This is a genomic window from Halobacillus sp. 12SKB (assembly GCF_052941655.1).
On record NZ_JBRFWR010000001.1, the window covers coordinates 536,372 to 767,057 of the forward strand.

Consider the following 230,686-nt stretch of genomic DNA (forward strand, 5'->3'; position numbering starts at 1 on the left):
TCCACTTTTTCTTTTCACCAGTATTCCGGACTTGAACCTGTTGAATGGAATCAGGGGTCTCCTGGATCAGTTTTTCAATAAACTGGCTCGTCTGCTTGATGAACATTTGTTTCGAGCCTTCGCCGCTTCCGATCTTCTTCAAATACGATTCCCATTTGGCTGTCATAGAAGGGCTCGATAACAGCGTACCTTCAATAGCTTCACAAAGTGTAATTCCCTTAGCCGTGACGTAGACGTTATTCTTCTTCACTTCAATGTATTTTTGTGCCTTGATCGTTTCAATGATGCTTGAGCGGGTCGCTTCAGTGCCGAGGCCTTCGACTTCTTTCAAAATCTCTACATCTTCCTCGTCATCCATAAGCTTTCCACATGTTTTCATCATGTTGATCAGCTGGCCTTCCGTGTACGGTTTAGGCGGCTGCGTCATACTTTCTTTGATATGAAGGCGAGCGCCCACCTCTTCCCCTTTTTGAACATTCGGAAGAAGTGCCTCTTTTTCCCGGTTTGCTTTCGATGGCTTAGGAAAAAGCTCTTTCCATCCTTGATGCACGTCGCGACGTCCTGTCGATTTAAAAGGCAGGTCGTGGACATGTGTGAAAATTACCGTCTCTTCATAAACGTAGTCGCTATGGAACATCGCAAGCGTCGTCGCCATGACCTCGGTATAGATATTGCGTTCTTCCCGACTCAGTCCATTCAGCTTTTTCTCCGACGGGACCGTCTTCGTCGGGATGATGGCATAGTGCTCCTGAACTTTCTTGCTGTCTACATACCGCTTCCTCGGTTTCAAGGAAAGCGGCTTGAAAGAAACGTTCAAAGTATCCTGATAAGACTTCAAGTTGTTCACTAAATAAGAGAACTCGCTTTCCGTGATGTAATTACAGTCGGTTCGCGGATAGGAGACTAGTTTTTTCTCATAAAGTTTCTGCATCGTCTTCAGCACCTGTGACGGTGTGTATTTCCAGCGTCTGTTCGCAACACTTTGCAATGTGGACAACGAATGCAGCTTCGGTGATTTTTGGTGTTTGGTCTTCTTATCTACACGCTCGACCGTTCCCTGGTGGTCTACCTTTTCTTTCAGCCCATGCTTGTCCATCAGCGCCTGCACCTTGGCTTTATCCTTTTCCTTAATTTCAGCCAGTCCCTTGTAGGAACCTTCCTCTGATTGAAAAAGCCCCTCGATTTGGTAGAAAGGCTCGGATACAAAGTTCTCAATTTCCTTGTGCCTCTGGTAAATCAAGTACACCGTCGGCGATTGCACACGGCCGATCGTTAAGTAGCTTCCGAAGCCTTTCTTCTGCAGATGCAGTGTGAACAGACGACTCGCATTGATCCCTACCATCCAATCGCTGATCTGACGAGCTTTCGCTTCATCAAACATACGTAAATCTTTTTCATTGTTTCTTAGATTGTTAAACCCTTTACGCACTTCCTCCTTCTCAAGGGAATTGATCCACAGCCGGCGAACCGGTTTCCCCTTCACGCCTGTTAAACGGAGAATGCTGTAAAAAATGTTCGATCCTTCCCGGTCGACATCAGCCGCATTCACGAGCACGTCCGCTTGTTGAAACAAACGCTTGACCTCTTTAAACTGCTCCCACTTCCCTTTCGACACTTTTTCAAGAAATCGATCCGGGACAATCGGCAGCTGATCCAGCTTCCAGCGCTTCCATTCCGGTTTATAGTCATGCGGTTCTTTCAATTCCACCAGATGGCCGACGCCCCACGTGATCGTCGCCCCGTTCGGGAAGGTATCATCCGGTTTGAGTATTATATACGTTTTCGTTTTTTCCTGTATTGTAAAAGCCTCTGCATATGCTTTTGCCTGAGAGGGTTTTTCAGCTAAAATGACCACTCTTGTCATGGTCTCCCACTCCCTTCATTGAACCCCAAGAGTACTATGGGATGAAACGTAAAGCAAGGGATTGCCGCAGTTCATTTGTACTTTGGTTTGGGGTGCGGGACATTTAGGGGCGGGGGCCCTCCCTTTGGAGCGACTCGTTACACCTTTGGCGCGACTCGATCCACCTTTGGCGCGGCTCGATCCACCTTTGGCGCGGCTCGACCCCTTTGGCGCGACTCGATCCACCTTTGGCGCGACTCGATCCACCTTTGGCGCGACTCGATCCACCTTTGGCGCGACTCGACCCCCTTTGGCGCGACTCGTTACCCCTTTGGCGCGGCTCGTTACCCCTTTGGCGCGGCTCGATACACCTTTGGCGCGACTTGCTCCACCTTTGGCGCGACTCGACCCCTCTTTGGCGCGACTCGACCCCTCTTTGGCGCGACTCGATCCACCTTTGGCGCGGCTCGACCCCTTTGGCGCGACTCGACCCCCTTTGGCGCGACTCGTTACCCCTTTGGCGCGGCTCGATACACCTTTGGCGCGACTTGCTCCACCTTTGGCGCGACTCGACCCCTCTTTGGCGCGACTCGACCCCTCTTTGGCGCGACTCGATCCCTCTTTGGCGCGGCTTACTTGTTTTAAGATTTTCACTCCAATAGGAACCTTGCTTTTTTAGTAGAACCACTCCGTCCCTTACAATAAGCGCTTAATATTCGATACACCACATGTCTTGAACCTACCTTTAAAAAATCTCTAGCTTCTTTATTGCTAATCGTTTTGGCCACGAGCACAGCGTATTCTCTTAAGGCTTGTTCATGAGCAAGTAAAGAGTGATGAGAACAACCTGGACATACCCATTTCATTTTTGTTCTGCTCATTGAATACTTTCCACATGCCGGGCACCTGACTCCTTTTTGTAAATCCGAATAACTCAAGTTGAAGCGTTTCATGTAATCCGGCACATGATCCTGGTGGGATTCAACCAGCGCTTGGCCAATTCGTAAAAGCTCCTCCTTCTTGAACGCCTTTCCTTGATAATTATCCTTTTTCTTTTTCATGGCATCCACGAGAGAGGAAGCGCGTATTACTTTTTCATAAATACGGGAGTCTGAGGAGTCAAATTCGAGGGTACACCGGCGATTCGTAAATACAACCAGGAAGTCGATGGGTATGCGAATTTTCAGCTGCCGCCACAGCCATTCATCTAATAAACGCTTCTGCCGTTCCGCCTGCTCTACAGGATCCTGGAACCCTTCCGTGTCACGGCGCAATTCCTTTTTCTCACGGTGGATAGAGATCTGGCCTATCATATTTTTTGCTTCAAGAATCAGGATGAAGGAAGGGAATAAGATAACTGTGTCGATTTGATAATAGTGGTGCCCATCATGCAGGCGCAGGTTATGAAGGATGTAATGAGGGCCTTTCAAATAATCAAGGTGAAAATCAAGGGATTGTTCACCGTGCCAACCGGATTCTTTTGTAGAGAGGGATTCTTCTACTTCAGGGGCAGCGGGGTGGTGAGGCTTAAGGCGGTGCTTTAGTATATCCAAATGGGCAATATCAGGAGGGATGGTGCGGGGTTTTATGATCATAAGCGAACTCCTTTCCCCTCTATTAAAGTCGATCGCTCCTTTTTTGTCCAGAAAAAAGAGACCAGTCCAGTGGTGGACTGATCTCTACAAATCTTCTATTTAAAAATCAACATCCTGCCCATAATAAGCGGCGACAAAGAGTTTCTTCATTTCTTCTACGGATGTTTCACGAGGGTTCGTTCCTGTACACGGATCTTCTACCGCATTTTCAGCCATCGTATCGACATGTTCTTTGAATAATTCTTCGGACACACCAAATTCTTGCAGTGTATTCGGTACGTCCATTTCACGGTTTAACTCACGGACCCATTCGATAAGAGCATCGACGAGTTCCTGATCATTCTGCCCATCCAGACCGATTCTCTTCGCTAAAGCGGCAAAACGATCTTCTACAACACTTCTGTTGAACTGGATGACGTAAGGGAGGTAAATCGCATTGGCACATCCGTGTGGTACTCCGAAAGTCGGTCCACTTTTATGGGCTAAGCTGTGTACGTTCCCTAACACCGCATTGGAGAAGGCCATACCAGCCATAGCCTGGGCATAGTGGACTTTTTCACGACTCTCTTTATCTCCTTTATAGGAAGAAAGAAGGTGTTCTTTTAATATTTCAGCCGCTTCTTTTGCAAGAGCATCTGTAAATGTCGTGCGTGGTTTCGCTACATACGCTTCAATGCTGTGGGTGACCGCATCCATACCACTGTATGCTGTCACACGTTTCGGCATGGATTCGACCATGACAGGATCGATGATGGCGAAATCGGGAGTCAGTTCAAAGCTGGCTAACGGATATTTCACCCCTGTTTGTGAATCAGTGATGACAGACAAGTTGGAGATTTCGGATGCTGTTCCACTTGTCGTAGGAATACCGATGAATCTTGCCTTAGAACGAAGTTCAGGCAGCTCAAACGGTTTAGTCGCGTCTTCAAAACTGAGGTTCGGATGTTCATAGAACAACCAGAAGGCTTTCGCCGCATCCATCGGTGAGCCGCCACCGATTCCAATGATCCAATCAGGTTCAAAACTCATCACCGTGTCCAGATGTTCTTGCACAAGCTTCGTGGAAGGCTCTTCTTTTATGCCTTCAATAAGCTTGGTTTCTATATTCGCTTCTGCCAGATTTTTTTCAATCGTTTCCAGGTTCCCGTTTTCTTTTACGGAACCTCCACCAATCACAAGTAAGGCTTTCTTTCCTTCTACAGATTTCAATATATCAAGAGCATTTTCACTAAAGTAAATATCGCGTGGAATTGTAAAACGGTTCATGAAATCTCCTCCTACTTTTTGGTTACATTCGGGAATATTGCCGGTTTCCTTTTTCACCAAACCATTCAGTAGGTTTCATCCTTGAATTCAGTCCATTTGTAACCCCTTATTTAGTGAGAAAGCACTAGTGAACTATATGTTTATCCTCCAGGGACCATATGCTGAATTCCCATTCGAACCAGGGATCCTCCTGGGCATGATTTAAGCTAATGAATATGGATTATGATAATATATGTAAGGTTAACACTTTGATTTAAGAATGGAGCATCCATCATGGTACAAATCGCAAAACGAGGATACACCATATTTATCAGCTTGTATGTCCTCATGCATTTTGTCGTTTATTTTATAGGTGGAGACATGCTTTCCACTACTCTTTCCTTATTCGGTTTGGCGGCTTTTGTACTGGGTTACTTTTTCCTTCCGGTGAAACAGGCAGCGATTTCCCTGTTGCTGCTCATCATTGCATTGATTGTTCACCTTTCTGCAGGGACCTCACTTATTGAAGGGACCGTATCTGGATTTACGGTGATGAGCGGACTGATCGCGCTCTTACTGATCGTCCCTACCATCAGCTGGGTACTGGAGGAAAAGTCGTACATCGAATCGGTCATTAACTTCGCTCAAAACCTGCTGAATACAAGTCGTAAGTTCTATTTCGGGATGATGGTCATCACACAGATCATTTCCTACTTTTTATTATTCGGATCGATTCCGATGGTCTACAGCATGATCAACGATTTTTTGAGCAAACAAAAGGGCGAGGCGTGGGAGAATTATAAAGGAACGGCCCTCCTGCGTGCGTTTTCCTTAACGACGATGTGGGTCGTCAGTATTCCAAGCTTTATTTTTGCCGTCGATGCACTTGGAGCATCCTTAGGCTTATCCATCTTACAAGGTTTCTTCATCTCATTCGCCGGGATCTTATTATCTGTCTTATTCTCTTATTATCAAGAACGGCATTACGGCGTGGACCTCACGGCAGGCATCCAGGAACAGCTTAAGAAGATTGCCGAACAAAAGAAACAGGATACGAAAGGGAACCGTGATGCTCTGGAATTCGGCTTTCTTTTCATAACGTTATTCGGGTCAATTTTTCTTCTTAACGCCCTTTGGGACGTTCAGCTTCTGCTCATTATCCCTATCGTAATCGTGACCTGGGTCATCCTCTACTTCATCATTCGTAAAAGAAGCAGCGCGATTACCGAGAACGGAAAAACCTATGTAGCCAAGAGCATTCCAAACAAGGCTCAGCAGTTTTCCATCCTGCTGGCCGCTGGATTTTTAATTAACGCGGTGAATCAGTCAGGATATGGCGAGTACATTATCGATGGCCTCTTTTATGTGACAGACTCCGTCCCGTTCCTGAACTTCTTATGGGTTCTTCCTTTTGTCGTGATCATCCTCGGGTTTATTGGACTTGGTCCGTTGACGGTCATCGTCCTCGTCTCAGGAATTCTGCAAGGCGTGGATCTTCCCTATCCGCCGGAGATCGTTGTACTTGGGATTACATCAGGGAGCGTCATTTCGATTATGTTATCTCCGCTGATTCTGCCATCGATCATTTTGAGTTCTGTGAACAAGTTGAGCATCATTAAAAACGGACTGATGTTCAACTACAAATACGCCCTTGCCTTCTATGTCATGGTGCAGATTTATCTTCAGCTGTTTGTGCTGGTCTTCCTTTAGAAAAAGCAGGTAAGCCTTCGCTTACCTGCTTTTTAGGAGTGTAAAGAATCAATATCTAACCCATAAATGATTAACAATTCGCCGGGTTTGTGCAATTTCTAATGACACATACACCTGAATCTTCGCACGTTTCTTCATCTGCGTCGTTCAAGCACCGTACCGCTAAATTCACTGTAATGTTCCCCATTGGACAGTTATCTATATCAACCATTGCTGTGACTGTTGTTTCACCTTGTGGCACGTTTAACGTACCATCAGGGTTAGGCGTGATGCCAGGAGCACTTAACATACAAGTCGCGCCAATGTTCCCGGGTGCGACAACGCAGCGAACTCGACAATTATCACACAGCCCCATCACGTTAACTTGAAAAACCACAGCAAACGGAACGCCCGCTGTGACACCAGTCGGGCATTGGGTTGGTGTCACTGTACACATACATCCTACTCCCATGTGTATCTCTCCTTTCACATTTCATTCGAGTACGTTAATAGGATATTACCAATTCTTAGAAAAGGTGCCGACGTTTGTCCATGGCTATAGATAGACCCCGCAAGGAAGTTTAATCATGTTCGCTCCCCCCCCAAACGAACATGATCGTACATTTTCACTGTAAAATCCCTTCACCCCATCACACTCATGAATGGTATTGATTCTTACAACTTAATAAAATGAAATGCGGGAAAGCTGTTTTGAATATGCTTTGTATGAATAGTGAATGTGTTACTGCTCTTAAACTACGGTAAACAGGAGGGAAAGCATGGAAACGAAAGAAAGTTATATTGAAGTGGAAGCAGGAATTGAAATATTCGTTCAAGAAACCGGAACAGGAGACCCCCTTGTATTCATTCCGGGTTTTACTTTCACGACGGAAGTCTTCTCAGAACAAGTAAAACACTTTTCAAAAACACACCGCACAATCGTCATTGATCCCCGAAGCCATGGCCGATCCACCACGACCGTCCACGGAAATGATTACGTCACCCATGGGACGGACTTACAAAAAATGTTAAAAGAACTAAAAGTAGAAAATCCAACGCTTGTCGGCTGGTCTTTCGGCTGCTTAACCGTATGGGAATACATCCGTCAGTTCGGAACCGATGAAATCAACTCCCTCATTCTGATTGATATGCCGCCGAAATCCTTATCACTGAAAGAAGACGAGGATTGGGTGGAAGGTCCACTTGATGACCTGGCTGCAGCGTATACGAACTACCTCCGTCATCCAAAAGGACAAAGGGAATTCATATCGGCTTATGCCACCGGGGTGATGGTCCAACGGGAACTGAAAAAAGAAGAATTGACTTGGATGGTAGAGCAATCTCTGAAAACACCGTATTATATTGCAGCCAATTTGTTCTCTTCCGGACTGTTTTCCGATTACCGAAAAGAGGCAGCCCAAAGCAGTGCATCTGTTCCAACGCTCTTCGTTGTCGCCGAACATTGGGGAGAGACAGCATCCGCTTATCTAAATAAGATGGCTCCTTCAGCCTCGGTAAAAACGCTTGGCGGCCACCTCATGTTTTGGGAGCATAGTGAGAAGTTTAATAGATTCGTGGAGGAATTTTTGAAAGAAGCTCCATGATGTCCCCTGTTCACTCACGCCCGCACAAAATCGTCATGTCCCTCCCGTTTTCTCTTAACAAGGAGGATTCTTTTGAAAAGGCTTGATCCAGACAAACTTTTCATTGAGTTTAGACCATGCGTAACAAAAACAGCCCCTCTGTTAGGTCGGAGATATACATTGACCCATTCTGACGCGACTGCCGAACTTTTTCTCACGGTAGGATTAGCGTATGCCTATGACAAGATTACACCCATGAGAGATGAAGTACTTGCCGAATGGAGGATAGATCATGGTTCTCCTTATCTCTTTGTCTATGTTTATGTGGATGGACAATATGGGTCCCATCAATCAACCATTCGCGATACTATTTTCAGACGCGAATTGCCGTTAGCGCTTGAAGCGATCATGTATGGAGACCAGTGCCTCTTTAAAGCCTGTCCCGAATTGGATCTTGCACCAATTTTCATACATTTTGACTCCATAAACCCCCGTTACAATCGCTATGAGTACTGGGGAACACCGAAGGATTACAGATAGATTCGATTGAGGTTCACCTGGTCATGTCATAGAGATATAGAAAAAGGTTCATCCACTGCTTTGGATGAACCTTTCTCTCGTGAGGACAGCCCGTACCGTGTATTCAGATCCTGGTTGTCTTTTCAGCACTAACTTTGCCACGGATTACACATAATACGTTTGCGGAAACATATCCACCGGTTGAATGCCTTCCGCTTCACAACTGCCTTTTAACAAATAATGAAAAAAATAAATAACATAAAGAATACTGCTCTCTAAAGAAAGAGCAGTATTCTTCCTATGCTTTAATTAAAGAAGAAATTTTTGAGAGTAAACGAACCTCATAAGTCAGATATTTTATATTAACATGTCCAACTAAACTTTTTTGGAATGCAAGCTCGTCAACCACTACCGTAACATTTGAATGTTTTTGAAGAATGGAGGCTGGGAATTGTTCATCAATGGGGCCATGAAGCAAACGGTGGACAGCTTCAGCTTTCTGCTCTCCTGAAGCAAGAAGTAGTATGTGTTTGCTGGTCATTATGGAATCGATTCCCATCGTAATTGCTTTGGTAGGAACTTCTTCCATAGAAGAGAACATACGAGCATTTGCTTTTCTAGTTGATTCATTAAGCTTAACGACATGAGTTTTCCCATCAAACGAACTTCCTGGTTCATTAAAGCCTATATGTCCATTTTGACCAATCCCCAGTACTTGTAAGTCAGGCGGTCCAATTTCATCGATGATGTGGTCGTACCGTTGACATTCATCTTCAAGGTTTTCAGCTGTACCGTTGGGGATATGAGTATTTGACAGATCGATGTTCACATGATTGAAAAATTCTTTTTTCATAAACGAATGATAGCTTTGAGAGTGATTGTTGGAAAGTCCTACATATTCATCAAGATTTAATGTGGAAATCAAAGAATAATCCATTGATTTTTTTTTATATTCATTGATTAAATATTGATACGTTCCGATAGGTGTGCTTCCAGTCGCAAGTCCAAGAACACATGTCGGTTGGTTCACCACTTGTTCCTCGATATAGGCGCCTGCAATTTTTGATAATTCTTGGTAAGTCGATGCCACTACAACATTCATCCGCTTCCCCCTCCTTCACAATCCTTCACGTAATTCGTCGCACATCTGAAGCCCATATGACTCGTTGAACTATCAACACTATTAGATGTTCTTGCCGAGACTCGATACCTATTGCAGTATGACTTGTGACAAAGAAAAGAGCCTCCTCGTATGACTTTATTTTCTCCCTGCTTTGGACCTTTAGGGTTACAGACGTCCTCTACATCCTGAAAGGGACTAAACCAATCACTGCACCATTCCCATGTATTTCCCACCGTGTTATACAACCCATATCCGTTGGGTTCATAGGAGGAAACAGGAGCCGTACTTTTATATCCATCTTCTCCACTGTTTTCTACCGGGAAATTTCCCTGCCATATATTACACGCGTGCTCCCCATTCAGAAACAGTTCGTTTCCCCAAGGGTATGTTTTCTGAACGAGACCACCTCTGGCGGCATATTCCCACTCCGCCTCTGTTGGCAGTCTTTTCCCTGCCCAAGCACAGTATGCTTCTGCATCCTGCCATGAAACGTGAACAACAGGGTGGTCCCAGCGATTAACAATGGAAGAGTCAGGACCTTCGGGATAAAACCAACACGCTCCCTCTAAAATTGCCCACCAAGGGGCATGCGGAACGATTTGTGAAACCTTAGCAGCCGTGTTTTTCGATAAGAAGGGTTGAAAAACAAACGACCAGCCATATTTTTCAGCGTCCGTCACATAACCAGTTTCTTGAACAAACTCAAAAAAGTCTCCGTTGGTAACAGCAAAAGAGTCTAAATAAAACGGTTCGACGTACACTCTCCTTACAGGCCCTTCTCCATCTTGCAGATGACCCTCCGGATCTCTGTCCCCATAAGAAATTCTCCACCAGGAATCCATTTCATAAAATTCAAATCAGCTTCTCTTTTACGAGACATGGGCTTATCCTGTTTAAAACCAGAAGTCTTCGCCCCTCTTGTTATTGAACAACAACTCTTCATCTTTCACTCCCCCTTTCAAAAAACGATTCGTGTCATTGTAAACAGATTGATGCCTATAATGATCACTAGAGAGGCTTGAAATAGATTTGTTACATCCCCGCTTCCTACTTTATTAGAAAATACCGAGCCTATATAGCCGCCCAACACCCCGCCTGCAATCATATAAACAAGCATCGTCATGTCAAAGACAGCATATCCGGTGGTGAAAAAAATAGTCACGAGGGTAGAAAACTGCGAAAAGAAAATGATAAGTATGGAATTTATGCTCGCTGTCTTTATGTTCATAGAAAATACCAACACCAGAACCGCTACATTAAGCGGTCCGCCTCCTATGCCAAGAAAAGCGGATAAAATTCCTAATCCTAGTCCGATAACAAAAGTACTCCATCCACTCTTCACATCATAAGTTTGAAAATCTTTTATACTATTGATTAGAATCATTAACAAAAGAACGACTAACACAGATGCCTGGATCATCGTAACTCTTTCATAATTTTGAACATGAAGCATCAATTGATTGAAGATGGATTTCCCTATGACTCCACCAATAATGGATCCAAAAGCCAACATCAAACTTGTTTTCCAATTCAGCTCCATGCCTGCAGGGATTTTCTTCATTAAGGAGACAGCAGCCATTGCGAATACCGTTGCTGCGGAGAGTGTACTGATCGTTCCCACATCATAGGTTCCGATGGCATCCAGAACCGGTTTAATAATGACTCCCCCTCCGATACCTGTAACAGCTCCAATAGCTGTTGCAACAAAACCAATAAGAAAATATAAAATAATCATCCTAACTGACCCCTCCTTAATCTGATCTCCAAGGGCCGTTAATGACAGTCTTTATTTACAGGGCCACTGATCATAATCCTCTATGTTGTTTGAACTTGGCCTAAGGCTACTTCTCTTGTTTACCTTCCACGAAGCGGAGAACTTGTAGGCTCCTTCTAACAAAGGATCTTCTGTTTCCATTTGCCAATGCTGCAATTCTTCTCTTAACTTATTTAAAACATCTTGGTATTGCTCATCCTTTACAAGATTCTTTCCTTCTGAAGGGTCAAAGTATAGATCAAACAAGTACTCTTCATCTTTTACTTTATCGGTCCACCCGTGTTCAATTAATAATTCCTTGAGCTCTGATTCATCCGTGTTGGATAAATTATATTTAGGCCATAAATCATCAAAATATTTAATATATTTGTACCTAGTCGTCCGAACGCAACGAGCAGGCTCATAAGACGTATGAAAGTTCGTCTCCGCAAAGACAAATTCTCTTGTTTTGTTTTTTGGATTCCCTAAAATATCTATGAAGGATATCCCTTGTAAATGGTCAGGCTTCGGCAAGGACAACAAATCACAAACTGTTGGGAACACGTCGATTTGTGACACCAGTTCATCCGTAACTCGACCAAAGGTTTCCGGATAACGAGGATGACGGATGAGAAGCGGTACACCAATCCCTTGATCCGTCAGGCTGCCTTTCATAAATGGATTGGCCACTCCATGATCCGTGGAAAACATTACAAGTGTGTCCTCATACAATCCTACTTCTTTTAAGGCATCCATCACCATTCCAAAACATGTATCAGCAATATGTGCGGATTTATTGAAACGAGCCGCATCTACCCTCGCCTGCTTATTAGGGTAAGTACCCGATGGAACTTCCACATAATTGGGATTATATTTACCCTCTCTTTCCTTCTCTGTTAACTCAGGATACTCACGATGCGTCGTAAATAAGCCATAAGATAAAAAGAAGGGCTGCGCCTTGTTTTCTCTCTCTCTAATATATTCTACGATTCTTTTTGCATTGTCCTGGTCCCATTCAGCTAAAGATGAGCTCTCGTCATACCCCTTCATATCTGAGGTTAAATGAGTCGTGTAGCCAAGTTCTTCTGCCGCTTCATCCCCTTTGTCCAAAGGGTTCCAAAAGCGATGTTCATGTTGAACACCGCTTAGAACTGTTTCATATTGTTGACTTTGTAAAAATTTAGCCAAATGCCAATTCAAATCCACTAATTGAAAACCTCTATGAGCCAAGCCTAACATCCCGTTTTGATGAGGGTAGGTTCCTGTCATGAACGATGCTCTGGATGGAGAACAAGTTGGACTGCCATTAAAAGCATTGGAGAATAACAACGACTCTTGGGCAAATGCCATTAAATGTGGTGTAGGTACATTTTTTCCGTAAGGCTTGATCTGTTTCCCTGTATCATGCGTGTGAATGTAAACAATGTTCATGACTGATCCTCCCTGCTTAAGGTAATATGACTATTGGTTTGCTGCTTCTTTCATTTCAGCTTGCTCTTCAATCTTGTCTTCACTTTTGGTGCGATTCTTTTTTTTAAGAAACAGTGTTGTCAGTACAAATGGAATACCTCCAGCGATGACGTTCACTATCGTGTACTGAAGCATGCTGCCGTCTAAGTGAAGGAGAATTCCTGGTATAACGGCAATTCCCATTCCGGAACCAGTCAAGCCAATGGCCGCAGAATACATAGCTCCAATTCCACTACCAATTAACCCGAAGATGAATGGCCAGAAGTTAACCAAGTTAATTCCGAATATCGCAGGTTCCGTAATACCAAACCAAGCGGAAACAGCGGCGGAATAGGCAAGCGCTTTTTGCTTGCGGTTTTTAGCGAACAGAGCGAAAGCAAGAACAGCTCCTGCTTGACCAGCTACTGCGGCGGAACGAATCGGCTGATAAATATTTTCACCTGTTTGCTGTAGGAAGTTAATATCGATTACCCATAAAGCATGGTGCAACCCGGTTATAACCAGTACCTGCTGCAAGCTTCCTATGATGAGACCACCGATTCCCACTGGTAATGTGAATAGCATTTGGAAAAGATCTACGACGCTGGACTCAAGCAAACGAGCGACAGGCCCAATGGCGAACAGTCCAATAAAAAGTCCTACTGTCATAACAATAAATGGTGTAATAATTAAATCGAGTGAGTCTGGGATGATTTTCCTAATGCGTTTCTCAAGATAAGCGGCAATAAATGCAACTCCCAGAACTGGAATAACGGATCCTTGATATCCAACAATAGACGACTCAAAACCAAATAAGGAAACGAGAATAGGTTCAAGGTTTCCTCTACCAACGGCTCCACCTGAAGGTAAGATCGGGTGGACAAGCATCAGTCCAATAATGAACCCAAAAATAGGTGTTCCGCCAAATCGCTTCATCGCTGACCAACCGACCAAGGCAGGCAGGAAGGCGAATGGTGTATCCGTCAATATTTGAGAAAACTTGTACCAGAATGTGTCATCTTCCAACCAACCAAGATTCGTCAGGAAGGAACGCAGTCCCATAAGAATACCAGAGGCAACAATGACTGGAATGATTGGTATGAAAATATCTCCGAAAACACGGATCAACTTTTGCAGTGGGGACATATTGTTATAAGCTTCTTCTTTCACTCCACCTGTGGTACTTCCTAGTTTCTCAGCTTCACGGTAAACCTCATTCACCGTTCCTGTTCCAAGAATAATCTGGAATTGACCTGCTTTGAAAAGTACCCCTTTAACCCCTTTAATGTCCTCAATCTTTTCTCTGTTGAATTGATCTTCGTCCTTCAACATAATTCGAAGTCTCGTCGCACAGTGCTCCATGGCTTTAATATTGTCTACACCGCCGACATTTTCCATAATGTCTTTCGCAGTTTTAGCATAATTTAAACCCATTCCCTCACCCTCACTTCATTAGTATTTTGGTTCCGGAAAAAATGTAAATGCTTACAAAATAGATTTGACTCACTGCTAGATTCTGGGAACCTAGCAGTGAAGGTTTTCTTATTTATTGATCCAAACTGGAGAAGCCCAAGCCTTCTCCCCATTCCTTTGATGGACTTTTACCATAATATAATCTTTTTCATCATTCTCAAACCCTTCAAAGACACAATTGTAATTTACCTTATATGCTTTTTCAGGTACTCCACGGTGCACTTTGAATTTGTATGCGTTGTGCCAGAATGGATCGGAACGATAAAAGTCATCTTTATCAAATCTTTCTTTGGCTAAAGCTTTAGATTCTTCTACTAAACCTACCAAATCCGAATCTTCCAGAATATCAGCTACTTTGTAAGCGTACGTTTTTCCATCCAGCTCAATGGTAATGGTAGAGTTCACATCGGCTTCAATTTCGAAAATCATTGCCTGATTTTGAATATAAGGAGTCGAATGATTTTTCTGAGATAACTTACCGTTCCCAGCATTCGCTTTACGTGTAACAACCTCAAAATCTACCTTTTCATCCTGATGTTCAACAATCTTGGATCCAGGGGATGTCCAAAGCTTCTCTACATCATGAATTTTCCCTGTGGTCTGAACGCTTCCTATCCATGTTTTTTCAGAGATGTCCGGATAGACACGTTGATCTGGTCCCCAGCCCATTTCCAGTTCAAACTTGAACTTCACCGTACCTTCAAGCTTATCTTTTTCCCATTTGCCATTGTGTACATAAGTATCTTCCACTACTCCATTACGGATCACTTCAATTCGATCCAGCGCATTCGTGGCTTCAACAGCAATATTCGCTTCATAACGATCCTCTTCATTTCGTTCAATAAAGCTTCCCATCAAAGCATCATTCAATGTGTAGTACAGCTGAATTCTACTGCGAGTCACTCCATACACATGACGGTTGAGCAAAGCTTCAAAGATCGTATTTTTATCGTTGTTATCGGCCCACACACCCATAAATCCATTGCCTGTAATAGCTGACGACACGTGATTATCACCGGAACAGATGACCCCTGTAACCGCCCCGTTATTCAGACCATTCATCACTGTTCCTTTGCTATCTCTTGGTCCCATGTGAATATGAACGTTTAATGGAATATCATCAATATCACTTTCAGATGATCCATGGGAAGAGAAAATCTCTGTGAATGGAGAATAACGATAATCATGCGTTGCCCAATTCTTGCCACGGTGCCCTACCCCATAACCTGGGTGGTGCGGAATAGCAAGCGCATCTCCAAGTGGAATGTTGTCACAGAGCTCCTTGTACGTCATCGGATGCGTCATGATTTCTTCATTGGAACGATAGAACACATTATGGTCTCCGTCTTCACCATTCCCTTGCCATTCATAGCCCATATAGAACGGAAAACCGTCATCTTCATGACTCTTCGCAAATTCTCTTATTGCTTCCCAGTCTTCATCCCTGCGATCCTGGGGAATGACATCTTCTAGAGGAAGTCCTTTTTCAGATTTACGATGATGGAACGGGTAGTAGGCAAGGGCCCAGAAATCCAGCATTTCTTTTGAAAAGTTGTACCACTCTTCTAATTGATCCAATTTATTGGGGTGTAAGTTGGAGTGAAAGTCAGACCATAAAACTTTTTTATTCGTCATTTCTATCAACCTTTCTATTTGAAAAATGTATGCTGCTTACGTTAAAGCTGGCCAGTATTCTTTATTGGCTTCAACTAGATCATCAAGGATTGCTTTAGCTTTTTGAGTATCGACCACCGTACGGTTCAATACCAGTGCCTTCAGTGCATCATCATAGCTATTGTTGTAAAAGGCATCCACTGTCAATTTTTCATAAGCTAATTGGTTTTCCAGCAGTCCTTTGTAGAAGGTTGGAATCGGTCCCACCCGTAAAGGCTCTACGCCGTTGGCATTGACTAAGCAAGGGACTTCAACCATCGCATCGGAAGAAAGGTTTTCGATGGCTCCTTTGTTCTCAACCATTACTAAGAACATTTGATTTTCATTGTTAACGATGGACGTCATCAAGTCGATAATGTAATCTCCATGAACGCCGCTTACTAAGGAAGAGTTCTCGACTGTCTGTCTTTCTATCACATCGTCCAACATCGTAAATACTTCCTTTTCACGTCCGTTGATTACTTCGTTAGCTCGGGTATAGGTTGGATTCGATTTTTCTACCATTTTTGATGGATACAAATAATACTGAAGGTAAGTATTTGGAATATAGCCATCAAAATCTCTTGTCATCGTTGCCAATTGCTTAAACGTATCCTGCCATGACTCGTCTAACATAGCATGTTCACTTGGCAGAATTTCTTTATCTTTCAAGAATGAATGAATTTCAGGTAGTCGATCATTTCCTGTTTCATCATAAATGGCGGTGAACCATCCAAAGTGATTTAAACCAAAGTAGCGCGGGGAAAGTTGACTTCTCTCCTTATCTAAAACAGATGAAAACGCATCCATAATTGCGATTGGCATATCACATATATTAATCAATTTGTGATCGTCCGGAAATTCTCTTTTGGTTGCTTCCGCTACAATGGCTGCAGGATTAGAATAATTGATAATCCAAGCATCCGGAGAGTAAGAACGGATTCCATTAACTAAATCAATAAACTGGCGAAGTGTTCTCATGCCATAAGCAAAGCCACCCGGTCCACATGTTTCCTGTCCAACGGCTTCATGTTTCAGTGGGATCTGCTCATCCTCGACACGCATCTTTAAGCCGCCTGAGCGGATTTGCATTAAAATAAAGTCCTTATCTTTAAAAGCCTCTTCTTCATTTGTCGTATAATGAATATTCTTTACTTCTGGATATTTCTCTCTAAATAAGATTTCAGCGAACTGACCGACTTTAGCTTGCCTTTCTTCATCCACATCATATAGTGTAAGACTATTTATAGGAAGCTGATCCTGGTAGTCACAAATGGTTTTCAATAAAGCTGGTGTGTAAGTACTGCCCCCACCAACGATGGTTATATTCAATTTCTTCACCTGAGATCATCTCCTTTTCTTCGGTAAACTCATCATAGAATCTCCGGTGATTGAATTCAATATTATCTGACTACTCTGTGCATGCACGGCACAGATGTGACGTTTCACACGCAGTGTGAAAAAGTATCATTTTTCCAATAAACGGGAAATTACCAGAATCAAATCACTATGAAAAATACCCCGTGAAGTTTGATATAATAAGGAGTAATGCAGGTTAGGGAGGAAATCGTATGAAGTATCTATCAAAAATGATTAAACAACACGAGGAAGTTTTATCGAATACGGACCTGAAAATCTTGGACTATGTAACCGAGAACATCAACGAGATCGATCAATATTCCATAAACCAACTGGCAGAAAAATGCTACGTCTCTCGCACCACCATCCTTCGTTTATCCAAAAAGTTAGGTTTCTCTGGATATTCCGAGTTCCGCTCCTATGTGAAATTCAATAAAGAACAAATCAACCTCTACACCACACCCGACATTGAAAAGAATTTTCTAAGAAAAGATATAGAAAGAACTGCTGAACTGTTGAAAAAAGAATCAGTAGAAAGTTTAGTGACCGATATGATGGAGGCGAAGCGCGTCTACTTCATCGGTTCATGGCTCCTTAAGACAAGTTGCTATTATACAGCCAAACGATTAAGTTATTACGAAAGCAAATTCAATTCGCCGCAAAATGATGAAGAAATCGATATATCCTTTCTCCATGAAGACGGAATCAATTCGGATTCTCTTGTCATTTTTCTCTCATTTTCAGGAGAGACACCTAAGATTGTCAATTATGCGAAGAAAGCTGAGAATTTAGGAGCAAAAACCGTATCCATCACATCCATTTCCAAAAATAAACTGTCCAAGTTATGCGACGTAAACTTCTGGGCGTATTTCTCAATGATTTATGAAGATACGAACAATGAATGTATCGCTTCAAATCTGACCATTGATTATATACTGGAAGAAATCTTTTTGAGTTACCTATCTCGAAAAGGGATTATTAAATATGATTAACAGGCTCCTGTTATTCTCACATAATTAGTAAAAAAAAGAGGTCAATCCTCTATAGTGGATTGACCTCTTTTATAGCCTTTATTCTTTAATTAGTCTTTGTGCACTAACTTCGCCACGGATTCCACATGATACGTTTGCGGAAACATATCCACCGGCTGAATCCCTTCCACCTCATATCCGTTCTTCACTAAATACTTCATATCCCGCGCCTGTGTTTCCGGATTACAGGACACATAAACAACCTTTTGCGGCTTGAGCTTCACAACACTTGATAAAAACGCTTCGTCGCTTCCGCTTCTCGGCGGATCCATAATCACGACATCCGCTTTCTCTCCGCGCGCGGCCATGTCGACCATAAATTCACCGGCATCACCTTGATAGAACCGCGCATTATTCACGCCGTTGCGCTTCGAATTACGGATGGCGTCCCGAACCGCATCCTTATTCACCTCTACGCCGATGACTTTTCCAGCTTTGCGGCTGGCAACAAGACCAATTGTCCCGATCCCGCAGTACGCATCAATCACGGTTTCGTTTCCAGTCAGCTCGGCCATTTCAATCGCTTTTCCATAAAGCTTTTCTGTCTGGACCGGATTGATTTGATAAAAGGACTTTGCGGAAATTTCAAATTCCAGTCCGCACAACGTGTCGGTAATCGTACCTTTGCCGAACAACACTTTTTCCTGTTCTCCCAGAACGACACTCGTATCGCGCTTATTTACATTCAATAGCATGGTCGTAATCTCTGGATGAGCCTTTCTCATAGCTTTCACAAAATTGTTCTTTCCTTTGAACTCCGAAGAAGCTGCGACGAGCACCACCATGATCTCTCCACTGACCTTGCCCACTTTGATCAGCACGTGCCGCAAGAATCCGCGTCCTGTGTCTTCATTATAGGGCTGCATTTTTGAATTTCTCATGTAGTCCTTGATCGTATCTATGATTTCATCCGCTTTCGGATCATGGATGAGACAACGATCCATCGGGATGATTTCGTGCGTGTGCTGTGCGTACAAGCCGCCAATGACCTGACGCTTATGATTCAGACCAAATGTCGTATGACTCTTATTCCTGTAATCATACGGATGATCCATCGTGAAAATAGGCTCCGGTTTTCCGAAAGGCTTCATCAAGTGATCGATCGTTTCCTGCTTGAAGCGCGCTTGCGCATCGTTGCTCATATGTTGAAGCTGACACCCTCCGCACTCGTAGTAATATGGACAGGGCGGATCGACACGTTCTTCTGCTGAAGTGATCACACGCTTTACTTCTGCGTCCAAAAACTTTCCCTTTTGAACGATGTTTACCTCAGCCATTTCCCCAGGCAATAGAAGAGGGACTTCCAAACGCTTGCCCTTCCACTCGGCAATCCCCTTTCCTTCATCGGTCAGACCTGAGCACGTAACCTCTGCTGTTACGGGTTTCTGACCACGGGCAGGTTTACCTTTGGGTAGTGTATGAGGAGAGGATTTCTGTTTCCCATGAGGCTTTCCAGACCTGTTCGGTTTCTTATTCGTTTTTTTATATCCTTGATTCTTTCGTTTACTCATAGGCACTTCCTGTCTTTGCTTATTTGCCCCTCATTATAAACTACCCGAAGCCGGTGGTAAAACAGAGGGAAGAAAAAAGAGCTCCCCCTTTGAGTGGGAAGCTCTTTGCATCAACTCTTTCTAAGTTTTTGAACGATAAGGAATCCGCCAGCCGCCATGACAAAAATAAGCAGCAGGCCCGCAAAACCGTTGGTAAAACCTGTACGCTCAATCGCAAATCCGAACAACGGAAAGCTGATCATAATGATAAAGCTCTCCATCAAACCAATTAATGAAAAGAAGGTGGACCTGACATTACTTTTCAATAAGTCTTGTACAAACGAGCTGAAGATGGGTTCGAAAAGACTCAACAGCTGTGCAAGGAATAAGAATGATAGTAGAATCGCCCAGTCCATAGCAAAGATAAACAGGATGAAAAATAATAGAAAAAGCCCTAAGCCGTAATATAAGATATTGAAGAACTTAAACCGTTTTTCGACCCTGTAGGCGATTTTCGCCATGACGACTCCTAAGAGCCCCTCTACTGTAAATACAGCACCTACCACAACAGAGGAGTAACCTAACTGGATGAAGTACTCCTGACCGTAAAACACGAGGATCACCATTACCGCACTCGCCAAAATAAACAACACTACAGGACGGTGGATGACCGAATTCTCCCGCCATACAACCAAACCTGACTTTAATTGATGGACCCACTGGTTATACCAGCGACCGCCGATGTCTTCCGTTTTTTCACGTTCCGGCTCCTTCAATAAAAACAGAGGAATGAGAGCAAGAACATGGGTGAAAATCGTTGTTCCATACACCCATCCCCAGCTGATATCCGCCATAAAACCGCCGAGGAATTTAGCAAGGCTCAATGATAATAGAGCAAGAGCCGTCATGCTTCCGATCACCTTCGTATAATCTTTCTCCCGCTTTTCATTTTTCAACGTGTCATAGGCAAACGCCTGCTCAGCACCTGAGTGGAAAGTCACCATCATCCCCATTGATAAAAAGGCGAGCGTGAACATTGAAAAAGTACCGCTGATCATCATAAACAGTCCATAAAGAATACTGAACACATTTCCGATGACTAAACTCACTTTCCGGCCATACAAATCAGCAATCATCCCTGTAGGAACTTCAAAAAGAACAATCGCCAAGTGAAGAAAAGCTTCCAGCAAACCGATTTGACCGAACGTCATTCCTTTGTCACCAAGGTAGATGACCCACAAGGCCCGGTCAAAAAACAACTGAGCGAAAAAGATATAGAAATAAAGCATATAGATATTGCGTTTCGTTTTAAACATTGTTATTGGTCCTCTCTTCTACATAAAAAACCCACACGTGATCTTTCCCGTGTGGCAGCTTCCGCTATTTGAAGGAAATCATACGTACGTTCACACGATGGAATTCAGCTAAAAAAGGACACACTTGTCCCTGGGACCACTGAAATTCCAAAAATAGACATCATGAAAAGCAGGTGTTTGTCCTCACTTTTGACGTCTAAGGTGAATGTAGGCATGATTTTCCCTCCTTTATGTACAAGATTGGTTTCCATTATAGTACGCTTTCAAACTTTAAACAACTTGCTCTGGTTCAACAGAAAACGAGTCTTTTAATAATGACCACGAATCATAAACGAACTTTTTGTTGTATCCATCCGTAAACAATGATACTATACTACTCAGTAATAGTATGACACATTAACTTAATAAGACCACATTAGTGTGACACATTAATCAGGAAGGTATGAAAGGTTGGGAAACTGTACATAAGCCAACGTTTCATACACTTCCTCTATGACTAAAAGTAAGGGAGATGGATTGTGACGAATCAAGAAATGGTTTATATCGTGTCCGATTCCGTCGGAGAAACAGCTGAGTTAATGGTAAAAGCTGTGGCAAGTCAATTTTTTGGTCAGGAAGTTGAGATCCAGCACTTTTCCTATGTAGAGGACGAACAGGATATAAATAACGTCATCACGGTTGCGAAGTATCGTCCTTCCATCATTGCTTACACCATCGTCCTCCCTGATTTGAAGGATTATCTCGACCAGAGAGCGGAGGAAGAACAAATCATTGCCGTTGATTTGATGTATCCTCTCATGAATGCATTCACTCAAAAGTTCAATATGCAGCCCAATCGTCAACCTGGACAGATGAGAAAGTTGGATGAGAACTATTTCAAACGGGTGGAAGCCATTGAATTTGCTGTGAAATATGATGACGGACAGGAAGTCAGAGGATTGAAACAGGCAGATATTGTGCTCGTCGGGGTGTCGAGGACCTCCAAGACTCCTCTTTCTATGTATCTAGCGAATAAACAATTCAAGGTAGCCAATGTGCCTCTGATCCCTGAGGTCCCGCCTCCTGAAGAACTTTTTGAGATTCCAAGGAAGAAATGCATTGGATTAATCATTTCACCGGAAAAATTAAATGATATTCGCAGAGAACGATTAAAAAGGCTGGGACTAACAAACTCAGCCAGTTATGCTTCATTGAACAGGATCTTCGAAGAATTAACGTGTGCGGAAGACATTATGAAAAAAATTGGATGTCCAGTGATTGATGTTTCCAACAAGGCGATTGAAGAGACAGCCGATATCATCCTGGCCATGTTTAATAAAAGGGGGAGCTTTGCCTAATGGAAAACAATTTTGTATTCATGTTTGATCACTCTGAAAAGAACAAGAAAGAACTCCTGGGTGGAAAAGGTGCGAACTTAGCGGAAATGACGCGGATTGGTTTACCCGTTCCTTACGGCTTTACAATTACGACAGCCGCCTGCAATGCCTATTATGATGCAGAAAAATCCATATCTCCAGAAGTCGAATCCCAAGTCTTACATTCCCTCCAAGTCCTTGAAGAGAAAACAGACAAAAAATTAGGGGATCCAACTAATCCACTTCTCGTTTCTGTGCGCTCAGGTGCCGTCCATTCCATGCCTGGGATGATGGATACCGTTTTGAATCTTGGAATGAATGATGACACGGTTAAAGGAATGGCAGAACTTACGAATAACGCTCGCTTTGCCTATGATTCCTATCGCCGGTTTATTCAAATGTTCGGGAATGTTGTCCTGAATATAGAAAACTACTTATTCGAACATCGGTTAGAAGAAATCCGCGAAGAAAAAGGGTACCATTCCGATACAGAACTCACAGCCGCCGATTGGAAAGAAGTGATTGAAGCATTCAAATCGATTGTGTTCAAAAATACGAAGCGAAGCTTTCCTCAGGATCCAAAAGACCAGCTTTTCCTTACAATCAAGGCCGTGTTTGACTCATGGAATAATAAACGGGCCATCCTGTACCGCCGCCTTCATCAAATTCCCGGACACCTTGGGACAGCGGTCAACATTCAAAGCATGGTATTCGGAAATATGGGAGAGGATTCCGGCACGGGGGTTGCCTTTACACGCAATCCATCTACCGGGGAGTCTAAACTTTATGGAGAATATTTGATCAACGCACAGGGAGAAGACGTCGTCGCAGGGATTCGTACACCTCAGCCGATTGCGACCTTGAAAGATGAAATGCCGGATGTCTATCAACAATTGGTGGAGACCTGTCAGTTATTAGAAGACCATTACAAAGATATGCAGGACATTGAATTCACCGTAGAACGCGGCAAGCTGTTCATTCTGCAAACACGGACTGGGAAACGAACCGCCCAGGCTGCCATTCGAATCGCTGTTGAAATGGTCAAAGAAAATATCATGGATCAACGCGAAGCTCTTTTACGGGTGGATCCCGATCAGCTCGACCAGCTGCTCCACCACCGCATTGATCCTGACTACAAGAGGGAGCAATTAGCGGCAGGATTACCTGCTTCCCCTGGAGCGGCCACTGGCCAGGTTGTCTTTGATGCGGATGAAGCCGATATGCTGGCCAAAGATGGAAAAAAGGTTATCCTCGTCCGCCCTGAGACGACACCTGATGACATCCATGGAATCATCGCTTCTCAAGCTACAGTTACGAGCCGAGGCGGAATGACCAGTCATGCTGCCGTTGTTGCCAGAGGAATGGGGAAAGCTTGTATCTGCGGCTGTGACTCCATGAAAATTCATTTGGATTCCAAACAGTTTACCGTCAGAGAGACGACTGTAAATCACGGGGATACGATTACGATTGACGGATCTACAGGAGAAATCTTCCTAGGTGAGATTCCAATGATTGAACCAGAACTTTCGGAAGAATTCCAGCTGCTGCTTCGCTGGGCCGATGAAGAAAGAAAGATCGGAGTCCGGGCGAATGCGGATAATCCAACAGACGCTGCGCAAGCCCTGGAGTTTGGAGCGGGCGGCATTGGACTTTGCCGTACCGAGCATATGTTTATGGATAGCTCCCGTATTCCTACCGTCCAAAGCATGATCCTATCTGAAACGACTATGGAACGTAAGGAGGCTCTTGATCAACTCCTGCCTATGCAGCAACAGGATTTTGAGCAGATTTTTGAAACGATGCAAGGACATCCCATCACTGTACGCTTACTGGATCCCCCGCTTCATGAATTTATGCCGGATAAAGAAGAACTGCTCGTTGATGTGACAAGGTTGCAAATCACCAGTCCCGACTCTAAAGAGTTGCAGGAAAAGGAAAACCTTTTACGCAAAGTACGTTTATTAGAAGAAGCGAACCCTATGTTGGGCCTTCGTGGCTGCCGCTTAGGTATGATCCATCCTGAAATTTACGAAATGCAGATCCTGGCTATTTTCCAAGCGATGTCTACCGTCATGAAAAAAGGAATCACCGTGAAACCGGAAATCATGATCCCTCTTGTCAGCCACGTAAATGAACTGAAAGAAATGCGTCAATTGGTCGTTCGGATCAGCCAGCATGTTCAGTCGGAAACAGGACAGGAGTTCGAGTACCTTATTGGAACCATGATTGAAACACCACGCGCAGCACTTACAGCCGACCAAATTGCTGAAGAAGCAGACTTCTTCTCGTTCGGAACCAATGATTTAACTCAAACGACGTTCGGGTTCAGTCGAGACGATGCAGAAGGTAAGTTTCTTCAACAGTATGTAGATCGCGATGTGCTGCATAGAAATCCATTCGTTTCCTTGGACCAGGATGGTGTTGGGAAACTTGTAGAGAGTGGTGTCAAACTGGGGAAAGAAACAAACCCTGCCCTGAAAACAGGGATTTGTGGAGAACACGGAGGAGAAAAAGAGTCCATTCAGTTCTGCTTTAATTTAGGACTGGAATATGTAAGCTGCTCTCCTTTCCGCGTTCCATCAGCACGACTGGCAGCTGCTCAGTCAACCATTCGCAGCGAACGGAAGAAGTCCCGAAAAGAACCACAGTACAGTTAATGGAGTGATGCTCCGTTCTCTACATTGAGATGTAAAAAAGCGTTCCATCCGTTGTTGGATGGAACGCTTTTTATATTAAAAACAATGAATAGAAGAAGGCTCCCCTATTCCATGTACGCTTCATGCGCCATGCATTTTGAAGAGGCCTTCTCTATACAAATTTTATTTTGTTTCGACTTTAGAATTGGATTTAGGAACGGTTCCTGCATCAGCTGGGTGAACGCCGTGCTGGTAGTAATCCGCATCAATTGGATTCAGTGGCTTACGTCCAAGAATCAAGTCTGCTGCTTTTTCTGCCAACATCAATACAGGAGCATGGATGTTTCCGTTAGTAACATATGGCATAGCAGACGCATCAACTACGCGTACGTTATCCAGTCCGTGGACCTTCATGGATTCAGGGTCTACAACAGACATAGGATCCGATTCCGGTCCCATTTTGGCTGTACAAGACGGGTGAAGAGCCGTTTCTGCGTCTTCTCTTACCCACTCAAGGATTTCTTCTTCTGTCTGAACCGTAGGACCAGGTGAAATTTCACCAGCATTGTAAGGCTTCATAGAAGGCTGGGACATAATTTCACGAGTGATGTTAATCGCTTCGATCCACTCCCGTTTGTCCTGTTCTGTAGAAAGATAGTTGTAAACCATGCTTGGATGCTCTTTCGGATCTTTGGATTTAATCTTCAAGGATCCGCGGGCATCCGAATACATGGGTCCGATGTGTACTTGGAATCCGTGATCTGTCGGTGCTTTTTGTCCATCATAACGAACCGCTACCGGAAGGAAGTGGAACATCAAGTTCGGGTAGTCGACCTCATCGTTGGAACGGACGAAACCTCCGCCTTCGAAGTGGTTCGTCGCAGCTGGGCCTGTGCGTCCAAGCATCCACTGAAGACCGATCCAAGGCATGCGGCGCTTCTGAAGGTTCGGCTGTTCGGAAACAGGAACCGGGCACGCGTGCTGGACATAAACTTCAAGGTGATCCTGAAGGTTTTCTCCGACACCTGGAAGATCGACGACTGGCTCAATGCCAAGAGAACGAAGGTGTTTTGCGTCACCTACACCAGATAGTTGAAGCAGCTGTGGCGTGTTGATCGCACCACCGGCAAGGATGACTTCTCCTGCTTCCACTTGATGCATTTTTCCGTTTCGCTTATACGTTAACCCTTTCGCTTTCGTGCCATCAAAGTCAATGCTCGTAACGAATGCACGAGTTTTGATTGTCAGGTTTTCACGATCCATGACCGGGTGCAAGTAAGCACGGGATGCGGACAAGCGCTGCCCTTTGTACACATGTTTATCAAACGGGCCGAACCCTTCCTGACGAAATCCGTTCACATCAGGTGTACGGTTATAACCGGCTTCTACAGCTGAATCAAAGAAGGCTTGGAATAGAGGGTTCTTCGCTGGTCCGCGCTCCAATTTGATTGGACCATCGTGACCACGCATGTCATCATCCGGTGATGCCAGCGCATTTTCCAGACGCTTGAAGTATGGAAGACAGTGAGCCCAATCCCAGTTTGTCATGCCTTCATCAGCACCCCAGCGCTCATAGTCTTTCGGGTTTCCACGCTGATAGATCATCCCGTTAATGGAACTGGAACCTCCGAGTACCTTTCCGCGGGCATGAGGAATACGGCGTCCATTCATATATGGTTCTGGATCCGATTCGTACTGCCAATCATATAGGTTTTTACCTGATGGGAATGGCAGAGCCGCAGGCATTTGGATCAATAAGTCCCAAGAATAGTCACTGCGTCCTGCTTCCAGTACAAGTACACTTTTTTTGCCATCTTCACTCAGGCGGTTACCCATTACAGAACCTGCACTACCGCCTCCAACGATTACGTAATCATATGATTCAATCATAGCCATACACTGTTCCTCCTTGATGTTTTAGTTGGGAAGAAGATGACCAAAAGCCCCCTTCTCCCTTTATCTGAGTTTGTTAATGAATGTTAAAAATAAATAGTCAGCTTAGAACCAGTTGATTTGTTCTGGCTTAAGGTTTTGGAAAATATGCTTCGTTTCTGTATATTCTTCAATTCCTAATTTGCCTAGTTCGCGTCCAATTCCGGACTGCTTGTATCCACCCCATGGGGCGTGTGGGAAATACAGGTTGAATTCATTGATCCAAACCGTACCCATGCGCATCTTCGCCGCACAGCGTTCTGCTTTTGCGATATCGTTTGTGAAGACACCGCCGGCAAGTCCGTAAATGGAATCATTCGCAAGTTTTACCGCTTCTTCTTCTTTCGTGAACTTCTCCACTGTGATGACTGGACCGAAGCCTTCTTCCTGGACAACCGTCATGTCCGTTGTGCAATCAGTGAAAATCGTCGGCAGGAAGAAGAAGCCGTTCTGTAATTCAGGGTCTTCCGGACGTTTACCGCCAACCGCTAATGTTGCGCCTTCTTCAATCCCTGCTTCTACATACTTTTCAACTTTTGCAAGGTGATCAGCGGAAATCAGTGGTCCCATTTGGGTATCTTCGTCAAAACCGCTTCCCAGTTTGAATTTCTTCACTCGCTCGACAAGCGCATTGACGAACTCATCGTGAATGCTTTCTTCTACAATCAGTCTTGTCCCAGCAGAACAGATCTGACCTGCGTGGAAGAATACTCCGTTTAATGCCTGATCAACAGCTAGGTCAAAATCAGCATCTGCAAAAATAACATTCGGGTTTTTCCCGCCAAGCTCAAGAGCGAGTTTCTTCACATTCGAGCTTGCTGCCTGCATGATTTTCTTCCCGGTCACAATCCCGCCGGTGAAAGAAATAAGATCCACATCTTCATTGCTGGACAGCTCGGCACCTACCGTCGCGCCAGCTCCAAGGACGAGGTTCGCAACACCAGCAGGTACACCCGCTTCTTCAATCAGTTCAAATACTTTGATATGCGTAAGCGGCGTGATTTCACTTGGCTTCATAACTAATGTGTTACCAGTTGCAAGCGCTGGAGCCAGTTTCCAGGACGCTTGTAGTAGAGGATAATTCCAAGGGGTAATCTGCCCACAAACACCAACCGGTTCGTGAACGACTTTACTGATGGAGTTCGGGACTGGAGAATCGATGATCTCGCCGCCATTCTTATCCGCAATCTCTGCATAATAACGGAAAACTCCAGCGATATCGTCCATGTCTCCACGGCTCTCTTCTACTGTTTTACCAGTATCCAAGGATTCTAGATTCGCTAGCTCTTCTTTGTCTCTCTCGATCAATTCAGCAATCTTTCTTACAATTGCTCCACGTTCCGTTGCCGGCGTCGTCGGCCATTCGCCGTAATCGAAAACTTCTCTTGCTGCGGCAATAGCTGCTTGTGCATCTGTTTCGTCGCCTTCTGGAACGACAGCGATCGTTTCTTGATTGAATGGATTGATAATCGTACGCGTATTCTCTGAATTTGCGTCTACCCATTTCCCATTAATGTATTGTTTCAATTTTATATTTACGTTCATTTGATCAACTCCAATTCTGAAGTGAATTAAGTTTGTTAAGAATTTATTTAACGTTTTTAACACTAACATGTCTTTTTGAGGCTGTCAAAAGTAAATCCAAAGAAAAAACGCCTTACCTACCGCAAGATTTCTTCAGCACAGCGGAGGTAAGGCACTTCATTGTATAGAAGTATTTTTTCTTTGAGGTGTCATGATGAGGACTCTTGTTCCAGCATGACTATTCTTTAATTGAAAAAATAGAAGAAAGGAACTTTGTGGTCTTTCTTATCCGTTATCTCTGATTGTGAGATTACTAGTATTCAAAAGTTATAGGACAACCCTCCCCACACTCTCCAAGTTCAGCCCGTACTAATGCTCTAATCCTGCTACCCCGAAGCCGCCAGGTCCAGAATGAGTTGAAATCATACCCCCCGCTTGGATCCATCTTATATTATGAAATCCGTTCTCTTTCGCAACTTCCTCCATCCGCTCCTTAATCTCTTCATTAAGTCCGATTGAGTAGATAAAATAAAGCTGCTGTCTATCGATGTTGAATTCGTTTAAGTAATCCATGAAGAGTTTTTCTGTAGCTCTACTCATTTTCCCGCGGTACTTCTTTGTAGGTATAAGTTTTCCATCCTTCAACTCTATACATGGGCTTTATTTTCAACAGAGCTCCGATCAGAGAAGCCATATTGCTTACTCGTCCCCCTGCTTTAAGAAATTCCAGGTCACCAGGGATGAAAGCCAGCCTTGATTTAGGAACGATTGCCTTTATTTTTTCTACTAAACGTTCCGGTTCCATTCCGGGTTCTTTTTCTAGTAACTCTGCGGCATACAATACGACCGCTGCCAACCCTCCAGTAACATTCAAGGCATCAAGGAGAAAAATGTCTTCAAAATCCTCCGCAGCAATTACAGCATTTTGAAAAGAAGAAGAAGCTTTTGAGGTATAACCAATATGGATAATGATGCAATTGGGGAATGTATCTCTTATAGTCGCAAAAAACTCTTGGTATTCATGAGCATTCGTGGAGGTAGTAGAAGGTATTTTCTTTGTACGTCTGTGATAATCATAAATGTCCTGGACCGGCAAAGAACCGTCCATATAATCTTTCCCATCCATGATAATGTGCATGGGGACTACTTGAACCTCGTACTTTTCTGCTAAATCACTCGGTAAGTCAGCACCGCTTTCGGTAGATAAGATGATCCTTCGCATTCTATTTCCCCCTCAGTAATATTTAAGCCAGTGTCCACTTTTCCTGTATTATGCTTTAACTATACAGGAAAAACCTCCATTAGCATCGTGATAACTTTTGCCTGACGCGAGCCCCTGATACGTTAACACTTTAAGATCGTGGGGCTCGCAGCGATATTGTTTACATTCATTTTCCAGGGGTATAGATGATACATATCATCGAATCTTACCTATATAAATAGGTAGAATTCTGGAAGGAGAGGAAAATGAAGAAGTTAACATCTGTATTCTGGATTACGCTGGCTATTACGTTGTTTGCATCCGTATGGGGATCCCTTGCGCCTGCGAACTTCGAAACAATTTCAGCGAATGTAAAGAACTACATTTCCATTCACTTTGGGTGGTACTACTTACTGATCGTATCTTTATTCGTCATCGTGTGTTTATACTTAATTTTCAGCCCTTACGGAAAAATTAAACTTGGAAAACCAAACGATAAACCTGATTACAGTTACTCTACATGGTTTGCCATGTTATTCAGCGCCGGCATGGGAATAGGTCTTGTATTCTATGGTGCCGCTTCCCCTGTATCCCACTTTATAAAAACTCCCCCACTTGCAGAACCCGGAACGACGGAAGCCATCCGCGACTCTATGCGGATTACCTTTTTCCACTACGGGGTTCATGCATGGGCCATTTATGCGATTGTCGCATTAATCCTGGCCTATTTTAAATTCCGTCATGGAAAACCTGGATTGATCAGTGCTACATTAGAACCTGTCTTTGGGGATAAAATGAAAGGCCCGTGGGGAAAAGCCATCGATGTGATTGCCGTATTTGCGACCATTGTTGGTGTCGCTACTACGCTAGGTTTCGGTGCTGCTCAAATTAATGGCGGGCTCACTTACTTATTAGATATCGAAAAACAGTTCTGGGTTCAGCTCGTGATTATTGTTGTGGTTACTGGCTTGTTTATGCTGTCTGCCTATACAGGTCTTAGTAAAGGGATTAAATATTTAAGTAACGCCAATATGGGACTTGCCGCTATTCTATTTATAACTATGCTGGTTATTGGCCCGACGGTTTATATTGCCAATACCTTCACAGATACACTTGGGTCCTATATTCAAACCCTTGCTACAGAGAGTTTACGCCTGAATCCTAACAGTGATGAAGAGCGTCAATGGGTGATGGATTGGACCGTATTCTTCTGGGCATGGTGGATCGCCTGGTCACCTTTTGTAGGGATTTTTATCGCCCGTGTGTCCAAAGGACGTTCCATCCGAGAATTCTTATCCGGTGTTCTTTTAGTTCCTTCAGTCGTCAGCTTTCTTTGGATGACAGCCTTTGGAGCAACAGGTATTCAAACCCAGCAAAATGGCGCTGATATTGCCAGCCTTCCAGACGAGCAGGTATTGTTCGGAGTCTTTGAGCAGTTTCCAATGAGCGTATTCTTGTCCATTATTGCCATGATGTTGATAGGAACATTTTTCATCACGTCTGCGGATTCAGCCACCTTTGTTCTTGGGATGCAGACAACAAATGGCTCGCTTAACCCACCGAAAACCGTGAAATTCGTCTGGGGAATTGCTCAGTCGACCATTGCCGCTGTTCTGTTATACACAGGCGGGCTGACTGCCTTGCAGAATGCTTTGATCGCTGCCGCCTTTCCTTTCTCGTTCATCATGCTTCTGATGGTCTACTCTCTATTTAAAGCACTGCGAGCTGATCGAGCAGCTCTTCAAAAGAACGACGAGGAAACCACAAGTAAATCAGCATAAAAAATAAAAGCACCCTTTTCGTCAACTATGACGAAGAGGGTGCTTTGTTCATTCATTTACTTACACCAGACACCTTCCATATTTATAAGTGGAAATAAACACACCAAATGCTTTGAATATTAACTATGCCATTTAGCCAGCCCTCTTCAAAGAATCGGTTCCACTTAAAATCTTTGGAAATCTTAAAGGAAAGTTATTGAAAGTAAGAAATCCCTTATTCTAGTGCCTGACTCTTGCCTTGCGATTCTGTTAAGTCAGCGATATTCAATCATTTCAAAAACAAAAAAGAGACGATCACCATTTAAAGGAGACAGCCTCTTTCGTTTGATGATTAAAATGAAGGTTATTCAAAACGATTCCAATTCACTACATTCTCTAATGGAAGACGTGTTTTTTGGAAGCCGGCTTTGACTCCTTTACCCAGCGAAATCAACATAACAGACGTATATTCCTCAGGTACATGGAAAGCTTTCAAGAACTGCTCTTCATCGTATCCACCCATTGGTACAGTATCGTATCCTTTCGCTTTCGCAGCAAGCATGAACTGCATCGCCACAATTCCACCGTCAATGTGAGCAATTTTAGCAAGACGCTCTTCAGGGAAGTTTCCATAGTTGTCGAAGATGCTGTTGACGTACATGTCTTTCACATCTTCAGGCATATTGCCTTTTTCAGCAATTTGAGAATAGATTTGATCGGCATTCTTATAGGCTTTTTTATCTCCAAGAACCGCGATTGCAGCAGAAGCATCCACAATTTGCTGCTGGTTATTGGCAATGGGAAGCAGTCTCTCTTTCTCTTCCTGCTCGTCTATGACAAGGAAACGCCACGATTGCAGGTTGGAGGAAGACGGTGCCAGCGTCGCGGTCTCCAACAGCTCTTCAATTTCCTTCCGTTCAATTTTATAATCCGGGTCATACTGACGTACGGAACGGCGTTCTTTCGCTATGGTCAGAAAATCGGTATCTTCAAGGACTTTCGGGGCTTCCTTCGTCGTATCGATTTCTTTCACTTTATTGAGATATTCTTCTTTGGTCATTGTTTTGTTGGACATGGATCTGCACTCCTTTAACTGTATCTTTAACAATTACAGTATAATTTAATAACTGTTCCTTTGTCAATTACAGTTACTTATTAAAAGAAAACGAAACGGTTACCGTTTCGTTTTACTGTTCAATAAGATCAGATAGAGATTTCGTTTGTAACCCTTCCAAAATCCATGACTCCATTTCCCTTTGCAGATCACATAAAGACTGCTGGGAAGTGCCTGAAAAACAGTGTTTCCCTTCTGTCTCAAAGTAGTCTTTCACCACGGTTTCAGCACGTATCGCTTCATATACTTCCAAAAGCTTAATATCTTCCGTCTTTTTACTAAGGGTGTATCCCCCATCGCGACCTTCTTTGGCACTTATAATTCCCGCCTTGACCAAGTGAGTCAGAATCTTACGGAGATAAACAGATTGAGATTCGAGCTTCTCTGCTAGTTTACCACTCGGGCAGCGGCCTTCGTTTTCAGCTAATACGATCAATGCCTTCAAAGCCATACTGAACCAACGTACATTATTCATTTTGTCTGACATCGTTTCACCTCTTCTATCCAAGGTATATTTTGATACATGCGTACGTAAAAGTCAAAGCAGTGGAAAGACCATCCATAGAATTTTTAAACAAGAAAAAATGTAGGGAGGCGTAATCCTCCTCCCCTTTAAATAAGATAAAAGAAGTCCGAACGACCAAGAGGAGAGATAGGTATGCTGAAGAAGTTCGTGGACCCCCTTCCCATCATGAAGACCATCCGCCCGACGAATCATATTCAGAATGTCCCCTTCTATAAGGTGACGATGCAGGAAACCTTTCAGAAACTGCACCGAGACCTCCCTCCGACGAAGGTCTGGGGCTATAATGGGCAGTACCCTGGTCCGACTTTTCACGTTCAGAGACATCAGCCGATCCACGTGTTATGGAAAAATGCACTCCCTGAACGTCATTTTCTTCCCATTGACACGACCGTTCACGGAGCAGAGAAAAACAACCCGGAAGTACGGACTGTCGTGCACCTCCATGGAGGGGTGACGCCGGATACAAGTGATGGATATCCAGAAGCATGGTTCACCCGCAATTTTCAAAAAGTAGGACCCTATTTCACTAATAGGCTTTACACGTATCCTAATCACCAGCCCGCGACCAACTTGTGGTACCACGACCATGCCATGGGCATCACGCGTCTTAATATTTACGCCGGGCTAGCCGGCCTGTACATTATCCATGACCTGGAAGAAGCTCGATTAAACCTTCCATGCGGACCCTTCGACATCCCGCTGATCATTCAGGACCGTTCGTTTCATGAAGATGGACGTCTTTTCTACCCATCGGAACCAGACGAACCTGCAAACGTTCCCCACCCTTCCGTGGTACCAGAATTTTTCGGAGATACAATCCTGGTGAATGGCAAAGTATGGCCGTATGTAAACGTAGAACCAAGGAGATACCGATTCCGCATTCTGAACGGATCAAACTCCCGCTTCTATCGTTTGACCCTTTCCAACGGAGCACCTTTTATACAGATTGGCACGGATCAAGGGTTACTTGAAACCCCGATCCGCGTGCCTTCACTTATATTAGCTCCTGCGGAAAGAGCGGATGTGATCGTCGATTTTTCTACTTGTTACGGAGAATCAATCGTCCTGCATAACGATTTTGAAAGGAAAGGGGAAAACCCCGATCCAGAGACGACGGGGAGTGTGATGCAATTCCGTGTAGTCAATTCTCTCAGCAGTCAGGATAGAAGTTCCATACCTGCTCACCTGGCATCGGTACCCAAACTCACACAATATCAGCAAAATAGGACCTTGCGCCTCAATATGCGAAAAGATTCCTACGGCCGCAACATCCACTTGTTAGACGATCGCCTCTGGTCAGAACCCGTTTCAGAGATACCGAAGCTTGGTCAAACGGAAATATGGACGCTGATTAACGAGACCCAGGAGATCCACCCCATCCACCTTCATTTAGTCAGGTTCCAAGTTCTCGATCGCCAACCCTTCGACCGTGATGTCTTTGAAAAGGAAGGACGCCTCGTTCCTACAGGTCCACGTGTCCCTCCAGCTTTGAATGAAAGAGGATGGAAGGACACCGTCCGGGCTAATCCTGGTGAAGTCACACGCATCATCATTCCATTCGGACCTTACCCTGGTTTATTCGTGTGGCACTGCCACATTTTAGAGCATGAAGACTATGAGATGATGCGTCCTTATATTGTTACTAGATAAAAAGAGAAGTTCCTGCCCACTACTTTAGAATGCAAAAAAAGATGACGAGCAATGGCTTGTCATCTTAGGAATCATGTGTATTGTCATCCCCCAGCATTATAGATGATTAAAGGCGCACCTTTCGCAGTTAAATATGCCCGTTCTTTTGCATATTCCCTTTCCCTTCTAAGTCTATAAGCCATTTCTTTCTTGCGATTCCTCCACCATATCCACCTAATGTACCATCACTGCGAATCACCCGATGACAAGGAACTATGAGCGCTATCTGATTGGCTCCGTTAGCTCCAGCAACCGCACGTGTAGAAGTTGGCTTACCAATTTCGCAAGCAATTTCAGAATATGTACGGGTTTCTCCAAAAGGAATCTCTCTCAATTTTGCCCACACCATTTTTTGAAAAGGTGTTCCCAACCATTTCATTGACGTCTTAAATTCAGTTAATTCCCCTTTAAAATATAGATCCAACTCTCTTTCGATTGATTGGATGGGCTCGGTCTTCCCAGGTATGATCGCTGCCTTCGTTTTATTCCTGAGAATTTCAACCTCTCTTTCTAAACCACGGCGATCCACAAATTCGAGAAGATAAAGGTCTGTCTCATCTGCAATGGCAATCATTGGTCCCATCCTTGTATCTAACCACGATACTTTGAGTATGCTATTTTCCTGAACTGACGTAGGGGCATCTCCCATGATTCGGGAAAAAGCATCTCTAAAGCCACTGCTGGATTCATAACCTGTGTTTAGCTGTGCATCAATAACAGCCTTCCCTGATCTAATTTCTTTCATAGCAAGACCCATTCTTCTTGCCCGGGCGTATTGCACAAATGTCATACCGAAACGTTTTTTAAATTGACGGCGGGCTGTTGATTCATCCACAGATAGTTCCCGGAAGTCTTTCTCCCGCCATTTTTTCTCTGGGTTTTCCTCAACCGCCTGCACAAGTTTTTGAACAAGTTCAGAGACTTGATTGGGGTGAGAAAGAGGAGAACATCTCTTGCAAGGACGAAACGAGGCTAGAAGCGCTTCTTGTGGAGTAAAGAAAAATTCACAGTTCTCAAATCTAGGTTTTCTTGCGGGGCATGTCGGCCGACAAAACACTCCTGTACTCTTAACTCCTACAAAGAAAGAACCTTCATATGCCGTGTTTCTTTCAAGTAATGCTTGATAGAATTCCTTTTTCTTTAGGTCAGTTATCATCTGAACACCTCTTTAATTTTTTAAGGTCGTCTACTTCTTTATTATAGAAAGAAAATAAATTTTTGCAGCCGATAATCAGGCATTGATTTTATTATTCACTTCCCCCCTTCTATTCGCTAATCATTTTTGCATTCTCCATTCCTCTTCAAGTGCTCCCCCTGAAGGAACAAATAAAAAAAGTTCTGCTCTCGCGCATATTGAGAGCAGAACTTTTTTCATGAAACCGGCACATTGATTTTCTTTATTAAAATTCATTCCGCAGAACCGGCAAAGCAAACAATTTCAGCAAGCCGATGATTCCTAACAGCAGAAAGATCAAGCTGTAGGTGGAATAAGCCAAAATCCAACCGAACACTGCAGGGCCTAGAATCGCCCCGATATTCAATACAATGATACAGATGCTGAACCCTTGGGCTGGAAACTTCGGAAAAACTTTCGCACTCCAAATGGGCAGATATGCGGCGTATAGCATGAAAGAGATTCCAAACGTCAATCCTGAGAAGCATACAAGCAGCCACCCTTGAGATAAGAACAGGACGGACATGCTGAGGGAATAAAGAACAATTGTCATGGTAAAACTCAACCTCATCCCCCACTTACTGATGAGTTCTCCCCCTAACAGTCCGGCCAGGCCTCCTACACCTGTGATCAAGAAGAAAATCGCATTTGAATTAGCGATAGAGAAATTATCCTGCACAAAGTCCGCGGAATACGTCCAATAGGTAGACTCCGTGAAACCGAACAAGAACGACGCTGCATAGAACGGTTTCGTATATTTCGTGAACAAAGGACGAAGATCCGCGATTCTGATCCGCGTCACACTTGAATTCTCTTTCTGATACGGTACCTTCTTATACGCCCACCAATAGATGAGGTAGCCCGCAACAGCTCCACCGCCCCAAATCAGTCTCCAATTTCCGTCCAGGAACAAGTAGATCAGAGAAATGAAAATCAGCCCCACCGTTGAACCCGTACTGATGATGGCAAGCGTCCGCTTTTGAATGTTTTCAGGCAGGTGCTCGTGCACACTTTGGGAGAAAGAAGACCATGTCAGACCAGGACTGAATCCTGCAAGCAAACAGGCGGCTGCAAAAACAAGCCAACTTCCCGTAAGAGAGGCGACCAACAACCCTGTCGAAGCCGTCATGATTCCAGCCATAATGACATGCCGTGACCCGAACCTTGCCACGAATAGGACAACGATTAACGCCCCCGCTAAAAAGGTGACAAACGTAAGACTGGAGATCACCCCTAACATGGAAGTAGAAAGTCCGAATGCTTTCTTAAATTCACTGAACAACAACCCGTATCCGTACCGGAACCATCCAAAAATAATCATCAGCGCAAGCAAACCGATTATTGATATGGAGGGTATTTTCTCTGTTTTTATCATATGTCCACCCCATCATCTTTTAGTTGTTTTCCTGGAAAAGAATTTCCCCTTCTTCTTTACCTTTAAAACTTAAAAGTAAGAAATTGATTTTAATAGCTGCGTACAGTTTGCATTCATTGTGTCGCTTTTACTGAACTCAGAAGTGAATTTAAGTAACCATGACATAGAAAAATCATCAAAATTTAATGGATGGATGAACGAAAAAAAGCAGGACTCTCATTCCTTGAGAGTCCTGCTTAGATTAACTAATACACTTATTCCTTAACAATTTCTGCAATACGCTCCACTCGGTTCGTCCAAATCATCCCATCATAATTCTCAGGGACACGTTGAAAGTCTTTCTTATCATCAAAGCCTTCCGACCATTTTCCCTCTCCAGCCACAAGAACCACCTTCGTGTTTACTGACTCCATCCTTTTTAAGAATTTGGCAGGAAATCCCCATATCCATGAGGCATATTTCTCTGGTATGTGCAGTTGAGTATTTTTACAACTGGAAGGTATATATCCTGACCAGCCTACAGCTTCATAAGAAATCAAGCAGCTTTTCAATGTTTCCATAGACATCACACGTAAGCCCGGTACCTCTTCTTTCAATACTTGTATAGGGGCATCTCCCCCATAAACAGAAAGTTTATCTATCCGCTCCTTTGGAAACGTTGAAAGGTACTGGGCTAATTGTTCACCTTCCTCAGGATCATTACTCTTTATATTTATAAGGAAAGGTTGCTCGGGGAAACGATTAAGTACCTCATCCAGGGATGGCATCAGGCCGATTCCTTCTCCTCGGAATGGAAACGTTTTTCCGCCGTCCGCCGTGTAACCATAGCCTACATCCAATTGTTTCAATTCTTCTAAGGTATGCTCTCTTGTTACTCCATGTCCATCGGTTCTGCAATCCAAAGCCCAGTCATGGAATACGGCAAACTTATCATCTTTTGTGGGGTGAATATCGAACTCTACAGTGTCGGCACCCTCTTTGAAAGCTGCCTCCATGGAAGGTATGGTGTTCCCAATGTATGAGTGTTCTGGTTCATAAATTCTTTCAGCGGTACAGGTGTCATTCTTAATATTGTCCATAGGATAAGTCTGGGCCATACCTACATGGGCTAACAATACAGGATCCTCTGTCCCTTCATTCATAAAAAAAGAACTATTGTTTATAAAAAGGAACAAAATGAAAATGGCAATAACCATAGCGATCCGCTTACCTATTTTTTTAACTTTCACTCTCTCAATCCCCTCTTCCATTCCCACACTCTAAATACTGAATCTATGAGGTATTGAAACGTAATTAGTCGCCTTTTATTATACAATACTTTTTCAATAGAACAGGATTAATAGGGCGGTCTGTGAACCCACTGTACAATAGTAAGCTTCATTTTCAGGAATGGTCTACGCAAAAGTGCCTGCCCCGCTAAATCATTGCGGGACAGGCACCATACACTGAACGAAAGTTTTTACCTTTGTTTATTACTGAATAACTCTGCCATCTCAACCGGATAATCAATAAACGGGTTCCGATTTCCCTGAAGCTCAAAAATTGCCTGATTCCGGTGAAGTTCATAAACTTCAGGCGGTTCATTTTTATGCCATTCAAGCATAAGATCGACATCAATTTTTCCTCCATGATTCGTTTCCAAACCATCCGGATATCTCAACAAGAAATAAAGCATCGCACGAGCCACCGTGCCTTTGGCGTATTCCGGTTCAAATAACTCATCCTCTGCTTTCCCACATTGATCTTCGATTCGAAGAACCTCCACCTTTTGTTCAGCTGGATAATCATGAAAATCATGATAAGGATAATTACTTCTGATTGAATTACATAGAGGTTCGCACGTAAATAAATGATGCAGGTCCCCCCGCATAGGCTCTTGTGCGTCATACCAGGATTGAGGAACGGCATGTTCACAATTGTATTTAAAGGCGGTAACGGCCTCTGCCATCACTTTCAGCAGATTCTCCCCCTCTTTGTTTGCTCTGATCTTTTGTTCACGTTTTTGCGAAGCAGCATAATCTTCCTGTATAACGTCTTCCGGCGCTCTTATCTCTCCGGAATATATGCTTTGCAACTTACCATCAGGTCGCAGGTCTACCCAAGGGTAAACATATGAGCTCGGGTCATAGTGTAAGTAGTTGTTATGTGTGGACTGAATTAATTCTATAACCTTTTCTATAGCCATGCTGTTGGCAGGATCCGAAAAGTTAACAGACGCATAATATTCTTGTTTCGTTTGTTCGTTTTTACTTTCATCAAAGTAGACCTTTTTATTCTTAACAATTTCTTCTTTATTTTTCTTTGCTTGTTGGATGATCTTCTCTATTCGTTTCGGATCTGTAGATACGGAGATTGCCTTGCTAATCATTTTATCCACCCATTGACCCCCTCCAATAATTTCTAAAAAATGGATACCGTCCTCTTTTTTGTTCAAGGGGACTCTGTATGATAATTACATCTAACTAGACATACGATTGACAATAAAATGGCAATAATTATATCTATACGCTGACCAATCTTTTAACTTTCACTCTCTCGAACCCCTCTTCATTTCTAAACATGTTCATACCCCGAAATTCTATGAGGGATTGAAACGTGTGCAATCCTATTTTTTTATATAAAAAAACACTACAAAGAAAAAAAGCAGCACAGTTCAATAAAGTAAAATAATCCATGTTATAAAAGAAGAGTGCCTGTAAACAGTTGGGCACAGAGAATGTCATTTTTTTGTATTGTTCATGTAGAACTACCATACCCGTGCTTTAATCATGAAGAATATGAAATAGTGGGTCCATACTTTGTGATTAGACCAATTTAGAAAGATAAAAACTTAGGTAGCTCCTAGTGGCTTTTTATTTACACATGAAGATGACGGACAACATATACTATATGAAATGGTAGAATTATAGACTTTTTACTGAGAGGAGCATATTAATTGAATAACTATGAAAAAAATTATTGGTCTTTGTATAATGACTTTCTTGAAATGTTTAAAAAATTGGAATACAAGGGTTTATCAATTCCCTACATGTGCCAATTCAGAGGATTGGTTAGGAACAATAAATTAATTAAAGGGAAACTTCTATCTAATAACTTTATAAAGTTACTGTACAGCAACATTAATGAAGAAAAAGAACTCCAACAAATTTATACAGAATACAAAAATTCTCTTCCTAGAAAAGAAAGAAAAAAGATGGAAGGGAAAATAGTTCTCCACAACGCAGCAAATATATTACGTTTCCCTTCTAAAATTATTGAAGATAATTTTGATCCAGCTAAAACCATCTTTATTCACGATAAAAAACCGACAGACAATAGAAGAAAAAAAGCTATTGGAGCAGTTGAGGTTTCAGGACATTCCCCCTACCTACACAATGAAGATAAAGGAAATTTACCCTCATACTACTTAAATGATTTTGGAAGTGATGTATCTGCAGAAATAAATAAGGTTCGGCAAGAAGCAAGATCAATTGCCTCTCTACATCCAACTCATCCACTTAGGGATGATGATTTCCTCCATGAGTTTGATCAACAAATAAAAGGAATAATTATAAAGATAGAAGAGACGATAAACTTTATTAATAACATATCTGTTTCTTGTTTTATATTTTCTTCAACTGATTATTATCAAAGCAGGACGATCTCTATGGTTGCATCTCTAGAAGGTATTCCTACTATTAGTATGCAACACAGTATTTTAGCCAGTAAGCATGCGTACATGCCAAAAATAGCTGACGTAGAAGCCATATATGGGCATTTTGAAAAAGAATGGTATCTTGAATTAGGTGTACCTAAAGAAGCGTTAGAAATTATAGGTCACCCTAGATTTGACTACGTGAATACTAATGCCACAGTTTCTAAAGAGGAACTAAATAAAGAATTGGGTTTAGATAAAAAGAAAAAAAATATCTTAATCACAGTTAGAAAGCAGGATCATATAGGAAAATGGAAAGTTTTATTAGAAGAATTAATTAAGCAAGGGCTATATAATATTATTATTAAGGACTTTCCTAAAACCACTCCACATCAATTAACTCACCTTTCCTCCCATGTTTACCATTCTAGAGGCTTTCACTTATATGATCTAATTCATCATTGTGATCTTACAGTAACGTACACTTCAACTGTAGCCTTAGAAGCCATGCTAAAGAATAAACCTGTATTTATACTGCTTACCCCTTCCCCGTTTGACTCAGGATATTTTAATTCGTTGGGAGAAACCTCTAACACTAACCCTCATGAACTTGCCCACAAAATTAATAAATTTTTCAATTGCAGAACATACAGAAAAAAAATAAAACATAAAAGGAGAAAATTTATTAAAAAAAATTACCCAATTAAAAAAACATCCATTGAAAGACTTCTACAACTTTTAAATGATTTATCGTAGTAATTAAATCACCTTAATAAACAGAGCTTATCTCATTATATTTAATAGAAACTAAATAAACTGCGTGCAAATGGGTCAGCTCAGAAACTATTAATTAATAATAGGTAAAAGAAATTAGTATATAAACAAAGAACCTACTTCCTTGTAATGGAAATAGGTTCTTTTTATTTGGTAGCTTTATTGTGTGCAAGGGGGAGTGTAAGGAAAACCTTACATCATGCCGCCCATGGGTTCCTTATGATAAATAATGAATAATAGTGTTAAAACCAATTCTGGTTATAAGCAAAGTTAGGCTAATCTACTTTATCGAATATATAAGGTTTTAATCAAAAGTGAGTAATAGTATGTCAAAAAGTATGTCAATTTTTAGATACTTCACTTGGATGGGTTGCAACTCTTAAGTTTTTAATCGGATGATTTTATGTTTGTTTAGGATTAAATTTGATCGTTGTTGACGAGTTTCGTCAACAACAGATAATTAGGCTTTAAAAAGTAAATCCTAAACTCTTTCATATAAAAAAATCCTCAATTTCATTGAGGATTTTTTTTCACTGATTGGTTTTTTCTAATTTTTCCTAAAGCAGTCCTTAAATGGTTCCAAATTTTCTCATACCATACTTGACCCTTTTTCTTTGTCACAAACCCAATATGCAAGAGCAGCAGAGACAAAGTAGAAATTATGTATGTAACTAATACTGTAGCAGGAATAGAAATTGGGCTTGTAAACACTGAGGCAAACAAGGAGCTTTCATCTAAGTAAATTAAAACAAACCCAGTGATAGATATGAAATACAATAAATAATGGATAATTACTACAGAAGGATGTTTGTCGAAAAGAGAACATTTACAAACTTCGTCTTCGCTTTCTTCTCCGCCAAACAATGCGCTAAATCCCTGTTGCAAGATGCCTTTCTTTTTTCTCCTCATGTGGCAATTGCAACTTGATAATCTCTTGCCAGTCAGTTTAGAAACTGCATTAAATAAAAGAAAAAGTATTAACACAACTGCTGAACCGCCAATAGAGCTTGCAACCAACATTTTACCAACTGGAAGACTTGCAGCATTATTAAACATACTTGTAAAGCCTTGAATTGAGCCAAATGCGCCCATAAGAATGGCTGCAAATATCCCCAGAATCGCTATAAATTGAGTAATAATATCATCGTATTTTTTCTGTACTCTATCTTCAGTATCGGCTAGGAGGTCTTTATAACCTTTCATCTTTTTCTCAAGGTCACTCATATCCTTATTAACCTTATCCAACTTAGCACTTAATCTAAGATTCACATGATTTCTTTGGACAGTTGAAAGCCCCACATGTTCTTTAATCTTTAGAAATTTCCTTTTGAGAGATGTTTTTAGCCTTACATCAGGAGGTAACTTCTTATTATAATCTTCCCAATTCAATTCTAAATATTTTTCTAAAGCTCCTAATAGTTCTGGCTGAGTGTCGTGAAATATAATGCTTGTAATTTCAGAATAAGGTATTACATCTTCTATGAATTCTGTTTTATCTAAAATTGAGATCATCTCTTTAAATTCTTCTACGGCCAAAGGGGTATAAGGAGCTTCTTTTTTTGGCGTGGGGCTATTGCTTTTGGACATCTCATCTAAAAAATTATCTGGATCTTCTGAAGGTTGATCCATGTAACTGCTATCTAATTTCTTTATATATTTTCTAAAAGAAGCAAAAAAACTTTGATATTCATTCATTTTGACTAAAATCCTCAAATATTTCAGTTAATTCATAGGGTGGAACCGGTGCCATGTTAATAATCTGATCTTCGTAATTATTCCAAGAAGGAAATTGGTGAGACATTTGCACCAATTTAAAAACATCTACATCTAATAAATTCAATATATAATTGTTTAGAATATTATATTCTTCGTGCTGTTGAGCTTCTTCCAAGTTTATTGGTCTACTTCCATACAAATTGTAATCATAGTAAAGCCCCTCTACCACAGGTCCATACTTCCACTTTTGAAAAGGGATATCATATATTTCATCTGCTAGGGCATCAATTTCTCCCGATCTACGCATATGAAGACCTAAGGTAAAAAATAAAACTTTTTGAAGCTGGAGGTTTGTAACCGATCTATTGTTTTGACGAGCAACCGATAAGATATGATCAGATAATTCTCTCATACCCATTCAAATTCCTCCTTTCTCATCCCCATTCATCCATACTGGTAACATTAAATCTAACTTAATTGTATCATAATGTATGACCTTATTCGAGATGATCAACTCAATTATAATTATGCTAATTGGTTAAGGAAAGTGCTAAACAAAGGCAACTCAATCATGTTTTAATACGCCTTATTTCCTTTAAGCTTGCACCCACAAAAGATTAGTTAAGTTCAAACAATAAGCGAAAGCCCAGTTTCGGGTATTAATATTACAATTGAATCGTTGTTAAATACAAGTATTTGCTGTGCTTAGGTTTCCCCGAAATCTTCCACCGCTTTTTAGTACGCTCGATTTGCAACACCTGCAAGTTCTGCCTTGTAACAGTTCTTTCTGGATTGAACTTATCATTTCCTACACCGAGCATAGTACCGTTCGATTTAGCTTTAGTGACCTCCTCCTGAAGGTAATCGTCTGTTTTAACGTCCTTATAGATTGTTTCAGTTATATTGATCTCCTCCTGTGTTGGTTTTCTGGCTTAGGTGCGCCCTTCTCATATACTGGGTACATTTATAAAAATTATGCTTTCAGTCTGGCAGCTATTAAGCAAAGTAGATTGTGTAAGGAGAACTTTACATTTTTCCGCCCATTCCTCTTTTGATATAAATAGCTAAAAATAGAAACGACAATTCCTTCTATAATCCCTTTTATTAAATGAATTTAGGTGTATTTTGTTAAATAGAACCTCGACATTTATGAGTGTTTCCCAGTCAAAATCCAGGCACATTGAATCAATTGGTAAGAACTATTTTCTCCACAAAAAATGATGTACTTAACACATTATTAATAATCAATTCTTGCTCAATAATTTATTTTCTTCCGTTAAGGTCTCTACAACTAAATTTTCGTACTTGGAAGGATATTTATTCAATCCAGTAGTTAATAAGATTTGAAATTTTGGCTCTGTGAGAAAGGGGTTATCAAAAGTATTTTCATTTATATCGTATCCGTATAATTCATCTAAAAGTGAGATACACTTAATCAGATTCTTTTCATCAATCCCTAAGTTTTCTGGTGTATCTATTAGTAAAAACTTAGGAAAGGGTACCTTTTTAATATCTAGAGACATTTTTATTAAGGTTACATAATATAGGAATCTCCTAGGAACATATGAACTTGCTTGTCTATATTCGCCTTTATTAACTACAGGCATATAATCCTCATCTAATTCAGCTTTTTCAACATTTTGATCAGCTTTTTTAAGGAGGTCTTCATAAATTTCATTAAATTTCTTAACTTGCTCATCCATTAATTCTTCTACTTCTTTTTCCATTCTATTTAATTGCTGAGATAATTTACTTAGTTTATTTTTGGAGCTAATGTAATTGCTGTTTATATTTTCGTATTGGTCAATTATCTTAATTTTTTGTTCTAAAGTCTGTATTTCATCTTTTATTTTTAGTATTTGATCGTTAACCTTATTTAACTCTAAATCATTGTTAACCGATGACGCATTTTCCTCTAATTGGTAAAGTTCTTTATTTAATTTATTTTTTTCTGTCTCTGTTTTAATTATTTCATTTTCAATTTCATCTAATTCTTCTTCGCAGGCAACTATAGCGGTTTCAATAGTCTCTTCCGATTTTTGTTTAGACTTAAGAATTTCTAAGTATTCATCAGAACTATAAAAAAACTTTTCATATTGACTCTCATCAATAGGATTGCCACATATACAATGGTTCTCTTTTCTGTTTACTTTCTTAAGACAAGACGGACAAGTATTTGGAGAAAAAAGGTTAAGTTCTTCATGAGCTAATATTATCTTTTTTATTTGAGTTGATTCAAGGATTATTTCTTCTTTTAATTTTAATAAATCCTTTAATTCCTTAGATGTAACCGTCTTACTTTGCCTTAATTCTAAATACGAACTATTAATTTCTAAAAGACTCTCCCGCAACCTTCTTATGTAATTATCAAAATTAGTTGATTTATAATTGTTTGTTTTCAAAGTTTTTCTGTATAACTCTAGTTTATTTAATTGAAGTTGAAAGTCATTTATCTTTTCTTTAAGTTCGAGTTGATTTAACTCTTTTATTTTATAACCCATTTTACCGACCATATCTATATAATTATCTAAGGTTGATTTATATGTATTTTTTTCTCGTTCTGTTTTATTATAATCTCCCACTTTCGCATAGTAGTCAGAAAATTTATATCCAATTAAGAGTTCAAAGATTACTTTTCTTATTGCATTAGAATCGGCTACGAAATTATTGTTATTCCTATGGTCTTTGAATATTTTTTTAGCATTCGTATCTTGGTCATAGTGAATTAAACGAAAAAGATCAGAAAAGTTAATTTTAAACTTCTTAATACCTTGATATATTTCACAAACTTCAATTCCTAATTTATTTAAGATCCAATCCGAAAAAATCCAATCGCTCTCTTTAGAAACTGCATTTCTATATATAAAGTAGCTTTCTTCACTGTTGCGGCCTTTAATGAAAATGACATTATTGTTTTTAGGATTAAAATACCTCGTGAACTCATAAGGTTCGCCATTAATTAACACTTTTAATAAAACATAATTATTAGTGTCATTATATATTTCAGTATGATTTTCTTTTTTATTCCTAAAGTCAAATTGTTTAACGCTCATGCCCAGCCCATAACAAATAAAAGAACTAAAGGTAGTTTTTCCTGCCCCATTTTCAGCTTCTATTATTTGTATTCCCTTTTGAAGATCTTTGGATAAATAGTGATAGTTATCGCCTTTATAAATAATTTTTTCAATTACTAATTGTCCCATACTCTCACTCCATTATTTGTGTAAAGCCTTTCTAACAAAGTCTTAATTCCAAGAGATTTCAAACGCTTTATTTCAGTTTTTAATTTCTTCGCATTATTTATTTCAATATCAAATAAACTTGACTTCAGTAATTCTTTAGAAATTTTATCTTTATTTAGCCAAATATCAATCGTATGACGTTTATTATTTTTTATTAATCCAATCAAATCTTCTGATTCGAGAGTGAAAATAATAGAAGTTATAAGGTTTAATTTCAATCTGCTTTTGATGTAAGTCTCCTTCATAACTTCATAATCTTCTTTAGAAGGAGATTTGTTTGTTTTTAGATATTTTATATATGTAGCTAACAGTTTTGAATCAGCTACCAAAGGAATCAAATAGATTAGCTTAGTATAATCCGTCCATTTAGTCTTTGAACTTGTACAATCAAGAGTATTAAGGATAATCAGCAGATTATATGTTATGAAATAATAGTCTTCATCCCTGCTAAACATAATTTTTTTCTTTATATTTATGTGTGTGTATTCGTTTTTATTATTCTCGCTCATAAAATCACCCATCAAAAGAAAGATAGCAGCTATCAAACAACTCAAGGATAGTGCTTCTTAATGTATTCTTATTCTGGTATGCATAAGTAAAATCTTTTGACATCTCCTCAAGATGAATTTCCGAAAAATCAACTAACTCATCAATCCACTTATCGACTACACTAGGTTCTACCTTTCCATCATTAACATCCTCAATCATATCAAGTAATTTCTCCTCGCATGCATCGAATATTCTGTACTGGTAGGATCCTCTTTCTTTATTATCAATTTTTGACAATTCTATTTTTACTGCTCCTACCTTTCTCGCGAACATCCTTAGTTTCTTTTTATTATAATCTGTGGTGACGGATTCTATTTTTTCTTCTAGATTTCTATTATCCGAAGGGTCAAGCTGTTTCCATTGCTTGTATACTGGGTCTGTAATTTTATATTGATTATTTCCTACTTCTAGTAATACTTGCCTTACTAGCGAATCATGGATTAACCTACCAAAAAGATCTTTTATATTTTGTCTTTTCTCAAATTCATCTAACAAGCCTGCGATAACGTAAGATTCTTTTCCGTCAAAGTCAATTCTATAGAAAGATTGATTTCTGATTTGCTCTTTAATAGTTTCCTCTAATGCGAGTTCATCTTCTTCTTCAAATTTCCAATCTATTCTATTTAGAAAGTCAATCCATAATTCATCTTTCATTTCCAAAATAGCAGAAAGATACCCTTCTTCTTCTTTACCTTCATATTGGGTTTTATACTCATCAATAAGGACTGCTTTAACAGTTGGAAGTAAATACTCATCATCATATTTTTTATTTTTTAAAAGCTCGATTATAGGATTGTTAGGTAAAGTTATCCCTAGTTTCCGAGTCCGTTGTGTATTATTCTCCTTACCAATTTTAACGGTAGTATAAAAACAAAAGACGAGCCCTTTAATATTATTCTGAAACCAGCAATCCAAAAAAATAACAACTGAATTTTTAACTTCTTTTGACATAAAACTGAATGACTTTTCAGGGTTATAGTTCTTATCGCCTTCGGTTAAAGTCTCGACCTTATCATGTTCTATAGTATTTATATAAACATCATCTAAATACTCTGTCCCGGCATATATAATTGCTCTTTCTGAAGCTGCCATTTTATCAAACAGAAGTTTAATAGCTCTTAGTCTTTGCAGACGAAAACCCTTTCCTTGTTCCCCTGCTTCTCTATTAATAGCATTCATAGAATTACACCTCATAAAATTTTTCTTGTTTTCTGTTATTCACCACATGCCATTACTTCTCATTAAGACTACCCATCTAAAATATGGAAAAATATTAATTCCAGTTTAACACACATATCCTTAATACTACCTTTTTCATTGGAAAATAGTTCTCTATAGAGGTATCTTTAGAACTACTTATTTTTGATGTCTACAACTAGCTATTTTTATTAGCCTTAACCTTAATAAGGATACTAAGTCATCCAATCGAAGCTACACCCAAAAACACTTTTAAACACTTGTTTATCCCGTTTAGTTACTGAGTCTTTACGTTTTGTCCCGCAGTTTAATCGTGTCACCAAATAGGGATATCTGTAGAATTCAGTAAGAATGTTGAGGAATTCGAGCTTAAAATTGAAGACTAATCAAGTTCACGTAAGAATTTACAAAACAAAATTCGCTAAACATGACACCAAAAGTCTCCTTACAAACGATTATAGAGTAAGGAGGCGAAAAGAAATGAATACTACTATGCGAAATTTGGACAAGTGGCAAGAGGTTTTAGTTAAGCAAGAGTTAAACGAAGAGTTGAAACAGGTGTTGAAAGAAATTCATATGTATTTTGGAGATCTTGATTATGAAATGAACCGATTGAAGGTGAAAATACTTACTTATGAGGGTTACTTAGAAGGCCTGGGGCAGGGAGATTTAATTATGGATGAGCTTTATTTGGAAGAGGACAAACACTAATCTAATACACCTGGCCCCGGAAAGTTCGCCGGATCCAGGTGTATTTTCAGATCAGATAAGATCGATTATAGTCTTTCAAAGTTATTTCCACTGCAGATTTTACAAATTGATCAATGATCTCGTCTTATTAAAAATTTATGTCGCTATCTATTAAACGCCCCTGTCTGACTCACCTTACTTTAGAAAATAAATTAGATAACTGACTCCTTATTGTATTACAAATATCCTTGTTCAGGAAAAAATGTAATATTGGAATTTATCAAGTGTTGAATTGATTCTAATGAAAATCCTCTTTAAAACGGATAGCAAAAAGAAGTCAACGTTATACCTGTATTCAATTCATCTTAAAAATGTATTTTTCACTCTCTCCTTCTTTCTGCGTCTAGATCAATGTGACCTTCACCTATTTGCTTAAATTGCTTAACATTTCCCCCTCGTTCTTTTATGGAATTCCTTAACTCTTCATTCCAATCCTTAAATCGTGGTATATCCAAATTTGATAGTCTCTTAGTTATCAAATAGTTATATTTATTTGCAAACTCCCTTCCAGCCTTATCATTATCCGTACAAAAAGTAATTTTTTTGACCTTATGACCTTCCTTGCCCATCCGTTTAATTTCATCAATCATGGTCTGTCGTTTGAGCCCCGACATGGAAACTAATCGAGTTTTTTGCAGCTTCTCTTTCTTAATGCTCCAATAAGACAATGCATCAATCGGACTTTCAAAAAGGTAAATAGAATTCGGCTGACCAATATCTACAGAAAAACCAGCAGATCCTTGGCTGTTTCTATCAATACCTTTAAACATTCGCCCATCTTTCATTGGAGAAGTACCTTGTCGATCTGCCCCTACAATCTCCCCTTGATGCTTCCACTTAAACACTACATTCCCGAGCTTGTCCTGTGCGATTAACTCTTTATTATCAAGCCAATCAACAATCTTAGGATGAATTTTCCGTTCTTTTGTAAGATAATCTATAGCTTTTGTCCTATCGTTCACTTCATAATGAGAGGGATATTGATAAGGATCCTTAGGCTTTTGCTCTTGGACATTGTCTTTCACTCTATAACCTTGCGCATTTAGATCCAGAACAGCTTCCGGAAAACTCATTCCATAAAACATTTTGGCGAAGTTAATGACTCCAGCACCCTTTTCGTCTCTTGAGTTCCAGGCATACATTTGGTCTTTAATCACTAGGCTGTCATGCACTTGGTGGCGATAGTACCTTCCCTCTTTCTTCAAGGGCTCACCTTTACGCTCCAGATAGTCTATGAGATCCACATTCCGAGCAACCTCCACTTGGTCCGCGCTTACATGTTTGGCCATGCAGCACTTCCTCCTTTCTAAATTTAGGTATAAAAAAAGACAGGGAGAAAACTCCCTGCCTAGCGTTCAATCTCTACTTTTTCTTTTTGCTTTTCCTTCTGTTGAAAAGACTTCTTATCCTCATTTCCATTTTTCATTACCGAAGAGATGTTTTCTTTTTCTTTCTCTCCATGAAATTCTCGATCCAGCTTACTTTCGATTTGAGATAGTCGCTGCTCTCCACGATCCGTTAAAGGTAGCTCTTTTAATTCTTGAAGAGATTCCTTTTTAATTTGGTACACCTCTTCTTTACTGTGAGTCTCTTGAAAAGCACGCATCTGATTCAAACGTTCTTGTCGGTCTGTATTTTCTTCTTTATCTAATTCTTTTCCGACGGTTGGTTCAATAAAGTTCATGAGCTCCTTTTTATAAGCGTCTTTGAAATCTTGATGAGAATATTCCTCTCCTACCTTTTCTTCCTTACCAAACGGTCCGCTATCCTTCTCACCTTTGCTCACCTGGCTTCTGTACATCTCCCGAAGCTTTTCTGAAGGTAATCTCTCTCTTTCTTGTTTCTCCTCTTCCATTTCATGTTTTGGTTCTTTAACACTCATACCTTTCTCCCCTTCCTTTTCTTGGCCCATAGAATCTTCAATGGTTGTAATAAACTCTTTAGCTGTTGACTGAACCTCCTTTAATAAACTTTCATGGTCTTTTAATTCATGATCCTTGGTCCAGTGGTGCAGATAATCTAATGAGTAGTCGCTGGTATCAATATTGAAATAAGAAGCAACCGTATAAGCTGTCATTTCTGCCTGAAATTCTTTCTCGGGTTTGGTGTAGTCATTCATGTTTTCTTTTGTATGAAGCTTGGCATGAGTCAGTTCATGTAACAGAGTCTTTGTGTCTTGTCGTTCAGAGTTACGCGGATTAAGAGCTACTTCTCCTCGTCCGGTATAACTTACTCCTTTGGCTGCTCCTAACTCTTCATAAGGATTTACAATTTGAATATTATTTTTATCGGCTATAGCCTCCATCCCTTGTCGAAGCTGACTGTAGTTTTCAACCTCCCCATCGATCCATTTGTTAGGAAAGATCTGAGGCAGATCTTTTTGAGTGGCCGTTGTCTGGGAAACATCAAACACACTCCCGGTAGAATAAACAAGACGGCCATCTCGTTTATCGAGTTGGCCGTCTTTGACTTGTTGCTTTTCTTTTTTCGTTGCATATTTCAAAGGTTTCCATTCGCCTTCTTCATCTTGAAACTGCTTGCCTAACCGATTGGGCACGAGAACCTTTAGACTTTTCTCCCCTTTGTTTACAGAAAACCCTTTATCTTTCCAGAAGGCGTAAGATCCTACAGCTTCGGCTCCTGGAAACTGTGAATCAATCAGTGCCGTATTACGCGGAGAATACCGGTGGAACTTCCCCATAAAGTCTAGATACTCTTTCATTTGTTCGGGAGAATGAAAGTGGTTAGAAATACTTTTTTCCATTCCCTCTGTCAGTCGATTGATCTCCTCTTTAACCTTTTCCGATGATTTCTGCTTATAGGACCGTTTAGTTCTCCCCATGATCCTTAGCTCCCTCACTGATGTTCATGAGCTCTTCCATTTCTTCCTCATCGTAATTGGGTTCTGTATTTAATATCAGTTCCTTTGTTTTCTTATGAAAGGGAATGAGTAGGTTCTCTTGATTCACCAAGTGCTGCTCCAGATCATCCATTTCCTCATCTCTTAACGTTAGGGTATATTCCTCCTGTCCCACGTCCATCACCAACTTATTATTTTCACTTAAACGCTTAAACACACCCACTTCATAATTGCTATTAAACAAAAGCATCTCTTCCACTCCTTTATTGGATAACTCCTCATTAATATTTAGCTTGATGCTGGTTGAGTCTCTCCGGAACTGATTCTCTTTTGACGCTGATGACTGATTTTTTCTTCCACCGCTTGTTTCGCATCCTTCATCGCTTGGCTCTCAAAGATCGGTGTCGTCACACAACTTTCTAAGTTCTGATCCATCGCAAAACCGTTCATTAATTCAAGGAGAACCTGCGTATTTTTGTCGCTTCGATTGGCTGCCAACTTAAGTCGTTTCATCTCTTCAGAAAACACGTCTTGAAAACGTTGAGCCATTAAACTCATGACATATTCCTGAGAGTTGTCCTTCGATTTTTGCGTTTCCCACTCTTCAATCATTCGATCTAAGGCTTCACCAGGATACCGAATATGATGCTGTTCCTGATACTCTTTAATTAACGCTATCGTTTCTTCATGAAGCGTAACATTTTGCCGCCTTCCCATATATATCCCTACCCTTCTCTTTCGATTTTTCGTTCCAACTTCTGATGATCCAAGTCATTGATAAACTGATCATAGGTTTGCCTCATCGAACGTTGAATGCTTCTCAAGGAACGTTGCAATTGAATACCTGAAGTCATGGACTTATAAGGGTGCTTTGTATTGGATGTTTGTCTAGGATATTGCTGGTGATCATACCGTTTCATTTCTTGTAAGAACGCATTGCCCATCCGTTTATAGAGATCATCCAACTTATTTTGTTTGTAATGTTGATAGCGCTTCTTATCCTTCGGTCCATCCCCATAGGCTTGCTTCAATTCATTTACTTCCTTGTCCAATTTTTCATGCAGCTGCTTCATATCTTTGCCATGATACTTATCTAAATACTTTGTCGTTAATTCATCAATTTTTGGTCGAATAGGATTCAGAGTTTGATAGCCATAGTTCCACTGTCGCTTATCCTTAGGCAAGTAATTATACACATCGAGGAACAGAGGTTTTATTTCTCTATTGCTCCATTTCATGCTGCTATTTTCTTTCTTTGAATTAACCATGTGGTCACGAATCAACGAGTTAATTTGATTTCGTTCTTGCGTTCGATTTAACAAGCCATTCACGAATTCACTTTTCATCGCGTCTAGAGTTTTCGGCTTTCGCTTTCCACGTTCACGAGTCGGGTTTGGTTCGACGGTGGCCACATGAATATGAATGTTATCAGTGTTATAGTGTATGGCCGCCGACCAAACAGCACTCTCTTGTAATCCCTCTTTCTTCATCATCGACTGCATGGATTTCCGTGTCACTTGCTTCAATGCATCTTCATCTAAGGTGTGGGTCTTTGAATCATAAACTCCTTGGTTTTGAAGCCAATCATTATCAAATGTAATGACATCTTGCCACATGATACTGTTCTTCTTTTGAGCTTGTTCAAACAAAGATTTAATGCCCTGCTTTCCTTCCACCGATAAATGGTCCGACTGCTGAGTAAACAAAGCAGATGTTTTATCCGGATCGTCCATATAATGATTATATAAACTAAACATGGACCGATGAGCTTCCCCTTTTCCTTTAGCTTCTTCTCGGTCCACGTATTGCACATAATCTTGGAATCCTTTCTTATTCGCTGTCACAAATTTTGTTTTTAAAACCACTCCAGGCGTTACGGTTTCACTCATGCTTCTTCACCTGGTTCTTCAATTTGCAAGAGATCGTTCATTTCTCGAATGGCTGTATAACAATGAGCCATCGTTTGAATGTTGCGATCGACTAATTGTTGCAGTCTTTGTTCACGATTGTTCTCTTCTCGAAAGACAGCTAACTGTTGCAATTGAGCATGTAAAAACTCTTGCCGACTTAATCCTTTTTCTTCCGCAAGTTCGTCAATTCGTTGAACAGTTTTCGGATCCATGTAACGAATTCTTACTTCCATTACAATCACTCCTTTTGATGAAGTTCCTAAAACTAATAAATAAAGAGAAGAGCATAAGGGGTTTTTGTTCCCACTTGGCGTGTGAATCCCGGCAGAGCCGGGCAAAACGAGGGAACAAGAAAATCTCCAGTTGTGCGGTCGCTGTGCGGCTAAAACAGGAACGTTCATTCGTGTATTCACCTTGGTGTGTGGTCCCTGCACAGGAGAGGTGCGGTCCCTGTGTTGACCTTTATAACAACCTTCGCCCTTTTTAGTTCGAAATCATTTCTCTTTTTTCTTCTAACATCTCAACCTTTTCAACGATGGTTTGGATGGTTAGTTCATGTTCAGCTGCCTCTTGATTGATCTGATCTTTTTCATTTTCTAGGTGATTAATTCTAGCCTCTGTATTCTTTTTCTCTTCCTCCGTTTCGTAAAGAAGCTCTGATTCTAATTCAACGATTTTTTGATCAACTTCTTTGATTCGTTCATCGATGGTTTGAATACTTGCCCTCTTCTCTTTTATTGTTTCTTTAGCCTCTTCGATCTCTTCAGATACAGCAGCCACTTCATATTTCTGCTCAGTTAAGATGGTTAATTGTTTGTCCATCTCCACTCTTCGTTGATCTGTATAAATCCTTGCCAGCTCTTTCTTTTCATCACCCCCTTTCACGGAATTTTTAGTACTCTCATGCGTTAAAAGCGTATTGGCATTTTCCTTACTTACATCTAAGGCCATGACGTCAAAGGAAGGACTTACCTGTTGGATGCTAATGACATATCTGCTTTCATCGTTATACTCAACATGCGTTGGTAAATCGCGTTTCGGATGCTCTTTTTCCTGAGCCGTGAAGCTTAACTTTTCATCTAATAAAGTGGTTGATTTATTAAGGTTTAAGGTGACAACCATCAACTTTTTCGTTGGATTATAAACCCAGTCTTTTATGGTCAGTTCGCCTGATCCTTGTAAGTTCAGAGGTTCATTGACAGGCGTTTGTTGAACTTTACTCTGCTCTTCATCACCAAATATAAAACCAGAAAACAAGAAAAAAAGAAGCGCCATAGCCATGACGCTTAATCCAATAAGATATTTTTTTGAGGTTCCTTCCGTGATGTATTTCGTTTGTTTCTTCATGAATAGTCCTCCTCATCTACGTCTTGAAAATCTGTTATCTTCCACTGTCCTTTTACCCTATGAACTTTTATATTGAAAAACACGGGAGACACCTGTTGTTGATCGCTCTGTAAAGAATAGAGCGTGTGTTTAAACTTAACTAATGCACTTGCTTGATTGTTTGTGAGATTACCTGTTTTGATGAATATTTCTACTTCATCCACCTCCGTTTTCCTGTCTCCTTTATAGGTATCTGTAGGAAAGAAAGTTGCAGCTAAATCTTTACTCATCACCTTGTGTGCTTCTTTTTTCCTTTCTTGGTAGGTCTCTTTATCCTGTTTAAAAGCAACCTCTATAAACGTGGAAACCTGCTTCACTAAAGCGTCATATCTCGCTTGAATGTCAGCAGGTTCCTGTTGTTGTAACGTCTCTTTTAATTCAGTTTTTTCTTCCATAATCTTTTCGTTTTTCACTTCCAACTCGTGCAAGTCTTTCTGCAGATCTTCATTCGATGCCGTGCGTGTAGCATATACATTAACCGATGTGAGTACGATTAATAGAGCGACAAACATCCCAAAAAGAATGCGTCTATTCATCCATGTTCTCCTTTCTTAAAGACCAAGATAAGGGGCAGGATCTACGTCAGAACGGTATTGGCTTTTGGTCCTAACTTCGAAATGTAAATGGGGACCTGTAGAGTTTCCTGTCGAACCACACTTGCCTACTTTTGTTCCTTTTTGAATCATCTCCCCGTTTTGTACACTTATCGTATACAAATGAGCATAGTGGCTATAAAGTCCCTCTTCATGTTTTACAATAACGTTATTTCCATATCCAGAGTTCTTTCTTACCACCTCAACCACTTGACCGTTATCTACGCTTTGTATAGACGTTACAGCGTTCGTACAAGCAAAATCGATACCTCTATGCATGTCCGGTGTTCCATCAAAGGGATCTGAGCGCATGCCGTAATCAGATGTTTGTGTAAATGCTCCTTCAATAGGCATCACCCAATATCCCGTTGGTTGTAAATCTGCTTCAATAACTCCGCCTTTAAGGTAACTTAAAACGGCCTCAACATAGCCAATATCCCCATAACAAGCTCCTGTTTCTGCCGACTCAGGTCGAATGCAGGAATACATGCCTGTATGCTTCAATTCCTGGTACTTCATTCTTGAAAATTCGATCGCAAACTCTTTGCTGTATTCTCCATTGTTGTGTTCGTTTGCGTAATCAATGAACCCTCCACCGAAGTTATAAGCTTGGAGGGTTAGCTTAATATCTCCCCCTGCTTTCTCCAGCATTTCAGAGAAGTATCGGATCCCGACATTAATGCTTCTTTCAGGATCCTCTATCGTGTTTGGAGGTAGACCGAGAGACTCACTTGCTTGCATCACATCATCAAGACGTCCACCAGATTCCTGCATCGTTTTGGCCAAGAGAAGCTCCACATACTTGGACACCCCATACTTTTCAGCATATTCTTCAAACAGAGGACGGTACTCTTCTAGTGCATCTGAAACTTGTGCTGTTCCATTTACCACATCTACGGACCTCACATCCTCACTGGAAGACTTTTGATAACCGATCAACCCTGTAATGACGGAAGCATACAAAAGCATTTGTAGAAGGAAAAGAGCTACCAGAATACCAATCAACCAAAGCCATACTTTCCGAGGGACTAACCCCAGGAGAAGGGACCAAGGCATCCTTATGCACCTCCTCCAAACAAGGCTAATTCTTCGTCCGATACCTCCACCTTGAAACGAATGTTTTCAACCGCACGGATGCTTAACATCGTCTCCCCTGTCTGTAGGTAAGGGATATCTTTTAATTCACTTTGGCTTAATTGCCCCATGAATATTTGCTGCATCATCTCTAAGTTGTTACTATCCTGCTGCATAATAATCTTGTATTGTGTCAGTTCAAAAAGCTTCTTAATTTCCTCTACCATACTTTGATCCGAACCCTCAGGAACAAAATCACGAATGGTGTGACTGGCATAGAGGAGAGCACCAAAATACTTCCTGGCCTCTCGGCTAAAATTTGTAAGAAAATCTAGAGCACTCTCACTTTTCTTCTTTGTATTAATGATGTGGTGAGCTTCATCCATCAAGATGAGATAGCGTACAGCGTCTTCAAAAGCTAATTCTCCTCGATTATAAGCATCAAACTGAGGAGATCCGTTTGTTAGCATAGAGTCCCATAAGAGGTTGAGTACATTAAACAATTGCGCTTGGAATACCTCTGCCCTCATTTGCGATAGACCCCTCAGGGTAAAAGTAACGACCTGTTGTTCATCAAAGTGTTCGATGGTTGATACTCCATTGAAGAGATGCGCGTAAGTCTCTACAAGGTTACGAATGTTTAATTCGATGCTTTCCAGGCGACGTTTCCTTTCCTGACTCAGTTTCTCCTTTTGCTTTCCTTCCTTGATATTTTCATAGAGTTGTTCTTCGATAAAGGTAAGAAAATCGGTGAAGATAGGGTACTCATGGACAGATAGTTCGGTTATATTTGATTTTGAATCATCCTTCCATAAGCCAAGCTTTTCATAAAGCTTTCTTAATAGATTCTCATATTCTTTCAATTCACTATCATTCGCTTCAGGTGCTAAGAATTTATAGAATGTTGTCAGCTTGGATAAATGCTGAGTAAAGGACGTATATTCGTCCTCTGCCGTTCGATATACCTGCAAAGGGTTTATGACCCCATCTGAACCATCGAGTGCAATCTGCTTACCGCCTAAAGCTTCCGTTAACTCCACAAATTCTCCTGTGACATCAAAGGTCCGGACCTTATATCCTTTAATGGCATTATCCAGCATAATTTTCTTAAGCGTAGTAGATTTCCCTGCTCCCATCGCTCCGACCATGACTCCGTTATAACTTTTACGTTGCTGATCTCTATGAAAAAGATCAAAGACGACGTTTCCTCCGGTAAGTGTCGTGCCATAGAATGTACCGTAAGGATCGTTTAAGCTAGTAAAATGAAAAGGAAAGCCACCTGCTAACCCTAGTGCGGGTATCGGATGACCTTCCCTCTTGTTTCGATAAGTGGATTGTTCTGTATAATTCGTGAGTAGTGATTTCCATTCATATTCCTGTTCGCTTAAGAAGATGGATCCTCGAAAATTCTCGTCCTCTAACGTCGATAAGACGACTTTCACTTTGTCTTCCAGCTCTTCTCTTGTTGGTGCACTTACATAATGCCTAAGGTGAACACGTTTAACGATCTCTCCTTCTTCAGACACCTGATTGTACAGCTGCCGTAAATCATCGTAGTTATTTTGCGCTTCTATAATACCTGCATTATCTTTTTCATTAATCATTCTGGAACTCTGTTCAGCCATTCCTTTGTTTAAACCATCTCGGACTTTGTAACGATCGTCAGAGACAATATCCATCGTAGTAATGACATTCTCCATATTGAAAATAGGCTCTAACCAAAAGTCTGAAACATTTTTAGGGAAGGAATAGACATGGACACAAACTTCATAACCGTCACCTTTTCGAGTAAAGGTTTCGTGAAATTTAATTCCTCCTTGCGGTTGGATATGGGCCAGTAAAAAAGGGTTATATCCTTTTTCTTGTGTTTCTTCGGCATCACTTTTCTTTTTTAGAAATGAGAACATTCCTTAACCCCTCTTCTCTAATTTAAAATTTTGATTGTATAGCTTATAGAGCAAATCAAGCTTCTTTTCATCGGTTAACTCAATGACCGGAGCGACTCGCCCAAGATAACGCCGACAATTGTTTCTATACTCAGCAAGCTGTTTAAGGCTAGTCGCGTAAATATATAAATAAAATTCTCTATTCGTCCGGTAGGTCTCTAAAAAATGCAGCTCCTCTCTTTTTCTAATTAAAAAGCGTTCATATAGAGGCGCTTTGTTTTGAGCAATCTTGTAATTAATCGCATCCAGTTGTTTTTTCATATTAACCGGAAAATTCATAGACACGATCTTGATATCCGGCGCATACGATTGAAAGAACTTGGCCATCTTCATGATGTCGTATTCGGTTTCCTGGGTAGATGGAGAATATATATCCTTACTCTGAAGTTGCATCACGTCCATATAGCCCCCATCTCCTTTTAATTGAAAGGATCCTTCCTCAGTCATGTCCTGAATGGGAAGAATCTCAGCTATGGATGGTATTGCCACCTCTCTCTTTTCCTTTTTAGCTTTTGACCTTTGCTGCTTCTTGTTTTTCTCAGTAGTTTTTCGTTCATCAAAAAGAGCCATTTTTTCGGAACTGTCTTCTTTAAAGAAAGGTTGGTCTTTCTTACTCTTCTTCATTTAAAGTCCTCCCTCATTTTTCTTTCCTGCTACTTCATGAATCAGGTCAAAAATTACGCCGACCGTTTCATGCTCCCATCCAGACAACCACCGAATCTTCCGTGCTTCTATTTTTGTTAAGTCTCGTCCAAGCTGTTCCTCAAGAAGTGCCTTAAACCTTTGAAACGTATATCCTTCATCATTTAACTCTTCATATTTGATCACTATTCCTACCATCCTCCCTTTCTTTTTTATCGATGGCACAATAAGCAATTCGGTCCCTTGTGACAGCTAAGAACAACGCTTTTGCCATACGCAGCTTTGGATTCGTTTTGGGTCGGATTAACCAACCAACCATCAATAAGATCCAAAAGATTGCATACCACCAGACGAATGAAGAATGAACGACATACCGAAATGTAAAGCCTATGCCGCCGAGGATGAGGACCACAAGTAAGTCTGTAAGGTAAAATAGACGATTGATCTTCAACTCACTTCCAATTTCGGATGGAATCTTATATTGCAATAAAAACACTCCTTCATAACAAAATGCGGACCAAGTTAAGACTCAGGCCCGCGTTTCTTAATTTTATTTATCCAGTTCTCCGTAGTGTTTCGAGATAAGTTATACGTCCGTTTTGCACTTTGAACCTTAGGATTATTAGTAAATCGCTCACCCAACCGATCTTTCATATATCCTCCTACAGTTCGCTGCTCTGTTCTATATTGATTAGGCATAGGAATATCATCTGTACTTTTTGGAGCTTTTACGTCTGGTGTTTCTAATTTGGCGCTTGCAGCTATTTGGTTTGTCTCTTCCTTAGGTTCATTATCGTTTGCATCTAAACGTGCGCTTCCTGTTTCACTACTACCTATATCTTTCTCTTGTTTTTTATCTTTCTTAGGTTGAGTATATATAGGTTGCTCATTGCTTTGGTTCGATGACGATACGTCCAATCCTCCTGGGGAATCTTCTTTTGTAGTGTTCATAGAGGACTCTTTCTGAGAAGAAGGATGGGACTGACCCTGAGTTTCATAGCTGGATGAACGATTTCCTGCCTCCGGACTTCTAACTTCTTTTCCTCCCAACGAACCTTTTTGCCCTTCCTGATTGAATCTCATTGGACTTGGCTCTTGTTTTTTTCTATTTCCTTGACTTCTATTTCCTTCAGTTGATGATGAATCACTTTTTCCATTTGTCTTAGATTTCCTCTCATCTTTGCGTCCATAGATACCAGCGACCGCACCAGCTGTCCCGGCACCTGTATTCATCAAGGCTGATACACCACCACTTGTAATAGCTCCTGCTGCTTTCTTCACGGGAGGTCCGAGTGTTTTAGAAGCTAGGTAACCACCCATCGCCACATGCCAGGCATTTTTCAATCCAGCATCAATTCCAAAGAGTTTTTGCACGATATTAGGACCATCAATGACAGCCAAACTTCCTGCAATTAAAGCAATCAGATACCCTAGTCCTTCAAGATTATTATTTATAAAAGTTGTGTAATACATATACACACGAAGACTTAAGAAAATCATGATAAGCGAAGCAAAAATGCTTCCAATATTCTTAATGATCGCTTTCAATCGCTGGCCCGTCGAAATATCCGCATAGGCCATGATTAAGGCCACGATATGATTAAAGCCAAGCTCAAAACAGAGCTTGGCTACTTTAATCGATATTAATATCATGGTAAAAGCCATAACGGAAAGAGTTACGATGGCAGTAAACCAATCCACATGCCACCTGTAATAATTTTCTGGAAGGAAATCAAACAGACCACTTTTTCCTAACTCAACAAGCCCTTCTTCGCCATTTGATTCCAACCCTACTTTGTTCATTACAAGCTTTTGTCCTTTATTTGATAGGCTATCGCCATTAGATTTTTCAAAACTATCGTCAATCGTTTCATTGATGGATATTTTATCAATTGAGTCTGGGCTTATATGATGTTGTTCTTCTACATCTGGATCTGTCCAGTCTGTTTCTTCATAAATGACTATGTCTGTAATATGGTCTCCTATTATTCGATCGGAGGTGGTAAAAGAATCTGTTTGTACTTTCGCTACGTCCATCGCATCTCCAGTAAAGTCATTCACTTTCCCCATTCCAAAAGACAACAGAGTAATCGTCATGATCGATATAAATAGGTTCATTGGAATGTCAGATCGATTCTTTTCTTTATTAAATATTAATCGAAAGCCGATCATTCCCAATGAGATGGCCAACATAATGTAGAGAGCAGGCTGGATGGTTTCGAGAAAGTTAGTCACGGGATCGCTCGAAAAGAAATCCGTTAAGGTTAAGACTTGATTAACCATTCCTTCCAGACCATCAACAATCATTTTCAAGAATAATATCGTTCCCCACCCTACGATCCTTAACCCAGATGTAAAGATATTATTCGTTGATAAGACTTCGGAAAACCTTAACAATATCTCTAACAGTTCTTCATCGGACACTCCATCACCACCTTTATTATTTTTCCCTTTTTCATCCCTGCTCTACTGGTGTTTCCTGTTCTTCAATTAACTTATCTATTTGTTTGCGAATGTGACTATACACTTGTCGGTTAATTTCTTGGTGATCGCCTAAAAGCTTTAAGTTATAAAGAAAAGCTTCCATAGGTTCATCATTCATTTCCTCCTCACTGTGTTCTAAATGAGGAGCAATTTGTTGGTGGATCAGAGAGAATGTGCTTTTATCAAAGAACTCACCGACTTTTTCCTTCCTCCACCATTCCATAGGTTGTTCTGAATCACTGAATGGTCCATTTTGTGAGTGATTTTCCATGTCCTCTACCGCCTCGTCTGTCTGTGCTTTATTAGAATAGCCAGTTTGAAAATCAATAACTAAGTCTGCTGGATGAACATGGCGGTGTGGGGTAGAAATCTCTTCTTCCGTAATTGATCTACCTGGACGGAATTCTGAACTAAGATACGTGTGAGCATATTTCATACTGTATTTTCCTGTATTATAAATAGGAAAGGCACGAATCTTTCTTCCTTTCTTATCACGACGTAATAGCACACGTCGCACTACCGTATCTCCTTCCTCCAATTCCTGCAGTTCATTGGCCGTTAGAAGGTCTCTTCCTTCCGTACTTTCCGTTTTCGACTTATCCAGGGAAAAGGTAGATCCAGACCGTGTTTGAGTATTTAACGTTTGCTTTCCTAACTTGGAAGAAAAATAGGAAGCAGAATCATAGTCAGCACTCAATATATAAATTTCATTTCCACAGTTACCACGAATGGTGGCTTGCCCATCTTCTCCATACAGATCTTTTAATTGAGCATAGGATTGAACAACTAAGTGAAAGCGAATGTTTCTTCCCAAACATACCGTGATTTTATTATCCATATCTGCTATTGCAGGCATATTTCCGAACTCATCTAACATAAAGACCACTTCTCGTAAGCATTTTTGTCCTTTGGCAATGGCTGCATTTTTTGATAACACATAATACAATTGGCTAACGAAAATAGACGGTATAGCATGAGTAGACGTATCATAATCGGGTGTAACCATAAACACAGCAAGAGGCTTATTGGAGTTAATAATTTCTTTTACTTCCATAGTGCTACTAGCAGAAATATAAGAAAAGGAAACCTTGCCCGTTTCCTTCTCTACTTTGTCAATCCGAATCGTCGAGCTATCCTTTTGAACTTCTTTAACTTTTGAAGATCCAGGAGCCAAGTCTTGAGAAATAACTAAATGATCTCCGACCTCTAATGAGGTTTTAAAGTTAATGGTCCATGTCCCACTCTCTCCTGATTGATTGATTTCAGTGGTTCCATCCGGAAATGAAATCATTACTTTGGAAAAAGGGCGACCTCGCCCCTTAATACTTTGACCGAAGCCCACTCTTTTTAAATCTAAAGAGTTTTTTGCTGTCATTTTAGCTGTTTCACTCATTGTGAATTTCGTCAATCCATTCATCGCTGTCGTAAAAATGCTTGATCGAGTATTCCCTTTGGAAAAATTACTCGTTGCATATTGACCTTTCGCCACATGGGATTGGGGTAGTTCTTGGAAGAATTGATCCAATGCATTGTATTCTTGGCCATCTTCATCCATTTCATTTCTAGTCCCTAACTCTGAGAGCATGTTGGCGACTGTGTACATCGTAATTTTCTCTTCCATCCCTTCGGTTATGCTTTTCTCTGTAACCGCAAGGATCATAGCATTCACAAGTGATTTAGCTGAATCATCCCACATAGGTTCTTTAGCATTCGGATTGTGGTAAAGCATATGAGTAATGGTTTCGCAAAGAGTTTGAGCTGTAGAATAATCCCCATCCTTATAAGATTGTTTTACCAACTCTAGCAAATTGAAGCTCATGCTTTGCATGGGATTCATTAAGTTTAAGACCTCAACCTCATAACCTCTTCTCTCCAGCGTCTCCCGGCTAGAAGCAAATAACTCGCCTTTAGGGTCATTGATGACTAAAGAGGGCTGATATTCAGCACGAGAGTAGGCATCTATGGTTGGAATAACATAGGTTTGGCCCTTACCACTCCTTGTCGTACCAATAATTAGATTATTGACAGGTGACGGATCAATAAAAGCTTTGTCCCCTTTTCTAGATAACACAGGGCCTCCTTTACCTTTATATGGTTGTTTTCGATCAGGAATGGCCCTGTACTGTTGTTGAATTTCTTTTCTCGTTGCAAATCTCTGGGAACCTTTTTCGTCCGTGCCTACGGGTTTAAAGTTACTTCTAAGTTTGTAAATCATGTTGGCTATACCGAATAAGCCGATTAAGGCCGCTATTCCATAGTAGAGAGGTTGTTCTTGCATATGAAAATCTGTCAAAAATGAAGCTTTAATTTCTATTGGTTTACTGAATTCTGGGAAAGTCTTTAAGGTTGACCACATGGCATATCCCAAATTCCATACGAAAGTACTGACCAGCATCGTGGATATAAAAAAACAGATGCTTAGGAGAATAAGCACCTGTTTTTTAGCAATGACTGATTTCAAATGAATCACCCTCTTATATATTGTTCTTTTGGCCCTCCAGCTCATCTTGTTGTTCCTTAAGCGAATCGATTTTAGATTGATTTTGATCTTCCGACTTTTTCTCTGTTTCTATTTGGCTGTTTATTTTCGTCAACTGTTCCACAATTTCTTGATACTCATTAATCTTTTTATTCAGTTCATCATTTTTCGCTTCACTGGCCATCTTTTTTGCATCTTCCAATTGACCTAGCCTCAAATAAGCGATCCCCTTTTGTTTATACAGTTCAGGAGACATCGCCATATCTTGAATATCCACCGCCTGTTTGTATTCCCCATTATGAAAGGCTATTTTAAATTCACCCAAAGGACTTGGATAAGCTTCTTGAAAGGAAATCAATTCTTCCAGACCATGAACTTTCCTGACTTGCTCAGCCAGTGAAGAAGAGTTTTTCTTGCCCACATATTGCAAAGCTTGATCATACTTTTTAAGTTCCACCAGAAAATGAAGCAATGTTTTGCGCTCCGATTCCGTTAAGGTTTCCATTCCTTGTAACTGATCAACAGCTTTTTTCTGCTGACCTGTCCAATAACCTTCATAAGCCGTTTTTACATTCTCCGTTTTTTCCAGCTCTTGTGTTGTGGCTCTTAGATCTTTGCCTTGATTGCTTAGAAGTATAAAAAGAGTGATGGATGTAACTATGGCTACCACTAATGTGGTACTGATCATACTCACAAAAAATTTGCCACGCTTACCAAGTTGCTTCCAACTCGATTTTTGTCCTTCCTTTTCTTTCAATACTCCTGTCATATCAATTTGATAAGATGCTGGTGTATTAGAAGTTAATTGTTGAAGAAAGACATCCCTTTTTGTTTCTTCATTTTTATTTTGCATGGGTAACTCTAAAAGCCTTTGACAAACATGGTCATAAATATTTGATGTTCCTTCTGCTCCCATTTCATATGAGCCGTTGTACAGCTTGTCTCCTTCTTCATTAAATATCATGAAATCTAGCAGAATTGGCTTGGCATTTTTCTTCTTTAATTTAGCATCCAATTTTGCTGTTAGAACGACAATTTCCTGGAAGGAATAAGGGTGAAAGCTCGAAATTTCACCATCCATTTTTGATGTGAATAATACCCTCATGAACCTACACTCCTTTAAAAGATCACCTGACTGTCAATGTATTCAGCGATAGCTGTAGCTCCCATTAGAACGACAAGTCCAACGGCACCACCAATGAACCACACGATAGAGCTTTGGCGACCTCTAACTCCACCCCATATAAGATGGTAGGCACCTATACCAAAAGCAATGGCAGCCGAGATAATACCCAAAAGCTGCATGGCGGTTAAAATTGATGCCCCAGTAGATTGTAAATTACTAATGGCAGCAAGCATGGAATGATCTGCAAAGTACTTCATTAATATCTCCCCTTATTAAATATTTTTGTTGTTGTTTTCTTCATCCACCCCTTTGTAATGGAGCAATGACTTCATAACGACATCTTGGTTTTGTTGAATGTAGTCTTGGTGCTTTTCATGAAGCCACTCATTGTAAGAAATGTCTTGGATGGTTAGCAGTGTTTGAACTAAGTCTTTTGATTGCTTAAGTTCACGATTAGTAACGCCCATTCACCTTCACCCCCTTTCAAGGTTTTTATCCATAAAAAAAAGAAGCGATCTATTAAGGATCACTTCCATTAGGATGATGTTTCGTTGATGAATTTTTGTATGGCTTTATCCCTATCTTCAAGGGTTTTGTATTTCTGTGTTTTTAAGGAGATACGATCCTGTAATTTTCCATCCTGATAATAACTTAGAGATTGGAACAGTTCACTACCTTCCAAACCTATATCATTCAGATCCATATCCCCATCAAGAATCTTATGATTCTGAGCATTAATTTCTTTCACATTAATTTCTTCAATATTTTCTTCCACTACCTTGATATATTCATCTCTTTTTTCTTCCTCAGACGCATCAGTTACTAAAATATAAACATTGTCACTGTCTTGCAGAGTTTCTTTCATGTCACCTGGTGATAATGACTCGACTTGACCTGTGGCTCCTTGAGATCCGCAACCAACTAGGATTAAAACTATAACAAATCCAGCCAAACCACCGACCCAACGCTTTGCCATCAGATCAATCTCCTCTCAAGTGATTTGTATAACGATTCTAACACCTACTAAAATATAAATCCACATTATGGAAGATAGATCTTTATTATTGATGATTGTTTATGGCGAGATACAATCAACCCTATGTAGAATGATTATTTTTCTACAATGCACATCGTTTCTAGCCTATACGAAGAACTTTATGTATCTAGGATAAACTACATAAAGCTTCATCAGTTTATACCTCACTTTATATAAGTAATCCATAATAGATACAACGCTTATCCGGTCACAAGATGCGTTTCACGTAACACGCACCAAACGGTCATCGACTGTTAGGAAAGTTTTATGACCTTTCAATTTCCTAACATAGATATATAGTTTTCAATGTTCAATGTGTGCTATTTAAGCACGTGTTAAAATCGTTATATTTACTTGACAGGTTTCAGCTCACTCATAGGATTTTTGCGTTTAGCAATGGTTCTGAATTGATCATCTTTTACGGTTCGAATTCGATAATAGATACTGGCCAGCTTTTCAGTAGTACCATGACGATCAACCGCCCAAATACCACGCACATCATATCTTTTTCCTTCAAAGGTTTTTACATTGTCAGCTTGTGAAGCAATGTCATAATAAGCAAAGTGCTTTTTATTTGATTTCACCTTATCTTACCTCCCAAGTTTATGGTTCTCCCGCCACACTAAGCTTCAATTGTTCTAATAAAATGTCTATAGCTGAGCGTTTACCATCCCTGATAGAAGCTATATTTTCTTCGGAAAGATTATATCGATCATCAATGGATTCAAGAATATTCTCTCTCGATCTTTTTAGCTTAATCGCTAACTCAATGGTTCGAGCTGTATCTTCGATGCTAGGTTTTTTATTTATATGATGCTTTTCTTGTTCTTCACGGTTTTTAAACCATTCCGGTAATACCTCCTGACTTTGTGATTGTTTGGAATACGTATTAGCTTGCTTATTCTTATATTCAACTTCTTCAGCATCCGCCTGTTCTACTGTTCGTATCCCTTTATTTATCCAGGATTGAAGGATGCTCTTGACGTAGCCCCATGTCAGTTTATTTCGGTCCAAGGAACGCTTCATAGCCTCCACAATTAATGGATCCCCAAGGTCTTCAACCCATTTCACTATTTCTTCTGAGATTTGAGGACGTATAATCCCAAAGTTGTTTTGGTAAAATTGAATGCTGTCACAATCCAATCGTTCAGAAGTTGTTGTAGTAATGAATTCTTTTACATTCTTAACTTCTTTAAGTTCTCTGCCATTCTTGTATGTGTCTTTCTGCTGTCTCTCTGATGACGAGGAGTTGTCGTCTTGCTGTTTTTCTGCTGTTGTTTTGTTGTCGTATTCTTCATCGTTAGATTGATAAATCCCCCAGTTTTCAACGGTTATTACACTATATTTGTTGGTGGTATTTATACCAATGACACTGTCTTCCTGAAGTATTTTTATATAGTCACGAACGGTGGATTCATTCATACTTAATTCAGAAGCAGCTTTTTTACGGCCAAATATAAATTGTCCAGGTTTAAGAGTAACCTTTTGCCTCCCTATTCTCGATTCTGTACTTTTATGGCTTGCCTTCGTCAGACAATAAATGAACACTTTTAACAACTTCTCATTTTCGAAAATTTCACTATGAAGAATTTTACGATGCAGCTTTAACCACCCCTGCACAACCTCACCTCCTAATTTAATAATCTCTTAGAATATAGAGTTTGGTGATGATCCTTCCAGAGCTTTAGCCAATTGATTTCATATCTTTCACAAACAGTAGCTAAATACAGGGTAGAGAAATGAATAACACCAGTCATAATTTCAGCTGATTTCCGTATGTCATGAATCTTAATAGGGTACTTATCGTGTAATTTTGCAGTTAAATTTACATTAGCTAATACATTAATAGCCTTCTGTAGTTCTTCCTCTAATAGAAGTTGTAAGAGAAAATTATCCTCTTCTACTTCCGGTCCCTCTAAGCGAGATACCCCCCACCCAACATATTCATTAACAGCTTCAAGTGCTAACCAAGGGTTGTTATACTTCTCAATAAAATATTTAGTGGATACAGGAGGAATCTTCCGTTCTCCCCCTTCCTGTTTAGAGATATACTCTCTTGACTGAAACATATCTACAGCTAACTGTTGCTGGGTTTTATTTTTGTTTTTCCTTAAATCCTTCATTAACTGCGCTGATTTGCTTTTATTAATAGTTTCCCCCTCCTTACTTATTGATTTGTACCATTGATTGCTTTCTCTGAGGTATATACTAGATTCATAGAGTCAAACAACACCAAAGTTTCTTTCCGGAGCAATATCATCAGATACATCAACATGATTTCTAATCCATGTAATGACTAAATCCTTGGGGTAAAGTGTCCGGCCACCTACATGAACTTTTGGAAAGTCCTTGCGCTTTAATACGTGAGCATCAAGAGATTGTACACTGACATTAAACACACGCTCAGCTAATTTTGTTCGATCAAGTAAATAGGGTAATTCCATTTCTTTCTGAACATCTTCTTGTGCTTTTTTAGCAATATCATAAAAAATATCATAAACCTTGTTATTAAAATCAGATTCGGGTTGCAGTTTAGCTTCAAACATCTACAACATCTCCTTATAAGTTTTTTGTTCCTTTAAGGAACATTGGTTTTCAAAAAAATTTGTCCACTTGAACTCTAGAGCAAAAGCTATGTCCTTCGCTGTTTCTACTGTAGGATTTTTAACTCCTGATTCAATATGGGTATAATAGCTTCTCGATATGTTTGATTTAATAGCTGTTTGTTGTTGAGTTAAATCCTTCTGAAGTCGAATCTCTTTTAACCACATCCTCAATTTATTCACCTCCTAAAGTTCCTTTAAGGAACATCTTACAATGTATTATAAGTTCCTTTAGGTAACATTGTCAACAATATCCATATAATTTTTTTACACTTTTAGGAACTTTTCTTTAAGTTACTTTGAGAAACATTTATAATGGATACATAACACACTTTAATCTAGTGAAAAGCATGGTGGTATAAACATGAATTTTTCAAACAGGCTGAAAAGATGCCGACAAATAAAAAAAGAGGAAAATCCAAATTGGACCCAAGATTATATTGCAAGGCAAATCGGCGTAGCTCGAACAACTTACACAGCATACGAGAGAGGTACCAAAATTCCTACTTTAGATACTGTGAACAAGATCGCTGACCTTTTTGATGTATCCACCGATTACCTTTTAGGCCGATCAGATATTACAGATTATCAAGTGGATAAAAGCAATGAATTTGATTCCATAAAAGAAGTAAATAAATTGATGGACCAATACGGAATCGAAGATGCAGCTTTTTTTGATTTGGAAAAGTGGAAATCAATGAGTCCAGAGCAAATAAGGGAATTGGAAAGTTACTTTCAATATTTAGTGAAAAAATCTAAAGAACTCGAAGAAAAAGAAAATAAATAAAAAGCAGGGACCTTGTTATTGGAAGTCCCTGCTTTTCTGTTTAATTAGAATAGAGTGTAATATTCTCCGTTAATCTAAACCCACTTCCCCTCACTATGAAGTGAACTGTATAAGCCAATCTGTATTAAAACCCCTTTATAGAATCTTCAATATCCCTTGGATAATCTTCTCTTTGGATCCACCTCAACTCGTTATCCGTTAAATCAAACCATTCTCCTTTAATTCGTTTATCACTAAAATAACAATGGAACAGCTTTTCCGTTTTATATGGCTCTTTACTTTTTATAAGGTGAACGATTTCATGAGTGTGAGCTGAACCGGTACTTAGTTCTTTAATCCGCTGTTCTGGGTCATCTGCTTTTCCAATTTTAATATGATCCAGGCCTGATTCTCTTATAAAATAAACGTAACTTGTATCAAGTTCACTTGAATCAAACCTTTGACTTACCGGACCTATATGATGCCATTCCATTACTGTGGATTGTATAGATTTATCTCTTACAAGTTTCTTAAAAGTTTTATAAACAAAAAAAACAATAAGAGCAATAATAGCTATATACAATATATCCAAAGCTATTCCTCCTTGGAGTGCAAGACTTGCGGTGAGTAAACCCTTTTTAGTGGATAATATCCACTTCGTTTTTTAAAATTCACGATTTGTCGGTGCTTTTCAAACGTTTGCTTTGGACACCTTTTTTGACGGTGATGAATTCGCTCGATTACCGCTGACAAAATAGGTTGATGGTTTTCAGCAGAACCAATTAACCCATTTATAAATACAGTGTCGCATGGCAGTACTGCAAACAAGTCATTTACTATTTTGTTTAAACAACTATATACATGATATTGATATAAGCCAAAGCGCTTTGTTTTAGGCATAGTATGGTAACGAATCTTTCCTTTTTTTGTTGTTTTTTCTATTTTAGATGGAATGACTTCTTCTAGTTTATGAAGGTAAACATCACACTCTACGGTTTTTGAATCATGTGCATGCAAACTATACGCAATAGCAACTAAACTATCTTGATGAAAATTTGCATAATGTTTGACACATTCCCTCCAAGCATCCTGTTCACCTTCTACAATATTTTTTATAAATGGATGCTTTTCTTCCCACTTTTGATACAGGATCTGATCTGTTTTTTTTGCTCTGTTTTTATTAATTTGATAGTAAGTTAATAGTAGCTGTTTTATCCCAACGATGTCAGAAAAAAACTTTGTTTTGAATTTTTCTTCTTTTTGGAGCCATTGCATTTCATTAGGTCCAATTCCATGCTTAGAAAAGGGTTCTTGCACCTGTCTTTTCCAATCAATAGAAAGACATTCAACATAATGAAATGCTTTTAATTCATCTAGTGCCGCCTGTTGTCGTTCGGTTATTTTATATGACATGTTTAATTCACCCGTCTTAGTATTAGCTTACTTGAAGTCAAATATGAGAATCACACTTGCTGTCTTTACAGGCATGAAACAACCTTTAATCAACATAAGGTTAAAACTAACAACTAAAACGGGGAGGGGGCTTTTATGGATACGTTTGAAGTCCGGTTGAATCAAATTGAGTGGGATTTAGAGAGTAGAATAAATCTAGACATAGAAGGTTTAAAGAAGAGTATTCTAAAATTTGGGCTTATTACCCCAATCACTGTAGTCGGTCCTGACAAAAACAACATGTATTATTTGATTGACGGATGCCGAAGGCTTCGCGCTCTAAAAGAGCTTTCGATTTCTAATCGTAAGTACAATAAAGTCCAAGTTACAAGAATTACCAAAAAAATTGAAACAAAATTAGAAAGAGAGACATTACGTTTCCATCTGAATAATACATCTAAAAGAATTATTGGTGCAGAAGAACAGTCAGCAATAGAATACATTCAAAGTACAGGAAATTATTCTGACGAGGAACTAATAAACATAGCACAGCCAAAGCCTGCACGTGTGAAACGCATGAAAAAGAGTCGTGAGATTAGTAAAGACTTACGAAATGAGGTTGCAAAGAAAAGAGCAAGTCAGCACGCACTTGAAGTTATAGTTAATATGTCCATATCTAAAAAACAGTCCTCCAAACTTTACAAGTTATTACTGGATCGTAAAATAACTGGAATAGATGCTGATGCATTAAAGAAACTTGATAATGATGACCTTTTTGACGATTTAACTGACATGCAAAAGTCCAATGCAATAAAAAAAGTATTAGCTCAATCACGTTTTACAGATCGAGAAGCTAGGTTAATTATTTTATCTGAATTAATGAAAGATACACCAAATGACTATACCGAGGATTCTTTTGAATGGATAAATTACCTTGCACGTACACTAAAAGAAATTAGGGAAATGATCCATCCGGATATTCAATCTGACTCTACTGACATGCAAAAGGAACATTTACGCTCAGAGCTTTCACGTTTAACTAAATTACTATCGTGGACTTGGAGGCAGGAGTATATAAAAGATAAATCAAATCAAAATTTTAACCGGGCACTTGATGAATTGATTAGTGAAGAAACACAAAAAGGATATAGGTTCCGATTACATTAAAAGAGACACTTGGGAGTATAATCCCCCTTGTCTCTTTTGTGTGTTTTTTTATATGCAAATTCTCCATATATACTGCCTAATTTTATTAATAAAAAAAAGCGACTATTCTTATTGAATAATCGCCCCCGTTCGTATTATTCAGTTAAAGAGATCTGATCTGGATTTTTTTAAGTATTTATGTATTGAATAACTGTTAAGTGACAAGTAATGTGTTCTTCAACACGTGTGTTAAGATTGCAATGAAAAGAAGCTTCATCATCGCTATTAATGCAAAGTCCAGACCACATACAGTCTGGACTTAAAAATCAACCACATATATGAAAGACAATCTTATCTATCCTATAATACAAGCTGGCCTTTTTTAATTTGACAATTCTGTTCTCTCTTCATATGCTGAACTCTCTATTTTTCTGCTTCCATAAATGCTTTTGATAAACTCTTCCGGCATCGGCTTAGTTAATAATGTAACTATAACCATGACAGCAGATGCGATCATTATTGAATAAGCTGATGCTGCAAACGGATTGGTTATTGGCTCTAAGGCCGGGAGCCATCCCATGTAAAGCAGCGTATAACTAATTACCCCTACTGTAAATGAAGCAACAGCCCCTTGCTTGTTAGCTCTCCTCCAAAGTCCTCCTATCGCTAAAGGACCGGCCAGCCCTGACACCATGCCCCCTACACCGATCCAGAGGAAGATAGCAAGTGATTTGGGTGGATTCAGAGACATAAGTATGCCTAACAATATACAACCTATAACAGCAAACCTTCCGATGAGGAGCGCATTTCGCTCGACTTTCTGTTTATCTGGATTGTTTTTGGCAAAGGTCTTCCGGTACAGGTCGTTGGCAAATATTTGAGAAAAGGATACGATTAATCCATCACTCGTCGATAAAATAGCGGAAAGAACAGCAACCGCCAGCAATGCTGCAAGAAATGGCGGGAACAGTTCTACAAACAGGGCTGGGATGACGGCATCCGGATTTTCCAATGGTTCAGGTATGACGGCTGCCCCTAACAGTCCACCCAAGGCCATCATTGGTAACAAGGCGCCAGCGACAATGGTAAAACTAAGAAATACCTTCAATTGTTTCCCACTTTTCAGCGCTAAAAATTTATTACCAATATGAGGAAGAACCCCAAATGGTATGTGTGCAATTAAAATTAAGAACGCCAACCATGCGCCACCGTAAATAGGGTGTCCTGGGATAAACAGGTTGTCCCAACTATTCTCAGGATTCTTTAGAGCAATCGCCTCATTGACCCCACCAATTCCGCCGCTTGTTCCGACGCCAGTAAAGAACATAAACATAATCAACAAGGCCACCAGAATCATAAAAATGCCTTGGATGGCATCTGTCATGATATCCGAGTGCGACCCTCCTAACACGATGTAGATACCTAATACTATGGCGGTCAGCCATAAGCCAATCGTGTAGTTTAACCCCATCATTGTTTGAAACATTAGCGCAGCTGCTACGAGTTGAGCCACAATGTAAAAGATAAGCAGCAACGATAAAATGGCTAGTCCTACACGTAAATACTCACTTTGGAATCGCTCTCCGACGATTTCTGGAATGGTTCGATTACTAAATACGTCTCCCATGGATTTCACAATTCTACCCGTTAACAGCATCCCCCCATAAATACCTATGGGGTATACAATAGGATACCATAAACTTGGGAAACCAGAAGTGTAAGCCGTACCTGGAATTCCCATAAAGGTCGAACCTGATGCCGAACTTGCACAAATCGCTAATCCTAATATAACCGGGCCATAGCTGGATCGAGCTGTAGCAAAATCGTCGGCGTTACTCGTTTTTTTCATCCCTGCGTATCCTAAGTAAATCATCGCCCCTATAAACAGCACTAATAGTATCCAGGACCAAGTGTAAACAGACACGAACGTCCCCCCTATTCGTCGAAGTTAAACAAGTTTGTTTTAAAAATAATCAGTCCAAATACGATCCAGGACCCCAAAATAAATATTGCTCCATATCCCAATACCGTCATCGTTACCCTCCCTCATTTTTATAATAGGGCGCAGCCTCAGAACAACCTTTCTTCTATCCAAATTCTTACTTCATCCATTTTTTTCACTTCGGCCTTAACTTTTGTCAGCGCTTCCAACACTTGAAAAGTTACTTTCCCATTTGCACGCTTCTCCTTATAGAGATGATAAGGTAAATAAATGGTCTCTTTTCTGTTCAGTTCGCGAATAGGAGGAATCATCGGCCGTAACGACTTAAAGAGATAGTTTTCTAAAGCGCGATGGCTCTCTGTCTCCACTATTTCACCGGAAGCTTTAAACGGCAGGCAGTAATTTTTCTCTACAGTTTTCATAACCGTATCCGGCCAGATTTCTGTTTGAGCTGCCAGCCCAGTGAGCCCGTTCACTCCCACCCGAATCAATGCCTTAGTGTCACTGAAAATCCAGCGTGGAACCGTTACTTTCCACTCATAAAAGGTGTAAGGATAATAAAAAGTAAATAGGGGCTCTAATTCAACTCTTCTTCGTACGGATTTTCCTGAGTTGAGACGAGTATACTCTTCTATTTCTATCCCTCCCGTGGCTACAGTAACGGTAAGCCCTTTTCCTACTGAAACCACTGCCACACAATCACCTCCATGAAACAAAAGATTCACGTATCGAACGCATTTCTCTCTTACTTCGAAACTACTTGATCGTCATGACTCATAACAATAGATGCTCTTGTCACCTCACGAGTTGCCGCCTTATCCAAAGCCTCCTGAACGCTGTTAAAACTAAATTCACCGTCCATCATTTGTGCAAATGGATATTTGTTAATGTTTGAAGAAAGGAATTCCAGTGCTTTGTTTAAGTACCATGGATCGTAGTGAACAATGGGCACGATTTGGATTGATCTTCTTGTTAAGAAGCCAGGGTCAAATTCCGTCATTTTTCCAGGAGAGACGTTTCCAATGCTGACGTATTTTCCGCCTTTACGAATAAGATGTATTCCTTCACTGAATGCATCGGGTACGCCACTTAATTCAATACCGATATCCACCCCTTCTCCATTGGTCAGGGCTTTCACTTCCTCAACTCTTTGTTCTACCGTATCTACCTTTTTTAAGTTGATAACGTGGTCTGCCCCGAATTGCTTGGCAATCTCCAATCTCTTTTCTACTGCATCGATAACGATTACTTTTGCTCCCTTTTCTTTGGCGACGGCTGCAGCATTTAATCCTAGTCCACCAGCACCTTGAATGACAATCGAATCCCCATACGTAAGACCTGATTTCTCGAGCCCGTAATACACCTGCGATAAAGCGCAGTTGGCACCGGAGGCAGCACTGTTTGGAACATTGTCCGGAACCTTAAAGAAATATTGGTTGGGATCAATGTAATAATGACTCGCGAATGTTCCGTGAAAGTGTGGATACTCTTCCGGTGCCTTGGTGAAGTTATCAAAGGCTCTATCGCAGAGGTGAAACTGCCCGCGGCGGCATGAAGCACACTTTCTACAAGTCAGGTAATACACAATGGCAATTCTGTCACCTTTCTTTATTGTTTGACCAGCATAATCTGTGGTCACTCCTTCTCCAAGCTCTTCTATAACTCCGACCATTTCATGACCTAAAACTCCCTGTTTTTTTGTAGGGTGTTCGCCCCTCCAAATGTGCAGTTCTGATCCGCACACATTGGTACGAACGACTTTTAAGAGTACGGCTCCCTTTTCGGGTGTAGGGAGTTCAAATTCCTTAAACTCCATTTCCATCGGTTGATTCATTACTGCGACTTTACCTTTCACGTAACCATCTCCTCTGCTGATTTTGAAATTTATCTTCCATAGCCTTCAAGTTTCCGTTCTATTTATTCATGCAATTTAATGGAGACGTATTTGGTTTCTAAAAACTCTTCGAGGCCGTAATGTCCCCCTTCAAGACCAATCCCGCTTTCCTTCCTTCCTCCAAATGGTGCCTGTGCGGCTGCTGGGAGCCCATCATTGATGCCTACGATTCCAGTATCCAACTTTTCGTATAGTCGAACGGCTCTACTTAAATTTTCCGTAAATGCATAGGAAGCCAATCCGTACGGCGTATTATTGGCACGTTCGACGGCTTCCTCTTCATCCTTAAACGTTATAATCGGGGCCAGAGGGCCGAATGTTTCTTCGTTCCAGACTTCCATTTCTTCATTTACCCCGCTAATAATACATGGGGTAACAAAATAACCGTTTTCGTATTCTTCAATTCTGTCTCCACCGTATTCCAATGTAGCCCCTTTGGAAACAGCGTCCTGGATATGTTTTTGGATTTTTGCATAAGCATCTTCGTTAATTAGAGGGCCGAGATCGGCATCTGGATCTTCAGAAGTCCCTACTTTTAATTTAGAAACCTGATCTATCATCTTTTCAAGGAACTGGTCTGCGATGCTTTCTTGAACAAATATCCTATTCGCACATACGCACGTCTGCCCGCTGTTTCTGAACTTGGTTGCCATAACGCTTTCCACCGCACGATCCAAATCTGCATCATCAAACACAATAGCAGGAGCATTGCCACCCAGCTCAAGCGAAAGTTTTGTAACGGTATCCGCTGCACCTCTCATCAAGATTTTCCCTACTTTTGTAGAACCAGTAAAAGATATCATTTTAATGCGGGGATCTTGCAGGAACACCTCCCCTATTTCATTGGCACGCCCCATGACCACATTCACAACTCCTTTAGGAATGCCGGCTTCGATTGCTAGTTCAGCTAACTTTAGAGCAGCTATCGGAGTGTATTCAGATGGTTTAATGACGACAGGGCACCCTACTGCTAAAGCTGCACCGATCTTTTTAGTAATAGAAGCAGCTGGAAAATTCCATGGAGTTATAACGCCGACTACTCCGATTGGTTCGTTGATAACCAGAATTCGTTTATCTGTTGTTGAGGCTGGTATTGTTTCTCCATACACCCGCTTTCCTTCTTCCGCGAACCACGAAAGAAAGCTTGCCGCATAATCTACCTCACCTCTAGCATCATTTATAGTTTTTCCTGCTTCAGCCACCAGGATTTTGGCCATTTCTTCTTTTCGGTCCAGTAACAGATCGTGCCATTTTTGTATCAGCGCACTTCTTTCTCCAGCGGTTTTCCTTTTCCACGCAGGAAAGGCGCCATGAGCAGCGTTTACGGCTTTTTCAGCATCCTCTTTCCCACCGTTCGGAACGACCCCTACAATCTGGTTATTCGCTGGGTTGAGAACTTCAAATACTTCTTTATCTGCCGCTTCTACCGTTTTGCCATTTATAATCATTCCAGTACTTATATTTTGAACGGTCATTCGTCCATCCACCCTTCCGTATTAATAGTATTTAGTTCCTGACATTAACCTCCGGTGCTGGTGTACCCTCAGTATTTCTTATGTGCTTCGTAACTTCCTCTACGTAATTTTGTGATAACCCGATGTAAGATGTCGGATTAATCAGTTCATCGATTTCCTCATCACTCAGCATGCCTGAAACTTTTTCATCTTTCTTTAAATTTACAGAAAGTGGGGTGTTGTTCGTATGAGAATCCATAGCTATTTTATAGATTAAATCATGTGCAGCCTGCCGTCCCGTTTTTTCTGCAAGGCGCATCATAACTGCTTCCGACATAATCAGCTCATTAGATTTTTCCAGGTTGCTCAGCATGTTTTCCTTCTTCACAATCAGCCCCTCTGAAATCCACGTCATATGCTTCAATATCCCACTTGTAAGCAAGAACATTTCAGGTATGAATTCCCACTCAGCCTGCCACGGTCCCATATCTCTTTCATGTTCCTGAATCATCACCTGAAATCCAAGGGACGACTGGCCGACTAATAGCGATGACAGAGAATACACCGTTTCACAGGCCATGGGGTTTCTTTTTTGAGGCATTGTGCTACTGCCAACTTTTCCAAAATGGAAAGGTTCTTCTAATTCTGAAATTTCAGTTTTTTGAAGTTGAATAATTTCATTGGAAATTTTTCCGAAAGTCCCACCAATCATAGATAAAAGAGACGTAACATCCGCCAATCGGTCACGCGACACATGCCAAGGAGTTTCCGGTATATTTAAATTTAAGTATTGCATCAATTTCTCTTGAACTTCTTTTCCTTTTTGATCCAATGAAGCAAGAGTACCAACAGCTCCTGCCACGTTTCCTGTAAATACTCTTTCCTTCAACTGTCTGAGTCTGTTCAAATGCCGGTGAAGCTCTGCTGCCCATATCGATACTTTATAGCCGAATGTTATCGGAAGCGCATGCTGCCCGTGGGTTCTTCCTGGCATGACCGTATCCGCATGCTTTTCTGCGAGATCCACTAAAGCGCTTACAACAGTAATTAAATCCCGCTCTACAATCTCTAATCCTTCCCTTATTTGCATAACCATACCAGTGTCCATAATATCCTGAGTGGTTGCACCCCAGTGAACATACTCACCATAATCCTTATCACACAAGGTTTTATATTCTCTGATAAAAGAAATCAGCGGGTGCCACGTGTCGTCAATCCCTTTTTTTATGACATCCATATCGAATAGATCCACGGTACCTTTTCTATCGATTTCGACGGCTGCCTCTTTTGGAATTATACCTAATTCCCCTTCAGCCTTTGCTAAGGCAACCTCGACATCAATCCACTTTTGTAATAAGTTTTCATCAGAAAAAATCTCTCGCATTTCTTTTGTTGAGAATTGATCTTTAAACAATTTTGATTGCGTCATGTGACTCCCCATTGAACCTACTCCCATACTCTTAATAATTTTGTTGTCCAGTAGCTTCTAACAGAACCAATTTCGTTTTGCCTTTCAAATCCATAGTGAATCGATATTTGTCATACCGAAACAATAATAAACTATGTTCTATCGGAGAGTCGGAATCAGAATAAAGAATACGTTCCGCGCCCAATAGAGGGTCGTTTTCATTAATACCTAGCTTGTCAGCAGTCTCTTTTGAAGCATTGGTAGCGAATATTTCAAAATGAGCTTGTTTAATCTTGAAGCCGCTTTTTTCAGATAATAGTTTGTACACAAGCGACTCTTCCGCTTCCTTTTCACTAATTAGATGAGACAAATCCGGGTGCATACTAATTTGGGCCAACGCCAACGGCTCTTCGTCAATATGATACAGCTTTAACGCTTGAAGAACCTCGCTTCCTTTATCGATATTCAAATATTCACATATATTTAGATCTGCGTTCACCATTCCATAGCCCAACAATTTTGTTTGAGGTTCTTTGCCTGTTTCTAGTAAACTTTCATACAATCCCTTAAAGTCTTCGAGGCTGTGATAGATAGTACCATTTTTCACAAATGTCCCTTTTCCTCTTTTGATTTCTACTAAATCCTTTTTTTGAATCTCTTTAATAGCCAGCCTTACGGTTGTCCGACTAACATTAAATCGTTCCATCAATTCTGCTTCAGTAGGAATCTTAGCCCCCTTTTCATAAATGCCGTTTGCAATATTATTTTTTAAAAAATCAGAAATTTGTTCAAACATCGGTTTAGGACTTTTTCTATCAAACATTTAAAATCTCCTTCACATTATTAATACATCCTAAGACGTATTGTACTATAGATTGTTAGATCCCTAAACCTCAGTTAAATAATACGTATTATAACGTATTATTTCAAGTGCTACTTTCAGACTTTTCTATTTTTTATTATTCCAAAACTGAACAATCACAGCCTTAACCTTTGTAAATTCTAGTATAAATTCAAAGAAACCAAACGGCATTCAAATGAAATTTATTCATTCCTATTCCTATGGATATCTAATAGATGTCATTAACAAATGTAAATAAACTTTGTAGAAACCTTTCTCACTATCAATTACTAAATTACGCCGTTTTTCCTTGTGTCTATAGATTCGCTGATCGAAATGACGGGCTCGTCCCAGGGGTGATATAAATAGATTGCCTCAACAACTTTCGAAAGCAATTCATCATCTCTAGGTATTGAGAATTCCAATTCATTAGAAGGCGTTGAATAGGTCTCGTCTTTATTTCCCGCATAAGTATTGCTGCCCTCTCTTGGAACACACCACTCCGCTCCATAAGAACTGAAGTAAACTCCATCGTAGTTCCCGTATTTAAGATCTGTAACCCCCAAAACAGCCTGAACAATATCATCTGCAAATTTACCAATCACAAAAACTTTCACTCGGTAAGATTTAACTAATAGCATTTCAGTCCTTTTCCCCTTCCCAACTATTTTCTTCAACTTATTATACAGTTAATATAACTAAGCCTTCATAAAAAATATTTATCTAATATTGGACAACCAACCTCACAAAAATACAATGTTATACACCGCAAGCTTCAAAATGATCCACCTTCACTGAATTAGTACAAACCACTTCATGACTTATGCAGAACAGAAGATGCCGTATGCCATGAGATTGTTTTTTACTTAGGGTATTACTCGTAGAACCCTTCGGTTGATTTGACAAAACTTCTAAACTGCTTCGAATCATGTCCAAACCATACCTGGGAGTTGGTTTTTTCTGCGTACTTTTTAATTTTCTCAACTGCCTCCATGTACCCGACGGAATCGTAGATAATACCTGGGAGTTTAGCGGGCGGACCATAATTTTCTTCTGAATATACAGCATCGGAAGCAAGGATTATCCCTCCTTCACCGGGGAGTTCAATATGGAGACCTAACATTCCCCATGCATGACCAGATCCAAAATTCAGTATTTTAATTCCTTCAGCAAGTTCAAGTTCATCTTCATGGGACTTAATGGTCTTCCATTGCAAATCATTTTTGATCCAAGCATCTATATCTGCCAAATTATAAGCACCTGATTCCTTCGTCATTGCATATTGTTTCATAGTATTTGAGAGCTCTGTATCATGAACAATAACCGTTGCATCGGTAAATAGCTCTAAGCAGCCTGCATGATCCAGATGCAAATGAGATGCTACAACATATTTAATGTCTTGTGGACGGACTCTCAACTGCTCCAATCTATTTATCAAATAGCACGATTCATCTCTAATAATAGGAAACAACTTTTGAATGCCTTCCGGCCATCTGCCATTTTCACCATCCGCTTCATCGTTACATCCTGTGTCAAAGAGAATCATGCCTTCTGGATGGTCAATTAAAACTGCATAAACGGGTGCTTCAATAAACTCGGCAGGAGGGTTGGGATTATCTATTGTTGCCGGGTTGTGCGATGCCACCATAAAATTCTTATCCATCTTCAATGACCCTGTATCTAAAACATACAATTTAGTATTATTCATAAGTAACTCCTCCATTTCATTAAAGTATAATAAATGATACTTCTAAGTTAAGAATTATTGTAAGAAATTAATTTAAGAACACTGAACACATATAAAGTTTTCTAGACTTGAGCAAAGTTTCTCCCAAATGCTCTATTACCACACTAACAGGCATCACCTCCTTTCTGAGTCTCAAAAGAGTTTTAATGCGCTCTCACACTCGACAGTCCCTCCCGAAACGGGACACAAGATTTGAAGGAAAAACCCAGTCCCATCTTCCTCAATCTATCAAAGCATAGAGATGAGGATTTTCTGCGGCTAATTTATATTTCTTGTTTCCTTTTTACGCGCATCTACAGAAGAATTTTCTTTATATTCATATCTCATATGCGCGTGCGCATCTTCATCCTGCTGCACCATTTTCACAAAAGATACAACAGCAATGGCAACAATAATTAAGAGAGGCGGCGATGTAATGATCGTGATTCTTTGGATAGTGGTTAAACCGCCTTGGTACATGAAGGTAAGGGAAATAGCTGCAAGGATAACCGCCCAAAAAATTCTTTGCCAGCGTGCAGGTTCCTCATCGGATTCCAAATTTTTTGTTGCGACAGATGCCAGCACAAATGAAGAAGAATCTAAAGTTGTGGCAAGAAATACAAAGGCAGTAATAATAAAGATTCCTACTATAACTTTTCCTATTGGTAATCCTAAAAGGGTAGCGATTATTGCAGCTGCTGCTCCCTGCTCATTTAATATTTCAGTAACAGGAACCAAATTGTTTAAATCAAAATACATACTGGTGTTACCTAGAAGCGCAAATGCAATCCAGCTCCCCATCGTTCCACCAAGTACAACACCTAATATAACCTCTTTAACTGTTCTTCCTTTTGATATTTTTGCAATAAATAGACCAACAAAAGGTGCGTATGCGAACCACCACGCCCAATAAAAAATAGTCCATGCTTGTGGAAAACCAGATCCTCCTATGGAATCGGTATACATGCTCATATGGAAAAAGTTTTGTAACAACAAACCAACGCTTTCCGTAGATGTACTAAAAATAAAAGTGGTCGGTCCAAAAATTAATATGAACAACCCCAACACAATAATAAGATTGATATTTAAATCACTTAATCTCTTAATGCCTTTTTTCAAACCGAGGTATGCACTACCTCCAAATAATGCAGTCCAAATTATTATAATAATGACATCGACTAACATCGTCCTCTCTATTCCAGCGATTTCAGATAGACCTTGAGAGATCATCGGTGTCCCTATTCCTAAAGAAGTGCTGATGGCACCAATTAATCCAAACATAAAAAATACATCTATGACCTTACCTATCAATCCATCTACATGCTTACCTAAAACCCCTCTACACGCATTACTTAACCTCAATTTAGGTTCTTTTCGAACATGGAGAACATACGCTATCGGTAAAGCTGGTACACAATAGACAGCCCACGCAGAAAAACCCCAGTGAAACATTCCATACATAGCAGCCCATGAGCCCGCCTCAGAACTTTCAGGTTCTATACCAAATGGAGGAGAAGTATAATAATATGCCCATTCGATTGTCCCCCAGAACATCAGTGCTGAACCGACTCCTGCTGTAAACATCATTCCTATCCAGCTTTTTGTAGAAAACTCTGGTTTGGAATGAACACTTCCAAATTTTACATTTCCATACTTTCCAAAAGCTAACCATGCTAAAGATATTAATAGAATCAACGTCAACCACAAATAAGCAGGTCCTAACTGTTCTGTTATGAAATTGTTTATAGAATTAAATAAAGCGCCGCCTTTTTCAGGATAAAGCAAGACTGGAATGCACAATAATAAAATAAGAGTTAATGACATATTAAAAATCATCTTATCCATTTGCGTTTTCTTCAAATACAACATCCTTTCTTGATTAACAATGCTTTCGGGGAATTATTTTAAAATTCAGACCGTTAGAAGGCTCGTCTTTGAATGTTAAACAACAATGTAGGATATTCATTGCAGAGTGCATAGAAGATTTTGGTACGTTTTTATGTAATGATCTTGGTTAGAACTTAACACTGCAGTCTCCTTGATAGGCTGGACTGTCAAAGGTTTTCGAAACTCTCTTTCACCACCCCCTAGAAATTAAACGCTTACAATTATCCTATTAACAAAAAAGAGGGAACAACAATTCTCTACTTTGTTAATAGAATTGACGTTTTCTTACTCTTCATTTCCCATGCTATGAACGACTAAATTTTCCTAACCTAGTGTGTTTACGTATAGAAAACATCCTATCTCCTACCTTAAATCAGTTGTTTTGATGTCCCCTTTCGTTTCTTATGATACGTCTTATAACGTATTATATCAAGACTTTTTTGACTTTTTAAAAAATTAAACCAAATACCTTACTTTCATGCATGTTTGGAATAGCTTCTAGAAAATAGGGATATTAAAAATATTTAGCAAATTAGAGCATGAAAAATCGGTTCCTTAACAACGTTTAGGAACCGATTTTCTGATTTACTTTTTTAAGTTAAGCCCTCGTTTGTTGAAAAATCGAAACCAAGATATCCAAGTGAAATTATGTAAGAAATCATATTAATTCATACCTTTGTATCGTTCAGTATCATCCTTTTCAACAGTCTGTTTTCAATTAACTAGCAATCTGTTTACTTTTTTCTTACGATCGATAAAATACCAATACCTAGAAAATTTATGGGAAACTTTTAGCTTCTTTAATATGTTAACAATCCATCCAATGATAAGAAAAACCCCGACATACATTAAGAAGGTATAAAAGAAAAATCCATGTTTGATCATATTCTATTGTTTCTACTAGAAGAGCAAATCCCTCTAAACTCACCATACCTCCGATGAATATGATATATATCCAAAGAGGATTAAAGCTTTTGTACACCAGCATATAGGTGAACCACGCTCCAGCGATGTTGAAGATTCCTAAATCTAAAAATAAGGCATCCAGTAACAATCGACGGCATATGATTCACTCTCCACAGTCCCATATGAATGCATTTATCTTTAAATAAACCCCGTCCCTTAATGCGAAACTAAAGGACGGGATTAAATATCTTAAAATAGAATGGAAGTCACTTCATTTGGTTTCAAAGATACCGATAGATTTCCATCTTGATGTGATACGTTTTCCTTGGGTTCCTCATTAAGTTTGGCCGCATCTATCTGACTTGCAAATTTGTACAGTTCAAAAGCATGCTTTGATACTTTTTCGGTGGGATTATAAAACCTTAGCAACAGCCTGTCTTCTCCCTCTGCTTTTTTTAATGTGCTCAGGACGGAAGTATCTGTATTTTCTTTTAGAAGACTGTAAGATACCGGAGTAATTACATTAGATTCATTTAGTTTCATAGCGTTGTAAGGAATTTTGTTATACGTATGAATTGGAGTAGTATATTCCTTGGCAATACGCCCTGCATTCGCTTCTGCTACCGTTCCTTCGTGCATAAACAAGGCAAAATCAAGCTCCAGCTTCCCAATCATCTGAGAGTCTGGTGTCGGGAGTTTGATTCCTGATGGACGCCCTGGTCTTCTCAGCAATTCTTCCTTACCAAGTACCCCAACACTCCGGAATAAGGTGACTGCAATTGTGTCAAATGACTCCCCGACAATCTCATATTCACGTGAACTGTTCGTTAACAATGTCACTCCTCTTTGATCATCAGACAACCCAACAAAAGATAGCATCGGATAGATAGAATCAGGTCTCTCATCCCAGTCTTCCTGTTCCCAATATTCCATTGCACTGTCTACAACCCCTCTTTTGATTAAACCGAATTGGTTGTCTGACCAGGACAGGGAAGATGCGATTTCTGTAGGTATGAAAGCACGCAGCCGATGATCTTCTGCCTGATTGTCAATCTCAGCCTTTATTTCAATGATTGATTTATGTTTTGGCACTCGGATAGACCAGCGGACAGAAACGTGGCTGTCCTTTTTGTTTTGCTTTCGACTCTCTAAGTTCTTTGGAACCTTCAAATCTACTAAAATATTCATATCTACGAATAAATCGTTCTGATGAACGTTTATTTCTGCTGCCGTTTGATCACTGTAGATTAATTCTTCGTTTTCAAGTGGGGAATAGTCATACTCATCCCCATCGTCTCCACCATCCTCTAAAAGAAGGACATGATCCATTTCAGTTGCGCTTTGTTTGTCGAATATTTTTAATGATCCATTTGGATGAACTTTAATACGATATCGATCTGTCTCTACTGAATGTTCATGAGACTCCTGCATAGGAAGTGCTTCCAATCGACCTTCCTCAGGCACTACCCAATACGCTTTATATCCCATTGAAGGAAGTGTATCTCTCCATTGTATTTTAAGTTGATAGAATGGATCATAATTTCCATAGTGGACAATCTGTCTATCGATCAACCCAGGATCAAGTTCCTCTTTCTCAAGCACCTCGAATGGAATTGAATTTCCCTCCGAATCTTTTAGAGAGAAAGCGTTGAGCTTCGTCACAACTTCAGTTGTCACCACTTCCTCCCGTGCATAAGGGAGAAGGTTGAATGCGGTAATGACATCGTTACCGCATTCATTTGGAATGGCATCGGTAATTTTACGCTTGTAAAACTCAATGAGCTGATCTGTTTTCTCTTCAGCCAGGAAGAGACGATTCGTAATTTCCTTATGAACCTTATCTGAACAACAACACCCTATGCTGTCATGGGCATGATTTTTCATTATTTCCTTCCAAATCAATTCAATGAGACCATGATGATACTCAAAACCCAGGGAATAGGCTAGAGAAGCTAGTGGCTCAAGTTCATGAGTCAGCTTGTTCTCCACCCTTGTATTGGCTGTCTTAATATCATTACGGGTAGAGTAGATGCTTCGGTGGACTCTCATATATTTCCCGTCAAGAAACTCCCCTGACAGGACAGAAAGATCATCATTTTTTTCAAGCTCTTCAAACACATTTTCAAAACGGCTTAAAAAGAACTCTCGATCTGGATAAAGGCGTTGAAGCTTTTCAATGATTGAATGGATATTTTTTTGGATAGGCATTTGGTCATGACCGTTGGGAAGAATGATATGATCCGTTGTTGCACCTCTGTCCAATACACTAAAGTATTTATCCATTCTTTTTTGGAGAGCTTCTTCATCCTCCGGCAGGTACTTACCAATCGCGTAGCCTAAAGGGAACAGCTGGACTAGGACACGGGAACCGTCATCGCTTTCCCAATGAAATTCCGTCTTATCCGTACCATGTCGCTCAGAGGTACCTCTCCAGAAAATGGAGTACTTGATGTCAAATCCGTTAAAGATTTGCGGCATTTGGGAAGATTGTCCAAAAGAATCAGGCAAGTACCCGATTTTCATAGGAGCACCGAATTCTTTAGAGTCGATGTGGCCGTATAGAAGGTTTCGAACAATTGATTCTCCTCCGACAACCATCTCATCTGTTTGTGTGTACCAGGGGCCGATAATTAACTTCCCTTCCTGTACCAGCTTTTTCACACGCTCTTTACTTTCTGGTTTCACTGCGAAATAGTCTTCTAATATCGATGTTTGTCCGTCCAGTACATAATACGGATACTCCGGATCATTCTCCAGCTTCTCCATAATTTCTTCCATATTATTAACTAATAGAATACGTGATTCTTCCGTAGAAAAATACCATTCTCTATCCCAATGCATATGGGGTACGATATGCGCTTTCTTCATTTATATCCATCCTCCTAAAATACGTTCAGTAACTTCTTAAGTGTGCTTTTATGCAGCAAGACGCTCTTCTTTTGCAAGTTTGCTTTTTCTGGTTATGATCAGCAGGACCATTGAAATGAGCGCGCCAAAAATAGCTGCTCCCAACCAGATACTTGCTGCCAGTAAAATTGGTTTTCCTTGTAACAAAGCAAGAGAAAAGATTCCAGCTCCAGGTACATTCAGCCCGAGGTCGAAATACGCTACAATCGCTCCTGTTACAGCAGATCCTGCAACTAAGGAAGGAATAACCCGCAAAGGATCATTAATCATAAATGGAATAGCACCTTCTGTAATTCCTGCAAGTCCCAATAACCACGTCTGCTTCCCAATCTCTTGCTCTTGAAGTGAAAAGTACTGTTTTCCTATAATCGTTGCTCCTGTTACAGCAAAAGCAGATACCATTTTTACAGAGGCAAAGGCAGCGTAAGGGATGAAGTTTCCGCTTGCCATCGCTCCGATACAGAAGGTGTAAGCCGCTTTATTCACGGGCCCACCTAAATCAAACGATGCCATACCTCCTAAAATAGCTCCTAAAATCAAGGCATTGGCACCAGACAAACTACCGAGCCAGTCTATCAGTCCATTGTTAAGCCATGCCAGCGGTTCTCCAATAACAAACAACATAATGGATCCAACCACTAAAGTACCGAGTACAGGGTAAACCCAGAAACTGATGAAGCCAGCAAATGTTCCTTTCGGCTGGATGTTTTTCTTCAAAAACTTAAGGAAGAAACCAGCCAAGAACCCGCCGAGCATTCCACCAAGGAATCCGGATCCAATCAAGTTGGCAGCAACCCCTGCAGCAAAACCAGGTCCAAGAGCCGGCTTATCCGCAATAGAGTAAGCCATATAAGCTGCCAATATCGGTACCATCAACTGACTGAGCAATCCTCCGCCCAGTTGCCGTAGCAGCCATAGCCACGAACCTTCTGTTTCATATACACCCTGTAGATTAAATGCTTGAGAAATTAAGACCGCTGCAGCAAGAGTCATCCCCCCTGCAACAATGATTGGAATAATGTATGAAATACCAGTTAGGATAGAGTCCTTGATTTCGGTCTTGAATTTCTTATGATCCGATTCTTCGGGATCTGATCCAGCATCTGTCTCCTCTTTATATTCTCCTTTAGGATATTTCTCTGCTTTCTCAAGTGCTTTTGTTAACAAACCTTTAGCGTCGCGCAGCGGCGCAGCTACAGCAGATTTCACTTTCGGCAAGTGGGAAAAACGCTCTTCATCTTTCACTGCAACATCATTTGCAAAGATGACCGCATCGGCTTTCTTCAATTTTTCAGAGGAATGGCGGTCTTCTATGCCGTTTGCCCCCTGCTTCTCGACGAAGACGTTAACACCAAGCTCTTTCCCTGCTTTTGTCAAGGCTTCTGCTGCCATATAAGTATGGGCAATACCTGCTGGACAGGCTGTCACAGCGAGAATGGTTCGACTTTCTTCAGCCTTCGTCTTCTCTTCTTCCTGCTCTTCTTCTTGTTCAAAATTATCTAGTTGTTTAAATAGTTCTTCACTTGAATCTGCTTTTAACAGTCCCTCTTTATAAGAAGAGTCTGAAAGTCGTGTCATAAATTCAGATAATAGTGATAAATGGGTGGATCCTGCCTCTTGATCAGGAATAGCTAGAAGAATGACTAACTCCACTTGATTGGTTGGATCAAGACTTTCCCAATCCGTTATTGGATTCTCAATTGTTGCTACAGCAAAGGCAGCTTCTTTTACAGAAGGCGATTTCCCATGTGGAATGGCCAATCCACCTTCGAATCCAGTAGGTGACAATTCTTCCCGATCATAAACCGCTTTCAAAAATCCCTCTTTAGATTTCAATTTCCCCTCGTCATCTAGCTGCTTCACTAAGTAGTCAATCGCTTCTTTCTTTGATTGAAGTTTTAACTTTGTGTTCAACAGATTCGGTGACGTTAATTTACTCAGTTCCAATAGATTACACCTCCGTTGTTGTAAGTGTTTTCATCACTTGCCATCATCCTACCAAAAAAAAAATAAGAAGATCGATTCTTCTTATTTTTACACACGATTCAATTGAAAAAATGTTTTCTTGTGTATGCGCTAACAATTTTAATAATGATTCCAAAAATACTGCGATAATGTCTCCAAAACAACCAAAATCGGAGTTCGAGCTGTAATGTTATATCCGTTTTTCGTTTTCTTCGGTGCATAGCAGTACAAGTTGATTGTCGCCATGGACTGTAGATGATTCCTTGTAAAATGCGTCAAGGAAATAATAGGGATGCCCTGTTCCTTTGCTTTTTGTGCTGCCTCTAATACAAGCGGTGTTTCCCCTGAGAGGCTGATCAGGAAAAGGACATTTTGATGATTGGATTGATCCAGACTGTGAAGAAGTTCATGTCTATGAATGTGGTGACTGGTTGACTTTCCTATCACCCTGAGATTTCTCGCCATCATTTCACATAAATCCGAAGAATCGCCGACTCCGAAGAGTAAAACCTCTTTAGATTCAACTAATAGACGTACGGCATCCAGCATCCGGTCCTTATCAAGAATTTCAAAGGTCTTCTGTATTAAAGAATACGAATCACCATCAGGCACTTCGTAGGGGGATTCCAACTCAACCTTCAGACTATTTTTCATATGAGAGAAACCGTCATAGCCAAGTTTCTTGGAAAGCCTTGTAATCGTATTCGGCACTGTGAAGGAATAGGAGGCAATATTTTGGATGGATTGGTTCACTACTTCCTCGTGATTTTCCCTGATGTAATCAATGATTTGGTCATCCGTATCGTTTAATTTGTATTCAAATTTATGAACACGTTCTTCAAATCGCATGTTGTCTCACCCCGTTAATAACAATGGATTCATTATAGCAGATTCCTTTGTAACATTATCAACTTAAATGGAGGAAAAAGTTATGAACATTCTTGTAGCCATGGATTCACTAAAAGGAAGTTTGTCATCAAAAGAAGCCAATCAAGCGATCGCTGAAGGCCTAGTTTTGGCTTCAAAAAAAGAGCTTGTGATTGATACTGTCCCCATTGCCGATGGAGGTGAAGGTACAGTGGACGCCCTGGTATCCGCACTTGGGGGAACCATTGTCCGCCAGCAGGTCACAGGTCCCTTGGGAGAGCCTGTTACTGCTTCCTATGGACTGATTAAGAACGGCTCGACCGCCGTCATTGAAGTTGCGGAAGCCTGCGGGCTCCCACTAGTGAGCCCAAATGATTTACATCCACTCGAAGCTACAACCTACGGCGTCGGTGAGTTGATTGTCGACGCCATCGAAAAAGGATGCTCAGATATCATCATAGGTCTTGGAGGCAGTTCAACAACCGATGCTGGTGTCGGTATGCTGCAGGCCCTTGGCTTTCAATTTCTCGACAAATCAGGCTGTCTAGTCAGGCATGGAGGAAGAGCTTTGCAGGAAATTGCAGCCATTGACACCAGTCAAGCTCTTCCCCTACTACAACATACAAAATTTCATACGATATGCGATGTAAACAACCCTTTGCACGGTCCGAATGGTGCTGCCTATGTTTTTTCCCCACAAAAAGGAGCAGACATAGACGAAGTAACCATCCTTGATCAAGGACTGGCTCATTTCTCAACTATCGTCATGGATCAGCTTGGGATCGATCTGCAAAGCATTCCTGGGAGTGGAGCAGCAGGCGGACTGGGAGCCGCCCTTTCAGGCTTTCTCCACTCTCCCTTGCTTGCAGGCGTAGACTTTATCCTTTCTGAACTAAACCTAAAAGAAAAGTTAAGTCATACAGATATCGTTTTCACAGGCGAAGGAAAATTTGATTTTCAAAGTTCAATGGGGAAAGCCCCTTCAGGGATTGCTAAGCTCGCTCAAACCAGCAACACCTCCGTAATTGTGTTAGCTGGAGATATTTCGGATGCGGAAGACCAGGTGCATAACAAGGGAGTTGATGCTTATTTCACCATTGTAAGAGGACCTATTTCTCTCAATGAGGCGATGGCATCACAAACCACTTACTCAAACCTTAAACAAACAGCAGAACAAATAGGGAGACTATTGCTTCTTAAAAAATAGCCGGGAGGAATGAATAAATGGAACCTATATTCTTAAAACCAACCTTCAAAGAAAGAATTTGGGGCGGACAAGCCCTGAAAGATCAATTTCACTACTCTATTCCTAGCAATAAAACGGGAGAGTGCTGGGCCATTTCCGCCCACCCTAACGGACCCTCTATGGTCGAGAATGGAGCACATGCCGGAAAGACTCTGGATGTTTTATGGAAGGACCATCCTGAATTGTTCGGGAACCCAGAACAATCGGACTTTCCCCTTCTCACAAAAATCATTGATGCAAACATGGACCTCTCTGTTCAGGTCCATCCTGATGATGATTACAACCTCATACACAGTGGCGAGCCCGGAAAAACAGAATGCTGGTATATTCTTGATTGCGAAGAAGGAGCTGAATTGATTTTCGGGCACACGGCGCTGAGCAAAGATCAATTCATCGAGCAGGTCCGATCTGGGCAATGGGGAGAGTTGTTGAAGAGAATTCCTATAGAACCTGGCGATTTTTTTTACGTGCCTAGTGGAACCCTGCATGCCATAGGGAAAGGAACGCTTGTGTTGGAAACACAGCAAAGCTCCGATACGACTTACCGTGTTTATGACTTTAATCGGGTGGATGAAAAGGGGCAGAAACGGGAACTGCATATTGATCAAGCGGTTGAAGTGGCCACCATCCCCCACCAAGAAAAACAACCGAAACAGTGGCTTTCCCATTTCGGCCCCTCTCGTATTACCAGACTTGTCCAATCTCCTTACTTCAATGTATATAAGTGGGAGATTCGAGGGAGTTATAAAGGGAATGTACTAGATCAATATTTGCTAGTTTCGATAATTGAAGGTGAAGGAAGCATCGTTTATAAAGACCATTGCTATACCATCCAAAAAGGGACCCATTTCCTGCTTCCGGCTGGGCTGGGAGAATATCAATTTATAGGGAATCTAGATGCTATCGTTTCCCTCAATTAAGAAAAAAGGATGCTTATACTTTCCAGAATTTCAGGTGATGACCACCATACTTTTCAAATAAGTTTTTTCCTGTTAGATTCACACAAGACATAAACTGAAAGTATTTAATCATCGTCATTGCAGTTTTTTGCATCTGATAAGAAAGATACCGATTCAATTGTTATCGTGATGAAGTGAGATACCTGGAGTTAGAATAATTAGCTCATAATTGACCCAGATAAAGAAAGAAAAAAAAGACGCAACTACGATATCGTAGTTGCTTCTCAAATTTAAACTACATTTTCTTTTTACGTGTCTTTTCATAACACGCTTTAATTTATATCATCCACGTTATCAAGGTCGTTACGAATTAGCTGAAGTATCCAAATAGGTCAGTTATGGGATATCCAATATTTATAATAAAGATGGTATAAAATGTTTTTTTAAAAGTATTGACCACTGTTGTGGGCTAATATAGAATGGATTCCACAAAAGAAACGTTAGGTATAGACTTAGGTTCAAAAAATCTTGATGAAGGGAGGGGATTGTAATGTTTTATCGTATTACGGTTTACCTTCTAGGCATGTTTATTAACTTCTTTGGTGTATCTTTAATCATCAACGCCACGTTAGGAGCAGGTTTTTGGACCTCTTTCTTTATTGGGTTATCTGATAAGTTAGGGTACACGGTTGGATTTTGGTATGGTGTATCTCAGTTCATCATTATATTCATTAATGCCTGTTTAATGAAACAAGGACCTGAGTATCGTGCTATTATCCCCGTATTATTAGAAAGTGTTATTCTTGATTTTTGGGTTGAGTTGGTATTCGGTTATGTAGACTTATCTTCTGCACCATTTTTATTCCAGGTAGGAACTATGATTATTGGTGTTATTATTGTAGGTTTTGGAGTGGCTGTGTATATACTTCCACAGTTTCCGCGCGCTCCTGTGGATCAGCTGTTCTTAGCTGTTAGTGATCGATTTAATTTAAGCTTGCGCTTAGGTCAAACAATTATCGCTGTAGTGATGGCAACAGCTGCATTCCTTATTGGAGGACCGGTCGGACTCGGGACACTGGCAGGTATCTTATTCCTAGGACCAGCTATTCAAGTATGGTACACGAGGGCATATCCGATGTACTATCGTCATCACCCACAATATAAAGGTGAAACAGAATTAGTTTAATATACACTAAGGCTGCTTATTACATTAATATGTAGACAAGCAGCCTTTCTTTGTATTTCAGACGATTATAATTTCTATATAAGACTGATTAACCTAAGTGATTAGATTAGGGAGAAGGTTTACTCTTTATTCCGAAAAGCCCACGTTTGTATAAGACTTGATATTGAGATAAAACGAAAAAAAAGGAGTTTCCTAATAGCTTATGTAGTTCAGATCACTTTTTTCTCCTTGGGAAAGCTTGTCTATTTTTTCTTCCATTCGACTTAATTGTTTATTTCTCTTTCTAGCCTTCACAACAAATGTAATCATTCCTACGATTACAGCAACCAAAATAAGCAAGAAAACCAATTGAGCAATTACATCTCCCACAATTAAAACACCGATTGTTGACAATAAGAACATAGTTAACACTCCCCATATTAACTTTTAAACTCCCGACTAAACCGATCAGCCTCCCGCTCGCTTAATAAGAATATAGAATAGGTAGGCTCATTAAATGTCAAAATATTACCTTCCGAAAATCCTACTTTTAAATAAAATTTTTTCCCAGCTTCATTTTCTGGGTGAACAGTTAAACGTATACGGTAACAGGAAGGATGATTTTGTTTGATCTGTCTCATCAATACTCGTAATGCTTTTAACCCTAATCCGTTTCGTTGAAATCTTTTATCTATAAAAAAATGAAAAATCCAATAATCGCCTGTACTACTAGGCGTATAGTGCAAATTGAAAAATCCTACCATCTTTTTTTCATAATAAATCCCATATGGCTCAATCTTTTTTCCTTCAGGTTTTACATATGCTTTAGCAAGTGCAATAGCAACTGGAGGATTAACTGAAGCAACAAATTTCTGTTGCTCTATGTACGGATAAATCAAGGGCTTCTCTCCAATTGTCGGAAGTTATTATTTTTAATTCTACATTTGACATCCTATTCTCCCCTCAATACTTATTAAATTTCTTCCCTATACTTAATAATATAAGAGCATTACCCTTCTTAAAGATAAAACCCAATAAAGGAACAATGGTCGCAAGCCAATACTCTAAATTTGTCCCCTTATGGTATAACATTTATAAAGAAGAAAACTAGTTACAAAACTCATCAACGATCTGCTTTTTTATTTCATCTATGGGAAACTCATGTGGGTAAGTAGATATCATCAACATGATTCCTTGAAGCGTGGATGAAAAATACAATGACCGTTTTCGCGCTTCTTTTGCCCCTAATTTTTCAAATATCTCACATTGAAACTCAAACAGTCTGGCGCTCTCTTCGATAAGAAAACGACTGTACTTGATCAGTTCATGATCTGCTTCAGGTTGTGTTTGCAGGTGGAGGTAGAATCGGAACACTTCCGGATTCTCAAAGACATTATCAATAGCGCCCTCTATAATATGCTTGAGCTGCTCCACCTGGCTCTCAATATCCTTTGCTTGATTCATGACGTTGATGATTTCTCCCACCCTCGCGTCGACCATTGTCGCCAGGAGTTCTTCTTTCCCTTTAAAATAATTGTAAAGCAGGCCTTTGGATATGCTCGCCTGTTCGGCAATATCGCTAATGGAAGTGGCATGGTACCCTTTGTTGATAAACAATTCCATCGCAGCTTCAAGAATATTCTTTTTGGCTAACTGCCGAATACGCTCATTCTCTTGTGGTGTTCTTGGCATGACAATCATCATTCCTCCATAAATTCGATAATATGACGATACAAAACCTCCGGATGAGTTAACGTAACCATATGATCCGAACCAGAAATTTCAACGACTTTTACGTTTGTTTGCTTTCGAAAGCAATCAGCGACATGAAGGTTATCTAGTAATTCCTCCATACCAATCATTAATAAAGTCTTAACCGTTAATTCGTTCAGTCTTTCGGCAGCAGGAGGGTTCGGCCAAATCATTTCAAAATCCGGCCATTCAAATGACCGTTCGATATGGTGTCTGAGCATTTGTTCAGTCAGCTCCTTGTGAGGACTAGACTGGACAACACGATAGGACGGTGCACTTTGTGAAACTTTAATCATATTATTTATATCTGGGGCAGCGGCACTTACCTTATTCATGTATTCTAAAAATTCAGATGAATAGTTAAAGCCTGTCAATGCTGGTGCGATTAAAACCAAATTCGAAACGTATTCAGGATATTCTAAAGAAAAGTCGGTTGCAATCTGTCCCCCCATCGAATGTCCGACCAATGTGGCCTTATGAATGTTCAAATGGTCTAGGAGCTCCCTTAACTCTTCCACACAATTAACGTCACCCACTGGATCCGGTGATTTTCCAGCTCCGGGCCCATCAAAACTAACAACCATGTAATGTTTTGATAAAAGTGGTGCAACAAATGTCCAGTCCCGTAAATCAGCGCCACCACTGTGAAGAAGAACAACAGGGTACCCGTTACCATTAACCTCGTAATGCAAATCCATTGAGAGGTCCCTCCATATTTTAGTATTGAACTTTATTTTACTGTTGAATGAACGTTTAGTCAATAAAAAAGATCATACACAATCTGGCCATTATATGTAAAAGAGCACTACCCTACCCTTGATTTAATTAATCAAATTCCCCCTAACCATGATGATTATTTTCAAATATATGGATCACCTGTACCAAGTTATCTCGAATCCAAGTCTTCAACAAACCTGCCCAAAACGTTAAGAAGGGAGCAATTCCTTTGTGACAGAATTGCCCCCGTTTCTGTAAGACTTAATTTCAAGATAACTTGGAATAGATTTTAATTAACTCATCTGTTAATGGAAAAACTAACCGTTTATTATAACCAGTTTGCAAAGAGATTCTTTATAGTTGTTTGACACAATAATAGCTACAACTATATAGAAGTAGCCACCTCTGACTTGCTTATCCTTTAATTTTTCAATTCCTATCAGGAGAAAAAAATACCAATAAAAATAAAGGCATGATATTCGAGGGGATTTGAATGTCTTTAATAAAAAAATGAGTAACTCCCAAACCAATTCCAATGATAGCAAGTATAAGATTAACTTTTTTTAAGTGGTTCATGTTACTTCCGCCTTACTTATAATATTAGTTGGAATCTATTTGTATAAGTTTCGAATTAATGTGTGAACCTGATCCGTCAGTTAAATAGGGTAAACCACTGTTATGAAACATTCTTAAGATAATACTCTTTAAATTTAGGATAATATTTCATTCTAAAAAATACTGCGATGATAAGAAATGGTAGGACTGATGCTAAGGCTAGAAAACCATATGGATGAATCACTATCCCGCCAATTAACGCATACAGGATTGCACAAAGGACCAAACAATAGCCTATGATGAAAATTGCGTTAAAGTAAATAAGACCTATGAATTTCGCTTTGGCCTTTTCAGTCTCCTTTTTACTTCTACGCCAACAACCCCTACATTCAATCCATGATTGCTTCAATGGTTCAATAAAAAATTTGATCATGACCTACAGTTATATCTCCTTATGTTCAAAAATTATTAATCTGATTATCTTCATCAATTATTCTATTAAAAAGTTACAAATTCCTTCCAAACAGAAAGCAGCTTGATGTTTCAGAATCGCCCCCGTTTCCGTAAGACTTGATTTCGAGATATCTAGGTATCTCTTGCTGCTCCTTTACTTTAGTATCCGTAGCTAGTTATTTCTTAATTTGAAAGTTCTTTTAATTTTGCTACTGCTTCTTCCATGTCGTATGTTTTAAACTCTAACTTTTCGAACTCCCTTCCACCAGTTTCAAATATTAATACTGCTGGAACTTGTTCTATTTCAACCTGTGGGTGTTGTTCTTTACCTTCTTCTAAACTCGTTAAGAATTTTATTTTGTGGAATTTCCCTGATAAAACATCTATTTCTTCTGTAAGCCTCTCGTCCTTTTTATCATCTCCATTTTGTACTACCAAAACGGAATATAATTTTTCATCTCCACCATCCGCAGTACACCCAACTAATAAGCTGAAAGTGACAGTAAATATTAAAAAGATAACTATTCTACCTTTCACTGTTTCTCCCTCCAAATTCAGTTCTCTTTAAATTAATCCTCCACTAATTTGGTCCGTCACATCAAAAGAAAAGTGCGAACGCCTTCTAGAAGAAAAGCCCTGGCAGTTTAATTAGAATACATTACTAAGTTAGAAACCATAAAAGCAATGTACAGTAATTTAAGTGCTATTACAGATAATAATCGACCTTAAATTTCTCTCAAATTCTTCCTACCTTTATTCCACTCTTCTGCTCCTTTAATGCACAATAAGCGATAGCCATTGTGCAGCTATCGCCCACGTTTGTATAATACTTGAAATCAATATAAACGCTACTATTTCTCTTTTCTACTCCTAAATCTAACACGTTAAATCCTTGGGATAATGCTAGAAATAAAAAAACAAAACCAGTTAAGCCCCTTAACACTACATGGTGTAGTGTTAAATGTCAAAGGGATCAAATTAGGTTCTTCTACATCGATTAAATTCTTCTTGACGCAACAAATCGACTAAACTACACTTTGTAGTGAGAGGTGTTGGGATGAAAATTCAACAATTTAAAACGAATGAAAAAGGGTTAAATCGTTTTTTCGGTCCTTTGGAAGCAAAGATTATGGATGTACTTTGGCGAGGGAATGAAATGTCAATAAAACAGGTAAAAGAAAAGCTTGAAAACGACCAACCTACAAAATTTAACACCGTGATGACTGTGATGAATAGGTTGGTAGACAAAGAAATTTTGGAGAAGACAACAAATAAGCGAAAATCTTACTATAAACCTGTTCTTACAAGAGATGAATTCATTAACAACCAATCGAAAGAATTGACACAAGGCATTATGGATGAATTTGGATCGCTCGCTGTGAACCATATGCTAGATGCATTGGAAGAAGCGGACACGAGTCTAATTAATAAGCTAGAACAAAAAGTAAAGCAGTTGAACAAGGGGCAGCCTGATGAAGATTAAAGGGCTTAAATTACTTTTTCTTTTATCGATGGTTCTTGTTTCCATTGTTATCATACAAATGATAATGTACAGCTTTCACGTGGTGTCTCATCAAACACTTTTTCTTCAATTAGTGAAGGTTTGTCATAATTGGATCCACATCATTGCCTTTTCTCCCATTAATGCTGTATTGCAGCTCTTTGCCCTGTCAACTGCTGTTATTTTCATTAATATTGTCATTAAGCAGAATCTTCTTCACAAACGCTTTTCCAACACGACAAAAATAATGGGGAGAGATCGTCTTTCTAAAGTTCTATCAAAAAAGAGTGGACTCCCCAAAAAAGACCTTAGAGTAATTGAAAGTAACGAACTCATCGCTTTAACATGTGGTTTCTTAAACCCTAAAATTATCATATCAACCGAGCTTGTGAACCAATTATGCGAAGATGAGTTAAAAGCAGTTTTATATCATGAGTATTATCATCACATCCAACGTGATCCGCTAAAGAAACTATTTATAAACGCACTTACATCAGCGCTTTGGTACATGCCCTTTTTAAAGTGGATGGAGAAACAATATCACTTATTGAAAGAATTATCTGCCGATCATTACTCTATTTCTAAAATGAAAAATGATCTGCCTCTTAGCTCGGCTTTGCTGAAGCTTATTCAAGTTGGGAAAGAGAAAAACGCTCCAACTTTCGCCGTTACCTTTGCCGGAACAAGTGTAAACTATCGAATCCAACAACTCATTAAACCTGAAAAACCTGTTCAAGTTAAAGTGCCTGTCGGCTCTGGACTATTCTCATTCACAATTTTTTTAGGGATGACGATGATGTTTTTATTCGTATGTCCCTGAAAAATTTTTAATCAAAGACACTACAACCTGTAGTTCTTTTAAAAGGAGGAGTTAAAATGAAATTATCACCAGAATTAGGACTGACCGTCCTACGTTTAGTACTTGGCTTAATCTTTATCGTCCACGGGGCTCAAAAATTCTCAGGGGGCATTGAAGGAACGGTTGGATTCTTTAGTAGCCTTGGAATACCAGGCGTATTGGCTTACTTTGTGGCTTTGGTGGAGTTACTTGGTGGAATCTTGATCATCATTGGCTTTGGAACAAGGGTTTTCGCCGGATTATTTGCCTTTATTATGCTTGGTGCAATCTTTACAGTTAAGATTAACCAAGGCTTTGTCGGGGGAATGGAGTTTGACTTAGCCTTCAGCATCTACCTGAGATTCGTGGGCTTGGAATTATTAACGTCATGACGTTAATTGATGCAGGAGCAATTCGAAACTACAAGAAAATTTCTCTTGTTATGAATCTGGAACTGTGGGATTCCAAAAAAGTGTACGATCGACTTGTTCTTGAAGAAGAATACATGCAAATCATTGATTCAAATGTACCGCGTCTTGTTGTGCCAGTTCGCCCGGGGCGAAACCTTGCAATTATTATTGAGGTTTCTGCGATGAACTTCCTTTTGAAAAATATGGGGATGAATGCAGCGAAGCAATTTTTAAAAAGACTAACGAGAGAAATTGAAGATGGAGATGAACACGATACCATCTAGTCTAATGTAGGATATGGATAAAGGAGAAACAACAATATGTTAGCTTCAATACAGCCTCTTGATCGTGTCGCGCTAGAGCTTGGACCGATCTCAATTTATTGGTATGGCATCATCATTGCTTTAGGTGCTTACTTTGGTTTACTTTTAGCCATCAGGGAAACACAACGCCAGGGATTACCGAAAGAAACGTTTGTTGACCTTATTTTAAGGGCTATTCCGATTGCCATTGTTTCCGCTCGTATTTACTATGTAACGTTCCAATGGAGCTACTACAAAGATAATTTAGGTGATATTTTTGCGATTTGGGAAGGTGGTATTGCGATTCACGGTGCCTTAATTGGTTCTGTGATTACAGCCCTGATCTTTACTCGAAAACGCGGTGTCTCTTTCTGGAAAATTACAGATATCGCCGCACCAAGTATCATTCTAGGCCAGGCCATTGGTCGCTGGGGGAATTTTATGAACCAGGAGGCGCATGGCGGACCTGTCACAAGAGCGTTTCTTGAGAACCTAATGCTTCCTGAATTTATTATTAATCAAATGTACATTGATGGAACTTATTATCACCCGGCATTCCTTTATGAGTCCCTATGGAATTTAGTCGGTGTTGCTCTCTTAGTCATTCTTCAACGAACATCGGTGAAACGAGGAGAAGTTTTCCTCTCTTACGTCATTTGGTATTCATTTGGACGTTACTTTATTGAAGGTTTGCGAACAGATAGCCTGATGTTGACAGAAACTTTGAGAATCGGTCAAGTCATATCGATCGTACTGATCATTGTATGCATTGCATTGATCATTTACCGTCGTAAGGTTATGAAAGCAAAACCTTATAACGAAAAAGGATAGGAGGCATGGATGTGGGAATTTTGCGACGCGGTTTAAAAGCGGGACTCATGACGACGTGAGAACTTGGGAATATCATTTTTTCGATTACCTTAGTGATGACCCTGCTTCGCTATACAACTGTCCTTGAATGGATCGTCACGCTGATCGCCCCCGTCATGAAATGGATTGGTTTGTCAGGTGATGCAGTGATTCCGATTTTCAGCGTGAACAGTATCAATTGTTAAAACGGATTCTTCGAAGTGGAGATGTTCTTTACATCCATTCGCTAGATCGCTTTGGGCGAAACAAGGAAGAGATTGTTCAAGAATGGAACGATATTACGAAGAACCTTAAAGCTGATATAGTAGTACTTGATATGCCCTTACTTGATACGACGCAATACAAAAAACTCGAGTTATCTCAAAACTGAATCTTCAACAATACTACCCAAAACATTTAGAAGGGGCAATTCTCCTAATAAAGAATTGCCCCCGTTTCTTGAAGACTTGATTTCGAGATAAAAGGTACTTTAGTCTTATAAATCAACTTTTAGGCTGCCTCATCTTCCCCAAATTGCTTAAGAGTAGCTGACTGCTGATTATGGATAAAAGAAATATAATACCTGGTTCACCTGTACTCCATATAGAAGTTACAATAAAAAACAAAGGTACTGAAACGCTAATTAATAAAACAATATAGATAAATGAACTTATTATTTCAGTCATACTTAACCCTTTCTAAATGAATTATTCTATAAGAATGCACCGGTTTGGTTAAGACTAAATCCAGATACCTTGGTACAAATTTTTAACTTACAAACTCGGAATTTCAACAGGTTTTGTTATTTAGAAGTAACTTTCAAGTCTTCTCCTATAGCTTTAGTTGCTTCATAAATCACACCATTATCATGAGATTTAATATCAAAAAAACCATTATATTGATTCCAAAATTCTGGTGAGTTTGAGACTTGTTCAAATTTTTGCAATATGTTGTTAAACATAGCAGTCGCTTCTTCTTGTGATGGACGCTTTTCAACCATAAGCCTAAATTTCACTTGATCCTCATTTTCTCTAAATGAAGCTGCGGTTGTCGTTATTTCGTTTAATCCTCTAAAATAATCTTCTGTCATTCTCACTGTTTTAGAAAGATCCCCTTCTGGCTGCTGATTACAAGCAACTGTCAAAAGCAGTAAAGCAACTAAATAGGTATGCACCAATAATCCTCTTTTCATAAAGCACTCCCCCTTTCTGGAATTCTCGCTTCCAGATTCTTTGAAAATACTTAACCAGTTCATGAACTATGTCTAAGCATATGTAATAGGCGAGAGCATATTGAGCAATCGCCCCCGGTAGTTGGAGACTTGAACTCGAAATATCTTCCCCCTAATCTAAAACAACCCTATAGGTTGCTAAACTTAATCTTTCTCAGTTACTTCAAACACTAATCGATTCATATCCCATACATCTTCCTCATAATTTTTGATCACTTCCACCTCTACCTCTTGCCCTACATCATATTTCTCTGGATTGGGCACTTGTATCGTAATCGCTTCCGATTTTAACTCTTCTTTAAATTCAGATGACTCTGTAGAAGATTCTTGTTCGTTAACTGTTGTCCAATAAGCCGTCTCGATTTTCATATCACCGCGTTCCTCATTGATTTCAATTATTTCTCCTCCAACAGCCATTCCTTTATTAGAATCGCAGCCTATTAGTAGAATGGCTAAAGCTACTATTATAGAAAAAATCTTGCTTTTTATCACAAAATCATCCCCTTTGCTCTGTCGGTCATTATTTGATTAAATGATATCTTCCCAGTCTTTAACGAGTCAATGACGATTCCCCTTATTTAGGAAGTGCCCCCATTATCGTAAGACTCGGTTTCGAGATACCTCTTACTTTTCCTTTACTTTAACAGCCGTTAGTGTAGATGTTCATTAAAAACATGCTTTATATCCCGAAATTACCGGAAAAAATCATTAAAACAATATACATCACTATGCACACAAAAAATACCATAGCAATAGAAGAAATAATTAAAGCAATTATTTTCAAAAAACCTTTCTCGCTTTTCAGTGCAGTAATAAAAGAGCCCAGTAAAAGAGAACCCAATAATAACAGTGACAAAGGTCCAAGTACCAGATTCAATAGCCACACATAAACCAAAAATACAACTATTGAAGCGACTATTAATAATAAAGAGACTAAAGCTAAATTTTTTTTCAAAAAACACCACTCCTCGCTATCATTTATTATGAGGGTACAATAAACAACATTCTATTTTTCTTGTTCTATTCTGTTCTTCCGTTAGCACAATAAGCGATGTCCACTATCACCTACCACCGTTTCTTTTAACTCTACTACATATACGATAAATGACTGCAATAGTTTCAGTACGTCTATTATCTCGAAACTGAGTCTCCCACTAACCTGCCCAAAACATTAAGAAGGGAGCAATTCTTCTGTTAAAGAATTGCCCCCTATTATTGAAGACTCAGCTTCAAGATACTTGCTCCATATCTTGTATAAATTGATTCTGTTTCCAGATTACCACAATCTGTTAGTTGCGAAAATGAAGACCAAAGAAAAAACACTCAATAACGAGTGCTGCCTTTGGTCTTATTCAATTAACGCTGATTCACATCAGATTCCGGATGCGGAACAATTCACATAACGACCACCTTTATATAAGAATAATAAAAAGCCAGCATCGGATGCTGACTTAAAGCTTGAAGCAGAGTTTAATTACGTTTCATAATAACAAATCCTAGTAATATACAAATTGCAATTGATAACATAGGCAAAGTTGTTAAAAGGGGATTCCCCCCCCATCCAATCCCTGGTCCATCTCCTCCAGAAATCGATGCCGACACATGTGCTGCTGAAGTTTTTATTGCTGTGATTAGCTCACCAAATGAGTAAACAATGACTCCTGTTAATAAAGATAGTCCAATTAATAATATTCCTATAGCGCGATTATTCAAATTAAATCCCCCTTGATTCAATAATGGCGAGTACCTTAGAACACTAACATAAAATTTGGTGATGAAAAATCAGGGGTATTAGTTTTAGTTCACGTAAGATTCCATATGCGTCGTAGCAGTAATTATCTCGAAACTGAGTCTTCAACTAACCTGCCCGTTTCTTGAAGACTCAGTTTCGAGATATCCCACCCAACTAATAATTACAATTATTTCAAATCATCTTCTTTTCCACAAACATTTCTAACAATAAATAGGAGCCATGTCTTTTCACAAGCACGGCTCCTAAAAATATTTACTATAGAAATCTTGTCTTAACTTACCACTTAATTGAGCATATATCTTCGTTGTTTCACTTTTCTCATGCCCTAACAAGCTTTGGATTACTTCAATTGGCGCTCCATTATTAAGCATATGGGTAGCATAACTGTGTCTTAATTGATGAGGGTGTATTTCTTTATTAATATCAGCGCGTATGGAGATCCGTTTAATAATATATCGGATAATTTCGATACTCATTCTCTTTTTAGGTCTTCTCTCAGTAATAAATAAACATTCATCATGATCCTTGCGCTCCTCTATATATCTTTGTAGCCATAGAGAACAACGAATACTAAAGTAGACTTCTCTTTCTTTATCTCCTTTTCCTTTTACAATAACCGATCTTGCAGAGAAATTGATATCCTCTCCATTCAGATTCACTACCTCTCCGACACGGCACCCAGTTGAATAAAAAATTCGAAAAGTGCCTTTTCCATGGAAGTTAAGCATGAGTCTCTAAGTTGTTCAATTTCCATCTCCGTTAGAAACTTTGGGATTCTCTTGCCAAATTTAGGTTCTTTTAATTTTATAGCTGGATTTTCGTTGATAACACCCTCTTCATGTAGCCACTTGAAAAAAGATCGAAGGAACCGAACCTTGTTTCCAAGACTAGAAGGCTTCAGATGTCCGCCCACCTCAACCAGGTAGCTCTTTAATTGATCAATAACTACCTCTTCTGTATCAACGTCTCCAAAGTATTTCACCAACATATTGAACTGTAAGCAATAGGTTTTCAAAGTTAGTAACGAATAACCTTCAATCTTTTTATCGACATAATACTTTTCCCAAGCTTCTGATAGGAACATCTTCTATCACTCTCCAAAACTATGAATTTTAATTTCATTATGGTTCTGAAGATGAATTCCTATACTTTAGGATTTTACAGAAAAAGAATTCCAAATTCCCTTTACATTAACCCCACATTTACATCCAATTATTGTAATTAAATATTGATTAATAGAACACACGTTCGTATAATGCTTGTAAGGATGGTGATTAGTTTGAGGTTTCCTTACTACACAACCACAATTCTAGAAGATCTAATAACTCAGTGGTATAAAAACCACAAATTTACAGAGCCGGACGATTTAAATGTTTACAGCATTGGATCCGAGTCACAAATATTTGTGACTTGTAGACCTACTCAAGCTAGTTACATGAAGGTAGGGAAGTTTCAAGAAATCGTATTAGATAGTCGCCTCCCTTATATACACCAACGAGAGCAATTCTTCCACGAGCTTTGTCATGCTTTGAGGCATGCAGGTCGACAATCTTTCATGCCTTATTCTTTTTATGAACTTCAGGAAAGGGATGCCAGGCACTTCACTCTATACGCCTCGCTCCCCACTCATATGATTAATGATTATAACCTTTCAAATCCAGCTATTATCGATCAGTTATCACATGACTTTATGATTCCAAGAAAAGTTTGTATTGAGCGTTTAGAAAAAATTAAGAGTCGAATTGTACCGTCGGATAAGTCTAATTTGATTAATCTAAGGAAGGAGGGATAAATATGGCTAATTACCGGAAAAGAGGTAACAAATGGTACTTCCAAATATATACGGGAGTAGATCCGTCTACTGGGAAAAAGAAATTTACATCTAAAGGAGGGTTCAAGACAAAAAAAGAAGCTCAGATGGCCGCAGCTGAAGTAGAAAAGGAAGTATTTGAAAACACATATGTTCAAGAACAAAATATTACCTTTCAGGAATTTACTTTAGAGTGGCTTAAGACTTATCGTGATACCGCTAAAATTAGTTCTGTGAGAAATCGACAGCATAACTTGGATCACTTAAATAGGTTCTTCGGAAATAAAAAAATAAAAGATATCACCCGTAAACAGTATCAAGCCATGCTTGCTTCGCTTCATAACGCAGGCTATGCGTTTAATACTCTAGATGGTATTCATGCAACAGGTAGAATGGTTTTCAGGAAAGCTGTGGAGTTTAACATCATTAAGGACAGCCCTTGCGACTTTGCAAAAATCCCACGTAAAGTTGAAACCGTTGAGGAGGTAGAAAGCAGTAAAGGGGAAATCAAATTTATGGAAAAAGAAGAACTTATTCGTTTTCTAAATGCTGCCAAGGAAAGTGGCATTGATAAAGACTACCCTATGTTTTTGACACTTGCTTATAGTGGATTACGAGTGGGTGAGCTGATCGCCTTAAAATGGTCGGATATAGATATGTATAAAAAAACACTAAGAGTAACCAAAACGTATTACAACCCCAACAATAGAACAAAAGAGTATCAACTACTGACTCCCAAAACTAAAGGATCGATCAGAACGCTAAAAATGGACGCTGGAGTTATTGAGGTCCTTAAAAGACACAAAGAACACCAAGATGATCTCATTGAGAAAATGAAGAACGAATATACTCAATTGGATTTTGTCTTTGCTAAGGAAGTTCAGAACCTTGGATACCCTGAGTTTTTAAAGACCGTAAACACCCATATGAGACGTTTATTAAAAATTAGTGGTATCCATAAGGAACTTACCCCACACTCCTTGCGACACACCCACACCTCTCTATTAATTGAAGCAGGTGTAGGGGTTAAAGAAATTCAACAACGATTAGGTCATGGAGATATAAACACAACCATGAATATATACGCGCACATTACTGAAAACATGGAAGAAAAAGCCTCCCAAAAGTTCAGTGAACTTATGAGAGGCTCGTTAGATTTATAGTGTTTTCTCCGCCAGGTATGTCAAAAGTATGTCATTTTGACTTTTGGGATGAAGCTAAACCCTTGATATCAAGGGTCATGGGGGCATGATTACATCATGCCGCCCATGCCGCCCATGCCACCCATGTCAGGCATGCCGCCGCCAGCGTTATCTTCTTCAGGAAGATCAGCGACTACCGCTTCAGTTGTTAAGAACATAGCGGCTACGGATGCTGCGTTTTGAAGCGCAGAACGTGTAACTTTTGTAGGGTCAACGATCCCTTGTTCAACCATGTTCACCCATTCGCCTGTGGCAGCGTTGAAGCCTACGCCGACTTCTTCAGCTTTCAGACGCTCAACGATGATGGATCCTTCAAGACCTGCGTTGTGAACGATTTGGCGAACCGGCTCTTCAAGCGCACGAAGAACGATACTTGCACCTGTTGCTTCGTCGTCTACAAGGCCAAGACCTTCAACAGAGTTGATAATGTTTACAAGGGCTGTACCACCACCGGCAACGATTCCTTCTTCTACTGCTGCTCGCGTAGAGTTCAGGGCGTCTTCGATACGTAGTTTACGCTCTTTCAATTCTGTTTCTGTTGCCGCACCAACTTTGATGACAGCTACGCCGCCGGAAAGTTTTGCAAGGCGCTCTTGTAGTTTCTCTTTGTCGAATTCAGAAGTTGTTTCTTCTGACTGTGCACGGATTTGAGCGACACGGGAAGAGATCTGCTCAGGGTTTCCTGCACCTTCGACGATTGTTGTGTTTTCTTTTGTGATGACTGCTTTAGACGCGCGTCCAAGCTGGTCGATCGTTGTATTCTTCAGTTCAAGCCCAAGATCTTCTGTGATGACTTGGCCGCCTGTAAGTGTCGCGATATCTTCAAGCATCGCTTTACGACGGTCACCGAACCCAGGAGCCTTAACAGCTACCGCGTTGAATGTACCACGAAGTTTGTTCACAACAATTGTTGCAAGTGCTTCGCCTTCAACGTCTTCAGAGATCAATAGAAGTGGCTTGGATTGTTGGACCACTTGCTCAAGTACAGGAAGAACTTCCTGGATGTTGTTGATCTTCTTATCTGTGATTAGAATGTAAGGATCTTCAAGAACCGCTTCCATCTTATCCTGGTCTGTAACCATATAAGGAGAAGCATAGCCGCGGTCGAACTGCATACCTTCAACCACTTCTAGTTCTGTGTTGAAACCTTTAGATTCTTCGATTGTGATAACACCGTCGTTACCTACGCGCTCCATCGCTTCAGCGATCAACTGGCCGACTTCATTGTCAGCAGCAGAGATGCTTGCGACCTGTGCGATAGAATCGCGGCCTTCAATCGGCTTGGAGATTTTGCGAAGCTCTTCTGTTGCTACAGCAGTCGCTTTCTCGATCCCTTTACGAATACCTACAGGGTTTGCGCCGGATGTTACGTTTTTAAGACCTTCACGGATCATTGCCTGTGCAAGAACCGTTGCTGTCGTTGTACCGTCACCAGCAACATCGTTTGTTTTAGAAGCAACTTCAGAAACGAGTTGTGCACCCATGTTTTCGAAGTGGTCTTCCAGTTCGATTTCTTTAGCGATTGTCACACCATCGTTTGTGATGAGTGGAGAACCGAATTTTTTATCAAGTACGACGTTACGTCCTTTTGGTCCAAGTGTAACTTTAACAGCATTTGCTAATGTATCTACACCACGCAGCATAGAGCGGCGTGCGTCTTCACTAAATTTGATTTCTTTAGCCATTTAAAATGCCCTCCTCATTAAAATCGTATCTCTTAAGTATTTTTATAGGAATAGTGACTACTGGATAACAGCTAGTACATCTGATTCGCGCAGAATCAAGTATTCGCTGCCTTCATACTTCACTTCTGTACCTGCGAATTTAGAATAGATTACGCGGTCGCCTTGTGCGACTTCCAGTGCTACTTTTTCACCGTTGTCTGTGATGCGGCCTGTGCCGACAGCAACAACTTTACCTTCTAGTGGCTTTTCTTTCGCAGAGTCCGGAAGTACGATTCCGCTCGCAGTAGTCTGCTCTTCTTCAACTAGTTCAATAACAATACGATCACCAAGTGGCTTTAACAATTAGGACACCCTCCTTGATATGGTTGTTTCAAATTTTTGTCGTTTATTAGCACTCGTTGATGATGAGTGCTAACACAATTATTATAATAAGCAATTCCCTATCGTTTTTCAAGTAGAAACTATAGAAATTTAGCACTTCTTTTTCGACAAAATTCTTACACTGACCCTTATTCCTTACGTCTGGTTTTGAAACTGTGATAGAATACATAAAGTATGTATATTGAAGCTATTAAAAGGTATTTATAAAAGGAGTCGTGCCTTTATGCCGAAACATTATTGGTACATCATTGTGACCTATCTCATCACACAGATATCAGCCATTGCAGCTGTCCCGGTTCTTGTCCAGGCTGCGGGTATGTCCCGCTTCGATGCGATTGCCGTCTGGTCTGTGTTCAGTTTTACGATTGCAACCATCATCATCCTGCTCCTGCTCCGCCGCGATCCACAGGATGCCTTAGCCCGGAGCGAGGATAAAGCAGGGCCTGGTAAAGTCGTGCTCTGGTCGATTGCCGGTGTCTTCTTAGCGTTGTTTGCTCAAGCCATTGCCGCAACGATAGAGCGTGAATTGTTCGGTGTATCACCTGGGTCTGAGAATACAATGGGACTGATGGAGATTGCCCGTGAATCGCCGTTGTTCATCCTCCTTCCTGTCGTGTTCGCCCCGATCACGGAAGAGATCATTTTCCGTAAGATCATTTTCGGTTCGATCTATAAGCGGACGAATTTCTGGCTGGCCGTTCTCGTATCCGCTCTCGTCTTCGGAGCGTTTCATTTCGATTTCAGCCACATGTTAGTCTACTTCTCCATGGGAGTCGTTTTCGCCTTCCTTTATGTCAAAACAAAACGAATTATTACACCAATCGTGGCTCATATGGCGATGAACTCGTTTGTTGTCGTTTCGCAGTACTTCCTCACTGAAGAGGATATCCGCCGCATGCAGGAACAGCTGGAGACCATCTTTATTGGAGGCTTTTTATAATATGAGAACATCACCCTTATTCATGGCTTTTCTTTACATGATGATGGGTGTCGCATTCACCTACATCGCCGCACAGTCGGCAGAAGAGACGGTGTGGAATGCGATGACCATCATCCTGGCCATTGTCGCGACATTCAACATTGCCGTAGCGATTCGGCTTTTTAATCTTCACAACAAGATTAAAAATGCAAAAAAGAAATAATGTCGCAAAAAAGCAGGTCCACGCGTGGACCTGCTTTTTTCTATGCTTCCTGCTCCTTTTCGTCATCCTGCACACCTTTTAATATGAAAGAAAACGGAATCGCGATAATCAGCACAATCGCAGATACGAGAAACGCTTCATTTAACGTCTGCAGGGTCGCGGCCTGCATATCGATATCTGGATTCGCAGATACTTGCGCCCGTCTTACTTCATAATAAATGGAGAAAAACACGATCCCAAGCGAAGAAGAAATCTGCCGGATGATGTTGTTCATGGCAGAACCCTGAGCAACAAGGTGTTCCGGAATGCTGTTCATACCGGATGTGGTCGCCGGCATATTTCCCATCCCCATCCCGAGACCTCTCACCGTATTTAACAAAAGGATCAGCCAGTAAGGGGTGGACAACTGTAAAAAGCTCAACCCAAGGGTCGCGAGCGCCATAATCGTAAGACCCGGTGGCACGACGTATTTCGGTCCTTTTTTATCGAGAATACGTCCTCCGATGGACATGAACACCCCACTAGCGGCAGCGGCGGGCAGGAACAACAGTCCAGTCATGACTTCGTTCAGGCCGTACACATTTTGGATCAGTAACGGCAGCAGGAAGATTCCTGAGAACAAGCCGATCGATGCGGCTGAAGTGACGACGATCGAAACGGAGTACGTCGGCACTTTAAAGACGGACAAGTTCAGCAGTGGATCCTCCTGTCGGTTTTCGTAAAAAACGAAAAGGACGATGGCGATCAGTCCACCCACAATCAATGCAATGTTCAAGGGATCGAACAACGTCTCAAGCGTCCTCCCCCTTCCTAAGGCAAACAGCACTGATCCAATGCCTGCCGCAATAATCAGGAAACCAACCAAATCAAACCGCTTCGTCGGGTCCGTTTCGGTACGTTCAAGAAATTTTGAAGATAAAATAAGTCCCGTCAGTCCGAACGGAATGTTGAAGGCGAATAACCACGGCCAGTCGAGATACTGGATGAGAAATCCACCGATGGTCGGTCCGATGGCTGGTGCGACCATGGCGGCAACACCGTACACGCCGACGGCAAGTCCCCGCTCGTAGCGTGGGAAAGAGTTGAAGATGAGCGCCATGGCGATCGGCATCATCAATCCACCCGCCATTCCCTGGATCGCCCGGGATAAGATGACCATATCTAGCGTCGATGAAAAGAATCCGAGCGTGGAGCCCGCAAGGAAAATACAGAGTCCGACGAGGTACACTTTCTTTTTCCCGAACCGGTCACCGAAATAGCCGGTGAGCGGCATCGTCATCCCCATTGATACCATGAAGATCGTCAATATCCACCCGACCGCGACGGCATCCGATTCGAAAATCTCGATGAACCGTGGCAGGATCGGGTTCAACATACTATTGTTCAAAATGACTGTGAACGTCCCGAACAGCACAGACACGACCACAAGCCATTTATTAGGCAGTTTACTCAATTGTCTCACCCGCTTTCTTTCGATACGCGAACTATTCTTTACTATACCACCTCAGCTGTTCGTTAACCATGATTCCGCATGTTTCGACTGTAAGCGCCTTCTGCGCTGCCAAAGGTTTACGACATTTCAATATGGGGGAAAAAGTCATACCAACGACAAAAGGAGGTTGTTTAATATGGGACGTTTAGAAAATAAAATCGCCGTCGTCACAGGCTCTGCAACCGGGATCGGTGCGGCGACCGTAAAACGATTCGCCAGTGAAGGAGCGAAGGTGGTCTGCGGCGATATTAATGTAGAAGAAGTACAGAAAACCGTGGATGAAGTAAAGAGCAAAGGTGGAAAAGCAGAAGCCGTAGAGCTTGATGTTTCCGATGTGGACAGTGTCCAGAAGTTTGCCAATTACATCAAAGAGCATTACGGGAAGGTCGACATCCTGTTCAACAATGCAGGTGTCGATCAAGAAGGCGGAAAGGTCCACGAATATCCGGTCGAGCTGTTTGATCAAATCATCGCTGTAGACTTGAGAGGAACTTTTTTGACGAGCAAATACATCCTCCCGCTTATGCTTGAAAATGGAGGATCAGTCATCAATACATCATCCATGTCCGGCCAGGCCGCGGATCTCGACCGCTCCGGATACAACGCAGCGAAAGGCGGGATCACGAACTTCACGAGAGCGATGGCGATCGACTATGCGCGTGAAGGCATCCGTGTCAATTCAATTTCCCCAGGCACCATCGAAACGCCACTCGTTCAGGAGCTTGCCGGAACGAAACAGGAAGAAGAAGGCCGGGAGTTCCGTGAAGCGAATAAATGGGTTACACCGATGGGAAGGCTCGGACGTCCGGAAGAAATGGCGAATGTCGCCCTTTTCCTTGCCTCGGATGAAAGTTCATATGTGACAGGAGAAGACATTACTGCGGATGGTGGCATCATGGCTTACACATGGCCTGGCAAGATGCTCATGGACAAAAGCTGGAAAGAGAACACAGAATAATATAAAAGAAGCTCAGCGTTAGGCTGAGCTTTTTTTATTCCGCGTTCTTATAGTAGATCAAGTTGTCCGTCCATTCCCCAAACTCATGAATGAACCCTTTTCTAGTACACTCATACTGCAACCCAATACTTTCCACCAATTTGATGGAGGGAGAGTTATCCAAGTTGATATGAGCCTCGACCCGGTGGTAATTCAATTGATGAAAAGCGAGCTGTAATGCTTCTGCCACGGCTTCTTTTCCGAAGCCCTTTTGCCAATGTTGGTTATGTAAAGCATACCCGATTCTTCCCCACTGAAAGTCATATCTTACTAAGGTAGAGAAATCAATCATCCCTACGTGTGTATGGTCTTCCTTTAGAAAAATGCCGAAGACGTAAGCTGTATCCCCTACAGCCAGCTGCTGGTGTTTCTCCACCAGTTCACCAAACCATTCTTTCGTACATTCACTCATATCGATCTGTCCTTCATCATGCCGGTGCTTGGACGGAAGACGGCTCTCGAATCCATGCAGCCAGCTTTCATAATCACTTTTTTCAAGTGGTTTGATAACCAATCTTTCAGTTTCTGATCCTACCGTGAACGTTTCCAAATTCTTTCCCCCTAAAAAAACGAGTGAGAAACCAGATGATTTCACACTCGTTTTTCTTTCTTATTGGTCTTGTTCCACTTCCCCTTCGTTCAGTGGATAGTGCTTCAGGAAATAAACGAGCGCCTGCAGCTCGATGGCAAGATCGATATGATGGACCCTTACATTCGAAGGCACGCTGATCCTCGCTGGTGTAAAGTTGAGGATGCCTGAGATCCCCGCTTTCACAAGCCGGTCCGCAATTCCTTGAGCGGCCGATGATGGGACCGTGAGGATGGCAACGGAAATGTCGCCGAGCTTTTCCTCTAAATCGTCTATGTGCTCGACACCGACACCACCGACCTCAGAACCGATCCGCTCCTCGTTCGCATCGAAGGCGATTTCGATTTTCGTATTGTTGTTTTTCGTGAAGTTATAGTTCAAGAAAGCCGTACCCAGATTTCCGACACCGATCAATGCGACACGTGTCGTTTCATCCTGGTCGAGCGTCTTTCTGAAAAAGGAGAGCAAATACTCGACGTTGTAGCCGTACCCTTTTTTCCCGAGTGCTCCGAAATAGGAAAAATCGCGGCGGATCGTCGCTGAATCGACTTTGACCGCATCGCTCAGTTCTTTCGAAGACACACGCAGTTTGCCCTGGGTATGAAGGTTGTTCAAAAAGCGATAGTAGAGCGGAAGCCGCTTCGCTGTCGCCTGTGGAATCTTCGTTTGTTCGATATCCATTAGCACCGGACTCCTTTATCTGTTTCTCGTATAGTCGCCGTTCTTCCCGCCTGTCTTCTCTTTCAAGTAGGTCGGGCCGATGACCATTCCTTTATCTAACGCTTTGCACATATCGTAAACCGTGAGGGCTGTGGCGGAGGCGGCCGTTAGCGCTTCCATTTCCACCCCTGTGCTTCCCTTTGTCTTAACAGAAACCTCAATGTTTAATGTCGGCTGGTCTTCTGTTTCCCAAGCGAAGGACACATCGATACCTTTTAATGACAACGGATGACACATCGGAATCCAGTCAGACGTATTTTTCGCTGCCATGATCCCTGCGACCTGAGCCACGGAAAGCACGTCCCCTTTTCCAATCTCATGGTTGGTGATTTTATGATAAATCTCTTCGTTCACTTGTACACTCGTTGCTGCCACAGCCGTCCGTACGGAATCTTTTTTGTCTGAAATATCCACCATACGGGCGCGGCCCTGATCATTGAAATGACTGAACTCCGCCATTTTCTTCTACCCCTTTTTGTTAACAGTACTGATTGAAACACTACTCTTATTCTACCAAAAAATCAAACGGAAGTCGTTAAAGATTTCACATACTTCAGGAGCATTGTGTTGCTAGGGGACGCGCCTATGAGATACACTGATTTTATTGAGGTGAAACGACATGATTCTCATGCAATTGAACCAATTGACGAAGCGTTTCGGCGCCGAGTTGATTTTATCGAATATCAAATTGGAAGTGCAGATGAACGACCGGATCGCCATCGTCGGTCGAAACGGAGCAGGAAAATCGACCCTGCTTAAAATGATGGCAGGTGAAATGAGTCACGATGAGGGCAATATTTTCAAACCGAAAGAAACCACGATGGGCTACCTGGCCCAAAATACAGGGCTGCAGTCTGAGGAGACCATTTGGAACGAGATGGAGAAGGTGTTCACCCACCTGAAGGACTTGGAAAAAGAGCTCCGCTCCATGGAAGTGCAAATGGCGGATCCGGACTTGCTCGACGATCAAAAACGCTACCAGCAGCTGTTAGCGGATTATGACCGCAAGCAGGAATACTTTAAGACTGCAGGCGGTTACCAATATGAAGCGGATATCCGCGGCGTATTGAACGGGTTGAACTTCAAAAACTTCAACTGGGACACACCGATCAACTCCTTAAGTGGCGGGCAGAAAACACGCTTGGCACTGGGGAAGCTTTTGCTGACAAGTCCGGATGTCCTGATTCTCGATGAGCCGACGAACCATTTGGACATTGATACGTTAAGCTGGCTTGAAGGTTACCTGCAGAGCTATCAAGGAGCCGTCGTCATCGTATCGCACGACCGCTACTTCCTCGACAAGATCGTCAACACCGTATACGAAGTCGCGTTTCAATCATCCAAGCGATACCACGGCAATTACAGCGATTATTTAAAAAAGAAAGAAGCGGACTACGAGCAGGAACTCAAACGCTTTGAGAAACAGCAGGAAGAAATCAAGCGCATGGAAGATTTCATTCAGAAAAACATCGTCCGGGCGACGACCAGTAAACGGGCGCAAAGCCGTCGCAAGCAATTGGAGAAAATGGACAAGCTTGAAAAACCAAAGGACGACAACCAATCGGCGAAGTTCAGTTTCCAGACAGCGAAGCGAAGCGGTAACGATGTACTGAAGCTGCGCAACTATGCGTTCCGATATGATGACAGCAACGACTACCTTTTTGACAACGTATCCCTTGATTTGAACCGTGGCGATTCTGTGGCGCTCGTCGGTCCAAATGGTGTCGGAAAGACAACGTTATTGAAGACACTCATTGGTGACTTGGAACAGTCGAAAGGTGAAAAGCTGATCGGTACGAACGTGCAGATCGGTTATTACGATCAGGAACAGACAAAGCTGAACTCAACGAAAACCGTCCTGAACGAGCTTTGGGATGAGTATCCGATGAAGAACGAGAAAGATATCCGCACCATCCTTGGCAATTTCCTTTTCTCAGGTGAGGATGTCCTGAAGCCTGTCTCCGCGCTCAGTGGTGGAGAGAAAGCGAGACTGTCCTTAGCGAAACTGATGATGCAGGAAGCGAACTTCTTGATTCTCGACGAGCCGACCAACCACCTCGACCTCGATAGTAAAGAAGTGTTGGAGGCAGCCCTTGTGGATTATCCAGGTACGCTGTTGTTCGTTTCCCACGACCGTTACTTTATCAACAAGATTGCGACACAGGTTGTGGAAATGAATCCAGAAGAGACACGCCTTTTTCTTGGTGATTATGACTACTATGTAGATAAGAAGCGGGAAGAGTACGAGCTGCAGCAAATCGAAGAAGCCGAACGCCTGCAGAACGAACCGAAGCAGCAGGAAGTACAGCAGAAGAACAGTTTTGAAGAAGACAAAGCGGCAAAGCGTGAAGAACGTAAGAAAAACCGCCGCATTGCTGAGATTGAAGAAGAAATTGAACAGTTGGAAGCGAGACTCGAAGAAAACGAAGAGCTCCTCTGTGACCCTGACATCTATCAGAACCACGAACGTTCACTGGAAATCACAGAAGACAACACACAACTCCAAACCAAACTCGAAGCCCTCATGGAAGAATGGGAAACCCTCCATGACTGATCACTGACAGAAACAGGTGTACCAGGTCATCCAGAATATGGATGACCTGGTACACCATTTTTTTCCATATAAATAGTATTTGAACGAGTGCTCTCTTCCTTAGAGTGAACCCAAACACAGGATGATGGATGTTCACTTTTTAATGATGCATCCAGAGCCTATGCATAAGCGTGTATGAATGATGATTCAGTATCCACATAGTTTTCAACAGTTGAATAGCTTAATTAACAGTTTTCAACAGGGTTATGCACACTATCCACAAAAATATTTGTATTTATCCACAAAAATGGTACCGTTTTCTTTCCTATTCCTACTTATCCACTGATGAATTGTCCACTGTATGATTATACACATGTGGATAATCATACTTTTATTAGTGAGACTCTCACTTATACACAACACCCTTTAAAAAGGGAAAAGCCCTCCTTATTTATAAAGGAGAGCTTTGATCGTTCACGTTCACGACCTTATTTTTTTCTTGCACCAAAAAGCTCTAGGTCCAGCCCTGGATTAGCATTCAAATCCCATCCAGCACGGTGTCCCTGATTGTACGCAACAGCTCCAGCCGCAGCGATCATTGCAGCATTATCTGTACACAAATGAAGCGGTGGAATGAGCAATTCTGTTTCGCTTCCTTCGAACTTCTCCTGAAGCGCAGCTCTCAGTCCTTTATTGGCAGCCACACCGCCTGCGACAATCATCTGTTTCACACCATACTCTTCAGCAGCACGCAAAGCTTTTGTGGATAACACGTCCACAACACTCGCCTGAAAGCTTGCAGCTACATCCTCAGGTTTCAAATGTTCATCCCGCTGCTTCGCTTTGTGAAGGCGATTGATCACTGCTGACTTCAGTCCGCTGAAACTGAAATCATAGGATCCATCTTCAAGCCAGGCACGAGGGAAATCGATGCTCTCCTCCCCTTCTTGAGCGAGACGGTCGATTTGAGGTCCGCCTGGGTAAGGAAGCTTCAGCGTTCGTGCCACTTTGTCATACGCTTCCCCTGCCGCATCATCCCGCGTTTCACCGATGATCTCAAAGGATCCATGTTCACGCATCAACACAAGCTCCGTATGCCCTCCGGAAACAACGAGGGAAAGGAGCGGAAATTCAAATTCCTTTTCCAAACGGTTGGCATAGATGTGACCTGCAATGTGATGAACACCTACTAGCGGCTTCTGTTTCGCAAAAGCGATCGATTTCGCTGCATTGACACCGACAAGAAGAGCACCGACCAGTCCAGGTCCCTCCGTTACTACAATGGCATCCATATCATCGAGTGTCATTCCCGCGTCATCCAGTGCTTCTTCAAGGGTGATTGGCATCTGTTCAATATGGTGTCTCGAGGCAATCTCCGGTACCACCCCACCGAAACGCTTATGACTTTCAATTTGAGATGCAACAATGTTCGTAATCAGTTCGGTTTCATTCTTAACAATCGCTACCGCCGTTTCATCACAACTCGTCTCAATCGCTAAAATATATTGATCTTCCTTCATTTTAATCCCACCCACATCACTAACGCATCTTCACCGTTATCGGAGTAGTACCTTTTTCTGATTCCTCCAGGTACCATCCCGAACTTCCGGTACATATGCTGCGCGGCTGTATTTGAAACTCTCACTTCAAGCGACAGCTGGATCGCTCCATGCTCAATCGCTTCGTTACAAGTATGGCGAAACAAGTGTTCTCCATACTTGTTTCCTCTATGGTCCGGATGAATGGCGATATTCGTGACATGCGCTTCATCAATGATCAACCACAAACCACAATATCCAATAATTTCGTCCTCATTTTCTACAACATAATAATGCGCATAAGGATTGTCTTCCATCTCTTTCTTAAAGGTTTCCCCAGACCATGGTACGGCAAAAGAAGCCTTTTCGACTTCCATAACAGCTCCTACATCATCCTTCGTCATTCTCCTTATTGTCGCCATCTTACTTCTTCTCCTGCTGCTCCAACCATTTAGCTTCCGCCTCAGGAATACGCAAGTAGTTCGGCACAAGGTCATGCAACGGTCCTGGTTCCTTGTCTTCTGCTACAGAGGCAATGATGGCCGGACGTGCATAGTGGTAAGGAGCTTTCGGGAGAACCGCCTGATCGCCAAGAATCTCGACAATCTTTTCTTCATGCAAAGCTACATCTTGACTGAGGAAAAGTACCGGTTCATTCCGTTCCTTTAGTTGATAAAGCCAATCCTCCATTAAGACGTTCGTCTCGTCCATTTCAAGCGTCATATCAGAACGATACAGCCCTGTATAGACGAGCCCCCGCCGTGCATCAAAGAACGGACAGACATATCCTTGGAAAAAGGCACCCTGCCTGGCTACAGCTTCTAAGCTTGATACACCTACAACTGGAATTCCGAGCGACCATGCCATCGTTTTTGCCGTCGTCAATCCGATCCGCACGCCCGTATAGGACCCTGGTCCATGAGCGACCGCAATTCTATCCAAGTCGTCCGGATGCATCCCCGTCTCCTTCATCACCTGATCGATTGCAGGCATCAAACGGATGGAGTGGTTCTTTTTAATATTCGTCACATATTCACCAGCTACAGCCCCATCTCTGATGACCGCAACTCCCATCACATAATTCGAAGTATCTATCGCCAGTACATTCATGCTAAAATCTCCTTACATAATGCTTCCAAGTGATCGGATGTAGTCTCGAATGTGAACACCCGCGTGGAGTCGTCCAAATATCGAATCGTGATGTCCAGGCGTTCATCAGGTAAGAATTCTTCAATGAACTGGGCCCACTCCACGACCGTTACCCCTTCCCCTTCAAAGTACTCATCAAAACCAAGGTCCTCATCACTCTCTTCCAAACGGTACACATCCATATGATAAAAAGGAATCCGCCCTTGGTATTCTTTCATAATGGTAAAGGTAGGGCTGTTAATTGTCCGTTTCACACCAAGTCCTTTGCCGAGTCCTTTTGTGAACGTCGTTTTACCTGCGCCCAAATCTCCCTCTAACGTCAGCACATCTCCCGGCTGCAAACGCTGCCCGAGCTTTTCCGCCATCTGCTGCGTTTCTTCTGTAGAAGAGCTTTTCCATTCAAATGTCGTCATTCAATCACCCTTTTCCTTCAAATGAGTATAACCGGAAGAGGTCATTGTCTCCCACTTTCCATTTCTATTAAGCTTCACAACTGGTACAGGACCCTCTTTCGCTCGCACCTGGCCGATTTTACTTACCGTCACGTCTGCTTTTTCTGCAGCCTTTATCACTTCTGACCAATCCTTTTCAGGCACGCATCCAAGCAATTCAAAATCTTCTCCGCCTGATAATCCCCATTCTTCATGAGTATCGGGGAAGACCTTCCGGATCGCCTCGGAAAAAGGGAGCGCTTTTGAATCAATCAACAAATCAACATCAGAAGCTTCCGCAATTTCCTTCGACTCATTAGCAATGCCATCACTTACATCATTCAAGGCCAACCGTTCCAAATGGCACAGACCAGTTGCAAAGGTAACCCTCGGCACGGGAGCTTGATGACGCTGAATAAGATATGTAATCTCATCGGAAGTTTCTCTTTTTGGATTCAACAAGCATTCTAAACCGGCCCTGGAGTCTCCTAGAGTCCCCGTCACAAACAATACATCTCCAGGCTTCGCTGTCGAACGATATCTGGCTTTTTCTTTATGAACCAGTCCTATGACAGTGACACTTAAGGAAAGTTCACTCCCGGACACGGTATCGCCACCAATCAAATCCATTTGATAAGAATCCCCAAGTTGTTTCATTCCCCTATAAATGTGTTCAATCTCCTTCTCACTCCAGTGAGGAGGAATCGTAATCGAAACCATATAAAAAGCAGGCGTACTCCCCATCGCCGCAAGATCACTAATATTTGCTGCCAGCACACGATAGCCGATTTGCTCAGGTTCCATCGTCTTCCTTGTAAAATGGACCCCTTCCACCATCGTATCCACAGCTGTGACAATATCATGGCCCGTAGGTCGAAAGACAGCCGCATCATCATCTATTCCTTTGATCAAGGAAGATTGACGATAATAATCCGGCTTGATTGATCGTATAAATGAAAACTCATCCATGTGTATGTCCCTTTCTCTTATGACCGTATTCTTAACATAAAACCGGTCGACCGGATAATCGTAATATTCCTATTATACCAAGAGAGAGACACATTTAAAAAATTCCATAATAAAAGCCTTAGGAAAAGTTCCTAAGGCTGAACGTTTAATTTTAAGTAGTGGCGGTCCGGACGGGACTCGAACCCGCGACCTCCTGCGTGACAGGCAGGCATTCTAACCAACTGAACTACCGGACCATAATTTTTCATAAAAAAAGAAAGTCAAATGACTTAATTAAAATTTGGTTGCGGGGACAGGATTTGAACCTGTGACCTCCGGGTTATGAGCCCGACGAGCTACCAGACTGCTCTACCCCGCGATAATGTGGGATTACTTTGTTAAGTTCCCATGAAATTTAATTGTGAACTATTTACTATAATACTACATTTTAGAAAATAAATCAATGTGGCGGCGTCCTACTCTCACGGGGGTAAACCCGACTACCATCGGCGCTGAAGAGCTTAACTGCTGTGTTCGGCATGGGAACAGGTGTGACCTCTTCGCCTTCACCACCACATCAATATAAAGTTTGAGGTGAACCCTCAAAACTGGATAAGGAAACATCTTGTTTGAAAAGCAATTGTCATTCACGAATGATGATAATCAGATAGATAAGTCATCGATCCATTAGTATCCGTCAGCTCCACGTGTCACCACGCTTCCACCTCGGACCTATCAACCTCATCGTCTCTGAGGGATCTTATTTGCTTAAAGCAAAGGGAAATCTCATCTCAAGGGGGGCTTCATGCTTAGATGCTTTCAGCACTTATCCCGACCACACGTAGCTACCCAGCGATGCTCCTGGCGGAACAACTGGTACACCAGCGGTGTGTCCATCCCGGTCCTCTCGTACTAAGGACAGCTCCTTTCAAATTTCCAACGCCCACGACGGATAGGGACCGAACTGTCTCACGACGTTCTGAACCCAGCTCGCGTACCGCTTTAATGGGCGAACAGCCCAACCCTTGGGACCGACTACAGCCCCAGGATGCGATGAGCCGACATCGAGGTGCCAAACCTCCCCGTCGATGTGGACTCTTGGGGGAGATAAGCCTGTTATCCCCGGGGTAGCTTTTATCCGTTGAGCGACGGCCCTTCCATGCGGAACCGCCGGATCACTAAGCCCGACTTTCGTCCCTGCTCGACTTGTAGGTCTCGCAGTCAAGCTCCCTTGTGCCTTTACACTCTGCGAATGATTTCCAACCATTCTGAGGGAACCTTTGGGCGCCTCCGTTACCTTTTGGGAGGCGACCGCCCCAGTCAAACTGCCCACCTGACACTGTCTCCGGACCGGATCACGGTCCTGGGTTAGAATGTCCGTACAGCCAGGGTAGTATCCCACCAGCGCCTCCACCGAAGCTAGCGCTCCGGCTTCCAAGGCTCCTACCTATCCTGTACAAGCTGTACCAACATTCAATATCAGGCTACAGTAAAGCTCCACGGGGTCTTTCCGTCCTGTCGCGGGTAATGTGCATCTTCACACATAGTATAATTTCACCGGGTCTCTCGTTGAGACAGTGCCCAAGTCGTTGCACCTTTCGTGCGGGTCGGAACTTACCCGACAAGGAATTTCGCTACCTTAGGACCGTTATAGTTACGGCCGCCGTTTACTGGGGCTTCGGTTCAACGCTTCGCATAAGCTAACGCATCCCCTTAACCTTCCAGCACCGGGCAGGTGTCAGCCCCTATACTTCGCCTTACGGCTTCGCAGAGACCTGTGTTTTTGGTAAACAGTCGCTTGGGCCTTTTCACTGCGGCTCCTCGGCAGAGGAGCACCCCTTCTCCCGAAGTTACGGGGTCATTTTGCCGAGTTCCTTAACGAGAGTTCTCCCGCTCACCTTAGGATCCTCTCCTCGCCTACCTGTGTCGGTTTGCGGTACGGGCACCTCTTTCCTCACTAGAGGATTTTCTTGGCAGTGTGAACTCAGGAGCTTCGGTACTTTATTTCCCTCCCCATCACAGCTTGACGTTGCCGGACGGATTTGCCTATCCGACCGTCTCACTGCTTGGACGCGCACATCCAGTGGCGCGCTCTCCTTATCCTCCTGCGTCCCCCCGTCGTTCAAACGGAAAGGAGGTGGTACAGGAATATCAACCTGTTGTCCATCGCCTACGCCTTTCGGCCTCGGCTTAGGTCCCGACTAACCCTGAGAGGACGAGCCTTCCTCAGGAAACCTTAGGCATTCGGTGAAAGAGATTCTCACTCTTTTTTCGCTACTCATACCGGCATTCTCACTTCTAAGCGCTCCACCAGTCCTTACGGTCTGACTTCACGGCCCTTAGAACGCTCTCCTACCACTGATCATAAGATCAATCCGCAGCTTCGGTGGTGTGTTTAGCCCCGGTACATTTTCGGCGCAGAGTCACTCGACCAGTGAGCTATTACGCACTCTTTGAATGATGGCTGCTTCTAAGCCAACATCCTGGTTGTCTAAGCAACTCCACATCCTTTTCCACTTAACACACACTTTGGGACCTTAGCTGGCGGTCTGGGCTGTTTCCCTCTCGACCATGAACCTTATCACCCACGGTCTGACTCCCAGAACAAAGTCTATGGCATTCGGAGTTTGACTGAATTCGGTAACCCGATAGGGGCCCCTCGTCCAATCAGTGCTCTACCTCCATGACTTTCTATTCTGAGGCTAGCCCTAAAGCTATTTCGGAGAGAACCAGCTATCTCCGTGTTCGATTGGCATTTCACCCCTACCCACACCTCATCCCCGCAATTTTCAACTTGCGTGGGTTCGGGCCTCCAGTCAGTGTTACCTGACCTTCACCCTGGACATGGGTAGATCACACGGTTTCGGGTCTACGACCGCATACTCACTCGCCCTATTCAGACTCGCTTTCGCTGCGGCTCCGCTTCTGCTGCTTAACCTCGCATACGGTCGTAACTCGCCGGTTCATTCTACAAAAGGCACGCCGTCACCCATTAACGGGCTCCGACTACTTGTAGGCACACGGTTTCAGGTTCTCTTTCACTCCCCTTCCGGGGTGCTTTTCACCTTTCCCTCACGGTACTGGTTCACTATCGGTCACTAGGGAGTATTTAGCCTTGGGAGATGGTCCTCCCGGATTCCGACGGAATTCCTCGTGTTCCGCCGTACTCAGGATCCACTCCGGAGAGAGAAAGATTTCGACTACAGGGCTGTTACCTGCTCTGGCTGACCTTTCCAGATCGATTCGCCTATCTTCCTCTTTGGTAACTCCAATGGAGTGTCCTACAACCCCAGAAAGCAAGCTTTCTGGTTTGGGCTGATTCCGTTTCGCTCGCCGCTACTTGGGAAATCGCGTTTGCTTTCTCTTCCTCCGGGTACTTAGATGTTTCAGTTCCCCGGGTGTGCCTGCCTATACCTATGTATTCAGTATAGGATACTGTTCCATTACGAACAGTGGGTTTCCCCATTCGGAAATCTCCGGGTCAAAGCCTACTTACGGCTCGCCGGAGCATATCGGTGTTAGTCCCGTCCTTCATCGGCTCCTAGTACCAAGGCATCCACCGTGCGCCCTTATTCACTTAACTATCTTCGTGAAAAGACGTTTACAATTTCAATTAGATGTCTTGTCATCAAATGTCTCATCGTTAGATGAAACAATGATTCCTTATCCAGTTTTCAAGGTTCACAAGTTGAAAGATCGTTTGATCTCTCAAAACTGAACAACCAACACAGTACGTTTCCGTAATATCCTTAGAAAGGAGGTGATCCAGCCGCACCTTCCGATACGGCTACCTTGTTACGACTTCACCCCAATCATTGGCCCCACCTTCGGCGGCTGGCTCCAAAAAGGTTACCTCACCGACTTCGGGTGTTGCCAACTCTCGTGGTGTGACGGGCGGTGTGTACAAGGCCCGGGAACGTATTCACCGCGGCATGCTGATCCGCGATTACTAGCGATTCCGGCTTCATGCAGGCGAGTTGCAGCCTGCAATCCGAACTGAGAATGGTTTTATGGGATTTGCTACACCTCGCGGCTTCGCTGCCCTTTGTACCATCCATTGTAGCACGTGTGTAGCCCAGGTCATAAGGGGCATGATGATTTGACGTCATCCCCGCCTTCCTCCGGTTTGTCACCGGCAGTCACCTTAGAGTGCCCAACTGAATGCTGGCAACTAAGATTAGGGGTTGCGCTCGTTGCGGGACTTAACCCAACATCTCACGACACGAGCTGACGACAACCATGCACCACCTGTCACTTGGTCCCCGAAGGGAAAGCCCTATCTCTAGGGTTGTCCAAGGATGTCAAGACCTGGTAAGGTTCTTCGCGTTGCTTCGAATTAAACCACATGCTCCACCGCTTGTGCGGGCCCCCGTCAATTCCTTTGAGTTTCAGCCTTGCGGCCGTACTCCCCAGGCGGAGTGCTTAATGCGTTAACTTCAGCACTAAGGGGTGGAAGCCCCCTAACACCTAGCACTCATCGTTTACGGCGTGGACTACCAGGGTATCTAATCCTGTTTGCTACCCACGCTTTCGCACCTCAGCGTCAGAAACAGACCAGAGAGTCGCCTTCGCCACTGGTGTTCCTCCACATATCTACGCATTTCACCGCTACACGTGGAATTCCACTCTCCTCTTCTGTCCTCAAGTTCCCCAGTTTCCAATGACCCTCCACGGTTGAGCCGTGGGCTTTCACATCAGACTTAAGGAACCGCCTGCGCGCGCTTTACGCCCAATAATTCCGGACAACGCTTGCCCCCTACGTATTACCGCGGCTGCTGGCACGTAGTTAGCCGGGGCTTCCTCGTTAGGTACCGTCAAGGTACCGCCCTGTTCGAACGGTACTTGTTCTTCCCTAACAACAGAACTTTACGATCCGAAGACCTTCATCGTTCACGCGGCGTTGCTCCGTCAGACTTTCGTCCATTGCGGAAGATTCCCTACTGCTGCCTCCCGTAGGAGTCTGGGCCGTGTCTCAGTCCCAGTGTGGCCGATCACCCTCTCAGGTCGGCTACGCATCGTCGCCTTGGTGAGCCGTTACCTCACCAACTAGCTAATGCGCCGCGGGCCCATCTGTAAGTGATAGCGAGAAGCCATCTTTCAACTTTCCTTCATGCGAAAGAAAGTATTACCCGGCATTAGCCCCGGTTTCCCGGGGTTATTCCGATCTTACAGGCAGGTTGCCCACGTGTTACTCACCCGTCCGCCGCTCGTTCCACGAGCTTCACCCCGAAGGGATCCACTCGCTTCCCGCGCTCGACTTGCATGTATTAGGCACGCCGCCAGCGTTCGTCCTGAGCCAGGATCAAACTCTCCATAAAAGTTAAGTTTGACTTGCTCATTTGCACACCGAATGTGCTTGTTTCAAATCTCTTCTATAAAGAAGAAATGTTTTGACGTACTGGTTGGTTCGTTCAGTTTTCAAAGATCAAATGAATCATGGTGGAGCCTGAGTGGACTTGAACCACCGACCTCACGCTTATCAGGCGTGCGCTCTACCCAACTGAGCTACAGGCCCCGATGACATTCAATAAAATGGAGCGGGTGAAGGGAATCGAACCCTCATCATCAGCTTGGAAGGCTGAGGTTTTACCACTAAACTACACCCGCTTAAATTTTATTTAGGATTTCGATGGTCGGGAAGACAGGATTCGAACCTGCGACCCCTTGGTCCCAAACCAAGTGCTCTACCAAGCTGAGCTACTTCCCGTTTAAAATGGCGCGCCCGAGAGGAGTCGAACCCCTAACCTTCTGATCCGTAGTCAGACGCTCTATCCAATTGAGCTACGGGCGCATTAAAAAAGCGACATTTAATATGTTAACATCATTTGTGTTTTGACGCAAGCACTTTTTTTAAAAAAGTTGGTGCGGCCGAGAGGACTTGAACCTCCACGGGGATTACCTCCCACTAGGCCCTCAAGCCTAGCGCGTCTGCCGATTCCGCCACCCCGACCGCAATAATTGCTGTAGTAAACAATGGGATGCTGATCATGACTAATTCCGGATAAGTGCGGGTGGAGGGACTTGAACCCCCACGCCGTGAAGCACTAGATCCTAAATCTAGCGTGTCTGCCAATTCCACCACACCCGCATAATAAATGGTGAGCCATGAAGGATTCGAACCTTCGACCCTCTGATTAAAAGTCAGATGCTCTACCAGCTGAGCTAATGGCTCCTATTAAAGGAATCTGTAACACTCAATGATGATGTTGTTTTTTGAAGCACAAGAAACATCATATAACTTATTTAGCTTTTTGTCAACTCTTTTTTGAAAAGAAAATGGCTGGGCCAGCTGGATTCGAACCAGCGCATGACGGTACCAAAAACCGTTGCCTTACCGCTTGGCTATGGCCCAAAAAAGAGTGGCGGTCCGGACGGGACTCGAACCCGCGACCTCCTGCGTGACAGGCAGGCATTCTAACCAACTGAACTACCGGACCTTATAAGGTTAAGTGACCCGTACGGGATTCGAACCCGTGTTACCGCCGTGAAAGGGCGGTGTCTTAACCACTTGACCAACGGGCCAAAAATAAATGGCGGAGAAGGAGGGATTTGAACCCTCGCGCCGCTTACGCGACCTACACCCTTAGCAGGGGCGCCTCTTCAGCCACTTGAGTACTTCTCCGTAATGGCTCCAACGGTAGGATTCGAACCTACGACCGATCGGTTAACAGCCGATTGCTCTACCACTGAGCTACGTTGGAATAATTCGCAATGTTCGTTGCTGTTTATCAGCGACGTTTTATATCTTATAACATTTCGTCCTTGGTGTCAAACCTTTTTTTGATGAAATTCTAAGTTGTTTTCATGCGTTTTTTGGCTTGTTTTGTTAGGACTTAACTAATTTAACATGTGACCCATCGTTCGTCAATGGAAAATTTACTTCTTTTTTAAGTTGCCTTTACATTTCCCACATCCGAAACGTTTCGTGTCCACCCGCCTTTTCCGCTTGTATGTTTGTCCGCATTTTGTACAAACATAGTGGTGGAAGTTCCCACTCTTCTCAGAAGGTAATGGTGCACAATGTCGAGGAGACCCCGTCTTTTTCAATAATGTCTTGAACTCAGGATCACGATGTCCAAAACCTTTCCCTTCTATATGAAGGTGGTAATGACAGAGTTCATGTTTAATAATGCCCTCTAATTCGACACCATCTAATTCTACTACATATTTCGGATTGATTTCAATCACTTTTTTAGAAGGAATGTACCTGCCTCCTGTCGTACGAAGACGAGAATTGAAGTATACATCATGAGCGAAAGGCTTGTCAAAGTATTTTTCCGATAACTCATTGGTCCAATGCTGCAATTCCTGATCTGTCATAGGAACACCTCCCTTGTCCTTTGCATACTGTATCATAAGAATGAAAAAAGTTGAATATGAAGGAGCTGAGTACTTATGCCTTCCTGGTTGAAGAACCAAATGACAAAAGCATTCTTGAACAAAGACAAATACCAGATTAAAATGCTGAACCAATGCTGGTATTACTATCAGCATCTATATAAATAAAAACTACCCGGAAAGTATCACTCTCCAGGCAGTTCCATTTAATATTACCCTTGATTAATCATGGTCAAAGCGATCCTCTGTTTTTGTACATCCACTTGATCGACCCAAACGGTAACGACGTCCCCCACCGCTACCACGTCCATTGGGTGTTTGACGAATTTATTAGCAAGCTTCGAGATATGGACAAGCCCATCCTGTTTGACTCCAATATCCACGAATGCACCGAAGTCTACAACGTTTCTAACGGTTCCTTCCAGTTCCATCCCCTGTTCTAAATCTTCCATAGAAAGAACATTCGTTTTCAACAATGGCTTAGGAAGGTCATCCCTCGGGTCCCGTCCAGGCTGGACAAGAGATTTTACAATATCCTGAAGCGTCAACTCACCAATGTTCAGCTGTTCCGCTACAGATGATGTGTCGACACTTTTCAGTTCTTCTGCCAGCTTGTCCGTTCCAATATCTTCTGTGGTAAAACCGAACTTCCTCAAAAGTTCCCGTGTCGCTTTATAACTCTCCGGGTGAATCGGTGTGCGGTCAAGAGGTTCTTTTCCATCTAGTATTCTTAAAAAGCCGATACTTTGCTCAAATGTTTTTGCACCTAAGCGAGGAATATCTTTGAGTTCGGATCGTTTCGTAAACTTCCCTAACTCTTCTCTCTTTTTCACGACATTGTTGGCAACCGTTTTACTCAACCCAGATACATACTGCAACAGAGATGACGAAGCCGTATTCACATTCACTCCCACTTGGTTTACTGCCGTCTCAACAACGAACGTCAGTGATTCGTTCAGTTTTTTCTGAGTGACATCGTGCTGATATTGACCCACCCCGATGGATTTAGGGTCGATCTTTACGAGTTCTGCTAATGGGTCCTGGACACGACGAGCGATGGATACCGCACTACGCTCTTCTACTTGAAAGTCCGGAAATTCTTCACGTGCGAGCTTTGAAGCTGAGTACACACTTGCCCCCGCTTCATTCACAATCATATAAGAAGCGTTCAACTGATGTTTTTGAATCATATCTGCGATGAACTGTTCCGTTTCTCTCGAAGCTGTGCCATTCCCAATGGCCATCAGCTCAATGTCATACGCATCCATGAAGCCAAGAATCTTTTTCTCCGCTCCTGCCGTATCATTTCTTGGTGCTGTTGGATAGATGACGCCAATATCCAGCACTTTCCCTGTTTCATCCACGACGGCAAGCTTACAACCGGTACGGTAAGCAGGGTCTACTCCAAGAACCACTTTTCCTTTCAATGGGGGTTGCAGCAAAAGGTTTCGCAAATTACTGGAGAAAACTTCAATCGCCTGTTCCTCAGCCTGTTCAGATAATGCTCCTCGGATCTCTCTTTCAACAGATGGCTGAATTAAACGCTTATAACTGTCCTGGATTGCTTCTTCCAAGATGGAACGGATCTTCCCGACCGTATGGCGTTTAATAACGCTCCTCTCCAAATATTGAACAATCGCCTCTTCAGGAGGCTGAACGGAAACTTTAATAATTTCTTCTTTTTCCCCACGGTTAAGTGCAAGAACACGGTGGGATACGATCGATCGAACGGGTTCTTGATAGTCATAATACATTTCAAAAATGCCTTTTTCATCTTGATCTGCTTTTTTTTCAGATGAAGCGATGACACCTTTATCGTGCGTCTGCTTTCTAATCTTTTCTCGATATGTAGGGTCATCTGAAATCCATTCAGCGAGGATATCATTCACCCCTGCCCGGACATCTTCAACCGTATTCACTTCGTGTTCATCGGAAAAGAAGGCTTCTGCTTCTTTCTCAAAGTCGATGTTCTGCTGTTGCCAGACTTGAGTCGCGAAGGGTTCCAATCCTTTTTCTTTGGCTACGGTCGCTCTTGTCCGACGCTTTTGTTTATAAGGTCGGTACAAGTCTTCCACCTTTTGAAGTTTTTCAGCGGATTCAATATCACGGCGTAATTCTTCGGTCAGTTTTCCCTGTTCATCAATGAGGCGAATAACTTCTTCCTTACGCTGAACAAGGTTCGTTACATAGTTCCACTGATCTTCAATTTCTTTGATTTGCACTTCATCCAAACCGCCTGTCAGTTCTTTTCGATAACGGGCGATAAACGGTACTGTATTTCCTTCTTCAAGCAATTCAATGACTTGTTTGATCGTTTGATCCTTCAATTTCGTCTGTTTAGCGACGAGCTTCATAAGCTCTGTATTTTTAATGGTTTCACTCAACTAAATGACCTCCTTCAATGACGTCTCATCCATTGTATCAAATTATAAAAAAGAATACTTGAAGACTCCGGTCTTACCAATTATGTATTTAATATAAGATCCCGTTTGTGAAGAGTCAGCTTCGAGATGTTTGTGTGAGTTTGTGGGCTATGGGAAACCGTTGGCTTTCCATGGGGCGGGCGGTTATCCTCCTCAGGCTACGCCTTCGGGGGTCTCACCTGTCCCACTCGTCCCATAGGAGTCTCACCGTTTCCCTCCGTCCCTTTACTTTATAAGTGTCTCGAAACCATTTCTGGAATAAGAAGCTTCAAGCTTGATGAAAATGTGAGCGTTAAACCTCAAACCTTGTTTATTTGTATTCTGAAAGTTTGTTAGAGAAGGGTTTATGCTTATTAAAGCGGGAGAGTGGAAGGCAATCCCTTTGAGCAAAGGGGGGTTCGTTCTACGCATACATCAAAAGGGGTGGCCAGGAAGCTGAGAGACTCCCGTGGGAATGGATTAGCTGGCGAGGCCCAACTGGAAAGTGTTCAAATGCTCCATCGCCCTGGTAGACACGAGTGTCTGGGCGATGGAGCTAGACGAATAGCTTCCTGACCACCCCTGACGCCCAACTAAGCAACAAAACCGAAAAACATCTCGATATCAAGTTATCAATAATACAGCCATATACTTAAATAAATAAAATGAATGTCTCGCGAAAAACAATAAAACCCTCCATTCTACCTCTCGGTTGGAATGAAGGGTTTTAATGATATGCCATGGCAATCAGGGTGACATCATCATCACGAGATTGACCGTATAATTCTTTGTAATGTTGAGTGATTTGCTCAACGTCTTTGGAATGAGTAAACTTTGACGACAGACGGCGGTCATTCACTCCGTCCGAGAACATAAGGAATACCATTCCTTCTTGCACAGTACCGTGAGAAATTCTCAGCCTGCGTGGATAACCTGATAAGTAACCAGCCAACGGTATGTTGCGGTTGCGCTCCCCATCCGGGTTCACGGTAATAACACCGATGTTACCTATCGATGAATAGGAATAAGTACGAGTGTTAAAGTCTATCCTTAAAATCCCCAGGACAACTCCCCGCTTCCCTACTAATACCTCGTTGCACTTTTTTATGAGAGCTTCTAAAGTCAAATCTGGATGTTTCTCTATCACTTCCATCACTGCCTTGGATGATTCACGGGCCATTTCACCACTCCCGAGACCGTCGGCAAGGGCACAAAGGAATGCATCCTCCGTTTCCTTGTAGAAATAGCTGTCACCGCAATAGTAATTCCCTTTTTTGGCTTTTTGGAAAATAGATAAATCCACCCGTTTATTCTCCTTTTCCACTAGAATACCTCGACAGATTCAGATTGCAAGGCTTCTCTCAGCTTTCTCAAGGCCCGTCTTTGCAAACGGGATACGTGCATCTGGGAAATTCCCAGTCGTTCGCCTGTGTCTTTCTGACTCATGTTTTCAAAGTACGTGCATTGTAAGATTTCCTGTTCACGTTCGCTAAGAATTGGAAGTATCTTTTCTAAAAGCATCCTCTGATCGATGTTGGAATAACCATCTTCCTGATTTCCAATTAAGTCAAGAATAGTGACGGTACTTCCGTCAGAATCCGCTTCGATCTTACGGTCCACGGACAGAGCTTTATAACTTTTACCCATTTCCATCGTCTCAAGGATATCCTCTTCAGATACTTCTAACTCATCTGCGATTTCTTTGACGGACGGAGATCGTTGCAGTGTATTCGTCAGCTCTTCCGAAACCTTTTTAATCTTTGGTCCAAGCTCTTTGATTCTACGCGGGACATGGACGCTCCATGTTTTGTCACGAATAAAGCGTTTGATTTCCCCGATGATCGTGGGGATGGCAAATGACTCAAAAGATTTACCGAATTCCGGGTCATATCTTCTGATTGCCGCTAACAGTCCAAGCATGCCAACTTGAACCAAGTCTTCATGAATGGTGCTGTTTTTTGAGTATTTACGGGCAATGGATTCTACAAGATCCTTATAAACGAGGACAACCTTCTCCTGAACTGCTTCATCCCGTGGATTCTCTTGTAGATAGGCGATCCATTCGTAAACTTCCTCATTGTGGTGTTGTGATTTGGTCGCCATCTTGACCCACCCCGGTTTCATGGAGATATTTTGTCATAAGGACAATGACTCCATATTTGCTATTGATTTCAACTTTGTCCATCAGAGCATCTATGAGAAACAGGCCAAAGCCTCCTTCGCGCAGTTCTTCGATATCGTCATCTTGTTTATAAGGTCCGATATCTTCCTTGATTTCGCCAAGGTTAAAGCTTCCTCCATGGTCAGCAACCATGACTTCGAGCCTGTCCTGATAAACACCAAAACCGATGGTGATTTCGCCTTCACCTGTTTCTTTATACGCATGCTTCACCGCATTGGTGATCGCCTCTGAAATGGCTACTTTCAAATCTTCAATATCTTCATAAGTGAATCCCATTCGGTTGGCAATCCCTGATATGCTCAGACGAACGACACCGATGTATTCCGCTTTGGCAGGTACCTTCACTTCAACAAAATCAAATGGTTCCATGTTTACATTCCACCTTGCACTGTAGACTCGATGTTAATAATTTCTGTTAATCCTGTAATCTTAAAGAGGCGGTAAACACGGTCCTGCATATGAACAAGGCGCATCTCAGATTCATGCTCCTTCGTTGATTTCAAAGCACTGATGAATACACCAAGACCGGTGGAATCCATGTAATTCACGTCCTGGAAATCCACTTCTACAACTTGGCCTTTTTCCTTCGTCAGCGGCAGCAATGTATCTTTTAACTTGGGTGCTGTGAATGCATCCACTTCTCCGGTAAGGACGACATTTGAAACACCTTCATTGTTCGTAACATCTATTGATAAATTCATCGTAATCCCTCCCAATGTTTCCTGAAAAACATACTACATGTTTTAATACCCTGTAAAAACAGTGGTTAAACATTTCTTCGTAAAATAATTAATGTAAAGTCATCTCTCAACTGGAAGTCCTGCAGACGCTCGAAATGTTTATATACCTGGTCCACAATTCCCTGTGCGGGAAGGTGGGAATATTGTTTGATGACATGTAAAATTTCTTCCTGATCAATGAATCGGTCCCCTTGTCGACATTCAGTTACACCATCGGTCAGAAGGATGATCATATCTCCTTTTTCCACTCTCTTTTCGTACTGCTTATACGTGACTTCCGGAGATACGCCGAGTACAAGTCCCGGGGCATCGATTTCCTCAAACTCATCCCGATCTTTATGGTAATAGTAACCTGGTTCATGACCTGCTGATGAAAAAGTGAACGTATGCTCATTCGAATTATACAAGCCATAGAACATCGTAATAAACATGCTTGCATCCACGTTCCGCTCCACTACACGGTTCAAACTGCCAAGAATGACACTAGGGTCTGTCCGCATTCCTGAAAAACTGTCCATCGAATATTTGATCATCGACATACAGAGAGCAGCAGGGACACCTTTACCTATGACATCGGCAACAGCGATCCCGAGACTCCCTTTTCCATCATGGACGAAGTGGTGATAGTCCCCGTTCATTTGCTTAGCAGGAACACTCAAAGCACCAACATCAATTTCAGACAAATCCGGTTTCACTGTCGACAATAATGTTTTTTGCATATTGGCAGCGACGGAAATTTCCGATTTGAGCTCAAGCTGCTTTTCCCGCAACGTCTGATACTCCTGATACGCCAACCCATAAGAGATCATAGTTTCTAGAAGAAAGTTCATTGATGCCTGAATATACTCAGGCATATCCGGGTATATTTCTTGTAGCGATTGGATGTGAACATTGATAATCTCTTCCGGCGATATGTTCTGCTGCATAGAGTGCTTGCTGAACTGTTCCGCTTGGTATAGAGATTGCTCATCCTGGGTCTTAATATACTCTTGTAATAGTTCTTTATAATTTTCTAAGTCGAGCTTCAATGTGTTCATCTCAAATTACCTCCTTTAACGGAGCCATTTAACGACAGTGATTTCCGTACCTTCACCTTCTGCTGATACAATATCAAAGTCATCCATTAACCGTTTCACCCCTGGCAGCCCTGCTCCGAGCCCTCCTGATGTGGTGAACCCGTCTTCCATAACTTGACTGATATCTTTAATGCCAGGTCCTTCATCTGTAGCTACGATCCGAATTCCCTTTTTGTTCATATCCTCAAGTGCTTCGAAACAGACTCTGCCTGTTCCTGCATATAGATAAATGTTCCGTGCCAGTTCAGAAATGGCCGTGGCAATCCTTGCTTGATCGACAGTCCCGAAGCCGATCTTTCTGGATATATCTCGTCCAAGTTGCCTGGCTCCGACGATGTCCCATTCCTTTTTAATGTTGACACAGGATTGAAAGTCCATATTCACTCCTCCAATTCCTGGCGAAGTTTGATCAATCCTTGTTCTAGATCTAACGCGGTCGGGACATCTTGCATGTGTATACCTAGGTCAATAAGAGTCATTGCAACTGCCGGTTGGATCCCCGTCAAAACAACTTTGGCCCCCATCAAATCCGACATCGTCACAACGTCTCCCAAAACTTTAGCAATGAAAGAATCGATGATATCAACGGATGTCAAATCAATGACGACACCTGTCGCTCCGCTTTCATGAATCTTGCTCAAAAGATCTTCCTGGAACTGGATGGCCGTCTGGTCATCCAAGTCAATTTGTATGGAAATGAGTAAATAGTTGTGAAGCTTTAAAATAGGTATCCTCATGTTTTCACTCCCTATCTAGCGAATCAATTAGTTTTTCGATGTCTTCATCGTTGTTCTGGGTTTCTTCAATACGACGATTTGTTAATTCTAATGCTGTTTGGAACCCTTTTCGCAATGAACTCTTCGTAGGGAATTTACCTAAATCGATTCCGAGGTTCACAATCGTCTGTGCAATTTCAGGACGGATTCCCACTAAAATGCACCGGGAACCAATGAGCCTTACAGCCTCAGCTGCCTGTATAATGTGATGGGCAACCATTGTATCCACAACCGGCACACCTGTAATATCGATCAAAACAACTTCGGCGTTATGTTTGATCACTCCGTCCAACAGGTTCTCCATGATTAACTTGGCCCGCTCCGTGTCGATGGTTCCGATCAGAGGCATGATCGTAATGTTCTCCATCACGGGGATCAATGGGGCGGAAAGCTCTTGTAAAGCTACTCTCTGCAAAGAAACGATATGCTCCCAGCTTCCCGAATACTCGTTGACAAGACGGTTGATGATCGGGTCGACCCAGCCATCTACTTTCCGAAGGACCTCAGAAAAGTAATCCGAATCGATTTTATCCGATTGTTTGAGGATGAAATCCGTCACTACACGACGAAACACCTGCATCCCATCCGTTAAATAACTCAACGGCCAGCCGAGATTAATCAAGCGTTCAGAGAAATCGTCCAAGTCTGAGGATAATCCCTGCTTCTCAATACTGGAAAAAATCACGTTGACAAATTCACGGTTCGTACTTTCGAACATTTCATCAGAAATCGTCGATGTATAATCATTCTTCTTATGGGTGTTAACTTCCTCCAACCACATTTTGACAATGTCATCACTATGTTCTACTACTACATTTTTCAATCTTTCGTCCATTATCTAAACCTCCGCCTCATAGCCCTCTATTGTTCGTCCTTATACTATTTGAATATAATTTTATCAGAAAAAGAATTCCTTTTACACCATTTGCCCTCGTTCTCATCGCAAGGACGCTTATCATGAGTATCTTTTCCCATACCCTCTGTAAAATGACATGTCTACCTTTGAAAAAAACCGTTAATAAAAAACACGCCATCAACGATACCCTGTATATGCTCATTATAAACTACAAAAGCAAAAAAAAATAAAGTTACCTTGAAAAGGTAACTTTATTTTCATTCACGACGTACTTTCCGATTAAAAGTCGATCAAACCGAGGCTGATCTGCAAGGCTTTGTTTACCTGCTGCATCATCGGTTCGTCAAGTTGTGTAATCTTATCGGTCAAACGCTGTTTGTCAATCGTTCTGATTTGTTCCAGTAGGATCACAGAGTTTCGCTCGAACCCGTATTTTTCTGCATTAATTTCGACATGTGTTGGAAGTTTGGCTTTTTGTATTTGCGCTGTAATCGCGGCTACGATCACGGTAGGGCTAAAACGATTACCAATATCATTTTGAAGGACGAGTACAGGACGAACCCCGCCTTGTTCTGATCCCACAACTGGGGACAAATCAGCGAAATAAACGTCACCTCGTTTGACTATCACTGGCTTCACACCCCGCTCACTAGTTGCTCCAGGGTGTGTTCGGCCTCCTCTTCAGCTTGAAACGCTTCTGAAGCGATATTTAAATTGATTTTCGCCATTTCCATGTAGCCTCTACGCATGGATTCTCTTATATGTCGCTGTTTCTTCTCACGCAAATACATTTTCGTTGCTTGACACATGAAATCGCTCCGATCACTGTTATCGAGTTGAATGAAGCCATCCACTTCATTGAGTAGGTTATCCGGAATCCGGATGACAATCTCCTGCATGCTATCGGACAAAACCATACACCTCCACCATCTTCTCTCAAAAGAAACCAGTCAATTAGTCCACTCTAATCTTATCAAACGGGAGTGTCCATTGCAAAGGAGTGTTGGAATTTTTTCGTGAATTATGAAAGCTTTTATCCTTACATCGGGAGAATTGTCCGAAAACGGGAAGCTTACTCACAACAAAGAGTTTCTCACCTCTACCGTTCTCCCATCTTCTTGAAAAACCCTCGGCACCCTTTGGCTGATCATGCAGGGTATCTCATAATTGATTGTTTCGAGATGCTCTGCTATTTCATCGGCTGAAATTTCTTGATCCCCTTGTTTACCAATTAAGGTAACCTTTGTCCCTATAGGATATTCCTGATCCAGCCGAATCATGAATTGATCCATGCAAATTCTTCCGACAATCGGCTGACGTTTCCCGTCGACAAGCACCTCCGCTCCTTGAAGCTTACGGATCCAGCCATCCGCATAACCAAGCGGTATAGTGCCGATCCACTCTTCCTTTTCCGTTGTGTAGGTAGCCCCGTAACTGATCGATTCTCCGGCCTTAATTTTTTTTACATGAATCAGCCGGCTCGACAAGGAAAAAGCAGGTTTCAAGTCGATTGGTCGTTCCTTTTTGACATGGAGAGAAGGATAAAGTCCATACATGCTGATCCCGAATCGGACATAATGATCCATCCGCTCAGGAACCCTCATACTTGTCGCACTGTTACTTGTATGAATTTCGACATCTTCTGCCCAATTCCTCTTAAAATAAGAAAACATTTCGTTCCAGCGCTTTTGTTGTTCATTAAAATACTCGGAATCTTCCTCATCCGCTGTAGCAAAATGCGTGAACAAAGCTTCCAAATGAAACTCAGAGGTTTCAGCAAGAACAGCAAGGACTCCCTCTAATTCTGTCACCGTTCGTACACCGATCCGCCCCATCCCTGTATCGATTTTCAAATGAAGTTTCAAAGGGTTAGAACTCCGCAGACCTGCCGCTTCCTTCAGCCAATCTTTTTGGAACACCGTTAAAGCAATGTTGTTCTCAGCAGCGACAGCCGCATCCTGAGGGCGGGTCCAGCCCATGACGAGAATCGGAGCTTCAATTCCTGCTCTCCTCAGTTTCAAAGCTTCATCCAGGAGTGCGACGGCCAGGCTCTTCGCTCCCGCTTTCAAGGCAGCCCTGGCGACTTGTACATCCCCATGTCCATAGGCATCCGCTTTGACTACCGCGCAAATGTCTGTGTCTTTTTCCAATCGTTGTTTTAGTTGCTGTATATTATACTCAATTGCCGTCAATTCAACCTCTGCAATTGAATCTCTGTAATACGTATCCCACGCCACAATGACCGCTCCTCTCTCTATCTTTTTATTATTGAATGAGGAAGAAGCCAGTGTCAAATATCATAGAAAGAGCAGGGAATTTGTTGATTGATTCTCAAGAAAGCACACACTCTCTCATGAGTCAGGGGGGTAAACTTTGGGGCGGCCGAGTGATGGAAGACCAAAAAATAAAGCAGACCGTTAAGCCTGCTCCTTCCAAGTTTATTTCACCATCGCAGCTGTGTTGATGGAGCTTGCGACAGCTACCATTTCATCCTGCGTCAATTCATTGCTCGCGAGTTGATAGGTCGTTCCATTATGGTTCCATTCCAGACGATTGTGTTCAAAGGCTGCAAAAACTCCATCCCAAAGCTGGACAGGGTCACCATTCACCTGGACAGAGTATTGAGCGCTTGCCGCTTGAACTTCCGCTTTTTCCTGGACCAATGTGAAGTCTTTATCACCTGCGTAGGTCATAATGAATCGTTTTCCTTCTTCCGTCTTCACTTCACGTTCATCTGCAAGTTCAGCACCAAACGTCTCTTGTGGGTAGAGGACCTCCTCAAGCTCTTCCCCTTCCATGTTCGCAACAGGGGCTTCTGTCGGAGCCATGGCCATGTTCTTATCGACGTCAAAGTCTTCCTTCTTCATCGAATCGTCTTTAGAGAAGTTGGCGAATTGAACTTCTACAAGAGAATTCATGTCCTGATCGAACACTTTCACCATTACAGGATGGTACGTTTTCTTATCAAAGTAAATCTCCTGGAACGGCAGGGTCTTGTTATTTTGATAGTTTGTCTTCGTCTTGAACACAAAGTAGTTTTCGGAAGCATTGAACTCTGCATCCGGATCCGCTTTGATATCATTCAACAGTGAAGCATAAAGATAAGGCTGGCTTGTGTTTTGAGGCCATTCGCTTTGGAACTTGAAGCTCTTGTTCAAGGCAGGTGTCAAAACATACACGCCGCTGTCGTTTTTCAAGATGATCTGACTTCCTTTTTCATCCTGATCATTTTGAAGTTTCACGCGGTAAAAATCATCCTTTTTATGCCACACTTGAATGTTGTATTTCTGTTCTTCCTTCCCTGTACGCATCTTCATATTCGCTTCGGTCTTATATCCAGCCATTTCTTCCGACTGTTTTTCAAGCTTTTTGACGACATCTTCTTTCGACTGTGAGCCACAAGCTGTCAAAGCACCTAAGACGAACAGGCTGAACAACAGGATCAGAAAACGTCTTTGCATAAGACTCAACTCCTTTGTCTCTACTTAAGGACAAAGGGAACGTATGATATGGATCAAGAAGAAAATGTACGGAACGTCCGGGATAAACCTTCAATGACGTCAGAGGCGAGTAGGTCAACCTTCGAATGTCCATCCTGCACTAGTAAATCAGCCGTCGATCCATGAAGGAAACAGCCATTGCTTAAAGCATCCATCACTTCTGCCTGCATCATCTGGCTTAGCAGAATACCAGAGAGAACATCACCGCTCCCACCTTTGGCGAGGCCTGCATTTCCTGAGATGTCCACCCGCTGTTCACCATCAGGACCTGTAATGATCGTCGAAGGTCCTTTCAGAACAAGGTACACACCGTGCTCTTCAGCAAATTCTTTTGAATAGGAAAAAGGAGCGCTTAAGACCTCTTTGATGGAGAGGCCCGTCAAGTGGGCGAATTCACCAGGATGAGGTGTTAAAACGGTTGGAGCTTCCCTCTTTTCCAACTCTTGAAGGAGACCATCTAAAAGGTACAACCCATCGGCATCCACGAGTAACGGGGTTTCTTTTTCTAGGACCAGCCGCTCCACCACCGTTTTCTGCATAGCGGTTCGACCTAACCCCATACCGACAGCGATAGCATCATACCCTTCCAGATCAGGAACTTGTCCTCCCTCTTTTCCTTCTACAAAAGTTGCTTCCTGCACATAGGGAGATATCGAAGGGATCGCTTCAGGATCCGTGGATACCGCAATTAAGCCTGCCCCGCTTCGCAAAGCAGCTTTCGCTGTCATCGCGACAGAACCAGGCATCAAGCGAGAACCTCCAATGATCAATCCTTTTCCGTGCGACCCTTTGTGCGAATGAGCATCCCGATCAGGCAAGGTCCTTTTGACATCAGCTTCACCCCAAAGCCTCCTTCGGTAATCAGGAAGTCGTTTGGGTGGCAGCCCGATTTCCACGACCGACCATTCGCCGTAGTATGGCTGTGTGTGCTGCAAAAAGGCACTTTGCTTCGGCGCTTCGATGATCGAGGTGTAATGGGCTTGAAAAGCCTCAACATCCTCCCCACCTTCATCAGCAGGAACTCCCGAAGGCAGATCGACAGCAAGCCTTAGGATTGATTTCTCGTTACAGAGGCGGACTACATCCGCGTAGGGCTCTCTCAGCCGCCCGTTCACTCCGATCCCAAGCATCGCATCGATGCATACATCTGCACGACATAAAGAAGTATTCAAGTCTTCCGAACTCTTCAATAGTCTGTACGGGTGACCAGAAGCTTGGAATATCCTCTTGTGTGCTTCTGCATCTCCAGTGATCTTTGCGTCCGGAACGACTTGCCAAGCCTCCACATCGTATCCAAGGTTCAACAACGTCCTGGCAATGACGAAACCATCGCCGCCATTATTGCCAGCACCTATCAGGACGACAATCGCATGCTCTTTTTGAATGTGGCGGAGCAAGTCATACGTAACCGCTCTCCCGGCATTCTCCATGAGCATCTTCCCATCCAGTCCAGCGGCTTCCATGGCCACTCGATCCCGTTCGTACATTTCTTGTGCGGTAACAATATCCAATTCGTTCCCTCCTACCCGCATTACAATGTTATGAGACAACCTATGTAAATATGTCTGCCCTCCTATACCTCCCTAGCACTCTTCCAACACCACCTGAGCGATGGCATGCTCCGAACTATGACTGATCGACACCCACACCTGATAGCGATCGTACCCTTTCGCCTTCATCATAGGGGCCCCCGTCGTTTCATTTGATAAAATTTCAACATCATGGAAACCGAGCTTTCCGATCCCTGTACCTGTCGCTTTGGCAAAAGCTTCTTTCGCTGCAAACCGCCCCGCCAGGTATTCTACTTTTCTTTTTTCGTTCAACATTTCGTAACGATGATGCTCCTCTTCAGTCAGTATTCGTTGAACAAAGCGCTCTCTTCGCTTTATACTTTGTTTAATACGATCCAATTCGATGATATCTACACCAATGCCTTTAATCACGTTTCATCTTCCTTTTCATTAACAATCTATGAACAGTATACCCGAATCTTTTCACGGTAAAAAAGAATACGAGGAAGCGGCACGGATTACATTATAATAGGAGTCCACTAAACATTATGCACGTGCCTTAAACAAGAAAGCCGTTAAGTCGCTTCAGCGATCATGAATGGGGTTCAGCGAACGACTCAAACCCACCTTAATCTTGAACGTAAAAAAGGAGATTAGTCATGTTTGTACGAACGGAGAGTTTTAAAGAATTCATACGATTTTATCCGATTGTTTCATTTCTCGTCGGCCTTCATTTCGCCTTATGGCTGTTGATGGATTTTCTTCAGCTGGGCTTTGCTGTTGACTTGAAGGAATGGGGCATTGGGATGAATGCCCTGATTTTGAACGGTGAATATTGGCGTCTTGTCACACCAATTTTCTTACACGGAGATTTCACCCACGCCCTGTTCAACTCCTTTTCCCTCGTCCTCTTCGGACCAGCCCTTGAGCAGATGTTAGGAAAAGGAAAATTTATATTGATGTATTTATTTGCCGGCATCGCCGGAAACCTCGGTACGTTTATCGTTAATCCAGATGCTTATTATTGGCACCTCGGAGCCTCAGGAGCCATCTTCGGTATTTTCGGCGTTTACCTATTTATGGTCATGAACCGGAAACATTTAATTGATACAGCCAATTCGCAAATCATTCTTGCCATTTTTGCTATTGGTTTATTTATGACTTTCGCACGGCCAAACATTAATATTTTCGGTCACTTATTCGGACTGATTGGCGGGTTTGCCATTGCACCCGCTATCCTGAAAAATGCACGCCGCTTCTCTTTATGGCAAGTACGCACCCGCCATTCGCGTTCCGATAGTGATGACATTTCTTTCGACCCGAATCGATGGCAGAAAAGAAAATATGGAGGAAAGAACACAGGGAAGTACATTCTCTGGGGAATCATCATTTTCCTGGCTTTGTTCGCCCTCGTAAACCGCATATAACGGCTTCACCCTCCGGGGTGGAGTCTTTTTTTATCTCGCAGAATTGTCCACCGATAAAAACACTAAACCTACTGAAAAAATCGCTAAACCCACCAATAAACGTTTGAAAGTCACTGATAAACACTCAATACCCACCGATAAAAGCTTAATACCCTCTGATCAATGACCGAGCCGCTGTACAGGTCTATGACTATTAGCACTAGCAAAAAAAGACCAGCCCTCATAAAGAGGACTGATCTTTTCAATAACCTTCTATTAGCTGCGACCTTTGCTTTGGTAATTGCCGCGCTTGCTGCCGCCTTTGCCGCTAAAGTTGCGGTTGCGGGATTTATTCTTGTTGTTGAAGTTGCGCTTACCGCCTCCACCTTTGCGGTAGCCACCTTTTTTCTTACTCTTGTCACGCTGTGCGTTTTTCACACTGATCGGTTGAACAGAAGACAAACGGACAGGTACTTCACTGCGTTCTTTTGTCATCATTTTCAGCGCAGCAGCTACAAGGTCTGTAGACTCATACTGTTCAAGCAGTTCATTAGCTGCCTGCTTGTAGTTTTTCAAGTCGTTGTTTGAGATCGTTTCTGCTAACTTCTCAACAGCAACTTTTTGTTGCCCGCGAGCCGCTTCTTCAGAAGAAGGAACTTTCAGACGTTCCACTTTCTTCTTCGTGAGTTTTTCAATCAGGTGAAGCTGATCTTTTTCACGAGGGGTTACGAAGGAAATGGACTTCCCTTTACGGCCGGCACGTCCTGTACGACCGATACGGTGGACGTAGCTCTCAGGATCCTGTGGAATATCAAAGTTGTACACGTGAGATACATCAGAAATGTCCAAACCACGTGCAGCAACGTCTGTTGCAACAAGGATCTCGATACGTCCGCGTTTGAACTTGTTCAATGTGGACATACGCTTTCCTTGCGTCAAGTCGCCATGGATACCTTCTGCACTGAAGCCGCGTGCTTGAAGCCCGTCAGCTACTTCATCAACACGACGCTTCGTACGACCGAAAACGATCGCTAGTGCAGGATCGTGGATATCAAGAAGACGTGTCAGTGTATCGAACTTGTGCTTCTCAGGAATTTCAACGAAGAACTGCTCGATGTTTTCCACCGTCATTTCTTTCGCTTTCACTTTTACTTCTTCCGGGTTGTTCATCAACGTCGTTGCAATGTCGCGGATTTCTTTCGGCATTGTCGCAGAGAAAAGCAATGTTTGGCGCTCTTCCGGAAGTGCCTTCAAAATATCACGAATATCCTCGATGAAGCCCATGTTCAGCATTTCATCTGCTTCGTCAAGGACTGCTGTGTGAACTTCTTCCAACTTGATCGTTTTGCGACGGATGTGGTCAAGCAAACGTCCTGGTGTTGCTACGACGATATGGTTGTTTTTCAGGGCGCGGATTTGACGCTCCATGTTCGATCCACCGTAAATTGGCAGGACACGAATGCCTTTTCCTTTACCTAAACGGTTAAGCTCCTCTGCTACTTGAATAGCCAATTCCCTTGTCGGGGCGATGACAAGTCCTTGAACGGCTTTCACTTGCTTGTTGATTTTTTCGAGCATCGGAATACCGAATGCAGCCGTTTTTCCCGTACCTGTCTGAGCTTGACCAATAACATCTTTCCCTTCTAGTCCTAGAGGGATCGTTTGTTCTTGTATTGGTGTTGTTTCTTCAAAACCCATAACGTCTAATGATTTTAGGATAGGTTTTGATAATCCTAGTGATTGAAATGTTGTCACAGTAATTTCATACTCCTTTATTGTTTAAATCTTCTACCTATATACATGTAAAAAAAGCCTTCTGCCACAGGAAACGGGAGAGGCTTCTCTGGTATCTGCCTGATAGATTCATTCATCATAACACATATAACATAGTTAATTCTACACATTTCGGCTATGCTTTTCAAACGTAATAATGATAAAATGAGGAAAAACTGACGTACACCAGAGGAGGGCTCGCTTGGAAAAGCCTCCAGTTCAACCATATATTATTTTGTTTATTGGCGTCCTTTCCATTTCCACTTCCGCGATTTTCGTCAAACTCGCAGGAGATGCACCAGCTGCGATGATCGCTTTTTACCGCCTGATGATTGCAGTCGGAATTATGGCCCCTTATGTATTATGGAAACATTTCGATGAAATAAAACAAACGAATAAGAAAGATTGGATACTCGCGATATTATCTGGTGTATTCCTCGCCTTCCACTTTATTTTGTGGTTTGAGTCTTTAAGTTATACGACCGTGGCCAGTTCTGTCGTGCTCGTCGCTCTTCAGCCGGTTTTTGCTTTTATGGGCACCTATCTCTTCTTCAAAGAGCGATTCACCATCGGAGCCATACTCAGTCTTATCATCACATTGACTGGGAGCGTAATCATCGGGTGGGGCGACTTTCAAATCAGCGGTACGGCTTTGTTCGGTGATCTGCTGGCCCTTCTTGGTGCTGTTACCGTCACCGGTTATTTCCTGCTGGGTCAAAACTTACGAAAACGTCAGTCCATCATGACCTATACGTTCATCGCTTATGGGATGGCAGCGGGCACACTTTTTATCTATAACCTGGCTCTCGGTTATTCATTTACCGGTTACGACGGTGATCAGTGGCTTATATTCTTAGGTCTGGCAATCATCCCGACCTTCTTCGGTCATACGCTCTTCAACTGGACATTGAAGTGGCTCAGCACCTCGACGATTTCCATGGCTGTGCTCGTCGAACCGGTCGGGGCTTCTATCTTAGCTTATTGGATTTTGGATGAAGGAATCACTTGGACGCAATGGCTCGGTGGATCAATTGTGATTTTCGGGCTGATGATGTTCATTCTGAGTACGATGAAAAAGGTAAAACCGAAATTCACTCATGAAACAGAACGTTAATCAACCACTAAATTTGATATAATACGGAATAAGCAGGGGGGAATTCCCCCAACAGTACGAAGAATTTAAGAGAGCAGGTGAAGGAATGACGATACAACTGATCATAGATGGAGGCGGCGATCTGCCTCTTGGAATGATGGAAAAACACAGCATCCACTATGTCCCGTTAAATTTGCATTTCGGAGACGAACACTATAAAACAGGGGAAACAATCGATTTGCCTACGTTTTATGAAAAATTAAAGCAGTCCGAGGAACTTCCTCGTTCTTCTTCTCCAAGCCCGAATGATTTTTATGAAAAATACAAACAGATGGACGCAGGCGATGAAATTCTTGTGCTTGCCCTTACCCAAGGTCTTAGCAGCACCTATGAGAGTGCTGTCATGGGCAGGGACATGCTCCTTGAAGAAGAACCGGACCGTAAAATCGCTGTCCTCAATACGAAAACCGCTTCCTGTGGTATTGCACTGCTAGTGAATGAAGCAACGGCACGCATGGAAGAAGGATACTCCTTTGAAGAGCTCGTCTCCCATATGGAGGAGCGAATCGAGAAAACAACGACGCTCTTCATTTTGAAAACGTTAGAAAATGTCATTAAAGGCGGAAGACTAGATAAAGTCAAAGGGGCTATAGCCAAGACTTTGAACATCAAACTCCTCATGAAAGCGAGCGATGATGAAGGCGCCGTCGAAGTGACGGAAAAAGTACGAGGCAATAAGAAATCCCTGCGCCGCTTCGTTGAGCAGATCGGTGAGTATGCGTCCAACCTTGAAGACCGCGTCATTGCGATGTCCCACTGTAACGATGAGGAACGAGGGAAGAAAGTACTGCATTCAATCAAGGAACGATATAATTTCAAAGATTCTCTCTTTATGGAGACAGGCCCCCTAATTTCCACTTATGCAGGAGAAGGCGGGCTCGTCATCGCATTCTTTAAAGACTAAAAAAACGTCAGAGGTGTGTAACCTCTGACGTTTTTCTTATGTGTGATAATCCTCATATTCTGGTTGAGGTGACAGTAACGCAAGAACACCTGCTGTTACTGGAAAAAGAATCGTCAGCAGAATGACTTCCTGATAACCTCCCAGCCAGTCAAAGAACAAACCGAACGGCAGCGGCCCAAGCGCTGACCCAACGACCATAACTGTTTGTGCAAGCCCTTTGATGCTACCAAGGTGTTCCCTACCAAAATAATTCGGCCAGACGATATTCAATACGATTCGCTCAAAGCCATTAACAAAGCCCCAGAACACGCCAAAAGCAACCGCCATCCACCATGAATTTGTGAACAAAAGGATGATCAACGTTAAGATGTGGCCAAAGAACGTGATGGCCAAAATATAATGCACCTTGAAACGATCGACCAGATACCCACTGACAAATGTAACAGGAAATCCAACCACAGCCATTAAAGTCAGTACCATGGCTGCTACCCCTGTATCCAGCCCTCTTAAATCCATGATCGAAACCATATGAAAGGTTACCGCCGTGTTTACAAGAGCCGGGACGGTGACACAAAACAAAATAAACCAAAAGGCTCTCGTCGCCATGGCTTCTTTCAATGTCCAACTCTTTTCATTAACCTCAACGTTCGGGTTTTTTACTTCTTTCCCATTGATCGGTTTCGGCGTCCCGTCCGGCACTTCCCCGATGTGCTCGGGTTTGTTGCGGACGAAGATGAAGGACAATGGAACAAAAAGAACCAAAAGTGCGCCTCCCCATAAGCCCCAGGTCACCCTCCAACCGAATAATTCAATCAGCCATGTATTCAGCGGTGGCAGCAAAGCAGAACTGGCAAATCCACCAATCGCCATAATGCTGAGCGCCCTTCCCCTTCTCCTTATGAACCATTGCGGTACAAGTGTGTTCGGAATCAGAGTCATCGACCCCTGCCCGAATAAACGAATCATAAAGAAACCGAAAAACATCATGATCGGCCCGACCAGAAAAGCATTCCAAAACAAAGCGAATGCTAAACAGGAACCTATCGTAACCATCATCGCCCGCTGCCCGAAACGGTCAATGAGGCGCCCCATCATAAATAATGTGATCCCCGCTACCAATGTAGCCGCTGAATAAATTCCAGAGACCAACGACCGTGAATACTCGAAATCTTCTATGTAATAATCAATAAAAATGGAGATGGAATAGGTTTGACCAGGTCCTGAAAAGAATACACTCAAACCTGCAATCACAACAACAACCCATCCATAATAAAAAGGTGTCTGGATGGGTTGTCCACGATTATTATTCATGTTTCTCTTCCCCCTATGGTTGACTTACAAAATCCATCACTTTATCAAATAATTCGTCGCTGTCATCCCCATGACAAATCAAGTGCTTCGACTTTTTCAAGAAAATGACCTCTTTTTCTTCTGAAGGAATTTCTCCCTCCAAATACAAAGCTGCTTTCTTTGGCACCATTCCATCCAGCTCGCCTTGAATGATGAGCACAGGACAGCGGACCTGCTGTAAATAAGGCCGTGTGAATTGCACGCACTTCATAAATTCGAAAGTAGAAAAAAGGTACGTATCCTTCATTTTTTTCTGGTACCTGAGAAAAAGCTCATTATCCGCAAGTACACCGTTCCAGGCATCCGCGACCATTCCAAGAATATCTTTATACATCTGCGGGAGACTGACATATTTGCCGGCCGCCGATAGAAGGACCAAACGATCCAGATGATACTTTGCAGTTAAGTAGGCGGCGATCATTCCCCCCATGGAAAAGCCGATAATGTAAATGGTATCGTGTCTTTTCATGAGATCCAGCAGAGCGAGCTCTGCTGTAGCAATCCACTCTTGATAATAGTGTCCTTCAAGGTCCAGGTCCTCCCCGTGCCCCGGAAGCGTAGGGTTGGCAATTTCCCAATCCGTCCGTGCTTCCAGAAAGTCGACGAGGGGCTGGACTTCATCCGGACTCCCTGTGTATCCGTGAATACATAAACACCCGATATTCATGTTCCTACGCCTCCACCCTATCATTTATTTCGTTATGCGAAACATTGTACCACAATCATTTTCCAACTTTTACACAAAAAAAGGACTATTGTTGTACAAAAAAAGAAGTGCTCTGTTTAGAACTTGAAAAGGTAAAGGATTCCCCTTCTGCCCATCGAAAAAACAGAACAACTATTTACATTAACTTTATCTAAAGAAAATGCGCGCTAAATGAATAGCGCGCGGTTTACTTGATGCCTTTAACGAATGTCCCGATCCCTTTAACAATTGGGCTGACATCCTTTACGGTCTTTACAACCTGACCAGTGGTCGACATCATTTTGTCGAAGTCGATCTGGCCGTCTTCTTTTTGAAAATAACTCATGACGCCTTTGGACATGTTACCGACGTTGAAGGAAGAATTCTGATTCCCGGTCTCAGTATAACCTGTATAGTCGTAACTATTCACATATGGATTTTGAAAACCATACATGGCTTGATTGTACGGGGTATAACCCCAGACGTTTCCCTGGTTATTGGACATTTGCTGATAATTCATCTGATCATAAGGAAGACTGGAAGGATACCGATACCAGCCATTATTATAATAATAGTAAGGGTTATATGGGTACATGAATGTTCCACCTTTAATGTATGATACTTCAGCCTATGAAATAGCACCTGAAAAAGTGAAACGAAAGCGATGGATCGTTGGATTATTGATGGTTTTGGACAAAAAAAACAAGTGATGATCATCACTTGTCGAAACCATTAGGAAAAGTTCATGGAGTCAGCTCTTATATACTGAGGATTTTCTTTTATTCTCAGCTTCTGTTTCATTTTACGTTCTTGATAACCGAGAATTTTTTCTCCATCTATAAATACAGCGGGTGTACCGTAAATGTTGTTTCTTTGTAGTTCTCTGAAATGGTCACGGTTCTCTGATACATTCCGCTCTTCATAATCAATTTCCCAATCTTCCAATGTTCCTAGTACCTTCTCACAATAGTGACAGTTCCGACTTGTGTACACGATCACTTCCGGGTTACCCAAAGCTCCCCCTCCTTGTGTCTATTGCAATTCTGTCTAGAAACTCTATACCCGTTCTCACAGCACCTAAACCTATTTCCTCATTAAAATTCGCTCATTTTTCGTCACGGTTCTGTCATTTTCATCACACCCCTTTTACATAAACGCTCCCTTTTCTTGAAGACTCGGTTTCGAGACGATAGCGTGGTTCTGGGGGCTACGGGAAAAGGTTCGCTTTCCATGGGGCGGGCGGTGAGCCTCCTCAGGCTACGCCTTCCGGGGTCTCACCTGTCCCACACGTCCCATAGGAGTCTCACCGTTTCCCTCCGCCCCTTTGCCATGGAAGATTCTCGAACCACTACTAAAAGGTCAGCCCGTATGATTATCGGAAGTGGGTTATAAAACCTCCACAGCACATAAATGCTTCATCCAGAGCGCCTTATACCTCTAACAGTTGCATAGTGGAAGACCATCCAAATTAGTACAGGGGTTCGTTTCTCTCCTTCTGAAAGGGGTGGTTGGGAAGCTGCGAGACTCCCGTGGGAGAAAGGAGATAGGCGAGATCCCGCAGGACGAAGTCCGAGGAAGCTCGGCACTCCCCCACAGGAAAGCGAGTAGCTTCCCGGCCGCCCCTGGCGCTCAACCCTGCAACGAACCCCAGAAAGTCTCGAAACTAAGTCTTCCACAAACCTGCCATAAACTTTAATAAACGATAAAAAAGAAGGAGCACAAGGCTCCTTCTTTTTTATAGTTCTTCAATCGGAGTGTCGCCGCTGATGAGGTCGTAGCTTTGGTGGATGGAACCTTCTACAGACAGAAGGTGGACAAGTGTTGCGGCAACATCTTCTCGTGGAATCTCTCCTTGATCTGTGCGTTCCTGTAGCGTCACTTTCCCTGTTCCTGCATCGTTGGTCAAACCGCCGGGGCGGACAATCGTATAATCCAAATCGGTACTCTTCAAGTATTCATCCGCACGTCGTTTCGCGTAAAGATAAAATTTGAAGTCGTCGGGCGCTTCTTCTGCACGGTCTGCTCCGATGGAACTTAACATCATGTACCGCTTCACGCCATTGGCTTCTGCATGCTCCGCTGCCTTGATTGCCCCTTCCTGATCGATGACAATGGTCATGTCTGCGCCTGTATCAGGCCCGGACCCTGCCGCGAAGATGACGGCATCCATTCCTTTGAAAGCATGTTCAAAGTCCCTCATCAGATCTCCATGTATCGTTTCAACGCCTTTTTCTTCAAATTGAGGAATTTGATCTTTCTTCCGGACCATTGCATAGGGGGTGTGTTCGTTTTCTACGAGTTTATCGACAATATGTTTTCCTACTTTACCATTCGCTCCAATAACGAGAACTTTCATTTGATAACCTCCCAAAAAATCTGTAACTCCCCTATGTTTTCCCCTCCTTTTACAAGATAAACAAGTGAATAGGCAAAAGAAGGAAGTTCAATACCCCATCACGAAAAGGTAATCAAACGGATTACGGAGGCGATAGGATCATGTCTAACACGTATTTGTTTACTGGATTTCCAGGATATTTAGCTACCGCATTGATTGAAGACCTTTTTAGAAGCAGGAATTCCATAGAGAAAATTTATCTTCTTTACCTTCCCTCTATGGAAAAACAAGCGAAAAATCAGATGGAGACATGGAAAAATTGCCAAAAGGTCAATACAGAAAAAATAGAACTCGTTCAAGGGGACATTACTCAAGAGGGGTTGGGAATGTCATCTGCGACATCCACGCTCTTACTACAAGAGGTAACCCACGTTTTCCACCTTGCTGCTCTTTATGATTTAGCCGTGCCTCTTATGCCGGCATGGAAGGTCAATGTACAAGGTACAAGAGAAGTGAACCGCTGGCTTTCCCAATGCCTGCAGTTGGAACGTTATATTTATTTCAGCACCGCCTATGTTTCAGGAAAACGGGAGGGCGTCGTATATGAAACGGACCTCACCCATGGGAATGGTTTTAAAAATCATTATGAATACACGAAACACGAAGCTGAAAATCTCGTTCAACGGATGTGCAAAGATATTCCGACAACGATCATCCGCCCCGGGATTGTTGTCGGACATACAAAGTCGGGTGCCACCGCTAAATTCGACGGGCCTTATTTTATATTGAATTTAGTAGACGCTTTACGAAATCTTCCCGTTCTCCCTTACTTCGGAAAAGGAACAGCACGTGTCAACCTTGTGCCGCAGGATTATGTCATTGAAGCGACAAACTACCTTGCTCATCACCCTGGAAGTGACGGAAAGACGTACCACCTCACAGACCCCAACCCTTACACAGCAAAAGAAATCTACGAACAGCTCAGTTATGTGTATGCGGACAAGCACCCTCGTTTCACCTTGCCGCTTGGGCTTGCTAACCAATCATTGAAGTTACGTCCTTTACGAAAAGTTTTAGGCATTCAAAGGGAAGCTCTTGATTATTTTCTCTGTAGTGCAGACTACGACAACCATCAGTCAGAAATGGACCTCGCTTCCTCAGACATCTTTTGTCCCGATCTTTTCTCATATACCGACGCCCTCGTGGACTATTACCGCGAAAAAAGAGGCGATCCTTCTAAACATATTTCCATCCTATAGGTGTGGATTCGTATATATCGGTTACCAAAAAGGGCAGGAAACATATTCGTTTCCTGCCCTTTTCTAAGAATGGATGGATCAACACTGCGCTTCCATCCAATTTTCGTATAGAGATTCTAAGTCTTTTTCCAACTCATCTTTACGATGTTGGAGTTCCATTAACTTTTCTACATCCTCACCATTTTGCATCTGTTGATCGATCGTCGAGATCTCTTGTTCAAGACGACCGATTTCCCTCTCCCAATCGATGGTTGGTTCTGCTATCATGGGCGCCGTTTCTGGTTTAGCTGTTTTTTCACGCTTTACCATCTGCTCTTCTAACCGCGCTTCTAAAAGGGCGTGCCAATGTTTCTTCGTTTCTTCATACGTACCGATATATCGGTGAAGTTTCCCATCCACAAGAAAAGCAGTGTGAGTAAAACACTGGTCCAGGAAATGCCTGTCGTGGGAAACTCCGATGACCGTTCCTGTGAATTGATTGAGCGCTTCTTCAAGAACTTCCTGGGATTCCACATCAAGGTGGTTGGTCGGCTCATCCAGGATCAGGACCTGAATATCCTGATGCATGAAGATTGCAAGCTTCAGACGCATCTGTTCTCCACCGCTCAAATGGCGGATTTTACGAAAAACGTCGTATCCATAAAACATGAAGCCAGCAAGCCTGTGTCGTGCTTCCCCTTCCGTCACCCGGATGTGATCTCTGAAGTGATCGATCATCCGCTGATCGCGATCGGCTTCCTGCAGAGGGTTTTGCGGAAGGTAACCAACTTTAATGGAAGGTGCTCGTTTGACCTTGCCAGCGTCTGGTGTTTCTTTTTCCAATAAAATTTTTAAGAGTGTGGATTTCCCACTACCGTTGGCTCCGACAATCGCAATTCTGTCCTGATAACGGACGTGGAGGTCAACACCGTCCAGGATTGTTTTGCTTCCGTAATGCTTCTTCAGCGATTCAATAGTGAATACATCTTTCCCTGTCCGGCCATCCGCCTCAAGGGAGAGGTTCATTTTCTTAGGATCGATCACCGGCTTATCGATCTTCTCCATCCGTTCTAACGCTTTTTCCATACTTTTTGCTTTTTTGAAAAGCTTAGGGTTCGGTGGTGTGGCTTCATTCGCCCATTGCCTCAATCTTCGTATGGCCTCTTTCATCTTTTTAATCTTCTTCTGTTGTTCTTCATACTGATGAAATTCAGCAAGCAATTTCTCTTCTTTTTGCTTCTCAAAAGCGGTGTAGTTGCCTTTGTACGTATCCACTTCTCCGGATTCTAAATCCATAATGTCTGTCACGATGTGATCAAGGAATGCACGGTCATGTGAGATGACACAAATGGTCCCGTCGTAGGCTTGCAAATAATCTTCCAGCCATTCGATCGCTTGTAGATCTAAATGGTTCGTCGGTTCATCAAGCAAAAGAACGCCAGGGTCTTCGAGTAACAACTTGGCAAGACCAAGTTTCGTCTTTTCTCCACCGCTCAAGCTTGAAAATGAATGATCGAGCAAATGATGGATATTCAACCCGTGCGCTACTTGTTTAATGGAGACGTCCATTTCGTATCCACCACGCTGAGTAAAACGCTCCTGTATTTCTCCATATGCGGCAATAGCTTTCTCCATTTTATCAGGGTTCGTCATATCCTCTTCTAATTCTTTCATCTGTTCAGCCATTGAAACGAGCTCGGTAAAAGCAAGCTCCAAGAACTCTCTCCCCGTCCCCGTCCAATCAGATGGAATCTGTTTCAAATACCCGATGGTTGCTCCTTTTTGAATGAAAAGATCGCCACCATCCAGCGATTCCTCTTTTGTGATGATTCGAAAAAGGGTCGACTTTCCACTGCCATTACGACCGACAAGCCCGACACGCTGACCGGACTTAATTTCCATATTCAAAGCTTCGAATAATACTTCGCCACCGACAATTTTATATAGATTCTTTAATGTAATAATCATTGAAAATTCCTCCTAAAGACTTTTTGAAAACACAAAAAAAGCCAGAGGTCCCGTTACCTCTGACTTTTATCTGTGAATAATCAGGTATGAGACGCTACATTGCTCCACTATTCAGATGCCATTTTGGACAGACGTGTCCCTTTGACAGCTGAATCATGAATAATTGCACGGCGTACATAGTTGATTTGATAGTCAAGCACGTGCATCTGTAACATCTTCATACCCTCCTTTGTCTTTAGAATTACTTCTATTATATCGGATTGTCAGAAAAGTCGCTACTCTTTTTTAGATTCTGCAGACTTCCCAAGTTTCTTCAACAGTTCGATGGCATCCTTCTTCTCTTCATCCGTCAGCCCATCCATGATGGATTCAATCTCTTTCCAATGGTCAGGGAAGATACCGTTCAACAGGTCCCGTCCTTTTTCGGTAATGGACGCATAAGTAATACGTCGGTCGTTTGGACAAGGCACGCGTTTCAAGTATTCCTTTTTCTCAAGCTTGTCCACCACATAAGTGATACTTCCGCTTGCAAGCAGAATCTTTTCTCCGATCTTCTGCAGTGGCTGATCTCCCTGGTGATACAAGAGCTCAAGCACTCCGAATTCCGTCGGGTTCAATTCATATCGTTGGATATCATCCTTCACTAAATCTGCGATGGTGCGCTGAGCTTTTGTTAATACGACAAAAAGCTTCAATGAAGGGTCTTGTTTTTTCTTGCGGTACAGTTCTTGTTCGTTCATCACGTTCGCCCATCCTTTACAAAAGATAAAGATAGTATAAGTTTAACAAATTCTAACTGTCAAACCATCCCTTTTCCGCAAATTCACGGTTTCCTTAAGGGTTGTCCATATTCTTCAGCGCGTTCGGTCCTCCGCTTAAGAAGGTAAAATGACCCGGGAGCACCTCCAATTTTTCAGGTGTCTTCCCTTTGATTTCCCCATCCATATCCACATCCTGCTTAAATTCAACATCGATGTTCACCTTCTCGCCCTGATAGTGGGAAATCTCTTGAAATTCACTCTGATCGGCTTGTGGACGACCCATCGTCATGATTTCACGGAATAACGTCAAGTTTGAATTTTTCACAACAAGTACGTCAAACTTTCCATCTTGTAAGTTGATGGTAGGGACAGGGACACGCCTCGTCCCGATGAATTGTCCATTCATAATAAGGATCATCACCGCCTCACCATCTACTTCTTCACCGTCCACAGTCATTTTATAATGAAAAGGTGTGGCTTGATTCATCGTTTTCAGTGCACTCATGAAATAGCTCAGCACCCCGAAACGGTTCTTTTGGGTTTCATCAATATTAAAGGAGGTTTGTGTCACAAGGCCGATGCCCCAGAAGTTTATAAAATAATCGTCCTCGGTCTTCCCTGCATCCACAGAAACCTCTTCCCCTTCAATGATGGATGCGGCCGCCTGATTGAGCCGCTGAGGTGTATCCAACACCCGGCTGAAATCGTTACACGTGCCTCCTGGCAGCACACCGATCACCGGACGTTTTTCCATCGGTGCCAGACAATTGATGACTTCATGCAAGGTTCCATCCCCGCCGAAGATGAAAAAAACATCCACCTCGGGTCCGTAATGCCGGCAGTTTCCATATAAATCATCCAAAGATAGCGTTTGGATGACCTTTAACTCTTTCACCTCTTTACTCAAGGCCGGCAATACTTGTGAAAGAGCTGTCTCAATCTCTGCTTCGTCCTTTTTTCCATTATAGATAAAGATTCCACTTTGATAACGAGGCATAGAATCCCTTCCTTCCTCTTATCATAATTGACTAAATATCTCCCTTTGAAACCAGTCGTGCTTCATTTAAAGTTTGGAAAAACCTTTCCGGCTCATCGACGGTCAGGTAAATGTCCTTCACTTTACGTTTAAAACCAAATAAACGATACCCCTCCACCGCTTCGTTCAATCTTATTTCCAACTGTGGAGGCACCTTTTCAAAGCCAGCAAGCAGCAAAGTAAAGGAATGACGTTCCTCAGGCAATGTTTCCCCTTCATACCAGCGAATCTCTGTCACTTTTTCTAATGGGACCGTCATGTGAAAGCGAAGCCCTTTTTGAAAATGAAGATGATTATTCTGGATGATGACAGGACTTTTACGAATCGCTTGGTAGTCAGCAATTAGAAAGACGAGCGCATAAAAATCAAGGAGGGTCGCAATCCAAGCCATGGTGTGGCTGTACTGCATAAGCATGACGTGGACAGCAATAATTTCTATGAGCATCGCATGAACAAGCATGAGAAAAACACCGAAGTATTCACTCTTTTTGTGGTAACTGAAAGTCTGGTCACCTTCCGGCTTATGATCCAGGTGCGGAAAAAAGGCATAGCGGATCGCAGATGCATCTGTTGCTATCACTCCGATCAGCCTTTCCAACTTGGGATAATCTCCAAACGTTTGCTTGTTCGCTGTAGAAATTCTTGAAAGTAAATGCGGACATGTGTGGATGGAAGATTTGAAACTCCGCTTCCACACCTTCAGGTTCTTGATGAAAATAACAAGGAGATAAAGTTCCAGGAGAACGAAACCTGCCTCTACGAGGATAATGGAGACATTCATGTATTGCAGGTGTTCTTTAGCATACGCGGGGACAATCCAGTGGACAAAACCCGCTCCTAAAAGCCAAAGAGGGGCAAGCAATGACAATGTCGGCTTTCTCCGGAGAACAAATAAGAAAAGAACGACCGGAAGAACAATCATGATGTCAATGACCGTCGCTAACACAAGAAGCGGCGGCACTTCTCCCGTCACTTCCATCTTCTGAATGGAAAAGTTTGAAAGTAGTAAGGCAGCAATAAACAGTACGCCTCCATAAAACGATTTCGGATGCGCTTTTAATGATTGAACCATAACGACCACCTCATCTTTTTCCTTTATTTTACTATAAAGCAGCAGATGCAATTGAGTTTAATGGTAAAAAGCTCAAGCAGCCATTGAAAAGTTCATAAAACTGCCTTAACTCCTTACCCGTGAGACACTTTCGTTTACTTCTAACCGAAGTCGTATTATACTATAATTTGTTTAGGGGGCTAAGTAAATATGAAGCAAAATATAGATCAAAATTTAGGTTACAACATCAATATGGTCGCACACTTCTTACAAAATATATATAACCAGCGATTAGGAGAGTTCGGGTTGACCCACTCGCAGGCGAAGGTCATCTACTTTCTTGCCAAAGCGGGCGAGCAATCCCAAACGGACCTGCAAAAACAGCTGCATATTAAAGCATCATCAATGAACGGCTTGATTGAAACACTGTTGAAGCATGAACGCATCATGAAAAGGTCCTGCCAAAAAGACAAACGGACAAAGCTTGTGAAGCTTACAGATAAAGGTTTAGATTTGTATGCTACCATTCTAAAAATCGTTGCTGATATTGAAGAAGAAGCGAACCAGGGGCTGTCGAAAGAAGAACAACAAGTCATGATTTCCTGGCTGAAGAAGATGCAGGCCAACTTGAAACCTAAAACATCAAGGAGCGAAGACAAATGAAACAACAAAGTGAGCGGTTAGGGACCCAACCCATCCCGAAGTTATTAACGAACTTATCCGTGCCTGCCATGATCGGCATGTTCGTTATGGCTTTGTACAATGTCGTTGACACACTTTTCATCGCACGTGGCGTCGGGATATTAGGCGTCTCCGGTGTCAGCATCGGCTTTCCGGTGATGATGATCATCATGGCCATTGCCGCAGCCGTCGGTATTGGTGGTGCTTCGGTCATCTCCAGACGATTAGGGGAAAACAAACAGGAAGAAGCCAACCAGGTTTTCGGCAACATTCTTTTTACAATTGTCGTCGTCTCAAGCTTCGGCTTCATTGGAGCCTTCACTTTTCTTGAGCCTTTGCTGAAACTGTTCGGAGCAACCGATAACATTATGCCTTATGCAACGGATTATTTGTTCCCCATCATGCTTGGATCATTCTTTTTCTCTTTCGCCTTTACGACGAACAGCATCATCCGTTCAGAAGGAAATTCCAAGTTTGCGATGATTACAATGATCATTCCGGCTGTTTTGAACATGATCCTCGACCCAATCTTCATCTTCGGCTTGGATATGGGTGTGCAGGGAGCTTCTGTGGCCACCGTTATTTCCCAGGCGACCGTAACCATCGTTGTCTTGAATTACTTCTTAAAAGGGAAATCTTCACTCGCGGTCAAGGTTTCCTACTTGAAGCCACAATGGTCTGTCATCCGGAAAGTGTTAACCATTGGGATGCCTGCTTTCATCCGACAAGTATCAGGAAGCGGGATGATGATCGCCATCAACTTGATGCTCATTAAATTCGGCGGTGAATTTGAAGTAGGCGTCTTCGGAATTGTCCAGAAGCTTGCGATGTTCACCATCATGCCAATGATCGGTGTTCTTCAAGGCATGCAGCCCATTATCGGCTATAATTACGGTGCCCAAAATTATGACCGCCTGAAAGAAACGGTCATGCTCGGTATGAAAGTCGTTACTATCATCTCTGCGGGTATTTTCATCTTGATGATGGCCTTCCCTGAAGGTTTGATGAACATCTTCACAGGAGATGAAGCGACCATCGAAACAGGAGCATATGCCATCAGAATCATGTTTGCTCTCGCTATTCTAATCGGGGCCCAGGTCGTCAGTGGCGGGCTTTATCAAGCATTGGGAATGGCAAAACCTGCGCTGATCCTGTCTATGGCGCGCCAAGTGCTGTTCTTAATTCCGCTCGTATTAATTTTGCCGAACTTCTTTGGAGTGACAGGCGTGTGGCTCGCCTTCCCTCTTGCTGACCTGTTCGCTTTCGTTTTATCCATGATCTTCCTTTATAAAGATCGAGCACTATTCTTCAAAGCGAAAAATCAAGACCCGCCCTACCAGACCGCGCCTTCTCAAGGCTGAATAAAAAGCACGGTGCATCCAGCACCGTGCTTTATTTTTGGCTCTGTATTACTAAAGAGTTTGGAAGGACTGTAGAATACTCATTTTCCGAGAATTTCCGGGGTTCGTTGCCTTGTTGGGCGTCAGGGGTGGCTGGGTAGCTACTCGCTTTCCTGCGGGGATGACGGCAAGCCTCCTCGTGCTTTCGCACTGTGGGGTCTTGCCAGTCCATCCATTCCCGCGGGAGTCTCGCAGCTTCCCAACCACCCCTTTCGATGTAAGTGAGAAACGCCCCCCTGTACAAAGTTAGAAGCCCCTACTATCCAACTGTTAAAGGTGCAAAGTGCTCTGGATCAAGCTTTTACGTACTCTGGAAGTGTTATAATCATCCACTTTCCTCAATCATACGAACCGATTTTTTAGAAGTAGTTTCGAGAACCTCCCATGGCAAAGGGGCGGAGGGAAACAGTGAGACTCCTATTTTTAAGTGTGGGTGCGCCTTGGTTAACGGCGTATGGACTGGACTGAGCTGGCGGAGATAAAGGAAACACGGAGAGCGTAGCGATTCGATGTTGACTTATCGTACAGAAGCGAGGGAAGTCTCACTAGCCGCTAGGCGTCGGAACCGGATAACTAAAAGGACGTGCGGGACAGGTTTGACCCCGGAAGGCGTAGCCTGAGGAGGCTCACCGCCCGCCCCATGGAAAGTGTTCAAATGCGGAATCGTGTCTGGATGATGGAGCAAGACGAACCTTTTCCCGGAGCCCCTAGAACCACACAATCGTCTTGAAACTGAGTCTTCCACAATAGGGAGCTTATTTGAAAAGACACATCAGGGTTTATTCACCTAACTTTTTCCAAACAGTTTACAAGGTAATTATAGCAACAACTGACAATTTCCGTTAGAATAAGACAGAGAGTTTTATTTTCTATATAAAAGGATGGAACGCATGACATACTCGATTCATTTAATAAAGCTATTTACAAGCCGGGAAGACCATTTGTTCAAACTGAACGAAGCGGAACGGCTCAAAAACGTTTGGAATCTATTATTCTTTTTACTAGGTTTAACGATTCTTACATATGTCTGGACAGCGTGGCTTGGTCTCGGTACGGATGCAATTTCTGCCAACATGTCTGACCTGAACAGAGTCGAATATGAAATGAGGAAAGCCTGGTTCTTAATTGGACGCGCTGGTTTCGCCATCCTTTTATTCTTGTTCACGCTTTTCATTTCATCGTTCTTTTTCTGGTTGTTCAACAACGTGTCTTATAAAAAACTCTTCATTCTGCAGATGAATGTATTACTGATTATGCTGATCGAACGGATTACCTGGATCCCGCTAATGGTTTATGCCGGGATTGATTGGTACGTATCACCCTTTTCTTTTGGAGTAATCGCCTCTTATTTTACCAGCATTGATTGGGTTATTTACTTATGTGGAGCCATCTCCATCTTCCAGCTTTTCATCATCTGGTATCAGGTGAAGTGTATTTCCTGGCTCTCCAAGACGAAAATTGGCTGGATCTGGGTCGGTGTTGTTTTTTGGCACATGTTGTTGTGGGCAGGGACGGCCGCCCTATCTAAATTCGATTTGTATCTTCTTTATTTACTCAGATAAGAAAGCAGCAGGTGTAAAGAACTATGAAAAAAATCAATGTTAAAGGCAGAATTCTTGGAATCTTGATTGTCGCCTTCGTTACGACCAATGCTTTCCTCATCTTCTTTGATGAAGGAGAACAAGTGGATCGCAAGTCATACATCAAGGAATGGTCCAAGACAATCACCTATGATTTATTTGAAAAAATGGATACAAAAGCCGTGTTCACATCAGAAGAAACAGAGCCGGTTTATTTCAATGAAGATGTTGGATCATTCAACGAATTTCTTGTGAACGAAGGAGACACCGTAAGCGAAGGTGATGACCTTTACACGTATGATGTCTTAAACTATTATCAGGAAGAAGCTCGTCTTGAGTCCGAAGTGAGCCGTTTAGAAGAAGAAATTAATGCAATTGAAGATCTTATAGACGAAGTGGAGAGCTATCGCGTACCTGATCCTCCCGACACAAACAGTAACTCAAGTCCATTCAATAATAATTCCAATACAAGTGAAGCTACCCCTCCTTCCTACGTTGAGACCGAATACATGAAAGAAGAGAAGGTTGCCGAACAAGAAGCTGAACTGGCTAAGCAAGAAGCCATGCTCCAAATGGTGGAAGACCAACTGGACCAGCTTCAGGACGAGGGTGATCAAATTACTGTTACAAGCGCTTTTTCAGGAACGGTCAGCGAAATTTCAGAAGACCTTGAAGCTCCTCTTCTTACATTGGAATCTACGAACCTAGTATTAGAAGGAACTATTCCTGAACAGGAACGGAAAGAAATTGAAGAAGAAATGGTTGTTGAAGTTCATGTACCTGAAATGGAATATGAAACGACAGGTACATTAGCTTCTGTTGACAACTACCCAGAAGAAGTCGAGGTCCATCGTTCAAGCCGCTATCCTTTCACAGTTTCCCCGGAAAATCCTTCAGAGGAATTGCTGGCTGGCTATCATGCGGACCTAAAAATCATAACAGATGAAGCTTTAGGTGTAGTCACCGCTGTTGAAAAAGCGTTGGAGACCGAAAAAAACCTTTATGCATGGGTGATGAATGATGAAGGAATTCTGGAGCGCCGTGACATCGAAACGGGTATTGAAGAACAAGAACTCGTTGAAATCATTTCAGGCCTTGAAGATGGTGAGTGGCTTGCCGTAGAGCCGAAAGATGAATTCAGAAATGAAGCGATCTTCTTCACACCACTACATACCGATGATCTTAGAGTACGCCAGATGTTCAAAATGGAACGTCAGTCTATCCTGACTTACGGTTTACTAGGCATCCTATCCCGATAACTCCAGAGAATACCGGCTGTCCCCAAGACAGTCGGTTTTTCTTTGTTCCCCCAATAAATACTTTTTATAATTTATTAAAGAATATGGCAGGTTTCTTGAAGACTCAGTTTCGAGACTTTTGTTTAGAGTATGGGGGCTGCGGGGAATAGCTCGCTTTCCGCGGGAGCGCGGTGAGCCTCCTAGGACTGCGTCCTGTGGGGTCTCACCAAGCACTTTTTTCCTCTTCGATATCCGGTTCCGGCGCCTAGCGGCTAGTGAGACTTCCCTCGCTTCTGTACGATAAGTCAACATCGAATCCCTCCGTTCTTCGTGTTTCCTTTATCTCCGCCAGCTCAGTCCAGTCCATACGCCGCTGATCAAGGCGCCTGCACACTTAAGTTAGGAGTCTCGCCATTCCCCTCCGCCCCTTAATCAAGTAAGGTTCTCGAAACCACTACTTAAAAAATCACTTGTATGGTTATGAGTAGTGAATGATATAAACTCTATCCCATTGACGTTTAGGATACGCGAATGCTTGATACAACACACTATATGCCCGCCCGGGGGAGAAGAATTGGAACCTTACTTATGAATACATGTGTTCTAATCATCCACTTCCTTCAACCATAATAGCTGTCCCTTTTAGAAGTGGTTTCGAGACACTTATAAAGTAAAGGGGCGGAGGGAAACGGTGAGACTCCTATGGGACGTGTGGGACAGGTGAGACCCCGGAAGGCGTAGCCTGAGGAGGCTCACCGCCCGCCCCATGGAAAGCGAACCTTTTCCCGGAGCCCCCAGAACCACACAAACATCTCGAAACTGAGTCTTCAAGAATAGGGAGCTTTGGTTAAGGTTCGTTTGGAGAAAAGAAGGAAAAGAATTGTTTTACATTTGCATCTATTCGTAGCCCATGGGACGATAGTAGTTAGATAGAATGACAACGAAAGAAGTAAAAGGGGTATGAAAATGAAATTAAGTGTATTGGATCAATCCCCTATCTTAACAGGGACAGACCCAAAAGAAGCTTTACAACAAACAACAGAACTCGCAAAGTGGACGGATAAGCTGGGATATCACCGTTTCTGGGTTTCTGAACATCATAGTACAAGCAGCCTCGCAGGGTCTGCACCTGAGATACTTGCGGCCCACCTGGCTGCTCATACAGAAAACATTAGAATTGGCACAGGCGGCGTACTACTTCCCCACTACAGCTCCTATAAAGTTGCAGAAGATTTTCGAATCCTCGAAACCCTCCACCCTGGCCGCATCGATCTGGGGGTGGGGCGTGCCCCTGGAGGGATGCCCAACGTCAATTTAGCATTGAACCGCGGGAAACTGCCAAGCATCGAAGACTATCCATCCCAAGTGGAAGAGTTAATGGCATATTTACACGGCCAGGACCCACACGGTATGGACATTTATGCAACACCGAAAGGAGAAACAGCACCACCCGTATGGATGCTAGGATCAAGCGGGACAAGTGCACGCTTGGCTGCAGACTTAGGAGTCTCTTACTCCTTCGCTCATTTCATCAATGGACGTGGAGGAATACGGGCTATGGATCGCTATCAAGATTATTTCACAACCTCTATGCAGCAAAGTAGTCCTATTGGAAATGTTTCTGTATTTGTCGTGTGCGCAGAAACGGATGAGCATGCAGAATACCTTGCTGCGAGTCTGGATCTTGCTCTTCTACAAATTGAACAAGGTGGAACACGGACACATTTCCCTACCCCTGATGAAGCGCTCAGCCATAAGTACACCATTTTTGAAGAGGAACGAATTCAAGACAACCGAAATCGGATGATTGTTGGCTCTGTTGAAAAAGTAAAAGAAGAGATTGAACAGCTGGCGGAGAGTTACAACGTAGATGAAGTGATCGTCAACACGATCGTCACTCCGTTTGAAGATCGTTTACGCTCCTATGAGCTTTTAGCCGATGCTTTTCAATTAAGCCACTCCAAAACCACGATGACCTGACGTCATCGTGGTTTTTTCTATTCCCCCTACTATTCAACTAAATGGCAGGTTTCTTGAAGACTCAGTTTTGAGATGTTTCCAGGGTTCGTTGCCTTGTGGAGCGTCTGGGTTGGCTGGGAAGCTACTCGCTTTCCTGCGGGGATGACGGCAAGCCTCCTCGTGCTTCGCACTGTGGGGTCTTGCCAGCCCATCCATTCCCGCGGGAGTCTCGCAGCTTCCCAACCACCCCTTTCAGTGTAAGGGAGAAACGAACCCACGTACCAAGTTGGAGGGTCTTCTACTATCCAACTGTTAGAGGTATAAACCGCTGTGGATTAAGTTTTCAAGTGTTATGGAGGTGTTCTATAACCCACTTTCCATAATTATATGAGCTGACCTTTTGGTAGTGGTTTCGAGAATCTTCCTTGACAAAGGGGCGGAGGGGAATGGCGAGACTCCTAACTTAAGTGTGCAGGCGCCTTGATCAGCGGCGTATGGACTGGACGGAGCTGGCGGAGATAAAGGAAACACGAAGAACGGAGTGATTCGATGTTGACTTATCGTACAGAAGCGAGGGAAGTCTCACTAGCCGCTAGGCGCCAGAACCGGATATCGTAGAGGAAAAAAGTGCAGGGTGAGACCCCACAGGACGCAGTCCGAGGAGGCTCACCGCGCTCCCGTGGAAAGCGAGCTGTTCCCCGCAGCCCCCATCCACTTATCAAAAGTCTCGAAACTGAGTGTTCAAGAAAAGGGAGCTTTTGTGGTGTGAGGATATTAAGTCTTCCCTCCTATTTAAATTGTCCTGGTTTTTACCGATATTTATAGATGTCAGACATCATAACAAGGAGTGGTGATATTGCAACGTCTATACATACCCTTCGTCCTCCTTTCCTTACTTGTAGGAATGGTTGGATGTGCGAACAATGAAACGCAAGCGAATACAGAAGATACGATCAGCGCTGGCCTTATCGTCACAGACAGCGGACTCGGTGATGATTCTTTCAGTGATTCAGCTTTTCAAGGACTCGAACAAGCCCGTGATGAGTTAGGCATCACTTTCGATTACCGGGAACCGTTCGATCAGGATTATAAAGAGAATGCCCAGGAGCTGTTGGAGCAGGACCATGACGTCATCATCGGACTTGGCTATAATTCGCAGGAAGCTATTGAAAAATTAGCGAAAGAAAACCCGGATCAGTCATTCGTGATGATTGATGCTGTATCTGAACTCGATAATGTCACGTCTATCACCTTTAAGGAAGATGAAGGCAGTTATTTGATCGGCCTTATCGCTGGAATGAAAACAAAAACAGATACCGTCGGGTTTATTGGCGGGGAAAAAATTCCTGTCGTAGAACGTTTTGAAGAAGGTTTCAAAGCAGGTGTAAAAGAAGCAAATGCAGATGCGCAAATCCTTTCTGAGTATGCAGGAACGTTCGATGATGACGAGCAAGGAGCTTCCATTACGAACGACATGGTGGAAGAAGGTGCTGATTTCGTCTTTCCTGCAGCAGGTTTTACAGGGATCGGAGTTTTGAAAGAAGCTCAGAAACAAGGAATCTACGCGTTTGGTGTGGACAGCGACCAGTTTTTCGTAGCTGAAGAAGCCGTCGTCTCTTCCATGCTTAAGAATGTGAACGTCGCTCTTTACGATGTGATGAAACTCTTGAGTGATGGACAAAAGCTCGATGGAGGCACACAAACGCTCGGCATTGAAGAAAATGGTGTAGGTCTTGCTCCAATCCGCTTAATTGAATTGAGCCCAGAAGAACAAAATCTATTAAATGAAGCGACAGGAAAGTAAGGGGGAAACGTGATGACCATCGGAAAAAGATTATATACAATGACACTGATTCCACTCCTTTTATGCCTGGCCCTCATCAGTTTCATCGTTTTTCAAATGATGGATTTACAACGCTCGTCCAATCAAGATGTCCAAATTTTACTTGAAGGTAAGGAACTGCATGGCCAGCTCGTCAGTGTGGAACAGGCATTGACGACCTACGGATACAATCCATCCGAAGCCTCTCGGAGCGAAGCTGAAGTTCTGATTGAACAGACCGGCAGCATCTTCGAGGATATGGAACCGCTGATTGCAACGGAAGCTCAGGAGCAATGGTACAACCAGGCACAGGCAAAATTTGAGAATTGGACAAAGATTGCTTCAGAGGCACTGGCAAGCAACGATACTAATGAAGTGCAGCGTCAATCCGCCCGTACCGGTGGAATCATTAATGATATCTACATGCTTCAAAAAGAAGCCCAATCCTGGTATGACGATCAAATGATGAACCAAAAACAGACGATTCAAAACCTGATTTGGTTCACCATCATTGCGGCAGCGGTCCTCGTAGTTTCTACGATTCTATCAACGACAAGACTGACGAAGCATATTGCCCGCCCGATCCGTGATCTCGCTGATCAAGCATCAGAAGTAGCCAATGGAAACTTGAAAGCTTCCATTGATGTGAGCAATAAAGAGAAAGACGAAATTGGGCAATTGAAACGATCATTCCGTACGATGATCGATAACTTGGAAGGGACAGTCCAATCCGTTCACCACATCGGACATAATGTACAGGATTTCAGTTCCCGTCTTCATAAGGAGATGGGCGGCCTTTCGGAAATATCGAGTCAAGTAGCCAATTCAACCGATGAACTGGCCCAAGGGAGCCAATCCATTTCTGAAGATGTTCAGGATGTAGCCAATCTCATGGATGATCTCCACCAAGGCTTTGAAATGAACCGTGAACAAGGCCAATCATCCAGGAAATCCAGTCAGCAAGCGCTCGCTTATGTGGATGAGGGGCAGACGAGCATTACAGACCAACGGGCGCTGATGGACCGAAGCGCTGCTTCGATTGCAAACGTAGAAGAATCCGTCAATCACTTCATCCAACATACGGATCAAATCGAATCCACCGTCAAACTGGTCAATGATATTGCAGAACAAACGAATCTTCTTGCTCTGAACGCTGCCATTGAAGCAGCACGAGCAGGTGAACATGGTAAGGGATTCGCCGTCGTCGCGGAAGAAGTGCGTAAACTTGCTGATCAGTCCACTTCAGCTACAGGTCACATCACTGAAATGGTGACGCAAATTAGAGATGGCGTTCAAGTCATTGAACAGGAAATGCAGAAAACCATCCAAATTTCTGAACTGCAAAACGATTCTGTAGATACATCGAAAACCGCTTTTGAAAAAATAAGCGCTCAAGTGAAGTCCATCGATGAACAGCTGGAATCTCTAGTCCGTGGATTGGATGATTCCAAAGATAAAAGTGCGAATGTCTACGTTTCTGTAGAGAATGTGAGCAGTATCGTGGAAGAAACAGCGGCAGGCACAGAAGAAATTTCTGCATCTACTGTCGAGCAGCAAGCAGCCTTCCAGCAGATGATCAAAGAAACCGATCGCCTTGAAAATATGGTAGCTGACTTGAACGAGCAGTTAGAACATTTTGAATGGAATCAACAAGTGGAAGAACAACAAATAGAAAAAGATATGGAAGTAGATTACGAAGATGATGAAAAAACATACACCGCTTCAGCTTAATGAAGCGGTGTTTTTTTACCTGCGTGCCGGTTTACCAGCGGGGCGTTCAAGGGAACGGAGATCTTCATCGACATTCATAACCTTCTGTTCTACCATCTGTCTCGCGTCTGCTACTCCTTTGTTATAAAAGAAGGGACCCATCTCTTCCGCCAACCTATGTACCCATTGTTCAGCAGCAAGATCCCCGATCACCTCTCCCCGTTCTAATTCAAAGTATTCTTTGATTTGATCTACCATATACTCTCTTTCTTCTTTTTTTAATTTCATATGCTTCCCCCTTTTTTCCTTATCCTATCATATCTTTTTTCATTCCTGTCACACAGACAGCATCGTTGGGTTTTTCAGATTTGTAATGGATGCATACCTGTTGAAACCCCGCTTTTATAAGAAGGTTTTGCATCTGACCACCCAGCACCTCCGTCGTGTCATCGGTCGCTTCATCTTCATGAGGAACAATGGTCAGCGCGATTTTCCCCCTTTCACTGAGCAGCCTCCGCAAATGACGAAGAATTTCTACCGGGCGCTTCCAAAACGTGATATTGTTGACGGCATAGATTTTGTCCAATGGTTTATTAAAATGAAGCAGCTGACAGGCTTCTCCGTGGATGATACCGATTTGTTTTGAATGCGTTTGATCATTCAACTTCTTTAAAACCATTTCAACCATCGCTTCTGACGGATCAATTCCATACAATTCCTCTGTTTCCAGGGCAGCTATTTTTTTCAAAGCTGCTCCTGAACCAAACCCGACCTCTAAAACGCGATCTTCCTTTCCTACATCCAGAAAAGACAAGGTCCAATCATTCAACTCCCTGTTTTCTCTTTCCATAAACATTCCAGCAAACTTGCCCGCTAATCCTTCTGGTTTTGCGAATTGATCATAAATCACATCTCCGTCCTCCTTTTCCCTCCCTTTACCCTTATATTTTTGAGTTCACGCATTACGAAAGTAGTATTAGTTTTTTTTCGTTCCGTTTGTTTGTATGATAAATGACAGAGGGATTTATGCAGTACCCATATAATGAGAATCATAGGGGGAGATGCGCTTGAAGAATTTCATGCCATGTTTCCTGCTTGCGATCCTGTTTTTGACAGCTTGCAGTGAAACATCTACAGATAAAAAAGATTGGACAGAAGCTTCGTGGGAAGAAATCGAAGCTGCAGCAGATGGGACAGAAGTCCGCCTGTACATGTGGGGAGGAGATGAAGGAATCAATGCCTACATTGATGACTATGTCACACCACAACTCGAAGACCAATATGGGGTTTCGCTGAAACGCATCCCTCTCGACACACCGGAAATTTTACAAAAACTCCAAACGGAGAAACAAGCGAATAAACAAGAGGGCTCGATTGATGTGATATGGATCAATGGAGAGAATTTCAAAAACGCAAAAGCAAACGAGTTGCTGATCGGTTCTTTCACAGATGTGCTTCCTAATTTCAATGATTACTATAATACCGAAGACCCAGCTTTCCAAAGGGATTTCGGAACAAAAGTAGAAGGAATGGAAGCGCCCTGGGGCAAAGTCCAATTCGTGTTTCATTATGATTCAGAAAAAGTTGAAAACCCTCCCGCTACATTCGAAGAATTACAAAATTGGGTGGCTGAGAACCCCGGCAGATTCACCTATCCGAGAGCGGAAGATTTCACAGGCAATGCCTTCCTGAGACACGTGTTATACGCACAAGCAGAAAAGCCTTCAGATGTTTTTGAGCAGCCATTGAAAGAGAACAACATCACTCCAACTGCCGAACGGACATGGTCGTACCTTAATGAAATGGAGAAAAACCTTTGGCGCTCAGGGGAGCATTATCCAAACAGCCTGACAGAGTTAGACCAGTTGTACAGTCAAGGGGAAGTGTGGATGACGATGGGATATAACGAATCGCGGGCTGAATCACTGATTAAAGAAGGCGTTTTCCCTGAATCTACACGTTCGTTCGTGATGGAACCAGGATCGATTGGAAATACACATTTCCTCTCCATCCCCTTCAACAGCCCCAATCAACCCGGTGCGTTGACCGCCATCAACTTCATGCTTTCTCCAGAAGCCCAACTGGAAAAATATAAACCGGATGACTGGGGCGAGAATACACCGATCAGCTTCGACCAATTGCCTGAAGACGTTATAGAGGAATTCAAAGCTGTGAAACGCGGGAAGAGCGTATTATCAGCAGAAGAACTTGAAGAAAGCTTCCTGCCAGAATCAGAAGCCGGCTATGTCGATTGGATGAAGGAACAGTGGTTCAATGAAGTTGTTCAATAATAGAACCTTTCTTCTCTTTCTTCCTGTAATCAGCTTTTTGGTTATCCCCTTCTATGGCTTCATACACGCGGTCATTCAAAGCATAGGTGGCGAAGGGTTAACTCATTATAAAGAAATTCTAGACTCGGAACGGTTTCTTTCTTCTGTCTGGTTTAGCATTCGAACGGCAGGAATAGCTACCATTGCTTCCATCATCCTCGGGCTTGGTTTCACAAAGGCGTTTCACCCATTGTTAGCCCGAACCTCTAAAAGGCTCATGGTTTGGATTCCGATGCTTTTTCCTCATTTCGTTTGGGGATACATGGTCATTCTCCTACTCTCGGAAACAGGGTGGATATCACAAGCCTTTGCAGCTGCCGGATGGATGGAAGATACATCAAACTTTCCTGTATGGACCCGTGATCCGGAAGGTATAGGAATCATCATCACCTATATATGGAAAGAAGTCCCTCTTGTCATTCTGCTGCTTTTCCCTGTGTTTACGTCTATCCGCCCTGAGTATTACGCTCTTGTAGACAGCCTTGGAGGAAATGCCTGGCACCGCTTTACTACAATCGATCTGCCACACCTCTTCCCTGTTCTCGTGGAATCATTTTTGATCATCTTCTCCTTCACTCTGGCGGCCTATGAGGTTCCAGCTCTCATCGGCACCACTTTTCCGGAGATGATATCCGTGCTCGGGTATGAATGGTTCTATGGAAGTTCCTGGAACGATCGTCCATTGGCCTTTGCCGCCATGGTCCTGACTAGTCTATTCCTCTTAGCGCTGACATTGATAAGCTATTATGGATTAAGCAGGCCCAGATGGAGAGCGATGAGGGGGGATCGACCATGATTCGTAAAAAAACGCTGTTTCTTATTTTGACTTTGCTTCTCTTCGTCATTCCGCTAACCGCTTTGCTATTGCAAAGCTTTAGTGCTCCCTGGCGCTTCCATACGGGACAAGGCATAGACTGGGGAATGCAAGGGTATTCCGTCCTCTTTGGAAATCCGCAGTTGTGGGAAGCGACGTTCATCTCCATCGGAATCGGGTTTGCTGTACTTTTCATGAATGTCGCAATCGGTTTGTTTACAGGAAAGGCGCTGTCCTCCTATGCTTACCGTGGAAAAGCATGGTTGGAGGCTCTGCTTTTATCACCGATTTTAATACCATCCCTGGCCATTGCCATGGGCCTGCATTTATTCATGATTCGTATCGGTCTTGCAGACACCATTGGGGGCGTGATGCTTATCCATCTGGTACCGACCGTCCCATACAGTATCAAGATCTTTCATAACAGTTATCAGCAAATGGGAAAAGCAATGATGGAGCAGCCTCACATTCTTGGAGCAGGGTTTTGGACACAGGTCTTCACCGTAGAACTCCCTTTACTCAGACCTGCGATCCGGAGCCTCACTTTTTTAACGATTGTGATCAGCTTAAGTCAATATGCCCTCACCGCCATTATTGGCGGCGGTCGGGTAGTAACATTGCCATTGGTCTTTTTCCCTTTTCTCGATAATGCGAACACATCGATCATGGCGGCATTCTCAATCTGGTTCGCACTCATTCCGATTTTCATGTACATCATCATTGAAGCTTTGATGATGTTTCTCCCCTACTCTCGATTGCCATGGAGGAATCATCGATGAAACAGACGAAATTAGAAATGAAAAACATCACAAAAACCTTTAATCAAGATACGATTTTGAAAGACCTGACCTTCCAACTTAAGAAAGGTGAAATCATAAGTATCGTCGGGCCTTCAGGCAGTGGAAAAACCACCCTGCTCCGTATACTTGCAGGGCTTGAAAAGCCGACAGATGGTGAAATGATCATGAATGGAAAAAACATTACCAAACAGAAGGCGAACCGGCGGAGCATCAGTCTCGTTTTTCAACAGCCTCTGCTTTTTCCACATATGACCGTAAAAGAAAATATCGCTTACGGAGCAAAAGTCTCAAAGAAATATAAAGAAGAAAAAATTGATTCTTTACTGGATGCGATTGGTATGGCGCGTTACCGAGACTATTACCCTTCCGAGATTTCCGGAGGACAGCAGCAGCGGACGGCTCTCGCCCGTGCGATGGCCACAGAACCTGAAGTGATTCTGTTTGACGAACCCTTCAGTAGTCTGGACCCAGCGTTAAGACAGGATTTGAGATACTGGGTCCGTGACTTTCTTGCCTCGAGAGAAACGACTGCGGTATTCGTTACTCATGATATGGAAGAAGCCATGATCATGGGTGATCAAATCGCTGTATTTGAAGGAGGGAACTTCCAACAGATCGGCACAGCTGAAACGTTACACAAGTCCCCTGCAAATATCAGGGTTGCTTCCTTTTTAGGGGGGCATCTCATTTTAAATGATCACGAATTCACCCCTTTACATGCCGTTCAAGTAGGAACCCGTAAAACATCGGAAAATGGAGTCAGCTACCACGCCACTGTCGAGCATATCACTTACCAGCACGGCCGGCCGGTAGCACATTTATATGTCCACGAGCTTGAGAAGAAAATATCTATCCCCGTCGATGAAACGCTCGATACACGGGAAGTCCAAGTAACCATTCCAAAAGGTTCCATACAGACCTTCAGCGGAGAGATTCTATGAACAGGAAAAACATATTACGGACAGCTTTGTTCCTTGGTCTGTTTATTGCTCTTGCCTGGTTTGTACGCTCCCGGTTCGACGTCAGTGCGGATAATATCCGTTCCTATATTCTATCGTTCGGTGCTATAGGACCACTCATCTTTATGGGTCTGTATGCCATCGGCCCCATTGTTGTTTTTCCTACCTCTGTCCTTTCGCTCGCTGCGGCTTTCGCCTATGGAATCTGGCCCGGGATGCTCTATATCGTCATCGGAGCTACAGGAGCTGGGGTGACTGGATATATCATGGGGAGATTTTTCGGAGACTCTGTACTCAAGTTTCATCAGTCGAAATGGGCGGGAAACATCTATGAGCGGATGCAGGGGCAAGGTTTTCTCTATGTGTTCATCCTGCGCCTCATTCCACTCGTCGGATTCGACATATTAAGTTATCTAGCAGGAATGACGAGGGTGAAGTTTCTCTCTTTCGTTCTAGCTACGGTGATCGGTATGCTTCCTGGAACGTTCGCATACAGCCTGGTCGGAACCAGTCTTGCAAGCGGAGACCGTACACTGATTCTCATCGCCTTCAGTGTCTTCACCCTCCTCCTTGTCACAACTTACTTCTTCCGCAACAAAGTACGAACCTGGCTGAAACTATAAGCACTATCCAACTATTTGGCAGGTTTCTTGAAGACTCAGTTTCGAGACTTTTATTGAGTGGTGGGGGCTGCGGGGAATAACTCGCTTTCCGCGGGAGCGCGGTGAGGCGCCTCGATCAGCGGCGTATGGACTGGACTGAGCTGACGGAATATGACTCGAGTGTCTGGACGATGGAGCAAGACGAACCTTTTCCCGGAGCCCCTAGAACCACACAATCGCCTCGAAACTGAGTCTTCAAGAATAGGGAGCTTTAGTCAAAAAGAAAGAGTCTTGGATAGCGTCGAAGGGGGCGCTATCCAAGACTCTTATTATTTATATTTACCCATAAACTCCTGATCAATTTTGTTCTTTAACTGCCACGCCTTCTTATTATGCGAACTGACAGGTCCATACACAAGAAAACCTTTCTTCCCCCCTGTTGATAAAATATACAGAGCATTTTTCTGTGGAACGAACGAGTCCAATGGTAAGCCGGAAAGGTAATTTTTCAAGTTCTCCCAAAGAACCGGACCCTGTCTCACAGCATACACACCACTTTTCGGAAGGTTCGGATGATCAATCATTGTGACACAATCCCCTGCCCCAAAGATGTAATCATAGTCACGGAATTGCAGGGTAGATCGTACAAGTGCGAAAGAGCGCTCATCTATGGCGAGTGAAGACTTTTCAAAAATCGGATCTCCAATCGCGCCTCCCAGCCAAAGAACACCCGTATGGCGAACTCGATTACCGCTGTCCGTTTTGACGAATTCTTCAAAAACTTCTTCGACATGTTCGTCCTGCCAGACGCGTATCCCTTTTTTCTCCAATAACTTTTTCAACCTTGCTGAGACGTACCGTGGTCCATCTGCCAGTATTCGATCAGACGTGATCAAACGGACTTGACCAGGGATTTTGTGTTTATCCTTATAAGCTTGGATCGACATCGCAAGCTCCGTTCCAGCCGCCCCCCCTCCGACAATCAGTGGTTTGGTGGTTTTTCTCAATGTTCTAATCTGCTCTGTAAATTCGTAATTCGGCTTAATTGTCCGCGCAGCTGAGTCCTCAAACGATAAGGGCAAACTTTTAGACCCAATATCAAAACTTACGACATCAAAGGGATAGACAGACCCATCTTCACATACGACCTTTTTTTGCTGAGGTTTTATGAAGGATGCTTTTTTTGGTATCCAATGGACGTTGGAAGCATTCGCTAACTGACGTATATCCACACGAATATCCTCTTCAGAGTAAAGGCCTTCTGTGTACCCTGAAAACATCCCTGAATAATACTGATAAGGCGAAGGTGTAATCATACAAACATCGACCTGTCTCCAAATTTCACTCCGCAATTGTCTTAAAATTTCAAGGTGGGCATGACCAGCACCGACGAGCAGTAACCTTTTTGACAAGAGAGCACCTCCTTACAGAAAACGTCCACATGGCATGACCATGTGGACGCGCTTATTAAAGACTTGCTTGTAAAAACTCCTCTACCTCTTCTGGAGTTTTAGCATTCGCACTATGAAGATGGGCTTTTTTGTTTCCATCTTTAAAAATCAGGATGCTTGGAATCCCCATCACTTCATACTTTTCTGCAATCTCTGGAAGTTCATCGCGATTAACATTATACCAATCGTACCCATTATATTCTTCTAGGATGTCTCCGATAAACATATCCATGCGTCGGCAATCCGGGCACCAGTCCGCTTCGAATTTCACGATGACTGGACGGTCGCTTGCAATTGTTTCGTTGAACTTATCCGTTGTATGAATGGCTTCCATCAAACTCAATCTCCTTTATAAATAACTACTTCTTATCATACCCAAAATGTATGAATTTGTCTTTCGTCAGGCTTACTTGTATTCCACTCTGCCTAGCAGCCAGGCAGCAACCAGCCCCCCAAGGAGTGCAGCGATACTGACAAGCATCATCACTCCAGCTTCAGGAAGTCCAGGAAAAATAACAAATACAGAACCAATGACTAGACCGATGATGACCGCAAAGGTTCCAGATGTATAATTTTCAAGGAAAAATTTAACAATCTTACTCATTACCACGATTCCACAAACGATTCCTGCCCCCACTACAGCGATGATATCAATTCGGAAGTCAGAAATCCCTGAAGTTACGGTCGTATATACCCCAATAATTAATAAGATAAATGAGCCGCTGATTCCAGGTAGAATCATAGCACTGCTGGCAATCCATCCAGAGAAAAACAACAAAATGTATCCAGCCAACGATAAGTTTTGCATCGGTTCAGACTCTGCTGTCTGGAAAAATGCCATGGAGGCGACTAAGACGGCTCCTATAAGCAGCAATAAGAAGTGTTTCGCTTTAAAATTATGTTTCACATCTGCTTTATGTGTTAAGTACGGCAGCACTCCGATGATCAGGCCAAGAAAGAAAAACTGCGTCGGGCCCGGGTAGTGTTCAAATAACCATTCGATTAAGTTGGCCATCAAACCGATGGCGATCACCACTCCAATTCCAAGTGGCAGCAAGAATTTCAAATGTGTCTTCCATTCCTTACTAAAAAAACCGTTAATGGCTTCGATCAGACGGTCGTAAATGCCGAGAACGACAGCAATTGTCCCCCCACTTACACCTGGAACGACGTCACTCGCTCCCATCAGCATGCCACGGTAAATATTTCTCCATTCCCACATATCTTTGGCTCCTTTTATATCTAACCCTTTTCCTTATTATTCTATCAGATTTCTCTAAGGTTTTATGATACATTTTCATGAAAAGAAACACAATGAGTACAAAACTAAATTCAAATCCCCGTGAATCGAGACCCCTTCAAAAATATAAGATTTCCCCAGACTCTATCAATCTTCATATGCACACCACTTTTCCAGGACAGAAAAGTATGGAAGAAGGAACTCCCACGTCGTAACGTGGAAGTTCCTTCTTAGATTAAGCAGATGTTTTTTCTTCTTTATCCTTCCCTCGATCGAGTGCGATTTTATCTGCACGAATGGCTTTATATAAGGATACGACCATTAAGATCATGATGAAAGAGAATGGAAAGGCAGCCGATATAAGAGCATTCTGCAGGGCCTGCAAACCACCGGAATATAACAAAACAGCAGCCATGGATGACTGAACAATCCCCCATACAAACTTAACCATCGTAGGCGGGGTCAGTGATCCGTTTGTCGTCTGCATTCCTAATACGAAGGTTGCAGAGTCTGCGGATGTAATGAAGAATGTTCCAATCAATACCATTGCGATGATTGACAGGATCAATCCTAGTGGATAATTATCAAATGTTCCAAACATCACTTGTTCTGTAGCTAGATCGGAAAGTCCACCTTGATCTTGTTGGACTTGGATAGCAGAAGAACCGAAAGTGGAGAACCAGAGAAAACCTACAGCAGACGGTACAAGCAGCACACCTGATAAAAATTCGCGGATCGTACGTCCTTTGGACACACGAGCGATAAAGATTCCGACAAACGGGGACCAAGCAATCCACCATGCCCAGTAGAAGACCGTCCAGTTGTTGATCCATGTACGATTTTCTTCACTGTTCGGTGCAAGACGGAAGCTCATGGTCGGCAGGTTTTGTAAGTAAGCACCGATCGTGTCTGTAAACATGTTCATAATGAAGAGCGTCGGACCCACAATCAACATGATGGCAAGCAAAGCTATCGCTAAGACCATATTCGTATTACTCAAATAGCGGATTCCTTTGCTCAATCCAGTATATGCAGAAATCATGAATAAAACGGTAACGACACCGATGATGATCAACTGAACACCAAATGAATCTTCAAGGGGTGTTAAGAACGTCAAACCGCCATTGATTTGTGCTGCACCAAATCCAAGGGTCGTCGCTACCCCGACAATGGTCGCAAACACGGCAATGATATCGACGACTTTCCCCCACGGTCCATTCATTTTATCTCCGAACAGAGGCTCGAGTGTAGAACTGATTAAAGCTGGCGCACCTCGACGGAACTTAAAATATGCAAGAACTAAAGCAACGATTGCGTAAATTCCCCATGCATGAACTCCCCAGTGGAAGTAAACGAATCGCATGGATTCATTCAGGGCAGCCGCTGTTCCCGTCTCTGCAGTTGGAGCATTATTAGCATAAAAGTAGATTGGTTCTGCCGCTCCCCAGAAGACGAGGCCGATTCCCATCCCGGCACTGAAAAGCATCGCAAACCATGTCGCGTAGTTGTAATCAGGCTTGTCCGTGGGCTTTCCAAGTTTCATTTTTCCATAAGGACTGAAAATCATATAAAGACAGAAAATCACAAAACCAGTAACGATCAGTAAGTAGTACCATCCAAAGTGAACAGAGATATAAGACTGGATGCTTCCTGTAATACTTTCTAGATTTTTGGGGGCAACCGAACCCCAGACGACTGAAAATAGTGCAATGGCTAATGTAACCCAAAAAACAGATGTGACTTTTTTCATTGTAAACTCCTTTCCAGAACTTGTACGTATTTTCGATACAGGGGGATGATTATTCGAGGGGTAGCATCCGATGATGTATGTTTAACGAATACCCAAACAAAGAAAAAATAAACAATTCGTCGAATTTTCCCTACATAAATATAGCCCAAAAGACGGATGTCTCCTGGGCTTATATCATTATAAAAGTTTCTTTTAAGGACAGCGTTCAATAGAGTAAAGCTTCGAGCCAAGGATGTTCAGGTTGGTGATGCATCAGTCCTTGTTTCAGCCACTCCTTCTGATGGTCATTTAAGAAAGGAAAGACGTTTTGGAAGTCTTCCTCGTCTTTATCTGTGGTATGGGTTGATTTATAGAGAAGAACAATTTCAGGGTTCAGATACGGGTGTCCATGTTCTGACTGCAGGTGCATACGATTGATTTCAAATGTAATAGAGGAATCTCTTCTGAACTGCCAGCGGTGCCTGTTTTTTTCATTGAGGAGAATTTCGAACCTATGACCCTCTTGAGAAAAAGCATGGATTTCATGGACAGGAAGAGTGAGGGGTTCCCCTTCCCAACGTTTGAGTTCCTTCTGTTTGACGACTTGCAAATCCCATGATTTCAATACTTGATATAATTCATGCTGTTTTTCACGGAAAATGGCGACTTCCACATCATCGTGATGCCTTGTTTCTTCTCCGATATGAAGGTCAATAGCCCATCCCCCCGCGAACATCCATTCTCCATCAAATTCACTTAACCACTGCCGTACTTCTGTACATTTTTCAAACATGTGAATCCTCCTCTATATCATCTTGTCCGAGTTTAAAACCGCTTAACCCAATCCTTTTTTAACCCTTTCTTTTGGAAAAGTTTTCTTATACGATGGGGGGATATATATAAACATGGGGGAATGGATATGCTGAAAGGAAATCTTGTTGAACTCCGTCCTGTTTCAAAGGACGACTTGAAACACTTATTCAAGTGGGCGAATGATGAAGAAATAGCGAATCTCGCACATGGGAGCGACTCAGCCTATCAAAATAACAACCCACAAGAAGATCTGGAAGCTTTCTATGAAAAAAATCTTACTGCGCAGCCTCTATGGGAAAGCGGACGTGTTTTCATCGTCTATACGATCAGTACAGGAGTGCCTATTGGGAAATGCAGCTACAGCAACCTGAATCCCGTGACAAGGGCAGCAGAAATCGGTTTGAGCATCGGGGAAAGAGAATATTGGGGGCATGGATATGGAAGGGACATCATTCAAACCTTGTTGAAACACCTCTTTCACACCCTGAACCTCGAACGTGTTCAACTGGACACGTGGAGCGGCAACACACAAGCGCTAAGACTTTACGAAAAAACGGGCTTCCAGACAGAAGGCCGGCTCCGTAAAAATGAATATGTGGAAGGCACTCACTATGACACGATCCTTATGGGGATGCTTCGATCCGAATTCAACGCGTAAATGTTTTTCGCAGGAAAATGTAGGGAATAAACAAACCGATCATCAAATTCATGTTCATCTATTACTTATGATTCATGAAAGGAGTCCACGATGAAAGATCAAATCAAAAACCCTGTTTTCCTCATTTCTGCAACCGTCATCACTGTCCTCGTCATCGTAGGAGCCATTAATCCAGAAGGCTTCGGTACAGTCGCCGGTACCTTATTTGATTTCACTACGATTAATTTCGGCTGGTTTTATCTCATTTCCGTCTTCGGCTTTGTCATTTTCCTGGCTGCTCTCGGACTGAGTAAATACGGAAAGATCAAAATCGGGCCTCAAGATTCAAAGCCTGAATTTCCTTTCTTCACTTGGATCGGCATGCTCTTCTCTGCCGGATTCGGGGTAGGGCTTGTATTCTGGGGAGTGGCAGAACCGATGAGCCACTTCTTTGAAACGCCATTCTCAGATTTGGATGCCCAAACTGAGGATGCTGCGCGTGTCGCTATGGGATACTCTTTTTTCCACTGGGGAATTAACCAATGGTCCGTTTTCGCCATTGTCGGCCTGCTTATTGGCTTCTTGCAATTCAGAAAGGATAAGAACGGTCTCGTGTCTACTGCTCTTGAACCCGTGCTCGGGAAATCAAAGCCCGTGAAGTACACCATCGACTCATTAGCCGTCATCGCTACAGTGATGGGAATCGCCACATCCTTAGGACTCGGTATCCTTCAAATGAACGGTGGGTTGAACGCCGTATTCGGCATTCCAAATAGTACATCGATCCAGCTTATCATAACAGGCGTACTGCTCATCTTATACTTAACCTCATCCAGTACTGGATTAGAAAAAGGGATCAAATGGCTCAGTAACTTGAACCTGGCTCTATGCTTAGTTTTACTTTTATTTGTCTTCTTCGCCGGGCCGACGGTCTTTATTTTAAATAGTTTCACCTTAGGGATCGGAGACTATATTACCAACTTTGTGGGGTACAGTCTTAGATTGACTCCCTATGAAGGTGGGAGTTGGCTCCGGGATTGGACGATTTTCTATTGGGCATGGGTCATTGCATGGTCACCATTCGTAGGGGCATTCGTTGCCCGCGTTTCCCGTGGTCGAACAATCAGGGAGTTCATATTCGGTGTCCTTGTCGTACCACCGCTGATCGCTTGTTTGTGGATCGCCGTTTTTGGTGGTACAGCCTTGAACAGTGACTTGAACAATGGAACGCAAATCGCTGAAGCCGTCAACAATGATGTGACGGTCGCTCTCTTCGAAGCTTATGAATATCTGCCTCTTACAGGTATTTTATCTTTCTTATCAATTTTGTTGATTGCTACGTTCTTGATCACATCCGCGGACTCAGCCACTTATATTTTGGCAAGTATGACAACGAATGGCAGTCTGACGCCTGCCCTTGCTATTAAAGTGATCTGGGGTGTCCTGATGGCAGCCATTGCCGGCGTGTTACTGGTCGCCGGTGGCTTGGATGCTTTGCAGACAGCTTCTCTCGTTTCTGCTCTTCCGTTTACAGTCATCATCATTCTCTTCGTTTATGCCTTTACGAAGATGATACGAAAAGAGCCGCTGCCCGAACGACGCAAGAAAAAGAACGAATAGTTGAGAACAAAAAAAGGTGTCCTATTCCAATACTGGAAGGACACCTTTTCTATTTCTTATACTTTTAAATTTCTGGATTTTCTATACTCCAATACCCTCCATCGATCGGATCGTAGGCGGTCTTACTCTCACCTATCCCCCATGAGCCTGCAAACGTCAGTAAAAGAACAACAAACAATCCGGCTAACCTTTTCATAAAAGAATACCCCCATTTATTTTTATATTCTTTCTAAATACGCTAGTGGTAATTGAGCAAAGAAGTAATCCCCTTGTTCTTGAATAAAACGATGATAGGAATGTCTCAGCATCTCCCTGTTCCCTGTAGCCAGACCCAGGTAACTTTCTTGAAAGGGAGTGAGTGATGGAAAGGAATGCAGAATCTCCTGGGTTTTCTCATAATCTCCTCGCGCTAAAGCAAGATGAGCCTGCTCTACTGGATCTGTAGTAGATATCCCTTCTGTTCTCTGATGAAAGGAAGATATAAAAGGAAGGGAGCGGTTTTTTACCGTTTGCAAAAAACGTGAATGCCCATGTTTTCGAGCAATCTCCATGGACTTTAGTAACGATTCCATAGAAGATTCATAGCCATTAAAAAGCTGACATAAAGCCAAATCATGATGCATGCGGCTCTTTCTTCTGGAGGAAACTTCTGTGTTGATCATTTTATATGCATAACGGCTTGCAAGAATAGAGTTATTAGTCTTCCAATAATGATAAAAAAGCAGCTCTTGATAACGTTGATTCAAATAATAATACATCAAAGGCTCGTCTACTTGCTGCAGCGCCTGATCGCATTCATCCAAGTATTTATCCAATGCTGTAAATACTTTCAAGTCCTGATAAGAATAAACAAGGGTGAACAAATGAAGACATCGTAACGATGGATGCGTAAAATGGAGATCTTTTAGCTCGTCTAAGTAATTTTTGTTTTTATCTCTACCGGTCTGAGACAGGATCACTCGATACAAATGACCCACTTCTTTATTTATGTAAGAGGATTCTGTAATGACAGACAGCTCTTCAAAAAAATCATTCATATAAAAAAATTCCATGCAGACAATTTGTTCATCAATGGTTATAGGAAAATGGGAGAGGATGTAGTCTTTTGTCCGCAAGACAGCATCCCTTCTAGGATACTTCCTTAAATAATCCAGGTAAACGTCATATAAAGAGGAAGTGCGACTCATTTGAAGCTTCCGCAATGGGCTCGGTTCAATTAGTTGATAATCTGCCACAACACTCACCCTCCTTATCTATCTACACTCTATTTTATTGAATTTTCGAAAATATGTCTATACAATACTTAAAGATATTGAAATATTTATGGATTATTTTTCCTTTTAAACACCTCTTCTTATTCCATAAACGCTCCCTATACTTGAAGACTTGATTTCGAGACTTTTGTTGAGTGGATGGGGGCTGCGGGGAATAGCTCGCTTTCCGCGGGAGCGCGGTGAGCCTCCTCGGACTGCGTCCTGTGGGGTCTCACCATGCCCTTTTTTCCTCTTCAATTTCCGGTTCCGGCGCCTAGCGGCTAGTGAGACTTCCCTCGCTTCTGTACGATAAGTCAACATCGAATCACTCCGTTCTTCGTGTTTCCTTTATCTCCGCCAGCTCAGTCCAGTTCATACGCCGCTGACCAATGCGCCTGCACACTTAAGATAGGATTCTCGCCATCCCCCTCCGCCGCTTCGCCATATAAGTATCTCGAAACCACTTCTGGAATAAGCTGCTTTTACACGTTGTCATTCGAACGGAATGGACTTCCAAGGACACCATTCATCATTCTGGAAGCTTTTGATAGAGCGCTTTATACTAATCACACCAGGATAGTGGAAGACCTTTCAACCTGGTACAGGGGTTCGTTTCTCACTTACATCGAAAGGGGTGGTTGGAAAGCTGCGAGACTCCCGCGGGAATGGATGGACTGGCAAGACCCCACAGTGCGTAGCACGAGGAGGCTTGCCGTCATCCCCGCAGGAAAGCGAGTAGCTTCCCAACCACCCCTGACGCCCAACAAGGCAACGAACCCCGGACACATCTCGAAACTGAGTCTTACACATTGCTGCCCTATTGTTTAATAAATGGGTATAAAAAAAGACACTACTAGAATGTAGTGTCAGAAAATGTTTGAGGTGAGGTACCATACGTTCCATAAAAGCAGGCTGTACACAATGAGACGCTCACTGTTGGATCCTGTTCGGAAAGTAAAAATGAACTGTAAGTACTTCTTTGAAAATGGATAAGCTAACGGGATGCCTTTTTTCGTTATGTAATCACCAAACAAATGCGAAATCACCCCTATGATCAAACCACCAATATACATGCGGGGAATGGCGAAAGCTTGCTCAAGGATAATACCGTAACCGATAAGTACACCGACAAACAGCACGGAATGGGTCATTTTTCTATGTCCTCGAATCATGATGAGAATAGGGAGAAGCAGCATGACGAAAATTTTCAGTTGTTCTCGATATGTATCCAAATACTCTGGTACAAACAAATAACAGAGAAAAGCGACAGTAAAGACCGTCATAAGTCCCCGCCAAAACTTGTGGCCGAGGGTAGATGTTGGTGTGTCGATGTCCGGCAGAAGCGAGCCGAAAAGGACGAACACAAAAAATAAAACCGTTTGGAGAGGCTGTTCAGGCATCCACTCGAACGTAGGGAGTAATGTCATTGCTCCCACCCCGAAAGTAAAGCCCACAACCTGGTGTCCTGATGCCATCATGATGGATAGTGATCCTCTTTTCTTATATGTATATTTCATTAAGGAGGCCCCTATCTCCAGGGCGTCCTCCTATAAAAATAAACCCACAAAACTGTGGGCATCTATTCAACAGTCTTTTTCGGGAAGCCCAAGCATTTGAAACTTCGGCCCTTCCATTGTCTGCTTCCCTTCAATTGTCAAAGTTTCAGTCAGATGCACAATTCTACTGTCTATAGCCACGGGAATTGAATTGATGTGATGAAGTTCATCATCACCTTCCGGTTCACCAATCGTCATACCGATATCTGGTTCACCACACCCGTACCCAGCAAAAAACAAGCGCAGGCATCCTGCATCTTCATCTTCTAAGATTTGATTCAACAAATCTCTCGCTTGGTCGGTGATTTTCATCGCCTTCACCCCTTCGACTATAAAATACCATAATTACCAGGAGGCCTGGTAGTAATACGAATCACATCTCATACGTTACAGCTATTCTTCCCTTCCTATAAATAAAAATCCCTGGTGGAATTTCCACCAGGGATGAAAAGGTTATCTTTTATACGGCGCTCGCATTGATTTCAACGTCGATGTTCCCGCTCGTTGCTTTAGAGTAAGGACATACTTTGTGTGCTTCTTCAGCAAGTGATTCAGCTTCTTCCTGAGAAACGCCTTTCACTTTCACATTAAGGACAACGCCTACTTTAAAACCATTGTCTGCTTCATCTTTCATAAGGCTGACGTCAGCAGTGATTTCAGATTCGATGTCTTTCTTCTGTTTACTTGCAACCAGGTTCAATGCCCCATCGTAGCAAGCGGAATAACCAGCAGCAAACAATTGCTCTGGGTTCGATCCTTTTTCATCACCTTCACCAGGCATGGAAAGGTTCAAATCAATTAAACCGTCATCTGACTTAACGTGGCCATTTCTTCCACCTTGTGCTGTTGCATGTGCGGTAAACATTACTTTACTCATTATCCATCACTCCTTGACTAATTATTGAATCTACTACAGTTACATTCCTCATCTTGCCGTTGATTAAACATTTCTATTCATCATAGACCCGGTACTCCTTTTGGAGATCCACAGGAGCCATTTTCACCATCCATTGCATGATGTAAGTAAAAACAGCAAGGTCATCGACAAGACCGAAGAATACGAGGAAGTCCGGGATGATGTCCCAAGGGAATAAAAGGTATGCCACTAAGAGTACAACGGAAAACCATTTCTTCCCGGCACTCACATCTTTTGATTTGAAAAATTGTACAAGAAACGGCACAGATTTTCTGACATTGAAAAGAAACTTAATTCTTCGCCATAAACGGATCATCAGCTTCCCTCCTCCCTCCTATTATAACCTTCTTATTCTGACAGGAAGCAAGCACAATCCTCACAATTGCTTAAATAAGACGTATACTTTACCATAAAAAGAAAAGAGACTATACCACATAATCGCAACCGTTTCGGTGATTTACACCTACTCCACGTATCGGAAAACGGTTGAACGCTGTGCCGCACTATAATTCAGAATTTCATAAGATATTCGGGCGTTCCAAACACATACTACCCTTAGCTACATAGCCCATTTTTTTAAGTTCTGCATAGGATATCATAGCTCAAAGAAAATTGAAGGGGAGAAAGTTGTCATGAAGATCCTACTATTGAACGGAACGATCGTCGGGAAAAAGACCCGGACGCTCCTTGATGAAATCGAAAAATATATACAACAACTGCCAACGGACCACACGACAAAAATCGTTGACCTCGAGAACTACGAACTTCAATTCGTAGATGGCCGCCCAGCTGAAGAGTACAATGATGATATGAAGAAGTTAATCCATGAAATTGAAGAAGCCGATGCTTATGTCATCGCTACTCCCGTTTTTCAAGGATCCATCCCAGGTACTTTGAAAAACGTATTCGATGCCGTATCGCCTCTTGCCATGCGTTATAAACCCGTATCCATTGTCGCCAACGGTGGGACCTTGCAACATCACCTCGTCGTAGAGAATCAATTAAAACCAATCCTGAATTACTTCCGGTGTATGGTGACACCAAACTACGTGTACACACACACGAATCACTTTTCCACTCAGGGAGAGCTCATTGACGAAGACGTCCGCAACCGCTTGAAAGAGATGACTGTCGTTTTTGATCAATACATGCAGATGAGCCGGGAACTTGAACCAGATAAATAAGAGACGGGTGTATTATAGTGCTGCTCCACTTTAAACAAGCGGATCTATATTTCTGTAACTAAAAAGCGCGGGGTCTACATCAGACACCCGCGCTCCTTTATGCTCTTCCTAATATTTTTGTTATGTAATTTTGCGTTTCCCGGAATGGTGGTACACCATCATACTTATCGACATTCCCAGGACCTGCATTATATGCAGCAAGCGCTAATTCGGTATTGCCATCATAACGATCGAGCATTTGCCTCAAGTATTTTGTTCCACCCATCAAGTTCTGCTCAGGATTAAATGGATCGGTCACGCCAAGTCCCCTGGCTGTAGCGGGCATAAGCTGCATCAACCCTTGAGCTCCTGCATAACTGACGACACCAGCATCAAAATTTGACTCAGCCTTCACCACGGAACGTACCAATTTTTCATCAACCCCATGACGTTCTGAAGCTTTCTTTATGAGCTTATCCAAATCCGCGTTTCCACTGGTTACTTCCGCAATATTGTTCCCTTCCTGACTTTTCTCCACAGGAACTGGTACCTGCTGTGTCATAGGGCTATTCACTGGTTGTGAAAAGCGCTTTGGCACGGAAGGTATACTCTCCCGCATCGATTGCTCCATCACTGCATTCAGCAGGCTTTGAAACGTCATATCCTGCATCCCGCTTGATAAAGTGTTCGAATTACGATTATCTAACATAGACATGGCCTGCATTTGAATCATTAGTTGGATCTTGCTTACATCCATGTTCTCCACTCCATATAGTTGATAGTTCAAGTGTACAGGATTCATGCTTTTTCAACAATCACTCTTCTGAATATATTTTACAATTTACCAATAGTAGTCAAAACTTGAGAAAATTTTTTCTGAAAACCTCTATTCAGTTATCATTTTTAGACGTTTTTTTCCCAAAGCAGCAACCAGGGAAAAGGTGATACAATATAGAATAGCAAAAGAGATACTGAATCGTGCAGTGCGCTGTTGTGCTGGTTGTCCACGACTTCGCACATGGTTTATTTGTTCATTGGTATTCATTTCTTTCTTGAGTACTCTCTTTTGTCTCTTACGTCGAATCACCCTATTATTTTTCCCCGCCAGGAAAAATAACCTGTAGATTTCATGGTCTGTCTTCCTTCAATGAAAAGACATATACCATCTCCCCCTTTTGCCCATTCAAAAGGGGGCTTTTTTTATCCTCTTTTATATCACTAAAGCTCCCTTTAGTTGAAGACTCAGTTTCGAGATGGTTCAGGGTACGTTGCTGGGGTTGAGCGTCAGGGGTGGCTGGGAAGCTACTCGCTTTCCTGCGGGGGAGTGGCGAGCTTCCTCGGGCTAAAGCCCTGTGGGATCTCGCCTATCTCCTTTCTCCCACGGGAGTCTCGCAGCTTCCCAACCACCCCATCTCATGTAAGAAAAACGAACCCCTTCACCAAATTGGATTGTCTTCCACTATCTCGATTAAAGCATAAAACGCTCTGTATCAAGCTTTCAGGATTTTAATACCTGAGCATAGGAGTTTTATCCTTATACTCCCACCAAACTAAATAGCAGATTATACGAGAACTGGTTTCGAGACACTGATATAGAAAAGGGGCGGAGGGGAATGGCGAGACTCCTGCGGGAAAAAAGTGCAGGGTGAGACCCCACAGGACGCAGTCCGAGGAGGCTCACCGCGCTCCCGCGGAAAGCGAGTTATTCCCCGCAGCCCCATCCACTCAAAAAACATCTCGAAACTGAGTCTTCCACAATCCTGCCAAATAGTTGAATAATGAGATTATATTAGACAAAGTCCTTGTTCTGTGTGGACAAGCCGGCAAATTATTTTTTAAAAAACTAAATATTCCACGTTTGTACATCATATATTGAAAGTACAAAGGAGGTGGAATAAAGATGGATTTCAACAACCGTGTGTTCCTGTTTCTAGCTGCTCTTCTTTCCGGATATGCGCTTTACAGCATCGGCGACTCAGCTGGTAACTTTTTCGATCAATTCTTGTTCTACGCCGGCTACATTGCAATGATACTTTTTTCTTTCGCTATTATTATCGTCGGGCTGGCAAGATTCTTGAATCAGTACAAATAGAAAATGGCCTCTCTCTATGAGAGGGACGTGTGAAAAAAGGCTGCGGATGATCCGCAGCCTTTTTTATTTTGATGGTTTAAAAAGAGATTTGAAGAAGCCTGTCCATCCTTTCTGCTCCGATGACTCTCCTACTTCCTCTTGTTCTTTAATCCTTATGTGTTCTTTTTCAATTGCATAATCCAAAGTGAGGACTGCCCCGAATTCTGAATGTGTTTCCTTATTCGAAATGATGGAGTGATGGATGTTATGTTCCTCGGCTAGATCCATGTATGGAGATAGAAAACGGTAACTCACATCTCCGTTCAAAAGCAGTTTGGCATCGGGATAGCTTTTCATGAGATCCACCAACTCTTCCTCCCCCTGCTGCCGCATCACCTGCCCTTTCGTCAAAGCGACCAGGACTCGTTCTCTTAACGTACCGAGGTATTGTTTTCGTTCTCTTGGTTTTGTTTGACGACTTCCATAAATGCCTTCCTGTAAGTAATCTTCCATATCTGGTTTCTTCATAAGATGCACCTCATTCACTCCTAGTATGGCACAGAAAAAAAGGCTGTACCCATGACAGCCTTTACCTATTTTACAACAACGGATATGTGAGATGGAAGAACGGACAATTCTACAGGCAGGGAATCTCCTTCTTCTCCGTCGACGTTCGTGACCAGGTCTTCCTCCGATGTAATACGGATATGATCCGCTTTGAAGTATTCGACATCCTGCTCATCTTTAAGTCCACCTCGAAGAATAGCAGAAACAATCGATGCGAGACGAATCATATTTACTTTAGGAACGATATACCCGTGAATCTTCCCATCATTCACTTTCGCTTCCGGAGATAATTTTTCAAATCCGCCTGCTGAGTTCGTTAAGGCCGCCAGGAAAAGAAAAGATTCTCCTTCCCAGGCTTTATCATCATATTCGATCCGCATTGGATAGCTGCTATGCTGGGTCAAGGTTTTCATCCCCTCCATCATATACGCAAGCGGGCCAAATTTCGTTTTTTGTTCAGGTGTCACTTCATATGTCGCTTCAGCAAGGGATCCCGCTGCTACAATATTAACAAAATACTGGTCATTGAACTTCCCAATATCCACAGATTTGGTCTGATCGGAACGGAGAACATCAATAGCCTCTTCAACCTTGAGTGGAATATCAAGAGCTCTTGCAAAATCGTTGACTGTTCCCAGTGGAATAATTCCCAAATGCGGTCGGTGGCTTTCGTCTACCATCCCATTGATTGTCTCATGGAGGGTACCATCTCCCCCCATAGAAACGACGAGATCGAATTCGTCTCTGCAGGCATTCTGGCAATACTTTGTGGCATCCAGCTCTTTTTCTGTTTGAGCAACTTCCACTTCGTATCCTTTTTCCGATAAAATGTGCTCGATTTGTTCAACATGATCGACGGCTTCCTCTTTTCCTGAAGAAGGATTGACGATCAACATAGCCTTTTTCATTCTATTTCTCCTCTCCAAAACATCCTTTATCTTTCTGACTGGTATTCATAAAGGGTGCTGACAGAAGAAAAACCGATTTTGCGGATGAATTCACTTACCCCGTTCTGATGAGGCCTTAGGCTTACCTGTATAGCTTTTGCATTCTGCTCGTACATCCATTTGATTAGTCCGTCACACAGATCTGTGCCAATGCCTTCCCGTCTATAAAATTCATCCACAAATACTTCCCGGACATATCCATACACATCCTCTTCCGCATGGGATTCAATAATGCCAAGGACATATCCGATGATTCTTCCATTCATATCAGCAACTAGTAGCTTTTGTTTCGGGTTCTTTGCTAGAAATTGATCTGCCGCCCAATACTTACGATCCCTCAATTCTTCATTGGTCAGCATTTCAGAACTGGTGACGTGAAGAAAATCGATACTGTACCTTGTAAAATGCATCAAGTCTTTTTCCTCAGGTTCCCTTATTTTCACCATCAGAAACTCCCCCTCTAAGCTTTTAACACCACTTGATATTCCGGTGTATTTTCAATAACTTCCCGGGCGAAGGAGCAGACCGGGTCAATTTTCAATTTATATTTACGTGCATAGTTCACAGCATAATCAATCAATTCCCCGCCCAAACCCTGTTCACGTTCAGACGGTGCCACGAAAGTGCTTGTAATGACCATAGCATCGTCATGTTCTTCAAAAAGAAGCTGTGCTTTCGGATCGTGTTCCTCTCCTATAAAAAACGTCCCTTGTTTCTCTTGGATTTCTTGTTCCACAACAATCTCTCCTTTCCCTATAAAGGATACCCTTTCATCGTTAAGAAAAACATGACGATCTATACGAAGGTAAAGAGTGCTTTGCAGAGATCATGAGGGATTAGACAACGCTATTTTAGAATTCCACACCGTTAATTGAGTATTCGACAATGCTATTGAGGAATTCGACACCATTAATTGAGTATTCGACATCATAACAGAGAAAATCATCATCCCACCCAACCTAAGGACCCATAGACAAAAAAAGAGCACCTACTTTTCAAAGTAGGTGCTCTTTAACATTAGGCGGTTCGTTTCAGATCTTCCTCTAATGGAATGTCCTTCTGTAATCCCCGGCGGGCGGCAATGATGAAGGCTGCAACAACCATAACGGTACCGATGGCTGCAACAACGTAGGAAACATTCAGTGACAATCCGAATCCGATCGGTGCATTCAGAATATAGGTGAATGTCGCCATCGTCATAAAGGTCGCAGGAACGGCAGCGATGAAGTAGTTTTTACGTGATAGGAACAAGTACATCGCTCCTACCCAGAGCGCGATGACGGCTGTCGATTGGTTTGCCCAGGAGAAGTATCTCCACAGCAAAGTGAAATCAATGCGGGTCAGCGCAAAGGAGATGACGAACAATGGAAGGGCAATCCATACACGACTCATAATCTTCTTTTGTGGAATTTTGATATAGTCAGCAATAATCATACGCGCGCTTCGGAATGCAGTATCTCCTGATGTAATTGGCAAAATGATGACACCAAGGACAGCAAGTGTACCACCGACGGCACCTAGCATAGCTACGGAAACTTCACTAACCACAGCTGCTGGTCCACCGCTTGCAAGGATTTCATTCAACCCTGCAGAACCATTGAACAAACTCATAGCCGCAGCTGCCCAGATCATGGCAATGATTCCTTCTGCAATCATCATCCCGTAGAAAATACGACGTCCTTGTTTTTCCTGTTGTGTCGTTCTTGAGATGATAGGGGTTTGTGTTGCGTGAAAACCTGACAGGGCACCACAGGAAATCGTTAAGAATAACAGTGGGAAAATCGGTGCGTTATCCGGGTGCATATTGGTAAAGGTCAATTCTGGGATTGGTGCACCTGTTACGACAAGTGAGACTCCAACTCCAATTGCACTAATGAGTAGAAGGGCACCGAAAATCGGATAAAACCGTCCGATGATTTTATCAATCGGGAGCATCGTTGCTAATAAATAGTAAGCAAAAATCACAAGTAGAATAACAGGAAGAGCAAGCCAGCTGCTTGTCATGTTGTGCAAAAGATCTGCAGGTGCTGTAACGAATACAGTTCCTACTAGGACAAGCAAAAGAATCGCAAACGCGTTGACGACGTGCTTCATGACTTTACCTAAAAACTTCCCTGCAAGCTCAGGCAGGTGAGCGCCACGGTTCCGGATGGATATCATCCCTGTCAAATAATCGTGGACAGCTCCGGCAAAAATGGCTCCAAACACAATCCATAGGAAAGCGACGGGACCATATAAAGCACCAAGGATCGGACCGAAAATAGGACCTACACCCGCTATGTTTAAGAGTTGAATCAAAGCGTTCTTTTTCTCTCCCATCGGCAGGTAATCCACACCATCACCATGAGAATAAGCAGGCGTTTCACGTCCTGTGTTGACGCCAAACGTTTTTTCAACATATTTACCGTACGTAAGATAACCGATAATTAAAAGTGCAATACTCACTAGAAAAGTAATCATTGTGTATCCTCCTTGTCGCGTTTATCTGTAATCGCTTACATATAATATAGCAAGATAACGCTTACAAAAGAGGTTATCCTGTTCAACATGTCAAGATTGATGTCCAAGATGTCGAAAAAAAGGATTGAAATACAGTCTGATTACAGTTCAAGCTTCTTTCGTAATTCCTTCACATAGTTTCTACTGACCGAAAGCTTTTCCTCCGTTCCTTGAAGTTCCAATTGATAGGCTCCATTAAACCAAGGAGTTAACCTGTGGACGTAATCCAAGTTCACCAAATAACTTTTATGAATCCGGAAAAAAGAAAACCCTTGAAGACGCTGCTCCACATCTTTGAGAGCGTCCCTCGTTTCATAAACCTTTTGTTTGCCGACAATCTTGGTGACACGGTCCTCTCTATGAACATACATAATTTCAGAGGGATCCAGATATTCAATCGTGTCTTCCACTTCTACGGCCAGTTTGGAAGGTGGGGAAACGGTCCTCTCCTCCGCCGGCTTCAATTTCTTTTCTATTCTTTCCACGGTTTCACTCAACTGTTCCTCATCAAAAGGTTTGAGTAGGTAATCGATGGCCTTCTGCCGAAATGCTTCGACCGCAAAGTCTGGATACGCAGTCGCAAACACGATCTCAGGAACCTTCTTGAGTTCTTGTACCGCTTTTGCTACCGCCATGCCATCCATCTTCGGCATTTCCACATCAAGAAACAGGACATCCGGCTGAAGCTTCAACGTCTGCATAACTGCCTCATCCCCTGACCCCGCTTCTCCTACAACTTCAATACTCTCGTAAGGTTTTAATAAAAAGTTCAATTCTTCCCGGCTGAATCGCTCATCATCAACGATGATCACCGTGATTTTTTCATTCATGACCCTGTCTCCTTTTCATGAAGAGGGACCGCAAATACAATGGTTGTCCCCTGTCCTTGTTCGCTCGTAATTTGTAGTTTCGCACTCTCTCCGTGCATGTATTCCAAGCGTTTGTTAACGTTATATAACCCGTATCCCGTCCCTTCCTCAGAAGCGACCGACTGTACTCCCAAGGTGCGCAGCCTCATGGGGTCAATGCCTTTTCCGTTATCTGCCACGCTGATCTTGACGTGATCACCATCTCTATGGACACTAATCGTAATTTCCGCTCCCCCTTCCTGATCCTTGATTCCATGCTTAATGCTGTTCTCTACCAGGGGCTGTAAGGTTAAAGGAGCGATTCGGACTGATAATGCAGACTCATCCACATCATAGTGGACATGAAGGCGATCGACGAAACGCGTCTCTTCGATGAGAAGATAGGACTTTACATGTCTCAACTCTTCTTTTAAAGACGTCCACGTTTTGGTGGTCGCCCCCAGGTTTTGCCTGAAGAAATTGGAAAGCGCTATAAGCAGCGCCCTTGCTCGGTCAGGCTCCGTACGGGTCAACGAAACGATAACATTCAGCGAATTGAATAAGAAATGCGGATTGACTTGTGCCTGCAAAGCCTTCACTTCTGCTTCCCGTGCGAGTTCTTGGGCTTTTTCAGCATCAGCTAGCTCAAGCTGCTGACTAAGGAGAGCACTCAACCCCTGGATCAATTCCAAAAGCACATTCGAGATTTCTTTTTGTGAAGAAACATAAAACTTTAAGGTTCCGACCACTTCTTGCCTTTTTTTCAATGGAACGATAACGGCTGCCCCGAGTGGACAGTTCGTCTGTTGGCATTGAATCTCTTCATGACTGACTACGACACGCTCTCCTGTCTCAATGACATCACGAGTGGCGTCGGTTTGAATCGGCTCTCCCGCCTTATGATGGTCATCAGCCTCTCCGACATGCGCAAGGATTCTTTGTTTATCTGTCATGGAGATTGCACTCACCTGGACTTCCCCATAAATAATTCGGCACGCCTTTTCTGCAGAATCCATCGTCAGCCCTTTTCGCAGATATGAAACCGTTGATTCTGCCAACTTTAGCGCTTTTTGCGCCTGCAAAGCTCCAACCTTCTCTTCTTCATGAAGAACATTCCGAATGATTAGTAAGAACAATGCGGAACCGACTCCATTGGCTACAATCATGGGTGCACCGATCTCCTGGACAAGCCCCCATGCGCGCGGAAATGGATTAGAGATAAGAAGGATAATACCCATCTGGACCATCTCCGCAAGGGCTCCCACAAATAAAGCCGTCTTCAGTTTCAGCGGCTCCTCTTTTTTATGGAAGTAACCTGCGATGATTCCTGCTACCACAGCAGATATTCCGCAGGCGACCCCCGTGAACCCACCAAGGGAAAAACGATGCAAACCGGCAATGACTCCAGCCCCTATTCCGATACGGTATCCTCCGAAAAGACCGGCCGCCACGATTCCAACGACTCTGGAGTTCGCTAATGCTTCCGATTCGACAAGATTATAAGCCCAGCGTCCATAATCAAGGGAGCTTGTATCATAAGTAATGCCTGTATATGTACCAATGATCCCGAACAAACCAAAAAAAGCGATCGCCATGTACCGCTGTCGTTGATCCAGCGTTTTTTGATCAATCAACTCCCGAAAAAAACGGAAGCGAGTAATGATAAAAGCGACCGTTACTATAATCCCGAGCCGTTCAAGCATCGGAAGAAACAACTCAAACATATTCCCACGTCCTTTTACTCTTTCTAGCAGATATGCCCTTTAATTCAAAACTCAGTTTCGAGACTTTTGTTGAGTGTATGGGGGCTGCGGGGGATAGCTCGCTTTCCGCAAGAGCGGCGAGCCTCCGTCCCTTTGCTATATCAGTGTCTCGAAACTGAGTCTTCCACAATCCTGCCATATCATTGAATAGCGTTTGATATTTATTGTAGCATGGGCGGTTTGTTTCGATACACAGAATGAAGGGTGGAGATGAAATCCAATCATTCAAGTAAAATCCTAATTGAAAACATTAGGGAAACGTCAGAATTTTTTGATACACTAAGAAGAAAATGAGGTGATAGGATGACAACAAAAATAGCAATCATTCAAATGGATATCGTCTTCGGTAACCCTGAAGAGAACCGAAGATCTGCACAGGAGAAAATAAGAGAAGCCGCCGCACAAGGAAGCGAGGTCATCTTGTTACCTGAATTGTGGACGACAGGTTATGATCTTTCCCGTTTTGAAGAAATAGCAGAAACACTTGATGGGCCGACGCATCAGCTCTTAATTTCATTAGCCCAGGAACTCAAGGTCACCATTGCGGGCTCCATCGCTGAAGAAGAAAACGGTAAGTTCTATAATACCTTCGTTGCCTATGACGCGAAAGGTGAGCGGCTGTTCAACTACCGGAAAGCTCATTTGTTCCGCTTGATGAATGAAGAAAAGTTTTTAGAATCAGGTAATCAAAAAGGAAATTTCCACCTTGAAGATGTACCGGTGGCGGGTGTCATTTGTTATGATATCCGTTTCCCGGAATGGATGAGAACGCACATGCTTGATGGTTCGCGCGGGTTGTTTGTCGTAGCTGAATGGCCTAAACCTCGGGTGGAGCATTGGCGTAATCTATTGATCAGCCGAGCCATTGAAAATCAATGCTTTGTGATCGCCTGCAACCGTGTAGGTGCTGATCAAAACAATGAGTTCGGAGGTCATTCCATCGTTGTGGACCCGTGGGGCAGCGTAGTGGCTGAAGGTGGTTTTGGGGAAGAAATCGTGTATGCTGATATTGACTTCACGGCTGTCGAGGCAATCCGGGAACAGATCCCTATTTTCCAGGACCGACGACCGGATTTGTATGAATGAGTGCTTCAACCATCGTATACCGATTCATATATCTGAATAAGAAAATGAAAAAAATCCTTCCAAATCAATCGGAAGGATTTTTTTCATAGGCCGGAATCTGATAGAAATAGTTGGGTGTGTCCATCCGGTTTTCATAGGCCGAATGAAAGATGTGGGTCGTTGCTGGCGAAACGGGCGGGATGAGCCATGTCCAGTCACCCGTGACCTCACGGCCGCACGACTGCTCTTTTTTCTCAAACTGATGGAACTGTTGGGCAGCTGTATGATGATCGACAAGGCTTACCCCATCGGATTGATAAGAAAACAGCACAGCCTGGTTAAGCTCAATTAAGGCGCGGTCCTTCCACAAGGAAGAATTTCGTTTTGTATCAAGACCCATGGCTTCCGCGACAACTGGTAAAAGGTCATACCGAAAGTCATCAGCGAGGTTACGGGCCCCGATTTCTGTCTCCATATAAAAGCCATTAAATGGGGCGGCCGTATAATCGATTCCACCGATTTCAAGACGCATATCAGAAATCACAGGGACCGCATACCACCGTAAACCCAAGTCTTCAAACCAAGTGAATTCCGGATGACGCAGGCGCACTTGTTTCACCTTTTCAGATGGAAGATCATACCATACGGGCTCGCGCCCATCCATTTGGACGACAAGAGGCAATACATCAAACGACGTGCCTTCCCCTTTCCATCCGAGCTTCTGACATTCCTTCGTAAACGCAACAGAAGCCGGGTCTCCTGTCACAGTTCCGTCTTCTTCATAACCAGCATATCGAATCAATTGATGATTCCAAAGCCGTACTTCCGTCTCCGGGGATTTGGGCTTGAAAATGGTAATCGTCGATCGGATACGCCCATCATTCGTAGCATAATCCAAGTGTTCGAGGAGGGCATTGCGCATGCCCTCCTCTGTATTGACATGCCTGGCATCAAAGACCTTCAAGCTATTCCAGAAAAGACGTCCAATGCAGCGATTGCTGTTCCGCCAGGCAACTTTGGCGCCATATTCAAGCTCATCATAGGTGTGCGTATAACTTCCCGTTTCAACAATTTCCCGTTCGATTCCTTTGAGTCTCTCATCAATACCAGAAAGCTGTTGCTCCTGATGGTATTGGCGAATGAACGCTTCCGCCTTTTTATATAAATCTGTATTCACAGCATGAATCCTCCTGTATGGTGCTTCATTCCTATCCTACCATACATAAAGACCTTCCTACACGATTCAGTCTGCTTTACGGGCTGCCTGCTGTACAGGATCCCACACGCTGTTATAAGGAGGTGCGTAAGCGAGATCCAAGTCCTCTAACTCATCCATCGACATTTCATGGAATAAAGCAGTGGCCAGGACATCGATACGTTTATCAACTCCTAGCCCGCCTATGATTTGAGCGCCTAGCAACTGACCGGTTCGTTCATGATAAACGATTTTTAATGTCATCCGGTTCTCCTTGGAATAATAACCGGCAGCATGGGTGGATTCTATCGTGATTTTTTTACAAGGAATCTTTTCCTTCTCTGCCTCCCGTTCAGAAAGACCGGTGCGCGCAAGGGTTAAATCGAAGAACTTCAAAACCGACGTGCCCACGATTCCTCGGAACGACCTTCTTTGATCAATCATGTTCAGTCCTGCGACTTGCCCTTGTTTATTGGCATGCGTGCCTAGAGGTATATAATCATCCTTTTTCTTAACCCGGTGATACTGGGTCGCACAATCCCCGGCAGCATAGATATCTAGTATGCTTGTCTCCATAAATGCATTCACGGCAATTGCGTCGTTCATTCCTTTGTAAACGCCTGTATGTTTCATAAAGGAGGTGTTAGGTGTCACTCCTACGGCGACAAGAACAAGATCGGATTTATATTCTCCTTGATCCGTGATGACGGAATGGACGTGCTGATCCCCTTTGAATCCTTCGACCGATTCCCCAAGATGTAGTTCCACACCGTTCCGTTCGGCCTCTGCATGAACAAGCTCCCCCATGTCCTCATCGAAAATTTTCGCCAGTTGAGGTCCGCGGTCTATCAACCGTACGTTCTTTCCAATCGACACGAAGCTTTCGGCCATTTCGAGCCCTATATAACCGCCACCGATAATGGTCACATGTTCCTTCTCCTTTGAAGTCGCTGCCATGATCTCCTTTATATCAGGAATAGTTTTTAATGTATAAATTCCTTCAAGCTCCCGGCCTTCCCAGGGGGGCATGACAGGTGCTGCACCAGAAGCCACAAGCAGACGATCATAGGACAACTCAAATCCCAGACCTTCATGATTTTTTCCGTAAACGATTTTGTGATCACAATCCACTTCCGTTACCGTGTGGTAGGTGCGGACATCAATGCCATATTTTTCGCGAAATGTCTCAGGGTCACGCGCGATTAGGTCTTCCGTAGACTCGACATCCCCGCTCAATACATACGGCAGGCCACATTGCCCATAAGAGGTGATTCCTCCTTTTTCCAACACAGTAATGGAATGCCCCTCACTATTCCTTACTATTTGCATAGCTGCACTCATCCCGGCAGCATCTCCTCCGATAATAACGAAATTCATTCCACTCACTCCTTTTACGTACCTTCTATTCTCTTATTCTTTGCCTATATGGTTCCCACTCAAACTTCGCTCATGTTAAACTAACGATATTATCTTTTTGTACGACTTTTCAAAAAAATCATTCGAGGTGAAGGACATGAAGCATTTCCAAACATCCCAAGCCATCCAGCGGCTTCCGGACCAATTTTTCGCAACTATGATCGATAAATTAAATCTATACAAAAAACGTGGATATGACACCTTGAATCTGGGACAGGGAAACCCTGATCAGCCCACCCCCTCCCACATCGTCGAGTCACTAAAAGAGGCGGCTGAAAACCCAGATTTCCATAAATATCCTCCCTTCCACGGATATGAGTTCTTAAAAGAAGCCGTGGCTGAATTTTACAAGCGTGAATATGATGTGGACATTGATCCTGAAACAGAAGTCGCCATTATGCCTGGAAGCAAAACAGGTCTCGTTGAGCTTAGCCAGTGCTTCCTTGATCCAGGGGATGTCGCGCTTGTTCCCGACCCTGGCTACCCGGATTACTGGTCCGGCATTGAAATGGTCGGTGCAGAAATGAAGTCCATGCCCCTTCGTGAAGAGAATGGCTTTCTGCCTGACTATGGAGAAATTGATGAAGAAAGCTGGGAAAAAGCCAAGCTCATGTTCTTAAACTACCCCAATAATCCGACGGGAGCTATGGCTGATGAGGACTTCTTTGTGGAAACCATCCAAGAAGCAGAAAAGCACGATGTTTGTGTCGTTCACGACTTTGCCTATGGGGCGATTGGGTTTGATGGAAACAAGCCGCTCAGCTTTATGCAATTCGAAGGTGCGAAAAATGTCGGCGTTGAAGTTTATACGATGTCTAAAACATACAATATGGCCGGCTGGCGTGTCGCTTTCGCTGTCGGTAACCCCAACGTCATTCATGCGCTGGAAGTCATTCAGGACCACTATTTCTGCAGTATTTTCGGGGGATTGCAAAAAGCATCAGCCACTGCCTTACTAAGTTCACAACAATGTGTCACAGAACTTGCTGAAACCTATGAAAAAAGACGTGACCTTCTCGTCCATGGGTTAGAAGAAGCGGGATATCATGTGGCTCCCTGCCAGGGTTCTTTCTTTACTTGGCTGCAAGTACCTGAAGGCTATACATCCCAAGGCTTTGCGGATGATTTATTGGAAGAAACAGGATTGTTCGTCGCCCCAGGGATCGGCTTCGGTAAGCATGGAGAGGGGTATGTGCGCATCGGATTGAACAATTCGGAGGAAACATTGCGGGATGCGGTGGAACGATTTAAATCATTTAAACAGAAGTAAGATCAAGGACAGCACTTTCAACTTGAAGGTGCTGTCTTTTGTTTTCTCACTATAACAACCATAAGCATCATTCAGTCCAACAACCAAACGTATATCAAACGCCTTCTTCTGTCGAAACAAGTCTGTTTGTTGGAAAATTTTTATGAAAATAACCATTGAATACTAATTCAAAATGTATTTTAATTATCTTATACAAATATCCTACAACGACCATACAGGAGGGGTTCACAATGTATGCACTTATCAGGCAGGATGATCGCTTATTAGAAATCTTAAAAGACCCTATTGATCGTAGGGACAGGGTTTTCCACCAGAAAAAAGAAGCTGTGAAGTATGCTGAAAAATTGAATGGATATATACAATCCGGCCCGAAATGGGAAGTTCAGGAATACCTCATACATGAACGAAAAAAAAGCAGAAGCTCCAACTGTTAAGCTTCTGCTTTTTCTCATTCTTATTTCATTTATTTCGATTTAAAAAGGAAACTCGCGATAACCATTCATCACGCCGATCCATTTCACTGTTGTAAATTTATCCAATGCCCATTCGCCGCCGAAACGTCCGAGTCCGGATTCTTTTTCACCACCAAAAGCCACGTGGGCTTCATCATTCACGGACTGATCATTCACATGAATCATACCCGTCTCCACACGTTTGGCAACTTCTACCCCACGATGGACATCACGAGTGAATACAGAACCGCTCAATCCATATGGAGAACTGTTCGCTGCTTGAATCGCTTCTTGTTCTGATGAAACTTTGATCACAGAAGCAACAGGTCCGAAGACTTCATTTTTCGCTATCGGCATATCGCTCGTTACACCCGTCAACACGGTCGGCTGCATGACACTGCCGTCTGTCTCTCCACCGGTGAGTATTTCAGCACCTCGACCGACACTTTCTTTCACATCCTCCTGAATCCGTTCAATGGCATCCTTGTTGATGAGAGGCCCAATGACGGTATCCTTCTCAGACGGGTCGCCGGCTTTCAAGCTCTCTACTTTCTCTTTAAATTTCTCGATAAACGTATCATGTACACTTTCATCCACGATGATTCTGTTCAACGACATGCAAATCTGCCCCTGGTGCAGGAACTTCCCGAAAGCTGCCGCTTCCACCGCTTGATCGATATCCGCATCTTCAAGGACGATCATGGCATTGTTACCGCCAAGCTCTAAAGCTGTCTCCTTAATATATTTTCCGGCGAGTTCACCGATATGGCTGCCCACTTCCGTCGATCCTGTAAAGGAAATCAGCTTCGCCGCAGGATGTTTCACAAAAGCATCTCCAATTTCTGATCCTCGACCCACAACCACATTAATTACACCCTCAGGGAATCCTGCTTCTTCAAACAGATCGGCGATGAACAACCCTGACGTAACTGGTGCATCTGACGCCGGCTTTACGACCACAGTGTTCCCTGTCGCCACCGCAGGGGCGATGGATCTCATCGCTAAATGGAAAGGGAAATTCCAAGGCCCGATGACGCCGATGACACCCTTCGGCGAACGATACACCCGGTTTTCCTTTCCTGGAGTGTTGGACGGTAGAATCTGCCCGCTCATCCGTGTTGGAAAACTGGCCGATTCCCGGATGATGCCGACGGCCGCCTGAAATTCCACCTCTGCTTTAACAAGCGTGCTGCCCGCTTCTTTCACGAGCCAATCGATAATCTCATCTTTCCTCTCATGGACAATTTTCAACAGTTGATCAAAATACGCCTGCTTTTTGGCAGGGAGCGTCGTCATCCATGATTCCTGAGCATTTACAGCTGCATCGTATGCTTCATTAAGATCCTCCTCATTTGCTGAAGGGATGGAAGCAATCGTTTGCTGTGTATAAGGATTGACGTTATCTACATATTTCTCACTGGAACCGCTCTTCCACTGACCATTAATGTATTGTTTAGTAAATGTTTGCGGACTCATTTCAAAACCTCCATTCGGGAACTTTTCACAAAGCTATCATTCCCGGTTAAAGAGAAATCGAAACGATTTAGACCTCCATCAGCATATCCACGTGCGGAATACCATCCTCAAGGTACACCTCAGAAACTTCCTTGAATCCAAAAGAACCGTAGAAATGGCGAAGATGCTCCTGGCCGTGTAACCAGATGTAATTGACCTTGTAGTCTTTTTTCAGCACTTCAATCGCCCGATCCATCACTCGACGGGCATACCCGCTTCCTCGATCTTCCTTTTTGACAAGAACGCGGCCGATGCTGTGATACTTCTCCCCTTCATCAGGGGGAACAATCCGGCAGTAGGCCACCATTTCTCCTTCTTTCTCCATCCAAATATGTAGGCTGTCTTCATCTCTGCCGTCCACTTCAGGGTAAGGACACTCCTGTTCAACTACAAAAACTTCCACCCTTGTCTGTAAAATCTCGTACAACTCCTGCTTCGATAGTTCGGCAAACGTTTTTTGTACCCACTCCATGCTGACTCCCCTTTACTCATGATTATCTTTAAATATACTTCAACGTTCACAAACTGACAAAGCACCCATGTATGAACCGAAACGATATTACAACTACAAGTTGTTCCTGTCTATCACTCGAAGGAGGGACAACTCCAACCTCACGGGTATATTTATTCGCAATGAGAGTTTTTGTAGAAAAATATCATAATCTCGTTTTATTGATTCGGACGAAGGGGAAACTACGATTACCATTCATACAAGAAAGGAGGAACATTATGTTCTTAAAGTTATTACCTGTATCGATACAGAAATATGCGAAAATGTCTAAACGGCAGCGAAAGCATGAAATGCAGATGACCTTATGGTACATGCCTTTTTTCTATATATTATCGTCCATATTTTTTGTTGTGATCACTCTGTTGTTGGATCTCGTTTTTCAAATCGAACAGTACACGTTTGAGTTTTTCCGAATCAATGCAGAAATCACCCGGATGCTGGTCAGTACACTCATAGGGGGGATCCTCACACTGAGTGCATTCACATTGAACTCCTTGCTTGTCGTTTTGACGACATTTAGTGGTCAGTTCTCCCCGCGGATGCTCCTCAACTTTGTTTCAGACCGAAGGACACAGCACGCGCTTGGGATTTTTAATGGGAACTTCGTTTATGTACTGCTCGTCTTCCTGTTTATCGGAAACACGAGGCACGAATTTTTTGTAGCGGTACCGATCGTCACGATTTTCCTCGCCTTTACGTCCGCTGTTACGTTCATTTATTTTATCAATCACGCAACAACCTGGATGCAGGTACACAACATCACCGATACGATGAAGCGTTCGTCCGAGCAAATCATTAACCAGACCCTGAGTAAAGATCTTGAACAGTTCCGGGCAGAGGAACCAGGAGACTTGATGGAAGCAGAGCGCTCAAAGGCGAAACCTGTGGGGGCCATTAAATCTGGATACATTCAGCTTGTCGATTACAGGAAGATGATTCAAGAAGCAAGGAAAGATGAGATCATCATCCAATTCCATGCCCAAGTCGGAGATTATATTTTGAAGAACAACAATTTAATCAGCTACTGGGGTCCTGGTGCTGAAAACGTCAATGAAGAAAAATATTGCAAGATGATTATTATTGACTATAAAGAAACAGAACTTCAAGATATCCAAATGGGCATGCACAAACTAGCAGAAATTGCGATCAAATCTCTAGGAAATGACGACCCGAAAACCGCAACGAACACCATCCACCAAATGGCTGAGTTGATGCTTACCGTAGAGGATTACATTACATTCACCCCTTACTTGATGGATAAGGACGAACAGGTCCGAGTAGTTCTTCTATCCGAATCATTTGAGTCCTATATCTACCGCGGTTTTGGGTATATTCGTCACTACGCTCGTGACAATCATCTGATCATAACCGAGCTCGTAGATTCCATTGCGATGGTGGCCGAATCGATCGACAGCTCCAAGCACCAAATGCTGTGGGAATTTGCGTGCAACACCATCGACCATATAGAAACAGAAGTCATCTACCAGCTGGATAAAACCTTCTTATTGGAAGCACTGGAGAGATTATCAAAAGTGACAGACAACAAACTCGATTATTACTCTATCCACCGCAGGTTCTATCCTATAGATTAAAAACGGTGCATTGAAAAAGTACATGACCATGAGTGAGAAAAGGTCTTGTGAAGAGTCATCGTCTCCCTTATTCAGGTTAAACCTAAAAGGATTGACAAGACTCTTCATCTTTCATATGTTATATATATGAACATATAATCATATATAAAGGGGTGAGCGCATGGGAGATCATCACCACCATCATATTGATTCAACAACCGGTAAAATTAAAACCGCTTTTTTCCTCAATTTCTTTTTTACAATTATTGAATTGATCGGTGGTTTACTAACAAATAGTATGGCTATTCTTTCCGATGCTTTACACGACCTCGGGGACTCTCTTTCTCTCGGGCTTGCCTGGTTTCTACAGAAGTTTTCGCGTAAAGAACAATCGGATCATTTTTCATTCGGATATCGACGTTTCTCGCTTTTAGCGGCCCTGATCAACAGTGTAGTACTGATCGTCGGGTCTGTCTTTATTTTGACCGAGGCCGTCCCCCGGCTCTTGAATCCCGAGCAGCCGAACGCCGGAGGAATGATCGCTCTTTCCATCTTAGGGATTCTCGTTAACGGTGCAGCTGTTTTCCGGCTCAAAGGCGGAGACTCTATGAACCAGAAGGTCATGACCTGGCACCTTCTTGAGGATGTTCTTGGCTGGGTAGCCGTTCTTTTGGTCAGTATCGTCATGCTGTTTTTTGATGTGCCGATTTTGGATCCCATTGCTTCGATTGGTATTACCTTATTTATTTTATATAATGTGGTGAAAAATCTTATCCAGACGATGCGACTCTTTCTTGAAGGTGTGCCATCAGGGGTTGACCTTGAGGGGCTTTCACGAAAAATTAACGATTTGACTGATGTTCAATCCACTCATCACACCCACCTCTGGTCAATGGATGGAGAAAATCATGCCTTCTCCACTCACATCGTCGTGCGGGCAGAAGCGACAAAGGAAGAGATCTGCAAAGTGAAAGAGGAAGTCAAAGAAATCTTACACCCGATTTCACTTGAACACATCACTCTGGAAATTGAATACGAAGACGAACCTTGTTCCCTTCAATAAAAAAGTGGCCAGCCTTTGCAGCTGACCACTTTTACTTTTACTTTTACAGATCAAGACGTTCAGGTGTGTCCTGCCCTTGATTCATATAGCGTATATTCTCAGGCATGATTTCAAGCACCACATACTCAGGGTCTTCTTTGCCATCGAACCAGCGATCCATGTGATCATTCCATAACTTGTCTTTAATTTCCTGATCTTCACGAATCTTCGCCTGTCCCTCGACTTCTAAATATGAATCCCCATAGCCTTCCCCTTCGTATCCGAGAAGGATATGAACATGTGGATTTGCTTCAATTTCGTCTGCTTTATGTGTTTCTCTGTTCGTTGGTGTGTAGAAAGTGAAATCATCATCGTTCCAAAAAGTCATATACCGCGAATGGGGTTTATTATCTTTCACTGTGGCAAGCGTACCAACTTTATGTTGCTCCATGACTTCGTGAATCTTCTTTTTCAATTCTTCTTGATTCAATGGAAAGCTCCTTTCCGTAATCCAATCTTTTTACAATTTCAGTTTTCCCCGAAAAATGGGAGATAAACCCTTCGATGCGCATTGACAGATCAGGGTATGCTAATGATATCTTCGACACATTGTCATTCTTTTTTCATAAATATACCAAGAAGTGACACGCGTTACCCGTTACACTATTCATAGATCTGTTTTTCAGGAGGAAAACGTTATGCTATGGAAAAAATGGGCGCCGATCTTGATGGGCTCCCTACTGATCGGCCTGCTCTTTTTTATGATCAACTCAAGACCCGGAAGTTCCGAACCTGTGGACCGCGAAGATATTGTACCCACATTATTCATACACGGCTATAAAGGTGGTCCGCGGAGCTTCGAAACGATGATGGACCGGATGCAGAACTTACAATGGGGACAGAAGCATATGACGGTTTATGTCTCCAGCCGTGGAAATCTCACGATCCAAGGTGACTTTGCCGAAACGCCCAATCCGTTCATCCAAGTGCTTTTTGAGAACAATCGGGCAAGTATCTATAATCAGACCCATTGGCTTTCAGAAATCATGCGGCGGTTAAAAGCCGATTACAATATTCAACAAGTGAACCTCGTCGGTCACTCGATGGGAGGACTCGCATCGGTCAATTATTTGCTGAGCGATCATCACTATTCTGTTCCTCGAGTAGAGAAACTCTCCGTCATTGCAAGTCCTTTTAAAGGCATTGAAAAAGAAGGCTACTTTGCATCGAATTACGGAGCGGCAACGACTGATCTACGGCCGAAGTCTGAAGCTTTAAAGCAAATGACACAAAACAAAGATCAGTTCCCGAATGATGTGAAAGTTTTTGCTGTAGCTGGTGTAATCAATAGCAATGACCCTGAATCCGAGCATTGGGACGGTCTTGTCCATGCCTCAAGTGTAAGTGGACTGGAAGAAATCGTACCCTTTGGGCAGTACGAGGAAAAGCGCCTCTACAACCCGCTGGCGACACATTCCGGACTACACGAACTAGAAGAAGTCGACCAACTACTCAAAGAATTCCTCTGGACCGAGGAAGGCGAATAAATGGAGTGACCAAATGGAGTGACCTGGCCATACACTTATTTACATTTATGGATTTTCCAGGTGTACCAGGTCATACATTTATTTCCAAAACAAAAGCACCCACTCACAGGGTGCTTTTGTTGTTTATTGTTTTTCGAAAATGAAGATCCACATGAAGGTTAAGGCTTGTTTTAATTCTTCATCCAGCTCCGCGGTGTGATGACCTTCCACTCCGCGTTTGTACACTCCTTGACCTTCTACATAGGTCCATCCGGTCTCTTCAGCCATTTTTTGAAGCTCCCATGGCATCATCGTATTACAAATGACCTCTTCTCCATATACCCTGCGATAGCTATTGATACGCGGCATCGCTGTAGGTCCAAGTAGACCGACACATAACCGGCCTCCCGGTTTCAAGATCCGCTTCATCTCTTCCAAACCCTTGTACGGGACTTCTGTCCATTCTAGTGAATTGATCGCCATCGCCGCGTCAAAAGATTCATCCTCAAACGGCAGGTCTGTCAAATCCCCTTGCACAAATGAGATGCGTTCATCATTCACTCGGTCATTGGCGCGCATCACCATGTCCTCTGACAGATCGAGCCCCGTGACGTCAAAACCCGCTTTGTAAAGCAGATACGATCCATAACCATCTCCGCACCCTAAATCAGCGACCTTCCCTTTCGATATATGCTTTGTCATAAAAGGAATGATTGTGCACCTGCTTCCATCATCCCACATCTCTCTACTTTTTGAATTCCACATTTCAGCACGATCATTCCATTGCTTCTCCGCTTCTTTATGCCAATTAAACGTTTGTGCCACACCCTCATCCCTTTCAAATAAATTTCCTACCCTCTATTATAGCGGATCATAGCAGGGAAGATAGCTCTATTCTTGTCGAACCCGATAAAAAAGAGTTGCATGATCTTCCCTACAGCGTTATGATAGAAACACAATATAAGCTAATATGAATTAAAATAAATACTATATATAGTATCTACGAACAGAAGATGCCACAAGGCTTAATAGGGAATCCGGTTAAAATCCGGAGCTGCCCCCGCAACTGTCATCACTCGCGAAATGGACATTCCACTGTGCTTTGCACGGGAAGGACCAGAGTAAGATCGAGTGTCAGCCAGGAGACCTGTCTTCGTTCGTCGCAGTTTCAACTTCTTCGGGGATTGAGAAGATGAAGCGATGGAACGAAGGCTCTCATGTCTTCTCTTCGTTTCATGGTTTCATCCGCTCAATTTTCATTGAGCGGATTTTTTTATTTTTCCTAACCAATGACACTTAACGAACGTACACCTTCATTTTCAAGGAGTGAAAAAGAATGGAAACCATAACAAGAAGCAAGTCCTGGCCAGAGAGAATTAAACTTTGGGAAGCAGACTTCCCCCATTTGAATGTCCAAAGACTCATTGATAAGTCCCCCGACCTTAAGAATGATAAACAGGCATTCATATTAGAATGTCTGGCGGAAATCGATGAAACGAACCCGGATTGGACGTATGTAGCGAGTCGCATCCATTTGGAGGACATGTATGAAAAGTCCGCCTACCATCGATCCACATCTAATCCTTATGAGAATTTTTACGGACTGATCCAAACGTTGATCGAAAAGAATATTTACAACAGGAATCTCCTTACATACTACACAAAAAAGGAAATAGAAGAACTGGAGTCCTGCATCGTACCAGATCGCGATCATCTCTTCACCTATATTGGTTTGAAGACTTTAAGCGACCGCTATCTTGCCAAAAGCAAAGCTAAAGAAGTTTATGAACTTCCTCAAGAACGTTTCATGATCATCGCTATGGTATTAATGGCGGAAGAAAAAGCATCCAAGCGCCTTCCTCTCGTTAAAGAAGCGTATTGGGCGCTGAGTCATTTGTACATGACTGTCGCTACCCCTACACTCGCCAATGCCGGAAAGAGGTATGGACAGCTGAGCTCCTGTTTCATCGACACCATCGATGATTCCCTGCAGTCCATTTATGATACCAATACCGATATCGCCAACCTGAGTAAGCACGGAGGGGGAATCGGCGTTTATTTAGGAAAAATCAGAAGCCGCGGAAGTGACATCCGTGGATTCAAAGGTGTCTCGTCAGGAATTCTCCCATGGATGAAGCAGCTCAACAACACGGCTGTCAGCGTGGACCAACTGGGGCAGCGTCAGGGAGCGGTCGCTGTATATTTAGATGTATGGCATAAAGATATCTTCCCTTTCCTGGACAGCCGGTTGAATAACGGAGATGAACGCCAGCGAACTCACGATCTTTTCACAGGAGTATCCATACCCGACCTCTTTATGGAGGCAGTGGAAAAACGTGAGGACTGGTATTTGTTCGATCCTCATGAAGTCCGCACCGTCATGGGCTACTCACTGGAAGACTACTTTGATGAAAAGAAGGGGGCAGGATCCTTCCGGGAGAAATATGCCGCCTGCGTCGCACATCCTGACCTTTCCAAGGAGAAAGTGCCTGCGATCGAAATTATGAAGCGCATCATGATCGGTCAGCTTGAAACAGGGACGCCGTATATGTTTTACAGGGATGAAGTCAATCGCATGAATCCGAACAATCACGCGGGCATGGTTTATTGCAGCAACCTTTGTACAGAAATCACCCAGAACCAAAAACCAACCATCCAGGATGAACAATACGTGGAAGACGGAAAAATCATTTCCGTGAAGACACCAGGGGATTTCGTTGTTTGTAACTTGTCGAGCATCAACCTCGGTCGTGCCGTCACGAATGGCGTCCTGAAGCGCTTGATCTCAATTCAAGTTCGTATGCTGGATAACGTCATCGACCGAAATACCATTCCCGTTTTACAAGCACAACTCACGAACCAATCTTACCGTGGCGTTGGGCTCGGTACCTTCGGGTGGGCCCATCTACTGGCCAAAAAGAAGATCGACTGGGAATCAGAGGAAGCACTCGACTATACGAAAGAAGTTTATGAAGCTGTTGCCTATCATGCCATTGAAGCAAGTTCAGATCTTGCTGCTGAAAAAGGAAGCTATCCTCTATTCGAAGGGTCAGACTGGCAGACGGGAGAATTTTTCATTAAACGAACGTTTGACCAAGAAGGTACGTGGAACTGGAAAGCCTTGCAGCACAAGGTGTCCAAGAATGGAATGAGAAATGGATACTTGATGGCTGTAGCACCGAATTCAAGTACATCTCTTATCGCAGGCAGCACGGCCAGTATTGATCCGATTTTTAAAAAGTTTTATTCCGAAGAGAAAAAAGATTACAAGATTCCTGTCACCGCACCTGAATTAACCCATGAAACCTATGGGTATTACCCATCCGCCTACGATGTCGACCAGCACGCATCCATCAGGCAGAACAGTATCAGGCAAAAATTCATCGATCAATCGGTCTCGTTTAACCTCTACGTACGGAACAACATCCAGGCGAAAGAGCTCTTGGATTTGCACTTATCCGCATGGAAACACAGATTGAAAACGACCTACTATACACGATCAACATCCAGCCAAGGAGAATTTGACGAATGTGAAGTTTGTTCATCATAAAAAGGAGGAATTTCACCATGACATCATCGATACAAAAAAGAAAGCTTGTCGATTATGAAGCACCAAATGCCTCGACAGGCGTGATTAACGGAAAAAGTTCGAACATCTTAAATTGGGATAATACCCGCTACTCATGGGCCTATCCCATGTATAAGACAATGCTCTCAAATTTTTGGATTCCCAATGAAATCAACATGAGTAACGACTTAAAGCAATGGCCCGAACTCTCAGAACAGGAACAGACCGCATTCAAAAAAATCATCGGTCTACTCGCTTTCTTGGATTCCATCCAAACCGATTATTCAGGAAAAATCGCAGACTATCTGACTGATTCAAGTCTCTCTGCCTTAATGCAAGTGCTCGCTTTTCAGGAAGTTGTCCATAACCAATCCTACTCTTACGTTCTATCCACACTCGTAGACCAGGGAGAACAGGAGAAGATTTTTGATTACTGGAAGCATGACGAAGTGCTCAAAGAACGCAACACTTTCATTACCGATGGATACCAGTCCTTCAGTAATGATCCTTCCATGGACAGTTTTCTGAAGTCCATCGTTTATGATGTCGTACTTGAGGGCCTCTTCTTTTATGCCGGCTTCGCTTTCTTCTATAATCTGGCCAGAAATCAGAAAATGGTCTCGACTAGTACGATGATCAACTACATCAATCGAGATGAACAAATCCATGTCAGCTTGTTTGGACACATTTTTAACGAAACCCTAAAAGAAAACCCAGAGTTGGATCCTGACTACTACCGGACGTTCGTGACCAATACGTTCAAAAAAGCGGCTGGTTTAGAAATCAAATGGGCACGTCACCTGATCGGGAATCAATTCCCAGGCATTCCGATTCAGGACCTGGAAGACTATATCTGTTACATCGCCAACAAACGTTGCAGACTACTGGGAGCAGAAAAGCCGTTCCCCTCCTATACAGAAAACCCATTAAAATGGATCCGGGCATATCAGGAAGTCGATGAAGGAAAATCAGACTTCTTCGAACAAAAATCACGTCAGTACACCAAAGTATCCGAAACCAACGGCTTCGACGACCTATAATACCGCCATATAGCAAATAATACCCAAATAATACCTGACCAGGTCATCCAGAATATGGATGACCTGGTCTTTTCTTATTATCAAAGAAAGCGCTATTATGTCACCTTTTCTGACATAATATCAAAAAGTGTATTGATTTTTCAGAATATTTATTTTATAGTTAGATTTAATTACTTACTCATTGTGTAAGGAAACCTAACACAACGATAAAAGGAGGACTATAGTCATGAAGAAAGTGGAGGCAATCATCCGTCCTGAAGCATTCCAGGATTTGAGGCAGAGCCTTGATGAGCTAGGCGTGAAAGGTCTGACGGTGTCTGAAGTTGCTGGATGCGGACAACAAAAAGGCCAGGAAGGAATCTTCAGGGGCAGCCGGTTTGAAATTAAACTCTATCCCAAGGTAAAGGTAGAAATGGTCGTGGAGAACAGCGAACTCGGGTCCGTGATAGATGTCATCATCAATACTTGCGCTACAGATGAAGTTGGAGACGGGAAGATTTTCGTATCTACGATCGATGAAGTATTCCGCATTCGGACAGGAGAAACTGGCAAACAAGCACTAATCTAATACATTATTTCGAAAGGAAGAATGAATTTATGAGAAAAATCGTTCCTTTGTTCTTATTCGCACTCCTTGGATTCCCGGTTGTCGCTAGCGCTGAAACAGCGATATCTGCAGAAGCTGTTCTGCAGTCCGTCGACATGGTTTGGGTCATGATTGCCGCTTTCTTAGTATTCTTCATGCACGCAGGCTTCGCCATGGTCGAATCTGGATTCACTCGCTCAAAGAATGCACTGAACATCCTGATGAAGAACTTCATGACGATGTCCATCGCTGCCGTCCTTTATTTTGTCGTTGGCTACGGTATTATGTTTGGTACTTCCGGCGGGGGCATCATCGGAATGGATGGGTTCCTTCTAAGCGGTCAAGAAGATCAAATCGGGTTCTTCGTCTTCCAAGCCGTATTCGCTGCCACGTGTGCAACGATCATTTCCGGCGCTGTCGCAGAACGGATGAAACTAGGCTCTTACCTTCTACTTACGGTGGTTATGACAGGCTTCATTTACCCTGTCGTAGGTCACTGGGTTTGGGGCGGAGGATGGCTATCCGAGCTTGGGTTTGTTGATTTTGCAGGCTCCACAGTCGTTCACTTAACAGGTGCTCTTGGCGCTATCGTCACTGTGATGTTCTTAGGACCACGTCTTGGTAAATACAGTGGCAAGAAAGTAAACGTTATTCCAGGTCATAACATCCCTTTAGGGGCTCTTGGTGTCTTCATCCTTTGGTTCGGCTGGTTCGGCTTTAACGGTGGAAGTACACTGGCGGCGGATCCGTCTCTTGTTCCTTCCGTTATCGCAACTACTCTGTTGTCTGCATCAGCAGGAATCATAAGCTCCGCCTTCTATTCTTACGCAAAATTCAAACGCATTGACGCTTCCCTTACATTAAATGGCGCTCTCGCGGGCTTAGTAGGAATCACAGCAGGAACAGCCAACGTTTCCTTAGCCGGGGCTCTCGCCATTGGTTTGATCGCTGGTATCATCTTAGTAGAATCCGTTCAGTTTCTTGATCGAGTTGTTCGCATTGATGACCCCGTCGGCGCGATCGCTGTTCACGGCATTTGCGGCATCTGGGGTACAATCGCGGTTGGTCTTTTCGCTGTTGAAGGCGGTCTCTTCTACGGTGGTGGCGCAGGTCTTCTTGGCATCCAGGCCATCGGCGTCCTTTCTGTCATTGCTTGGACGGTGCTAACAACAGCAGTCGTTGTATTTATCGTTAAAAGTACAGTCGGCATCCGCGTTTCAAGACAAGAAGAAATCTCCGGTCTCGACTTCTCCGAACATGGATCCCAGGCCTACGAAACAAGCCGTGGTATTTTCAACGAAAACATCAACCCAAGCACAGACGGCGATTTCGGTGTCGGATTACTCCACCGGCTTGACGGTTTGAATTCTGAGTCTCAATCAAAGACAAAAGCACCTACAGAGACAAAGACAGCACAATAATATCTATCGTGGATTCACCTTGGTTCCCCCTACTATTCCAAGGTCAATCATATAAAAAAACTCCAGTTCACCTTAGAGGTGAGCCGGAGTTTTTTAGTTCCTTCTGTCTATTTTACGAACATACGTTCTTATTTTTCGCAAAATATGGTATCCTTGTAGATAGATACCGTTCTCTATTTAAAGATAAAGACTGTGGTAGAAAGGGTGTGAGGCCATCGATGAGCACATATGAATCCCTTATGATCATGTTAGCGTTCGGAACGTTCATCATTACGCTCCTTGCGCTCATCATAAAAATGAACAATAAAAAATAGACCTTCACATGTAGTGAAGGCCCAGTATCCATGATTTGCGAACGGTATCAGGGCGACAGTTGCAGCTGTCGCCGTTTCACTTTTATTATAGCATAAATCCGCGATAACTGAAGAGGAAGCTTCGGCTATTCTTCATAACGGAAACTGGCATATATCGACACAATGAGCCAGGTTCCACGTGAAACATTTTCCATCCCGTTAATCACTCTCGGGTATGATTCGTTGGGGTTTATTTACACCCCGCCATGCAAAAACGATCAGCCACGAAAAGAGTAAAGCAGAAAAGAATCCATACGGCGGAATGGTCGCAAGCATCCCCACACTACTCAAGCGGCCGATACTCAAACCCTTCCACAACGCACTGCCAACGATACTGAATCCCATAAAGCTCGTCAAAATTAACGCTGTTTGTACCCATGGCTTAAACTCAACGGATAACCAAAACCACCAAAGGCACATCCAAACAAGCAAAAATGAAAAGATGACGACAGAAAGTATGACGGCTTCCGTTCCATACAAGAGACTGAAGAAACCGACCACTGGACTGATGAGAACCGTGATCACTAAAAAACGGTAAGGAAAATCGATTTGCTTTTTCGGCTTAACTGCCATCTCTTTTCGATACCGACCAAAGAAACCGGTAATCACTGCCAATAAAAAGACGACCCCATGAAAGAACAAAGCCAATACAATCCATTCCCGCGTCGAGAGTGAACCGAAATTTTTTATAGGGAGACGGGAGAAAAACAGGAAAAGACCAGCGATCGCTAAATAAAGAAAGCCGGCATCAATGCTCAACTCCTCCACCTTTGCCCCTTGACGCAGAAGAAAGCGCCAAACGCCGCCCACTGCCACAGATAATGTATAAATAAACCAAATCAATCCCCAAACCGCCGCTTCCCAACCTGCCTGCATGGATAAAGAAAGCACACCTGACACAGAAAAAGGAAGCAAGCATATGAGACACTGCCACAACCAATGAGCTGCTTTGTTTTCACGAGAATCTTTGACTGCTTCTTCAAGCAAGAGTGGAACGAGGACAAACAAACTGAAACCTATCGAAAATTCAAGCCACTCAATAGAAAAGGAGAATTTCCATATCAGCCATAAGAAAAATCCCGCAACAGCAAGCCAACGCCCAGGTCTTTGCATGCCAAACCCCTCCGGTAATCGTAGAGAATCGCACACACCCACGATCCTCCCTCTTTTTTTAAAAAAGGAAAACGGTGACGTCTATCGAATACATAGTTTAAGATCTAAGAAAACAAGCAAAGTAAAAACTTATTCTCGGGGAGTGTCGTCTAACAGATGAGGTGGGAAAAATTGATACGCAACCAACGCTCACAATCTACATATGAACCCGAAGAACACGGTGAGGAACAGCTGGAAGTATGGATTCAAGAATACGGCCACGACTTAAAATGGCTCGCTTATTCGTATGTAAAAGATTATGCAATTGCAGAAGATATCACTCAAGAAACGTTTATTAAAGCATACCAGAAATATGCCAGTTTCAAAAAAGAATCTACGATAAAAACATGGTTATACAAAATTACCATTAACTCGTGTAAGGACTATTTAAAAAGCTCTTACATGAAAAGAGTCGTCAAAAAAGGCACGGAGCTGTTCCGTTCCATCCCTTCAACAAAAGAGACGCCGGAAGAATTCGTGCTGCAGCAGGATGAAGATGAAACCCTGCTTGCCCATGTACTGAACCTTGAAGACAAATACAGAGAAATCATCATTTTATATTACTTTGAAGAGTTCGACATCAATGAATTGGCGAACGTGCTGAACACAAGTCCGAACACAGTAAAGACTCGTTTAAGACGCGCACGTCAACTACTGCAAGAAAGGTTAACATCGGAAGGGAGTTCCCAGAGTGAGTGATTTGATTGATCGTAAATTAAAGAAAATGGACCAGAACGTGAAATATGATCAGGTCCCGTTTGATGAAAGACATATGAAGAAGATGGTCTTGAAATCTTCCCAGAAAAAGAAACAAAAGCAATCGCACGTTGGCATGAAGACTCTCCTCATCCCAACGGCAACCATTCTATTATTTACAGGTTGGCAACTTTCCCAAAGCCAACAGCCACCTGAAACAGCTGGTTTACTGATGACCAAAGACACCATCCCCGAACTGAAGACCGCAGCTGTAGATCCACCACCCACTTTTGTAAAAGCCGATAACTTTCAAAAGCATAAGACATCGATGATGGTCAGGGAAACGTACGTCATTCATGAGGATGAACAATTTTTCCAAACAGCAAAGAGAGTCCCACCTAATGAGCTGGGAGAAGTAATCGGAACCATCAACCACAAAAACCCCGGCGAGGAGGCTGACGCTTTAGAGAGTGTGACCGCTTTTCTCCCTGAAACGAAAATTTACAGAATCAAGGGCGAAGAAAACGAAAACCGAATCGCGATCCGCAGCTGGAGAAGCACAGGCATAGGATCGGTAACAGCCAGTACACAGGGCTACTTTGTTTTTGAAAAAATCCAGATGAACCACTATGAAGACAGTTGACCCCTCTAATGGAGAGCGTCCGTTCACGGTAGCTCTCCTTTTTATTCAGACTCAGGATCGCTGAAGATCACTACTCACTATCACCCTCCAAATAACTTTTCAATCGATCCAGTGACTCATAGATATCTTCCTTGATCTTCGGATTATAAAAAACAGCCGCCGGATGATAGAGGGGGACGATGGTATATTCTTTCTCAGTCTTTTTATACTGACCATCTTCTTCTTTCTGCACAGGTGTGCGGATCACTTCACCAACGACATCACTGATTTTCCCTTTATCACCGGTCAACCGTTCGTAGGCCACTCCTCCAAGTGCGATAATGATATCAGGTTTCATGTGTTCAATCTGGTAATCGAGCAGCCTAGCATGAGCATAAATTTCTTTTTGATTCGGCTTTCGGTTGGCTTTCCGTTTGCCCCCCATCCCCTTTTTGTCCGTCTTCACCCATTTGTAGGGCCGACTTCTCACAACACTCGTGATGTAAACATCTTCTCTTGATAGATCAAGATAGTCGAGCTGTTTATCCAGTTCATCGCCCGCTCTTCCAATAAAGGGCTCCCCCTTAACCGCTTCATTTTCACCAGGAGCTTCGCCGACGATCATGATCCTGCCACGATCATCACCTTTTCCAAGTACGAAACCTTCTACGTCATAAGGCTCCATTCTCTTTTGCGCTTCATTCACTAAACGTTCAGGCCAGTCCATTCACTCACCCACCTTTTGCTTCTCATCATCTTGGAATAATGACTCCCTTCATTAATAATGCATGGGCCAACTTCTATCATTTCATCTGAAATGCTAGATACGTAGTGATAAAATAGCTCACGATAATTAAAAAAGAAGGAATCAAATAATTCCAGGCACGAACATTTTTTCGTGTAATGCTGTAGATAATTAATAGAATGAACACGATGGATGTCACCCCTGTGATCATGTTTGCAGGGGACGATTCCTGTAATAGATTCCCCTTAAAATAGATGAAATCTGTAATGGCCAGAATCATCAGATTGAAGGCATTACTTCCGAGCAACGAACTTATACCGAGATTGAAATTCCTGAGCTTGAGCGCCGTCCCTACACTGACCGCATCAGGTAATGAGGTGCTGATCGCTACCAAAAACGCACCAATAAATGAAGCACCGATTCCCGTAATGACGGATATACGCTCAGCCGTAATGGTCAGCACACTGCCAATGACCATAATGAGAAAAGCATATAAAATGAAGCGCCAAAGCACCTGTTTATATGAAAACTCTTTGTATCGTTCATTTTGTCGTTTCACTTTTCTACCTTGGTACTCTGTTCGGTCATTGATAAACTTGGAACCAATGAAATAAAGAACCACAATGACAATGGACGTGTAGCTAATGTGGAAGATATGAGTCGGAAGGGTCAAACTCAAACCGGCTATGACGATGAGTGTCATTAATATCACAAGCCAGCCATATAACTTACTTTCCACCGTTGCATGCGTCAATATCTGATAGCGGCGATAGACAATGTCAAAAATTGCGAGGCCCATGATATTGAAAAGGTTGCTTCCGATCAAGTTTCCAACAGCCAGGTCAGGACTGTCGATGACGATAGCCGTAACACTCGAGGTCAATTCAGGCAGCGAGATGGCAATACCAATGATGGCTCCCATGAAAGCGGAAGATGCTTTCGTTTTTTCTTTGACCGCGTCCCCAAATATCGCAAGCCTTGAGGCTATGAAAAAGGTTAAGATTCCTGATATGAAAAATAGAGCAAAAATGATCCAGTCGCTCATAAAAAAACTCCTTCAACTCAACTTCAGTATGGCATTTTTCAACCATTCCCTTCGCTCACCAGCCGTAAACAGTAAATGACTGGAACACGAGCAGTATTTGCTGCTTCTCACACAGAAAGCTCAGTACCTCGCAAGGCGCTGAGCTTTTGTTTTACTGGTGAACCGGTTCTGTTTCTCTCTCTTTAATTAAGTCCGCAGTCAACTGTCCTGATAATGTCACCATCGGCACACCCCCACCCGGGTGAGTCGAGCCGCCCACAAAATAGAGCCCATCATAAATCTGGCTCTTGGATGGAATCTTAAATCCACCATTAGACTTGCGGTCAGCCGCTATCCCGTAAATGGATCCACCGTTCGGACCATACAAGGCCTCGAGGTCTTCAGGGGTAAAACGATACTCAAACTCGATAGAATCACGCAGGCCTTCCATGCCCATTCGCTCTAACTTATCCAACACCGTTTCACGGTAGGCATCCCAGTCGATTGGTTTACGCTTTTTGTTTTCAAGCGGCGGAACGTGTGTAAGTACAAAGAGGTTATCTTTCCCTTCAGGCGCTTGCGTTTCATCAGATCTTGCCGAAATTCCGATATAGATTGTCGGGTCATCTGCAGGCTTACCTTCTTCAAAGATCTGTTTGAATTCTTTTTCTGGATCCTCGGAGAAAAGGAAGTTATGATGCTTCAAGTTCTCAAACTTGCGATCCGTTCCAAGCAATAACACAAGCCCTGATACAGTCGGATCGAATTTTTTCTCAAGAGACTTCGTTTCTTTCTTCACCTTGGATGTTTGCGGCGCCAGCTTCCGATATGCCGGGATGACCTCAAGGTTAGAGATGACAACATCCGCTTCGTGAATCGTTCCCTCAGCCGTTTCTACACCAACGACACGATCACCATCCACGACAAAACGCTGGACCGGAGTATTCAATTCCACATCGATACGAAGCTCTTCCATAAGACGCCCCATACCTTCAGCAATTTTGTACATGCCACCTTTAACATAATGAATGCCGAGCCCAAGCTGAACATAGACAAGCTGATTCAAAATAGCCGGTGTTGCGTAAGGATTAGATCCTACGTACATGACAAAATAATTGAACAGCTGTTCCAAATATTTATTGTCAAAGTGCTTGTGCGTCGCTTTTGCTACCGTATTCATCGGATCCATCTGAAATAATTCACTCAACTTATGGTGCTTTTTCAAATCCTTCAAGTCTTCAATACTATATTTGTAGAAACTCTTCATACAGAGTTCATACATGTCCTGACTGTAGGACAAGAAATCTGTCAGCTTCCGGTTCGGCCTTTCGGTGACCTTAGCCATTTCTTCAAGCATATTAGGTAGATCGCTGGTTACATCGAGCTGTGTGCCGTCTTCAAAAAAAGTACGCCATTGTGGTTCCACGCGTTCTACCGTGATGTAGTCCTCAAGACGGCGGTGCACACTTTCAAAAAGCTGTTCAAGGACCCATGGCATCGTTAATATGGATGGCCCAGTATCAAAAGTGAACCCTTTCCCCTCTCTCCGATTCAACTTTCCACCTATGTTGCTGTTCTTTTCAATGATTTTCACATCATAACCATCTGCGGACAGCCGAATTGCTGCCGACATACCACCTAAACCTGCTCCCACTACAACCGCTGTTTTCTTTTTCAAAACCATCCACCTCCAAAATTAATAAACAAAAGGAATCAGCCGGTACCTTGAACGACACCATTCCCTGTACATGCTCCCATGCTGCTCCACAAGCATCGCTTCTTCGAGCTTAATTCTATGTAGTAATGCGATCGTCATGAAAATTCCACATATGAGTGCTGCATAAAGGTTGCCGAGTCCTGAACAAAACCCGATAATGATGAATAAAAGCCCTGTATAGAGAGGATGCCTGAGGAGACGATAAGGACCACTACTTACAAGGCGGTCTCCTTCTTGAACAGAGACGTTCCGTGTAAATTGATCTTTCAGATGAAGAATCCCCCAATATCTAAGGCCTACTCCAAAGGCGTACAACACTAATCCAATCCACCAAACCCCGCGATGATGAATAATCCCAATGTTCCATTCCTGCATAAAGAGAGAAAATACGAGAGTCACAACCACGGCCGCAAGGATCAATAGAAAAGAGCGGCGTTCATGAGAACCGCTTCCTCCTGATCGATCATTTCTGAAGATAAGAAACTCTGCCAGCCAAAAGGCCGTCACTATTAAAAACAATCCATCAAACAGGGTCATGAAAAACCCACCCTTTCTGGGTACTATCTTCCATTGTTCCCTTTACAGTCTTCAGATAAACCGCAGCTAACCGCTCATCTCCAGACATCCCGTCCCTTCATCCTCTCGCATAATTGCAGAGTTTCCATTACAATAACAACCATAATAAAAAAGGGAGGTAGAGAAGTTGGATATTTTTTATAGTGTTTTTATCATTTCGGCTGTCATCACCACTTTCTTCGTGATCTTCAAAAAAATCACAAAAACCACGGTTTTGACCATGGCGATTGTAGGCGCCTTATACATAACCATTCTATTATTCAGTTTTTTCTATGATTTCCCTTAAAAATTCTTATTTTGTTTATTGATGGCTTCTCGGATATGATAGAGTTCCGCGTACATGGCCGTCGCATAAACACTGATGATACTCAAGAACATAGAAAGGACGAAAACGGAGCCATCAAGACCGAACCCCAGCACAGACGAAAATCCGATGATGGCACCAATAATGATACCGATTCCCGTTAGAAAGATTATTTTTTGTAACGTTACTGAATAAAACATCGTATCACCTCTTCCAAGTTATCTATCTGTTACTATACCCATCAGAGGCCTTGGATACACGTCACCCCTCTCCTATTCTTCTTTACTAATATTCTTCCTCCTCATACGAAACCCTTTGTGTCCAGACAACAAATTCATTTGCCTCCCATAAAAAATCCGACCGCCTTAAAAGGCCGCCGGACACATCATAATTTTATTCCCCACCCTTCCACAAACTGTCCCGTTTGTGGAAGACTCAGTATCGAGATGTTTCAGGGTTCGTTGCTGGGGTTGAGCGTCAGGGGTGGCTGGGAAGCAACTCACTTTCCTGTGGGGGAGTGGCGAGCTTCCTCGGGCTAAAGCCCTGTGGGATCTCGCCTTTCTCCTTTCTCCCACGGGAGTCTCGCAGCTTCCCAACCACCCCATCTCATGTAAGGAAAAACGAACCCCTGTACCCAGAAGTAGGGCTCCCACTCGTCCCTTCTAAGCAAGCATAAAGCGATCTGCATCAAGCATTTACGTTCTAAACGCACACTGGGAAGAGTTGATAACATCCACTTCCCTCAACCATTCAAGCTTATTTTTCCAGTAGTGGTTTCGAGAATCTTCCATGATTAAGAGGCGGAGGCTCACCGCGCTTCCGCGGAAAGCGAGCTATTCCCCGCAGCCCCACCCACTCAATAAAAGTCTCGAAACCTGAGTCTTCAAGAAACCTGCCATTTAGTTTAATCACTTATAAAAGTAAATGAGTGATTTGGAATGGTAGGTTTATTTAAAAATAAAAAAAGTGCAACCTAAAAGGTTGCACTTTTGTTCATTATGCTTTATGCTTCCATACGTTTGGCATCTTCATCGATGCCGTATTTCCGCTCTGATTCAGCGACTACGACGGCACATGCTGCGTCACCTGTAATGTTCAAGGATGTACGTAGCATATCAAGCAGTCGGTCGATACCGATGATGAGCGCGATCCCTTCTACTGGCAGGGACACTTGGTTAAGAACCATCGCAAGCATGATCAGCCCTACACCAGGAACTCCTGCGGTACCGATACTTGCAAGAACCGCTGTCAGGACGACCATGACCAATTGCGCAAAAGAAAGGTCAGAACCGTAAACTTGTGCAATAAAAATTGTCGCTACACCCTGCATGATGGCTGTACCATCCATGTTGATGGTTGCACCTAAAGGCTGGACAAAACTACTGACAGGCTTCGGAACATTCAAGTTTTCCTGAGCTGTCTTCATGGAAATCGGTAGTGTTGAACTACTGCTGGATGTACTGAAACCGACCGTCATCGCAGGGAAAAACCCTTTGACGAACTTGATTGGATTCATTTTACCAAGGAAAGCGACAGCAGAACCATATGTCACGATTCCATGGATGATTAATCCGAGGATAACGACGAACATGTACATAAACATCCCTTTCATGCCGTCGATTCCCATCGTTCCGATTGCGGAAGCAAGTAGACCAAAGGCACCATATGGGGCAAAGCGCATGATCAGATTCACAAGGAACATCATGATTTCATTACCTTGTTCGACAAGCTTGTAAATCCCTTCTGTCTTCTTACCAAGCATCGCAAGTGCGAAACCGATGAAGATAGCAAAGGCAATAATTTGAAGCATGTTCCCTTCCGTCATTGCCTGGATAGGGTTCGTTGGGATAATGTTTGTAAATGTTTCAACGACACCAGGTGCTTCCTGAGCTTCATACTCTGCGCCCGCAGGATTGATGTCAATATTCCCAGGCTGGAAAACGTACGCAAGGGAAATAGCGATACTGATCGCGATTGTCGTTGTGACAAGGAAGAACGCAATGGTTTTCCCACCGATTCTACCTAACTTCTTAGGATCACCAAGAGAAGCGGTACCCAGGGTGATAGAGAAGAACACGATCGGTACAACTAGCATTTTAATAAGATTTAAGAATACCGTACCTAAAGGACCAAAAACATAAGCATCTAACGTACTGAACAGATCCGGTGCAGCTAAATGCAGACCCAAGCCTACAATAGCACCAAGAATCAGACCTATAAAAATCTTGGTTGTTAGTTTCATGCAGTAACCTCCTACAACAATATGAATGCGCTTACTTATTATTTTGTTTAAAAAGTGAAAAAATTAAAAGACGACATGTTCCCATCCATGTCAAAATGCATTAAAAAAAGACTTACTTTCAATATAGGATTCGGTACCTTTGAGCCTTGATGTGAATGTGGTTCAGGCTCTTCAAAGATGGTTGCAACCAACGTGGGTGTTAATGTGCTTTATAAATTATATCATAGAGTGATTGAAAATTGAATAGAATTTGCTGGTAGTTTCCTATACAACTATGTACCGGATAGTGCTTCATAATTTTCAACGGCCATTGAAACCGCGTGATCCATAGTCATTTTAGATTATGAGAATGTTTAGAATTTATTACATATTCATGAATTCCCATATGTCCATGCATATAATATTATCCCGTTGCATAAAAAAACGGCCGTTTGTTTGGCGGCCGTTCTTTATATAGAATTAACTTCTTACTGCTTTTTTAATTTCCCAACAAAGCTAACTCCCTACAGCAAAAAACTCTTTTGTTTATTAAATTTCACACGCATACGTATCGATGGATCCCCGCAACCGCTGAGCCTCTTTATACGTACACCGGTTATGAACGACTTCGAGTCCTGATTCACTTGCGATTTGGGCCGCCTTCGGTGCAATGACACCTTCTTGCAGCCAAAAAACGTCCGGCCTTATATCTACTGCTTCCTTAGCAATTTCAATGGCAGCTTCCGGACTGCGGAACACTTGAACGACATCAACTTTAAAAGGAATCGATCTAAGGTCTGCATACGCCTTCTCACCAAGGACTTCTGTTTCTTTTGGATTTACGGGAACGATTTGGTATCCCATCCTCTGCATTTTTCTTGCTAGACGATGGCTCGGGCGTGAAGGCTTTCCACTCAACCCTACAACTGCCAAACGTTTCGGACGCGTTTCCCCTCCTTCTTGGGTTTTAGAGGAACTCAAGGCCCACTTGATCACACCTTCATCATTTTCAGTAATCGCTGTTTGTTCCGTTTCTCTTCCTGTTGCTTTCGCAATGGCACGATCAAGGTCGTTGATTAAATCTTTGCTCGACTCAAGTCCTATGGATAAGCGGATCAATTCCTCTGTCACTCCACTTGCAGCTAGATCTTCGACAGACAACTGCTGATGAGTCGTGGAAGCGGGATGGATAATCAATGATTTCGCATCGCCGACATTTGCTACGTGAGACCAGAGTGATATGTTGTTGATCACTTGTCTACCGGCTTCCCGTCCGCCTTTAATTCCAAAATTAACGATGGAACCGTATCCTCCTTCAAGATATCGAGCGGCTAACTCATGTGCGGGATGGGAGGACAACCCCGGGTATGATACCCATTCCACATCAGGATGATCTTGTAAGTATTCTGCAATTTCCTGAGCGTTGTCTCCATGCCTGGCAACACGTAAGTGCAGCGTCTCCAAGCCTTGCAATAACAAGAAAGCATTCTGAGGGCTCAAACACGAACCAAAATCACGAAGCAGCTGGACACGCAGCTTCGTAATATAAGCAAGCGTCCCGAAGTCAGCGTTGTAAACGATCCCGTTATAACTGTCATCAGGCTCTGTGAAAACCGGATACTTACCGTTCCCCCAATTGAATTGTCCTCCGTCTACAACAACTCCTCCAATGGCCGTTCCATGGCCGCCAATCCATTTCGTTGCGGAGTGGATGACGATGTCGGCTCCATGCTCTATGGGCCGGCAAGTATAAGGGGTGGCGAATGTATTGTCGATCAGAAGGGGAAGATCATGATCATGAGCTACCGACGCTACTTTTTCAATATCCAGTACGTGAAGGCTTGGATTTCCGATCGTTTCAGCGAAGACAGCTTTCGTTCGGTCTGTAATGGCTTTCCGGAAGTTTTCAGGATCCTCTGGGTCGACAAAATGAACCTGAATGCCATATCGCGGTAAAGTGTTAGCGAATAAATTGTAAGTTCCACCATAAAGGTTCGCCGCGGCAACCACTTCATCTCCGGCTCCTGCAATGTTCAAAATAGATAGAGCAATGGCCGACATCCCGGAAGCCGTCGCAACAGAAGCAACCCCACCTTCCAAGAGGGCCATCCTTTTTTCAAAAACATCAACGGTCGGATTTCCAATTCGCGAATAAATATTTCCAGGCTCATCAAGTGCAAAAAGACTCTGGGCATGTTCTGTGTCATGAAAGACATAGGAGGTTGTTTGGTAAATCGGCACCGCACGAGATCCTGTGGTCGGATCCGGCGACTGTCCTCCGTGTAAAGAAATCGTATCTACATCATAGCTTTCAAATGAATTCGTCATGATTACTTCCTCCTCAAAAAAAGTTTTTTATTCTTATAGAGATAGTTGGCTTTAAGTATGCGAATCGTCCATAGATCTTTTCCCAACAGCAAAAAACCCTCTTCCAAATAAGAAGAGGGTTTGTCATTTCAATTCCTCCTCTTATCTGCCAGATCGTCGTGATCTGTAGGACGTGGCACCTTTTCAAACCGATGTTTGAAGGTTGCCGGGCTTCACAGGGCCTATTCCCTCAGCCTCTCTTGATAAGAGTGGTATGCAGTTGATTGAATATGTTGAGAATTATAACGGACAACAATCAGAAAAGTCAATTATTTTAGAAAATTTAATTCTCCGATTCTGAGATTGCTTTTTTCAGCTGCTCTATAATATCTTCATGATCTTCAATTCCGATGGAAAGTCGAATCACATAATCATTGATGCCGATTTTCTCACGCTCAGCATTCGATAACGCACGATGAGACGTACGAATAGGATAGGAAACCGTCGTTTCTACTCCCGCGAGCGTAGGAGCAATCTTCACCCATCCGAGCGACCGGAAAAACGCCTCTATGTCAATCGAATCATTAAGCTCGATGGTCACAATAGCCCCATTCCCTCTTTCCGAAACCTTTTCAGGATAATAGACAGTGCGGACTGCCTGATGATTTTCAAGGGCTTTTGCTACTTGTTTTGCATTATAAGATTGTTTATTCATCCTAAGACCTAAAGTTTTGGCTCCGCGTTGAGTAAGCCACGCTTCAAACGGACTGAGATTCGCACCAAACGTGACAATCTTCTGGGTAGCCGCCTGAACTAAATCCTCATTGCCGACCAACACCCCGCACGTCACGTCACTGTGACCACCAATATACTTCGTCCCACTATGGACGACAAGATCGACACCATGCGTGTAGGGCTGCAATAAGTATGGAGTGGCGAATGTATTATCAACCATCGTCTTCACATTCTTTTTACGGGCAAGAGCGACTAAGCCCTCTAAATCTTCCACCCGTAAAAAAGGATTGGAGATCGATTCCGTATAGAGAAGTTTCGTTTGAGATGTGACCGCCTCTGAAACCTCGTCCATATTCGAAAAAGAAACCATCGTTACATCAATACCGAACGTGGCCAGCTCTTTAGTGATCAACTTGTGTGAACCTCCATAAACATCCTCTGCAGCGACGATATGATCCCCTGGCTTTGCCACTGCAAGGATGCCTGCAAGGATGGCTGACATTCCGGATGAAGACGCCACTCCGGCTGGTGCTTCTTCCAGTTCCGCAACGGTTCCCGCAAGTTCATCTGTATTGGGGTTCCTTTCCCGTGTATATAAATAGGGGCTGTTTCCTTCATAATAGCTTTCCAAGTGGTCCAAATCTTTGAAAGTAAAAGCGGATGTCTGGTAAATCGGTGTACTCTTGCTATTCGGGACAAGACTTTGATCCGCTTTATGGTGGACTATTTTCGTATCAAAAGATGTATTCGTCATCGTTCGACTCCTCTCTCTTCACTTAATCAGAAATTATATAGAAGAAACAGGAATATTGTCAAAGTTTTGCGACATATTCACGTATGGATTGAAAAATGTACCGCACGTACCCTTTTTCATGAGGGACAAGATTATTATGAGTCACTTCCTTCTCATCACCATTAAGAATAGAGATCCCCTTCACAATTTGTTGATTGTCCACCAAATTCTCCATATCAGTCAGTGACACAGAAAGGATGTCCTTCACCTCTTCTCCGATTTTAAAGGTCATGTCCTTCGTCCAAGGGAGGAGGTAAATGCGGCAGATCTCCCTGTCTATGAGAGAGGACCCTTCCTTCAGTTCTTCCTTATAATCACCTTGGTGGATTAAATCGTCAGGTATCACCGTCAAACCGACTTCCTCCTCAATTTCCCTGACACCAGCCAGCAGAACATTCTCCCCCGCTTCTATATGGCCCGCAGCGGTAATATCAAGCAAACTCGGAAAGTCTTTCTTGTGATCCGCTCTTTCTTGAAACAATACATGGATCGTTTCATTTTCCATGTGGAACATCCAACAATGGAACGTTTCGTGCCAATCACCGTCCTGATGTACTTGCCCCCTTTCCTTTATTCCAACCGGACGCTCTTTTTCATCAAAAATCGTTAACATTTCCGCCATACGTCTTCCTCCCAAAAAATTACCTCATAGTACAAAAATAGCTCAGAGCGTGTCACTCTGAGCCTGAAGCAACCCCTATGTGGATATTGCTAATCTTAGAATTCTTGAGTTATACCATCTATAATTCCGCAGATAAACGTTGGAGATTATAGAATGATTGTAGTTGCAATCATTCCAACCCTTCTTTTCCTCGCTTACTCTAAGGAAGTAGGTGATCCCATCAAAGAATAACAAAAAAGCAGGAAGCAAGTACACAAAGAATATACCCCTCCCTCCCTTATTAGTTACTTACAAGACTCGCCGGAACAGGTTTACTGAAGTAATAGCCTTGATATTCATAGCAGCCTTTTTGTTTTAAGTAAGAAATATGTCCCCTTGTTTCCACTCCTTCAGCAATGACTTGCAGGCCAAGACTTTTCGCCATACTGATGATGGCATTAACGATCGGTACCTCTTCCCCTCGGTCACCAATTTGATTGATGAATGATCGATCGATTTTTATCGCATCTACAGGCAGCCGGTTCAAATAACTGAGGGAAGAAAAACCGACACCAAAGTCATCCAAATGAACTTTGATTCCTTTTTCCCGCAAACCGTTCAAGGTGTCTGTGCTACGATCGAAATCTTGAAGGACCATCGTTTCCGTTATTTCGAGGATCAAGCTGTGAGGAGGAAGCCCTGAATTATTGAGGGCTTTAAGAACTTTTCCTGTGAGATTCAGATCCTTGAACTGCTGGGCAGACAAGTTCACCGAAATTTTCAAATCCGGTCTTTGATCTTCCACCTGCCACCTTTTTGTTTGCTTACAAGCTTCCTTCAACACCCATTCCCCAATTTCTACAATCATTCCAGACTCTTCAGCAAGACTGATGAAGTAATGGGGAGATAACAAACCGTAATCTGGATGATTCCAGCGGATGAGTGATTCATAGCCGATCACCTGCGACGTTCTCCCGCATACTTGAGGTTGATAATGAAGCTCAAACTGATTTTTATCAAGAGCATGATGGAGGGATTGCTTCAAATGGAGCTCTTCTCTCATCTGCTCACTCATCTTTTCTTCATAAACTGCATAGCGGTTTTTTCCGCTTCTCTTCGCTTTATGCATCGCTGCATCCGCGTGGCGCAAAAGTGTTTCTCCACTGTAATGATCTCGGAGGCGGGCCGGGGTGAACGTGACGCCAATACTGACCGTATTGTAGAACTCTCTTTCTCCAATAAGAAAAGGGCGTCTCATTGAATGTATGACGTGGTCACTGACTCTCTCCAGCTCTTCGATGCTTTGGACATGTTTGAGAAGGACCACAAATTCATCACTGCTAATCCTGGAAATCACCGCATCATGCTGAGCAAATGTCTGCCTCAAGTAACGGGAGAACTGACGGAGCAGCTCATCCCCCTTGGTATGTCCCCATGAATCATTGATCATTTTAAAATTATCAATGTCAATGAGTAAGAGAGCAATGTTGTTCTTCTTTTCATCCGTGGATTGAATTCCTTCTTCAAGGATTCCCGACAGATAGCTGCGCGTGACAAGACCTGTCAAAGGATCGTATTGAGATAACATCTCAAGCTTCTTTTCCGCTTGCATTCGGGAAAGCTCATTCGCTGTCCGATCAGCAAAGATCTGAAAGAGTGCTTTGCTTAATGGACCGCTCGTTTGTGTTCGGTTATCCATGATCGCAAGGATTCCGATCACTTCACCATCTGAGTTAAGCAAAGCTTTCCCAAGATAACTCTCCACTCCGTACTCCTTGATTGTAAGATCTTCAGGAAAAAGACTCCCTACACCATTAGGATAATAACATTCATGAGTCATTATGACTTGCTCACAAGGCGTGCCTTTTACCTCGTATTGCAGCCCAGCACTTATTTCCCCTTTGTGAGACAAGGAGATAGCAGTCACTTCATCCTTCGCTTCTCCAGTCAATTCTCCGACCAACACAGTGTCTACACCAAGGACAGAGGATAAATACTCAACAAGAAAATCAAAAAATTCCTGTCCATTGTAAGAAAGGAAAGCATCACCGATCTCCACGATCGCTTTTTTAATGCGGCCCAATTCTTCAACGTAAGCATCATCAGGTGCACTCATGCCTGTGTACCCCATGATTTTTCCTTCCTCATTAAAAAAAGGCGTGACAATATCCTTCACCCATTCGTACGTTCCATTGTTCAACAAACGATAATTCATATAAAAAAAATGACGATTGTCTTTCGTCATCGCAGGATGGTCCAGATATGTTGCATCATCCTTATGTATGAGCCGCATTAATTCATGCCGGTTCAACACAGATGAATCCAGCTTCCATTGATCTTTCAACCTTTCACTCACATAGATGTTCTCTTTTTCAATATCAAAGAACCATATAGGGATGGAAAGCTGCTTAAGTGTATCCCAAGGATGTTCAATTATCCGAGCCATTCCGTTCACCTACTCCAAAAAATTTATTCCCTTCTTCCTAAATATCGGAAAATTAGAATTAAAGTTTAATCCTATTTTCACGAGGAAAACTACCTAAAAAGGAGGAAGTTTTAATGAAGCAGAAAAAACAAAGACGAGGTACTGTCGAGCAGACCAATGAAATGGCCCAAGTATTCAACCGAAAGTTGAGCTATAACCAGTCCTTCTCCCATCAAGCCGACGATGAGGAGGTCCACTCTGAAAGCGAAGCTCTCTACCACCACTATTCCGACGATGAAGATTAAGGAAGTGATCTCAAATGCGAGATCACTTTTTTAGTGCTTTCCTTCCTTAATGACCGAAAATTCTGTTATTATATGAGTGGTACACCTACAAATCTTTACAATAAACTCCAGAATGCTGTGACTTTTAATATAGGTTATTAGAGCATACGACAGGATTGTCTATGACCAGATTTCGGGATGTGGCCGGGGTTCGTTGCCTTGTTGGGCTTTAGGGAGAAACGAACCTCTTCACCAAAAAAGGATTCTCTTCCACTATCCTTCTTAATATGAGTAGAAAGCGGTCTATATTGAGTTTTTACGCTAGGAATACCCATTATAGAGATTCCCATTAACTAAATGGAAGCTGAATATACTGCGTATGCTGTCGAGCCACTCACATGGTAAAGGGGCGGAGGGAAACGGTGAGACTCCTACCCTTAAGTGTGCAGGCGCCTTGGTCAGCGGCGTATGGACTGGACTGAGCTGGCGGAAATAAAGGGTCCCATGGAAAGCGAACTGTTTCCCGCAGCCCCTGTCCACTCATAAACATCTCGAAACTGAGTCTTCAAGAGTAGGGAATTTATGCGGAAAAAAAGATGGAGATTGAATGAAGAAGTTTAGCACCAAACACCAAAAGAAAGGGTTATTTACATATGAAGAAAGGCACCAACAAGAGCAAGTGGATTTTAATCGTTGTTTCTTTGATGGTTTTAGCTATCGGAGCTTATGTTTACACAGACAGCAGCGAAGAACAGTTGGCTTTGAGTACAGATTCTAAACCCATGAGAAAAGCAAAATCGGTGGACCTCGAGGAATTCCCTCTTCAATGGCGGGAAGTTGATACATTTGAACAGGTCAATAAGTTTTATGAAGAACGTATTCATGGTTTATCATTAGCCCGGGAAAAGGGATTGACGGTTCACCCGCAGGAGTCCACTCCAATTCCTGATAAAGAGGGGCGGATGCAGATCAACGAGGTCTGGCACAGCGGGCCGACCATCCATGTATTGTACAGCATCGACCTTTCTGCATTAACAAGGAAAGATAACGACGATGAAGAAACCAAGTACCTCGTTCAGCCGCCATCTGTAGAAAGTATAAATATCGAGTCCATGAATGGGAGCGACCAACAATCGTTCCAGCAGCATTCGCAACCCCTCCATCCCAGGGATACGGTTGTGTTTGAAAACAGAGTGTACGGGCTCATACAACTTCCTCCCATTACGGAGAAATGGGGATACAATTTTGATCCCCATGATATAAAGGATTATGATAAAGAATTTTTAACTTCCTTCAGTCTGCGGATCAATCACCGTACAATCGAAACGAAAGGAATGCCAGTCCGTTATTTCCATGACAAGGATGGACATGTGCTCCAAAGTTATACAACAGACGAGGTGTACACTGATGACCTGGTCACAGTGGAACCTACATCCGTCAACATCGGCGTTGCCTCAAGCTACGTAAAAATGAAGATAAAGGCAGAAGGGAAAGAAATCGGTCAGTCCGTGCATGCCTTAATAAAAACGGAGGAAGAATCCGAACACCCTGTCAGGCTTTATCTAAACGAGACAGAAGAAGAAAATGTGTATGAGGCCTGGTTCCAGTCGCCATCAGAACCACTTACAGAGGCCGTGAGCCTTGAACTTGGGTCTCTTCAAATCCATGATGATACACCTTATTCATTCACCGTTGACATGACTCAGTTTAAAGATCATTCAAACGATTCTGTCGTGCTGAATGAAAAAGTGGGAGAAGCTTACAATACAGATATCATCCTTGAACAGGTCGATTCATTTTCCGGAACCAATATGAATCTTCAACTCAAGTATGAACCCCATGAAGCGGATCAAGAAGATAAATTGGTCGGTGCTCAACTCGCCCCGATGAACAGCCTCCAGGAAGAACGGGAGAAATTTGTAGAAGTCGTTACAAATGAAGGCGAAGCCACAGAGGCTAATATTTGGGGGCACGATAATAGAGGAGACATCCACTTCCAGTCTCCTGCACTAAGAAACGCTAAGGAAATCACCGTTACTGTGAATAAGATGGTTTACGCTCACAAGTTGGGCCATACCTTCGACTTGGACAAATAGGAAAAAGCAGAGGATAATCACTCCTCTGCTTTTCTATAGTTCTTCATGAAC

At 42.7% G+C, this 230,686-nt stretch carries 212 protein-coding genes, 14 tRNA genes, 3 rRNA genes, 5 pseudogenes and 2 riboswitches (2 of these 236 cut by a window edge); of the genes and pseudogenes, 65 read left to right on the forward strand and 169 right to left on the reverse strand.

Features of this window, described 5'->3' with window-relative positions; genetic code table 11:
• From ACQ4XT_RS02615 to ACQ4XT_RS02625, 3 genes are all read right to left on the reverse strand, one after another.
• Positions 1-1,864: the 5' portion of a type IA DNA topoisomerase gene (locus tag ACQ4XT_RS02615; protein WP_446852393.1), read on the reverse strand. Its footprint begins 284 nt before the window's first position; the window shows 1,864 of its 2,148 coding nt (coding positions 1-1,864); the start codon lies at positions 1,862-1,864; its stop codon lies beyond the left edge, outside the window.
• Positions 1,865-2,493: 629 nt separating this feature from the next.
• Entirely contained in the window at positions 2,494-3,438 is a 945-nt protein-coding gene (locus ACQ4XT_RS02620; RefSeq protein WP_446852394.1) for a nuclease-related domain-containing protein, read from the reverse strand.
• 99 nt (positions 3,439-3,537) lie between these two features.
• A complete protein-coding gene (locus ACQ4XT_RS02625; RefSeq protein ID WP_446852395.1) occupies positions 3,538-4,704 on the reverse strand; it encodes an iron-containing alcohol dehydrogenase in 1,167 nt (388 codons plus the stop codon).
• 273 nt (positions 4,705-4,977) lie between these two features.
• Here ACQ4XT_RS02625 and ACQ4XT_RS02630 point away from each other — a divergent pair, with 273 nt between their 5' ends.
• Positions 4,978-6,393, forward strand: coding sequence for a hypothetical protein (locus ACQ4XT_RS02630; protein ID WP_446852396.1), 1,416 nt, complete (start codon positions 4,978-4,980; stop codon positions 6,391-6,393).
• A gap of 70 nt (positions 6,394-6,463) precedes the next feature.
• Here ACQ4XT_RS02630 and ACQ4XT_RS02635 read toward each other — a convergent pair whose 3' ends face one another.
• Positions 6,464-6,844, reverse strand: coding sequence for a hypothetical protein (locus ACQ4XT_RS02635; RefSeq protein ID WP_446852397.1), 381 nt, complete (start codon positions 6,842-6,844; stop codon positions 6,464-6,466).
• 307 nt (positions 6,845-7,151) lie between these two features.
• Here ACQ4XT_RS02635 and ACQ4XT_RS02640 point away from each other — a divergent pair, with 307 nt between their 5' ends.
• A complete protein-coding gene (locus tag ACQ4XT_RS02640; protein ID WP_446852398.1) occupies positions 7,152-7,976 on the forward strand; it encodes an alpha/beta fold hydrolase in 825 nt (274 codons plus the stop codon).
• A 72-nt stretch (positions 7,977-8,048) separates the two neighbouring features.
• Positions 8,049-8,495: a staygreen family protein gene (locus tag ACQ4XT_RS02645; protein WP_446852399.1), complete on the forward strand. Its 447-nt coding sequence runs from the start codon at positions 8,049-8,051 to the stop codon at positions 8,493-8,495.
• Positions 8,496-8,772: 277 nt separating this feature from the next.
• On the opposite strand, the gene nagB is transcribed toward ACQ4XT_RS02645, so the two are convergent.
• The 7 genes and pseudogenes from nagB to ACQ4XT_RS02680 all read right to left on the reverse strand — a co-directional run bounded on the left by nagB (position 8,773) and on the right by ACQ4XT_RS02680 (position 17,266).
• Positions 8,773-9,576, reverse strand: a complete 804-nt coding sequence (gene nagB / locus ACQ4XT_RS02650; RefSeq protein WP_446852400.1) for a glucosamine-6-phosphate deaminase — start codon at positions 9,574-9,576, stop codon at positions 8,773-8,775.
• Positions 9,573-10,540 (reverse strand): annotated as a pseudogene (locus ACQ4XT_RS02655) (formylglycine-generating enzyme family protein). Before ACQ4XT_RS02655 ends, nagB begins: the two are co-directional and overlap by 4 nt.
• Before the next feature lie 15 nt (positions 10,541-10,555).
• Positions 10,556-11,332, reverse strand: coding sequence for a sulfite exporter TauE/SafE family protein (locus ACQ4XT_RS02660; protein WP_446852401.1), 777 nt, complete (start codon positions 11,330-11,332; stop codon positions 10,556-10,558).
• Positions 11,333-11,383: 51 nt separating this feature from the next.
• Positions 11,384-12,781: a sulfatase family protein gene (locus ACQ4XT_RS02665; protein ID WP_446852402.1), complete on the reverse strand. Its 1,398-nt coding sequence runs from the start codon at positions 12,779-12,781 to the stop codon at positions 11,384-11,386.
• Between the two features lie 30 nt (positions 12,782-12,811).
• The gene (locus ACQ4XT_RS02670; protein WP_446852403.1) at positions 12,812-14,233 is read right to left on the reverse strand and encodes a PTS transporter subunit EIIC; all 1,422 of its coding nucleotides are present in this window, start codon (positions 14,231-14,233) and stop codon (positions 12,812-12,814) included.
• Positions 14,234-14,341: 108 nt separating this feature from the next.
• Entirely contained in the window at positions 14,342-15,907 is a 1,566-nt protein-coding gene (locus ACQ4XT_RS02675) for a DUF3604 domain-containing protein (protein WP_446852404.1), read from the reverse strand.
• 36 nt (positions 15,908-15,943) lie between these two features.
• Positions 15,944-17,266 carry a family 4 glycosyl hydrolase gene (locus ACQ4XT_RS02680; RefSeq protein WP_446852405.1) on the reverse strand — a complete coding sequence of 441 codons (1,323 nt, stop codon included), beginning with the start codon at positions 17,264-17,266 and terminating at the stop codon, positions 15,944-15,946.
• A 230-nt stretch (positions 17,267-17,496) separates the two neighbouring features.
• On the opposite strand from ACQ4XT_RS02680, the gene ACQ4XT_RS02685 reads away from it, so the two are divergent.
• Positions 17,497-18,276 carry a MurR/RpiR family transcriptional regulator gene (locus ACQ4XT_RS02685; RefSeq protein WP_446852406.1) on the forward strand — a complete coding sequence of 260 codons (780 nt, stop codon included), beginning with the start codon at positions 17,497-17,499 and terminating at the stop codon, positions 18,274-18,276.
• A gap of 89 nt (positions 18,277-18,365) precedes the next feature.
• On the opposite strand, the gene rlmD is transcribed toward ACQ4XT_RS02685, so the two are convergent.
• Together rlmD and ACQ4XT_RS02695 are read right to left on the reverse strand one after the other, a co-directional pair.
• Entirely contained in the window at positions 18,366-19,826 is a 1,461-nt protein-coding gene (gene rlmD, locus ACQ4XT_RS02690) for a 23S rRNA (uracil(1939)-C(5))-methyltransferase RlmD (RefSeq protein ID WP_446852407.1), read from the reverse strand.
• A 110-nt stretch (positions 19,827-19,936) separates the two neighbouring features.
• Positions 19,937-21,121 carry an MFS transporter gene (locus ACQ4XT_RS02695; protein ID WP_446852408.1) on the reverse strand — a complete coding sequence of 395 codons (1,185 nt, stop codon included), beginning with the start codon at positions 21,119-21,121 and terminating at the stop codon, positions 19,937-19,939.
• 518 nt (positions 21,122-21,639) lie between these two features.
• Here ACQ4XT_RS02695 and ACQ4XT_RS02700 point away from each other — a divergent pair.
• Complete coding sequence (locus tag ACQ4XT_RS02700; RefSeq protein WP_146815891.1) at positions 21,640-22,458, forward strand: pyruvate, water dikinase regulatory protein; 819 nt, start codon at positions 21,640-21,642, stop codon at positions 22,456-22,458.
• Complete coding sequence (gene ppdK, locus ACQ4XT_RS02705) at positions 22,458-25,133, forward strand: pyruvate, phosphate dikinase (RefSeq protein ID WP_446852409.1); 2,676 nt, start codon at positions 22,458-22,460, stop codon at positions 25,131-25,133. The genes ACQ4XT_RS02700 and ppdK overlap by 1 nt, the downstream gene beginning before the upstream one ends.
• A gap of 162 nt (positions 25,134-25,295) precedes the next feature.
• Here the strand turns inward: ppdK and betA are convergent, their stop codons facing one another.
• The 3 genes and pseudogenes from betA to ACQ4XT_RS02720 form a co-directional block, all read right to left on the reverse strand.
• Positions 25,296-27,002: a choline dehydrogenase gene (gene betA, locus ACQ4XT_RS02710; protein WP_446855562.1), complete on the reverse strand. Its 1,707-nt coding sequence runs from the start codon at positions 27,000-27,002 to the stop codon at positions 25,296-25,298.
• A 108-nt stretch (positions 27,003-27,110) separates the two neighbouring features.
• Complete coding sequence (betB, locus tag ACQ4XT_RS02715; RefSeq protein ID WP_446852410.1) at positions 27,111-28,589, reverse strand: betaine-aldehyde dehydrogenase; 1,479 nt, start codon at positions 28,587-28,589, stop codon at positions 27,111-27,113.
• A 348-nt stretch (positions 28,590-28,937) separates the two neighbouring features.
• Positions 28,938-29,790, reverse strand: a pseudogene (locus ACQ4XT_RS02720) (DegV family protein).
• 245 nt (positions 29,791-30,035) lie between these two features.
• Between ACQ4XT_RS02720 and ACQ4XT_RS02725 the strand changes: the two are divergent.
• On the forward strand, positions 30,036-31,550 hold the full coding sequence (locus ACQ4XT_RS02725) for a glycine betaine uptake BCCT transporter (protein WP_446852411.1): 1,515 nt from the start codon (positions 30,036-30,038) through the stop codon (positions 31,548-31,550).
• A gap of 343 nt (positions 31,551-31,893) precedes the next feature.
• Here the strand turns inward: ACQ4XT_RS02725 and ACQ4XT_RS02730 are convergent, their stop codons facing one another.
• Complete coding sequence (locus ACQ4XT_RS02730) at positions 31,894-32,604, reverse strand: nitroreductase family protein (protein ID WP_446852412.1); 711 nt, start codon at positions 32,602-32,604, stop codon at positions 31,894-31,896.
• Positions 32,605-32,716: 112 nt separating this feature from the next.
• Positions 32,717-33,130 carry an RrF2 family transcriptional regulator gene (locus ACQ4XT_RS02735; RefSeq protein ID WP_446852413.1) on the reverse strand — a complete coding sequence of 138 codons (414 nt, stop codon included), beginning with the start codon at positions 33,128-33,130 and terminating at the stop codon, positions 32,717-32,719.
• Between the two features lie 171 nt (positions 33,131-33,301).
• On the opposite strand from ACQ4XT_RS02735, the gene ACQ4XT_RS02740 reads away from it, so the two are divergent.
• Positions 33,302-34,819, forward strand: a complete 1,518-nt coding sequence (locus ACQ4XT_RS02740) for a multicopper oxidase family protein (RefSeq protein ID WP_446852414.1) — start codon at positions 33,302-33,304, stop codon at positions 34,817-34,819.
• 127 nt (positions 34,820-34,946) lie between these two features.
• Here the strand turns inward: ACQ4XT_RS02740 and ACQ4XT_RS02745 are convergent, their stop codons facing one another.
• The 4 genes from ACQ4XT_RS02745 to ACQ4XT_RS02760 all read right to left on the reverse strand — a co-directional run bounded on the left by ACQ4XT_RS02745 (position 34,947) and on the right by ACQ4XT_RS02760 (position 39,775).
• Positions 34,947-36,014, reverse strand: a complete 1,068-nt coding sequence (locus ACQ4XT_RS02745; RefSeq protein WP_446852415.1) for a bifunctional transcriptional activator/DNA repair enzyme AdaA — start codon at positions 36,012-36,014, stop codon at positions 34,947-34,949.
• 244 nt (positions 36,015-36,258) lie between these two features.
• A complete protein-coding gene (locus ACQ4XT_RS02750) occupies positions 36,259-37,407 on the reverse strand; it encodes an MFS transporter (protein ID WP_446852416.1) in 1,149 nt (382 codons plus the stop codon).
• A 254-nt stretch (positions 37,408-37,661) separates the two neighbouring features.
• Positions 37,662-38,636 carry a glycerophosphodiester phosphodiesterase family protein gene (locus ACQ4XT_RS02755; protein ID WP_446852417.1) on the reverse strand — a complete coding sequence of 325 codons (975 nt, stop codon included), beginning with the start codon at positions 38,634-38,636 and terminating at the stop codon, positions 37,662-37,664.
• 230 nt (positions 38,637-38,866) lie between these two features.
• Positions 38,867-39,775 carry an endonuclease I family protein gene (locus ACQ4XT_RS02760; protein ID WP_446855564.1) on the reverse strand — a complete coding sequence of 303 codons (909 nt, stop codon included), beginning with the start codon at positions 39,773-39,775 and terminating at the stop codon, positions 38,867-38,869.
• 567 nt (positions 39,776-40,342) lie between these two features.
• On the opposite strand from ACQ4XT_RS02760, the gene ACQ4XT_RS02765 reads away from it, so the two are divergent.
• Entirely contained in the window at positions 40,343-41,797 is a 1,455-nt protein-coding gene (locus ACQ4XT_RS02765; RefSeq protein ID WP_446852418.1) for a CDP-glycerol glycerophosphotransferase family protein, read from the forward strand.
• 531 nt (positions 41,798-42,328) lie between these two features.
• Here the strand turns inward: ACQ4XT_RS02765 and ACQ4XT_RS02770 are convergent.
• The 6 genes from ACQ4XT_RS02770 to ACQ4XT_RS02795 all read right to left on the reverse strand — a co-directional run bounded on the left by ACQ4XT_RS02770 (position 42,329) and on the right by ACQ4XT_RS02795 (position 48,501).
• Positions 42,329-43,510, reverse strand: a complete 1,182-nt coding sequence (locus ACQ4XT_RS02770) for a hypothetical protein (protein ID WP_446852419.1) — start codon at positions 43,508-43,510, stop codon at positions 42,329-42,331.
• The gene (locus tag ACQ4XT_RS02775; protein ID WP_446852420.1) at positions 43,503-43,949 is read right to left on the reverse strand and encodes a Panacea domain-containing protein; all 447 of its coding nucleotides are present in this window, start codon (positions 43,947-43,949) and stop codon (positions 43,503-43,505) included. Before ACQ4XT_RS02775 ends, ACQ4XT_RS02770 begins: the two co-directional genes overlap by 8 nt.
• Before the next feature lie 247 nt (positions 43,950-44,196).
• Complete coding sequence (locus ACQ4XT_RS02780) at positions 44,197-44,439, reverse strand: S-layer homology domain-containing protein (RefSeq protein ID WP_446855566.1); 243 nt, start codon at positions 44,437-44,439, stop codon at positions 44,197-44,199.
• A gap of 336 nt (positions 44,440-44,775) precedes the next feature.
• Positions 44,776-46,734 (reverse strand): AAA family ATPase, encoded by a 1,959-nt coding sequence (locus ACQ4XT_RS02785; protein WP_446852421.1) that lies wholly within the window; start codon positions 46,732-46,734, stop codon positions 44,776-44,778.
• Complete coding sequence (locus ACQ4XT_RS02790; RefSeq protein ID WP_446852422.1) at positions 46,722-47,318, reverse strand: hypothetical protein; 597 nt, start codon at positions 47,316-47,318, stop codon at positions 46,722-46,724. Before ACQ4XT_RS02790 ends, ACQ4XT_RS02785 begins: the two co-directional genes overlap by 13 nt.
• Complete coding sequence (locus tag ACQ4XT_RS02795; protein WP_446852423.1) at positions 47,287-48,501, reverse strand: hypothetical protein; 1,215 nt, start codon at positions 48,499-48,501, stop codon at positions 47,287-47,289. The genes ACQ4XT_RS02790 and ACQ4XT_RS02795 overlap by 32 nt, the downstream gene beginning before the upstream one ends.
• A 498-nt stretch (positions 48,502-48,999) precedes the next feature.
• Here ACQ4XT_RS02795 and ACQ4XT_RS02800 point away from each other — a divergent pair, with 498 nt between their 5' ends.
• Complete coding sequence (locus ACQ4XT_RS02800) at positions 49,000-49,230, forward strand: hypothetical protein (protein WP_446852424.1); 231 nt, start codon at positions 49,000-49,002, stop codon at positions 49,228-49,230.
• Between the two features lie 359 nt (positions 49,231-49,589).
• On the opposite strand, the gene ACQ4XT_RS02805 is transcribed toward ACQ4XT_RS02800, so the two are convergent.
• The 24 genes from ACQ4XT_RS02805 to ACQ4XT_RS02920 form a co-directional block, all read right to left on the reverse strand.
• Positions 49,590-50,558: a toprim domain-containing protein gene (locus ACQ4XT_RS02805; RefSeq protein WP_446852425.1), complete on the reverse strand. Its 969-nt coding sequence runs from the start codon at positions 50,556-50,558 to the stop codon at positions 49,590-49,592.
• A 59-nt stretch (positions 50,559-50,617) separates the two neighbouring features.
• A complete protein-coding gene (locus ACQ4XT_RS02810; protein WP_446852426.1) occupies positions 50,618-52,111 on the reverse strand; it encodes an ImmA/IrrE family metallo-endopeptidase in 1,494 nt (497 codons plus the stop codon).
• On the reverse strand, positions 52,098-52,379 hold the full coding sequence (locus tag ACQ4XT_RS02815) for a hypothetical protein (RefSeq protein ID WP_446852427.1): 282 nt from the start codon (positions 52,377-52,379) through the stop codon (positions 52,098-52,100). Before ACQ4XT_RS02815 ends, ACQ4XT_RS02810 begins: the two co-directional genes overlap by 14 nt.
• A 38-nt stretch (positions 52,380-52,417) precedes the next feature.
• Positions 52,418-52,846, reverse strand: coding sequence for a hypothetical protein (locus ACQ4XT_RS02820; RefSeq protein ID WP_446852428.1), 429 nt, complete (start codon positions 52,844-52,846; stop codon positions 52,418-52,420).
• Positions 52,847-52,854: 8 nt separating this feature from the next.
• On the reverse strand, positions 52,855-54,018 hold the full coding sequence (mobP2, locus tag ACQ4XT_RS02825) for a MobP2 family relaxase (protein WP_446852429.1): 1,164 nt from the start codon (positions 54,016-54,018) through the stop codon (positions 52,855-52,857).
• Entirely contained in the window at positions 54,015-54,272 is a 258-nt protein-coding gene (locus tag ACQ4XT_RS02830) for a hypothetical protein (protein ID WP_253936599.1), read from the reverse strand. The genes mobP2 and ACQ4XT_RS02830 overlap by 4 nt, the downstream gene beginning before the upstream one ends.
• Before the next feature lie 250 nt (positions 54,273-54,522).
• Positions 54,523-55,386 (reverse strand): hypothetical protein, encoded by an 864-nt coding sequence (locus ACQ4XT_RS02835; RefSeq protein ID WP_446852430.1) that lies wholly within the window; start codon positions 55,384-55,386, stop codon positions 54,523-54,525.
• A complete protein-coding gene (locus ACQ4XT_RS02840) occupies positions 55,383-55,961 on the reverse strand; it encodes a hypothetical protein (protein ID WP_446852431.1) in 579 nt (192 codons plus the stop codon). The genes ACQ4XT_RS02835 and ACQ4XT_RS02840 overlap by 4 nt, the downstream gene beginning before the upstream one ends.
• Positions 55,962-55,976: 15 nt before the next feature.
• Positions 55,977-57,074, reverse strand: coding sequence for a lysozyme family protein (locus ACQ4XT_RS02845; RefSeq protein ID WP_446852432.1), 1,098 nt, complete (start codon positions 57,072-57,074; stop codon positions 55,977-55,979).
• A 2-nt stretch (positions 57,075-57,076) separates the two neighbouring features.
• Complete coding sequence (locus tag ACQ4XT_RS02850; protein WP_446852433.1) at positions 57,077-58,999, reverse strand: VirB4 family type IV secretion system protein; 1,923 nt, start codon at positions 58,997-58,999, stop codon at positions 57,077-57,079.
• A 3-nt stretch (positions 59,000-59,002) separates the two neighbouring features.
• Positions 59,003-59,662 (reverse strand): TraC-like domain-containing protein, encoded by a 660-nt coding sequence (locus tag ACQ4XT_RS02855; RefSeq protein ID WP_446852434.1) that lies wholly within the window; start codon positions 59,660-59,662, stop codon positions 59,003-59,005.
• Positions 59,663-59,866, reverse strand: a complete 204-nt coding sequence (locus tag ACQ4XT_RS02860) for a hypothetical protein (protein WP_128524629.1) — start codon at positions 59,864-59,866, stop codon at positions 59,663-59,665.
• Positions 59,853-60,176: a DUF5592 family protein gene (locus tag ACQ4XT_RS02865; RefSeq protein ID WP_241655963.1), complete on the reverse strand. Its 324-nt coding sequence runs from the start codon at positions 60,174-60,176 to the stop codon at positions 59,853-59,855. Before ACQ4XT_RS02865 ends, ACQ4XT_RS02860 begins: the two co-directional genes overlap by 14 nt.
• A gap of 26 nt (positions 60,177-60,202) precedes the next feature.
• Positions 60,203-62,104 carry a pLS20_p028 family conjugation system transmembrane protein gene (locus ACQ4XT_RS02870; RefSeq protein WP_446852435.1) on the reverse strand — a complete coding sequence of 634 codons (1,902 nt, stop codon included), beginning with the start codon at positions 62,102-62,104 and terminating at the stop codon, positions 60,203-60,205.
• 31 nt (positions 62,105-62,135) lie between these two features.
• On the reverse strand, positions 62,136-64,625 hold the full coding sequence (locus ACQ4XT_RS02875; protein WP_446852436.1) for a VirD4-like conjugal transfer protein, CD1115 family: 2,490 nt from the start codon (positions 64,623-64,625) through the stop codon (positions 62,136-62,138).
• 13 nt (positions 64,626-64,638) lie between these two features.
• Positions 64,639-65,748: a hypothetical protein gene (locus ACQ4XT_RS02880; protein ID WP_446852437.1), complete on the reverse strand. Its 1,110-nt coding sequence runs from the start codon at positions 65,746-65,748 to the stop codon at positions 64,639-64,641.
• Between the two features lie 14 nt (positions 65,749-65,762).
• Entirely contained in the window at positions 65,763-66,026 is a 264-nt protein-coding gene (locus ACQ4XT_RS02885) for a hypothetical protein (protein ID WP_035541924.1), read from the reverse strand.
• A gap of 15 nt (positions 66,027-66,041) precedes the next feature.
• A complete protein-coding gene (locus ACQ4XT_RS02890; RefSeq protein ID WP_446852438.1) occupies positions 66,042-66,236 on the reverse strand; it encodes a hypothetical protein in 195 nt (64 codons plus the stop codon).
• Between the two features lie 68 nt (positions 66,237-66,304).
• On the reverse strand, positions 66,305-66,745 hold the full coding sequence (locus ACQ4XT_RS02895) for a hypothetical protein (protein ID WP_446852439.1): 441 nt from the start codon (positions 66,743-66,745) through the stop codon (positions 66,305-66,307).
• Positions 66,746-67,155: 410 nt separating this feature from the next.
• Positions 67,156-67,389 carry a hypothetical protein gene (locus ACQ4XT_RS02900; RefSeq protein WP_035551829.1) on the reverse strand — a complete coding sequence of 78 codons (234 nt, stop codon included), beginning with the start codon at positions 67,387-67,389 and terminating at the stop codon, positions 67,156-67,158.
• Positions 67,390-67,408: 19 nt separating this feature from the next.
• Positions 67,409-68,425, reverse strand: coding sequence for a DnaD domain-containing protein (locus ACQ4XT_RS02905; protein WP_446852440.1), 1,017 nt, complete (start codon positions 68,423-68,425; stop codon positions 67,409-67,411).
• Positions 68,426-68,436: 11 nt separating this feature from the next.
• Positions 68,437-68,928, reverse strand: coding sequence for a helix-turn-helix domain-containing protein (locus ACQ4XT_RS02910; RefSeq protein WP_446852441.1), 492 nt, complete (start codon positions 68,926-68,928; stop codon positions 68,437-68,439).
• 99 nt (positions 68,929-69,027) lie between these two features.
• Positions 69,028-69,351 (reverse strand): hypothetical protein, encoded by a 324-nt coding sequence (locus ACQ4XT_RS02915; protein WP_008590613.1) that lies wholly within the window; start codon positions 69,349-69,351, stop codon positions 69,028-69,030.
• Positions 69,352-69,582, reverse strand: a complete 231-nt coding sequence (locus ACQ4XT_RS02920; RefSeq protein WP_035546713.1) for a helix-turn-helix transcriptional regulator — start codon at positions 69,580-69,582, stop codon at positions 69,352-69,354.
• Between the two features lie 190 nt (positions 69,583-69,772).
• Here ACQ4XT_RS02920 and ACQ4XT_RS02925 point away from each other — a divergent pair, with 190 nt between their 5' ends.
• The gene (locus tag ACQ4XT_RS02925) at positions 69,773-70,195 is read left to right on the forward strand and encodes a helix-turn-helix domain-containing protein (protein ID WP_446852442.1); all 423 of its coding nucleotides are present in this window, start codon (positions 69,773-69,775) and stop codon (positions 70,193-70,195) included.
• A 124-nt stretch (positions 70,196-70,319) separates the two neighbouring features.
• Here the strand turns inward: ACQ4XT_RS02925 and ACQ4XT_RS02930 are convergent, their stop codons facing one another.
• Positions 70,320-70,766, reverse strand: coding sequence for a GIY-YIG nuclease family protein (locus ACQ4XT_RS02930; protein ID WP_446852443.1), 447 nt, complete (start codon positions 70,764-70,766; stop codon positions 70,320-70,322).
• Between the two features lie 2 nt (positions 70,767-70,768).
• Positions 70,769-71,587, reverse strand: a complete 819-nt coding sequence (locus ACQ4XT_RS02935; RefSeq protein WP_446852444.1) for a glycosyltransferase family protein — start codon at positions 71,585-71,587, stop codon at positions 70,769-70,771.
• Positions 71,588-71,722: 135 nt separating this feature from the next.
• Here ACQ4XT_RS02935 and ACQ4XT_RS02940 point away from each other — a divergent pair, with 135 nt between their 5' ends.
• Positions 71,723-72,733: a ParB/Srx family N-terminal domain-containing protein gene (locus tag ACQ4XT_RS02940; protein WP_446852445.1), complete on the forward strand. Its 1,011-nt coding sequence runs from the start codon at positions 71,723-71,725 to the stop codon at positions 72,731-72,733.
• A gap of 361 nt (positions 72,734-73,094) precedes the next feature.
• Here ACQ4XT_RS02940 and ACQ4XT_RS02945 read toward each other — a convergent pair whose 3' ends face one another.
• From ACQ4XT_RS02945 to ACQ4XT_RS03000, 12 genes are all read right to left on the reverse strand, one after another.
• Positions 73,095-74,636, reverse strand: coding sequence for a sodium:solute symporter family protein (locus tag ACQ4XT_RS02945; protein WP_446852446.1), 1,542 nt, complete (start codon positions 74,634-74,636; stop codon positions 73,095-73,097).
• 146 nt (positions 74,637-74,782) lie between these two features.
• Positions 74,783-75,349, reverse strand: a complete 567-nt coding sequence (locus tag ACQ4XT_RS02950) for a hypothetical protein (protein ID WP_446852447.1) — start codon at positions 75,347-75,349, stop codon at positions 74,783-74,785.
• 50 nt (positions 75,350-75,399) lie between these two features.
• Positions 75,400-76,509, reverse strand: a complete 1,110-nt coding sequence (locus ACQ4XT_RS02955) for a zinc-binding dehydrogenase (RefSeq protein ID WP_446852448.1) — start codon at positions 76,507-76,509, stop codon at positions 75,400-75,402.
• A gap of 62 nt (positions 76,510-76,571) precedes the next feature.
• Positions 76,572-78,023, reverse strand: a complete 1,452-nt coding sequence (locus ACQ4XT_RS02960; RefSeq protein ID WP_446852449.1) for an NAD-dependent succinate-semialdehyde dehydrogenase — start codon at positions 78,021-78,023, stop codon at positions 76,572-76,574.
• A 31-nt stretch (positions 78,024-78,054) separates the two neighbouring features.
• Positions 78,055-79,431: an adenylosuccinate lyase gene (gene purB / locus ACQ4XT_RS02965; RefSeq protein WP_446852450.1), complete on the reverse strand. Its 1,377-nt coding sequence runs from the start codon at positions 79,429-79,431 to the stop codon at positions 78,055-78,057.
• A 31-nt stretch (positions 79,432-79,462) separates the two neighbouring features.
• On the reverse strand, positions 79,463-80,233 hold the full coding sequence (locus ACQ4XT_RS02970; RefSeq protein WP_446852451.1) for a GntR family transcriptional regulator: 771 nt from the start codon (positions 80,231-80,233) through the stop codon (positions 79,463-79,465).
• Between the two features lie 308 nt (positions 80,234-80,541).
• Complete coding sequence (locus tag ACQ4XT_RS02975; RefSeq protein WP_446852452.1) at positions 80,542-80,868, reverse strand: YqfO family protein; 327 nt, start codon at positions 80,866-80,868, stop codon at positions 80,542-80,544.
• A 257-nt stretch (positions 80,869-81,125) separates the two neighbouring features.
• A complete protein-coding gene (ahlS, locus tag ACQ4XT_RS02980; RefSeq protein ID WP_446852453.1) occupies positions 81,126-81,959 on the reverse strand; it encodes an AhlS family quorum-quenching N-acyl homoserine lactonase in 834 nt (277 codons plus the stop codon).
• A gap of 297 nt (positions 81,960-82,256) precedes the next feature.
• The gene (locus ACQ4XT_RS02985; RefSeq protein WP_446852454.1) at positions 82,257-83,822 is read right to left on the reverse strand and encodes a BCCT family transporter; all 1,566 of its coding nucleotides are present in this window, start codon (positions 83,820-83,822) and stop codon (positions 82,257-82,259) included.
• Between the two features lie 1,197 nt (positions 83,823-85,019).
• A complete protein-coding gene (gene mngB, locus ACQ4XT_RS02990; RefSeq protein WP_446852455.1) occupies positions 85,020-87,638 on the reverse strand; it encodes a mannosylglycerate hydrolase in 2,619 nt (872 codons plus the stop codon).
• 48 nt (positions 87,639-87,686) lie between these two features.
• The gene (gene mngA, locus ACQ4XT_RS02995) at positions 87,687-89,624 is read right to left on the reverse strand and encodes a PTS 2-O-a-mannosyl-D-glycerate transporter subunit IIABC (RefSeq protein ID WP_446852456.1); all 1,938 of its coding nucleotides are present in this window, start codon (positions 89,622-89,624) and stop codon (positions 87,687-87,689) included.
• 138 nt (positions 89,625-89,762) lie between these two features.
• The gene (locus tag ACQ4XT_RS03000; protein WP_446852457.1) at positions 89,763-90,491 is read right to left on the reverse strand and encodes a MurR/RpiR family transcriptional regulator; all 729 of its coding nucleotides are present in this window, start codon (positions 90,489-90,491) and stop codon (positions 89,763-89,765) included.
• Between the two features lie 82 nt (positions 90,492-90,573).
• Here ACQ4XT_RS03000 and ACQ4XT_RS03005 point away from each other — a divergent pair, with 82 nt between their 5' ends.
• From ACQ4XT_RS03005 to ACQ4XT_RS03015, 3 genes are all read left to right on the forward strand, one after another.
• Positions 90,574-91,716 carry a glycerate kinase family protein gene (locus ACQ4XT_RS03005; RefSeq protein WP_446852458.1) on the forward strand — a complete coding sequence of 381 codons (1,143 nt, stop codon included), beginning with the start codon at positions 90,574-90,576 and terminating at the stop codon, positions 91,714-91,716.
• A 17-nt stretch (positions 91,717-91,733) separates the two neighbouring features.
• On the forward strand, positions 91,734-92,675 hold the full coding sequence (gene manA, locus ACQ4XT_RS03010; RefSeq protein WP_446852459.1) for a mannose-6-phosphate isomerase, class I: 942 nt from the start codon (positions 91,734-91,736) through the stop codon (positions 92,673-92,675).
• Between the two features lie 529 nt (positions 92,676-93,204).
• Positions 93,205-93,840 (forward strand): YczE/YyaS/YitT family protein, encoded by a 636-nt coding sequence (locus ACQ4XT_RS03015; RefSeq protein ID WP_446852460.1) that lies wholly within the window; start codon positions 93,205-93,207, stop codon positions 93,838-93,840.
• 192 nt (positions 93,841-94,032) lie between these two features.
• On the opposite strand, the gene ACQ4XT_RS03020 is transcribed toward ACQ4XT_RS03015, so the two are convergent.
• The 5 genes from ACQ4XT_RS03020 to ACQ4XT_RS03040 form a co-directional block, all read right to left on the reverse strand.
• The gene (locus ACQ4XT_RS03020; protein ID WP_446852461.1) at positions 94,033-94,242 is read right to left on the reverse strand and encodes a hypothetical protein; all 210 of its coding nucleotides are present in this window, start codon (positions 94,240-94,242) and stop codon (positions 94,033-94,035) included.
• A 17-nt stretch (positions 94,243-94,259) separates the two neighbouring features.
• Positions 94,260-94,718: a GNAT family N-acetyltransferase gene (locus ACQ4XT_RS03025; RefSeq protein WP_446852462.1), complete on the reverse strand. Its 459-nt coding sequence runs from the start codon at positions 94,716-94,718 to the stop codon at positions 94,260-94,262.
• A 208-nt stretch (positions 94,719-94,926) separates the two neighbouring features.
• Positions 94,927-95,511, reverse strand: a complete 585-nt coding sequence (locus ACQ4XT_RS03030) for a TetR/AcrR family transcriptional regulator (RefSeq protein ID WP_446852463.1) — start codon at positions 95,509-95,511, stop codon at positions 94,927-94,929.
• Positions 95,512-95,519: 8 nt separating this feature from the next.
• Positions 95,520-96,269, reverse strand: coding sequence for an alpha/beta fold hydrolase (locus ACQ4XT_RS03035; protein ID WP_446852464.1), 750 nt, complete (start codon positions 96,267-96,269; stop codon positions 95,520-95,522).
• A gap of 1,210 nt (positions 96,270-97,479) precedes the next feature.
• Entirely contained in the window at positions 97,480-97,833 is a 354-nt protein-coding gene (locus tag ACQ4XT_RS03040) for a hypothetical protein (RefSeq protein ID WP_446852465.1), read from the reverse strand.
• 520 nt (positions 97,834-98,353) lie between these two features.
• On the opposite strand from ACQ4XT_RS03040, the gene ACQ4XT_RS03045 reads away from it, so the two are divergent.
• The 7 genes and pseudogenes from ACQ4XT_RS03045 to ACQ4XT_RS03075 form a co-directional block, all read left to right on the forward strand.
• The gene (locus ACQ4XT_RS03045) at positions 98,354-98,779 is read left to right on the forward strand and encodes a BlaI/MecI/CopY family transcriptional regulator (protein WP_446852466.1); all 426 of its coding nucleotides are present in this window, start codon (positions 98,354-98,356) and stop codon (positions 98,777-98,779) included.
• Positions 98,769-99,617 (forward strand): M56 family metallopeptidase, encoded by an 849-nt coding sequence (locus ACQ4XT_RS03050; RefSeq protein WP_446852467.1) that lies wholly within the window; start codon positions 98,769-98,771, stop codon positions 99,615-99,617. The genes ACQ4XT_RS03045 and ACQ4XT_RS03050 overlap by 11 nt, the downstream gene beginning before the upstream one ends.
• Before the next feature lie 56 nt (positions 99,618-99,673).
• Positions 99,674-100,027: a DoxX family protein gene (locus ACQ4XT_RS03055; RefSeq protein ID WP_446852468.1), complete on the forward strand. Its 354-nt coding sequence runs from the start codon at positions 99,674-99,676 to the stop codon at positions 100,025-100,027.
• Positions 99,979-100,329 (forward strand): annotated as a pseudogene (locus ACQ4XT_RS03060) (HPr(Ser) kinase/phosphatase); the annotation flags it as partial. The gene ACQ4XT_RS03055 and the pseudogene ACQ4XT_RS03060, both read left to right, overlap by 49 nt.
• A gap of 36 nt (positions 100,330-100,365) precedes the next feature.
• Positions 100,366-101,178: a prolipoprotein diacylglyceryl transferase gene (gene lgt, locus ACQ4XT_RS03065; RefSeq protein ID WP_446852469.1), complete on the forward strand. Its 813-nt coding sequence runs from the start codon at positions 100,366-100,368 to the stop codon at positions 101,176-101,178.
• Positions 101,179-101,273: 95 nt separating this feature from the next.
• Positions 101,274-101,402, forward strand: coding sequence for a nucleoside recognition domain-containing protein (locus tag ACQ4XT_RS03070; RefSeq protein WP_446852470.1), 129 nt, complete (start codon positions 101,274-101,276; stop codon positions 101,400-101,402).
• Positions 101,363-101,563: pseudogene (locus ACQ4XT_RS03075) on the forward strand (recombinase family protein); the annotation flags it as partial. The gene ACQ4XT_RS03070 and the pseudogene ACQ4XT_RS03075, both read left to right, overlap by 40 nt.
• A 435-nt stretch (positions 101,564-101,998) precedes the next feature.
• Here the strand turns inward: ACQ4XT_RS03075 and ACQ4XT_RS03080 are convergent.
• The 5 genes and pseudogenes from ACQ4XT_RS03080 to ACQ4XT_RS03100 all read right to left on the reverse strand — a co-directional run bounded on the left by ACQ4XT_RS03080 (position 101,999) and on the right by ACQ4XT_RS03100 (position 105,264).
• Positions 101,999-102,388, reverse strand: a complete 390-nt coding sequence (locus ACQ4XT_RS03080; protein ID WP_446852471.1) for an IolE/MocC family protein — start codon at positions 102,386-102,388, stop codon at positions 101,999-102,001.
• Between the two features lie 183 nt (positions 102,389-102,571).
• Complete coding sequence (locus tag ACQ4XT_RS03085; protein WP_220583586.1) at positions 102,572-102,919, reverse strand: hypothetical protein; 348 nt, start codon at positions 102,917-102,919, stop codon at positions 102,572-102,574.
• Between the two features lie 187 nt (positions 102,920-103,106).
• Positions 103,107-103,382 carry a hypothetical protein gene (locus ACQ4XT_RS03090; RefSeq protein ID WP_446852472.1) on the reverse strand — a complete coding sequence of 92 codons (276 nt, stop codon included), beginning with the start codon at positions 103,380-103,382 and terminating at the stop codon, positions 103,107-103,109.
• Positions 103,383-103,897: 515 nt separating this feature from the next.
• Entirely contained in the window at positions 103,898-104,140 is a 243-nt protein-coding gene (locus tag ACQ4XT_RS03095) for a hypothetical protein (protein WP_446852473.1), read from the reverse strand.
• A gap of 282 nt (positions 104,141-104,422) precedes the next feature.
• Positions 104,423-105,264, reverse strand: a pseudogene (locus ACQ4XT_RS03100) (tyrosine-type recombinase/integrase).
• 351 nt (positions 105,265-105,615) lie between these two features.
• Between ACQ4XT_RS03100 and ACQ4XT_RS03105 the strand changes: the two are divergent.
• Complete coding sequence (locus tag ACQ4XT_RS03105; protein WP_446852474.1) at positions 105,616-105,972, forward strand: ImmA/IrrE family metallo-endopeptidase; 357 nt, start codon at positions 105,616-105,618, stop codon at positions 105,970-105,972.
• 2 nt (positions 105,973-105,974) lie between these two features.
• Positions 105,975-107,153, forward strand: coding sequence for a site-specific integrase (locus ACQ4XT_RS03110; RefSeq protein ID WP_446852475.1), 1,179 nt, complete (start codon positions 105,975-105,977; stop codon positions 107,151-107,153).
• Between the two features lie 89 nt (positions 107,154-107,242).
• On the opposite strand, the gene groL is transcribed toward ACQ4XT_RS03110, so the two are convergent.
• Positions 107,243-108,877: a chaperonin GroEL gene (gene groL / locus ACQ4XT_RS03115; protein WP_160917517.1), complete on the reverse strand. Its 1,635-nt coding sequence runs from the start codon at positions 108,875-108,877 to the stop codon at positions 107,243-107,245.
• 57 nt (positions 108,878-108,934) lie between these two features.
• A complete protein-coding gene (groES, locus tag ACQ4XT_RS03120; protein WP_089654972.1) occupies positions 108,935-109,219 on the reverse strand; it encodes a co-chaperone GroES in 285 nt (94 codons plus the stop codon).
• Between the two features lie 262 nt (positions 109,220-109,481).
• Here groES and ACQ4XT_RS03125 point away from each other — a divergent pair, with 262 nt between their 5' ends.
• Both ACQ4XT_RS03125 and ACQ4XT_RS03130 read left to right on the forward strand, forming a co-directional pair.
• Positions 109,482-110,198, forward strand: coding sequence for a CPBP family intramembrane glutamic endopeptidase (locus tag ACQ4XT_RS03125; RefSeq protein ID WP_146815927.1), 717 nt, complete (start codon positions 109,482-109,484; stop codon positions 110,196-110,198).
• Between the two features lies 1 nt (position 110,199).
• Positions 110,200-110,400 carry a YdiK family protein gene (locus ACQ4XT_RS03130; protein ID WP_089654970.1) on the forward strand — a complete coding sequence of 67 codons (201 nt, stop codon included), beginning with the start codon at positions 110,200-110,202 and terminating at the stop codon, positions 110,398-110,400.
• 40 nt (positions 110,401-110,440) lie between these two features.
• On the opposite strand, the gene ACQ4XT_RS03135 is transcribed toward ACQ4XT_RS03130, so the two are convergent.
• Positions 110,441-111,853 (reverse strand): MDR family MFS transporter, encoded by a 1,413-nt coding sequence (locus ACQ4XT_RS03135; RefSeq protein WP_446852476.1) that lies wholly within the window; start codon positions 111,851-111,853, stop codon positions 110,441-110,443.
• A gap of 175 nt (positions 111,854-112,028) precedes the next feature.
• Between ACQ4XT_RS03135 and ACQ4XT_RS03140 the strand changes: the two genes are divergently transcribed.
• On the forward strand, positions 112,029-112,850 hold the full coding sequence (locus ACQ4XT_RS03140; protein ID WP_446852477.1) for an SDR family oxidoreductase: 822 nt from the start codon (positions 112,029-112,031) through the stop codon (positions 112,848-112,850).
• A gap of 34 nt (positions 112,851-112,884) precedes the next feature.
• Here the strand turns inward: ACQ4XT_RS03140 and ACQ4XT_RS03145 are convergent, their stop codons facing one another.
• The 3 genes from ACQ4XT_RS03145 to moaC are packed head-to-tail and all read right to left on the reverse strand — an operon-like array spanning position 112,885 to position 114,657.
• Positions 112,885-113,439, reverse strand: coding sequence for a GNAT family N-acetyltransferase (locus ACQ4XT_RS03145; protein WP_446852478.1), 555 nt, complete (start codon positions 113,437-113,439; stop codon positions 112,885-112,887).
• A gap of 60 nt (positions 113,440-113,499) precedes the next feature.
• Positions 113,500-114,159, reverse strand: a complete 660-nt coding sequence (locus ACQ4XT_RS03150) for a redox-sensing transcriptional repressor Rex (protein WP_446852479.1) — start codon at positions 114,157-114,159, stop codon at positions 113,500-113,502.
• A 15-nt stretch (positions 114,160-114,174) separates the two neighbouring features.
• Positions 114,175-114,657: a cyclic pyranopterin monophosphate synthase MoaC gene (gene moaC, locus ACQ4XT_RS03155; protein WP_446852480.1), complete on the reverse strand. Its 483-nt coding sequence runs from the start codon at positions 114,655-114,657 to the stop codon at positions 114,175-114,177.
• A 160-nt stretch (positions 114,658-114,817) separates the two neighbouring features.
• Between moaC and abc-f (ACQ4XT_RS03160) the strand changes: the two genes are divergently transcribed.
• Complete coding sequence (abc-f, locus tag ACQ4XT_RS03160; protein WP_446852481.1) at positions 114,818-116,752, forward strand: ribosomal protection-like ABC-F family protein; 1,935 nt, start codon at positions 114,818-114,820, stop codon at positions 116,750-116,752.
• 467 nt (positions 116,753-117,219) lie between these two features.
• Here abc-f (ACQ4XT_RS03160) and tsaD read toward each other — a convergent pair whose 3' ends face one another.
• The 23 genes from tsaD to ACQ4XT_RS03275 all read right to left on the reverse strand — a co-directional run bounded on the left by tsaD (position 117,220) and on the right by ACQ4XT_RS03275 (position 128,117).
• Positions 117,220-118,251, reverse strand: a complete 1,032-nt coding sequence (tsaD, locus tag ACQ4XT_RS03165; RefSeq protein WP_446852482.1) for a tRNA (adenosine(37)-N6)-threonylcarbamoyltransferase complex transferase subunit TsaD — start codon at positions 118,249-118,251, stop codon at positions 117,220-117,222.
• Positions 118,248-118,691 carry a ribosomal protein S18-alanine N-acetyltransferase gene (gene rimI, locus ACQ4XT_RS03170; RefSeq protein WP_446852483.1) on the reverse strand — a complete coding sequence of 148 codons (444 nt, stop codon included), beginning with the start codon at positions 118,689-118,691 and terminating at the stop codon, positions 118,248-118,250. Before rimI ends, tsaD begins: the two co-directional genes overlap by 4 nt.
• A gap of 1 nt (position 118,692) precedes the next feature.
• Complete coding sequence (tsaB, locus tag ACQ4XT_RS03175; RefSeq protein WP_446852484.1) at positions 118,693-119,379, reverse strand: tRNA (adenosine(37)-N6)-threonylcarbamoyltransferase complex dimerization subunit type 1 TsaB; 687 nt, start codon at positions 119,377-119,379, stop codon at positions 118,693-118,695.
• The gene (tsaE, locus tag ACQ4XT_RS03180) at positions 119,376-119,831 is read right to left on the reverse strand and encodes a tRNA (adenosine(37)-N6)-threonylcarbamoyltransferase complex ATPase subunit type 1 TsaE (protein WP_446852485.1); all 456 of its coding nucleotides are present in this window, start codon (positions 119,829-119,831) and stop codon (positions 119,376-119,378) included. The genes tsaB and tsaE overlap by 4 nt, the downstream gene beginning before the upstream one ends.
• Entirely contained in the window at positions 119,832-120,818 is a 987-nt protein-coding gene (gene thiL / locus ACQ4XT_RS03185; RefSeq protein ID WP_446852486.1) for a thiamine-phosphate kinase, read from the reverse strand.
• 159 nt (positions 120,819-120,977) lie between these two features.
• Positions 120,978-121,054: transfer RNA gene (locus ACQ4XT_RS03190), tRNA-Asp, on the reverse strand.
• A gap of 45 nt (positions 121,055-121,099) precedes the next feature.
• A tRNA-Met gene (locus ACQ4XT_RS03195) sits at positions 121,100-121,176 on the reverse strand.
• Between the two features lie 84 nt (positions 121,177-121,260).
• Positions 121,261-121,374 (reverse strand): 5S ribosomal RNA (rrf, locus tag ACQ4XT_RS03200).
• A gap of 90 nt (positions 121,375-121,464) precedes the next feature.
• Positions 121,465-124,380, reverse strand: a 23S ribosomal RNA gene (locus tag ACQ4XT_RS03205).
• Between the two features lie 170 nt (positions 124,381-124,550).
• Positions 124,551-126,115: ribosomal RNA gene (locus ACQ4XT_RS03210) — 16S ribosomal RNA — on the reverse strand.
• Together the 16S, 23S and 5S rRNA genes with 14 tRNA genes alongside form the textbook arrangement of a ribosomal RNA operon.
• Positions 126,116-126,238: 123 nt before the next feature.
• Positions 126,239-126,312: transfer RNA gene (locus ACQ4XT_RS03215), tRNA-Ile, on the reverse strand.
• An 18-nt stretch (positions 126,313-126,330) separates the two neighbouring features.
• Positions 126,331-126,404: transfer RNA gene (locus ACQ4XT_RS03220), tRNA-Gly, on the reverse strand.
• A gap of 23 nt (positions 126,405-126,427) precedes the next feature.
• A tRNA-Pro gene (locus tag ACQ4XT_RS03225) sits at positions 126,428-126,504 on the reverse strand.
• Between the two features lie 7 nt (positions 126,505-126,511).
• Positions 126,512-126,588 (reverse strand) — tRNA-Arg (locus ACQ4XT_RS03230).
• A 69-nt stretch (positions 126,589-126,657) separates the two neighbouring features.
• Positions 126,658-126,750, reverse strand: a tRNA-Ser gene (locus ACQ4XT_RS03235).
• 53 nt (positions 126,751-126,803) lie between these two features.
• Positions 126,804-126,885, reverse strand: a tRNA-Leu gene (locus tag ACQ4XT_RS03240).
• Between the two features lie 8 nt (positions 126,886-126,893).
• Positions 126,894-126,969: transfer RNA gene (locus ACQ4XT_RS03245), tRNA-Lys, on the reverse strand.
• Positions 126,970-127,074: 105 nt separating this feature from the next.
• Positions 127,075-127,149: transfer RNA gene (locus ACQ4XT_RS03250), tRNA-Gln, on the reverse strand.
• Positions 127,150-127,157: 8 nt separating this feature from the next.
• Positions 127,158-127,234, reverse strand: a tRNA-Asp gene (locus ACQ4XT_RS03255).
• A gap of 13 nt (positions 127,235-127,247) precedes the next feature.
• Positions 127,248-127,319: transfer RNA gene (locus ACQ4XT_RS03260), tRNA-Glu, on the reverse strand.
• 9 nt (positions 127,320-127,328) lie between these two features.
• Positions 127,329-127,419: transfer RNA gene (locus tag ACQ4XT_RS03265), tRNA-Ser, on the reverse strand.
• 4 nt (positions 127,420-127,423) lie between these two features.
• Positions 127,424-127,498 (reverse strand) — tRNA-Asn (locus tag ACQ4XT_RS03270).
• 175 nt (positions 127,499-127,673) lie between these two features.
• Positions 127,674-128,117: a SprT family protein gene (locus tag ACQ4XT_RS03275; RefSeq protein ID WP_446852487.1), complete on the reverse strand. Its 444-nt coding sequence runs from the start codon at positions 128,115-128,117 to the stop codon at positions 127,674-127,676.
• 75 nt (positions 128,118-128,192) lie between these two features.
• Here ACQ4XT_RS03275 and cmpA point away from each other — a divergent pair, with 75 nt between their 5' ends.
• Positions 128,193-128,303: a cortex morphogenetic protein CmpA gene (gene cmpA / locus ACQ4XT_RS03280; RefSeq protein ID WP_089654570.1), complete on the forward strand. Its 111-nt coding sequence runs from the start codon at positions 128,193-128,195 to the stop codon at positions 128,301-128,303.
• Between the two features lie 44 nt (positions 128,304-128,347).
• On the opposite strand, the gene ACQ4XT_RS03285 is transcribed toward cmpA, so the two are convergent.
• The 15 genes from ACQ4XT_RS03285 to acpS form a co-directional block, all read right to left on the reverse strand.
• The gene (locus tag ACQ4XT_RS03285) at positions 128,348-130,519 is read right to left on the reverse strand and encodes a Tex family protein (RefSeq protein WP_446852488.1); all 2,172 of its coding nucleotides are present in this window, start codon (positions 130,517-130,519) and stop codon (positions 128,348-128,350) included.
• A gap of 745 nt (positions 130,520-131,264) precedes the next feature.
• On the reverse strand, positions 131,265-131,840 hold the full coding sequence (locus tag ACQ4XT_RS03290; RefSeq protein WP_446852489.1) for a SpoIIE family protein phosphatase: 576 nt from the start codon (positions 131,838-131,840) through the stop codon (positions 131,265-131,267).
• A gap of 20 nt (positions 131,841-131,860) precedes the next feature.
• Positions 131,861-132,640, reverse strand: coding sequence for an RNA polymerase sigma factor SigB (gene sigB / locus ACQ4XT_RS03295; protein ID WP_446852490.1), 780 nt, complete (start codon positions 132,638-132,640; stop codon positions 131,861-131,863).
• Positions 132,612-133,088 carry an anti-sigma B factor RsbW gene (gene rsbW, locus ACQ4XT_RS03300; protein WP_115825019.1) on the reverse strand — a complete coding sequence of 159 codons (477 nt, stop codon included), beginning with the start codon at positions 133,086-133,088 and terminating at the stop codon, positions 132,612-132,614. The genes sigB and rsbW overlap by 29 nt, the downstream gene beginning before the upstream one ends.
• Before the next feature lie 2 nt (positions 133,089-133,090).
• Positions 133,091-133,420 (reverse strand): STAS domain-containing protein, encoded by a 330-nt coding sequence (locus tag ACQ4XT_RS03305; RefSeq protein ID WP_089654564.1) that lies wholly within the window; start codon positions 133,418-133,420, stop codon positions 133,091-133,093.
• Positions 133,421-133,485: 65 nt separating this feature from the next.
• Positions 133,486-134,496, reverse strand: a complete 1,011-nt coding sequence (locus tag ACQ4XT_RS03310; RefSeq protein ID WP_446852491.1) for a PP2C family protein-serine/threonine phosphatase — start codon at positions 134,494-134,496, stop codon at positions 133,486-133,488.
• A gap of 15 nt (positions 134,497-134,511) precedes the next feature.
• Positions 134,512-134,913 (reverse strand): anti-sigma regulatory factor, encoded by a 402-nt coding sequence (locus ACQ4XT_RS03315; protein WP_226594163.1) that lies wholly within the window; start codon positions 134,911-134,913, stop codon positions 134,512-134,514.
• Between the two features lie 2 nt (positions 134,914-134,915).
• Positions 134,916-135,272: an RsbT antagonist protein RsbS gene (gene rsbS / locus ACQ4XT_RS03320; RefSeq protein WP_089654561.1), complete on the reverse strand. Its 357-nt coding sequence runs from the start codon at positions 135,270-135,272 to the stop codon at positions 134,916-134,918.
• Positions 135,273-135,276: 4 nt separating this feature from the next.
• Complete coding sequence (gene rsbRA / locus ACQ4XT_RS03325) at positions 135,277-136,146, reverse strand: RsbT co-antagonist protein RsbRA (protein ID WP_089654560.1); 870 nt, start codon at positions 136,144-136,146, stop codon at positions 135,277-135,279.
• A 300-nt stretch (positions 136,147-136,446) separates the two neighbouring features.
• The gene (locus tag ACQ4XT_RS03330) at positions 136,447-136,797 is read right to left on the reverse strand and encodes a type II toxin-antitoxin system PemK/MazF family toxin (RefSeq protein WP_035511328.1); all 351 of its coding nucleotides are present in this window, start codon (positions 136,795-136,797) and stop codon (positions 136,447-136,449) included.
• Positions 136,798-136,802: 5 nt separating this feature from the next.
• Complete coding sequence (locus tag ACQ4XT_RS03335; protein WP_027956786.1) at positions 136,803-137,084, reverse strand: CopG family ribbon-helix-helix protein; 282 nt, start codon at positions 137,082-137,084, stop codon at positions 136,803-136,805.
• Positions 137,085-137,243: 159 nt separating this feature from the next.
• Entirely contained in the window at positions 137,244-138,404 is a 1,161-nt protein-coding gene (gene alr, locus ACQ4XT_RS03340) for an alanine racemase (protein WP_446852492.1), read from the reverse strand.
• Between the two features lie 201 nt (positions 138,405-138,605).
• The gene (locus tag ACQ4XT_RS03345; protein ID WP_446852493.1) at positions 138,606-139,628 is read right to left on the reverse strand and encodes a LolA family protein; all 1,023 of its coding nucleotides are present in this window, start codon (positions 139,626-139,628) and stop codon (positions 138,606-138,608) included.
• A 53-nt stretch (positions 139,629-139,681) separates the two neighbouring features.
• Complete coding sequence (locus ACQ4XT_RS03350; protein ID WP_446852494.1) at positions 139,682-141,178, reverse strand: NAD(P)H-hydrate dehydratase; 1,497 nt, start codon at positions 141,176-141,178, stop codon at positions 139,682-139,684.
• 72 nt (positions 141,179-141,250) lie between these two features.
• Entirely contained in the window at positions 141,251-141,610 is a 360-nt protein-coding gene (acpS, locus tag ACQ4XT_RS03355) for a holo-ACP synthase (RefSeq protein ID WP_446852495.1), read from the reverse strand.
• Between the two features lie 227 nt (positions 141,611-141,837).
• Here acpS and ACQ4XT_RS03360 point away from each other — a divergent pair, with 227 nt between their 5' ends.
• Positions 141,838-142,605: a rhomboid family intramembrane serine protease gene (locus ACQ4XT_RS03360; RefSeq protein WP_446852496.1), complete on the forward strand. Its 768-nt coding sequence runs from the start codon at positions 141,838-141,840 to the stop codon at positions 142,603-142,605.
• A 255-nt stretch (positions 142,606-142,860) separates the two neighbouring features.
• Here the strand turns inward: ACQ4XT_RS03360 and cshA are convergent, their stop codons facing one another.
• On the reverse strand, positions 142,861-144,339 hold the full coding sequence (cshA, locus tag ACQ4XT_RS03365; RefSeq protein ID WP_446852497.1) for a degradosome RNA helicase CshA: 1,479 nt from the start codon (positions 144,337-144,339) through the stop codon (positions 142,861-142,863).
• Between the two features lie 220 nt (positions 144,340-144,559).
• Between cshA and ACQ4XT_RS03370 the strand changes: the two genes are divergently transcribed.
• Together ACQ4XT_RS03370 and ACQ4XT_RS03375 are read left to right on the forward strand one after the other, a co-directional pair.
• Complete coding sequence (locus ACQ4XT_RS03370) at positions 144,560-145,471, forward strand: DMT family transporter (protein ID WP_446852498.1); 912 nt, start codon at positions 144,560-144,562, stop codon at positions 145,469-145,471.
• Positions 145,472-145,556: 85 nt separating this feature from the next.
• Entirely contained in the window at positions 145,557-146,414 is an 858-nt protein-coding gene (locus ACQ4XT_RS03375) for a DegV family protein (protein ID WP_446852499.1), read from the forward strand.
• Between the two features lie 36 nt (positions 146,415-146,450).
• Here ACQ4XT_RS03375 and ACQ4XT_RS03380 read toward each other — a convergent pair whose 3' ends face one another.
• The 5 genes from ACQ4XT_RS03380 to ACQ4XT_RS03400 all read right to left on the reverse strand — a co-directional run bounded on the left by ACQ4XT_RS03380 (position 146,451) and on the right by ACQ4XT_RS03400 (position 150,805).
• A complete protein-coding gene (locus ACQ4XT_RS03380) occupies positions 146,451-147,725 on the reverse strand; it encodes an MFS transporter (RefSeq protein WP_446852500.1) in 1,275 nt (424 codons plus the stop codon).
• 13 nt (positions 147,726-147,738) lie between these two features.
• Positions 147,739-148,431: an alpha/beta hydrolase gene (locus ACQ4XT_RS03385; protein ID WP_446852501.1), complete on the reverse strand. Its 693-nt coding sequence runs from the start codon at positions 148,429-148,431 to the stop codon at positions 147,739-147,741.
• A gap of 226 nt (positions 148,432-148,657) precedes the next feature.
• Complete coding sequence (locus tag ACQ4XT_RS03390; protein WP_446852502.1) at positions 148,658-149,044, reverse strand: YppG family protein; 387 nt, start codon at positions 149,042-149,044, stop codon at positions 148,658-148,660.
• A 137-nt stretch (positions 149,045-149,181) separates the two neighbouring features.
• Positions 149,182-149,463, reverse strand: coding sequence for a glutaredoxin family protein (locus tag ACQ4XT_RS03395; protein WP_226594187.1), 282 nt, complete (start codon positions 149,461-149,463; stop codon positions 149,182-149,184).
• Between the two features lie 721 nt (positions 149,464-150,184).
• Entirely contained in the window at positions 150,185-150,805 is a 621-nt protein-coding gene (locus tag ACQ4XT_RS03400; RefSeq protein WP_446852503.1) for an SDR family oxidoreductase, read from the reverse strand.
• Between the two features lie 140 nt (positions 150,806-150,945).
• On the opposite strand from ACQ4XT_RS03400, the gene ACQ4XT_RS03405 reads away from it, so the two are divergent.
• Positions 150,946-152,043, forward strand: a complete 1,098-nt coding sequence (locus ACQ4XT_RS03405; RefSeq protein WP_446852504.1) for an SDR family oxidoreductase — start codon at positions 150,946-150,948, stop codon at positions 152,041-152,043.
• A 78-nt stretch (positions 152,044-152,121) separates the two neighbouring features.
• Here the strand turns inward: ACQ4XT_RS03405 and abc-f (ACQ4XT_RS03410) are convergent, their stop codons facing one another.
• From abc-f (ACQ4XT_RS03410) to ACQ4XT_RS03425, 4 genes are all read right to left on the reverse strand, one after another.
• Positions 152,122-153,990 (reverse strand): ribosomal protection-like ABC-F family protein, encoded by a 1,869-nt coding sequence (gene abc-f, locus ACQ4XT_RS03410; RefSeq protein WP_446852505.1) that lies wholly within the window; start codon positions 153,988-153,990, stop codon positions 152,122-152,124.
• A 275-nt stretch (positions 153,991-154,265) separates the two neighbouring features.
• On the reverse strand, positions 154,266-154,730 hold the full coding sequence (locus tag ACQ4XT_RS03415) for a MarR family winged helix-turn-helix transcriptional regulator (RefSeq protein ID WP_226594371.1): 465 nt from the start codon (positions 154,728-154,730) through the stop codon (positions 154,266-154,268).
• A 94-nt stretch (positions 154,731-154,824) separates the two neighbouring features.
• Positions 154,825-155,748 carry a YegS/Rv2252/BmrU family lipid kinase gene (locus ACQ4XT_RS03420; RefSeq protein ID WP_446852506.1) on the reverse strand — a complete coding sequence of 308 codons (924 nt, stop codon included), beginning with the start codon at positions 155,746-155,748 and terminating at the stop codon, positions 154,825-154,827.
• 31 nt (positions 155,749-155,779) lie between these two features.
• Positions 155,780-156,859 carry a hypothetical protein gene (locus ACQ4XT_RS03425; protein WP_446852507.1) on the reverse strand — a complete coding sequence of 360 codons (1,080 nt, stop codon included), beginning with the start codon at positions 156,857-156,859 and terminating at the stop codon, positions 155,780-155,782.
• 189 nt (positions 156,860-157,048) lie between these two features.
• Here ACQ4XT_RS03425 and ACQ4XT_RS03430 point away from each other — a divergent pair, with 189 nt between their 5' ends.
• From ACQ4XT_RS03430 to ACQ4XT_RS03460, 7 genes are all read left to right on the forward strand, one after another.
• Entirely contained in the window at positions 157,049-157,501 is a 453-nt protein-coding gene (locus ACQ4XT_RS03430; RefSeq protein WP_446852508.1) for a MarR family winged helix-turn-helix transcriptional regulator, read from the forward strand.
• The gene (locus ACQ4XT_RS03435; RefSeq protein ID WP_446852509.1) at positions 157,498-158,880 is read left to right on the forward strand and encodes an MATE family efflux transporter; all 1,383 of its coding nucleotides are present in this window, start codon (positions 157,498-157,500) and stop codon (positions 158,878-158,880) included. Before ACQ4XT_RS03430 ends, ACQ4XT_RS03435 begins: the two co-directional genes overlap by 4 nt.
• A gap of 920 nt (positions 158,881-159,800) precedes the next feature.
• On the forward strand, positions 159,801-160,481 hold the full coding sequence (locus ACQ4XT_RS03440) for a hypothetical protein (RefSeq protein WP_446852510.1): 681 nt from the start codon (positions 159,801-159,803) through the stop codon (positions 160,479-160,481).
• Positions 160,482-160,504: 23 nt separating this feature from the next.
• Positions 160,505-161,758, forward strand: a complete 1,254-nt coding sequence (locus ACQ4XT_RS03445; protein ID WP_446852511.1) for an efflux RND transporter periplasmic adaptor subunit — start codon at positions 160,505-160,507, stop codon at positions 161,756-161,758.
• 945 nt (positions 161,759-162,703) lie between these two features.
• On the forward strand, positions 162,704-163,717 hold the full coding sequence (locus ACQ4XT_RS03450) for an LLM class flavin-dependent oxidoreductase (RefSeq protein ID WP_446852512.1): 1,014 nt from the start codon (positions 162,704-162,706) through the stop codon (positions 163,715-163,717).
• A gap of 835 nt (positions 163,718-164,552) precedes the next feature.
• On the forward strand, positions 164,553-165,500 hold the full coding sequence (locus tag ACQ4XT_RS03455) for a BMP family lipoprotein (RefSeq protein WP_446852513.1): 948 nt from the start codon (positions 164,553-164,555) through the stop codon (positions 165,498-165,500).
• Between the two features lie 12 nt (positions 165,501-165,512).
• Entirely contained in the window at positions 165,513-167,249 is a 1,737-nt protein-coding gene (locus tag ACQ4XT_RS03460; protein WP_446852514.1) for a methyl-accepting chemotaxis protein, read from the forward strand.
• A 15-nt stretch (positions 167,250-167,264) separates the two neighbouring features.
• Here ACQ4XT_RS03460 and ACQ4XT_RS03465 read toward each other — a convergent pair whose 3' ends face one another.
• Entirely contained in the window at positions 167,265-167,516 is a 252-nt protein-coding gene (locus ACQ4XT_RS03465) for a DUF2164 domain-containing protein (RefSeq protein WP_446852515.1), read from the reverse strand.
• Between the two features lie 19 nt (positions 167,517-167,535).
• Positions 167,536-168,138: a class I SAM-dependent methyltransferase gene (locus ACQ4XT_RS03470; RefSeq protein WP_446852516.1), complete on the reverse strand. Its 603-nt coding sequence runs from the start codon at positions 168,136-168,138 to the stop codon at positions 167,536-167,538.
• Positions 168,139-168,295: 157 nt separating this feature from the next.
• Between ACQ4XT_RS03470 and ACQ4XT_RS03475 the strand changes: the two genes are divergently transcribed.
• The 5 genes from ACQ4XT_RS03475 to ACQ4XT_RS03495 are packed head-to-tail and all read left to right on the forward strand — an operon-like array spanning position 168,296 to position 172,754.
• Positions 168,296-169,519, forward strand: a complete 1,224-nt coding sequence (locus ACQ4XT_RS03475) for an ABC transporter substrate-binding protein (RefSeq protein WP_446852517.1) — start codon at positions 168,296-168,298, stop codon at positions 169,517-169,519.
• Positions 169,503-170,354 (forward strand): ABC transporter permease subunit, encoded by an 852-nt coding sequence (locus ACQ4XT_RS03480; protein ID WP_446852518.1) that lies wholly within the window; start codon positions 169,503-169,505, stop codon positions 170,352-170,354. Before ACQ4XT_RS03475 ends, ACQ4XT_RS03480 begins: the two co-directional genes overlap by 17 nt.
• Positions 170,351-171,151 (forward strand): ABC transporter permease, encoded by an 801-nt coding sequence (locus ACQ4XT_RS03485; protein ID WP_446852519.1) that lies wholly within the window; start codon positions 170,351-170,353, stop codon positions 171,149-171,151. The genes ACQ4XT_RS03480 and ACQ4XT_RS03485 overlap by 4 nt, the downstream gene beginning before the upstream one ends.
• Positions 171,148-172,113, forward strand: a complete 966-nt coding sequence (locus tag ACQ4XT_RS03490; RefSeq protein WP_446852520.1) for an ABC transporter ATP-binding protein — start codon at positions 171,148-171,150, stop codon at positions 172,111-172,113. The genes ACQ4XT_RS03485 and ACQ4XT_RS03490 overlap by 4 nt, the downstream gene beginning before the upstream one ends.
• The gene (locus ACQ4XT_RS03495) at positions 172,110-172,754 is read left to right on the forward strand and encodes a TVP38/TMEM64 family protein (RefSeq protein WP_446852521.1); all 645 of its coding nucleotides are present in this window, start codon (positions 172,110-172,112) and stop codon (positions 172,752-172,754) included. The genes ACQ4XT_RS03490 and ACQ4XT_RS03495 overlap by 4 nt, the downstream gene beginning before the upstream one ends.
• A 308-nt stretch (positions 172,755-173,062) precedes the next feature.
• Here the strand turns inward: ACQ4XT_RS03495 and ACQ4XT_RS03500 are convergent, their stop codons facing one another.
• The 5 genes from ACQ4XT_RS03500 to ACQ4XT_RS03520 form a co-directional block, all read right to left on the reverse strand.
• Positions 173,063-174,145 (reverse strand): FAD-dependent oxidoreductase, encoded by a 1,083-nt coding sequence (locus ACQ4XT_RS03500; protein ID WP_446852522.1) that lies wholly within the window; start codon positions 174,143-174,145, stop codon positions 173,063-173,065.
• Between the two features lie 55 nt (positions 174,146-174,200).
• Positions 174,201-174,518 (reverse strand): thioredoxin family protein, encoded by a 318-nt coding sequence (locus ACQ4XT_RS03505; RefSeq protein WP_089654526.1) that lies wholly within the window; start codon positions 174,516-174,518, stop codon positions 174,201-174,203.
• 72 nt (positions 174,519-174,590) lie between these two features.
• On the reverse strand, positions 174,591-175,406 hold the full coding sequence (locus tag ACQ4XT_RS03510; protein ID WP_446852523.1) for a DUF368 domain-containing protein: 816 nt from the start codon (positions 175,404-175,406) through the stop codon (positions 174,591-174,593).
• A gap of 253 nt (positions 175,407-175,659) precedes the next feature.
• Positions 175,660-177,174, reverse strand: a complete 1,515-nt coding sequence (locus ACQ4XT_RS03515) for a glycine betaine uptake BCCT transporter (protein WP_446852524.1) — start codon at positions 177,172-177,174, stop codon at positions 175,660-175,662.
• Between the two features lie 205 nt (positions 177,175-177,379).
• Entirely contained in the window at positions 177,380-177,946 is a 567-nt protein-coding gene (locus ACQ4XT_RS03520) for a nucleotidyltransferase domain-containing protein (protein ID WP_446852525.1), read from the reverse strand.
• Positions 177,947-178,072: 126 nt separating this feature from the next.
• Here ACQ4XT_RS03520 and ACQ4XT_RS03525 point away from each other — a divergent pair, with 126 nt between their 5' ends.
• Entirely contained in the window at positions 178,073-178,624 is a 552-nt protein-coding gene (locus tag ACQ4XT_RS03525) for a GNAT family N-acetyltransferase (protein ID WP_446852526.1), read from the forward strand.
• Positions 178,625-178,714: 90 nt separating this feature from the next.
• Entirely contained in the window at positions 178,715-180,223 is a 1,509-nt protein-coding gene (locus ACQ4XT_RS03530) for a BCCT family transporter (protein ID WP_446852527.1), read from the forward strand.
• Positions 180,224-180,287: 64 nt separating this feature from the next.
• On the opposite strand, the gene ACQ4XT_RS03535 is transcribed toward ACQ4XT_RS03530, so the two are convergent.
• The 6 genes from ACQ4XT_RS03535 to ACQ4XT_RS03560 form a co-directional block, all read right to left on the reverse strand.
• Complete coding sequence (locus ACQ4XT_RS03535; protein ID WP_446852528.1) at positions 180,288-180,419, reverse strand: hypothetical protein; 132 nt, start codon at positions 180,417-180,419, stop codon at positions 180,288-180,290.
• A gap of 22 nt (positions 180,420-180,441) precedes the next feature.
• Positions 180,442-181,458, reverse strand: a complete 1,017-nt coding sequence (locus ACQ4XT_RS03540) for an AimR family lysis-lysogeny pheromone receptor (RefSeq protein WP_446852529.1) — start codon at positions 181,456-181,458, stop codon at positions 180,442-180,444.
• 884 nt (positions 181,459-182,342) lie between these two features.
• The gene (locus tag ACQ4XT_RS03545) at positions 182,343-182,993 is read right to left on the reverse strand and encodes a metal-dependent hydrolase (protein WP_446852530.1); all 651 of its coding nucleotides are present in this window, start codon (positions 182,991-182,993) and stop codon (positions 182,343-182,345) included.
• A 66-nt stretch (positions 182,994-183,059) separates the two neighbouring features.
• On the reverse strand, positions 183,060-183,344 hold the full coding sequence (locus ACQ4XT_RS03550) for an iron-sulfur cluster assembly accessory protein (protein ID WP_446852531.1): 285 nt from the start codon (positions 183,342-183,344) through the stop codon (positions 183,060-183,062).
• A gap of 148 nt (positions 183,345-183,492) precedes the next feature.
• On the reverse strand, positions 183,493-183,909 hold the full coding sequence (locus tag ACQ4XT_RS03555) for an organic hydroperoxide resistance protein (protein WP_160916549.1): 417 nt from the start codon (positions 183,907-183,909) through the stop codon (positions 183,493-183,495).
• A gap of 73 nt (positions 183,910-183,982) precedes the next feature.
• Complete coding sequence (locus tag ACQ4XT_RS03560) at positions 183,983-184,264, reverse strand: YkvA family protein (RefSeq protein WP_160916551.1); 282 nt, start codon at positions 184,262-184,264, stop codon at positions 183,983-183,985.
• Positions 184,265-184,580: 316 nt separating this feature from the next.
• On the opposite strand from ACQ4XT_RS03560, the gene ACQ4XT_RS03565 reads away from it, so the two are divergent.
• The gene (locus ACQ4XT_RS03565) at positions 184,581-185,132 is read left to right on the forward strand and encodes an NADPH-dependent FMN reductase (protein WP_226594245.1); all 552 of its coding nucleotides are present in this window, start codon (positions 184,581-184,583) and stop codon (positions 185,130-185,132) included.
• 97 nt (positions 185,133-185,229) lie between these two features.
• Here the strand turns inward: ACQ4XT_RS03565 and ACQ4XT_RS03570 are convergent, their stop codons facing one another.
• Positions 185,230-185,898, reverse strand: a complete 669-nt coding sequence (locus ACQ4XT_RS03570) for a lytic transglycosylase domain-containing protein (RefSeq protein WP_446852532.1) — start codon at positions 185,896-185,898, stop codon at positions 185,230-185,232.
• Between the two features lie 1,113 nt (positions 185,899-187,011).
• Between ACQ4XT_RS03570 and ACQ4XT_RS03575 the strand changes: the two genes are divergently transcribed.
• Positions 187,012-187,203 carry a hypothetical protein gene (locus ACQ4XT_RS03575; RefSeq protein WP_146818359.1) on the forward strand — a complete coding sequence of 64 codons (192 nt, stop codon included), beginning with the start codon at positions 187,012-187,014 and terminating at the stop codon, positions 187,201-187,203.
• A gap of 63 nt (positions 187,204-187,266) precedes the next feature.
• Here the strand turns inward: ACQ4XT_RS03575 and ACQ4XT_RS03580 are convergent, their stop codons facing one another.
• The 7 genes from ACQ4XT_RS03580 to ACQ4XT_RS03610 all read right to left on the reverse strand — a co-directional run bounded on the left by ACQ4XT_RS03580 (position 187,267) and on the right by ACQ4XT_RS03610 (position 193,767).
• Positions 187,267-187,710: a YueI family protein gene (locus tag ACQ4XT_RS03580; protein WP_446852533.1), complete on the reverse strand. Its 444-nt coding sequence runs from the start codon at positions 187,708-187,710 to the stop codon at positions 187,267-187,269.
• 65 nt (positions 187,711-187,775) lie between these two features.
• Positions 187,776-188,657, reverse strand: coding sequence for a diacylglycerol/lipid kinase family protein (locus ACQ4XT_RS03585; RefSeq protein ID WP_446852534.1), 882 nt, complete (start codon positions 188,655-188,657; stop codon positions 187,776-187,778).
• A gap of 26 nt (positions 188,658-188,683) precedes the next feature.
• On the reverse strand, positions 188,684-189,142 hold the full coding sequence (locus ACQ4XT_RS03590; protein ID WP_446852535.1) for a GNAT family N-acetyltransferase: 459 nt from the start codon (positions 189,140-189,142) through the stop codon (positions 188,684-188,686).
• A 14-nt stretch (positions 189,143-189,156) separates the two neighbouring features.
• Complete coding sequence (locus ACQ4XT_RS03595) at positions 189,157-189,432, reverse strand: GNAT family N-acetyltransferase (protein WP_446852536.1); 276 nt, start codon at positions 189,430-189,432, stop codon at positions 189,157-189,159.
• 281 nt (positions 189,433-189,713) lie between these two features.
• Positions 189,714-191,156 (reverse strand): carbon starvation CstA family protein, encoded by a 1,443-nt coding sequence (locus tag ACQ4XT_RS03600; protein ID WP_446852537.1) that lies wholly within the window; start codon positions 191,154-191,156, stop codon positions 189,714-189,716.
• A gap of 140 nt (positions 191,157-191,296) precedes the next feature.
• Positions 191,297-192,025: a LytR/AlgR family response regulator transcription factor gene (locus ACQ4XT_RS03605; protein WP_446852538.1), complete on the reverse strand. Its 729-nt coding sequence runs from the start codon at positions 192,023-192,025 to the stop codon at positions 191,297-191,299.
• Positions 192,022-193,767 carry a LytS/YhcK type 5TM receptor domain-containing protein gene (locus ACQ4XT_RS03610; protein WP_446852539.1) on the reverse strand — a complete coding sequence of 582 codons (1,746 nt, stop codon included), beginning with the start codon at positions 193,765-193,767 and terminating at the stop codon, positions 192,022-192,024. Before ACQ4XT_RS03610 ends, ACQ4XT_RS03605 begins: the two co-directional genes overlap by 4 nt.
• 342 nt (positions 193,768-194,109) lie before the next feature.
• Between ACQ4XT_RS03610 and ACQ4XT_RS03615 the strand changes: the two genes are divergently transcribed.
• Entirely contained in the window at positions 194,110-194,892 is a 783-nt protein-coding gene (locus ACQ4XT_RS03615) for a carbon-nitrogen family hydrolase (protein ID WP_446852540.1), read from the forward strand.
• Between the two features lie 64 nt (positions 194,893-194,956).
• Here ACQ4XT_RS03615 and ACQ4XT_RS03620 read toward each other — a convergent pair whose 3' ends face one another.
• Both ACQ4XT_RS03620 and ACQ4XT_RS03625 read right to left on the reverse strand, forming a co-directional pair.
• On the reverse strand, positions 194,957-196,048 hold the full coding sequence (locus ACQ4XT_RS03620; RefSeq protein ID WP_446852541.1) for a nitric oxide synthase oxygenase: 1,092 nt from the start codon (positions 196,046-196,048) through the stop codon (positions 194,957-194,959).
• 66 nt (positions 196,049-196,114) lie between these two features.
• A complete protein-coding gene (locus ACQ4XT_RS03625) occupies positions 196,115-197,443 on the reverse strand; it encodes an FAD-dependent oxidoreductase (RefSeq protein WP_446852542.1) in 1,329 nt (442 codons plus the stop codon).
• A 136-nt stretch (positions 197,444-197,579) separates the two neighbouring features.
• On the opposite strand from ACQ4XT_RS03625, the gene ACQ4XT_RS03630 reads away from it, so the two are divergent.
• Both ACQ4XT_RS03630 and ACQ4XT_RS03635 read left to right on the forward strand, forming a co-directional pair.
• Entirely contained in the window at positions 197,580-198,752 is a 1,173-nt protein-coding gene (locus ACQ4XT_RS03630; protein ID WP_446852543.1) for a pyridoxal phosphate-dependent aminotransferase, read from the forward strand.
• A gap of 230 nt (positions 198,753-198,982) precedes the next feature.
• Entirely contained in the window at positions 198,983-199,186 is a 204-nt protein-coding gene (locus ACQ4XT_RS03635; protein WP_446852544.1) for a hypothetical protein, read from the forward strand.
• Positions 199,187-199,225: 39 nt separating this feature from the next.
• Here ACQ4XT_RS03635 and ACQ4XT_RS03640 read toward each other — a convergent pair whose 3' ends face one another.
• Together ACQ4XT_RS03640 and ACQ4XT_RS03645 are read right to left on the reverse strand one after the other, a co-directional pair.
• On the reverse strand, positions 199,226-200,680 hold the full coding sequence (locus tag ACQ4XT_RS03640) for an aldehyde dehydrogenase family protein (RefSeq protein ID WP_446852545.1): 1,455 nt from the start codon (positions 200,678-200,680) through the stop codon (positions 199,226-199,228).
• Positions 200,681-200,747: 67 nt separating this feature from the next.
• Complete coding sequence (locus tag ACQ4XT_RS03645) at positions 200,748-201,191, reverse strand: GNAT family N-acetyltransferase (protein ID WP_446852546.1); 444 nt, start codon at positions 201,189-201,191, stop codon at positions 200,748-200,750.
• A gap of 257 nt (positions 201,192-201,448) precedes the next feature.
• Here ACQ4XT_RS03645 and ACQ4XT_RS03650 point away from each other — a divergent pair, with 257 nt between their 5' ends.
• Together ACQ4XT_RS03650 and ACQ4XT_RS03655 are read left to right on the forward strand one after the other, a co-directional pair.
• Positions 201,449-202,822, forward strand: a complete 1,374-nt coding sequence (locus tag ACQ4XT_RS03650; protein WP_446852547.1) for a DUF2254 domain-containing protein — start codon at positions 201,449-201,451, stop codon at positions 202,820-202,822.
• Positions 202,823-202,982: 160 nt separating this feature from the next.
• Entirely contained in the window at positions 202,983-203,864 is an 882-nt protein-coding gene (locus ACQ4XT_RS03655) for a cation diffusion facilitator family transporter (RefSeq protein WP_446852548.1), read from the forward strand.
• A gap of 43 nt (positions 203,865-203,907) precedes the next feature.
• On the opposite strand, the gene ACQ4XT_RS03660 is transcribed toward ACQ4XT_RS03655, so the two are convergent.
• Entirely contained in the window at positions 203,908-204,333 is a 426-nt protein-coding gene (locus tag ACQ4XT_RS03660) for a pyridoxamine 5'-phosphate oxidase family protein (RefSeq protein WP_446852549.1), read from the reverse strand.
• Positions 204,334-204,541: 208 nt separating this feature from the next.
• Here ACQ4XT_RS03660 and ACQ4XT_RS03665 point away from each other — a divergent pair, with 208 nt between their 5' ends.
• Positions 204,542-205,390: an alpha/beta fold hydrolase gene (locus ACQ4XT_RS03665; RefSeq protein ID WP_446852550.1), complete on the forward strand. Its 849-nt coding sequence runs from the start codon at positions 204,542-204,544 to the stop codon at positions 205,388-205,390.
• A 123-nt stretch (positions 205,391-205,513) separates the two neighbouring features.
• Here the strand turns inward: ACQ4XT_RS03665 and ACQ4XT_RS03670 are convergent, their stop codons facing one another.
• Entirely contained in the window at positions 205,514-206,134 is a 621-nt protein-coding gene (locus ACQ4XT_RS03670) for a class I SAM-dependent methyltransferase (RefSeq protein WP_446855567.1), read from the reverse strand.
• A gap of 229 nt (positions 206,135-206,363) precedes the next feature.
• Positions 206,364-206,537, forward strand: a riboswitch (cobalamin riboswitch).
• Positions 206,538-206,705: 168 nt separating this feature from the next.
• Here ACQ4XT_RS03670 and ACQ4XT_RS03675 point away from each other — a divergent pair.
• The 5 genes from ACQ4XT_RS03675 to ACQ4XT_RS03695 all read left to right on the forward strand — a co-directional run bounded on the left by ACQ4XT_RS03675 (position 206,706) and on the right by ACQ4XT_RS03695 (position 212,298).
• Complete coding sequence (locus ACQ4XT_RS03675; RefSeq protein WP_446852551.1) at positions 206,706-208,919, forward strand: ribonucleoside-diphosphate reductase subunit alpha; 2,214 nt, start codon at positions 206,706-206,708, stop codon at positions 208,917-208,919.
• A 17-nt stretch (positions 208,920-208,936) separates the two neighbouring features.
• The gene (locus ACQ4XT_RS03680; protein WP_446852552.1) at positions 208,937-209,977 is read left to right on the forward strand and encodes a ribonucleotide-diphosphate reductase subunit beta; all 1,041 of its coding nucleotides are present in this window, start codon (positions 208,937-208,939) and stop codon (positions 209,975-209,977) included.
• Positions 209,978-210,203: 226 nt separating this feature from the next.
• Positions 210,204-210,545: a P-II family nitrogen regulator gene (locus ACQ4XT_RS03685; RefSeq protein WP_089654735.1), complete on the forward strand. Its 342-nt coding sequence runs from the start codon at positions 210,204-210,206 to the stop codon at positions 210,543-210,545.
• Between the two features lie 29 nt (positions 210,546-210,574).
• Complete coding sequence (locus ACQ4XT_RS03690) at positions 210,575-211,984, forward strand: ammonium transporter (protein ID WP_446852553.1); 1,410 nt, start codon at positions 210,575-210,577, stop codon at positions 211,982-211,984.
• 218 nt (positions 211,985-212,202) lie between these two features.
• Positions 212,203-212,298: a putative holin-like toxin gene (locus ACQ4XT_RS03695; protein WP_075037849.1), complete on the forward strand. Its 96-nt coding sequence runs from the start codon at positions 212,203-212,205 to the stop codon at positions 212,296-212,298.
• A 198-nt stretch (positions 212,299-212,496) separates the two neighbouring features.
• Here ACQ4XT_RS03695 and ACQ4XT_RS03700 read toward each other — a convergent pair whose 3' ends face one another.
• Entirely contained in the window at positions 212,497-213,450 is a 954-nt protein-coding gene (locus ACQ4XT_RS03700) for a YndJ family transporter (RefSeq protein ID WP_446852554.1), read from the reverse strand.
• Between the two features lie 171 nt (positions 213,451-213,621).
• On the opposite strand from ACQ4XT_RS03700, the gene ACQ4XT_RS03705 reads away from it, so the two are divergent.
• Complete coding sequence (locus ACQ4XT_RS03705; RefSeq protein WP_446852555.1) at positions 213,622-214,188, forward strand: sigma-70 family RNA polymerase sigma factor; 567 nt, start codon at positions 213,622-213,624, stop codon at positions 214,186-214,188.
• Positions 214,181-214,828 carry a hypothetical protein gene (locus ACQ4XT_RS03710; RefSeq protein WP_446852556.1) on the forward strand — a complete coding sequence of 216 codons (648 nt, stop codon included), beginning with the start codon at positions 214,181-214,183 and terminating at the stop codon, positions 214,826-214,828. The genes ACQ4XT_RS03705 and ACQ4XT_RS03710 overlap by 8 nt, the downstream gene beginning before the upstream one ends.
• A 70-nt stretch (positions 214,829-214,898) precedes the next feature.
• Here ACQ4XT_RS03710 and ACQ4XT_RS03715 read toward each other — a convergent pair whose 3' ends face one another.
• The 4 genes from ACQ4XT_RS03715 to ACQ4XT_RS03730 all read right to left on the reverse strand — a co-directional run bounded on the left by ACQ4XT_RS03715 (position 214,899) and on the right by ACQ4XT_RS03730 (position 218,830).
• Positions 214,899-215,534 carry a uracil-DNA glycosylase gene (locus ACQ4XT_RS03715; protein ID WP_446852557.1) on the reverse strand — a complete coding sequence of 212 codons (636 nt, stop codon included), beginning with the start codon at positions 215,532-215,534 and terminating at the stop codon, positions 214,899-214,901.
• A 76-nt stretch (positions 215,535-215,610) separates the two neighbouring features.
• Positions 215,611-216,597, reverse strand: coding sequence for a sodium:calcium antiporter (locus ACQ4XT_RS03720; protein ID WP_446852558.1), 987 nt, complete (start codon positions 216,595-216,597; stop codon positions 215,611-215,613).
• A gap of 151 nt (positions 216,598-216,748) precedes the next feature.
• Positions 216,749-218,260: a phytoene desaturase family protein gene (locus ACQ4XT_RS03725; RefSeq protein ID WP_446852559.1), complete on the reverse strand. Its 1,512-nt coding sequence runs from the start codon at positions 218,258-218,260 to the stop codon at positions 216,749-216,751.
• Between the two features lie 12 nt (positions 218,261-218,272).
• Complete coding sequence (locus tag ACQ4XT_RS03730) at positions 218,273-218,830, reverse strand: methyltransferase family protein (RefSeq protein ID WP_446852560.1); 558 nt, start codon at positions 218,828-218,830, stop codon at positions 218,273-218,275.
• A 166-nt stretch (positions 218,831-218,996) separates the two neighbouring features.
• On the opposite strand from ACQ4XT_RS03730, the gene ACQ4XT_RS03735 reads away from it, so the two are divergent.
• The gene (locus tag ACQ4XT_RS03735; RefSeq protein ID WP_446852561.1) at positions 218,997-219,155 is read left to right on the forward strand and encodes a hypothetical protein; all 159 of its coding nucleotides are present in this window, start codon (positions 218,997-218,999) and stop codon (positions 219,153-219,155) included.
• Here ACQ4XT_RS03735 and ACQ4XT_RS03740 read toward each other — a convergent pair.
• The 6 genes from ACQ4XT_RS03740 to ACQ4XT_RS03765 all read right to left on the reverse strand — a co-directional run bounded on the left by ACQ4XT_RS03740 (position 219,152) and on the right by ACQ4XT_RS03765 (position 228,276).
• Entirely contained in the window at positions 219,152-219,373 is a 222-nt protein-coding gene (locus ACQ4XT_RS03740; protein ID WP_226594301.1) for a hypothetical protein, read from the reverse strand. The two genes, ACQ4XT_RS03735 and ACQ4XT_RS03740, sit on opposite strands and share 4 nt — an antisense overlap.
• 803 nt (positions 219,374-220,176) lie before the next feature.
• On the reverse strand, positions 220,177-221,415 hold the full coding sequence (locus ACQ4XT_RS03745) for a dicarboxylate/amino acid:cation symporter (protein WP_446852562.1): 1,239 nt from the start codon (positions 221,413-221,415) through the stop codon (positions 220,177-220,179).
• A gap of 528 nt (positions 221,416-221,943) precedes the next feature.
• Positions 221,944-223,722, reverse strand: coding sequence for a PLP-dependent aspartate aminotransferase family protein (locus ACQ4XT_RS03750; protein ID WP_446852563.1), 1,779 nt, complete (start codon positions 223,720-223,722; stop codon positions 221,944-221,946).
• A 138-nt stretch (positions 223,723-223,860) separates the two neighbouring features.
• Positions 223,861-223,971: riboswitch (SAM riboswitch) on the reverse strand.
• A 73-nt stretch (positions 223,972-224,044) separates the two neighbouring features.
• Positions 224,045-225,190, reverse strand: a complete 1,146-nt coding sequence (locus tag ACQ4XT_RS03755; protein ID WP_446852564.1) for a trans-sulfuration enzyme family protein — start codon at positions 225,188-225,190, stop codon at positions 224,045-224,047.
• Between the two features lie 58 nt (positions 225,191-225,248).
• Entirely contained in the window at positions 225,249-225,851 is a 603-nt protein-coding gene (locus tag ACQ4XT_RS03760) for an NUDIX hydrolase (RefSeq protein ID WP_446852565.1), read from the reverse strand.
• Between the two features lie 280 nt (positions 225,852-226,131).
• Positions 226,132-228,276, reverse strand: coding sequence for an EAL domain-containing protein (locus ACQ4XT_RS03765; protein WP_446852566.1), 2,145 nt, complete (start codon positions 228,274-228,276; stop codon positions 226,132-226,134).
• A gap of 113 nt (positions 228,277-228,389) precedes the next feature.
• Here ACQ4XT_RS03765 and ACQ4XT_RS03770 point away from each other — a divergent pair, with 113 nt between their 5' ends.
• Together ACQ4XT_RS03770 and ACQ4XT_RS03775 are read left to right on the forward strand one after the other, a co-directional pair.
• Positions 228,390-228,560: a hypothetical protein gene (locus ACQ4XT_RS03770; protein ID WP_226594313.1), complete on the forward strand. Its 171-nt coding sequence runs from the start codon at positions 228,390-228,392 to the stop codon at positions 228,558-228,560.
• A 632-nt stretch (positions 228,561-229,192) separates the two neighbouring features.
• Positions 229,193-230,635: a hypothetical protein gene (locus ACQ4XT_RS03775; protein ID WP_446852567.1), complete on the forward strand. Its 1,443-nt coding sequence runs from the start codon at positions 229,193-229,195 to the stop codon at positions 230,633-230,635.
• 33 nt (positions 230,636-230,668) lie between these two features.
• Here ACQ4XT_RS03775 and ACQ4XT_RS03780 read toward each other — a convergent pair whose 3' ends face one another.
• A protein-coding gene (locus ACQ4XT_RS03780) for an alpha/beta fold hydrolase (RefSeq protein ID WP_446852568.1) crosses the window boundary here: on the reverse strand, positions 230,669-230,686 show its 3' end. It continues 747 nt past the right edge of the window; 18 of the gene's 765 nt are visible here — the last part of the coding sequence; the start codon falls outside the window, past its right edge; the stop codon is at positions 230,669-230,671.

What these genes read in the sequence shown, in the direction of transcription:
- ACQ4XT_RS02620 (WP_446852394.1), bottom strand. Translation starts at nt 3,438, where the DNA reads ATGATCATAAAACCCCGCACCATCCCTCCTGATATTGCCCATTTGGAT.
- ACQ4XT_RS02625 (WP_446852395.1), bottom strand. Translation starts at nt 4,704, where the DNA reads ATGAACCGTTTTACAATTCCACGCGATATTTACTTTAGTGAAAATGCT.
- ACQ4XT_RS02630 (WP_446852396.1), top strand. Translation starts at nt 4,978, where the DNA reads ATGGTACAAATCGCAAAACGAGGATACACCATATTTATCAGCTTGTAT.
- ACQ4XT_RS02635 (WP_446852397.1), bottom strand. Translation starts at nt 6,844, where the DNA reads ATGGGAGTAGGATGTATGTGTACAGTGACACCAACCCAATGCCCGACT.
- ACQ4XT_RS02640 (WP_446852398.1), top strand. Translation starts at nt 7,152, where the DNA reads ATGGAAACGAAAGAAAGTTATATTGAAGTGGAAGCAGGAATTGAAATA.
- nagB (WP_446852400.1), bottom strand. Translation starts at nt 9,576, where the DNA reads ATGAATGTTGTAGTGGCATCGACTTACCAAGAATTATCAAAAATTGCA.
- ACQ4XT_RS02660 (WP_446852401.1), bottom strand. Translation starts at nt 11,332, where the DNA reads ATGATTATTTTATATTTTCTTATTGGTTTTGTTGCAACAGCTATTGGA.
- ACQ4XT_RS02665 (WP_446852402.1), bottom strand. Translation starts at nt 12,781, where the DNA reads ATGAACATTGTTTACATTCACACGCATGATACAGGGAAACAGATCAAG.
- ACQ4XT_RS02670 (WP_446852403.1), bottom strand. Translation starts at nt 14,233, where the DNA reads ATGGGTTTAAATTATGCTAAAACTGCGAAAGACATTATGGAAAATGTC.
- ACQ4XT_RS02675 (WP_446852404.1), bottom strand. Translation starts at nt 15,907, where the DNA reads ATGACGAATAAAAAAGTTTTATGGTCTGACTTTCACTCCAACTTACAC.
- ACQ4XT_RS02685 (WP_446852406.1), top strand. Translation starts at nt 17,497, where the DNA reads ATGAAGTATCTATCAAAAATGATTAAACAACACGAGGAAGTTTTATCG.
- rlmD (WP_446852407.1), bottom strand. Translation starts at nt 19,826, where the DNA reads ATGAGTAAACGAAAGAATCAAGGATATAAAAAAACGAATAAGAAACCG.
- ACQ4XT_RS02695 (WP_446852408.1), bottom strand. Translation starts at nt 21,121, where the DNA reads ATGTTTAAAACGAAACGCAATATCTATATGCTTTATTTCTATATCTTT.
- ppdK (WP_446852409.1), top strand. Translation starts at nt 22,458, where the DNA reads ATGGAAAACAATTTTGTATTCATGTTTGATCACTCTGAAAAGAACAAG.
- betA (WP_446855562.1), bottom strand. Translation starts at nt 27,002, where the DNA reads ATGATTGAATCATATGATTACGTAATCGTTGGAGGCGGTAGTGCAGGT.
- betB (WP_446852410.1), bottom strand. Translation starts at nt 28,589, where the DNA reads ATGAACGTAAATATAAAATTGAAACAATACATTAATGGGAAATGGGTA.
- ACQ4XT_RS02725 (WP_446852411.1), top strand. Translation starts at nt 30,036, where the DNA reads ATGAAGAAGTTAACATCTGTATTCTGGATTACGCTGGCTATTACGTTG.
- ACQ4XT_RS02730 (WP_446852412.1), bottom strand. Translation starts at nt 32,604, where the DNA reads ATGTCCAACAAAACAATGACCAAAGAAGAATATCTCAATAAAGTGAAA.
- ACQ4XT_RS02735 (WP_446852413.1), bottom strand. Translation starts at nt 33,130, where the DNA reads ATGTCAGACAAAATGAATAATGTACGTTGGTTCAGTATGGCTTTGAAG.
- ACQ4XT_RS02740 (WP_446852414.1), top strand. Translation starts at nt 33,302, where the DNA reads ATGCTGAAGAAGTTCGTGGACCCCCTTCCCATCATGAAGACCATCCGC.
- ACQ4XT_RS02745 (WP_446852415.1), bottom strand. Translation starts at nt 36,014, where the DNA reads ATGATAACTGACCTAAAGAAAAAGGAATTCTATCAAGCATTACTTGAA.
- ACQ4XT_RS02750 (WP_446852416.1), bottom strand. Translation starts at nt 37,407, where the DNA reads ATGATAAAAACAGAGAAAATACCCTCCATATCAATAATCGGTTTGCTT.
- ACQ4XT_RS02760 (WP_446855564.1), bottom strand. Translation starts at nt 39,775, where the DNA reads ATGATTAGCAAGGCAATCTCCGTATCTACAGATCCGAAACGAATAGAG.
- ACQ4XT_RS02770 (WP_446852419.1), bottom strand. Translation starts at nt 43,510, where the DNA reads ATGAATGAATATCAAAGTTTTTTTGCTTCTTTTAGAAAATATATAAAG.
- ACQ4XT_RS02775 (WP_446852420.1), bottom strand. Translation starts at nt 43,949, where the DNA reads ATGGGTATGAGAGAATTATCTGATCATATCTTATCGGTTGCTCGTCAA.
- ACQ4XT_RS02785 (WP_446852421.1), bottom strand. Translation starts at nt 46,734, where the DNA reads ATGGGACAATTAGTAATTGAAAAAATTATTTATAAAGGCGATAACTAT.
- ACQ4XT_RS02795 (WP_446852423.1), bottom strand. Translation starts at nt 48,501, where the DNA reads ATGAATGCTATTAATAGAGAAGCAGGGGAACAAGGAAAGGGTTTTCGT.
- ACQ4XT_RS02800 (WP_446852424.1), top strand. Translation starts at nt 49,000, where the DNA reads ATGAATACTACTATGCGAAATTTGGACAAGTGGCAAGAGGTTTTAGTT.
- ACQ4XT_RS02805 (WP_446852425.1), bottom strand. Translation starts at nt 50,558, where the DNA reads ATGGCCAAACATGTAAGCGCGGACCAAGTGGAGGTTGCTCGGAATGTG.
- ACQ4XT_RS02810 (WP_446852426.1), bottom strand. Translation starts at nt 52,111, where the DNA reads ATGGGGAGAACTAAACGGTCCTATAAGCAGAAATCATCGGAAAAGGTT.
- ACQ4XT_RS02815 (WP_446852427.1), bottom strand. Translation starts at nt 52,379, where the DNA reads ATGCTTTTGTTTAATAGCAATTATGAAGTGGGTGTGTTTAAGCGTTTA.
- ACQ4XT_RS02820 (WP_446852428.1), bottom strand. Translation starts at nt 52,846, where the DNA reads ATGGGAAGGCGGCAAAATGTTACGCTTCATGAAGAAACGATAGCGTTA.
- mobP2 (WP_446852429.1), bottom strand. Translation starts at nt 54,018, where the DNA reads ATGAGTGAAACCGTAACGCCTGGAGTGGTTTTAAAAACAAAATTTGTG.
- ACQ4XT_RS02830 (WP_253936599.1), bottom strand. Translation starts at nt 54,272, where the DNA reads ATGGAAGTAAGAATTCGTTACATGGATCCGAAAACTGTTCAACGAATT.
- ACQ4XT_RS02835 (WP_446852430.1), bottom strand. Translation starts at nt 55,386, where the DNA reads ATGAAGAAACAAACGAAATACATCACGGAAGGAACCTCAAAAAAATAT.
- ACQ4XT_RS02840 (WP_446852431.1), bottom strand. Translation starts at nt 55,961, where the DNA reads ATGAATAGACGCATTCTTTTTGGGATGTTTGTCGCTCTATTAATCGTA.
- ACQ4XT_RS02845 (WP_446852432.1), bottom strand. Translation starts at nt 57,074, where the DNA reads ATGCCTTGGTCCCTTCTCCTGGGGTTAGTCCCTCGGAAAGTATGGCTT.
- ACQ4XT_RS02850 (WP_446852433.1), bottom strand. Translation starts at nt 58,999, where the DNA reads ATGTTCTCATTTCTAAAAAAGAAAAGTGATGCCGAAGAAACACAAGAA.
- ACQ4XT_RS02855 (WP_446852434.1), bottom strand. Translation starts at nt 59,662, where the DNA reads ATGAAGAAGAGTAAGAAAGACCAACCTTTCTTTAAAGAAGACAGTTCC.
- ACQ4XT_RS02880 (WP_446852437.1), bottom strand. Translation starts at nt 65,748, where the DNA reads ATGAGGGTATTATTCACATCAAAAATGGATGGTGAAATTTCGAGCTTT.
- ACQ4XT_RS02885 (WP_035541924.1), bottom strand. Translation starts at nt 66,026, where the DNA reads ATGAAGTACTTTGCAGATCATTCCATGCTTGCTGCCATTAGTAATTTA.
- ACQ4XT_RS02890 (WP_446852438.1), bottom strand. Translation starts at nt 66,236, where the DNA reads ATGGGCGTTACTAATCGTGAACTTAAGCAATCAAAAGACTTAGTTCAA.
- ACQ4XT_RS02895 (WP_446852439.1), bottom strand. Translation starts at nt 66,745, where the DNA reads ATGGCAAAGCGTTGGGTCGGTGGTTTGGCTGGATTTGTTATAGTTTTA.
- ACQ4XT_RS02910 (WP_446852441.1), bottom strand. Translation starts at nt 68,928, where the DNA reads ATGAAGGATTTAAGGAAAAACAAAAATAAAACCCAGCAACAGTTAGCT.
- ACQ4XT_RS02915 (WP_008590613.1), bottom strand. Translation starts at nt 69,351, where the DNA reads ATGTTTGAAGCTAAACTGCAACCCGAATCTGATTTTAATAACAAGGTT.
- ACQ4XT_RS02925 (WP_446852442.1), top strand. Translation starts at nt 69,773, where the DNA reads ATGAATTTTTCAAACAGGCTGAAAAGATGCCGACAAATAAAAAAAGAG.
- ACQ4XT_RS02935 (WP_446852444.1), bottom strand. Translation starts at nt 71,587, where the DNA reads ATGTCATATAAAATAACCGAACGACAACAGGCGGCACTAGATGAATTA.
- ACQ4XT_RS02940 (WP_446852445.1), top strand. Translation starts at nt 71,723, where the DNA reads ATGGATACGTTTGAAGTCCGGTTGAATCAAATTGAGTGGGATTTAGAG.
- ACQ4XT_RS02960 (WP_446852449.1), bottom strand. Translation starts at nt 78,023, where the DNA reads ATGACCGTTCAAAATATAAGTACTGGAATGATTATAAATGGCAAAACG.
- purB (WP_446852450.1), bottom strand. Translation starts at nt 79,431, where the DNA reads ATGACGCAATCAAAATTGTTTAAAGATCAATTCTCAACAAAAGAAATG.
- ACQ4XT_RS02970 (WP_446852451.1), bottom strand. Translation starts at nt 80,233, where the DNA reads ATGTTTGATAGAAAAAGTCCTAAACCGATGTTTGAACAAATTTCTGAT.
- ahlS (WP_446852453.1), bottom strand. Translation starts at nt 81,959, where the DNA reads ATGAATAATACTAAATTGTATGTTTTAGATACAGGGTCATTGAAGATG.
- ACQ4XT_RS02985 (WP_446852454.1), bottom strand. Translation starts at nt 83,822, where the DNA reads ATGGATAAGATGATTTTTAATATGTCATTAACTCTTATTTTATTATTG.
- mngB (WP_446852455.1), bottom strand. Translation starts at nt 87,638, where the DNA reads ATGAAGAAAGCGCATATCGTACCCCATATGCATTGGGATAGAGAATGG.
- ACQ4XT_RS03000 (WP_446852457.1), bottom strand. Translation starts at nt 90,491, where the DNA reads ATGCGATTTGAAGAACGTGTTCATAAATTTGAATACAAATTAAACGAT.
- ACQ4XT_RS03005 (WP_446852458.1), top strand. Translation starts at nt 90,574, where the DNA reads ATGAACATTCTTGTAGCCATGGATTCACTAAAAGGAAGTTTGTCATCA.
- manA (WP_446852459.1), top strand. Translation starts at nt 91,734, where the DNA reads ATGGAACCTATATTCTTAAAACCAACCTTCAAAGAAAGAATTTGGGGC.
- ACQ4XT_RS03015 (WP_446852460.1), top strand. Translation starts at nt 93,205, where the DNA reads ATGTTTTATCGTATTACGGTTTACCTTCTAGGCATGTTTATTAACTTC.
- ACQ4XT_RS03020 (WP_446852461.1), bottom strand. Translation starts at nt 94,242, where the DNA reads ATGTTCTTATTGTCAACAATCGGTGTTTTAATTGTGGGAGATGTAATT.
- ACQ4XT_RS03030 (WP_446852463.1), bottom strand. Translation starts at nt 95,511, where the DNA reads ATGCCAAGAACACCACAAGAGAATGAGCGTATTCGGCAGTTAGCCAAA.
- ACQ4XT_RS03035 (WP_446852464.1), bottom strand. Translation starts at nt 96,269, where the DNA reads ATGGATTTGCATTACGAGGTTAATGGTAACGGGTACCCTGTTGTTCTT.
- ACQ4XT_RS03045 (WP_446852466.1), top strand. Translation starts at nt 98,354, where the DNA reads ATGAAAATTCAACAATTTAAAACGAATGAAAAAGGGTTAAATCGTTTT.
- ACQ4XT_RS03050 (WP_446852467.1), top strand. Translation starts at nt 98,769, where the DNA reads ATGAAGATTAAAGGGCTTAAATTACTTTTTCTTTTATCGATGGTTCTT.
- ACQ4XT_RS03055 (WP_446852468.1), top strand. Translation starts at nt 99,674, where the DNA reads ATGAAATTATCACCAGAATTAGGACTGACCGTCCTACGTTTAGTACTT.
- lgt (WP_446852469.1), top strand. Translation starts at nt 100,366, where the DNA reads ATGTTAGCTTCAATACAGCCTCTTGATCGTGTCGCGCTAGAGCTTGGA.
- ACQ4XT_RS03070 (WP_446852470.1), top strand. Translation starts at nt 101,274, where the DNA reads ATGACCCTGCTTCGCTATACAACTGTCCTTGAATGGATCGTCACGCTG.
- ACQ4XT_RS03080 (WP_446852471.1), bottom strand. Translation starts at nt 102,388, where the DNA reads ATGAAAAGAGGATTATTGGTGCATACCTATTTAGTTGCTTTACTGCTT.
- ACQ4XT_RS03105 (WP_446852474.1), top strand. Translation starts at nt 105,616, where the DNA reads ATGAAGGTAGGGAAGTTTCAAGAAATCGTATTAGATAGTCGCCTCCCT.
- ACQ4XT_RS03110 (WP_446852475.1), top strand. Translation starts at nt 105,975, where the DNA reads ATGGCTAATTACCGGAAAAGAGGTAACAAATGGTACTTCCAAATATAT.
- groL (WP_160917517.1), bottom strand. Translation starts at nt 108,877, where the DNA reads ATGGCTAAAGAAATCAAATTTAGTGAAGACGCACGCCGCTCTATGCTG.
- ACQ4XT_RS03125 (WP_146815927.1), top strand. Translation starts at nt 109,482, where the DNA reads ATGCCGAAACATTATTGGTACATCATTGTGACCTATCTCATCACACAG.
- ACQ4XT_RS03130 (WP_089654970.1), top strand. Translation starts at nt 110,200, where the DNA reads ATGAGAACATCACCCTTATTCATGGCTTTTCTTTACATGATGATGGGT.
- ACQ4XT_RS03140 (WP_446852477.1), top strand. Translation starts at nt 112,029, where the DNA reads ATGGGACGTTTAGAAAATAAAATCGCCGTCGTCACAGGCTCTGCAACC.
- ACQ4XT_RS03150 (WP_446852479.1), bottom strand. Translation starts at nt 114,159, where the DNA reads ATGGATATCGAACAAACGAAGATTCCACAGGCGACAGCGAAGCGGCTT.
- moaC (WP_446852480.1), bottom strand. Translation starts at nt 114,657, where the DNA reads ATGGCGGAGTTCAGTCATTTCAATGATCAGGGCCGCGCCCGTATGGTG.
- abc-f (WP_446852481.1), top strand. Translation starts at nt 114,818, where the DNA reads ATGATTCTCATGCAATTGAACCAATTGACGAAGCGTTTCGGCGCCGAG.
- tsaD (WP_446852482.1), bottom strand. Translation starts at nt 118,251, where the DNA reads ATGAAGGAAGATCAATATATTTTAGCGATTGAGACGAGTTGTGATGAA.
- rimI (WP_446852483.1), bottom strand. Translation starts at nt 118,691, where the DNA reads ATGGCGACAATAAGGAGAATGACGAAGGATGATGTAGGAGCTGTTATG.
- tsaB (WP_446852484.1), bottom strand. Translation starts at nt 119,379, where the DNA reads ATGAATGTACTGGCGATAGATACTTCGAATTATGTGATGGGAGTTGCG.
- tsaE (WP_446852485.1), bottom strand. Translation starts at nt 119,831, where the DNA reads ATGACGACATTTGAATGGAAAAGCTCTTCTACAGAAGAAACGCAGCAG.
- thiL (WP_446852486.1), bottom strand. Translation starts at nt 120,818, where the DNA reads ATGGATGAGTTTTCATTTATACGATCAATCAAGCCGGATTATTATCGT.
- ACQ4XT_RS03275 (WP_446852487.1), bottom strand. Translation starts at nt 128,117, where the DNA reads ATGACAGATCAGGAATTGCAGCATTGGACCAATGAGTTATCGGAAAAA.
- cmpA (WP_089654570.1), top strand. Translation starts at nt 128,193, where the DNA reads ATGCCTTCCTGGTTGAAGAACCAAATGACAAAAGCATTCTTGAACAAA.
- sigB (WP_446852490.1), bottom strand. Translation starts at nt 132,640, where the DNA reads ATGGCGACCAAATCACAACACCACAATGAGGAAGTTTACGAATGGATC.
- rsbW (WP_115825019.1), bottom strand. Translation starts at nt 133,088, where the DNA reads ATGGAACCATTTGATTTTGTTGAAGTGAAGGTACCTGCCAAAGCGGAA.
- ACQ4XT_RS03305 (WP_089654564.1), bottom strand. Translation starts at nt 133,420, where the DNA reads ATGAATTTATCAATAGATGTTACGAACAATGAAGGTGTTTCAAATGTC.
- ACQ4XT_RS03310 (WP_446852491.1), bottom strand. Translation starts at nt 134,496, where the DNA reads ATGAACACATTGAAGCTCGACTTAGAAAATTATAAAGAACTATTACAA.
- ACQ4XT_RS03315 (WP_226594163.1), bottom strand. Translation starts at nt 134,913, where the DNA reads ATGGACTTTCAATCCTGTGTCAACATTAAAAAGGAATGGGACATCGTC.
- rsbS (WP_089654561.1), bottom strand. Translation starts at nt 135,272, where the DNA reads ATGAGGATACCTATTTTAAAGCTTCACAACTATTTACTCATTTCCATA.
- rsbRA (WP_089654560.1), bottom strand. Translation starts at nt 136,146, where the DNA reads ATGGACGAAAGATTGAAAAATGTAGTAGTAGAACATAGTGATGACATT.
- ACQ4XT_RS03335 (WP_027956786.1), bottom strand. Translation starts at nt 137,084, where the DNA reads ATGGTTTTGTCCGATAGCATGCAGGAGATTGTCATCCGGATTCCGGAT.
- ACQ4XT_RS03345 (WP_446852493.1), bottom strand. Translation starts at nt 139,628, where the DNA reads ATGCAAAGACGTTTTCTGATCCTGTTGTTCAGCCTGTTCGTCTTAGGT.
- ACQ4XT_RS03360 (WP_446852496.1), top strand. Translation starts at nt 141,838, where the DNA reads ATGTTTGTACGAACGGAGAGTTTTAAAGAATTCATACGATTTTATCCG.
- ACQ4XT_RS03375 (WP_446852499.1), top strand. Translation starts at nt 145,557, where the DNA reads ATGACGATACAACTGATCATAGATGGAGGCGGCGATCTGCCTCTTGGA.
- ACQ4XT_RS03380 (WP_446852500.1), bottom strand. Translation starts at nt 147,725, where the DNA reads ATGAATAATAATCGTGGACAACCCATCCAGACACCTTTTTATTATGGA.
- ACQ4XT_RS03385 (WP_446852501.1), bottom strand. Translation starts at nt 148,431, where the DNA reads ATGAATATCGGGTGTTTATGTATTCACGGATACACAGGGAGTCCGGAT.
- ACQ4XT_RS03390 (WP_446852502.1), bottom strand. Translation starts at nt 149,044, where the DNA reads ATGTACCCATATAACCCTTACTATTATTATAATAATGGCTGGTATCGG.
- ACQ4XT_RS03400 (WP_446852503.1), bottom strand. Translation starts at nt 150,805, where the DNA reads ATGAAAGTTCTCGTTATTGGAGCGAATGGTAAAGTAGGAAAACATATT.
- ACQ4XT_RS03405 (WP_446852504.1), top strand. Translation starts at nt 150,946, where the DNA reads ATGTCTAACACGTATTTGTTTACTGGATTTCCAGGATATTTAGCTACC.
- abc-f (WP_446852505.1), bottom strand. Translation starts at nt 153,990, where the DNA reads ATGATTATTACATTAAAGAATCTATATAAAATTGTCGGTGGCGAAGTA.
- ACQ4XT_RS03415 (WP_226594371.1), bottom strand. Translation starts at nt 154,730, where the DNA reads ATGAACGAACAAGAACTGTACCGCAAGAAAAAACAAGACCCTTCATTG.
- ACQ4XT_RS03420 (WP_446852506.1), bottom strand. Translation starts at nt 155,748, where the DNA reads ATGCCTCGTTATCAAAGTGGAATCTTTATCTATAATGGAAAAAAGGAC.
- ACQ4XT_RS03425 (WP_446852507.1), bottom strand. Translation starts at nt 156,859, where the DNA reads ATGGTTCAATCATTAAAAGCGCATCCGAAATCGTTTTATGGAGGCGTA.
- ACQ4XT_RS03430 (WP_446852508.1), top strand. Translation starts at nt 157,049, where the DNA reads ATGAAGCAAAATATAGATCAAAATTTAGGTTACAACATCAATATGGTC.
- ACQ4XT_RS03435 (WP_446852509.1), top strand. Translation starts at nt 157,498, where the DNA reads ATGAAACAACAAAGTGAGCGGTTAGGGACCCAACCCATCCCGAAGTTA.
- ACQ4XT_RS03440 (WP_446852510.1), top strand. Translation starts at nt 159,801, where the DNA reads ATGGAACGCATGACATACTCGATTCATTTAATAAAGCTATTTACAAGC.
- ACQ4XT_RS03445 (WP_446852511.1), top strand. Translation starts at nt 160,505, where the DNA reads ATGAAAAAAATCAATGTTAAAGGCAGAATTCTTGGAATCTTGATTGTC.
- ACQ4XT_RS03450 (WP_446852512.1), top strand. Translation starts at nt 162,704, where the DNA reads ATGAAATTAAGTGTATTGGATCAATCCCCTATCTTAACAGGGACAGAC.
- ACQ4XT_RS03460 (WP_446852514.1), top strand. Translation starts at nt 165,513, where the DNA reads ATGACCATCGGAAAAAGATTATATACAATGACACTGATTCCACTCCTT.
- ACQ4XT_RS03465 (WP_446852515.1), bottom strand. Translation starts at nt 167,516, where the DNA reads ATGAAATTAAAAAAAGAAGAAAGAGAGTATATGGTAGATCAAATCAAA.
- ACQ4XT_RS03480 (WP_446852518.1), top strand. Translation starts at nt 169,503, where the DNA reads ATGAAGTTGTTCAATAATAGAACCTTTCTTCTCTTTCTTCCTGTAATC.
- ACQ4XT_RS03485 (WP_446852519.1), top strand. Translation starts at nt 170,351, where the DNA reads ATGATTCGTAAAAAAACGCTGTTTCTTATTTTGACTTTGCTTCTCTTC.
- ACQ4XT_RS03490 (WP_446852520.1), top strand. Translation starts at nt 171,148, where the DNA reads ATGAAACAGACGAAATTAGAAATGAAAAACATCACAAAAACCTTTAAT.
- ACQ4XT_RS03495 (WP_446852521.1), top strand. Translation starts at nt 172,110, where the DNA reads ATGAACAGGAAAAACATATTACGGACAGCTTTGTTCCTTGGTCTGTTT.
- ACQ4XT_RS03505 (WP_089654526.1), bottom strand. Translation starts at nt 174,518, where the DNA reads ATGGAAGCCATTCATACAACGGATAAGTTCAACGAAACAATTGCAAGC.
- ACQ4XT_RS03510 (WP_446852523.1), bottom strand. Translation starts at nt 175,406, where the DNA reads ATGTGGGAATGGAGAAATATTTACCGTGGCATGCTGATGGGAGCGAGT.
- ACQ4XT_RS03515 (WP_446852524.1), bottom strand. Translation starts at nt 177,174, where the DNA reads ATGAAAAAAGTCACATCTGTTTTTTGGGTTACATTAGCCATTGCACTA.
- ACQ4XT_RS03520 (WP_446852525.1), bottom strand. Translation starts at nt 177,946, where the DNA reads ATGTTTGAAAAATGTACAGAAGTACGGCAGTGGTTAAGTGAATTTGAT.
- ACQ4XT_RS03525 (WP_446852526.1), top strand. Translation starts at nt 178,073, where the DNA reads ATGCTGAAAGGAAATCTTGTTGAACTCCGTCCTGTTTCAAAGGACGAC.
- ACQ4XT_RS03530 (WP_446852527.1), top strand. Translation starts at nt 178,715, where the DNA reads ATGAAAGATCAAATCAAAAACCCTGTTTTCCTCATTTCTGCAACCGTC.
- ACQ4XT_RS03535 (WP_446852528.1), bottom strand. Translation starts at nt 180,419, where the DNA reads ATGAAAAGGTTAGCCGGATTGTTTGTTGTTCTTTTACTGACGTTTGCA.
- ACQ4XT_RS03545 (WP_446852530.1), bottom strand. Translation starts at nt 182,993, where the DNA reads ATGAAATATACATATAAGAAAAGAGGATCACTATCCATCATGATGGCA.
- ACQ4XT_RS03550 (WP_446852531.1), bottom strand. Translation starts at nt 183,344, where the DNA reads ATGAAAATCACCGACCAAGCGAGAGATTTGTTGAATCAAATCTTAGAA.
- ACQ4XT_RS03555 (WP_160916549.1), bottom strand. Translation starts at nt 183,909, where the DNA reads ATGAGTAAAGTAATGTTTACCGCACATGCAACAGCACAAGGTGGAAGA.
- ACQ4XT_RS03560 (WP_160916551.1), bottom strand. Translation starts at nt 184,264, where the DNA reads ATGATCCGTTTATGGCGAAGAATTAAGTTTCTTTTCAATGTCAGAAAA.
- ACQ4XT_RS03565 (WP_226594245.1), top strand. Translation starts at nt 184,581, where the DNA reads ATGAAGATCCTACTATTGAACGGAACGATCGTCGGGAAAAAGACCCGG.
- ACQ4XT_RS03575 (WP_146818359.1), top strand. Translation starts at nt 187,012, where the DNA reads ATGGATTTCAACAACCGTGTGTTCCTGTTTCTAGCTGCTCTTCTTTCC.
- ACQ4XT_RS03580 (WP_446852533.1), bottom strand. Translation starts at nt 187,710, where the DNA reads ATGAAGAAACCAGATATGGAAGATTACTTACAGGAAGGCATTTATGGA.
- ACQ4XT_RS03585 (WP_446852534.1), bottom strand. Translation starts at nt 188,657, where the DNA reads ATGAAAAAGGCTATGTTGATCGTCAATCCTTCTTCAGGAAAAGAGGAA.
- ACQ4XT_RS03590 (WP_446852535.1), bottom strand. Translation starts at nt 189,142, where the DNA reads ATGGTGAAAATAAGGGAACCTGAGGAAAAAGACTTGATGCATTTTACA.
- ACQ4XT_RS03600 (WP_446852537.1), bottom strand. Translation starts at nt 191,156, where the DNA reads ATGATTACTTTTCTAGTGAGTATTGCACTTTTAATTATCGGTTATCTT.
- ACQ4XT_RS03605 (WP_446852538.1), bottom strand. Translation starts at nt 192,025, where the DNA reads ATGAATGAAAAAATCACGGTGATCATCGTTGATGATGAGCGATTCAGC.
- ACQ4XT_RS03610 (WP_446852539.1), bottom strand. Translation starts at nt 193,767, where the DNA reads ATGTTTGAGTTGTTTCTTCCGATGCTTGAACGGCTCGGGATTATAGTA.
- ACQ4XT_RS03615 (WP_446852540.1), top strand. Translation starts at nt 194,110, where the DNA reads ATGACAACAAAAATAGCAATCATTCAAATGGATATCGTCTTCGGTAAC.
- ACQ4XT_RS03625 (WP_446852542.1), bottom strand. Translation starts at nt 197,443, where the DNA reads ATGAATTTCGTTATTATCGGAGGAGATGCTGCCGGGATGAGTGCAGCT.
- ACQ4XT_RS03630 (WP_446852543.1), top strand. Translation starts at nt 197,580, where the DNA reads ATGAAGCATTTCCAAACATCCCAAGCCATCCAGCGGCTTCCGGACCAA.
- ACQ4XT_RS03635 (WP_446852544.1), top strand. Translation starts at nt 198,983, where the DNA reads ATGTATGCACTTATCAGGCAGGATGATCGCTTATTAGAAATCTTAAAA.
- ACQ4XT_RS03640 (WP_446852545.1), bottom strand. Translation starts at nt 200,680, where the DNA reads ATGAGTCCGCAAACATTTACTAAACAATACATTAATGGTCAGTGGAAG.
- ACQ4XT_RS03645 (WP_446852546.1), bottom strand. Translation starts at nt 201,191, where the DNA reads ATGGAGTGGGTACAAAAAACGTTTGCCGAACTATCGAAGCAGGAGTTG.
- ACQ4XT_RS03650 (WP_446852547.1), top strand. Translation starts at nt 201,449, where the DNA reads ATGTTCTTAAAGTTATTACCTGTATCGATACAGAAATATGCGAAAATG.
- ACQ4XT_RS03655 (WP_446852548.1), top strand. Translation starts at nt 202,983, where the DNA reads ATGGGAGATCATCACCACCATCATATTGATTCAACAACCGGTAAAATT.
- ACQ4XT_RS03665 (WP_446852550.1), top strand. Translation starts at nt 204,542, where the DNA reads ATGCTATGGAAAAAATGGGCGCCGATCTTGATGGGCTCCCTACTGATC.
- ACQ4XT_RS03670 (WP_446855567.1), bottom strand. Translation starts at nt 206,134, where the DNA reads ATGTGGAATTCAAAAAGTAGAGAGATGTGGGATGATGGAAGCAGGTGC.
- ACQ4XT_RS03675 (WP_446852551.1), top strand. Translation starts at nt 206,706, where the DNA reads ATGGAAACCATAACAAGAAGCAAGTCCTGGCCAGAGAGAATTAAACTT.
- ACQ4XT_RS03680 (WP_446852552.1), top strand. Translation starts at nt 208,937, where the DNA reads ATGACATCATCGATACAAAAAAGAAAGCTTGTCGATTATGAAGCACCA.
- ACQ4XT_RS03685 (WP_089654735.1), top strand. Translation starts at nt 210,204, where the DNA reads ATGAAGAAAGTGGAGGCAATCATCCGTCCTGAAGCATTCCAGGATTTG.
- ACQ4XT_RS03690 (WP_446852553.1), top strand. Translation starts at nt 210,575, where the DNA reads ATGAGAAAAATCGTTCCTTTGTTCTTATTCGCACTCCTTGGATTCCCG.
- ACQ4XT_RS03695 (WP_075037849.1), top strand. Translation starts at nt 212,203, where the DNA reads ATGAGCACATATGAATCCCTTATGATCATGTTAGCGTTCGGAACGTTC.
- ACQ4XT_RS03700 (WP_446852554.1), bottom strand. Translation starts at nt 213,450, where the DNA reads ATGCAAAGACCTGGGCGTTGGCTTGCTGTTGCGGGATTTTTCTTATGG.
- ACQ4XT_RS03715 (WP_446852557.1), bottom strand. Translation starts at nt 215,534, where the DNA reads ATGGACTGGCCTGAACGTTTAGTGAATGAAGCGCAAAAGAGAATGGAG.
- ACQ4XT_RS03720 (WP_446852558.1), bottom strand. Translation starts at nt 216,597, where the DNA reads ATGAGCGACTGGATCATTTTTGCTCTATTTTTCATATCAGGAATCTTA.
- ACQ4XT_RS03725 (WP_446852559.1), bottom strand. Translation starts at nt 218,260, where the DNA reads ATGGTTTTGAAAAAGAAAACAGCGGTTGTAGTGGGAGCAGGTTTAGGT.
- ACQ4XT_RS03730 (WP_446852560.1), bottom strand. Translation starts at nt 218,830, where the DNA reads ATGACCCTGTTTGATGGATTGTTTTTAATAGTGACGGCCTTTTGGCTG.
- ACQ4XT_RS03740 (WP_226594301.1), bottom strand. Translation starts at nt 219,373, where the DNA reads ATGTTTTATTCAGTAACGTTACAAAAAATAATCTTTCTAACGGGAATC.
- ACQ4XT_RS03745 (WP_446852562.1), bottom strand. Translation starts at nt 221,415, where the DNA reads ATGAAACTAACAACCAAGATTTTTATAGGTCTGATTCTTGGTGCTATT.
- ACQ4XT_RS03750 (WP_446852563.1), bottom strand. Translation starts at nt 223,722, where the DNA reads ATGACGAATTCATTTGAAAGCTATGATGTAGATACGATTTCTTTACAC.
- ACQ4XT_RS03755 (WP_446852564.1), bottom strand. Translation starts at nt 225,190, where the DNA reads ATGACGAATACATCTTTTGATACGAAAATAGTCCACCATAAAGCGGAT.
- ACQ4XT_RS03760 (WP_446852565.1), bottom strand. Translation starts at nt 225,851, where the DNA reads ATGGCGGAAATGTTAACGATTTTTGATGAAAAAGAGCGTCCGGTTGGA.
- ACQ4XT_RS03765 (WP_446852566.1), bottom strand. Translation starts at nt 228,276, where the DNA reads ATGGCTCGGATAATTGAACATCCTTGGGATACACTTAAGCAGCTTTCC.
- ACQ4XT_RS03770 (WP_226594313.1), top strand. Translation starts at nt 228,390, where the DNA reads ATGAAGCAGAAAAAACAAAGACGAGGTACTGTCGAGCAGACCAATGAA.
- ACQ4XT_RS03775 (WP_446852567.1), top strand. Translation starts at nt 229,193, where the DNA reads ATGAAGAAAGGCACCAACAAGAGCAAGTGGATTTTAATCGTTGTTTCT.